Genomic DNA, 230686 nt, shown 5'->3' with positions numbered 1-230686 from the left:
TGTTCGCCGGCCCCACGCAGTATCTGCTCAACGCGCTGATCCAGAACCTGGGCGACTACCTGGGCAGTGTGGTCAACAAGAGTTTCGATGTGTACGCCTACGGCGGCCGCAGTGACTGGCTCGGCAACTGGACGGTGTTCTACTGGGCGTGGTGGATCGGCTGGGCGCCGTTCGTGGGCCTGTTCATCGCACGCATTTCGCGCGGCCGCACCATTCGCGAATTCGTACTCGGCGTGTTGTTGATACCGCTCGGTTTCACCCTGGCGTGGCTGTCGATCTTCGGCAACAGCGCGCTGGACCAGCTGCTGCATCACGGCCAGGGCGCGCTGGCGCAGCAGGCCATCGATGCGCCGCAGACGGTGCTGTATTCGCTGTTGCAGGGCTACCCGTGGAGCCGCACGGTGATCACGGTGACGGTGGCGATCAGCTTCGTGTTCTTCGTCACCTCCGCCGATTCCGGCACGGTGGTGTTGTCCACGCTGTCCTCGCACGGCGGCGAGCCGCACGACGATGGCCCGCGCTGGCTGCGCGTATTCTGGGGTGTGCTCACCGCGGTGGTGACCGGCGGCCTGCTGCTGGCCGGCAGCATGGACGCATTGAAATCGGCCGTGGTGCTGGCCTCGCTGCCGTTCTCTGCGGTGTTGCTGCTGATGGCCTGGGGCTTGTCGCGCGCGCTCAGCGAAGAATCGCAACGCAAGCGCGCACAGCTCTACAGCCCCAGCCCGCTGATCGGGCAATCGCGGCATCACCGCGGCTGGCGTCAGCGCCTGGGCCAGGCGATGCATTTCCCGGCGCGCGATGAGGTCTATCGCTTCATGCACGACCAGGTACGCCCGGCGATCGAAGCGGTCACCACGCAGCTGCAGGAAGAAGGCTGGCAGGTCAGCAGCCGGCTGGACGACGACGACATGGAAATCAGCGTCGACCACGGCGAGCAGCAGGGCTTCCGCTACCAAGTGGTGATGCGCGGCTACCTGACGCCGTCTTTCGCCGCGCAACGCCTGCGCAACCAACGCTATTACCGCGCCGAAGTGTATCTGTACGAAGGCAGCCAGGACTACGACCTGGTCGGTTACAGCCGCGAGCAGATCATCAACGACATCATCGATCAATACGAGCGTCACCTGCAGTTCCTGCATCTCACTCGCTGAGGTGCCGCCGCTGCCGCGTGCGCCCCACAGGAGGTTTGTCATGCCACGTTTTCCCGACCAGTTGCTGTATATCGGCGGCCGTTACGTTCCCGCCCGCGGCGGCCACACCTTCGAGGTGGTCAACCCCGCCACCGGCGAGGTGCTGGCCAATGTGCACAACGCCGGTGCCGACGACCTGGATGCCGCGGTCGACAGCGCCACGGCCGGCCAGCAGCAATGGGCGGCACTGACCGCGGTGGAACGCGCGCGCATCCTGCTGCGTGCGGTGGCGCTGCTGCGCGAGCGCAACGATGCGCTGGCCGAGCTGGAAACGCTCAACACCGGCAAGCCGCTGAGCGAAACCCGCAGCGTGGACATCGTCACCGGCGCAGACGTGCTGGAGTACTACGCCGGGGTGGCGCAGGCGCTGCAGGGCGCACAGGTGCCGCTGCGCGAAGGCAGCTTCTTCTACACGCGGCACGAGCCGCTCGGCGTGGTCGGCGCGATCGGCGCGTGGAATTACCCGATCCAGATCGCGCTGTGGAAGGCCGCGCCCGCGTTGGCAGCCGGCAACGCAATGATCTTCAAGCCCAGCGAAGTGACACCACTGACCGCACTCAAGCTGGCCGAACTCTTCACCGAGGCCGGCCTGCCCGATGGCGTGTTCAACGTGCTGCCCGGCGACGGCGCCAGCGTGGGCACCGCGCTCACCGAACACCCGCAGATCGAAAAGATCAGCTTCACTGGCGGCACCGCGACCGGGCGCAAGGTGATGGCCAGTGCCTCGAGTTCGTCGCTGAAGGACGTGACCATGGAACTGGGCGGCAAGTCGCCCCTGATCGTCTGCGCCGACGCCGATCTGGATCTGGCCGCCGACATCGCGATGATGGCCAACTTCTACAGCTCCGGGCAGGTCTGCACCAACGGTACGCGTGTGTTCGTGCCGCGCGCGCTGCGCAACGCCTTCGAGGCGCGGCTGCTGGCACGCGTGCAACGCATCCACATCGGCGACCCGCTGGACGCGCGCACCACCTTCGGCCCGCTGGTCAGCGCCGCGCACATGCAGCGCGTGCTGGACTACATCGAACAGGGCAAGGCCGAGGGTGCGCGCCTGCTGTGCGGTGGCGAACGTCTGCGCGATGGCGCGCTGGCACAGGGCTGCTATGTCGCACCGACCATCTTCAGCGACTGCACCGACGTGATGACCATCGTGCGCGAGGAGATCTTCGGCCCGGTGCTGAGCCTGATCACCTACGACGACGAAGACGAAGCGATCGCGCGCGCCAATGCCACCACCTACGGCCTGGCCGCAGGTGTGGTGACACCCGACCTGGCGCGCGCGCATCGCCTGATCCATCGCCTGCAGGCGGGCATCTGCTGGATCAACACCTGGGGCGAGTCGCCGGCAGCGATGCCGGTGGGCGGCTACAAGCAATCCGGCGTGGGTCGCGAGAACGGCCTGGCCACGCTGCAGGCCTATACCCGCACCAAATCCATCCAGGTCGAACTGGAACGCTACGCGTCGGTGTTTTGACCGGCCGCCGCTACCTGGCAGCCGTCGCCGGCGATACCGGCGAGCTGCGCGAGCTGAAGCCTGTAGACCGCGCTGCCATTTCGAACAAGAACAGCCGCCCACCGCGCAATCGTCTTGAAAGCCGCTTCACACCGGCACCGCAACAAGGAGAACCCCATGCAACGCGAATACGACTACATCATCATCGGCGCCGGCTCGGCAGGTAACGTGCTGGCCGCGCGCCTGACCGAAGATCCGGGCGTCAGCGTGTTGCTACTGGAAGCCGGCGGGCCGGATTACCGGCTGGATTTCCGCACCCAGATGCCGGCGGCACTGGCGTTCCCGTTACAGGGCCGTCGCTACAACTGGGCCTACGAGACCGAGCCGGAGCCGCATATGGACAACCGACGCATGGAATGCGGGCGCGGCAAGGGATTGGGCGGCTCGTCGTTGATCAACGGCATGTGCTACATCCGCGGCAATGCACTGGATTTCGACCATTGGGCCAAGCGGCCGGGCCTGGAAGACTGGAGCTACCGCGACGTGTTGCCGTACTTCCGCAAGGCCGAGACACGCGACATCGGCGCCAACGATTATCACGGCGGCGAAGGCCCGGTCAGCGTGGCCACGCCGAAGAACGACAACAACGTGCTGTTCCATGCCATGGTCGACGCCGGCGTGCAGGCCGGTTACCCCCGCACCGACGATCTCAATGGCTATCAGCAGGAAGGCTTCGGGCCGATGGACCGCACGGTGACGCCGCGGGGGCGTCGCGCAAGCACCGCGCGCGGCTATCTGGACATGGCACGTCCGCGCGATGGCCTGCACATCGTTACCCACGCCACCACCGACCGCATCCTGTTTGCCGGCAAGCGCGCGATCGGCGTGCATTACCTGGTCGGCAACAGCAGCGAGGGCATCGACGCGCATGCACGCCGCGAAGTGCTGGTGTGTGCTGGCGCGATTGCCTCGCCGCAGCTGCTGCAACGCTCCGGTGTCGGCGCGCCCGATCTATTACGCGCACTCGACGTGCAGCTGGTGCACGACCTGCCCGGCGTCGGCCAGAACCTGCAGGACCACCTGGAGGTCTACATCCAGTACGCCTGCACCAAGCCGGTGTCGCTGTATCCGGCACTGCAATGGTGGAATCAACCCGCCATCGGTGCGCAGTGGTTGTTCGCCGGCACCGGCACCGGGGCCAGCAACCAGTTCGAGGCCGGCGGCTTCATCCGCACGCGCGAAGAGTTCGACTGGCCCAATATCCAGTATCACTTCCTGCCGGTGGCGATCAATTACAACGGCAGCAATGCGGTGAAGGAACACGGCTTCCAGGCGCATGTGGGCTCGATGCGCACCCCCAGCCGCGGGCGCGTGCATGCCAAGTCGCGCGACCCGCGCCAGCATCCGTCGATCCTGTTCAACTACCAGTCCACCGATCAGGACTGGCAGGAATTTCGCGATGCGATCCGCATCACCCGCGAGATCATCGCCCAGCCCGCACTGGATGCCTATCGTGGCCGCGAAATCAGCCCGAGCGCGGACTGCAAGACAGATGCCGAGCTGGACGCCTTCGTACGCGCACGCGCAGAGACGGCGTATCACCCGTCCTGCTCCTGCGCGATGGGCACAGATGACATGGCGGTGGTCGACGGACAGGGCCGCGTACACGGCATGGACGGCCTGCGGGTGATCGATGCCTCGATCATGCCGCGCATCATCACCGGCAACCTCAACGCCACCACCATCATGATCGCCGAGAAGATCGCCGACCGCATGCGTGGCCGCACGCCACTGCCGCGCAGCACCGCCGACTACTACGTGGCCGGCGATGCGCCTGTGCGCGGGTGATGCTAGAAAACGCAGTGCGCTACCCTGGGTCGAGTGCGCGGTGCCCTCACCGCTAGCAGGATACGCCGCAAGTACGTCCTTGTAGGCTCGGCGGCGGCATCCGTGCCGCCACACGGTCCCGCAATCGGTGAGCACACCGCACCAGAACATTTGCATGTTGCTTGCTAAAAGACCGTGTTCTGATCTCGTTGCGTTGCGAAGCTGATCAGATGCGTCATTACCGAAAAACGCACGCCATGCATTGCTTGCAACCATGCACACCGACCAACGCGACTGGCCCTTGCCCGCCCACCGTCGCGGGACCTTACGCGGCACGGATGCCGCGTAAGAGCCTACACGGACGTACTTGCGGCGTGTCCCGCGATGGTGGGCGGGCGAGGGCCCTGCAGCCAAGCCGCAGATCAGCCGCCCTCCGCTTTACGACCGACCCGACCTGATGGACTAAAACTTCAAGTCGACCCGCGCATACCAGAAGCGCCCGCCGGGAATGTCGTAGGTGGAGGCGTCGTAGCCATTGAGTGAGCACGACAGGCAGAGCGGCGGGTCCTTGTCGAAGACGTTGTTCAAGCCGGCCGTGAGCTGCAGCCCCTTGAGCCAATCGACGCGATAACCCAGCTGTGCATCGTGGTAGGTGATCGCATCCAGGCGATTGGTACCTGTGGCAGGATCGGAACACACCGCAAATTCCACTGCATCGCCGCATTGCTCGGTGAGTTTGGAGATGTGGCGCGCCGTCCACGATGCGGTCCAGTTGCCCAGCGACCAGTCCAATACCGCGTTGCTGGTCCACTCGGGGATCGCGCTGTCCACCACTTCGATGCCCGGCCCCTGCGGCTGGCGCTGCCCTGCCGCACCGAGTGCCTCGTAGCGGCCCACAAAGGTGTTCTGCCAGGACAATTTGAAACGGCCAAGCGCCGTCTCCGGCAAGGTCCAGAACAGATCCACATCCCAACCGTCGGTCTTGATCGAACCCAGATTGGTCAACCGATTGTTGAATGCATTAATGCCGCCGGTGGAGGCGCGCCCGATGCCATTGCAATACAGCGCGTCCAGGGTATCCACGCACAAATCCAGCTGGGTTTGCGCATTGATCGCCTGGATCGCGCCATCGACATGATGGCGATAGAACGTCATCTCCAGGTCGAGACGGTCGGACCAGCTGGCATTGCTGGCAAAGCCAGGACTGAACACAAAGCCGGCACTGAAGCTGCGCGAACGTTCCGGATCCAGTTGCTCGTTGCCGCCGGTGGTGACCGAGATCTGCTGGTTGGCCTGTTGATAGCCGGCCGGCACACCGAGCGATGCGCAGTTCGCGGCGCTGCCGCGCGGCGCGGTGCCGCCCAGCCCGATCGAACACGGATCGGACAACTGCAGATCGGCGCGCGCGGCCGAACCGAACAGCTCGCCGATGGTCGGCGCACGGAAGCCCTCTGCATAACTGGTGCGCAGCACCAGCTCATCGGTGACCTGCCAACGCAAGCCGTACTTTGGCGTGAACTCACCACCGAAAGTGGAGTAATCCGAATAACGACCGGCGATATTCAGGTCGAGTTTGTCGCCCAACGACGAATTGGCGAAGATCGGGATATTGAGTTCGAGATAGGCCTCGTTGACGTCGTAGCTGCCTGACGTCGGCAACGACGGCACACCGTTGTAACGCCCCGCCACGGTGAGCGGATCGGGTTGGTAGGACCCTTCGTATTTGCGGTATTCGTAGCCGGTGGCGAACGACACCGCACCACCGGGCAGCTGGAACAGCTCGCTGCTCAGATTGGCGGTGAACAGGCTCAACTCGTTCTGGCTGCGGTCGCGCACCACCGGCTGGATCCAGCGCAACATCTCCGGCGTGATGCTGCCGGCGCCGCTGAAGATATCCAGTGGCACGCAGCCGGCCACCGCCGCGCACGCGGCCGGATCGCCCAGGCCAAGGTTGATGTTGTAGAGGTTGTAGCTGCCGTAGTTGGTCTGTTCGGCCTTGTTCTTGCTGTACATGCCGTTGATGTCCCAGAACCAGGTGCGCGCCGCACCTTCGAAGGTGCCCACCAGACCGGTGCCGAAGTATTGCGTGTCGACCTGCTGCTCGAAACGGCGCGCCCCACCTTCCACCGGGCGGCGGCCGATCTGGATCAAGTTGGTAGCCGAGTTCAGCTCGAAGCCGAACGGATTGAACGGATTGAGCGCCGAAATCACGATGTTGTCGGCCAGCGGATTGCCGGTGCCGGCATCGGGGCCGAGAAAGATCGGCTCGGGCGCGGCCTGGTTGGTCGACTCGCGCCGGTTGCCCAGCGCCTTCACGTACCACTGCACGTCGTCGTTGAAGTAATAGCGGAATTGCGCGAACACGCCCTTGCGCTCGGACGGTGTCAGCAACAGGTTCTGTTCGGCAAAGTTGTAGCGGTCTGCGGTGCCGAAACAGTGGTAGTCGTCGCTGCGCGTACAGCCGGCGCTGCCGTCGTATTGCGGCGTGCCGACGCCGGCGTTGGGCGTGAGGTTCTGGCGCACGCCGGTGTTGGGGTCGACGAACTGGAAGCGACCATCGGGCGTTGCCGAGCTGGCAAAGGTCAGCCCGGTGCCTGGGATCGGGAAGCGGGCCTGCGCGCGGTCGCGTGCGTAGATCGGATCCTGCTTGACGTAGCTGGCGCCCAGAAACAGGCTGAAATCCTCGCCGCTGGTGCCCCAGGCCAGGTCCATGCCCTGGTTGGCACCGTCGCCCTTGCCGTATTGCCCGTAGTTGAGCGTGACCTGCGCACCGTCGAAGCTGCGCCGGGTGATGATGTTGACCACGCCGGCGATCGCATCCGAGCCGTACAGCGACGAGGCGCCGTCTTCGAGCACCTCGATGCGCTCCACGATCGCCAACGGAATGGTGTTGAGATCGGTCGACGAGCCCACGCCGGAGGCAGAAGACTCGTTGACCCAGCGGATGCCATCGACCAGCACCAGCACGCGCTTGGAGCCGAGATGGCGCAGATCCACCTGCGCCGAGCCGGCGCCCACACCGCCGCCATCGGGCGGGAAGCCAAAGTTGCCGGACGAATTGAATTTGGCGTTGAGCGCCGAACCCGACGCGGTGAGCTCCTGCAGCACCTCGCCGATCGAGGTCAGGCCGGTGCGTTCGATGTCGGCGCGGTTGAGCGTCTGGATCGGCACCTGGCCCTGCAATTCTGCGGTCTTGATGCGGGTGCCGGTGACCTGCACGCTGTCGAGCGTGCGCGTACTCGGGGCGGCCTCGGGCTGTTGCGCCCAGGCGAGTGTGGGAACCAGACACAACGACAACTGCACGGCCAGGCATGACCGCGGGGAGCCAATCAGACGCTTCATCCTTTCTCTCTCCAGAAGGACTGCTAAGTGTCCGCACGCCCCCGTGCCCTGCGGTCCGCCCCAACTTTTAAACGAAACCTTAACGCCCCGCAAGCCAACCATGCAGGCAGTGAGAGACGCTTCCCACTGCGCGCCGGGCCGCAGACCAAGACCGCGCGCCAACGGGACGCATCTGCGCCTCGCGGCGCAGGTCGCTGCCGACAGCGCTGACGGGCGTCGATCCTGCACGTATTCACTCAGGCGCGCGGGCGCGCTTCGGTATCATCGCGCAATGACTTATGCCCCCCGTCTTGCCACTGTTTTCGTCGGCCTGCTGTGCCTTGGCAGCACCACGCTGCATGCCCAAAGCCTCGACCCGCAATTGACCGCCATGCGCGATGCCATCGCCGCCGCAGAGCGCGGCCAGTCCGATGCCGGTCAGCTCGGTGCCCTGAGCCGTCACCCGCTCTATGGCTGGCTGGAATTTGCCACGCTCAAGCGCAACATCGACAACGTCTCCAACACGCAGGCACAGGGATTTTTGCAGCGTTATGCAGGCCAGCCGGTGGCCGAAAGCTTCCGCAGCACCTGGTTGCCGGCGGTGGCGCGTCGTCAGGACTGGACCACGTTGCTGGCCAACTGGAAACCCACCGACAACGTCGGCCTGCGCTGTGCGCAGCTGACCGCGCGACAGGCAACCGGCAAGCTGGATGCGCAGTGGAGCCGCGATGCGTTGACGTTATGGCGCACCGGCAAGGGTCTGCCCGATGCCTGCGATCCGGTGGTCGCCGGGCTGGAGTCGCGCGGTGAGCTCACTCCGGCGCTGCGCTGGGAGCGCGTGGAGGCAGCCGCCGATGCACAACTGCCTGCGGTGATGCGCACGGCCGCACGCGGTCTGCCGGCAGCCGATCTGGCCCTGGCCAACGATTACGCCGCGTTTCTGGACAAGGTGCATCCGCGTGCATCGAGCTGGCCCAGGACCGAGCGCAGCCGACGCATCGCAGTCGATGGCCTGGCCAAGCTGGCCAAGAGCGACCCGGATGCGGCCGAGCAGCAGTTGCCGCAGCTGGCCAGCGCGCTCGGTTTCAGCGAGGCGCAGCGCGGCCAGGTGCTGTACCAGATCGCGCTGTGGACGGTGGCGTCGTACCTGCCGGATTCGGCGCGTCGCCTCAATGCAGTGCCCGATGCCTCGTACGACGAGCGCCTGCACGAATGGCGTGCGCGCGAGGCGATGGCGCGCGGCGACTGGCCGGCCGCCTTGGCGGCGATCCGCAAGATGCCCGCCACCCAGCGCAGCGATTCGCGCTGGCAGTATTTCGAGGCGCGCCTGGCCGAGAAGACCGGCGCGGCCGCGGCTGCGCAGCCGCTGTATCGCGCAGCCGCGCAATCGCCGACCTTCCACGGCTTCCTGGCCGCCGATCGTCTGCAGCAGCCATATCGCCTGTGTCCGTGGGAGCCCAAGGACACCCCGCAGGCCAAGGCCGCCGTCGCGCGCGATCCGGCGTTGCTCCGCGCCATCGCCTTGTTCCAGATCGACCGCCCCGGTTGGGCCGTGGCCGAGTGGAACGATGCCGCGAGCCGCTTCGACGACACCCAGCGCCGGCTGGCGGTGCAGGTGGCCAGCGAGAATGGCTGGTTCGATCGCGCAGTGTTCGCGCTCGGCAAGCAGCCGGACGAACAACGCCTGTATGCATTGCGCTTTCCGCTGCATCACGACGACAGCATTCGCCGCGAAGCGGCCAAGAACGCGATCGACCCGGCCTGGGTGGCAGCGGAGATCCGTGCCGAAAGCATCTTCAATCCGCGCGCCCGCTCGCCTGCCAACGCGATGGGCCTGATGCAGGTATTGCCGGGCACCGGCGCGGCCGTGGCCAAGGGCATCGCCCTGCCCGGTTATGCGGGCGCCACCAGCCTGTACGAGCCGGACACCAACATCGCCATCGGCACCGCCTACCTGCGCCAGTTGCTCAATACCTACGGCCTGCCCTACCTCACCATCGCCGCCTACAACGCCGGCCCGGGGCCGACCGGGCGCTGGCAATCGCAACGGCCCAACTTCGAGCCGGACTTCTGGATCGAGACCATCAGCTACAAGGAAACCCGTGAGTACGTCGCGCGTGTGCTGGCTTTCAGCGTGATCTACGACTGGCGGCTCAACGGCGACATGCTGCCGCTGAGCGATCGCCTGATGGGCAAGCTGGTGGACAAGCGCCTGAAACCGGTGTGCACACCAGGCCAGGCGACCAATAACGCGGCGCAGGACTGAGCTCCAAGTCAGCCGCCGAACATGGCGGCCGGATGAGGTGGTCGTGCTTGTGCGGTTGCAGGGGTTGTCTTGGCCTGGGGCGCAAGCTAGGCGATGCCGCTCTGGTACTCGCCTTTCGTTCGCTCCTAGGCTTCGGGCTCTGGAGGCTTCAGGCTCTCAAGCTCTGGGGCTCTGGGGCTCTGGGGCTCTGGGGCCAACCAAGCGTTCCCGTCGTTGCGTTGTTTAGGTGCAATCGAAAGCTCGGGTCGGCGAGTGCGCGGTGCCCTCACCGCTTGCGGGACACGCCGTGAATCCGTCCGTGGAGGCTCGGTGGCGGCATCCGTGCCGCCACACGGTCCCGCAACCGGCAAGGGCACCGCACCAGGATGTTGGTCGGTGGCCGCGTGAAAAGCTGTCTGTCGGCGACGTGCATTGGACGTTGAACCGGCGCATCAGTAGCGAACAATACGAAACACGCAGAGCTCTTGACCATGCGCACCGACCATCTCGACGGGTCCTTGCCCGCTCACCGTCGCGGGACCTTACGCGGCATGGATGCCGCGTAAGAGCCTACAGGGACGTACTTGCGGCGTGTCCTGCGATGGTGGGCGGGCAAGGGCCCTGCAGCAAAGCCACACCGCACCCTCTCTACAGCTGATCTATCCGCAAAGCCGTACTGCCTTGCGGCATGTCCCGCGATGGTGGGCGGGCAAGGACCCTGCAGCAAAGCCACACCGCACCCGCTCTACGGCTGATCTATCCGCAAAGCCGTAGATCGTCCACTGTGCCTTACGGCATGTCCGCGATGGTGGGCGGGCAAAGGCCCTGCAGCCAAGCCGTGGATCAGTCGCCCTACGACGCACGCACCGCATGGGGCATCATGTCGCGATGAAGATCTATCTCGTTGGCGGCGCAGTCCGCGATGCCCTGCTTGGCCAGCCCGCTGGCGACCGCGACTGGGTGGTGGTCGGTGCCGATCAGGCGCAGATGGAACGCCTGGGCTTCAAACCGGTGGGGAAGGATTTCCCGGTGTTTCTGCATCCGCGCAGCGGTGAGGAGTATGCGTTGGCGCGTACCGAGCGCAAGTCCGGGCGCGGCTATCGCGGCTTCGTGGTGGATGCCGATCCTTCGGTGACGCTGGAAGAGGATCTGCTGCGCCGAGACTTCACCATCAATGCGATCGCACGCGACGAGGACACTGGCGAGCTGTTCGATCCGTATGGCGGCGCGCGCGATCTGCAGGCGCGCGTGCTGCGGCACGTAGGGCCGGCCTTTGTCGAAGATCCCGTGCGCGTATTGCGCGCTGCCCGCTTCATGGCACGGCTGGCACCGCTTGGTTTCACTGTCGCGCCAGAGACCGCAGCACTGATGCGCGAGATGGCCGCCAGCGGCGAGCTGGACAGCCTGGTGCCCGAACGTGTGTGGCAGGAATTGCGCCGCGTGCTGGAGAGTGCGCAGCCGTCGGCATTCCTGCGCACGCTGCACGACACCAATGCGCTGCGCGTCATCCTGCCCGAGATCGATGCGCTGTATGGCGTGCCGCAACGTGCCGAGTTTCATCCGGAGGTGGATACCGGCATTCACCAGGAAATGGTCAGCGACATGGCCGCGCGACTGGCGCCCGGCGACGCGCTGGTGGGCTTTGCCGCATTGACCCACGACCTGGGCAAGGCGCTCACGCCGGCGGAAGAATGGCCGCGCCACATCATGCACGAACAGCGCGGCGTTGCCCCGCTGCAGACATTGTGCGAGCGGCTCAAGGTGCCGCAGGATTATCGCCAGCTCGCCATCACCGCCTGCCGCGAACACTTGAACGTGCATCGCCTGGCCGAACTGCGCGATCGCACCGTGCACGAGCTGCTGGTGCGCTGCGACGCGTTTCGCCGCCCCGAGCGCATCGCGCAACTCGCATTGGTCTGCGAAGCCGACAAGCGTGGCCGGCTGGGCAGCGAAGACGCCGCATATCCGCAGGGCGAACAGCTCAAGCATCTGCACGCCGCTGCGCTGGCCATCAATGCGCGCGACCTGGCCGCACAAGGCCTGCAAGGCCCGCAGATCGGCGAGGCATTGGCGAAGGCGCGGATTGCGGCGATTGCGGCCGCAAGAAAGGCCGGCATATAGCCGATACATGGCGCATACCGTTGTCGCAACGCGACAGGGATGTAGCCGTGCCAAGCAAAGCGTTGCCGCTCAGATCCGGACTAGCGAAAGATCCCCGGGTCGAAATTGCAACCGCGAGCCGCCGTCATTGCAACAAGGCGGCTGCCCGAGAGCAGCCGCCCGGCCGACGTCACAGCTTGAAATTCAGGCTCAGCATGAAGGAGCGGCCGTTCTTGTAGATGTAGTACGGCTGGTTCTTGTTGCCGATATAGCTGAAGTAGGTTTCGTCTAGCAGATTGGTGGCTTCCAGCGCCACGCGCAGGCGCTCGGTGGCCTGGTAGCCGAACGAGGCATCGACCTGGGTGAATGCATCGGTCATTTGCTGCCCGTTGAGGCGGCCGATCTGGGTGAAGTATTCCGAGCGCCAGCCCAGATTCACCCGCGCGCTCCATTTGCCCTGCTCGTAGTACGGGCTGATGTTGTAGGCGTTGCGCGAGTTGTACGGCAGGCTGTAATCGCCGTCGGTCTTGGAATCGGAATAGGTGTAGTTGGCCACCACGCCGAACCCGTTGCCGAAGTTGTGCTGCAGGTTGAGCGCAACGCCGCGCACCTTGGCATCGCCGGCGTTGGTCGGCACGGAGGTCTGATAGGTGCTCGAGCCGCCGGTGGCGTTGTTGAAGAACACCCGGTCTTCCACCGTGGTCAGGATGTAGTTGGAGATATCGCGCGAGAAGAACTCGCCGCTGAGCAGGCTGCTGTCGGAGAAGTACCACTCCAGCGATGCGCCCAGGTTGGTGGACTCGTACGGACTCAATCCAGGATTGCCCGTGGACGCGGTGAGCGTGGTGTCGTCGGTGGCCACGTACGGGGTCATGTTGGTGTAGCGCGGCCGTGCGATCACCTTGGACGCAGCAAAGCGCAGCATCAAATCGTCGCGCAGGTCGTAGGCGATGTTGAAGGACGGCAACCACTTGCCGTAGCTGTTGAGGAAGTTGACCGGCGTATAGCCGCCACCGGGCGCGTAGCTGAAACCATCGGTGGAATCGCGGGTGTGCACGTAACGCACGCCGACGTTGCCGCGATAGCGCTCGCCGGAAAAATTTCCCTGCAGGAACCAGGCGCGGTTCTGCTCTTCGATGCTGTAGTTGCCGGCGTAGCTGATCGGCAAGCCGTCATCGCCCTCCAGGCCACCGATGTACTGGCTGATGGCGCCGCTGTTGATGGTCGACCAGCGCTGCATGTCGGCGCTGGTCGACAAGCCGTCCAGATAGCCCGACGGCGTGGTGCCCGGCGAGAATGCGGCCAGCGTGCTGCCGTCGTTCGGGGTCCAGGTGCGGCTGTAGGAGGACTGCCCGGTGGCATGATTGGTCAACTTGATGCCGGTCAGGATCTGGGTGAACGGCCCCCACTCCACCGCATGGTCGAAGTCCAGCTGCAGGTAGCGTTCCTTGTCGTACTGCGGGCTGTGGCTGGCCGAGGCATTGTTGAGCTGCATCGCCGCCGCGTTGGTGGGGTCGGTGCTGTAGTCCATCGCGGTACGACGCCCGTCGATGTTGTAGCTGTAACCGGCGAGGTTGCGGAACTGGATGCCGTAGATGCGCTCGGCGCCGCCCTGCGAACTGGTGTAGCCCACCTGGCTGGACGCATTCCAGCCATCGCCATGCCAGTCGGCGCGTAGATGGATGCTGCCGGTGCTGACCTCGCTGTTGCGCAGGTAGCCGTCCAGGTAGGTGTTGGACTGATCGCCGAACGTACCCGAGGTCGCCACGCCGTTCTCGAAGCCCAGCGCCTGCGCATCGCCGGGGGTGGAACCCCAGTAGCCGTAGCGGCTCTGGTTGTAGTTGTCGAAACTTTCCTTGACGTACAAACCGGTCAGATTGAGCTCGAAATCGGCATCCGGCTTCCACTGCAGCGCCGCGCTGACGCCGTCGCGCTTGCGTGTCTGCTGGAACAACGCGGTGTTGATCGAGGTCGGAAAGACGCCGGTGTTGTTGCCGACCACGGACGCCGGAAACCCTGCGCCTTGCACATTGTCGTAGCCGAAGATCTCCACGCCATCGCGGCGCAACACACGCTGCGAATGCATCACCGAGGTGAGCACACCGAGCGTTTCATCCTGGTTCTTCCAGCTGTACAGCGCCGAGGCATTCGGCTTGCCCTGCTCGGAACGATCGTTATAGCCGTAGCTCAGCGTGCCGGTCAGCGTGTTGCGCTCAAGGTCCAGCGGCTTGCGCGTGTGCACGATCACGGTGCCGCCGATGGAGCCCTCGTCGATGCGTGCCTCCGGTGTCTTGTAGACCTCCATCAGGCCGACCACTTCCGGCGCCAGCGTGCTGTAGTTGAACGAGCGGCTGTCCGGGTCGTTGGGATCGCCGCCCCAACTGGTGGAGGCAATGGTCTGGCCGTTGAGCAGCACGCGATTGAGTGCCGGATCGGTGCCGAGGATGCTGACCTTCTCGCCTTCGCCGAACTGGCGATCCACGGTGATGCCGGACAGGCGCGACAGCGACTCGGCGACGTTGGTGTCTGGGAATTTGCCGATGTCTTCGGCGCTGATCGCATCGACGATCGCATCGGCGTTGCGCTTGACGTTGAGTGCCTTGCCGAGGCTGGCCTGATAGCCGACGACCTTGACCTCGTCCAGCGTGGACACCGAGGGATTGGTTTGCGCGGGCGCCTGTTCCTGCGGGGCTGCAGCCTGCTCCTGCGCACCTGCAGGCAACGCGGCAAGACCTGCCAGGGCAGCGCCACCGATCAACAGGCCGCGGACTGCAGTACTCAATGGGGTGCGACGCAGCGGATGCGCATGACAGAACAGGTGACGGGACAACTCGAATACACGGGAAGACGGCATTGCGTAGACCTCTTGACGGATGTCAGGTGGCAACCATGTGGTTGCACGACAACGCGCGGTGCGCGTGACATGCCCGCACTCCGTCCCCTGTGCCGGATGCGAGCAGCGTCCCGCACTGCCGTAGCGGCATGCGGGTCAGCGCCAGTCCGACCAGCGGCCGGACGACAACGCTTTCAAGATTTCAGAAGTGGCTCCTGCTCGCTGACAACGTTATCAGCGAAGGTGCCTTTCGCGGCCGGGGCTGTCAACTCGCTGCCACAAAAGCCCAGTTTCATGCCTGAAACCGCACCGACGACGCAGATATTGGAATGACAGCGTGATCGTGTTCGCACTCATGTGCATCGACGATGTAGACCACTGCGCGTAGCGACCTGATGCCATAAGGCTGCGCAGCCGGATGTTGCGATGCAGAGTGTGTTGCAGGCTTTGATGTGGTGGATGGTGTACGCAGTGCATTGCCAAACTACCGCGATTGCATTGCTGACGTGCTGCAAGTGCATGCGGCTGCAGTCATCGTCGAGCCTTTACTGCAACGGGCTGCGCGTCGGTTGCAGCCTGACGCAGGAAGCGACCGAGCTCTGTTGGCCGCTCCATCGTTCGACACGATTCTTTTCCAGAACTTGGCGAAAGCACGCCCTGCACTCGCGCACGCACGCACGCACGCACGCACGATCATGCTGCAGCGTACCGACGATGGCGGTTCACCGCAGACACGACCGCAAACCAGGTTTCAAACGCATCGCGCCGCACGAACGGGTTCGTGCGGCGGCGAGCGGACTTACTCGCGCTGCCCGGCGACCCAGGTGGCGAGTACCTGCACGTCGGCATCCACCAGCACCAGATCGGCCTGATAGCCGGGTGCAATGCGGCCCAGGCGCTGGCCCAGACCGATGCATTGCGCCGGATAGGTGGACGCCATGCGCGCGGCTTCGGCCAGATCCACGCCCAGCCACTGCACGCTGTTGCGCACGGCCGTGGCCATGTCCAGCGCCGAGCCGGCCAGTGCGCCGTCGGCATTGCGCACCACGCCGTCCACGGCGGTGATGGTTTCGCCGTACAGGTCGAAACTGGGGCTGCCGGCACCGACCATCGGCATGGCGTCGGTGACCAGCAACAGCTTGCCGCGCGGTTTGGCGGCCAGCGCCACGCGCAGGCTGGCCGGGTGCACGTGCACGCCATCGACGATGATGCCGCACCACACATCGGGGTCTTCCAACGCGGCGCCGACCGCGCTGGGCTCGCGCCCGGCCAGCTGCGACATCGCGTTGTACAGATGGGTGAAACCGCTGACGCCGGCGGCAATGCCGTCGCGCGCCTGCTCGTAGCTGGCCGCGGTGTGGCCGGCAAACACGATCGCGCCGCCGGCGACGAAGGCGCGGATGTCGTCCAGCGGCACGCGCTCGGGTGCGAGCGTGATCAGGGTGACGCCGTTGTCCAACGAGGTATCGACGGCAATCTCGTGCGCGTCGGGCAGGCGGAACTTGTGCGCGTCGTGCGTGCCCTTGCGGGCCGGGCTCAGGTACGGGCCTTCCAGATGAATGCCGAGCACGCCGGGCACGCTTTGCGCGATGGCCTGGCGCGTGGCGGCGATCGCCTCGGCCATCACCTCGGCGGTGTCGCTGATCAGCGTCGGCAGCATGCCGGTGGTGCCGTAGCGGCGATGCGCCGCCGCGATCGTGGCCAGCGCCTGCGGGTCGCGCGCATTGTTGAACAACACGCCACCACCGCCGTTGACCTGGATGTCGATGAAGCCGGGCAGCAAGGTGGCGCCGCCCAGATCCACGCGCGTATGCGCCTGCGCAACGCGCGCATCGTCGGCCGCCACCACCGCCTGGATCTGCGTGCCGGCCAGCAGCAGCACCAGCCCATCCTGCAAGCCATCGTCGGTGAGCACGCGTGCGTTGCACAACGCTTGAATCGGGGAAGCATCCATGTTCAAACGGTTTCCGTGACCTTGTTCAAGTGCGGCGGCAGATCGGGATTGTTGCCACGTTGCAGGGCCAGCGCGTTGATCGCGCGGTAGAAGCTCTGCACGGTCAGCAGCGGCGCGCTGGCCGGGTGCGCCGCATCCACGAGCGGCAGGTCGCCGTCGGGGGCGGCCAGCCACACCTGCGCGCCACGCGCGCGGAATTCGGCGGCGAGCGCACGCGTGCCGGCGCCGGTTTCGTCGGGCTGGGCGAACACCAGCACCGGGAAGCCCGGCCCCACCAGCGCCATCGGGCCGTGTTTGACCTCGGCCGAGCTGTACGCCTCGGCATGCAGGCCGCAGGTTTCCTTGAACTTCAGCGCCGCTTCCTGCGCCGCGCCCAGGCCCAGGCCGCGACCGAGCACGAACAGGTTGTGTGCCGGCACCAGGCCGGCAGTGAGCGCGGACCAGTCGGCCTGCCAGGCGGCGCGCAACTGCTGCGGCAGTGCCTCTACCGCCGCGAGCAGGGCCGGGTCGTTCTTCCACACCGCGCCCAGGTGCAGCAGCGCAGCCAGCGAGGCGAGATAACTCTTGGTGGCAGCGACGCTTTTTTCCGGGCCTGCGCCCAGCGGAATCACCACCTCGGCCAGCTGCGCCAGCGGTGAATCCTCGACGTTGACCAGCGCGACCACGCGCGCGCCGGCCGCCTTGGCGGCCTCGGCATTGCGCAGCAGGTCCGGGCTCTTGCCAGATTGCGAAATCACGATGTACAGCGCGCCGCGCAACTGCAGCGGCGATGCGTAGACCGAGCCCACCGACGGCGATGCAGAGGCGGTCACGATGCCCAGTTGTGTTTCGAACAGATACTTGGCGTAGGTCGCTGCGTGATCGGAACTGCCGCGTGCACAGGTCACCACGAACGGCGGCGGCGTATCGCGCAGCGACTGCGCGAGGGCGGCGACGGTGTCGGCATTGCGGGCGAACTGTGCGGCGACCACGTCGGCGGTCTGCGCCGCCTCGCGGAACATCAAGGTCTCGGTTTCGGTGGGAAGGCTCATCGTGCTCAGGCGGATTCGGGAGGAAGGGATTTGGCGGACGGCGTCTGCGCCGGTGCAGTGGAACCGCGCACCACCAGCTGCGGCACGAAGCCGCGGTTCTGCAATTGCGCGGGCTGGTCGTCGTAGGCATCGCTGCGCAGCTGGCTGATCAACAGGCGTGCGGCATGCCGCGCGATGTCGTCGGTGGCCTGCTTGGCGGTGGTCAGCGCCGGCCATGACTGGCGCGAGAACGGGCTGTCCTCGAAGCCGGCGATCGACAATTGATACGGCACGTTCATGCCGGTGGACTTGGCCGCGGCCAGCACGCCCGCGGCGATTTCATCGTTGCTGCCGAAGATGGCGGTGGGCGGCTCGCGCAACGACAGCAGCCGGCGCGCGCCACGGAAGCCGTCGTCGAAGGTGTAATCGCCGGGAATCACCAGGTGCTTGTCCAGGGTGATGCCGTAGTCCTTCAACGCCGCCTCGTAACCGGCGTAACGCTCGCCGCTGGAGCGGTGCTGCGGGCCACCCCACAGGAACCCGATGCGCTGATGGCCCAGCTGGACCAGATGCTCGGTGATCTCGTAGGCGGCAGCGCGGTCGTCGATATAGACGCAGGGGCCGTCGCCCGGATCGTCGGTGGCGGCGATGATGCGCACGCTCTTGATGCCGCGCGCAGCCAGGCCGGCCATCAACTCGGGGCGCTCGGACATCGGCGCGGTCAGCACCACGCCGGCCAGCCGCGAGCGCTGCACCCATTCGGCCAGTTCTTCGGCCAGCAATGGCGAGGTGGAATCGCAGGGATGGATCTGCAGGCCGAAGCCGGTTTCGCGGCAGGCGGCCAGCACGCCGTTCTGGATGCCGATGATGTGATACGGGTTGGGATTGTCGTAGACCAGGCCGATCACGAACGGCGTGCCGCTGCGCAGGTTGCGCGCGGACGGATCGGGTTCGTAGTCGAGATCGGCGATGGCGCGCAGCACGCGCGCGCGCGTGGCCTGCATCACCGACGGTTCGTTGTTGATCACGCGCGACACGGTCTTCAACGAGACCTTGGCGCGCTCGGCGACATCTTTGATGGTGGGCCTGCGCATGGGTGTGCCTTGTTCGTCGGAACGCATCATGCTGCCTGGTTACTTGGCCTGGGCCGGCAGGCCCACACGGTAACCGCGCAGCGAATAGAACAGGATGTAGAGATAGCACGGCACCATCAGCGCAGCGAACACGACCTGGAAGTCGTAGTGCTGTTTGAGAATGGCGAACAGCTGCGGAATGATCGCGCCGCCGGCAATGCCCATGACCAGCAAGGCCGACCCGATCTCGGTGAAGCGGCCGAGCCCGCGAATGGCCAGCGGAAAGATCGCCGGCCACATCATCGCGTTGGCAAAACCGAGCGCGGCCACGAAGCCCACCGACACATAGCCGTGGGTCAGCAGCGCGCCCAGCGAAAACAGCACGCCCAGCACCGCCGACACGCTCAGGTAGCGCGCCTGCGAGATCACGCCCGGAATCAACGCCAGGCCGACGATGTAGCCAACCAGCATCGCGCCCAGCGTGTAGGAGGTGAAGATCTTGGTGCTGTCCAGCGGCAGATTGAAGCCGTGGCCGTAGGTGCCGATCGCATCGCCGGCCATTACTTCCACGCCCACGTAGACGAACAGGCACAACACGCCCAGCCACAGGTGCGGAAACTGGAAGATGCTGGACTTCTGCACGCCAACCGCGCTGCCGGGCGTGGCATTGGCCTCGGAGGCCCGCAGCTCCGGCAGCGGCGAGAACAGCACGCCGATCGCCAGCAACAGCAGCACGCCGGACATCACCAGATACGGCGCGTGGATCTTGGCAGCGAAGGCCGTGAGCAACTGCTGCTTGGTCGCCGCATCGGCGCTGGCCACCTGCGCGGACAGATCGCCGATGCCGTGCAACACCAGCGAGCCGATCAGGATCGGCGCCAGGATGCCGGCGATCTTGTTGCAGATGCCCATCAGCGCGATCCGCCGCGCCGCGCTCTCGATCGGCCCGAGGATGCTGATGTACGGGTTGATCGCGGTCTGCAGCAGCGCCAGGCCGCTGCCGATCACGAACAGGCCGCCCAAGGCGCCCGGATACCAGCGCTGGGTGGCGAACTGACCGAAGCCGGCCGCGCCCACCGCCATCACCACCAGGCTCAGCGCCAGTCCCTTCTTCATGCCGGTGCGCTTGAGGATCCACGACGCCGGCAGCGCCAGGAAGAAGTACGACAGGTAGAACACCATCAGCACCAGGAAGGCATTGACCTCGTTGAGGTCGAACGCCAGCCGCACGAAGGTGATCAGCGGCCCGTTGATCCAGGTGAAGAAGCCGATGATGAAGAACAGCACGCCGACGATGGCGATCGAGACAACGGGATTTGCGGGCCTGGCGGTAGTCATGGATCGGCTGGCTCTTGAGTTGTCGGTTGGGGGGCGCCGCGCTGGATCAGCGACGCAGTTCGGCGACGAAATCGTAGAAATCGTTGTGGCAATAGGTGTCGGTCAATTCGATCGCGCTGCCGTCGCGCGCATAGCCCACGCGCACCACATGCAGGATCGCCTCGCCGGTCTTCATGCGCAGGTGTTCGGCCAGCCGCGCGGGCAGATTGATCGCGCGGAAGTACTGCAGCGCGCGCACCACCGGGGTGCCCTGCGCGTCCAGGTAGCTGTAGAGCGAATCGCCGATCTGCTGCGGGTCGGCGACGATGCGCTGCGGCAACACCGCATGCTCGTAGGCCATGACCCGGTCGTCGGCGCTGCGCAGGCGGGTCAGCGAGGCCACCGCCGCATCCGGCGACAGGCCCAGCCGCAGGATCTCTTCGCCATGCGCCGGGCGCAGCCGCCGCTCCAGCCAGCGCGTGCCGGGCTCGTAGCCCTTGATGCGCAGCGTCTCGCTGAAACTGGTCAGGCCGCTGAGCTGGTGCTGGATCTGCGTGGTGACGAAGGTGCCGGCGCCCTGCCGGCGCGAGACCAAACCCTGTTCGACCAGCACGTCCACGGCCTGGCGCAGGGTCACCCGCGAGATCTGCAGCCGCTCGCACAGCTGGCGCTCGGCCGGCAGCGCTTCGCCGGCCTTCCACTGCGCGCCGCGGATCTGCTCGTCAAGCTTGCTCGCCAGTTGCAGATACAGCGGCGTCGGCGCGGAGGCGTCCAGCGTCAGCGCGTCCATCCGGGGGTCGGTGTCCGTCCTGGCTTCGGTTTTCGGTTTGGCCATTGCCTGTCCTCCGGACCGACTTGGATTCGTTAGGTCCAATATAGTACCAATTTGTCTGCAGCGCATTAGCGGCTGTGGATCGTCGGGAGCGATGACAAGCCTGGCTGACGCAGGTGTCCACCGCGCTGCTCAAGGGCGGGATGCATGCCGATGACCAGGCCGGTGCGGCACCGTCCGCGCGCCGGGGCTGCGTTACCGATTGCCGGGTCGGGCAATCACAGCCGCAGATACCAGCGCCGCCGATCCATCCACCAGCCCACGCACCAACACAGCAGCGTGTAGCTCATCGCGCACAGCAGCGACCCGAGCGGGCCCGGCGCGATGGTCTGGAACACGCGGATGCCGGCCCAGGCGTACAGGTCCAGCCCGGAGCTGCCGGCCGGAATCAGCCGCAGCACCACCACGAACAGTTCGGAGAACAGGTAGATCGCCAGCGGGTTGCGCCCCAGCACGGTGAAGAAGCCGCTGCCGCCGCTCCAGCCGCGCAACTCCAGCAGGTAGACCAGGACGCCCAGCGCCAGCAGATCCAGGCCTACCGTGCAGGCGACGAACGACCCGCTCCAGAGCTTCTTCGACAGCGGCCAGGCCGGGTGCCAGAGCAGTGCCAGCAGCACCAGCCCCGCGCCCGCCAGCAACAGGCTGCGCGTGGCGGCACCGGTCTTGCCGTGCCGCTGCAGGAAGCGCCCGCCCAGATAGCCGGCCAGCACGTTGACCGTGGCCGATAGCGTGCCAAGCAGGCCCTCGGGGTCGAAGCCGCCATCCTTGCGATACAGATGCGCATGCCCGTACAGCCACAGGTCCAGCCGGGTGCCGGCGTTGCCGGTCTTGCTCAGCTCCGCACCGGGCTGGCCGAAGACGTACAGCAATGCCCAGTAGCCCAGCAGCAGCGCGACGCAAACCGGCGCGATAGCGCGTGGCGGCAGATAGCGCACCAGCAGCGCCGCAAGCAGATAGCACAGGCCGATCCGCTGCAGCACGCCGGTCAGGCGGAGTTGATCGACCGCAGTGAACGCCCATCCACCATCGGGCTGCGGGTGGAAGAACGGAAACCAGTACATCAGCACGCCGCACATCACGATCAGCGCGGCGCGCTTGCTCACGCGGGCGAGGAACTGCCGGTGCGGCGTGCCGGTGGCCAGCGCAAAACTCATCGCGCTGCCGACGGCGAACAGGAACGAGGGAAACACCAGATCGGCAAGCGTGAAGCCGAACCAGGCCGCGTGGGTCAGCTGCGCATATGGCTGCGCGCCGGGCCCGGCGGTGTTGACCAGGATCATCAGGAAGATGGTCAGGCCGCGGAACACGTCCAGCGACAGGAAGCGTTCGCGCCTGGGTGCTGCGGTTGCGGCACCAGCTGCAGCAGGGAGTGTTTGTGCGCTCATTGCAGTTCCTTGCCCAGCGACTGCAGGGGAAGGCGGCCTGCAGACGTGCTGCCCGTGGCGAGTGTCGCTGCTTCGGTACGGAAGCGCTCATGTCGGGCCACGATGTGCGATATGCATCTGCTCATTGGGCAGTACCTTGCGTGGCCGCGAATGGCACCGTGCGCCATGCCGTGCACGTCGCCTTGGGCAACGCCTTGCATCGCATCGCGCCTACTGCCTTGCACATTGCGTTGCATGGCGCTTTGCAAGCCATCAGGCGCGTCCACCTGCGCCAGCAAGCTGCGCAGCAAGGTCAGTGGGTCGCGGGGTGGCTGTCGCTTCGGCACTTCGTCCTGCGCGGCCCATTGGCGCTCCCACGCGGCAAGCTGCGCGTTGACTGCCGCTGCGTCGAACGGCGTGCCCGCCTTGCGTGCGGCGCGGTATGCGCCAAGAAAGCGCGTCCAGCGCTGCAGATAGAAATCCGCGTACATGCCCTGCCATGCCTTGGACGCGTAATCGGCCAGATTGCCGTCGCCGCCCCAGATGCTGACCTGCGCACGTGCATTGCCGACATAGGTACGCCGCAGTGCGGCATCGTTGCCGGCGGCTGCGGCGGCCTGGCCAGTCCAGTCGGCCAGGGTTTCGTGCTGGCCGCCGACCAGTGCATCCAGCCCCTGCACCAGTTGCGTGGTGCGCGCCAGCAGCGCATCGCCGCGCGCAAAGTCGCCGGCGTCGTAGGCCTGTACCACCGCCTGCAATTGACGGTCGGCGTGCAGGCTCAGGTAATGCCGTGCGTCTTCGATCAGGTCGTAGCGGTACAGCGGTGCGTCGGCATAGTGGTCGGCCTGCTGCAGCAACGCGTCGATGGCGCGGCGCAGGCGTTGCGGATCGCCGGGGCGGTCGTCGAAGCCGACGATGTCGGCGGTTGGCCGCTTGAACAGCAGATACGCACCGGCGCGCTTGTTCCACCAGCGCGGCGACCAGTAGCGGGTCTGGTAGATGCCCGCTTCCAGATCCGACCAGGCCTGCAGCAAGGCCGCATCGCTGCGGCCGTAGCGCGCGCGGGTGTATTGCGTGAGCCATTGCGACCAGGATTGCTGCGGGCCCTCCCAGGCCAGCGCGTAGAGATAGTCGTAGACCACCGAGTTGCTGTGCAGCCCTTCCGGAAACACACCAAAGCCGCGCAGATTGCGTTTGTCCGGATCAGCCAGCAGGGCCTGCAGATCGTGTCGATAAAACGCGAAGTCGCCGTACAACGGGTTGCTGGCGCCGTAGTTGTGCACGTAGCCATAGATCCACTGCTTGTTGTCGAAGGCCTGCGCTGCCTTCCAGGTGCCGGGATAGCGGTCGTTGCCGATGTCCAGCACCATCAAGCGCGCGTCGGGTACCTTGCCGAGAAACGCAGCGATCGCCTGCGGTTGCCAGAACTCGCGGTCGGCACCGAACAGCCAGCCCTGCATCACCCAGGTGGCCTGCGGATTGACCTGCGCGATGGAGCGATACAAGGCCTGCCCGTACTCGGCCAGGCGTGCGTCGCGTTGCGCCGCCGGCACGGCCTTGGCACGTGCGGCATCGGAGTTGGCGATGCTGTCGCCGTACTTGGCGGCGGCCACGTCGCTGCCGTCGTCGGCCACCGGCGGCAGCATCTCGTTGAAGGCGTCGGCCAGATAGAACTCGCCTGCACCGTAGGCCTGCGTGTACAGCTCCAGGAACCGGCGCGCGACCTGGGCGAACAATGGATCGCGCGGATCCAGCCAGTAGGTTTCGTGGAAACCTTCCCAGGCGCGCATGCGGTAGATGCGCGCGTTGGGATGCGCCTGCGCGAATGCCTTGGGCACGTAGCCGGCAAACGCCGGCAGCACCGGCTGCATGCCCAGCTCGCGCATGCGGCTGAGGATCTGCGTCTGCAGCACGCGCTTGCTGTCGATCCATTGCTGCGGCAACGGTGCGCGATAGCCTTCGATATTGCCCATGCGCTGCCACGGGGTGAAGGCGGGGCCGGAGAAATACTCCGCCAGCGCGTCATCGCCCACGCCGAACTCACGCCACAGCGCCTGCCAGATCGCCTCCTGTCCTTCCATCGCCAGCGGCATGTCGATGCCGTGCAGCGCCATCCAGTCGATCTCGCGCTGCCAGCGCGGCCAGTCCCAGAACGGCGTGGTGTAGCCGTAGGTGCAGGTGTTGAGATAGGCGCGATGGGCAAACGGCGTGCGCACCTGGCCGCTGCTGTAGGCCGGCCATTGCGCCGGCAGCGCCACGCGGTCGCCTTCCCAGCTCATCGAGGCCGCACCGACCTGGCCCAGATAGGCGTAGGCGCCACGCGCCAAGGCCACCTGCGAGGAGCCGGCAATGTGCACCGTGTCGCCGCCGGCATCGATGCGATACCAGTCCGCGCCGTCGCCGCGCGGCGCCACGCGCATCTCGAACTGGGCGGCGCGTGCGCCGATCAGGCGTTGCAGTACCGCCTGTGCGGGTGGTGTGGCCAGCACGGTGAGGGGAATGGCGAGCAAGGCGCCCAGCACTGTACCGGCGAACAGCCGCGCGGGCGCGGCCGGGAAAAACGATGAGGTAATCATGGCGAGTTCCGATACTGCACGGTGACGACGTCGTGGAATCCAAACGGTTGATCCGCAGCGACCTGCAGGATCACCGCCAGCGTGCGCGCGCCGGTCGCGGGTGCAAGCGCCAACTTGATCGGTGTGCCGGCCGCCGCCTGCGTCACTGCACGGCCATCCAGAAACACCTGCGCCGGCCCGCTGAGGCGGCCCAGGTCGAGCATGCCGCCGTGGGCCTGCACGCCCTGCCATGGCGTGAACCGGGTACGGTACAACACGTAGCCGGCGCGTTCGGGCGCGGTTTCCAGGGTGCCGGGCAACGTGTTGCTCCAGCTGTTGTTGTCGTTGGGGCGGCGCGAGAGATCCGGCGCCGGCGGCTGCGCGAAGGCGGCGGTGTGGCGCCAGCTTTCGACCACCATCACCGGTGCCACGATCGGCACCGTGGCTGGCAGCGGCACCGTCACGCACGCGATCTCGACCACCGCATCGCGCACGCCTGCGCTGCGCGCCTGCAGCCGTAATACGCCTGCGCCACGCCCGGCCTGCACGATCGCCTGCGCCAGCCCGTTGAACAGGGCCACTTGCATGCCCTGATCGGCGGCGTGTGCATTCGGGTCGCCATTGCCAACCCCCAGCAAGCGGCCACCGCTGATCTGCAGCGTCAGCATTGCATTGCAATCGGGCACGTGGCGACCTTGCGCATCCACCGCTTCCAGGGTCACCGGCTGCGCATCGCGGCCATCGCCGCGCAGCTGGGGGCGGTCGGGCGTGAGCCGCAGCGCAACCGCTGCGCCGGTGGTTTCCACCCGCGTACGCGCCACCTCGCGGCCGTCGCGCCAGGCCACCGCTTCGAGCACACCCGGCGCATAGTCCACCTGCCACTGATTCATCTGCGCGCGATCCACCGCCTGTTTGCCCAGCGAGCGGCCATTGAGCCACAGCTCCACCTGCATGGCATTGCAGAACGCCATCACCTTGATCGGCCGGCCCTCGCGGCCGGGCCAGTTCCAGTGCGGCAACAGGTGCAGCACCGGCGCGTCGTCGATCCACAATGCGCGGCGCAACCAGTACGCCCCCTTGGCAAATCCGCATTGATCCATGATGCCGAAGAACGCGCCCACCGACGGCCATTCGAACGGCGTGGGTTCGCCGCGATAATCGAAGCCGGTCCACACGAAGCTGCCGGCGACGAACGGGCGTTCGGCAATCAGCTGCCAGGCACGGCGGTGGGTATTGCCCCAGTCCGCGGCCAGGCTGTCGTCTTCGGCCACCACGTGCGCGTCCAGGTCGGTGAACCACGCGCCGCGGGTCTGGAACGCGCTGGTGTCCTCGCTGGACAGCATCGGCGTGCGCGGCCGCGCCGCATGCACGCGGTCGTAGTTGAACTGGCGGTAGTTGAAGCCGAGCACGTCCACCACATCGGCCGCGCCACGGGTGGCGAACATGCCGTCGTTCATGCCGGCGGTGATCGGGCGGCTGTCGTCGAGCGCGCGCACGGCGCTGGCGGCGCGCGCCATGATCGCGTAACCGGTGGCGGTGCCCTGCAGCGGCTCCTCGTTGAGCAACGACCACAGGAACACGCTGGGATGGTTGCGCTGGCGCCGCACCATGTTCTGCAGCAGCGCCACATACTCGGGTGCGGGATTGAATAGCCTGTTCTCGGCCATCACCAGCATGCCGAGCCGGTCGCAGGCCTGCAGCAGTTCCGGTGCCACCGCGTGATGCAGGCGGATGGCATTGCAGCCCATCGACTTCAAGCGCTGCAGGCGGAACGCGTGCAAGGCATCGGGAAGCGCTACACCGACGCCGGCATGGTCCTGATGCAGGCATACGCCCTTGATCTTAAGCGGGCGGCCATTGAGGAAGAAGCCGTGGTCGGCATCGAAGCGCAGGCTGCGAAAGCCGATCTCGCACTCGGCACGGTCGCTGCGGCCGTCCGCGCCACGCACGCTGGCGTGCACGCGGTACAGCGCCGGCGTGTCTACGCTCCAGCGCTGCGGTTGCGGCACCGACATGCTGATGGCCGCCTGCACGGTACCGAATGCAGCCACGCGCAGTTGCGTCTCGCCACTCGCCACGACAGCACCGTCTGGGTCGCGCAGCGCCACATCCACCCACGCCTCGGCAGGCTGTTCGCCGCTGTTGACCAGGTCCAGTTGCACCGGCAGCTGCCAGAGATCGCCCGGGCCTTCGCGCGGCACCGCCGCCAGGCCATCGCCGGCGATATGCAAGGGCGCACGCAGCACCAGCCAAGTGTGCCGGTAGATGCCGCCGCCTTCGTACCACCAGCCGTCCATCGCCTCGGCATCGACGCGGATGGCGATGCTGTTCACGGCATTGCCGTAGCGCGCGACCGGCGTGAGATCGATGACCAGCCCGTTGTAGCCGCTCCAGCTGCGCGCCATCAGCATGCCGTTGACCCACACGGTGGCATGGCTGGCGATGCCGTCCAGGCGCAGTTCCACCGCCTGGCCGCGCACGGACTCGTCCAGCCGCAGCGTGCGCCGGTACCAGGCAATGCCGCGCGGGCGATAGCCCTGCGCGATGTTGGCGTCGGCGCGCACCGCCTGCTCCACCACGAAGTCGTGCGGCAGTTGCAGCTGTCGCCAGCCGGTGTCGTCGTAGTCCGGCGCCGCCGCACCCCAGGCGCGGCCGGCCTTGGCGTTGTCGTAGGTTTCGTCCTGCGCAAGCAGGCGCGGGAACGGTAGATCGCCCGCGTGGAAGCGCCAGCCCTCGTCCAGGTCCAGCCACTGGCCTGCGCCATCGGTGCCCGCTGGCGGTGGCGCGGGACGCGGCGTGCCGCCACTGCCCGCGCGCGTCGCTACAGCGTTCGCCGCGCCCGGCAGCAGCGCCGGCACGCCAAGCAGCGACGAGGCGCAGACGCTGCCGGCAAGGAACTCACGCCTGCGCATGATGGCGCCCGCCAGCCTGCACCGCAGGCGCGCTCCGTGACGCATGCCGCGCATCCACGCGCGCAGCCACTGCAGGGCATGCATCCATCATGCCTGCGGCGCTGCCTGCGCTGCTGGCTGCCACCCGCAGCGGTGCCTGCCGGCGCAGTGCTCGCTGGCCCGGCATCACAGCATGTCCCACTGCATCGACAGGTAGTAGCTGCGGCCGGTGACGCCGGTCATCTGCCAGCGGCTGGCGATGTCCTTGTAGGCCTCCTCGGTGCGGTTGGTGAGATTCAAGCCACCGAGCTGGAAGCTCAGCCTGTCGTTGACCTGGTAGCCGAGCACCGCATCCAGTTGGGTGCGCGCCTTCATGGTGTGGCCTTCGCGCGCGAAGAAGCTGTCGCTGCTGTCCTGTTCGTACTCGCTGCGATGGTTGAGCGAAACGCGCGCCGAATAATGCGCGCTCTCCCAGTACGCGGTGGCGTTCCAGGTCTGCTCGGACAGGTTGCGGATCTGGAAATCGGTATCGCGCTGCGGAATCACCCGGGTGAAGTTGGTGGTCACCCCGAAGCCGTCGATCGGCAGCCAGGCATCCAGCGATTGCGTCCAGCCCAGTTCGTAACCGCGGATCTTGACCTTGCTCGGGTCGTTGGTGGTGGCGGTGATCTCGTAGATATCGCCGCCGCTGTCCACGCAGTCGCCGGCCGCATTGCTGGACAGCGCGGTGCCGTTGAAGGCGGCCGGGCAGACGATGCTGTTGAAGGTGCCGTTCTTGATGTTCTTCCAGAAGCCGGCCACGGTCAGCGCGCCACCGTTGCCGTAGTACCACTCCAGGCTCAGGTCGGCCTGGTCGGCGGTCAGTGCCTTCAGATCGGTCTGGCCCTGGGTGACGACATAGGTGGTGGTGCCGCCGGTATTGGTGCCGGTGGAGATGGTCGAGGCGATGGCGGTGTTGCTGTCCAGGATCGGCCGCACCAGCACCTTGGCGGCGGCAAAGCGCAGCAGCAGGTCGTCGCGCATGTCCAGCACCAGATTCAGGCTGGGCAACCAGTTGGAATACTCGTACGGCGCACGCGCGGTGCCGATCACCACATTGGCATCGTCGCTGGCGGCCTGCGCCTGGGTCAGGTAGGTGTCGGTGGTGCGCTTGGTGTTTTCGTAGCGCAGGCCGAGGTTGCCGCGCAGGCGCATGCTGCCGATGTCGGTATCGATGCGCGCCATCGCATAGGCCGAGGAAATGTCGTTCTCGATGCTGTAGCTGCTCTGCGGTGCGAACAGCACCGGCACGCTGATGCCGGCGGCCGCCAGCGAGCGTGCGTAGGCGGCGATGTCCGGGGTGACCCAGCTGTCCTGCGAGGCCAGCTGCCCGTCGAGGAAGTTGCTCACCGTGCTGTTGGCGGCCGACAGCTCCGGGAACATGTCGAAGCCCGACACCGCACCGGTCCTGAGCAGATACAGAAAGTCGCGCCGGCGCACGTCGCGCTCGAAGGTTTCGCGGCGGTATTTGGCACCGAAGCGCACCGCATTCAATGCACCCAGTTCCAGATACCGTTCGGCATCCAGCTGCAGCGACCATTCCTTGTTGCTGAGCGACTGGATGGAACCGTTGGGGTACTCGCTACGCACCAGATTGCGCTTGTCCCAGGCGCTGGCATCGGTGGCGTCGGCATCGGTGGTCAGCGAGATCGCGTCGGGATTGGAGGTATCCAGCAGCGTCGCCGAGGGGATCCGGCCCAGGATCGCGGCGCGTTCGTTCTCGTCGGTCTTGCCCTGCGTGTAATTGGCCGCGCCACTGAGCGTCCAGGCATCGCCCTTCCATTTGAAGTCGTAGGTGAGCAACTGTGTGGACAGATCGTGTTGTTCGATCTGGCGGTTGTTCTCCAGCCAGTAGTCCGATGCCGACACCTGCGTGGCGGTCAACCCGTTGGTCTGCAGCACCGTCAGCGGAGTGCGCTCGAACGAGTACACCAGCTGGTTCATGTCGTTGGCGGTCTTGTCCTGCGAATACAGCGCAGTGAGGTTCATCTCCAGCTGGTCGTTGGGCTTCCACTGCAGGCCGCCATTGAACATCTTGCGCGTGGTCTCGCGCTCGATCGAGCGATAGCGCGGGCGACGCGGGATGTACAAGGTGCCGGCGTCGGTGTCCTGCGTGTACCAGCGGTCGATCCACAGATAATCGGCGCGGTCCTTGAGCTTCTGGTAGCCGGCACTGAGGAACACGCCCAGATCGCCGCCACCGAACTTGAACTGGTCGATATAGGTCAGCACGCCCTTGGGCGTGGGCGAGCCACCGGCGAACTCCGCATATTGGGTCTTGGCCGAGAACAGCAGCTTGGTCTGCTGGTAGTCCAGCGGTTTGGTGGTATTGATGTTGACCGTGCCGGACAGGCCACCGGCATCCATGTCCGCCGACGGCGACTTGATCACCTCGATCCCGGCGGCCACTTCCGGCTGGATGATGTCGTAGCGGAACCCATCGGTGAAGTCGGCGCTCTTGATCACCTGGCCGTTGATGGTGGTGGCCGAGTACTGCGGACCCAGACCACGCACGCTGATGGTGGAGCCGCGCCCGTTGATGGTGGAGATCTGCACGCCGGGGATGCGCTGGATCGCTTCGGCGATGTTCTCGGCAGGAAACTTGCCGATGTCCTGTGCGGAGATGCCATCGGTCATGCGCACGTCGTCGCGCTTGTTGTCCATCGCGGTGATCAGGCTCTTCTGGTAGGAGCTGGTGACATTGACGGTGTCGAGCTGGGAGATCTGCGCCGATGCCGGCGGCGGCGATTGCTGCGTCTGCGCACTGGCACCGCAGGCAAGCAGCGACAGCGCGATGGCGACGGACAGCGAGGAGGGCGAACAACAACGCAACGAGGCACGCGGGACAGGTGACATGGGAGATCCTGAGGTGGAATGGCTGGACGACGACGCGGCTGGCATTCCGATCGATCAGCAAAGACAGATCACGACGCTGGGCAACCCACCCACACGCGCATAGGCCACCAGTTCCGGACGTGCGGAACCGCCTGCGATCTGTTGTCTGCGAGCACCCCGTACAGCCCCCCGTGGGTGCCGATGCCGCCTCCCTCCCAGGACGGACATCGCATGCCATTGCTGATCAACGGCCCTGACTGGCAAATACCAATTCAGTGGATTTGATTCTTATGGTCTTTAAAAGATCCTGTCAACAGTCACTGCCGAAAGTGTTTGACCGGCGGCTGCGAACGCGCCCAAGCCCTGTTTTTCAAGACCTTCGACGGTGCACAAAGGATCATTCGGGTGCGTAGCGGGCATCGTTGTCACAGGACCAGTCACTGACCAATCCCCGGCGACCAGACCAATTCCAGCGGGTCTGGAATGTGCATACCGCAGCGCACGCATTGCGGGCTGCATCACAGTCCATTACCGCACGCTCCCGTGTATCGGAAGCAGCACTTCTGCCTTATCGGAGCAACCCAGCAACTGGCGCAATGACTACGCAGGGTCCTACGCCGACAACGTTGTCAACGGATCAATCAACTGTGCCTTCGCAGCGGCCGCGATGAAGACCTCAGCCACCGGGCGTGCACGCTAATGGTGCAGGCGACAGATTTTCTCGCCGCGTGGCGCGCAACAGCGTTCTAGCGCAATTGCCCCTGGTCGATGCGCAACAAGCTGCGCTCCGGGGTGGCGGCAAAGCCCAGCAACTGCAGGCCCACGCCCAACACTGCGTCCTGCCCCGGATCGATGCGTGACTGCAATTGCCAACGCCCATCGCGCCACACTTGCAGCTGTGCATCGGCCTGCACGCCGGCAGGCAACGGTGCATCGGGTAGCAGACTCAGCACGGCGCTGTCATCCACGCACCGCGGCTGCCCGGACAAGCGCAACGGCGGTAGACCGGGCAGCTCGCCCGCCCCGCTCGCCAGCAGTTGCAGGCCGACCCGGCCACCTGCCTGCACGCAACCGGTGGCATCGAACAGCAGATCCACCTGCTGCAGCTCCACCGCCAGATCGATCAAGGCCATGCCCGCCGGCTGGCGCAACAGCAGCTGGCCCTGCGCATCGCCGATACCGTGTTGCGCGCCATCCACCAGCAGCAGTTGCAGCTGCGGGGCCTGCAGGTGCACCTGGCGCTGTCCACGCAACAGCGGCCAGATGCGCGGCCGCACCATGACATCGCCGAAGGCGATGCCTTGCCATTGCACCTGCCGCAAGGTGCCGGCCCATACCGGCCCCTCCACGTCCAGCGCCGAGAACGGCAGCCCCTCGCGTGGCAACACCAGGCGCAAGGGCAGCCATGCCAGCAGCGCAACGCCCACCATCAACAGGAAGACCAGGGTCCAACGCAGGCGCGTCACGGTGCAGGCTCCGCAAACCCGCAGCGTACCCGCAGTTGGCCCTGGTCGCGCACGATGCTCAGCTGCGTCGGCGCCAGGCCATGCGCCTGGCGCAGCCGCTCCAGCCAGCCGAACAAGCTGGCGGCGCTGACCGCATCGATCTGCACGTCCACCCCGCCCGCTGCGTTGCGCTGCTGGGCGGTGATGCCGATGCCGGCATCGCGTGCGCTGCTTGCGATGAGCTCGTTCAGTGCCGCCGTACCAGGTGCAGCGGTACGCCTGCTCGCCGATGCCTGCGCAGATGCATCCAGCACCAGCTGCGCCGCAGCGGCATAGCGCGCCTGCGCCTGGGCACGCCAGTGCCGCAACGGGGTGTAGAGCGCATACCAGGCGACGAACGCGGCCACGGCGGCGCACATCACGCCCAGCATCAGCCGCTCGCGCGGCGCACGCGTCTGCCACCACTGCATGCCGCGTTGTACAGGTGCAGTCATCGCAATGGCTCCAGCACGAACGGCGTCCGCAGGCGATCGTCCTCGCCCTGGCTGCTGCCGGGCTGCAGTTGCCACCCCTGCCCGGCCAGCCGCGTGGACAGCTGTTGCAGGCTGGCGCCATCGGCGTGCAGCAGGGTGCCGCGCAGCGGCTGTGTGGCGTGATAGTCGATCTGATCCAGTTCCGCCGCCGGCATGGCATCGACCGCTGCGAACAAGTCGCCGAGCTGCATGGCCAGGCGATCGGCCGCTGCACCGGTATGCCGGCGTGCCTGCAGCGCGGCCGGCACCGCCGCTGCATCGCGCACGCCCAACTGCGCGGCGGCTCGCGATTGCAGCAGGCGCGCGCCGATTTCGTAGCGCAGTGTCTGCGCCAGCACCAGCACCAGCGGCGACAGCAGCACCAGCGCGGCCAGCGCCGCAAGACGGCGCGTAGTGACCGTGCGCTGCGCGGCCGGCCGCGCAGCGAACACGTGTTGCAGCAGGTTGATCGGTGCGCGCGTGGCGCCTTGCGCAAGGCAGGCAATGGCGTGCGCGGTGTCCTGCGCTGGCGGCTGTGCCGGCGCGCGCGCGCCCAGCAGCATGCGCGCGGCCTCCGGCTCCAGGCTGCAGGCCAGGCTTGCGCCACGGATCAGCCAGCGACCGTCCCAGTCCACCACTGCCGCCGCAGCGTCCGCGCCGGGCTCCAGCAACAGGCAATCGGGCACCACCGCATCGGGGACGACGCCCAGCTGCGTTGCGCGCGCCAACCACTGCTGCATCGTTGCGCCATCCACCGCAGCCACCAGGCGCGTGCCATCGGCCTCGCTGCGATCGGCGATCACCACATGCAGCGCCGGCGTCTCCACAGCCAGATGTTCGGCCAGTTGCAGGCGCGCGGCCGCGACCGACTGCGCGATGCTGCGGCCGGGCAGGCTCAGCCAGCGCAGATGCACATCCACGCCCGGCACCACCAGCACGCTGCGTGCGGACGGTTCATACGGCGCGCTGGCCACGCGCTGCGACAGCACCTGGCCATGCGCGTCCACACGCACGACGATCGCGTGCGCGGTGGCATCGGCGGGCAGCAACAGCAAGGTGGTACTCATTCGTCGGAACTCCATTGGCGCGCCACCAGCCGCACGCGCCCGGCAGGATCCTGCTGCAGCAAGGCGTCCAGCACGACCTGCGCGCCGGCATGGTCGACCTGGCTGTAGAGGGAAAAATAACGGGTGCGTAATTCGATCTGTTCCAGCGCTGCATTGGAAAGCTCGGCCTGGATCAGCGCAGGCAGGCTCAGGAAAGTTTTGACGTCGCGCCATCCTCCGGCCGGCCGCGCGGCGATGACGCGGCGCGCAGCCGGCAATTCCAAAGCGCCTTCGGTCAGCGCCACCAGCACCGGCGCATCCTGCAGACGCAACGTATTGATGTTGACCGGCGACAGCCGCGCCTCCGGCAGTGCGCACACGTGCGGCCGCAGCTGCGCGATCACCTGCGACGTGTAGCCGGCGATGGCACGCAGCTCGCTGACGCCCGCCAGCAGGGTCGCCCCGCTGCGCAACGGCACTGCCGATTGCAGGTAGCGATCGTCTTCGGCGCCCTGCGCACCGGGCTGGCTATCGCTGTCGATCCAGTCCACCAGCGCATCGGTCAGCGCCTGCGCCTGTTGCGGTGCAATGCCCAGCACCTCCAGCAAGGCGCGGTACTGCGCTGCGCCGTCGTCGCTGCGCTGCCATTGCTCGGGCGCACCGGCGACCACGCTGTTGAGATTGAAGCAGCCGCCGCGGTCGCGCAGCCGCACGCTCACTGCGCCGTCGTCCAGCGGGAAGGTCACCGGTTGATCGTTCCAGCCACCCTCCAGCGTGGTGCGCATCGGGTCGCGCCTGGCCAGTGCCTGCAGGCGTTGCCGGGCGATGGTTTCGGTGCCCAACGCATACCACTGCGCCTGCGTCATCGCCTCGCCGTTGCCGCTGCGGCGCAGGCCAAAGCGCAGATCGTCCAGCACTGCGACCATCAGCAATGTCATCACCGCCACCAGCAACAGCACCGTCAGCAGTGCGACGCCGCGTTGCTGCCTGCGTGCGTTCAAGGCCTTCATCCGCGCCCCTCCGGCAGCAGGAACAACTGGCGCACGCGGCCCCATTGCTCCAGGTCCAGCTCCAGCGAGATCGCATCCGGCAACGCGTCGAGCCCGCCGCTCCAACCATCGCTCCACTGCGCGCGATAATGGAACCCGACCACCGCCGAGCGCACCCCACGCAACACCACCTGCGGCGGACCGGCGACTGCACCGTCGAGTGCGGGGCGTGCACTGCGCTCCAGGCGTCCATCGACCACGCGGTATTCCACGTATTGCAGCGACGCACGCGGCGCCTGATCCGGATTGCTCCAGCCGCGTCGCACAAAACCGAACAGCGGCCCCGGCACACCGGGTGGGCTGGCGACGAACGCGGTGCGTGCAGCGCCGCCCTCGCTGTTGCGCGTGCGCCGCACTGCGGCCTGCTGCAGGTCGCTGCGCAACAGGCCATGTGCAAGCTGGAACTCGCGGACCTGCTGCAAACGTGCACGCACCGCATCGCGCTGGTCGATGCTCTGGCGCATCACCACCACCGCGGCGACCGCCACCAGCGCGAACACCGCCAGCGCGACCAGCAGTTCGATCAAGGTAAAGCCTGCGCTGCCACAACTGCCCGCTGCGCTGCGAGGTGCACGCATCATTCGGCGCTCCGCAAGACGCTGAGGCTGGCGATTTCCTGCGCCTGCGCTGCGGCGCGCACCTGCACCTGGATGCGCACGATGCCGGTACTGCCGGCTGGCATCGACGTACGCCGCCAGTCCCAGCTGCGTCCGCCCAGCATTTCCTGCCCGTTCGCCGGCGCCACTGCTGCGGCGGTGGGCGCCAGCATCGCGTCGATCGCCTGATTCTCCGCAACCACCGCAGCCAGGGCGCGCTCTTCCAGCACCACCGCGGTACGCGTACTTTCGCCGGACAGGTTCAGCAGGCCAACCACGGCCATGCCGAAGATCGCCAGCGCGACCATCAGTTCGAGCAGCGAAAACCCGGCGCAGGCATGGGGATTACTGCAGGGGCGCATCGACCCGTACCACGCCGGCGGCGTCCACCACCACCTGCAGCTGCCGCTGGCCGTCGGCCAGCGCGATGCGTTGCGGCGTGGCCGCACCGGTGGGATCGAAGCGCACGCTCAACTGCGTCCCGCCCACCGGAAACTGCGTCTGCACGCCGGCAGGCCAGCGCATCGCGGCGAACGGTTTTTCATCCAGCGGCACCCAGCGTTGCTGCGCCTGGCGGCGGAACCTGTAGCCACCTGCATCCACGGTCACCTCGACCATGCGCAGGCTCAGGATGGCTTCGTCGCGTGCATGCAGCAAGGCACTGGCCAATGCATCGGCCTGGTCGTGCAGGTCGCGCCGCGTATCCGGCAAGGTCAGCACCACCAGCGTACTGGCCAGTGCGGTGATCACCAGGACGGCGAGCAGTTCGAGCAGGGTGAAGCCGCGCGCCTGCGCTCGCGACGCACATGCCCGTGCTTGCCTTGCCATGGCCGTTTGCGCGAGCACTGTTGCGACTCAGCGCCAGTTGCCGATATCGGCATTGTCGGCGTCGCCGCCTTCGGCACCATCGGCACCGAACGAGTAGACGTCGAAGCCACCACTGCGGCCCGGGCGGCGGTATTGATACGCATGGCCCCACGGATCTTCCGGCAGGCGGCGGATGTAGCCGCCCTGGCGATAGCGCTCGGGCCGGGTCAATCCGCTCGGCGCATTGAGCAAGGCCTGCAGGCCCTGTTCGGTGCTCGGGTAGCTGAGGTTGTCCAGGCGATAGGTCTCCAGCGCCTGCTCCAGCACCGCCACGTCGGCACGCGCCTTCTCGACCATGGCGCGGTCCTGGCTGGGCATCACGTTGATCATCACCACCGTGGCCAGCAGGCCGATGATGACGATGACCACCATCAACTCGACCAGGGTGAAGCCGCGCATTCGCGCTTGCGAGGACAGCGAGCAAGAACGTTGGCGGTGACGGATGGACTGCATGAGGATCTCCAGGGATAGGCGGCCGCGCTCAACCAAGCGCGAGGGTGTTGAATTGCAGGATGGGCAGCAGGATCGACAGCACGATCACCGCCACCACCCCGCCGAGCAGCACGATGATGGCCGGCTCCAGCAGGCTCATCGCCGCGGTGGTGAACGACTCGAACTCGCGCTCCAGATAATCGGCGGCGCGCTCCAGCATCGGCGCCAGGCGCCCGCTGTTTTCGCCGCTGGAGGCCATGTACAGCAGCGTCGGTGGAAACACGCCGGCGCGCTTCATCGCCGCGGCCAGGCTGCCGCCCTCGCGGATTGCCGTGACCATGTTGTCGGTGGCCAGCCGCAAGGCGCGGTTGTCGACGGTGCGCGCGGCGATCATCAACCCTTCCATCAGCGGCAGCCCGCTGTTGACCATGATCGCCAGCGTGCGCGCCATGCGTGCGGCGTGCAGGTCGCGGATCAACCGGCCGAGCAAGGGCGCGCGCAGCACCGCACGGTCGGCCGCCAGGCGTACCTCCGGGCGCTTGAGCAGGCGCAGCGCTGCGATCACCGCAATGACCAGTGCCACCAGCAACGGAATGCCTGCATGCAGCAGGAAATTCGACACGCCGATCACCGCGCGCGTCAGCCATGGCAACGCGCGGCCCATCGAATCGAACTGGTCCACCACCTTGGGCACCACGAAGGTCATCAGCACGATGACCACCGCACCGGCAGTCAGGGCCAAGGCCGCCGGATACACCAACGCAGACTGCAGCTTGCTGCGCACCTGCGCCTGCCGCTCCAGCAGGTCGGCCAGGCGCTCCAGCACCTGCGGCAGCGCCCCGGCACTCTCGCCTGCGGCCACCATCGCGCGGTACAGCGGCGGAAACGCAGTGCCCTGGCGCGCCATCGCATCGGACAGGCGGAAGCCCTCGACCACCAGCCCGTGCGTCTGGCCGGTGACCCGGCGCACGCCGCGCCGTTCGGATTGCGTGCCGATGGTGCGCAGCGCTTCTTCCAGCGGCGCGGTTTCCACCAGCGTGGCGAGTTGCCGGGTGAACAGCACCAGATCCTTGCCACTGAAACGCGCCGGACGCACGCTGCTGGCCGCCACCGCCGCCTCCACGCGTACCGGCACCCACTGCCGCTGCTCCAGTTGCGCACGCGCAGCCTGTACCGTGTCCGCGCTGATCACGCCCTGACGGCTGTGCCCATGCAGGTCGAGCACGGTGTAGTCAAACCGCGGCATGCGCATCGTCCTGCTGGCGGGTCACCCGCAGCGCTTCTTCCAGCGTGGTGAGGCCTTGCAGCACAGCGGCGCGCGCGGCATCGCTCAGGCGCGCTGCGCGTGCGAAGGCCGCTGCAGCCAGGGCATCCTCGTCGGCGTTGTCGCCGATCAGGCGGCGCATCGCATCGTCCACCGCGATGGCTTCGTAGATGCCCACGCGCCCGGCATAACCGCTGTGGCGGCAGGCCGCGCAGCCCACGGCGGCGTAGATGGTTGCATCGTCGGGCGCCTGCAACATCTGCCGCGTGCTGGCATCCAGCGGGCGCGGTGCGCGGCACTGCGTGCACAGGCGACGGACCAGGCGCTGCGCCAGAATCAGCCGCAGGCTCGACGCGAGCAGGAACGGTTCGATGCCCATGTCGCGCAGCCGCGTGACTGCGCCCACCGCATCGTTGGTGTGCACGGTGGACAGCACCAGGTGGCCGGTGAGGCTGGCCTGCACGGCGATCTGCGCGGTCTCGGCGTCGCGGATTTCGCCGATCATCACCACGTCCGGATCCTGGCGCAGGATGGCGCGCAAGCCGGCCGCGAAGGTCATGCCGACACGTGCATTGACCTGGGTCTGGCCGACGCCGTCGATGGCGTATTCCACCGGGTCCTCCACCGTGAGGATGTTGCGCGAGCCATCGTTGAGCAGGCTCAGCGCCGCATACAGCGTGGTGGTCTTGCCCGAGCCGGTCGGCCCGGTCACCAGCACGATGCCGTTGGGCACCTGCAGGGCGCGCTGCACGGTGTGCATCACCGCTGGTGGCATGCCCAACTGGGCCAGCGACAAGGTGCCCTGCTCCTTGTCCAGGATGCGCAGCACCACCCGCTCGCTGCTGCGCGTCGGCAGCGTGGACACGCGCACGTCCAGCGCCTTGGCGCCCATCACCAGCGACACGCGGCCATCCTGCGGGATGCGTTTTTCGGCGATATCCAGCCGCGCCATCACCTTGACCCGCGACACCAGCAACGGCGCGATGCGTCCGGGCAAGGTGGCCGCCTCGCGCATCACCCCATCCACGCGCAGGCGTACGCGCAGCCGCGATTCGTAGGATTCCAGATGTACGTCCGAGGCCCCCAGGCGCGCGGCCTCGGCGATGATGCCGTTGATCAGGCGGATGATCGGCGCATCGTCCTGGCTGTCGAGCAGATCGGCGGTAGGGATGTCGTCGATCAACGAATCCAGGCTGCCGTGCAGGTCCAACGCCTCGACCTGCACGCCCTGCTCCATGCCGGCATCGGCGTAGATCTCCGACACATGCCGGTCGAACACCGACGGCGCCAGCTTGCGCACCTGCAACGGCATGCCCAGCGCACGCCGCAGCTCGATCAGCGCCTGCACGTCGCCGCCTTCGCGCAGGCCGATCTGCGCGACGCTGTCGCTGCCCAGCAGCACCACGCCGTGGCGCTTGGCAAACGCGTAGGAAATGCTGACGCGCGCGGTGTTCATGGCATCAGCGCTGCGCGGGACGCGCGCCAGGCGCCGGCGTTGTTGCCGGTGCCGGCACGGCCGACGATGGGGCGGCCGGCAGCTGCGGCGGCTGCGCGCGCAGGTAGTCGCGCACCAACGCATCGAGCGCGGCTTCCGGGTCGCCATCGGCCAACTGGCGATCGCGCAAATAGGTGTAGCGCGGCGCGGTCATGCGCTGCGCATCGGCCGCGTCGCGGATGATGGTCGGGCGGATGAACACCATCAGATTGGTCTTGTCGCGATTGCGCGACTTGTGCCGGAACAGCGCGCCCAGCCCGGGTACATCGCCCAGCAGCGGCACCTTCTCCACGGTCTGCCGGTCGTTCTGGTCGAGCAGGCCGCCGAGCGCGACGATGGCGCCGTTTTCCACCACCACGCGGGTTTCGATCTGGCGCTTGTTGAACACCAGCTCCGACGACTGCGCGCTGACCGGCCCGGCAATCGCCGAGACTTCCTGCTTGATCGCCAGGGTGATGCCGCCGGCGGTATTGATCTGCGGGCGCACTTCCAGCTCCACGCCCACGTCCTGGCGCTGGATGGTGCGGAACGGGTTGTCGTTGGCCGCGCCCAGCACTTCACCGGTGGTGATCGGCACTTCCTGCCCGACCAGGATGCGCGCCTGCTCGTTGTCCAGGGTCATGATCGACGGGGTCGACAACAGGTTGGAGCCGGTGTCGCTCTTGACCGCATCGATGATCATGCCGAACACCGCATCGTTGCTCTGGCCGGCCAGCCCGATCAGGCCGCCGCTCAGGCCCAGCAGCGATTGCGCGGCCACATTGCGCGCCTGTTCCAGCACCGAATCGTCGTCGCCGTTGTTGCTGCGCGTGCCGGCCGCCGCTGCGGCCAATGGCACGATGCCCGGCGAGGCGCCGCTGTACTGCGTGACGATCAACGGCACCGTGCCATTGCGCCCGGCCAACAACAGCTGCACGCCCAGACGCTTGGCGGCGGTGTCGGAGATTTCCACCACGATCGCTTCGACCAGCACCTGCTCGCGATGCACGTCCAGCTGACGGATCACATCCATCAAGGCACGCTGGGTTTCCGGGTCGGCATTGATGATCAAGGCGTTGGAGCCGGGGTAGCGCACGATCACCGGGCGCTTGCCGGCGGCCGGTGTGATCACCTGCGTCTGTGCAGCGCCCGTAGCGCCGGCGGCCACATCCACCGCGCTGGAGCGCGTGTCCTGCCCGGGCTGTGCCTCGTTGCCCGGCGTCTGCCCGACCAGCTGCTGCAACACCGGCAGCAATTGCTCGGCGCTGGCGTGCTGCAGCCGCACCACGCTGACATCGCCGCGACGTTCGGCACGCCCGTCCAGATCCACCGCGGTGCGCACCACCCGCTGCACCAGCGCCGGGTCGCCGCGCACGATCAGCGAATTGCTGCTTTCCACCGGCAGCACCGACAGCACGTTGCTGCGCTCGCCCCCCTGCCCGAACAGCGAGGTCAGCGTGCGCGCCAGTTCCTGCGCGGAGCTATTGCGCAAGCTCACCGTGTCGATCGCCGCGCGATCGGTGTCGATCTGCGCGACCAGGCCGCGCACCCGGCGCAGGTTGTCGGCATAGTCGGCAATCAACAGGCTGTTGCCCTGCGGCATCGCCATGATCACGCCGCCGCGCCCGATCAAGGGCTTGAGGATCTCCGCGGCGCTGCGCGCGTCCACACGTTGCAGGGTGAACACCTGCGTGGCAAATCCCAGGTTGCCGTTGGCGGCGCTGGCCGGCTGCTGTGCAGCGGTATCGTCGGGAATGATGCGGTAGGTCGACGGCCCGCTGGACACCGCGATCAAGCCATTGGCACGCAAGACCGCCAGCAGCATGCCGAGCAGATCCTGTTCCGACATCGCCTGCGCACGCGCCACGTTGACCGTGCCCTGCACGCGCGTGTCCACGATGAAGGTGATGCCGGTAGCACGCGACACATCCTGGATGAAGGCGCGCAGGTCCACATCCTGCAGGCGCACGGCCGGCGCATCGGCGGCATGCAGCGACAGCATCGGCACCGCCGGCAGGGCGAGCAACAACGTGGCCGAAAACAGCCATCTGGGGCGGGCAGCAGTCATTGCGGGTGCTTCAAGGTCATGGTGTGGGTCTGGCCGTCGCGGCGGTAGGTCAGCGTGGCCGCCTGGCCATCGCGCAGTTCGTCCTGCAGCTCGCGCAGGTGTTCGGCATCGAGCGTGCGGCCATTGAGTTGGGTGAGCACATCGCCCGGCGCCAGGCCGGCCTGGCGCAGCAGCGCACCATCGCCGCGCGGCATCACGGTGAAGCCGCTGCCGTCTTCGCTTGCACGCAGCCCGGCGGTGGTGAGCAGTTGTTGCGGATCGACGGCCGCCGCCGTGGCCGTGCCAGCCGCAGTGCCGACATTCGACGTCACCGCAGGTGCGCCGCCCGCTGCTGCGGGCGCGGCCGTTGCCGGCGATGTAGCTGCCGCAGACGCGGTGGATTCCACCAAGGCCAGACGTCGCACGCCGCTACCGGTACGCAGCAGCACGTGATCGCTCGCGATCGCCTGCACCGTCACGCCAGGCACCACGCCATCGCCGATGCGATACGCCCCCTGCCTGCCGTCGCCGCTGCTCAGGAACGCAGCCGCTTGCGCGCCACCCGCGCGTACGCCATGCAACACGATGCCGTCGCTATTCGCCTCCGCAACGCTGCGATAGAACACATCGCGGCGCAGTGCCGGCAATTCAGCCTGTGCAGGCGTGGCGACCTGAGTGGTGCCCAACGGCCCGATCGGGGCGATCACCAACCACATCACGCGCGCGCACTGCAACGCGAGCAAGGCCAGCAGCACGCAGGCCAGTGCGCTGCGGCCGCGCGCCGACATCAGGGGTTTCAAGGAGGGCAAAGCGCGCTGCAAAGCGGACATCCGTCTCAGGATTGCGGTCGGATGACAGAATGCGGCAGCAATGTGTCAGTTCGAAGAAAGTGATGACACAGGCCGACACACGGCGACACGGACCCAGATGCAAACGCCCGCCATGCGAGGCACAGCGGGCGTCGGATCAGAAGCGCGCTGTCACACTCAGGTCATACGTCACGCCGGGCTGGTACTCGTACAGGTCCACCCGATTGCTGCCCAGGCTCTGATATTCCTGGTACTTGGTCTTGAGCAGGTTGCGTGCGGCGAAGTTCAACGACAGCGTATTGCCCGACCATACCAGGCCCTTCTTGATCACCAGATCCAGCGAGGTGCCGGGTTTGTCGATGTAATCCGGTTGCCCCGGCCGGCCACGCGCGGACACCCGCTCACCGACATAATTGGCGATCAAGGTGGCCTGGCTGTGGGTGCTCTCGCTTTCCACACCGATCTGCAGGTTGGCGATGTCATCGGATTGCCCCTGCAAGGCCGAGCCATCGCGGATGAACAAGGTCGCCTGCACGGGTGCAGTGAAGCCGAACGGCTGCACGGTGTCGCCATCGCTGGCACTCACCTCCGACTTGGTGCGCGTGTAGTTGCCGGACACGAACACCCGCTTGTCGCCCCACCAGTCGGCCGCGATCGGCAGGTCCAGATATTTCTTGGCCTCCAGTTCGATGCCGTACAAGGCGGCCTCGGGCGCATTGATGAAGCTCTGCACGATGCCGCCGCCGGGCGCATCGTTGACGATGGCTTCGATCGGCTTGTCGATGCTCTTGTAGAACGCGCCGACGGTGAAATACTCGCCCGGCTCGAAGAACCACTCGTACCGCGCATCCAGGTTGACCAGCTCGCTATCGACCAGGAACGGGTTGCCGAAGAACTGGCGGTCGATGTCCGGGTCCAGATACTGCTGCGGCGCCATCTCGCGGAACTGCGGGCGCGCGATGGTCTTGGACGCACCAAAGCGCAGCTGCTGGTTCTCGGCAAAATTCCAGGTCACCGTGGCCGATGGCAGCGCGTAGCTGTTCTCCAGCGGTGCCACGCTGTCCTGGCGCACGCCAGTGAAGATGTCGTACGGATGCACCGCCTGGGTGGCGTCTTCGTAGCGCACACCGACGGTGGCGCGCAGGGTCGGCACGATCTCGCCCTCGGCCTGCAGATACGCCGCCTTGACCTTCAGGGTCGCATCGTACGCGGCCGCACCGAAGCTGCCGGTGGTCTCGCGCAGGCGCAGCAGATCGTTGCTGAGGTTGTAATCGGAGATCAGGTAATCCACACGCTGGAACTGATTGTAGAACGGCAGCGGGCCGTCCAGCGCCAGGAAGCGGAACTCGCGGCTCCACGCGCTGCGATCGTTGTCCAGATAGGCCAGACCGCCCTTGACGGTGAAGTCGTGCTCGATCGGCAAACGCCAGGTCACATCCACCCCGCCGCTGGCCACCTTGTCGTCGACCTTGCTGAAGCGGGTGTAGTTCTGCACGCGCGAGGCATCATGCGCCCAGTAGCCATCGAGCAACTCGTAGCGAATGCCGGTTTCGTACGGCACATCGCGGCTGGCATTGGCCACCGCTGCGCGCCATTCGATCTTGAGATCGTCGTACTCGCCGAACGCGTGCGTGCCGCGCAGCTGGTTGTTGATCAGCTGGCGCTCGTACCACTCGGTGTTGTCGTCACGCACATCGAAACCGGCCAGCTCATCGCGGCCGGCACGGCTGCGCGCCACTTTCAAAGCATCGTGCACATACAAGGTGGTCCAGCCGATGGTGTGGCGGCCGTACTCCCAGCCCAGCCCCAGCATGCCGTTGGTGCGCACGTTGTTGCGGGTGGTGGCGAAGTCGTAGTTGGAATTGAACTCGACCGTATCGCCGACAAAGATGCCGTCCTGCTGCTTGCCGGTGCGCGTGCGCCACTCGTTGTCGTAACTGGCCACCGCGATGATGCCCAGCTTGGCCTCGCCCACGTCCATGCTGTAACCGGCACTGCCGCCGACATTGACGTCCGGGGCGATGCTGTCCTTTTCCTGCAGCACATACAGGTTGGCGTCGTTCAAGCTGCGGCCGATACGGCGGATGTCCTCGCGCGAGAAACTGCCCAGATCCACGCGCCGGCCGCTCTGGATCGCATCGCGCAACGCGGCAGGCTGCTTGCGGGTGCCGTCGTCGTAGCCCCATTCGTCATCGCCGGAGCCGTAATAGGTCAGGCCTTTTTCGCCGGTGCTGACGCTGTTGACGCCGCCACCCACGGTCAGCGACAGGAACGGTTTGTCCGGCACCGCCATCGACTGCAGATCGATCACGCCACCGCCGAATTCGCCCGGATAATCGGCCGAATAGGTTTTCTGCACGGTCACGCTGGCCAGCACGTCGCTGGGGAACAGATCCAGCGGCACCACGCGCTGCATCGGCTCGGGGCTGGGCAACGGCGAGCCGTTGAACAATGCCGACGAATAACGCTCGCCCAGGCCGCGCACATACACATACTTGCCGCGCGACAGGCTCAGCCCGGTGACACGCGTCAGCGCTACCGCCGCGCTGCTGTCGCCGGTGCGCTCCATGTCCTCACGGGTGACGAACGATGCCACCTCCGAGGTCTGCAGCATCGGTTCGGGAATGTACTCGCCGCGCACCACGACCTGGTCGAGTTGCTTGGGCGCACTGGTGGCGGTGCTGCTGCCGCTGGCAGAGCCGGCATCGGTGGTGGTCGACTGCGCCAGCGCAGCGCCGGAAAACAGCAAGGTGGAAATGGAAAGAGACAGGCCCGTCCGCGAGAGACGGGCGACAGCGGAGGTTCGCATCGTGGGAGCCCTGGCAACTGAAAGATGAAGCTGGACGCATCGCAAGGCAGCCGCGTGGGCTGCCTTGCGATGCTGTGCCTCAGCAGGGACGATCGGCGGTCAGGCCGCAGGTCCAGCCCTGCCACCAGGTGTCGTTGGCATCGCGCACGCCACCGATGTAGTTCACCTGCTGGAAGAAGCTGCTCACCCCGTTCAAGCCCTGGAAGGCCGGCACGGCGCTTTCGTTGGCGCCATTGACGAAGGTGTTCTGCAACGTGGACACGCCGTTGGCGACGTTGTTGGTGCCGGCCGCGAACTGGGTGGCCGCACGCGCGTCGCTGCCGAAGGCCGTCGGGCAGGCGAAGAACACCGAGTTGAAGGTCCCGAGCGTGTCGGCATCGGCCAGGTTGAAGCACACCAGGCCATCACCGCTGCCACCGGCCGGACGCGTGACGACCGAGTTGTAGAACGCGGCCTGCGTGCCCTGGTTGAGCATGATCGCCGCACCGGCGCGCGCATTGCCCACGTAGGTGAAGTTGGCCACCTTCGGGCGCGAATACGGCTGACGGCGCAGGCTGCTCCACTCGTTCATGCGGTCGCCGCCACCGGCGCGCTGCACCACGATGCCGAACTGCAGGGCGCCGTTCCAGCCGGCATCGGTATCCAGCGAATCGTCGTCGGCGCCGGTGATCACGATGTGGCTGCCGTTGACGGTGCCACCGAACCATTCGATACCGTCGTCGGAGCTATTGTGGATCTGCACATGATCCAGGCGCGTGCCGCTGCCCACGCCGGCCAGGGTGATGCCCTGCAGCTCGTTGTTGGGCGAAATTTCGAAGCCCGAATACATCACCCGCAGGTAGCGCATGGAGCCGCTGTTGTCGGTGGCGCTGTTGCCGCCGTAGAACGCATTGGTACCTTCCACCTGCGCCTGGCATTCCGGCGTACCGGAGACCGTGGTGCCCGGGCAGTTGTTGATGGCCGCACGGCCCAGCACCACGATGCCGCCCCACAAGCCGATGGTGTTGGCGCTGACCTGGCCCTCCAGCGCCTGGCGCGCGGTGAACACGATCGGGGCGGTGGCGCTGCCTTCGGCAAAGATCTGCGAACCGCGATTGACCACGATGTAGTCGCTACCCGCCGAACCGAACAGGGTCACGCCCGGCTCGATGGTCAGGATGCCCTGCGTGCTGCCGGCGGCCGGTGCGATGGCGTTGCCGCCGCGGTCGGTGCCCACGTTGACGCGTCCGCTGATCGAATACGCCGTGCCCGCACGTGCCGGCACCACCAGGTTGCCGTTGATGGTGTCCGGCAGCTGGCAGGCGCGCAGCGTGTTGTTGGCGATGGTGCCGACGTTGGAGAAACCGGTCGGGCAATCGGCGGCCGGGCCGGTCGGTGCCGGAGCGGGCGTGGGTGCAGGCGTGGGCGCCGGGGTCGGTGCGGGAGCCGGCGTCGGTGCCGGCGGAAATGCGCCCTCGCCGGGCGAGGCGACACGATCGGCACCACCACCGCAGGCCGACAAGGCCAGCGCGGTACCAAAGGTCATGAGAAGTGTCTTGCTGCTATTGCGAACGGACATGCGGCTGATCTCCAGGTCAAGGAAGGTCCGGTATGAAGAGGAGTCGTCAAGAATTGGTTGCGTTCCGCTCACTGCAGTGGCGAGCACGTTCAAGATCCCCGTCACTTTTATAGGGGCTGTCTGTTTCATTTGTCTTACGACGACACAATTGACACATGCCTGCCACACATTGACATGCACTGTAGGAGGATGACTCCGCCTCCCATCCCCGCTGCCCTGGGCGACTGGATCATTGCGCAGGCAATGGCCGGCCAGCCGCCCGAACAAGCGCTACAGCCGCTCCTGGATCAGGGCTGGAACGAACAGGACGCCATCGACGCAGTCGAGGCCCTGCTGCGCGACCACATCCACCAGCACGCGCAGACCCATGGCCTGCCGGTGCCGGTGCGCGTGCCGGCAGTGCTGCAGGACAACGATGCCTCGTTGCTGGACCTGGGCGATCGCCAAGTACGCGTGCTGGTCAGCCTGTTGCTGCCGCGCGTGGTGGTGCTGGGCGATTTCCTGTCCGATGCCGAATGCGAGGCATTGATCGCACTGGCGCAGCCACGCCTGGCGCGTTCGCGCACGGTGGACAACGACAACGGCGCGCAGATCGTGCATGCCGCACGCACCAGCCACAGCATGTGCCTGCGGCTGGGGCAGGATGCGCTGTGCCAACGCATCGAAGCACGCATCGCCCGCCTGCTCGACTGGCCCGTGGACCACGGCGAGGGACTGCAGGTGTTGCGCTATGCCACCGGCGCCGAGTATCAACCGCACTACGATTACTTCGACCCCGCGGCCGCCGGCACGCCGGTGTTGCTGCAGGCCGGCGGCCAACGCGTCGCATCGCTGGTGATGTATCTCAACACGCCGGAACGCGGCGGCGCCACGCGCTTTCCCGATGCGCACCTGGACGTTGCCGCCGTCAAAGGCAATGCGGTGTTCTTCAGCTACGACCGCCCGCATCCAATGACACGCAGCCTGCATGCCGGCGCACCGGTCCTGGCCGGCGAAAAATGGGTGGCGACCAAGTGGTTACGCGAACGCGCGGTACGCATGCCCGGCTAACGCTCCGCAGAACACCGGCACCAGCGGCCGGCACGTACCGCCGCGACCAGCCCCCCTGCCGCCTGCCACCCAAGCCTGTTGCGCCGGGCCAGCTACGCCTGGTCACCGGAGCTGCTGCCGGCCTCCAATCCTGCTGACCGCAGCCACCGCTGAGCGCGGTGCGAAGCGCGCTGGCTGCCGCGATCCCGCCCCCGGCAGCGCACGCGCACCGCGAGCACCCTGCAGCTCGGATCGAAGATTTGTCATTTATGTTATAATATTGCAAAAGATGCCACATTCGGTTTCCCACTTCGCATTGGTGCTGTCCGATCCATGAAGATCCACATTCTCGCGGCGGCCGTCGGCGCCGTTCTGCTGCTCCCTGAGGCACGCGCACAGTCGTCCGATTCGGCGCTGACGCTCGGCAAGGTCGATGTCCACCAGCATGGCGAAGGCCAACTCACCGCGCATCAGGTACTGACCTCGGTGGACGTGCTGGGGGCCGATCAGATCGAGGACAAGAACGTGTCCTATAGCTGGGAGCTGCTCGGGCAGATGCCCGGCATCCAGCTCACCGAAACCCGGCAAGGCGCCGAATCGGGCAAGGTCAGCTTTCGCGCCTTCAACGGCGAGGGTTACCTCAATGCGATCAAGACGCTGATCGACGGCATCCCCAGCAACGTCAACAGTGGCAACCAGCGCTTCATCGACATGCTGTTCCCGCTGGAAATCAATTACATCGAAGTGGTGCGCGGCACCAATGATCCGCGCTACGGCCTGCACAATATCGGCGGCAACATCAATTTCGGCACGCGCCAGGGCGGCAGTTACACCGACGCGCGCCTGACCTACGGCAGCTTCAACACCCGCGATGCGCAGCTGGCCGTGGGACGCGAACGCGACGGGGTTGCGCAGAACTATTTCGTCGGCGTGCAGGCCTCCGATGGCTACCGCGACCACGACACCTCCAGCAAGTATTCGTTGGGCGGCAAGTGGTTCTACGGCAACCTCGACGACGGCATGCGCATTGGCCTGACCGCACGCGTCTATCACAACCAGGCCGACGAACCCGGCTTCATGACCGCAGCGGAAATGCAGGCAGACCGTCGCAGTTCGGACCTGCGCAACCGCAACGACGGCGACGACCGCGACATGCGCCAGTTCGGCGTCCATCTGGATCTAAAGCTGGCAGACGGGCTGTTTTTCGGCACCAAGCTTTACTCCAACCGCTATCACGACGACCGCCGGGTGACCTTCAGCGACCTGCCCACCGGCAATGCGCCACGCCAGCGCCGCATCTGGGACGAGACCCAGGTCGGCATGCTCAACACGCTGACCTGGCGCAGCAGCGACACGCTCACCCTGGAAGGCGGCATCAACTACGAGCATCAGGACAACGCCTACCGACGCGAGCGTTTCAGCTATGCCGAGCCCACCGATTTCGATGCCACGCCGGCACGCATCCAGAACGACGACCGCCATACCTTCGACAACTGGGGTGCCTACGTGCAGGCGATCTATCAGCCGACCGAGGCGCTGAAGATCGTGCCGGCCTACCGTGTGGACCGCTTCGACGGCGACACCCGACTGCCCGGCGGCGTTCGCGCGCCGCTGCAGCGCTATGGCACCATCGAGCAGCCCAAACTGAGCCTGGTCTACGCCTTTACCCCGACCACCAACGTCTATGCCAACTGGGGCCGCAGCTTCCAGGTGCTGACCGGGTCCACGGCGCCGGCTTACCTCACCGCCGGGCAGGCGGACGTCCGCCCGTCCACCAATACCGGCGTGGAGCTGGGCATGAAATTCAGCCCGTTCCAGGGCGGCCAGGCGCGCATTGCGGTGTGGCAACAGGATGCGGCCAACGAAGTCTCCAACATGCCCGCCACCGGCACCACTGTCACCCTGGGCAAGACACGCAGGCGTGGGGTGGATGCGCAGATCAATGCGCAGCTGGGCGACAGGTGGACGCTATGGGCATCGCACGCGTACCAGGAGGCAAAGATCGAACGCGACGACCGCGATGCCAGCGTGTCGCTGGTCGGCCGCGAAGTGGCCGCAACGCCGCGTTACATCAGCAACGTCGGCGTCGAGTACCGCCCGACCGCTGCGCTGCGCTTGGGAATGCAGGGCCGCGCGCAAGGCGACTACTATCTGGAGGAGCGCAACCTGGCCGGCAAATACGGCGGCTTCGCCACCCTGGATCTCACCGCCAGATACACCATCACTCCCGCCTGGAGCGTGGATCTGCAGGTCCGCAATGCCACCGGCCGCGAGTATGCCTACGTGTGGTACGACAGCTTCTTCTGGACGCAGGCGCAGCCGATGTTTTCGCCAGCGGCAGGGCGCCAGCTCTATCTTGGCCTGAACATGAAGCTGTAACCCGCGCATCCACAGGCTGCGATCGACGTCTCATCCGATGATGTACGCGTGGCTGCTACCCGATGCAGCCATGCGCCGGATCCGGGACTCCACACACTGCAGGCAGCTGCCACGACATCCCGCTACCCGCTGCCGATGCGTCAATGCGTCAATGCGTCATCGCAAGTACACCGCCCGATAACGGCAGTGCCTGGCGCACACGCGCATTCGTACACGCATGCGCGCACGCAACTCAACCCCGCGCGAACAGGCGCTGGTCGATCCGCAACATCACAAGACACAACGGCGTCCACGCCAGGCACAGGCCTGCAGCAATGCCCAGCGTGTCGGCCAGCGCATCGTATGGGTCGGCGCTTCGGTTGGTGGTCAGTGCGCCTTGCGCGATCTCGATGCCAACGCCTAAAGCCACCAGACCGATGGCCGCACCAAGCTGCGCGCGGCGCGTGGCAAACAACTGCACCGCGCCCCAGCACAACAGCGCGAAGGTCAAAAAGTGCTCGGCCTTGTCGCTGTTATCCGGCAGCTCCGGAATCTCCGGCGGCGGCCCCAGGCAGACCGCGATCACCACCACGATCGCAGCGATCCACAACCCCACCCACAACCGCGGCCGATGAAACGGGCGCAGCGTCTGCGTCACAGCCGCCACGTGAGATCGCCCGCCAGGAATGCCGGCGCAAAATCGACGTCGCGCGCAAAACCCATCACCTGGAAGCGCTCACCCATTTCGCTGGGCAAGGTCAGCCGCTTGATTTGCTCGCGCAGCCGCATGCGCCCTACTTCGTCGGTGCGCGTGTCGGCCTGCGCCAACAACGCATCCAGGCCATTGCCGAGCAGAAAACTCGCCTGCGTGCAGTAGCCGGCCAATTCGAAACCGGCTCCGGTGCCGGCCTCCGCCAACGCGGTGAAGTCCACCGACGCAGTCAGATCCTGCAGGCCCGGCCAGCGATACAAATCCTCATGCATACGATGGCGATAGAACGCGCGCAGGGTGCCGTCTTCGCGCTGCGCACGATAGAACTCGCCACGCGGGTAACCGTAATCGACGAACAACATCGCGCCGCGCTTCAGACCGCCAGCCACCGCCTGGATCCAGTAAGGCAACTGCGGCAGCAGCTCGGAGCGATAACCATCGGCGAAGGGCTGCTCCAGATAACGTTCCAGATGCCGCACTGCCGCGCCCAGCAAGGCATCGGCCGGCTGCTCGCCGCGCGCGAATTGCTGCTGCGCATCCAGCACCACGGTTTCTTCATACACCTCGCCGTCGCGCAGCGTGAAGCGCGGCGTGGGCAATGCGTCGATCACTTCGTTGGCGAACAGCACCCCGTCCCAATCGTCCGGGAACGGCCCGTCCAGCCACTCCACCAGATCGAACACCGGCGGGATCAGGCTGCGTCCCAACCGCTCGCGCTGACGCTCGCGCAGGTCGGCACTGGGCTCCAGGATCGCGTAACGCTCCGGCAGCGCATCCAGCTCGAGCAGGCGCTTGAGCGTGACTTCGGCAAATGCACCGCTGCCGCCGCCCACTTCCAGCACGCGCGCCTGCGGCCCGAGCTGCTGCAGCACCGGTGCCAGCGCACCGGACACGGTGGCCGCGAACAACGGCCCCAGCTCCGGTGCGGTGACGAAATCGCCAGCCTCGCCGAACTTGCTGGAGCCGGCGCTGTAATAGCCCAGACCCGGCGCGTACAACGCCAGCTCCATGAAACGCGAGAACGGAATCGCACCACCGGCGGCGGCGATCTCGGCGCGCAGATGCGCGGCCAGCCGGTCGCTATGCGCCAGGGCGTCCGGATCGGGAGTAGGAAGGTCGGCGTGCATGCGGGCACCGGTTGCGGGGACAATGCACAGGATAGCCGAGCCCTTTGCAACGCCGAGCGAGTGCGCCATGACAGACAGTTCCAAGGTGGTGTTGATCACCGGTGCAGGTCGCCGGATTGGCGCGCAGATCGCCACCACGCTGCATGCGGCCGGCTACCGCGTTGCCCTGCATGCGCACCGCTCCGGCGCGGCGCTCGGCGCGCGCGTAGCGGAGCTCTGCGCCCTGCGCGCCGGCAGCGCGCAGGCCTTGCACGCCGACCTGCGCCTGCCGGAGGCACCGGCGCGGCTGGTCGCCGACTGCATCGCCGCGTTCGGCCGCCTGGATGGCGTGGTCAACAATGCCTCCGCGTTCTACCCCACCGCGCTCGGCGCAGCGACAGCCGCGCAATGGGACGAGCTGTTCGCAGTCAATGCACGCGCACCGTTCTTCATCGCCCAGGCTGCCGCCGCGCAGCTGCGCCAGCACCGCGGCGCCATCGTCAACATCACCGACCTGCACGCGCAGCAGCCGATGCGCAATCACCCGCTGTACGGCGCGTCCAAGAGTGCGCTGGAAATGCTGACCCGCTCGCTCGCGCTGGAGCTGGCACCGGAGGTGCGCGTCAACGCGGTCGCGCCCGGCGCGATCCTGTGGCCGGAGGAGGGCAAATCCGCAGCGGCCAGGCAGGCGCTGCTCGCACGCACGCCGCTGGCCCGCATCGGCACGCCCGAGGAAATCGCCGAGGCGGTGCGCTGGCTGCTGGACGACGCCGGCTTCGTCACCGGCCACACCCTGCATGTGGACGGTGGCCGCCAGCTCAGTTGAGCTGCAATGGCGCTAGCGCGCCACATCCAGCGCCGGGGCCGCGTCCAGCGCCACCGTCATGAACGCAATGCCGTGCTGCGGGTGCGCCTGCCACAGCGCGGCCAAGGTCTGCCCGCTGAGCGGATCGACAAAGTCGGGTGCGATATCGGCCAGCGGCTTCAATACGAAGGCATGCTTGAGCTCGGGCCGCGGGATGCGCAGATGACCGGGGCCTTCGATGATGCAATCGCCGAAGAACACCACATCCACGTCCAGCGTGCGGTCGCTGAAACGCGGGCCGCTGCGATCGCGGCCGTGCGCATCTTCCAGCGCATGCAGCCAATGATCCAGCGCAGCCAGGTCCATGTCCGTGTCCAGCGCCACGGCGTTGTTGACGAAGTCCGGCCCGTCGAAGCCCACCGCCGGCGTGCGGTACGCAGGCGAGACGGCAAGCTGGCCGAAGCGTGCGCGCAAGGCGTCGACGGCCAGGCGCAGGTAGTGGGTCGGCTGGACGTTGCTGCCGAGGCTGAGAAGCACGGTGGTCATGCGTTATTCGCGCATGCGGCCAGCGTGGGCGTCAACTGTTGCAATCGTCCCGCATCTGAGCCTGCCCGCCCGCAGCGCGCCAAACCCTGGCCTCAGGCCGCTTCCAGCGCATGCGCCACCGCGCGGAACACCCGGCGCATTTCCAGCGGTTTGCGCAGCACATGCACCGGGATGTCCGGCGGAAAATGCGAACGTTGCAGCGGCGCGCCGACATCCTCGAGCACGATCGCCGGGCCGTGGTAGCCCAGCTCCTGCATGCTCAACAACACGCTCACCGCCGAGAGCTGGATGATGTCGCTGTCGATGATCACCAGGTCCGGCATCGCGTGCTGCTGCACCAGTTGCAGCGCCGCCGCGCCATCGGTGGCCAGCTGCGGTTGATAGCCCTGGCTGGACAAGGCATTGCCCAGCAGCGACAGGCGCGTGGCCTCGCCATCCACCAGCAGGATGCGCTGCCCATGCCCCAACGCCAGCGGCGGCTCGGTGTCGGCAATCGTCACTGCGGCCGCACGCATCGGCACGATCATGTCGAACCGCGTGCCCTCGCCCAGGCGGCTGTCGACCACGATGCTGCCGCCGTAGCTTTCGACGATGCGCTTGCAGGAAATCAGCCCCAGGCCGGTGCCATCGGCCTTGGTGGTGAAGAACGGACTGAACAGGCGTGCGCGGGTATCCTCGTTCATGCCCACGCCGGTGTCGGCCACGCTCATGCGCACGCGCGTGCCGTCGTGGCGATCGGCCGACAGGGTCAGCATCCCGCCGCCCGGCATCGCCTGGATCGCATTCAGGCCCAGGTTGAGCAGGCATTGCTGCAACTCGGTGTAGTTGGCCTCGATGGTCAGATCCAGCGGAATCGTGTCCATCTGCAGGCGCACGCCGTCGGGCAGGCTGCTCTTGAGCAACATCTGCACCGCCTGGAACAGGCTGGCGATCGACACCTGCTCGCGCGGCTTGTTGGAGCCACGCACGAACGAGAGCATCGACTCGGCCATCTCGTGCCCGCGCCGGCCGCACTCGGCCACCACGTTGGCCAGCTGGCGCAGCTGCGGATCGTCGGTGCGTCCGGCCAGCAGGTCGGGCACGATCAGCAACGGCTGCAGGATGTTGCGCAGGTCGTGGCTCAACCCGGCCGCCAGCATTGCCAGGCTTTCCAGCCGTTGCGCGCGCATCAGCTCGCTCTCTACGCGCTGGCGTTCCAGGTCGGCGCGCGCCTCGCGGATCGCGCGGATCACCGCGCTCGGCAGGCGGGTCGGATTGTGCTTGATGATGTAGTCGTTGGCGCCGTCCTGCAGCGCCTTGACCGCGGTCTCCTCGCCCATGGTGCCGGAGACGAAAATGAAGGGCGTGGCGCCGCTCTGGCGCACCAGGCGCAGCGCCTGATGGCCGGAAAAACCGGGCATGCTCAGGTCCGACAGCACGATGTCCGGCTGGAATTCATCCAGTGCGGCACGCAGCGACGGCTCGCTGTCCACCCGCTCGAACGCCGCATCCAGCCCGGCATCGAGCAGCTGATCGGACAACAGCTCGGCGTCTTCCGGTGAATCTTCCACCAGAAGGATCTTCAGCTGCTCCAGTTTGCCCCCCTCTTGCAGCATGGGTCAGTCCAGCTCCGGTGCCTGATTGATGACCGCCCAGAAGGTGCCGAGCGTCTTGACTGCGTTGAAGAACTGATCCACGTCCACCGGCTTGACCACGTAGGCGTTCACGCCCAGGTCCCAGCTGCGGGCAAGATCGCTCTCCTCGCGCGAGGACGACAGGATCACCACCGGCAGGCGCTTGAGCGACTCCTCGCTGCGGATCTGCTTGAGCACTTCCAGCCCGTCCAGGCGCGGCATCTTGATGTCCAGCAGCAACACCGCCGGCAAGCCTTCCTCGCGATCGGCGAAGATGCCCCGACGCAACAGATAGTCCATGGTCTCCACGCCGTCCTCGACGTGCACGATGGGATTGGCCAGGCGGGCTTCGCGCAGCGCGTCGACGGCCATTTCCGCATCGGCCGGGCTGTCTTCTGCCAGAAGAATGGTACGGATGGCGGTCATACATTGAACTCTTGGTTGGGCGCTTCAAGCGCAGGAGGAAGCACAAAATAGAACGTGGCGCCTTCGTCGACCGCGCCTTCGGCCCAGACCCGGCCGCCGTGACGCGTCAGCACACGCCGCACGCTGGCCAGGCCGATACCGGTCCCGGGATATTCGCTGGCCTTGTGCAGGCGCTGGAACACGCCGAACAACTTGGCGCTGTATTCCATGTCGAAGCCGGCGCCATTGTCGCGCACGCTGAACTGGTGGCCGCCGTCGGCCATCGGCGTGTAGGTGACCTCGATCCTGGCCACCTCGCGCTTGGTGCTGTATTTCACCGCGTTGCCGAGCAGGTTCATCCACAGCTGGCGCATCATGTTCTCGTCGGCCACCAGCACCGGCAACGGCGCGATATGCCAGTCCACACGGTGGCCGGTGTTCTCGCTCTGCACGTTGGAATCCAGGATCGCGCGGGTTTCCGACACCAGCGACTGCATGTCCACCGCCTGCAACCGCAGCGCGCTGCGGCCCAGGCGCGAGTACACCAGCAGATCGTCGATCAGCGACGCCATGCGCCGCGCCGAGCTGCTGATCACTTCCATGTAGTGACGCGATTTCTCGTCCGCCGCATCGCCCAGGTGGCGCGCCAGCTTGTCGGAGAATCCGGCCACATGGCGCAGCGGCGCGCGCAGATCGTGCGAGACCGAATAGCTGAAGGCTTCCAGCTCGCGATTGACCTCCGACACCTGCTCCACCTTGCCTTCCATCTGCCGGTTGAGCTCCTGGATGCGCAGCTGCGAGGCCTTCTGCAGGCTGATGTCGCTGACCGTCATCAGCACCACGTCTTCGTCGCTGGTGTCCGGCAGCGGCATGCGCCGCGCGTTGATCAGCATGGTGCGCTGCACGCCATCGGCGGCGCGCTGCTCGTGTTCGTAGTCCCACAACTCGCGGCCGCGCAGCAACACGTCGGCCAGCCGCTGATGGATCTGCGCATCGCGCCAGACGCCATCGCCCACGTCCTCCAGCGGCATCGATTCGTTGCCGCGCTCGTCCAACCCGTACAACTCGGCAAACGCCGGGTTGTGCAGCAGGATGCGCTGGCCGGAATCCAGCAGCACGATCGGCTCGCGCACGGTCTGCAGCACCGACGACGCGCGGCCGTTGGCGCGCAGGTATTCCTGTTCGGCCGCCAGGCGGCGACGGATCTGCCGCTGCAGCAACCAGGTCACCGTGCCCAGCAGCAGCAACTGCACCACCAGCGTGCCCCAGCTCAACACCGCGTAATGCGTGCGTTCGGTGTCGGCGCGCGCACTGCGCAACTCCAGCAGCTTGCCCTCGGCGTCCTGCAACTCGTCGATCAGCACGCGGATCGGGTTGTTCAGGGTCATGTCGTTGATCAGCAGACGGATCTGCTCCGGCGCGGTGGTCACCGCAATCCGCTCGGCCAGCAACAGGCGCCGCTCGATGGTGCTCTGGATACGCCCCATCCGCACCTGCTGTGCGGGGTTGTCCTTGGTCAGCACGATCAGCCGCTGCACCGCCGCCAGCGACTCGCGCCGGCCGCGCCGCATGCGCTCCAGCAGGGCCGGGCGCTGCACGCCGTGCGAGCGCATCAAGGCCGCAGATTCGGTATCGCGCATCGCCGCTTCCAGGCGCTGGGCGGTCTCCTGCACCTCCTGGCTATGCGACACCCACACCGCGGCCTGGTTGGCGTTGTGCGCCATCTGCTGCAGCAGCAGCGACGGCACCACCACAATCAGAAACACGGCAACCGCCAGTAATGGCAGGCGCCAGCGATCCCATCTGTCTTCTTGGACCGTTGTCTGCATTGCTAGGTCTGTATCCGCTCGCTGCCAAGGCCCCGAAGGCAAGTCGGCATTGTCTCCGATCAGGCTCAGGATGAGATTAACGATTCAGCCTGATCACTCCCACGGCGACATAGCTGAATGGGCATATCATAAGTGCAGTAAACGTGAAAATGGCGCGAGCGCCCGGCCGCCCGTCGGCGTGCCCGTCTTGCGCGCAGGCAACAAAAAAGGCGCACCCCATGGAGTGCGCCTTGTGCTCGGTTCAGCCGCCTCGCCTCGGCTGGCCCGGCATTCGCTACCGCTGCAGTTACATCTTTGCAGCGACGACCTTCAGGCCGGTGGACTTGACGCTCTTGACGCCCTCGATGCCCTTGGCAACTGCCACGGCCTTGTCGTGCTCGGCCTTGGTGGCAACCGTGCCGGTCAGGGTGACGATGCCGTTCTTGGTCTCGACCTTGACGTCGGTGCCCGACACATTGTCGGTGGCCAGCAGATCGGCCTTCACCTTGGTGGTGATCCAGGTGTCGGTCACCGGCTTCTTGGATTCGTTCATGTTGTCGGCAGCGTGATCCTTGTGCGCGGCGTGCTCCTGCGGCGCAGCGAATGCCTGGGAGGCACCCAGCGTCAGACCGAGCGACAGCGCCAGAGCCAGCAACTTGCGTGCATGTGTGATGTTCTTCATCGGATGTACCCTCCTGTGAATGTGGCCGCAGTCTGCAGTGGCGCTCGTCGTGCACACGTGACTGCCGGATGCAGGGGTTGTGAACCCGGCGCACACGGGTGGGTGCAATACCATGGAGGCCTCCTCCGTCGTTGCGATGAACCGTTTTCAATGCCTAAACCGTTCAATCTGGCCGTCGTCGGCTATGGCTATGTCGGCCGCACTTTCCATGCCCCGCTGATCGCCGGCACCCCCGGTCTGGCCCTGCCCAGCGTGGTGTCGTCCAAGCCGCAGCAGGTGCAGGCCGACTTCCCCGATGTCGCCGTGCTGGCCGATCTGGAAACGGCATTGGCCGATCCGGCGCTGGACGCGGTGGTGCTGGCCACCCCCAACCAGACCCACGCACCGTTCGCGTTGCAGGCCCTGGCCGCCGGCAAGCATGTGCTGGTGGACAAGCCCTTTGCGTTGGACGCCGCACAGGCGCGCGAAGTGGTCGCTGCGGCGGCGGCGGCCGGGCGCGTCGTCAGCGTGTTCCAGAACCGGCGCTGGGATGCGGACTTCCTCACCGTGCGCCGGCTGATCGACGAAGGCCAGTTGGGCGAGGTGGTGGAATTCCATTCGCACTTCGACCGCTTCCGGCCGCAGGTGCGCGACCGCTGGCGCGAAAGCGACATCCCCGGCGCCGGTCTCTGGTACGACCTGGGACCGCATCTGCTCGATCAGGCGCTGCAGCTGTTCGGCACGCCACAGGCGATCGGCGCGGACCTGCAGCGCCAGCGCAACCAGGCGCGCAGCGACGACTATTTCCACGTCACCCTGCGTTACCCGCGGCTGCGCGTGATCCTGCACGCCGGCTCGCTGGTGGCCGACAGCGGCCTGCGCTTTGCCGTGCACGGCACCCGTGGCAGTTACCTCAAGCATGGGCTGGATACCCAGGAAGACCAGCTACGCGCCGGGCGCCGCCCCGGTACCGCCGGTTGGGGCGTGGACCCGCTTCCGGGCACGCTGACCCGCGTCGACGACGAAGGCCGCGTGCATACCCATCAACCCGACACCACGCCGGGCGACTACCGCCAGTGCTACGCCGCGTTTCGCGATGCCCTGGCCGGCGCCGGACCGGCACCGGTCAGCGCTGCCGACGCGGTGCAGGTGATGGAGCTGCTGGAGCTGGCACAACGCAGCGCCGCTTCGGGCCAGGTGCAATGGCTGGAAGGCGCGAACGCAGCTTCACGCGACTGATGCACGGCCGGGCACCGGTGCAGGCGCCCAGCCGATATTGGGCATCGGCAATGTCGCGCTCGCGTCTTGCGGTGCCACGCCCAGGCACTGCATCGATGCCGCACTGCCATCAGTCAGCGGACACGCCGGCAGTCGCCAGACACAGACGCGATGGAACAGACCTGCACTGCACTGCGCGCCATGCAGGCGCGCAGGAATCGGCGCGATCGCTCAGACGTCCTTGCTGCCGATCGTCGGCGCGGCTTCCGTGGTGGTCTTGACCGCATGACCACCGAACTGGTTGCGCATTGCGGCCAGCAGCTTGTCGGTGAACGAATCCTTGTCGCGCGAGCGCAGCCGCTCCATCAGCGACAAGGTGATGATCGGCGCCGACACTTCCAGGTCGATCGCCTCGGCCACCGTCCAGCGCCCTTCGCCCGAATCGGCCACGAACGGTGCGATACCGGCCATGGTCGGATTGTGCGCCAGCGCATCGGCGGTGAGATCCAGCAGCCACGAACGCACCACGCTGCCATCGCGCCAGATCTCGGCGACCTGGTGCAGGTCCAGCGCAAAGTCGCTCTTGTGCTGCATCAGCGCGAAGCCCTCGGCATAGGCCTGCATCATTCCGTACTCGATGCCGTTGTGGACCATCTTGGTGAAGTGGCCGGCGCCGCTCGGGCCGACGCGGCCCCAGCCCTTGTCCGCTGCCGGCGCCAGCGTGGCCAGGACCGGATGCAGCGTGGTCACCGCCGCTTCGTCGCCGCCGACCATCAGGCTGTAGCCTTCCTGCAGGCCCCAGACGCCGCCGCTGGTGCCGCAATCGACAAAGGCGATCCCACTGGCATGCAGCAGCGCGGCGCGGCGTTGCGAATCCTTGTAGTACGAATTGCCGCCATCGATGACGATGTCGCCGGCCTGCAACAGCGGCAGCAGCTGCGCCAGGGTGTCGTCGACGATCTTGCCCGCCGGCACCATCAACCACACCACGCGCGGGCTCGGCAGCGCGGACACCAGTGCGTCCAGCGCATCGGCGGTGACAATGCCCTTGGCCTGCGCACTGCTACGCGCACCTTCGCCAGGATCGTAGCCATGCACGCGGTGTCCGCCGTGCACCAGGCGCTCGGCCATGTTGGCGCCCATGCGGCCCAAACCCACCATACCCAGTTCCATAATCGCTCCTCATGATCTGATCAGTGCAGGGTGCCACGCCCGGCGTACGCTGGCGTGGCGGAATTCTCAATGGATTGTTCCGCCGCGGTGCCGGCGCCGCACTGTTGCAGCTGCCAGTCGATCCAACGCCAGTACAAGGTGCTGCGCAGATTGTGCAGGGTCAGGTCGATGGCATACGGCGTGCGCGGATTGCGATCGAGCAGGCGCGCCACGTGGTACCCGATCGGCTTGATGCCCTTGGGATGCACGTACACCAGAAAGCCCTGGTAGAACGGGTCATCCAGCAGGCCTTGCAGCGTTTGCAGGCGTGCCTGTTGCTGCGGGTCGAGCGTGGCACGCAGCGCGGCATCGCGCTCGTACAGCAACCGCTCGAAGCGACGCTTGCCCGGCCCGCGCAGCTCCCTGGCCAGCTCCCAGATCTGCCGGTTGCGCGCGTCGTAATGCGCAAAGCCGCCGTGCTGCGCCAGCGCCTGCGCCGCCGCATCGCTGACGTCCACCACCACGAAGTTTTCGGCCTGGTTGTGGATGTCGTCCAGAAACGACTTGTCAAACACATGCGCGATAAACCCCGGCGCGCCGACAAATGCCTGCCGCCCCAGCTGCGCGGTCCTGACCGCCTTGCCGTCGGCGAAGAACTCGCCGGCATGCGCACCCAGCAGGATGCTGTCGGTGTCGTGCAGGGTCAGAAATGTGCCGATCGACAACTCGCCCGAGGTGAACACCTGATCGAATCCGGCATCGCCATACAACTCGCGCTGGGTGGCCAGCTGGGCCACCTGCCGCCCCACTCCGCATTCGGAGCGCACCTGGCCGCGATAGAACGCATCCAGCGCCTGCGCATTGCTGCCGCGCGGTTGATAGCCGCGCCCGAAACTGCGAAAGCCGCTCCAGCCCTGCGAGGCCGCGCCACGCCAGCCGAATCCGATCCAGCCCAGCTGCAGCGCCGAAAACCGGTAGCCCGGGTTGTCCTGTAGCTGCGTGGTGGCACGCCGTGTGGCCGCACCGAGTTCGAACGCGTATGCGCATTGGGTGGCGCTGTCGTCCAGCAAGACCTTGAGCACGGCGCCGCGTTGCTGCGCGTTCCAGCTGGCCGGCAACGTCAGCTGCAGATCGCCAGCCGCACGCGCCTGCGCAAGCGAACCGCGCGTACATGGCTCGCCGCGCTGGATCACCGGCGCACCCACTGCGGCGCTGCGAATGCTCCAGCCCAGCTTCTGCAGCAAGGCATCCACACAGTCAACGGACGCCTTGCGTGCGGTCTCGCTCGGCGCGGCCGCGGCAGCCTGCAACAGCTGCACACCGAGCAGCGCCATCGCGCATAGACGCACGGAGAGGCGGCGGCGCGGTCGGTGCGGCGCGAATACTGATACTGACGCAGGCCGCATTACTCCCGTCCACCGCCGCGGGCGGGGCTTCTGGAATGCACTCATCGATACAAGGTGGTGTAGATCGGCAGCAAGCTGCTGCATCCTCAGACGTAGAAAGCCCCGGCAGGACCGGGGCTCGTAGGATTCACTGCATCAGGTTCAGCGGCGTTCGCAGACGCGCTCGACCTGACGGTTACCGTTGGCTTGCTGGCGGTTGCCCTGGATGGTGCGGCCCGCTGCGCCGCCGGCAACTGCACCGGCCACGGTTGCCAGCTTCTTGCCGTTGCCGCCACCAACCTGGTTGCCGAGCAGGCCACCAATGGCCGCGCCGGCAACTGTCCCGCCGATGCGATTGGGATCGGTCGAGTTCTTCTGCACTTCGACATTGCGGCAGCGCACGCGCGTGCCATCGCCGAACTTGCGGCCTTCATCTGCTTCGGTGTAACGCTGCTGGTACGAACGCGTTTGCGCCTGCGCCAGTGTGCTGGTTGCCATCAACGCGATCAGGGACATACCCACGAGGGAATTGCGCATCTTCATCGTCTGTCTCCATCTCGCCCCTTGGCGAGTCATGGCTGCACTTTCGCCACTTGGTCGAGAACGCGACGTGAAGCGTGCAACCGGCTATTCAGGCTCTGGAGCAGAGCCTGAATCGCTTCGTCACGGTTGGCTTGCTGGCTCGGTTTGCGGCAGCTTGGCTGGTGTCGGCGGTGGGTCCTGCGCCTCCACCGGCAATGGCGCCACCGGCGGCTGTGCGACAGGCGTTGCAGCAGGCTGCGGCGCAGCTGTAGTGGGCGTGGCCGGTGGAGTGGCTGCCTCGCTGGCCTGAGTGGCCGCAGGCACCGGAGCCGATGACATCGCATGCGGTGGCGGTAACAGAGCAACAGGTGCAGGTGCAGGCACCGCTTCGGTGACCTTGGGCAGGTACGAATTCAGACGGTCGAAGAAGCGTTTGTAGAAGGCCGCGTCCTGCACCGTGGTGCTGGACACGCGCACCAGCGAATCGCCGCTGCTGCCGACCGGCAACGACAACGAACCGAGCACGCCCACGCCGACGCTGGCCGAGGTCGAACTCTTCTTCAGCGCGTAACGGTCCTGCAATGCGCTGACGAACACCTGCGCCTTGCCGCCGTCCTGCGTGGCGCAGGAAATGCGCAGATTGAGTTGTTCGCTCTGGTCGGCTTCCTTGAGCTGGAAGTTCTTGCTGCCTTCCACCGCAGCGGCATCGGCACGCGTCACCGCATAGCCCTGGCTCAACAACACCCGGCGCGCGGCCTCGCAGGCCTGCGGCGAGGTGGAGGCCACACTGCGCGAGTAGGTGTCGTCGGAATTGAACGACTCACGCATCAGCATGGTGTCGCCCTTGCTGCCACCGCAACCAGCCAGGGTTGCCAGCGCGCCAAGCAGGGCACCGCGCGCAATCAGGGAAGAACAAGACATGGAGACATTCCGGCATCCAAAACCGGCACAGAGCATAGCCGCAACCGGTGTGCGCGCGGCGTCGCGTGGCCGATCAGGGCAACGGCGGTTCATCCGCTGGCAGTTGCAGGTCCAGCTGCAGGCGGCTGCCGTCTGCGCCGATGCGCTCGGCGCGCAAATAGTGGTGCGCACGCACCGCCGCCAGCGCGACCGGCGCCCGGCATGGCTCGCCCCACAGGCTCAAGGCGAATCCCTGCGCCTGCAGCCAGGCGGTGAGGCGGTCCCAGAGCGGCTGCTCGGCCTGCAGGATCAGGTCCAGATCCGCCGGCCCCTCCGGCACCGACTCGGGCGCCTGCAGCCAGCGTGCGTAGCTGCCGTGCACCTCCACCGGCAGGCCGTCTGCGCGTAGCGCCTGCAGCAGCAGCGCTGCCTGCTGCAGGTCCAGCCGCGCACGGCAGTGCTGGAAGATCAGCGCGTACTCGTGGCTGCGATTGCTGTGCGTGCCTGCAGGCGCCAGCGCTGCGCCCGGCCGCCGGTAGCAAAGCACCCGCTCCTCGCGCAGGGTAAACAGGCTGGCAAGGATCCGCCCCAGATCCCACGCCTGCGGAATCACCCGCCCGCCGACGACGACGTTTTCCACCATCGCCACACCGAAGCCATCCGCTCGCATCCGCTTGCGCAAGGCATGCAATACCGCCCGCATGCCGGACAGGTAGCCTGTGTAATCGGCACTGGCATACAACTGCCCCGGCAATGCCGCACCGCGCCAGTGACAACCGAAATACGGCACGTTGGTCAGGCACAGATCGACCGCCGCAGCGGGCGCGGTGTCGACCAGCGTGCCGACCACGACCGGCGCCTGCACGCCGTGCCGCTGCAGGCGCGTGCGTGCCAGTTGCGCACGTGCGGCATCGATCTCCATGCCATGCGCGCCACGCCCTTCCAGCGTCGCCGCCAGCAGCGTGCTGCCGAATCCACAGAACGGGTCGAACACCTGCGCGCCCGGCACGCTGAAGTGCCGCACGAACGGACGCATTTGATTCACCCAGCCGCAGTCGCGCCCGCCAAGCGGATCGGCTGCGCGCAGATCCTCGGGCAATGCCCAGGACGGCTCATCCGGCGCCGGCGTCCACCAGCTGCGCTGGTCGAGCTCATCCATCGCCCGGCTCCCACAGCACATCGGCATCCGGGTCCCAGCCCGCGCACAGGCGGCCATTGGCAAAGAACACCAGCTTGTAGAGGTCGCCGGTGGCGTGGCGTGCGTGCATGGCCGCGTAGTCGGCGCTTTCGAACACCACTTCCAGGCCGTCTTCGCTGCGCATGCGCAGATTCCAGAAGTAATAACCCTCGGTCATGCCGTCGGCCTGCCAATGCGACCACCACGGCTGCTGCATGCAGTCCGCCAACAGGCTTTCCATGCCGATGCGATGCTGCGCGATATAGCGCCAGGTGCCATTGTTGCGGTACGCATCGTCCAGACGCGACAACTCGCGAAAGATCACCTGCGTGGCGCCACAACGGCGCGCCCACGCGATGTACTGCGCCACGCCATCGGCACAGTCCACGCCGCCCCGCTGCACGATGCAGACCAGCCGCACCGGCAGGCGCGCTGCGATGCGTTGCGCCGTCCGCGCGAAAATGGCCGCATCGGCAATGGGCTCGTCTGGACGAAAGCGCATGATCGCGTCGTTGCCGGCCTGCAGCGGGTGGTGACGCGACAGCTCGATCCACGACAGGCCGAAGTCGACCAGGGCATCGAGCAACTGTGCCCCCTGCGCGCGCGCCAGGCCGGCACCATTGCTGTACAGCACACGCTGCTCCACGCACGGGCCGTCGGGCGTCGTCGCCAGGGTCTGCAGCAAGGCCTGCAACCAGTCCGGGTCGTCGGTCATCTCCAGGCCGGACAAGGAATACGACAACGGCACCCCGTGCAGCAGCTGCAACGCAGCGCGCAACTGCGCAAAGTAGTCCGGCCCTGGCCGCAACATCGCTGCCGCCGGGCCACCACGGTGTTGACGCAGGTTTTCCGAACAGAAGCCGCAGCGCGCCGAACATGGCCGTACCGAGGCATACGGGGTCAAGGTGATCGGCAACGCTGCCCGATACGCGCGCTCGCCGATGCGCAATGCATGCCATCGGCTGCTCTCGTCCTGCTGCGGCACACGCCGCCGCAGGCTGGGCGCGGCGGCGCGCAACCCGGCCAACAGCGGCGATGCAGACAGCAACGAGTCGTCGTCGAGGGAGGCGTGCATGCCGCTATCCGCGCGGCGAACGTCAGCGGCGCGCGGCGTCGGCACGTGCGCGCACCTGCTCCAGGGTCCACTCCTGCTGCATGACGCCGTTCTCCCACACCGTCACCAGCGCATCTTCGCTGTCGGCATGCGCGTCGACTTCATCCAGCAACGCGCTGCGATAGCTGCCATCGGCACGGTCGCGCAGCAGGGTCAGCCGACCGCGCTTGCTCTGCTTGCCCTTGTCGGTAATCGGGTCCTTGTAGACATCGATCCATTGCCCGTCCACGCGCACGGCCGAGCACTTCAACGCGAACTTCTGGGTGTCGCGATCTACCTTCTGCAACAGCGCACCGCCCATGCCGAAGGCGACGTTGTCGGCGGCATAGCCGGCAGCAGTGATGCGTTCGAGAATCGCGCGCAGCGACTGCGGGTTGATGCCATCGCCCTGGATCACCCGCACATGGTTGAGCACCTTGTAGCCCTTGCCGTTGCGCTGATGGCCGAACGCCTCGTCCAGCAGCAGCAGGCATTGCTCGACCACATCCACCGGGTCGCCCGAATCCGGACGGATCACCACCGTCGCACCTGAGGCAATCACCTCCTCACGCAAGGTGGTGCCCCAATGCTCGCGGATCGCGCGGTAGATGTCGTAGCTGTCCGAGACCACCGCCACCAGCGAACCGGGGCGCGCGAACTGCGCCAGCATGTTGCGGTACGCATCGGCCTCGCGCTCGCGGCCCCAGCTGGTGATGGTGCTGTGCTCGGCAGCGGGAATCGAATAGCCGGCTACCGGCGTGTGGTAGTGCGCACGCGCCAGCAGCAACGCCGACAAGGTATCGGTGCCGAGGAAGTTCACCAGATGCGCGGCACCGCCCAGCGCGGCCGAACCAAGGCTGGACACCCCACGCGCGCCGAAGTCATGCAGCTTGAACGGCAACTGCCCTTCCGGATCGTCACTGGTGCGCTGCAGGTAATCGCGTACCACCTGCTTCACCTGCCAGCTCACCGTTGCCACCGTCACCGGGTACCACACGCGCAACAGCAGCGTTTCCAGGTACGACGGCACCCAGAACGCCTTGGGATCGGTGGATTCGATCGTCATCAGCACATTGTGCGTGGGCACGACCGTGCCTTCGGGCACGGCACGGATGCGGATCGGCAGTTGCCCGCCGAGACGATCGACGATGTCACGCCAGCCGGCCTCGTTGAACGGCTCGCCATGCGCGGCCAGCAAGGCCTTCGCATCGTCGATGTCGGCATGCGTCACCGGCCGGTTGATGGCCTCTTTCAGGATCGACTGCAGGCCGAAGAACACGGTCTGGTCATAGACGCCACCGCGCGATTCGACATAGAAAAACGCCGCATCGGTGCCGGGTGGATACTGCAGCCAGTGGCTGGCCTTGTAGCTGTCAGTGTTGAGCAGCAGGTTATCGAGGTAATGCATGACGGAAGCTCCTTCGCGTCGAATGAACCAGCGGTCTGTCCGCCGGCGGGGAGGCTACGGTTCAAGCCGATCTTGGATTGCGCGCGGACGCATTTGGTGGATGACGGCACGCAATCGTTGTCGGCCTCAGCCGCGACCCAGGAAGAATTCAAGGATATGCAGATGATCTTCGTACAGGCGCGGACCCATCGCCATGACTTCGGCAAGCGGAATCCAGCGCGCCTTGTCGGCATCGTCGCCGCCGCGCACCGCGGGCAACTCACCGGCCGGAAATTCGAAATGGAATGCATGGGTGATGGTGCGCCCGCGCAGGCTGCGCTCGGGGTGGTCGAACACCTGGCGCCCGCGCAACGAGCCCTTGAGCACCGGCACCGGCACCTTCAGCCGTGTTTCCTCGCGCAGCTCGCGCAGGCAGCCGTCCAGCAGCCCTTCGTCCTGGCCGACGAAACCGCCCGGCAATGCCCACAAGCCCTTGCCCGGCTCGGCGCGACGACGCACCAACAGCACGTGGCCCGAATGCACCACCACCGCATCGGTGGTGACGAAGGTCGGCGGATACGGCGCATCCTTCCAGGCGGCGCGATACTGCTCGATGAAACGGTATTCGGCCACCAGCTGCGCATAGCTCGGCGAGTTGCGCCGGAACGCTTCCAGCATGTCGTACACCGGCGCCGGCACATTGCCGCGCAGCATCAGCAACCCACCGTGGAAACCGATCTCGCCGGCCTCGAACAGATAGCGGCGCAACTCGGTGGCCGACAGCGTGGCGGTATGTTGCACATCTTCCAGCGGCCACTGCGGAAACTCGCGCAAGTAGTAGCTACTGGCGTCCTTGTCCATGCCGATCAGGCCGATACGCGCATCGAGCGTGCCGCCATCGGCCTGTACGGCCTCGGCGACCTGGCGCTGCACCTCGGCAATCCACAGGCTTTCGTTGTACAGATGGTCGCGCAACGGGCGCAGGATCAGCCGCTGGCTCTCGCCCGGCAACGCGGACTCGATCATCACCGCACGTTCGGCGACGGTCCACGGATTACGAATGGTGCGAGGCGTGTCGGCAGAGCCGATCAACACGATGAGCTTGTTCGCCTTGCCCAGCGCGTGGCGGGCGACGGCGGCGTGGCCGTTGTGAAAGGGCTCGAAACGCCCGATAAACACGAGATAGTCGTACTGCGGTGCCATGAGAATCCCTCACGGTTGAGTAGGCAGCCAGCGGTCTATCCGATGGCTTGGTGCAAATGCTACGCCGATGTGCGACGACGTCAAGCGGGCGCGGTATGTCGATGACATTTCGGTCATGCATGCCGATTAGACTCGCCGATCGGTCCTTGAGGAATCCGCCTGCATGTCACGCCTGTCCGTTCGCGCCATCTCACGTTCCCTGTTCGCCGCACTCGCGCTGCTGTGCATCGCCTTGCCTGCGTTGTCTGCACCTGCGCCTGCGCCCTTGCGGGTGATGTCGTTCAATGTGCGCGTGCCGGTGGATACCGATGGCGACAAGCGTTGGAGCGTGCGCCGCACGGCGATGGCGGCATTGGTCGAACAAGCGCACCCGGACGTCTTCGGCACGCAGGAATTGGTGCAGGAGCAGGCGCAATATCTGGCTGCGCAATTGCCTGATTACCGCTGGTTTGGCAAGGGCCGCCGCGGCGACGACAGCGACGAGCACATGGGCGTGTTCTACGACAGCCGCGCGTTGTCGGTGGTGGAATCGGGCGACTTCTGGCTGTCGGAAACGCCACAGGTCCCCGGCAGCAGCAGTTGGAACACCGACCTGCCGCGCATGGTGACCTGGGCCCTGTTCGAGCGTCGCAGCGACAAGCGCCGCTTCTATCTGCTCAACACGCACTTCGCCCACCGCGACCAGGACGAGGCCGCCCGCGAGCACAGCGCGCGCCTGATCCTGTCGCGCATCGCGGCGCTGCCGACCAACATTCCGGTGGTGCTGACCGGCGACTTCAACAGCGATCCTGACCAGGGCACCTACCGCGTCCTCACCGCCTCGCTTGGCGATGCACGCGCCCGTGCCCCCGAACCGCAAGGCCCGGAAAAAACCTTCCAGGACTTCACCACGCAGCCGACCCGTCGTATCGACTGGATCCTGTTCCGCGGCCTGACACCGACACGCTTTTCCACGCTGGATCAGCGTCCCGGCGGTGTATTGCCGTCCGACCACTATCCGGTGCTGGCCGAATTCGCCTGGCTGCGTTGATCGCGCCAGCGACGTGACGCTGTCACGATGCCGGCCGCTCTGACGCTACGCAGCTCAGTCGTGTTGCAGCCAATCCACTAGCGCTTGCAGCATGGTCGACGGCGCAGGCTCGCAACGCAGCACGATCGAAAGTTGCCGCGGTGCCCAGGCTGCATCCGGGGGCACCGTGGCCAGTTGATCGCGCACGCATGAGCGTTGCACTGCGGCGTGCGGGAGAATCGCCATGCCCATGCCTTGTGCGAGCATGCGGCACAACACGTCGATGCCTTGTACCTTTGCACGCATGCGCACCTGCACGCCGGCGCGGTTCATGTGCACGCGCAGATGCCGTTGCAAGGCGCTGTCGCCGGCCAGCCCCAGCGTGTCCATTCCGGCGAGCTCGCTCAATTGCAGTGTCGCGGCGCCGGCCAGTGGATGCGCTGCAGCCATCACCAGCACCAGCCGATCCTCACGGAACGGCAGCACCTGCAGCCCACTGAGATCGGCATGGCCTGCGACCACGGCGATGTCGGCGCGTTCCTCGCGCACCGCATCGGCAGCTTCGTCGCTGCCCTGCTCGGTCAATGCCAGATCCAGCTGCGGATGTGCGATGAGAAAATCCGCCAACCGTTCGGGCAACCATGCCGATAGCGCCGCGGTATTGGCCGCCAGCCGCAGCGTCACCTGGCCACCGCCACCGTAGCCGCCCAGCTCCAGCTGCAGCGCCTCGGCCTGCCGCTGCAATTGCCGTGCGTGCCGCAGCAGTACACCACCGGCTGAAGTCAGGCTGACGCCGCGGCGCCCGCGCTCCAGCAGTACGGCGCCCACCTGCAGCTCCAGCGCACGAATCCGCGCACTGGCAGCGGCCAGCGACAACGCCGCGCGTTGTGCACCGGCAGTAATGCTGCCGGTCTCGACCACTGCGATGAACAACCGTAAATCGACAAATTCCAGATGCATGCGCACTCCACAAGCACGTGCATGTCATCGACATGCGCTCGCCACCGACAGGACAGGCCAGCCAAGCCAGCGGCCTCTGCACGCGCGGCATCCCGCCTTAGCCTTCGGCGCTGCCGAAGCCTGCATCAAACAATCACGCATTGTCTGCCGCGGAACAAGCCCGGATCCTTGGCTGCATGGAGACATTGCACACCCACTGGTATCTGATCGCAGGCGTGTTTTTGCTGGCAGGCTGGGTCAAGGGCGTGGCCGGGATGGGCTTGCCGACCGTTGCGATGGGGCTGCTGGGTCTGTGGCTGACGCCTGCCGAGGCAGCGACCTTACTGGCTCTGCCTTCGCTTGTGACGAATCTGCAGCAAGCCTGGGGACCGGACACCGCGACCCTGTTGCGACGTCTGTGGCCATTGCTGGCCGCCGTGACGCTGGGCACCTGGCTGAGTGCTGGGGTGCTGACAGGCGCCGACCCTAGCCTGGTCCGCGCCAGGTTGGGCGCGCTGCTGGCGCTGTACGCCTTGCTTGGGCTGGCCCGTCGACACTGGACGATGCAGGCACGTCACGAACCGTGGGCAGGGCCACTGGCCGGGCTGGCCACCGGTCTGTTGAGTGGCGCCACCGGCGTGTTCGTGCTGCCATCACTGCCCTACCTCACCGCCCTGCAACTACCACGCGAGCTGTTGATCCGCTCCCTGGGCTGGTGTTTCGGCGTGGCGACGCTGGCGCTGGCCAGTGCCCTGGCCTGGCACGGCGCACTACCCCGCGCGGCGATCGCTCCGTCGTTGTGGGCACTGCTACCTACCGCCATCGGCATGTGGCTAGGCGCCTGGGTGCGCAACCGCATTTCTGCCGAGACGTTTCGACGTTTCTTTTTCACCACCTTGCTGGTGCTCGGTCTGCAAGGTGTCTGGCAGGCACTGGCGTAAGCACAACGGGCGTCGCACGACACGCAGGCACGGCAGCCGGCAATCGATCGTCAGTCGAATCCGCTCGCGACGTCGTGCCGGACATGAAAGGGTCGGCCAATAAAAACGCCACCGCGATGCGGTGGCGTTTCTTGTATTTAACGCTGATGTCGTCGCCAGCTGTTCGACGAACGATCAGTCGGCCCAACGTCCCGGCGCGGTCGACTGCGGCAGCACCTGCGCCGACAGCGGCTGGTCCTGCGACAGCAGGCCCAGCGCATCGGCGAGGATGGCGGCCGATTCGTGCAGCAGCGGATCCGGGCGCTTTTCTGCGGCCTTCTCACGCGCGGTGTCCTTGACGATATCGCGCTCGTTGCCGGTCAGGCCGTCGTCGCTGTCTTCGGCAAGCGGGTCCAGCGGCAGGCCCAGCTGCTTGCGCACCTGCTGGCGATCCTTGCGCTGCTGATCCTGCTTCTGACGCTCGGCAACGCGCTCGGCTTCGTTCAACGAGATGTACTTCTTGGCCTTCTCATCGCGGAACTGCTTGACGTCCTCTTCCCACCACTGGAATTCCTTGTCGGTGGCGATACGCGCGGTGTGCAGGCCCTGCAATTTGGGCAGCAGTGGCGCGAAGTTGCCGTACTGGGTATGCGGTGCGGCGGCGATGCGCGTCCACGGCAGCGCGTTGTCGTAGGTGCTCTCGCCGAACTCGGTGGCATCCACGCTGGCCGGGAATGCGATGTCCGGCACCACGCCCTTGTGCTGGGTGCTGGAGCCGCTGACGCGGAAGAACTGCGCGATGGTCAGCTTGACCTGCCCATAGCGCTGGCCTTCCGCCGCCGGCCAGCGGTCCAGGTCGACGATGTTCTGCACCGTGCCCTTGCCGAAGCTGGTTTCACCGATCACCAGGCCGCGGCCGTAGTCCTGGATGGCACCGGCAAAGATCTCCGAGGCGGATGCCGAGCCGCGGTTGATCAGCACGCCCAGCGGACCATCCCAGGCCACCTTGGGATTGCTGTCGCCATTGACGGTGACCCGGCCGCCGGATTCGCGCACCTGCACCACCGGGCCCTGCTCGATGAACAGGCCGGTGAGCTCGATCGCCTCGTCCAGCGAACCGCCGCCGTTGTTGCGCAGGTCCAGCACCACGCCGTCGACCTTGTCGGTCTTGAAGCCGGCCAGCAGCTTGGCGACGTCGCGCGTTGCCGAGGCATAGTCGGTCGCGTTACGACGACGGCCTTCGAAATCCTGATAGAAGCCCGGCAGCTTGATGATGCCGATGCGGCGCTCCGGCTCGCTGCCCTTGGCCGGCAGGGTGATGGTCTCGCCTTTGGCGGCCTGCTCGGCCAGGCGCACCTTCTGCCGGGTCAGCGTCACGGTGCGGTGCTTGCCGTCGATGCCCGATTCGGCCGGGATGTATTCCAGGCGCACCTGGGTGTCCTTGCTGCCGCGGATCTTGGCGACCACGTCGTCGATGCGCCAGCCGATCACATCCTCGATCGCGCCGTTCTTGGCCTGGCCCACGCCGACGATGCGATCGCCCGGCTTGAGCGTGCCATCCACCGCTGCCGGACCGCCCGGGATGACCTCACGGATCACCACCATGTCGTCCTGCTTCTGCAGCTGCGCACCGATACCTTCCAACGACAGCGACATCTGCTGATTGAAGTTTTCGGCCGTGCGCGGCGTGAAGTAGTCGGTATGCGGATCGACTGCGTTGGTGTAGGCGTTGACGAAGAACTGGAACACGTCCTCGGCCTTCAACTCGTTGACCGAATCGGCCAGCGCCGCATAGCGCTTGTCCAGCGTCTTGCGGATGTCTTCGGGCTTCTTGCCGGCCAGCTTCAGGCGCAGCCAGTCGTTCATCACCGACTGGCGCCACAGCACGTCCAGCTGCTTGTCGTCGGCAGCCCACGGCACGTCCTTGCGGTCGTACTCAAACTTGTCGCTGCCGGTGAAATCGAAGTCCTGCTTGAGCAGGTCGCGCGCATACTTGACGCGCTGGTCGACGCGCTTCTTGTAGACCGAGAACACCTGGAACGCCGGATCCAGCTTGCCGCCGCGCAGCGCGTCGCCCACGCCTGCTTCCAGCGGTGCGAAGCCGGTGATGTCGGTCTGGGTAAAGAACTGTTTGCTGCCGTCCAGGGTTTCCAGATAGCGCTTGAACACGTCCTTGGTCATGGCCTCGTCCAGCGTGCGCGGACGGTAGGCGTAGCGGCTGTCGGAGAGCAGGCCATAGACCAGCTTGGTCGCTGTGGCCTGGTCGGGCGTGGCTGCCGCCGGCAACGCCGTATCGGCGCGTGCGAGCAATGCCATCGGAGTGGTCAACACCAGCGCCAGCAGGCCGGCCTTCATGGACGCAGAAACGTTGTAGGTCATCGAATGGCTCTCGGCACAGGGCCGACGAAAGAAAGGCGGTGATCGGATCAGACAGCATGACAGTGCCGAAAGTTGCTGGCGTTGTCATCCGCTGGCTGAATCAGCCTAGCGCCGGGCCTGTAGCGGATTGTGAACGCGACCGTACCCTGCAAGCCGAGAGCAGCGGCCGGAGACGACACGACCCCGCGGTGTGCGGGGTCGTGTGGGTCGTTCTAGCTCGAAATCATCGGAGCTACTCGAGGGCGGTCGCGGGCAGTTCGCGACGACATGCACTCGGCATGCAGCCGGATGCGGCATCAGATGACGCCGGCACTGGCGGCCGCGCCCGCCTGAGCGTGGGCGCAGGCGTGATCGGCTGGCTTAAGCAGCGACGCCCGCGCCGGCGGCCTGACGATCGGCGTGATACGAGGAGCGCACCATCGGCCCGGAAGCGACGTGGCTGAAGCCCAGCGCATTGCCGTAGTCCTCCAGCGCCTTGTATTCCTCCGGCGTCCAGTAGCGCATCACCGGATGATGGTGCGGCGTCGGCTGCAGGTACTGGCCGATGGTGATCATGTCCACATCGTGCGCGCGCAGGTCGCGCAAGGTGGCCTGCACCTGCTCCATCGTCTCGCCCAGGCCGAGCATGATGCCGGACTTGGTGGCGATGGACGGATGCTGCGCCTTGAAGCGCTGCAGCAGGGTCAGCGACCACTGGTAGTCGGCACCCGGACGCACGTTCGGGTACAGGTCCGGCACGGTTTCGATGTTGTGGTTGAACACGTCCGGCGGGCTGAGCGCCAGGATCTCCAGTGCGCGGTCCATGCGGCCCTTGCCGCGGAAATCCGGGGTCAGGATCTCGATGCGGGTCTTGGGTGAGCTGACCCGGATGGCCGAAATGCAGTCGACGAAATGCTGGGCACCGCCGTCGCGTAGGTCGTCGCGGTCCACGCTGGTCACCACCACATACTTCAGGCCCATGTCGGCCACGGTGGTGGCCAGGCTGGCCGGCTCATTTGCATCCGGCGGCTTGGGCCGGCCATGCGCCACATCGCAGAACGAGCAGCGCCGCGTGCACACCTCGCCCAGGATCATGAAGGTGGCGGTGCCGTGGCTGAAGCACTCGTGGATGTTCGGGCAGCTGGCTTCCTCGCAGACCGTGACCAGGCGGTTTTCGCGCAGCTTGGCCTTGAGGTTCTGCACTGCATTGCCGGACGGAATCCGCACCCGGATCCACGACGGCTTGCGCAACACCGGCGCATCGACGAACTGCACCGGCGAGCGGTTGATCTTGTCGCCACCGATCTGCTTGACGCCGGTCTGCAGCGGCGCAGGTGCGGCGGTGTCGCCGGAGACGACCTGCAAGGGGATGGAACGGGCGATAGGCTGGGTCATGGCAATAACGGGCGCTCAGGCCGGAAGCGAAAGGTCGGGCAACGCGGAAACAGGCTGCAAGACGAGACCGAACTGGCGCGCCAGCTGATCGAGCAGCACCGCCTTGACGGCGTCCATCCCGGAGGGGCCGCCCAAGTCTAGCACCGAGGTCACCTGCAGGCCCTCATAGCCACAGGGGTTGATGCGGTGGAACGGCTCCAGGTCCATCGCCACATTGAACGACAGGCCGTGGAAGGTGCAGCCGCGCCGCACCCGGATCCCGAGCGCGGCGATCTTGGCCCCGCCCACGTACACGCCCGGCGCGCCCTCGCGGCGCTCGGCGACGATATTCCACTCGTCCAGCGTGTCAATCAGCGCCTGCTCGATCTTGCACACGTAATCGCGCACGCCGATCTTGAGCCGGCGCAGGTCCAGCAGCGGATACACCACCAGCTGGCCGGGGCCGTGATAGGTCACCTGGCCACCGCGATCGACCTGCAGCACCGGAATCTCGCCCGGCGCCAGCACATGCTCGGGCTTGCCAGCCTGGCCCAGCGTAAACACCGGCGCATGCTCGACCACCCACACTTCGTCTGCGGTGGCCTCATCACGCGCATCGGTGAAACGCTGCATCGCACGCCACACTGGCGCGTAGGCCTGTCGGCCGAGATCGCGCAACTGCGCCGGCAGGACGGGAACAGCGCTTTCCGCAGCCTGGACCGCTACAGCGTCCACTTCACTTCCGGGTGGTCGCGCAGCGCCTGGTGCGCAGCGTCGAACTGCTCGCGGCTCTCGGCGCGGAAGCCGATCTTGACCGAGACATATTTGCCGCTGGACGAATGCTTCCAGCTGATGCTTTCCTCCAGCAGCTCCACACCGGTGGCGGCGAGCAGGCGCGGAAGTTCGCTTTCCAGCCCGCGCTCGGCCGCGCCCATGGCGCTGAGCTCGAAGGTACCGGGAAACTGGAAGCCGTGATCGGGGTTGTCGGTGCTGATTTCCATCCGCCCATTATCGGGACGATGGTGGACAAACCCAAGCCCGCCGCGCGCGGGACAACACAACGGGGCCGCAGGGGCCCCGTTGTTTCACGCCGTACGCGTCATGCCCAGCGTGGGTCTGGCCAACTGCTTACTTGGACAGTTCCAGCATGGCCGACGACACCCAGCCGCGGTTGCCCATTTCGTCTTCGACTTCCCACATGACGCCTTCCTTGGTGCCAGTCGGGTACAGCATCATGCCCGGCTCCAGCGTACGCACGGCCGCGCCAGTGCCCTTGGCATTGCCCAACAGACGCCCCGCGCGGGTCACGGTCACAGCCTGCTGCACATTGGATGCAGCCGCGTTGCCGGACAGACCGCCGAGCTGGGTGACGACGTCGGTGTAAGCCTGCAGATAGGCCAGGGTAATCACCTGTCCGATCTCGGTATTGGCATAACCGCCGGCACCGGCGGCGCCGTAGTCGCCGCCGCTGAAGACGTTGCCACGCGCGCCCCAGCCCAGGTCGGTCTTCTTGGCGTTGCCTTCGGCCATGGCGACCTGTTCGGAGGAACGCACATCGGTGATGGTCAGCACCACGTCGGCGGTCTTCTTGTTGAGGTTCAGGCCACCGACCAGGTTGCCGGCATTGCCGCCCATCAGGCCGCCCAGCATGCCGGCAATGGCGCTGCCGCCGGCATTGTGGTTCTGCGAAATGAGGTCCGGCGTCATCACATAGTCGGCTGCGCGGATCTGGCCCTTGCCGACGTTGGAGCGGGCGCGCAGGTCGCCGTTTGCCGCCATGTCGCGCTCGCGCTGCGATGCCGCCATGCCCGCGCCACGGTCTACCAGGGTGAAGCAGCGCGAACGGTTGACGAATACCTTGATCAGCTTAGAAGGCGCCGGCAACTGCTGACCCGACCACCAGTTGACTGCATCCTCCGGCTCGAGCACCGACAGGCTGCCCAGCGGTTTGGCGCACACCGGGATCTGCGCGACGGCCTCCTTGCGCTGATCCTGTGCAGACCCCTTGAAGGCATCCTTCAGTCCGGCCGAGGCCGGCGCGCTGACACTGACCAGTGCAACACCCAACACGCTGGACAACAGCGCTGCGCTCACAGAAATCGTCTTGCTCATATTTGTTCCCCTGACACCTGCGCTGCCGTCGGCAAACGCGATCCGTTGGTGATGAAACGGCCTGAGAAAGGCCGCCGTTCCTTGGGGCTAGTTCCCCCGGAGGCGGATCATATGCGATTCGCGCGGGCTTTTCATGGCCGCCGTACCGCAAATGGAACGGACTGGTGTTCCAGGCTCTGCCGCTGCATCCGGGCGGCTCGGGCATGATCCCGGAGCACATTCACGCGGCGCAGCAGCGGCCGCAGGCACCTTTGCTGAACATCGCCCCTCCTTACCTTTCCAGGCCCTCCATGCTTCGACCGCGCGCCTTGTCCGCTGCCCTGCTGCTCTCTCTTTCCGCACTGTCGATGCCGGCCGTGGCTGCCGACCAGTGCGATTCCAGCAGAATGAGCCGGACGCCGCCGGCGGTGAACTTCCGGGTCGACAACGACCTGTTCGGCGGAGAGGATCAGGACCAGGGCTATTCCAACGGCGCGGTGCTGACGCTGGTGTCGCCCAACCTGGTCGACTACACCGACGACCCCTGCCTGCCGCGCACCGCGCGCTGGGTCAACGGCTATCTGGAGCGTCTGCATCCGGGCGAGTTCGACCAGCAGAACATGGTGTTCTCGATCGGCCAGGCGATTTTCACTCCCACCGATCCCACCCGCCGCGATGTGATCCCGGACGATCGCCCGTATGCGGGCATCCTGCTGGCGAGCTTCGGCTACAACGCGCGCAACGATGCGCATCTGCGCACCACCCAGCTGCAGGTCGGCGTAGTCGGCCCGTGGGCATTTGCGCAGGAAGCGCAGGATGCGATCCACGATGTGCTGGGCGACGAAAAATTCCAGGGCTGGGACAACCAGCTGCACAACGAGCCGCTGATCAACCTGGTGCACGAGCGCATGCGCCGCTGGCCGGGCGATGCAGCAGTCAATGCGGACGGCTTCGGCTGGGATTTCATCTCGCATTGGGGCGGCGCGGTCGGCAACATGGCCACGCATCTGAATGCCGGCGGCGAGGTACGCTTCGGCTGGAAGCTGCCGGACGACTTCGGCAGCACACCCACCCGCCCGGCCGGCGAGAACACCGCCCCCAGCCGGCTCGGACGCGCCAGCGGCTGGTCGGGCCATCTGTTCCTGACCACCGATGCGCGCTGGGTGCTGCGCGACATCACCCTGGACGGCAACACCTTCCGCAACAGCCACAGCGTGGACAAGCGCCCGTTCGTAGGCGACGTCGGCTACGGCCTGGCGGTGATGTACGGCCGCTGGAAGTTCGCCATCGCCCGCTACCACCGCACCCGCGAATTCGACACTCAGCGCGAAACGCCGGTGTATGGCAGTTTCACGATCAGCCGGATGCTTTGAGGGCTGGGATTGGGGAGTCGGGATTGGGGATTCGCAACAGCGGGCTGCTGATGCTTCGCTCCTGCTCTCGCCTTTGCCAATCCCGAATCTCCAATTCCCAATCCCCGCAAAGAAAAAGCCGGCTTTCGCCGGCTTTTTCTTTGGATCACTCTGATTCCCACCACATCCAGAACGCATCCCAGAGGCGCTTGAAGAAGCCGCCCTCCTCGACTGCGTTGATGGCGACCAGCGGAGCCTGGGCGATGATCTTGCCGTCCAGGCTGACCTTGACGGTGCCGATCTGCTGGCCCTGCTTGATCGGGGCCTGCAGGTTCTTGGCCACTTCCATGCTGGGCTTGAGGTCGTTGTAGCGGCCGCGCTGCAGGCTGACCAGCAGTGGCTGGGCCACGCCGAGCTGCACTTCGTCCTGCTGGCCCTTCCAGACCTTCTGCTTGGTCACGACCTTGCCGGGCGCGTACAGGCTGTGGGTTTCGAAGAAGCGGAAGCCCCAGTTGAGCAGGGCCAGGCTGTCGTCGGCGCGCTGGCGCTCGGACGAATCGCCCATCACCACCGCCACCAGGCGCTGGTCGCCGCGCTTGGCCGAGCTCAGCAGGCAGTAGCCGGCTTCGGAGGTGTGGCCGGTCTTGATGCCGTCCACCGCCGGGTCGCGCCACAACAGCAGGTTGCGGTTGTTCTGCTTGATGCTGCCGACCTGGAATTCCTTGATCTTGTTGTAGGCATAGGTCTCCGGGTAATCGCGCACCATCGCGCGGCCCAGCATCGCCAGGTCGTAGGCGGTGGAATGGTGACCTTCGGCGCTGAGGCCGTGCGCGTTGACGAAGTAGGAGTCCTTCATGCCGATCTTGGCGGCGTAGCTGTTCATCAGCGAGGCGAAGGCTTCTTCGCTGCCGGCCACATGCTCGGCCAGTGCGATCGCGGCATCGTTGCCGGACTGGATCGCCATGCCCTTTTCCATGTCTTCCAGACGCGCGGTCTGGTTGACCGGGAAGCCGCTGTAGCTGCCGTCGGTGCCGGCACCGCCCTCGCGCCAGGCGCGCTCGCTCATCATGACCTGGTCGTCGCGCTTGACCTTGCCATTCTTGATTTCGGCAGCGACCACGTAGGACGTCATCACCTTGGTGATGCTGGCCGGGGCCAGCTGCTGATGGATGTTTTCACCGGCCAGCACCTGCCCGGTGGCGTAATCCATCAGGATCCAGGACTTGGACACCGCCGGCGCGGGTGCGGGCGGAACCGGGACGGCGGCCGGCGCAGCGGCAACGGCAGGCGTCGGCTGCGGCGCAGGGGTCTGCGCGCAGACCAGGCCAAAGGCGAACGTGGCCACCGCAGCGGCGGCGAAGCGGAATTTCATTGAAGAACGACTCCTGACGGGCCCGAAGGCTGGGTAATGCGAAATTGTAAGGCGCCACGGCGATCAGGGCGACGCACGCGATGCTGCGCGCGCCTGCGCAGTTCAGCGATGGGGGCAGACGACGCGCCGAACGTGGCTGACGCACTGGGCGATCGAGCAAGCTGCATGGGGCGCGTGGTGATTTCGGCTGCCCGACGCTAGCTGTCGATAGCGGGCGCCGGCCTACCCACCGACGCCTTGGCTGCCGGATCGATCGTGGCTAGTTGGCGACGATCTGCGGGCGCCCGAAGCCCAGGCCGGCGATGCGCTGCGCGATTTCCGAGGCATTGGCGTGATCGCGCGCATTGACGCGCAGCCGCCACAAGGTGCGACCGCCGCTGACGATGTCGCTGACGCTGGCACCGGCGATCCCGGCCGAGGCAAGCTGCGACAGCGCGCGGTTGGCGTTCTCGCGGCTGGCGAAACTGGCCACCTGCAACAGGATGTCGCCCAATGCCGCCTCGGCCACGCTCGGCGCCTTGACCGGTACCGGTTCGCTCCTGAGCGGACGTGCCGGCGCGCTGTCGGCGGGCTTGATCGCCGCCACCGCGACCGGGGCGGCTGGCGCGACCGCGACCGGGGCAGCCGAGGCAGGCCGCGGCGCGGCGGCAGCCGGCTTGCCGGTGGCCACGCGCACGCCCTGCGACTTCATCCAGGCATCGAAGTTGTCGGCGTTGCCGGGCTGGCGCGAATCGGCCACGCGGTAGCGCCAACGCTCGCCCGCGGGAATCGCAGCGGCCCCTACACTGCCTGCCGCTGCGGCGGCTACTGGAGCGGCGGCACTGGCGGCCACTGCGCGCGGGGCGGCGGCCGGCACGGTGCGGGTGGGCAGGCGCTGCACCAACCCATCGATCTGGCTGGCGCTGGCGGCCGGAAGTGCGGCGGCCACCGCAGTGCTGACCGGCGCGCGGCCGCTGCGGCGCTTGGCCAGCAGATTGCCGTTGTCGGCTTCGGTCAGGCCGCGCACCTCGACGTTGCCGGTACCCTTGCCGGTGATGCCCAGCTTGACCGCTGCGGCGTAGCTCAGATCGATCACGCGGCCATCGTGGAACGGGCCGCGGTCGTTGACGCGCACCACCACCGAATCGCCGGTGTCGGTGTTGGTCACCAGGGCGAAGCTGGGCAACGGCAAGGTCTTGTGGGCGGCAGTGAAGGCATACATGTCGTAGACCTCCTTGTTGGAGGTCAGCCGGCCGTGGAATTTGCTGCCGTAATACGAGGCGGTCCCGCGTTCGACATAGTCGCCGGGGTTGTCCATCACCACGTAGCGCTTGCCCAGCACCTCATACGGCGAGCGGTTGCCCACCGCCGAGCGCGGCTCGTTGGTGACCAGCGGTTCGGGGATGCAGGCCACGTTGGGCACGTGGTCCGGCGTGGTGTCCTTGACGCCGGGCTTGTACAGGCCGCCGGCGGTGTAGTCGCCGCGCGTGGACGGGTCTTCCTTGGCGGGTGCGTAGGGCGAGGTCGAGGGGCAACCGGTGGCCACATACGCCGGCCCCTTGCCGTCGACCTTGACGCCCTTGATCGCGCCGCTGCCGCCGGTGCCGGCGCTTTTCTTCGGTGCACTGCTACAGGCCGCCAGGCCGAGCATCAGCGCCATCGGGATCAGCCACTTGGGGCCTGTCGTGCTGTTCATGCCGGGGGTAACTCCTTGCCGGCGATGGCCTCGGACAGCTGGAACACGGCCATCGCGTACATCTTGGAAATGTTGTAACGGGTGATCGCGTAGAAATTCTGGAAGCCCAGCCAGTACTGCTTGCCGTTGGCATCGTCCAGGGTGATCGGGGTGGCGGTGCTGCCGGCCACCACCGGCGCATTCGGGTGATAGCCGCGCGCAGACAGGTCGGCCAGCGTGTACACCGGCGACCAGTCGGTGGGATTGAATTCCTCGTGGCCGGCGGCCAGTGTGGCCGGCACCGCGACCTGGCCACCGCGCACCCAACCGCCCTTCTTGACGAAGTAGTTGGCGACCGAGGCGAACACGTCATTGTGGTCGGTGAACAGGTTGCGCTTGCCGTCGGCATCGCCGTCGACGGCGAACTGGCGGTAGCTGGACGGCATGAACTGGCCCATGCCCATCGCGCCGGCATAGCTGCCGATCAGCGTGGTGACATCGAGCTGCTCTTCCTTGCCGAGCGCGAACAGCTGGCCGAGTTCATCGCGGAAGAACAGCTCGCGACGCACTTCGCGTTCGAGCTTGGACGGGTCGCCGCTGCGCGGGTAGCGGAACGCCAGCGTGTACAGCGCGTCCAGCACGCGGTACTTGCCGGCATTGCTGCCGTAACTGGTCTCCACCCCGATGATGGCCACGATCACCTGCGCCGGCACGCCGGTGGCCGCTTCGACCTTGCTCAGCTCGGCACGATGCTCGGCCAGGAACTTGCGGCCGCCATCGATCCGCGCCTGGGTGATGAACATCGGGCGGTATTCGTTCCACGGTTTGACCCGCTCGGCCGGGCGCGACATCGCGGTGACGATGGCGTCCTTGAATTGCGCCTGCGCCAGCACTGCTTCGATCTGTGCGGCGTCGATGCCGTACTTGGCGGCGGTGTCGCGTACGAAGTTGGCGCGGGCGATCTCGAACGGCACCGGGGTCAGGTCCACCGGCGGCAGCGCGGGCGCTTCGGCGGCGGCACTGACGGGCGCGACCGGGGCGCTCGGCGGCTTGGCCGGGGGCGCGCTGGCGGCCGGCGGCGGGGTCGGAGGGCTGGGCTGAGTCGCGCAGGCGACAAGGCCGAGGGTGAGCAGGCAGGTCAGAGTGCGTCGAATCATCGGCCGAGGGTAACAGAGAACAGATGAACTTCTGGCAATAAGACCATGAAAGGAAAGAGCTTTAACTTGCCGCTCTGGGCGGCGGGGATTTGGGAGGGGGGATTGGGGATTGGTTTGGGCGCTGCGCGGGAATGGGGATTCGGAAATGGGGATTCGGAAATGGGGATTCGGGAATGGGGATTCGGGATTCGGGATTCGGGATTCGGGAATTGTGGGGTGCGGGGTGCTCGTGTGCCGACCGGGGTTGTCTGGTGGACCGGGCCAGGGGCTGGCGAGGCTTTGTGTCTGGCGGCATGCCGTGGGCCTGCTTCTGATCTCTTCCTTTGATGGCATTAGCGGCCGGCTTGGGTCCCTTGAGGTCGATCCGGCCGTCAGGCGCGGCCGGAGTGGCCGGCGCCTGGCCGATCACAGGGCCGGGAAGCGTGGCGCAGTCGAGCAGGTGGGCACGCTGCCGCCAAGTTGCACGCTGGAGGTGGTGACGTTGCTGCCGGTCGGGGTGAGCGCGCTGTTGCTCAGCCCGATCTGCGCATCGCTGGCGGAGACCGCGGTATTGCCGGTGGCCACATTGGCCAGCGTCAGGTCCAGCGGCGTCTGCGCGTCGAAGCCTTTCAGAATCCAGCCCTTGCCCTTGAGGCCGACATCGCCGGTGGTACGCAGGCCGTTGACGACGATCCCGGCGAAACTGGGCTTGGTGCCGCTGCCGCCCACCGAATAGAACGGGTTGATCACCAGCGGGCTGGTCACCCCGTACAGGCAGGTATTGCGATAGGTGACCAGGCTGACCGGGCCGCCCTTGGCGAGGCTGGTCTTGATGCGCAGCCCGGTGTTGTCGGTACTGCGGTTGCCGGCATCGTCGGTGGCGGTGATGGCGTTGTTGTCGACCAGCACGTTGTTGACCCCGGACATCACCTCGCTGCCGATCGAGATGCCGTGGGTGCCGTAGCAGCGGTTGTCGCGCACGCTGATGTTGCCGGACTTGGACGCAATGGTCTTGATCGCCACGCAGTCGTCGCCGCCCATTACATCGTTGTCGACCAGGCTGGCGTTGACCACGCTGTCCAGGTCCAGGCCGTCGGTGTTGGGGCTGGTCGCCGGCGACTTCACCCGTACGCCCCAGATGGTCAGGCCATCGACGACATGCGCGAAGAAATGGAAGTACGCCGCATTGATCAGATTGACGTTGTAGAGGGTGAACGTGTTGGAGTTCTGCACCTTGATCAGGTCCGGGCTGTTCTGCACCTGGCCGGCAGCCTTGGCGTTTTCGCCGAACTCCCACCAGGTGGTGCTCTTGCCGAGCATGGGCAGGTCGCCGCGCCCGTCGATCGTGCCCTGACGCCCGCCGGTGCGTACGCCCATTACGCCCGACCTGGTGCCCTTGACGCTGATCAGCGGCAGGCAACCGCCGCTCTTGGCGCCTGCGGCACCGCAACCGCTGCCGTAGTCGGCCGGATTGCGCGAGCCGTACAGGGTCACGCCCTGATCGACGACCAGGGTGACGCCGGTGGGAATGGTCAGCGGGCCGCTGAGAAACGCGTTGCCGGTGCCGGCCTTGAGCAGCACGCTGCCGTTTTTGCCGGTGCAGGCAGTCAGTGCGGCCTGGATGGCTTTGGTGTCGGGCGGTGCGCTTTCCAGCGCGGCGTCGAACAGCCGCCCGCTTGGCGCACGGCTGGCGCTCACCGGCTGGCAGGTGGCGGGAATCGCCGGCTCGGAGACCGCGCGCGTATCGCCGGTGGCAAGGTTGATGGCGCCGGCGTGAGCGGCGAACGTAAGACAGACACCGCCGATCGCGGCGGTTGGCAGTTTCATGGAAGAGGTCACCTGGAAGAGGAATGGCGCGTGCCTGCAGCTGCAACGCGACCCGGCCGCGCGCAGGACGGCGGCGCATCGGACTCTACGGAGCGACGCGCCTATTCACAGAAGGCGAGCGAACCCGATACCGCATGCGCGAAGCGGCCCCGCGCCGGGATGTCGTCATTGCAACGCAGCGCGCAGAACCGCGCGCGCCTTGCGCAGCGTCAGCTGCGTGTCATGCCCCTGTCGCCAGCGGCGTAGTGCGCCTGGCCAGGTGTGATCGGCTCTTTCGACACGGGTGAGTGCCTGTCAGCGTCGGCTGCAGAACACGCCGGCTCAGTAGCCGTGCACCGGGCGGTGCGCCTTGACCGCCATCACCAGACCCAGCCCGGCCAGCAGCGACACCGCCGAGGTACCGCCGTAACTCATCAGCGGCATCGGCACGCCCACCACCGGCAGCAGGCCGGAAATCATGCCGCCGTTGACCAGCACGTAGACGAAGAAGGCCAGGCCGGTGGCACCGGCGACCAGGCGCGAATAGGTGTCGCGCGCCTGCGCGGCGATCCACAGGCAGCGCGCGATCACGATCAGGTACAGGCTGAGCACGGTCGCCACGCCGATCCAGCCGAACTCCTCGCTGAGCACCGAGAACGCAAAGTCGGTGGTCTGTTCGGGAATGAAGTTCAGATGCGACTGCGAGCCCAGCCCCCAGCCCTTGCCGTCGAAACCGCCCGAGCCAATCGCGATCTTGGACTGGATGATGTTCCAGCCGGCGCCCAGCGCATCGTTTTCCGGGTTGAGGAACATCATGATGCGGTCCTTCTGATACGGCCGCAGCAGCCAGAACCAGGCTACCGGCGCGGCCGCCGAGACGCCGCCCACGCCCACCGCCACCCACCACCACGGCAGGCCGGCCAGCAGCAGCACGAACACGCCGCTGGCGGCGATCAGCACGCCGGTGCCGAAGTCCGGCTGCAGCATGATCAGTGCGGTCGGCACGCCGATGATCACGCCGGTCACCAGCACGGTGGAGATGCGCGGCGGCAACGGCATGCGGTGCAGATACCAGGCCGCCATCATCGGCAGGCTGATCTTGAGCAGTTCGGCCGGCTGCAGGTAGAACAGTTTCAGGTCCAGCCACTGGCGTCCGTACTTGCCGGTGCCCAGCGCGAACACCGCCAGCAGCGGCAGCATCGACAGGCCGTATACCCAAGGCGTCCAGGCGCGCAGGCGCAGCACCGACATGCGCGAAATCCCCCACATCGCGGCCAGGCCGATGACGAAGCGCACGGCTTGCGCCATCACCAGATGATCGCCGTTGGCGGCGCCGCCCGCGCTCTTGAGCACCGACAGGCCGATCACCATCAGCGCACCCAGCGCCAGGCACAGCACCCAGTCCAGGCTGCGCGTGAAACGCGCAACCATGTCCACCAGCCAGCGCAGGATGTCACTCAATGGTCGGTCTCCTGGACCGCATCGGGCACATCCGGCACCACGGGCTGCGCCGGCGTGTTGGGGTCCAACGCCACCGCAGTCTGGCCGATCACCACCGGCAGCTCGTCCAGCGTGGCCGCGGCCGCATCGCCGGCTTGGCGCGCATCGGTGGCGCCGGCTTCGAACTGGTTGACGCCCACCGCAGTCATGCCGAGCTCGCTGTCCAGCGGCTCCAGGCCGGCGGGCAGCTTGCCGAGCAGCCAGGCGTCGAAGATCTTGCGTGCGATCGGCGCTGCCGAGCTGGTACCGAAACCACCGCCCTCCACCGCCACCGCCACTGCGATGACCGGGTTGTCGGCCGGCGCGAAGCCGACGAACAGGCCACGGTGGCGCAGGTGCAGCGGCAGGCTGCGCGGGTCCACCGCGGCCACGCCCTTGCGGCTGACCACCTGCGCGGTGCCGGTCTTGCCGGCCATCTGATACGGCGCGCCCGGCGTGATCGCATAGCCGGTGCCGCCCGGGCGCATGGTGTCCATCATGCCCTCGCGCACCACCTGCAGGTGCGCCGCGCTCGGGCTGATCGGCTTGCCCGGCGGCTGGATCATCGGCTGCCAGGGGTGATCGAAGCCGGTGCGCTGCTCCAGCACCAGGTGCGGGCGCAGCAGCAGCCCGCTGGCGATCGCCGACACCCCGCGCACCAGTTGCAGCGGGGTCACCTTCCAGTCGCCCTGGCCGATGGCGATGTTGACGGTGTCGCCGGGATACCAGCGCTCCTTGCGGGTTTTGTACTTGTAGGCCGGCGACGGCAGGATGCCGCCGATCTCGCCGAGCAGGTCCACCCCGGTCGGCTGGCCGAAGCCGTACTCGCCCAGGTAGTGGTCGAAGCGCTCGATGCCCATGTCCACCGCCAGCCGGTAGTAATAGGTATTGACCGACTGGGCGATGGACTTGCGCAGATCGGTCCAGCCATGGCCGCCGCGATGCGAATCGCCCCAGCCGCGGCTGACCCCGGGCAGATAGAACATGCCGGTGGACAGCACCCGGTCTTCCGGCCGGCGCAGGCCGCTGTCCAGGCCGGCCAGCGCGATCAGCGGCTTGAGCGTGGAGCCCGGCGCCACGCCACCCAGCACCAGCCGGTTGAACTGCGGCCGCGACGGGTTGTCGTTGAGCATGCGGAAATCGGTATGCGAGATGCCGTTGACGAACAGGTTGGGGTCGTAGCTGGGCAGGCTGACCATGCCCAGGATCTCGCCGGTGCGCGGGTCCATCGCGATCGCCGCGCCCTCGTGCTCGCCGAACGCGGCCACCATCGCGCGCTGCAGGTCGGCATCCACCGACAGCCGCAGGTCCGCGCCCGACTGCGGCGCGACCCGGCCGACGGTGCGGATCGCCCGCCCCTGCACGTTGGTTTCGACCTGCTCGTAACCGACCTGGCCGCGCAGGTCCTGCTCGTAGTAGCGCTCCAGCCCGGACTTGCCCATGTGGGTGAGCGCGGCATTGCCCTCGCCCAGCACCGCCAGGTCCTTCTCGTCGATGCGGCCGACGTAGCCGATGATGTGCGCGAACAGCGGCCCGTACGGGTAGCGGCGGGTCAGATACGGCTCCAGCTCCACGCCGGGAAAGCGCCAGCGCTCCACCGCAAAGCGCGCCATTTCCTCATCGCTCATGCGCAGCTTGAGGGTGACCGGCAGGAAGCTGCGGCGCGCGCGCCGCTCGCGGTTGAAGCGCTCCAGATCCTCCGGCGCGATCGGGATCACCTTGCCCAGCGCGGCCAGCATGGCGTCCATGTCGGTGACCTTGTCCGGGGTCACGTCCAGGCGGAAGGCCGGCACGTTCTCGGCCAGCAGCCGGCCGGTGCGGTCGTAGATCATGCCGCGCCCGGGCACCACCGGCTTGGGCTTGATGCGGTTGGCTTCCGAGCGCGTGGCATAGACCTCGTGGTCAAGCACCTGCAGCTTGAAATACCAGCCGCCCAGCCCGACCAGGCAGATCACCACCATCACAAAGCCCAGCACCGCACGCCGGCGGAACTGTTCGGCCTCCGCATGCGGGTTCTTGGGATGACGACGCCCGTGCATGGCTTACTTCTTGCTCCGCTTGCCCAGCCGCACCGCATCCAGCAACACGAACAGCGGCGGCCATAGCGCCATGCCCAGCAGCGGCGCCCACCAGTAGCTCCACGGCAGGGTCGGCTCGCCCACCGCCAGATGCACGGCCGAGGAGACGATGCGGTCGTTGAGCAGCAGCCCGCCGATCGCCAGCGCCTGCTGCGAGACCGGGAAGAAGCGCATCCGCGCGCGGAAGCGCTGCAGGATGAAGGTCATGATCACCAGCCGCAGCGCCTGCTCGCCGAGCAGCCCGCCATACAGCAGGTCGGCCAGCACGCCGGCCACGAAGGCAATGCCCAGCCCGACCCGGTCCGGCTCCTCGATCACCCAGTACGCCAGCACCAGCGCCAGCCAGTACGGACGCAGCGGCTGCACCACCACCGGCAGCGGCAGCAGGCCCAGCACCAGCGCGATGACGATGCTCGCCGGCAGGATCCAGGTGTTGCGCATGCGGGTCATTGGTCCGTCTCCTGCGGAGCCGGACGGGATTGGGGAGTGGGGATTGGGGATTGGCTGGAAGCAGCGCCCTGTGGCGGGGACGAACGGGAATCGGGATTCGGGCCGTTGGATGCGGTCGATGCGGGACGGCGGGCGGGCATGCTGGCCGGGCGGCCGGACGCTGGCGCACTGGACGGCTGCGCGCCGGGCGCGGCAGGTGTCGCTGCGGACTGGGTAGGCGCCGAGGTACCGGTGCCCGATGCCGCGGCGGCCGTCGGGCGCGCGGTATCAGTCGCTGCGTTGGAAACACCGCCCGCAGACGTGCGCGGTGTCGCAGTCACCGGCGCGCCGGCCGCCGCCGCGACGCCGTTGCTGTTGCCGTTGCTGTTGCTGTTGCCAATCCCAACTCCCGACTCCCCAATCCCGGCCCCAGGCACCACCCGCAGCGGCTTGCCCGCGCGCAGCAGCAGCACATCGCGGCCGCGATCGAGCTTCGCGGCCGGGGTCAGTTCGCCGACCAGGAAGGCGTGGGTGTCGTCCGGGTGCAGTTCGGAGACCTTGCCGACCGGGAAGCCAGCCGGGAAGCGGCCACCGAGGCCGGAGGTGACGATTTCGTCGCCCACCTGCACGCCGGCGCTGAGCGGGATGTCGCGCAGTTCCAGCCGGTCGCCGCGGCCGTAGACGATCAGGCGCACGCCGTTGCGCGCCACGCTGACCGGCACCGCGTGGTCGGGGTCGGTCAGCAGCAGCACGGTCGAATGCAGCGGGGTCACTTCGATCACCTGGCCCATCAGCCCGCCGGCATCGATCACCGCCTGGCCCAGCAGCACGCCATCGCGGCTGCCGGCGTCCAGCAGCAGGCGCTGCCGGGTCGGGTCCAGGTCGATATCCAGGATCGGCGCCAGCTGCACGTCCAGCCCGCGGCGCTCGGCGACGTTGAGCAGTTCGCGCAGCTGCGCATTGTCCAGCGCAGCGGTCTGCAGCCGGGTCAGCCGCGCATTGGCCACCAGCAACTGATTGCGCAGGGTGCGGGTTTCTTCCACCAGCTGCGCATGGGTGGCGGCGTTGTCGCGCACCTGCGAGCCGATCCGCCCCGGCAACCCGGCCACCGCCCAGATCGGCTGGATCAGCAGGTTGGCCTGCAGACGCACCTGGCTCAGCCAGCCCCCCCGGCTATCGAGCGCGATCAGCACGATCGCCAGCACCAGATAGACCAGCAGCCGCAGCGTGGAGGTGACTTCGCCCGGACGGGAGGCGACGGGAGGACCGGCGTAGGAGGGCACTGTCAGGGCCGGGATTGGAGATTCGGAATTGGGGATTCGGGGAGCGGTTGGCTGCCCCCGATACGAATGCGGCTAAAACGTGAACTCGCGGAACTGCGGAGCAGTCCTACCGGGCCGTGGGCCGGAACCGCTTCTGCGAATCCCGAATGCCGACTCCCCAATCCCGAACGCTTCACTCCGGCGCGAAGAACTCGTTGCCGTGCATGTCCACCAGCTCCAGCGCGCGACCGCCACCGCGGGCCACGCAGGTGAGCGGGTCGTCGGCGACCTGTACGTGCAGGCCGGTTTCTTCGGAGATCAGGCGGTCCAGGTCGCGCAGCAGTGCGCCGCCGCCGGTGAGCACGATGCCGCGCTCGGCCACGTCGGCACACAGTTCCGGCGGGGTCTGTTCCAGCGCCAGCTTGACCGCCGAGACGATGCCCGACAGCGGCTCGTGCAATGCCTCGAGCACTTCGTTGGAGTTGATCTTGATCATCTTCGGCACGCCTTCGGCAAGATTGCGGCCGGAGATTTCCATCTCCTGCACCTCGTCCTGCGGGTAGGCGCAGCCGATCTGCAGCTTGATGCGCTCGGCGGTGGCTTCGCCGATCAGCATGCCGTGGTTGCGGCGCACGTAGTTGGTGATCGACTCGTCGAAGCGGTCGCCGCCCACGCGCACCGACTGCGAGTAGACGATGCCGTTGAGCGAGATGACCGCCACTTCGGTGGTGCCGCCGCCGATGTCGATGACCATCGAACCGCGCGCCTCGGTCACCGGCATGCCGGCACCGATCGCCGCGGCCATGGGTTCCTCGATCAGATACACATCGCGCGCACCGGCTTCTTCCGCCGATTCCTTGATGGCGCGGCGCTCGACCTGGGTGGAACCGGCCGGCACGCACACCAGCACGCGCGGGCTCGGGCGCAGGAAGCGCGACTTGTGTACCTTCTTGATGAAGTGCTTCAGCATTGCCTCGGTGTAGGTGAAGTCGGCGATGACGCCGTCCTTCATCGGGCGGATCGTGGTGATGTGACCCGGGGTGCGGCCAAGCATCTGCTTGGCCTCGGCGCCGACGGCGGCCACCGAGCGCGTGCCGCCGATTGCGCGGTCCTGACGCACCGCCACCACCGAAGGTTCGTTCAGTACGATGCCCTGCCCGCGTACGTAGATCAGCGTATTGGCCGTGCCCAGGTCGATGGACAGGTCGTTGGAGAACATGCCGCGGAGTTTCTTGAACATCGAGGGAGTTGTTCCTGGGTAAGTCGCGTGCCCGCCGCCAGACTGGCGAAATTTTGGGCAGAAAACGAAGTCCACTAGCCTAGCAATCCCCCCCGGTGCGGGCAAGGAAAAATCGGCCGTTGCGGCGTCGTTTTCATGTGCCGGTCACGCCGGGCATGGCATGCGGTTGTGGCCCTGATCGGTCGCAGCCGTTACCCTTTGCGCCGCGGCGCGCGCGCCGTCCCGCTGCCATGCCCGGCAACTGGCGGGTATTTCCCAACGCAAAGGCCTGACTCGATGTCCGCACTGATCTGTGGTTCCCTCGCCTACGACACCATCATGGTGTTTCCGGACCAGTTCAAGAACCACATCCTGCCGGACAAGGTGCACATCCTGAATGTGTCGTTCCTGGTCCCGCGCATGCGCCGCGAGTTCGGCGGTTGCGCCGGCAATATCGCCTACAACCTGCATCTGCTCGGCGGCGCGCCGATCCCGATGGGCACCGTGGGCCAGGACTTCGGCCCGTATCGCGAGCATTTCGAAACGCTGGGGATCGACCTGTCGCGGGTGAAGATCATCGACGACCTGTTCACCCCGCAGGCCTTCATCACCACCGACCACGACAACAACCAGATCACCGCCTTCCATCCGGGCGCGATGATGCGCAGCTACGAGAACCACGTGAAGGATGTGCCGGGCGTGACCCTGGGCCTGGTCGGCCCGGATGGGCGCGAGGGCATGATCCAGAATGCGGAAGAGTTCGCTGCCGCCGGCATCCCCTTCATCTTCGACCCCGGCCAGGCGATGCCCTTGTTCAATGGCCCGGAACTGCGCCAGTTCATCGAGCAGGCCCAGTACGTGGTGGTCAACGACTACGAATCCAACCTGCTGCAGGAACGCACCGGCTGGGACGAGAAGGACATCGTCTCGCGCGTGCAGGCCTACATCACCACGCAGGGCCCCAAGGGCGCGCTGGTGCATACGCCGGAAAAGACCTACGACATCCCGCCGGCGCACGAGCGCCGCGTGGTCGACCCGACCGGCTGCGGTGACGCCTTCCGCGCCGGTCTGATCTACGGCATCCAGGGCGGTTACGACTGGCTGACGATCGGGCGGATGGGCAACCTGATGGGCGCACTGAAGGTGGAGCACCCGGGCACGCAGAACCAGCGGTTCGACTTTGCCGAGTTCAACGACCAGTTCAAGCAGCAGTTCGGCTACGCGCTCTGACGCGCACCGCCGCTGATCAGCGCTTGCCCTTCTCCTCTCGGGAGCAGGTGCCCCGCAGGGGCGGATGAGGGGACGGGCGAAGCCCCGTGCAAGTTGAACAGCTTCGGGCTTCGCACCGCCCCCTCACGGCACTCTCTCTCCCGCAGGAAAGGGGCGCGTCGGCACCGCAATTGCTGCAATGCAGTTTGAGCATCGGCCCGATCTGTGCCTCTACTGACGCTTCGCGCTCACTGAGGAACGCTGGCCCATGTCCGAGCCAAGCGTTGTCGCCGCCACGTCCATCGCCCTGCCGGAGATCGAACCGGATGCGCTCCGGCAGATCCGCCGGTTGCGCGACATCGCGCCGCTTGCCGCACCACTGTCGCGCTCGTGGCGGCGCTGCCTGGACGATTACGCGTTGTTGCCCGAGGCAGCCCCCGAGCCGCTGGTGCACGATGCGCTGCACGTGCGCGAGCGCCAGCAACGTCTGGGCGATGTGCTGCGCATTGCCAAGGTGGAGATGGAAAACCTCTACGAGCAGATCGCCGGCAGCGGCTACGCCGTGATCTTTGCCGATGCCGAGGCGACCGTGCTGCACAGCGTGCACGACCCGACCCTGCTGCGCGAATTCCGCCAGGCCGGTCTGTTCTGCGGCGCCAGCTGGGCCGAGTGTCACCAGGGCACCAACGGCCTGGGCACCTGCGCCGCCGAGCGCACCGCAGTCAGCGTGCACCGCGGCGAACATTACCTGACCCGCCATCTGCCGCTGTCGTGCAGCGGCGCGCCGATCCTGGACCCGCATGGCGGGCTGCTGGCGGTGCTGGATGCGTCCACCCCCAACGCGCAGGACGGCAAGCAGATCCAGCGCCACACCGTGGCCCTGGTGAGCATGTCGGCGGCGCAGATCTCGCGCTCGCATTTCCTCAACCAGTTCGGCCATGCCTTCATCCTGCGCTTCCATAGCCGGCCCGAGTTCGCCGGCCTGCTGCACGAGGCACTGATCGCGATCGATACCGATGGCCGCGTGCTGGCAGTCAACGAGGCGGTGCTGGAGCAACTGGGCAAGATCGATCGCAGCCAGCTGGTGGGCCGCAACATCGCACAGGTGATGCAGCTGGATTTCGACACCCTCGAGCACCGCGCCGGCAGCGATGCCGGCACCTTGTGGTCGATCCGCTGCGCCTGCCATGGGCGACGGTTCTACGCACTGGTGCGCCCGCCGCGCGCGCGCGCTGCGCTGCCGGCGGTGGGTGGGCCGGCGCAGCTGGCACCGGATACCGAGCTGCAACCCGGTGAGCATGTCGGCTCGGATTCGCGCATGCGCCACAACCTGGCCAATGCCTTGAAGCTGGCTGCGCATCGGGTGTCGATTCTGCTGTGCGGCGACACCGGCACCGGCAAGGAGGAATTCGCCAAGGCGGTGCACCGCGGCTCGCCGTGGGCTGGCGGCGCGTTCGTGGCGATCAACTGCGCGGCGATTCCCGAGGCATTGATCGAGAGCGAATTGTTCGGGTATGCGCGCGGCGCGTTCACCGATGCCGCGCGCGAAGGCCGCCATGGCAAATTGCTGCAGGCCAGCGGAGGCACCCTGTTTCTGGATGAAATCGGCGACATGCCGCTGCCCTTGCAGAGCCGCCTGCTACGCGTGCTGGAAGAACAATGCGTCACCCCGCTGGGCAGCGAACGCGCGGTACCGCTGGAGCTGCACGTGATCAGCGCCAGCCATCGCGATCTGGCGCAGCGGGTGGCGGCCGGCGAGTTTCGCGAGGATTTGTATTACCGGCTCAATGGCGTGGTGCTGCACCTGCCACCGCTGCGCGAGCGCAGCGACAAGGCCGAGCTGATCCGCACCCTGCTGCGCGAGGAAACCAGCGAGCACAGCGTGCGCATCAGCGAGGAAGCGATGCACAAGCTGCTGAGCTACGCATGGCCGGGCAACCTGCGCCAGTTGCGTAATGTGCTGCGCACGGCGGCGGTATTGTGCAGCGACGGAGTGATCCGCCTGCCAAATCTGCCGCAGGAAATCGTCGATGCCGGCAGCGCACCGTGCCTGGTCGATGGCGGCGCGGTGGCCGCCGACGACATGCCCGGCCGCGTCGCACTCGACCAGGCCGAACGCCTGGTGTTGCAGCAACAACTCGAACGCCACCGCTGGAATGTCAGCCGCACTGCCGATGCCCTGGGCATCAGTCGCAATACGCTGTATCGCAAGCTGCGCAAGCATGGCCTGGATACCGGGTGATTGGGGGGCGGGGATTTGGGATTCGGAATTGGGGAATTGAGGGGCAGGGATTCGGGATTCGGAATTGGGGATTCGTTAGAGCCCATGCTGGTTCTTGGCGCTGGTATTTGGAGCGATTTATCAAGAGCACTTCTTGACCATCAGGTGGGTGCCGCTGTTGTTTGGTGCGGCATGCACCACGTGTCGATGCCGCGATTGTGGAGCGGATGATTTGGAACTTGGTTGCAGGGCCCTTGCCCGCCCACCCTCGCAGGACACGCCGCAAGTACGTCCTTGTAGGCTCTTACGCGGCATCCATGCCGCGTAAGGTCCCGCGACGGTGGGCGGGCAAGGGCCAGTCGAGATGGTCGGTATGCACGGTAGGAGCAGTGATTGATGCGCGTTGTTCGATCATGACGTGCCGGCTCAACACCTGATGCGCAACGCGCTACTAGCAGCTTTCACGCGACCACCGATTCACTTTCTGGTGCGGTGGCCTCGCCGATTGCGGGACCGTGTGGCGGCATGGATGCCGCCACCGAGCCCCCAGGGATGGGTTCACGGCGTGTCCCGCGAGCGGTGAGGACACCGCGCCCTCCACCAGCGCAGCTCCGCACCATCCAGATGACGCTGACGGCAACTGGAGCCTGCACCGTACGAATCCCCAATCCCGAATCCCCGCCCCGACTCACAACGCCCAGCGTATGCCGATCAGATACTGCCGCGGTCCACCTGGTGCAAGAAACCGCGCCGGGCCGGTTTCCACGGGCGCGTCCTGCGGGCGCGCGAGTGCTCCGTCCGGAAACACGTCTTCGGCCACGGCCGCGTAGGTCGCGTAGCGGCGGTTGAAGACGTTGTCGATGCGGGCGAACAGCGACAGCCGCGCGCCCAGTTGCCAACGCGCCTGCAGATCCACCAGCGCGTAGCCGGCGGTGCCGATGTCGATGCGCTCGGGTGCGGGCTCGTCGTCGTCGGCATTGTCGACCTGGCCATCCTCGTTGCCGCTGGCCACGCGCCCGGACACCGCACGCACCCCAGCGCCCAGGGTCAGCGCATCGTGCTGCCATTCCACGCCGAGCTTGAGGTTGTGGCGCGGCAATGCGGCGATGCGCAGGCCTGGACGCAAGGCGATCACGCGCTCGCCGGACAGCAGCTCGCCATCGCTGCGGTAGGTCGCATCCAGGAAGCTGTAGCCGGCCGACCATTGCCAGTCGCCGCTGCGCAGACGCAGCGCCAGATCCGCGCCCTGGTAGCGGGTGCGGCCGACGTTGTCGAAGTAACCCAGCTGGGTGTCCGGTGCACGCAGGAACAAAATGTCGTCGCGATTGTCGGCGCGGTACACCGACAGGCTGGCGTTGCTGTTGGCCGACGGCGCCCAGCGCGCGCCGAGCTCGTATGTGCGGGAGACGATCTGCTCCAGACGCGGGTCGGCCTGCAGGCCGGTCGGCAACCGACACGGCTGGGTGGGATCGGCGCAACCCAGTTCGATCGCGGTCGGTGCGCGGCTGTTTTGCGCGACCGAACCGTACAACGTCAGCCCCGAATCGAGCCGATGGGTCAGACCCAGGGACGGATTGGCCTTGGCATAGACGAAGCGCTCGCGTGGGCGGTCGCCGTCGTCGGCGGTGGAAAGGATGTTGTCCACCACCACGCGATTCCAGCGCACTGCAGCGCTGAGATGGGTGGCAGCGTCCAGCGCCCAGGTGTCGGCGACGAATACGCCCAGCGTCTTGGTGCTGCCGCGCACGCCGGAAAAGAACGCACGCTCGCCATCCGGATCGGCAGCGACCGAGCGGTCCGGTTGCACCCAGCCGTCGCGGGCGAATTGCTGATAGCGCACATGACCACGATCGAAGGTGACGCCGGTGCTGAGCGCATGCGCACCCCACTGACTGCTCAGGTTGACTGCCAGGCCTTGCGCCTCCTGGCGCATCTGGGTGGTGTTGAGCGCGCCGGTGGGCAATGCATCGGCAGCGGCGCGCGCGACATCGCAATCGGCATCCAGCGCGCTGCCGTCGGCGGCGTAGCCGGAGGCGCATTCTTCGACGAATTCTTCGTAGTCCTCGCCGATATCGCCATTGACGGTGTCGCGGCGGCCCACGCGCGCGTAGGCCAGTGCATGCAATGCGGTGTCCGCATCAAAGCGATGGTCCAGTTGCGCGGTGAACAGCGTATTGCGATTGCGGGTGAGATCGGGCGAGGTGTACACCGCGCGGCGGTCGGCGCGATACAGGCCGGGCTCGGGGCCATCGTCGGTGAAGCGCGTATCCGGCAGCAGGCCATTGCCGATCAGGCGGCTGCGCCCGTGCAGCAGCGACAGGCTCCAGTCGGTCTGCTCGCCCTGCTTGCCGACCTTGCCGAACACGGTTCCCAGGCGGCCCTCGGAGGCATCGCGCCAGCCGTTCTCGTCGAAACCGGTCACCGCGACGAAGCCATGCCAACCGTCCTGACTGGCGAGCCCATAACTGGCGTCCAGGCGCTTGCGCGCGCCGCTGCCGATGCTCAGCTCGCCCTGCACTCCCGGCGAGGTGAGGCCTGATGCGGTAGACAACACCACCGCGCCACCGAGCGTGTTCGGCCCGAACAAGGGATTGGAGCCGGGCATCAGAGTGACTGCGTTGATTGCCGACTCGGGCAGCATGTCCCAGCTGACGATGTCGGCGAACGGTTCGTTGAAACGCACGCCATCCAGATACACCGACACGCCTTGCGAGGCGCCGGGCAAGGCGGAGGCACGAAACCCGTGGAAGGTGAGATCGTTCTGGAACGCGCTGCCCTGCACATCGTTGCCATCCACGCCGACGAAGCGCCGCTGCAACAGATCGCCGAGGTTGTTGCTGCGCGCGCGCGACAGCTCGCTGTTGGTGGCCGATTGCACCATGTACGGCAGTTGCGCCGCATCGATGGTGGTGCCGGGGATCGGCGTGGCGGTGACCTCGATGCGGTCCAGCCAGGTCACCTGCGGCGCATCGGCCGCCACTGCCAGCGCGCTGCTTGCGAGCAAGGCGCTGGCGCAGGCGCCTGCCAGTGCGTGATGGTGCAACCTTGCCGTGCTGCGTGTGCCTGCTGCCATCTGCGTCTCCTCAATAAAGCACGATCGATTTGATGCCGCGCGCCGCACGCAAGTCCGCCAGCGCCTGATTGATGTCGTCCAGCGCCAGCGTGCGGGTGATCAACGGCGCCAGCCGGATGTCGCCGTGCAGATAGCGCGCGACATAGCCGGGCAATTCGCTGCGTCCTTTCACTCCGCCGAAGGCGCTGCCGCGCCATACCCGTCCGGTCACCAGTTGAAACGGGCGCGTGCTGATTTCCTGCGCGTCGTCGGCCACGCCGAGGATGACGCTCTCGCCCCAGCCCTTGTGGCAGCACTCCAGCGCCGCGCGCATCGCGCCGACATCGCCCACGCATTCGAAGCTGTGGTCGGCGCCGCCATCGGTGAGGTCCACGATCACCTGCTGGATCGGTGCGCCGTAGTCGCGCGGATCCAGGCAATCGGTGGCGCCCAACGCGCGCGCCAGCGCGAACTTGGCCGGGTCGATGTCCACCGCGATGATGCGCCCGGCCTGCGCCAGTACCGCGCCCTGCACCACCGACAAGCCGATGCCGCCCAGGCCGAACACCGCCACGCAGTCGCCGGGCCGCACATGCGTGCTGTTGAGCACCGCACCGACGCCGGTGGTGACCGTGCAGCCGAGCAGGCAGACCTGATCCAGCGCTGCCTCCGGCTGGATCCGCGCGACCGCGATCTCCGGCACCACGGTGTATTCGGAAAACGTGCTGATGCCCATGTGGTGCAGGATCGGCCGGCCGTGCAACGAGAACCGGCTGCTGCCATCGGGCATCAGCCCGCGCTCCTGGCTGCTGCGGATCGCCTGGCACAGGTTGGTGCGGCCGGAGCGGCAGAACTTGCACACGCCGCATTCGGGCATGTACAGCGGGATGACGTGATCGCCGGGCTGCACGCTGGTGACGCCGATACCGACCGCTTCGACGATGCCGGCCCCTTCCTGCCCCAGGATCACCGGGAAGCTGCTTGCTTGCCCGTGCGCCAATGCATGCGCATCGCCATGGCAGATCCCGGTGGCGACCAGGCGCACCAGCACCTCGCCGGGCCGCGGCGGCTGCAGGTCCACCTCTTCGATGGTCAGCGGCTGGTGCGGACCCCATGCCACCGCAGCGCGTGTCTTCATCCGGCCTCCCTGGCGCGCTGCGGCATGCCCGCCGCTCAGCGCGCGATGACCACGCCCCACGGCAGTTCGCCGACGGGGATCTGTTTGATCTCGCGCAACGCGACGGTGTCGATCACGCTGACCGTGTTCGAGCGCCCGTTGGCGACATACAGCTTGTCGCCGGCCGGGGTCAGTGCCGGATTCCACGGCCGCAGCCCCACCGCAATCTCGGCGAGACTGCGCGCAGTGTTGGTATCGATCACGCTGAGCGTGCCGGCACCGCCGTTGGACGCATACAGCCGCGTGCCGTCGGCCGACAACGCCACGCCGGCCGTGCGCACGCCGGCCGGCAGGCTGGCGCGGCGTTGGCGCGTCTGCAGGTCGATCACGTCGACCACGTTGGCGGTTTCCTGCGCGATGTAGACGCTGTGCCCGTCGGGCGCGAACGCCATGCCGCGCGGATGGCCGCTGGTGGCGACCACGCCACGCGAGCGACCGGTGGCCAGCTCGATCCTGTCCATGTCGTTGGAGCCCTCGTTGCTGGTGAGCAGCCACTGCCCGTCCGGCGTGTAGGCGCAGTGCTCGGGTGCCTGCCCGCGCGTAGCGATCACCTGCTGCACGCTGAACTGCGCAGCATCGATCAACATCACCTGGTTCTGGCCTTCCACGCACACCGCAAACTGCTTGCCGTCCGGCGACAACGCAATGCCTTCGGCGTTCTCGCCGATCTCCACGCTGCGCAGCACCGCGTCCTTGTCGGTATCGAGTTCGATCAGGCGGTGATGCTCGGCATCGATCAGGTACAGATGCCCCTGCGGGCCCGGCAATACCTGCTGCAGGCGCTTGCCCAGTTGTCCCTGCGCACTGAGCGTACGCACCACCGTGTCGGTGTGCGTATCGATCACCGACACCGTGCCGCTGCGCTGGTTGGGCACATAGGCAAATACCGGCGGCGTTGCGGGCACCGGGGCCGCGGCCTTCGTTGCAGGCATCGCTGCCGCCGGCGCCGCGCTGGACGCCGGCGGCTCCGCATCGCGCCGGCAACCGGCCAAGGCCAGCAGCGCGCCCAGCGCAGTTGCCGCAAGCAGACACCGCCACCCGGTTGCCACTGGCCTCATTGCGCCTTGCCCGCGGTCTTGTTGATCGAATGGATGAAGGCGAGCAGTTTTTCGGTGTCGCCCGGCTTGAGCACCGGCGCGAACGGCGGCATCTGCCCGACCACCTTTTCATGCCCGACCCGCGTCTTGCCGTGGGTGATCATCGCGGCGGTGCCTTCGCTGATCAGCGTGCGCAAAGTGTCGTCGTCGCTGCCATACACCCAGATGTCGTTGGTCAACGGCGGGCACATGCCGCCGCCACCGGTGCCGCCATGGCAGGCATTGCAGCCGGCGGAGAAATAGATCTTCTTGCCCTCGGCGATCAGTTCGGGCGTGACCTTGACCTCCGGCCCCTTCGGGATCGGCACCACGGTGGCCGGCGCTGCAGGCGGCGTGGCCGGATCAGGCGCAGGCCCGGCGGCCGGGTTGGGCACCGCGGCGCTCGCCGCTGCGGGCGCAGGCGCGGCAGTGCCGGTGGCCGGCGCCGGCGGGCTGGCAGCAGGTGCGGTAGCCGCCTCAGGCGCGGGCGCCGGTGGTGGTGCGTCCTTGCCGCAGGCGGCCAGCACGAGGCTGAGCATCACCGCGCACAGCGGTGCGCGCATGGAACGATCGAAACAACCCACGGTGGACTTGCGCATGAACGAACCTTTCTGATCGGAGGGAGCACCGCGCACCCCGTGCGCGCGGCGGGTGACACAGTCATTGCCGGGAGGGGCGCCTGGCCTCGGTAAGCAGCGTGGCCAGCGCGTTATCGCCGCGTGCCTGCGCTAATGCAGCGGCGGTCTTGCCGTCGCGATTGCGTGCGGCAGGGTCGGCGCCGGCCGCCAGCAGGCGCTTGGCCGCCGCGTCGCGCCCGGCCGCGGCGGCCAGCATCAATGCGGTGACGCCGGCCTGGTTGGCGTGGCCAACGTCGGCACCGCCGGCCAGCACCGCATCGAGCATCGCCGGGTCGTCGCGCGCCACCGCGAACATCACCGGCGTGAAACCGGTGGCATTGGCACGCCGTACATCCGCGCCCGCCTTGAGCAAGGCCTGCACCACGCCGACATCGGCGTAGGACACCGCCAGGTCCAGCGCGCTCCAGCCATCGCTGGAGACGGTGTCCACCGGCGCGCGCTTGCCGAGCAACCTGGTCACGCTGCCGGCATCGTTGGCCCAGGCCGCCTTCATCAAGGCGGTCCAGCCGCTGCCATCGCGCGCATCCAGGCGTGCGCCGGCATCGAGCAGCAGTCCGACCAGATCCGGTTCCTGGTTGCGGATGGCCTGATGCAACGGCGGCTCGCCGAGCAGGTTGGGACGGTTGGCATCGGCGCCATGCCGCAACAGCCACGCCACACGCACCGCGTCGCCGGCATCCAGTGCATGCGCCAGTTCCTGGTTCGGGTCGGCACCGTCGGCGATGCGCAGTTGCAGCTGCGCCAGCTCCTGCGAGGACGCGGCCGGGCTTGGCGCCTTGGACACCGGCGTCGGCGTGGCATACGGCCCGTGCGCGGCCAGATCGCCGGCCACCACGCAGTCGCCACAGCGCACCAGCGGCACGTGATAGCTGCGCAGGATCTCGGCGATCTTTGCTGAACTCTGTTGCATGGCCGTGTTCAAGGCATCGCGCAGGTCCGCGTTCTTGCGCGACACCGCCCACGCCATCGAATACTCCAGCACCGCATCGTCGATGGTATTGAGCGGCACCATGCCCAGGCCGCTGCGTTGCGCGTAGTAACCGGCCACCGGGCCCCAGGATTCGGCCGCATCCAGTTCATTGGCGGCGACGCGTTCGACCAGCTTGCCGGGATGTTCCTCCGGCGCCGTGGCCGAGTCGTAGAACAGGTATTGCACCTGGCCGCTGATGCCGTGCTCGTACAGGGCCTGGCGTGCGGGCGAGCTCTGGAACACGCCCAGCCGCAGTGTTTTCAGCGCCGGATCGTCCAGCGATGTCGGCACCAGATCCAGGCCCTTGCGCGTCACCAGCACATAGGCCGAGCGATACAGCGGGCGCGTGGTCAGGCCCTGCTCGAAATCGCTGTTGAGGTCCATCAACACATCGCAGCGGCCGGCAGTGATCGTGCTGCGTGCCAGCCCGCGTTGGTAATAGGTGCGCCACTCGTATTCCAGGCGCCGGCCCATGGCATCGGCCACGACCTGCGCAATCTTGTTCTGAAAGCCCTCGCCGGCCTTGTTGGACAGCGGCATGTTGCCCGGGTCGGCGCAGACCCGCAGCACGTGCGGATCGGGCGTTGGCGGTGGAGCATTGGCCGTGGCCGGTGCTGCAGTGGAGGCCGCCGCCGTGGCGGGCGCCGCAGCGGAATCAGAAGCGCGAGCCGTCGGTGAGGACGGCTCGCGGGTGCAGCCTGCGGCGACGAGTCCGAGGCTGCAAAGCACCAGCAGCCGACACAGCTGCCGGTGCATGCCACGCGCACCGGCAGCGAACTGCCGGTGCGCGCGTCCAACGCCTTGCATGGAACTCATCGTGCGGTCTTCGCTGCGGTGTTGGCGGTGCCGCCGCCTGCAGCCGCCGTGGCGGTTGCACTGGCGGTCACGGTCTTGCCGGCACCATCGATCCGGAAGCTGTGCACCATGCCGCCCAGCGGGATCTTGTCGAAGCCGGCACCAAATGCCAGACCGGCTGCGCCCAGCGCGCCATACGGATCGGACGGATCCAGACCTGCGGCCACCGGCAGGCCGATCCAGCCACCGATGCCGGAGAACACCGCCACGTACTGGTGCCCATTGGCCTTGTAGGCGATCGGGTTGCCGATGATGCCGGAGGGCAGTTTCATCTCCCACAGCTTCTTGCCGGTGTCCTTGTCCACCGCACGGAACCAGCCATCCAGCGTGCCGTAGAACACCAGCCCGCCGTCGGTGACCAGGGTGCCGCTCCATACCGGGAACTTCTCCTTGATCTCCCACTTGGACTTGCCTTCCACCACATCGAAGGCCTTGACGATGCCCAGCGCACCCGGCTCGTTGGGCTTCATCATCACGTTGGCGAACACGTACGGCAGGCCCATCATGGTGTTGCCGCGTTCCTGCGGTTCCAGCTCCATATGCCAGTTGTTGGTGCCGCAGAAGAACACCGCCGCGTTGGCCGGATCCACCGAACACGGCTGCTGGTCCTTGCCACCCATCGCCGAGGGGAAGGCCTGCACCTTCTTGCCGCGCTCCAGCGGCGAATGCGCGGCCACCTTGACCGGGCGGCCGGTCTTCATGTCGATGCGTTCGGCCCAGTTGGCCGGCACGAACTTGTGCGCGCGTAGCAAGGTGCCGTCGCGGCGATCGAGCACGTAGGCAAAGCCGTTGCGATCGAATTGCACCACCGATGGCACCTGCTTGCCGTCGATGCTCAGATCGACCAGGATCGGCTCGTTGATGCCGTCGTAATCCCACTGGTCGAACGGCGTCTTCTGGTAGCCCCACACCGCTTCGCCGGTATCGATCTTGCGCGCGAACAGGGTCATCGACCACTTGTTGTCATGCTCGCCGTTGTTGCATTCCTCCTGCGAGGTTTTGCCGCAGCGATACGACGGGCTCCACAGGCCGGGATTGCCGGTGCCGTAGTAGAGCAGCTTCAACTTCGGGTCGTAGCTGTACCAGCCCCAGGCCGCACCGCCACCACGCTTCCATTCGTCATTGGGAAAGGTCTTGACGCCCAGATCGCCGAGCTGGCCATGCTGCGGGTTGGCCTTGTTGAAATCCGCACCCAGGCAGATCGATTTGTCAGTACCGGCCGCATCGCAGGACCAGGCCTGCTTGCCATCGGCCAGGTTGTAGGCAGCGACACGCCCAAGCACGCCGAACTCGTTGCCGCTGATGCCGGCCACCACCTTGCCGTCGGCGATGATCGGCGCCATGGTGATGGTTTCGCCCTTGTCCGGGTGCGCGAGTTTCTGCTTCCACACTTCCTTGCCGGTCTTGGCATCGAGTGCGATCACATCGCCGCTCAGGCTGCCGAACACCAGCTTGCCATCGGCATAGGAGGCGCCGCGGTTGACCGTATCGCAGCACGCCACCGCCACCGAGCGTTCGTCCTGCTGCGGGGTGTACTTCCACAACACCTTGCCGCCGTCTTCCTGCGCTGCCAGGTCGATGGCGAACACGTTGTTCGGATACGCGCTGACCATGTACATGACGCTGCCGATCACCAGCGGCTGGCCTTCGTGGCCGCGCGTGGCATCGGTCTTCATTTCCCACGACATCTTCAGGTTCTTGACGTTGTCGCGATTGATCTCGGCCAGCGGACTGTGCCGGGTGAGCGCGAAGTCGCGCCCGATGCCGCCCCAGTTGTCCGGGTTGCTGGCATTGGTGGTGAACTCGCTGTCGGTATCGACCACGGCGGCGGCCGCCGGCGCGGCTGCGGGAGTGGCGGCCGGTGCAGGCGTTGTCGTTTCCGTGGCGGCGTCTTTCTTGCAGCCGGCCAACGCGGCGCTCAGCGCAAGCATGAGCAGCACACTGCTGCGCAGGCTGCGACAGGAAGATTGGTGCATATGCGTCTACCCCTCTCGATTGAACAACCAGTCGGTTGAAACATCCCGCAGCGCAGGCGTTGCACCCGCCAGTTGCACCGCGGACGTCGGAAACGTCGAAAGGGAAAGAGCAAACGCCATGCCAGCGCACTGGTGCGACGCACCATGTTGGAGCAGCAGGGTTTGTTGCGATGGCAGTGGCTTGCGCCAGGTGCACTGTCACGGTTCTGGCACAGTTTGCGCCGGGCGTGCTGTGACATGGATGGTGCAGCGGGGGTGGGACTGCCTGTCGGTCAGTGCTGCGCACCTTGCACGCTGGAGGCGACATAGCTTGCTGTGGCTTGCGCAAGGCAACACCTCACCGAAGGCCAGCTACGTCGTCGAACGGGGTGCTGCCGCGTTTCCCTTCTCCCATCGGGAGAAGGTGCCCGAAGGGCGGGCGAGGGTACGGCGCAGACAGCCGTGTGCTGTCCGGCTTGCTGATGACGCGTTGCAAGATTCAGCAGCGTCCACGCCCCTTCGAGCGCATGTCACTTCCAATGCGATGACGGTGTCCTGATCGTCATCGTCATCCAGCGACACGCGGCCAGCCACGCATCGCACTCCATGCTTCGCGCGCCTGGCCTACTCGCCAAAGCTCACGCTAGCGGTTCCACTGCGCCAGCAACTGCGTGCAATCCTGCAACCGCCAGTCGGCAAGGCCGGGCCATGGATCGCCGGGTGTGTTGACCAGCACGGTGCAGGCCCCGACTGCACGGCCGCAGGCCAGGTCGTTGTGGTGATCGCCGACCATGACCAGTGCTGTGCCCTCCACCGCCCAGCGTTGCGCAAAATACTGCAGGCCATCGGGTGCGGGTTTGGGGGCGGCCTCATCGCGGCCGACGATGTCGTCCCAGGCGAATGCATCGTGCAGGCCGATCGCCTGCAATGTCACCTGCGCCAATGCGCGCGCATTGCGGGTGAGCATGCCGAGCCGGCATCCGGCTGCCTGCAACGCACGCACCAGCGCCACTGCACCGGGCGCAGGCTGTGCGGCCTGTGCGAGTTCACGCTCGTGCTCAAGCAACCAGGCGTGTTTGGCTGCGGCCTGCTCGGCCGGCAGCGATGCCAGGTGGTGCAGGATGTCCGCCTCGGGCGGGATCTCCAACGCGCGTCGGATCAACGCGAAATCATGCACCGCTTCGGTCAGCGTGCCGTCCATGTCGAATACCCAGTGGCGGTAGCCGGACAACGCGGGCGAGATCTGTTTGATGGCCATGGCGTCCATACGTGAGGAGACTCCAGAGATGGTTGAGGCAACGCCGCAAGCCGTCAGGGAACGCACATCGCGCACTCACCCGAATGGACCGGCACCTCATGCCGATGCAGTACGCCGACTACGCAGCTGTTGCCGTGCAAGGGCGGTGCGCCTACTTCCAGCCCGGCATCTGGGTGGTATCCAGGCCACCCACGTCGAACTCTGCCGTGCGTGTGCCGCCAGCTTTCACCGGGAACGCGATGCTGATGCGCTTGGCATTGCGCACCAGCTTCCACAGCGCCTTGTCGTCGTCGATGAACATCGCGATCGCTTCATCGGTGTCGGGGCGGTGCGCGGCCATCGGGCGTGCTGCGCCACCATCGGCCGAGACCTGCACCTTGCAACCGCCATAGCAATTGAAGTCGCCGGCCTTGAGCACGAGATAGCTGTGGCGCTTCCACTGCGGGTGATCACGGAACACCAGGCTCACCGGCTTGGGGCCGCTGCCGTCGACATCCACGCGGCTCTTGGCATCGATCATCGCCGAGCGCTGCGTGCCGCCCTTGGCGGGCACCTGCGAGTACTGCCACAACGCCTGCATGCGGCGCAGTTCGCGCGCCTGGTCGCCCTTGGCCTTGATGTCGGCATAGCCGGGTTCGATGCGTGTGGCTGCCGCAGTGCCGGCGTAGCCTTCCAGCAGTGCGGCGCCATGCGCACGCGCCATGTCCCAGTTACCGGCCGTCACCGCCTCGTCGTATTGCTTGGCGAGTGCGTCGGCCTGTTGTTGCTTGGCTTGCGCCTGCGCGCTTGCCTGCGCCTGACGCTGCGCCTCGCGGTCGGTACAGCCACTCACTGCAGCGACGCACAAGGCCGCGCTCAGCAGATACTTCATCGTCGACTCCGGAAGGCATGAAAGGCAGCGGCAACGATACCAGCCTGCCCGCGACAGCCGCGATCAAACGGCCACACAGCGTAGGAGCGCACCCGGGCGCGATGGAGCATTCCCGGTAAAGCCACGTCGCGCCCGGGTGCGCTCCTACGACGGCGATTGCAGGGCGCGATGCTGCCTGCACGATGCAGCAAGGAAAGCGGCGGGAGGGCGTCTACAACGCCCTCCCCTGCCATTACGGCTGCGGCTGCGCCGACGGTGCCGCCTTGGCCTTGGCGATCATCTCGGCCACCGATGCGGTGGTGATCGGGTGGTAGCTGGGCTTGGCCTTTTCGAAGGCCTGCTCGGCGAAGGCGATGCCGTCCGGGGTCTTCAACAATTCGGCGTAGATCGGCAGCACCAGCTTGCGGCGGCCGACGCGTTCGATGAACTCGCCTGCAGCGGGGCGCGCATCGGTGTAGCCGCTGCGGATCGCCAGCGGATACCAGCGCATGGCGATTTCGCCGTTCGGGGTGCCGGTGAAGTGGTAGGCCTCATCCAGCTGCTTGAGCTGCTCGGGCTTGAGCGTGGCGCCCATGCCGCTGAGGAAGTGCACCCATTCCTGCGTGCCCCATTCGCCGGTCACCTGCTTGCTCGGCAGCGTGCCGCTGCCGCTCCAGGCGATGCGCGCGGTGTCCACGATCGAGAAGCTGCGCGAGCGTGCCTTGGCGGCGAAGGCCGGGATGCCCGGCTGCTTCAACCACGCATCCACCTCGGCCGCGCTGACCGTGTTGGGATGCTTGTCCAGCAGGTTCTTGTTTAGGTAATCGACGAACTGGTCGGTGGTGGCGCTCTGGAACGCATGATCGTCGAACCAGCCGCGCAGGAACGGGTCGAACACCTCGCGGCCGAAACGCTGCTCCAGGAACTGCAGGAACCATGCGCCCTTGACGTAGGCCACCTGGCTCAGGGCTTCGTCGGGGTCGCGCTCGGCCAGCGGCGGCAGCGCCAGCGCCTGGTCGGCCGGCGCCATGTCCTTCACTTCGGCCAGCAGGTCGCCCTGGTCGATCTCGCGCTCCATCTCGGCCATCTCCACGCCATACAGCGCCTCGGTGATGCGGGCCTGCACGTAGGTGGTGAAGCCTTCGTTGAGCCAGATGTCCTTCCAGCTGGCATTGGTCACCAGGTTGCCGGACCAGCTATGCGCCAGTTCGTGCGCGACCAGCGAGACCAGCGACTTGTCGCCGACGATCACGGTGGGCGTGGCGAAGGTCAGGCGCGGATTCTCCATGCCGCCGAACGGGAACGACGGCGGCAGCACCAGCATGTCGTAACGGCCCCAGCGATACGGGCCATAGAGTTTTTCGGCGGCACCGATCATCTTTTCGGTGTCTTCGAATTCCTTGGCGGCCTTGTCGGCCATGGCCGGCTCGGCCCACACGCCCGAGCGCGCGGAAATCGGCTTGAACACCACGTCGCCGGCGGCGATCGCCAGCAGATAGGACGGAATCGGCTCGGGCATCTTGAAGCTGTAGTCGCCGTCGCGCGCGGCCTTGGGGTCGTTGTCGGCGCTCATCAGCACCATCACGTCCGGGCGCGAGGTCACATGCGCGCTGTAGGTGAAGCGCACGCTCGGGGTGTCCTGCAACGGCACCCAGCTACGCGCGTGGATCGCCTGCGACTGGCTGAACATGAAAGGCAACTGCTTGCCTTCGGTCATCGACGGCTCCAGCCACTGCAGGCCGGAGGCGGTCGGCGCGGTGTGATAGGTGATCACGACCTTGGCCGGCTGATTCGGCGCCTCGATGGTGAGCTTGCTGCCGAAGGTCTTGTCGGCCGGCGCCAGCGCGAACTGCAGCGGCGCCAGCGTGCCCTTGCCGTCGTCGGCCTGCACCTGCGCAATGCTCAGCTCGCGCGTGTCCAGCACCAGCTGCTTGGCGGCCTTGTCCTTCCATTCCAGCGTGTAGGTGGCGGTGCCGCCGATCTGCTTGGCGTCGAAATCCAGCTTCAGGTCCAGCGCCAGATCCTTGATCACCACCAGCTGCGGCTGGGCGTAGGAGCTTTCGTCGTGGTTGCGGGCGTCTGCTTTCACGGGGGCCTTGGCAGTGGTGGCCGGCGCAGCGGTGCTGGCGGCCGGCGGCGTGGACTCGTTGGAACAGCCGGCCAGCGCGATGGACACGGCCAGGGACAGCGACAGGAACGGGAAGCGCATCGACGGCACCGCAGCAAGGGAATTGGGCATTTTAACGCCCCGGGCGGTTGCCTGCCCGTGCGGCCGATGGCGAGCGCTTGCCGGCTGCTCAACCCGCGCCGGCTGGGGACACCGTGCATGTCGCTGGCCGGATCGGCGCGAACCTTACGCAGTAACCGCGTTAATGGCGTAACTCAGGCTACCCGTGCCTAGCGTGCACCCGCCTGCGGCCCGGCCGCCAGGCGATTACCGGATCGCCTAGACCACCGGATGGCTGCGCGGGCTGTCATGCCCGTCGCGCACCAGACGCCGGCCGCCGGAGAACTTGGCGCGATACATCGCCGCATCGGCGCGGCGATACAGCTCGGTGGCATCCAGGCCACGCTCGCACACCGCGCTGCCGGCGCTCACATGCAGCGGCGCCTCGTCGGCATCCTCGCGTTCGAGCATCGACAGCCATTGATTGAGCTTGAGCGTGGCGTCGTCCTCGCTGGCATGCACGCCGATCAGGAACTCGTCGCCGCCCCAGCGCCCGATCCAGTCCTGCGCGCCCAGCCAGCCGTAGGCCGATTCCACCAGCCGCACGAGCACGCGATCGCCGGCCAGATGGCCGAAGCGGTCGTTGATCGGCTTGAGGTTGTCCATGTCCAGCACGAACAGCACGAACGGCCAGCCTTCGCGCTGCGCGGCGGTGACCGAATCGCGCATCGCCTGCTCGCAGCCGCGCCGGTTCAAGGCCTCGGTCAGCGGGTCGAACAAGGCGTGCTTCTTCAGATCGCGCATGCCGGCATCGATGCCGCGCAGGCTGCGATTGATGCCACGCAGCAACCGCCCCAGTTCGTCGTCGCCATGTTCGGGCAGGCTGGGCAGACGTTGATCGGCGTAATACGCATCCAGTGCGTCGGCGGCGATGCGCAGCGGTGCGAGCAGGCGATACAGGGCCGACAGGGTCGCCGCGGTGCCAGCCAGCGTGGCCAGCAGCGCCACGATCACCACCGACCACAGCGGGCGCCCGCTCAACTCGCTTTGCGCGGCCAGCCAGGCGATCAACAACAGCAACGGCAGGTGGATGCCGACAAAGGTCACCGCCAGCAGCTTGGCGCTGAAGGAGCGGGGAAACACGCGCGACAACCCTGCGTACAAGCGCATCCACGTCTCCGGCAAAAGAGCGCCTAGTGTCGCCGACCGTTGGTGGAGCCGACGCGACGGGAGTCTCAAAAGTTTGTCGGCAAACGCACCTGCGCACAGTGCAATCGTGCGGCAAGCGGACACGAGCATGGCGTGCTCGTGCGATGTCCGACGCGCGATGTCCGGCGCATGCTGCGCGCCGGACCGGACGCTCAGATCACGCTGCGTCGGATCCGGGTCAGATCTTGTAGCCGGAGTGGATCGCCACGATGCCGCCGGTCAGGTTCTTGTAGTGGCAACGCGCAAATCCGGCCTCGCCCATCATGCCCTTGAGCGATTCCTGCGGCGGGTGCTTGCGGATGCTTTCTGCCAGGTACTGGTAGCTGTCGGCGTCGCGCGCGAACAGCTGGCCCAGCCTGGGCAGGATCTTGAACGAGTGGAAGTCGTAGATCGGCTTGAACCAGTCGGCAGTGACTTCGGAAAATTCCAGCACGCGCGCCTGCCCGCCCACCTTCAACACGCGATACATCTCGCGCAGCGCGGCGTCCTTGTCGGTGACATTGCGCAGGCCGAAGGAAATGGTGACCAGATCGAAGCTCTGATCCGGGAACGGCAGCGCCTCGGCATTGCATTGCACGTAATCGAAGCCGGCCACCAGGCCGCGGTTGGTCAGCCGGTCGCGGCCTACCGACAGCATGCCGGCATTGATGTCGCCCAGCACCACCGCGCCTTCGCTGCCGACGCGCTCCTTGAGCAGCACGGCGATGTCGCCGGTACCGCCGGCCAGGTCCAGCACACGGTCGCCCGGCTTCACCTGCGCGGTCGCCACGAAGTAGCGTTTCCATGCGCGGTGCACGCCCAGACTCATCAGATCGTTCATCAGGTCGTAGTTGCGCGCGACCGAGGTGAACACTTCGCCGACCAGCTTCTGCTTGTCCTTGGCAGCGACGTCGCGGAAGCCGAAATGGGTGGTACCGGAGGTATAGGGGGATTCGCTCATGGGCGGATTATCGCACTGCTGACGCCGCCATGACCGCAACCGGACCACAATCGCTGCCTTCCCTGCGACCGGCCCTGCGAGCCCTGCGTGCACGACAAGTACGTCCAGCGCGACTGGCAGCCCCACGAGAAGCCCACCCTGCCCGGGTCGGCCTCCACCCCCCTGCACTCCACCCGGCGCCGCATCCAGTACGGGCTGGTGGGCGTGGTGGTGGCGCTGACCGGCGGGCTGAGCAATGCGCTGGTCACCGCCAACCTGACCTATCTGCAGGGCACGCTGGGCGCCTACGCCACCGAAATGGCCTGGCTGCCGGCCGCCTACGTGATGACCAACATGTCGGCCAACCTGCTGCTGGTGAAGTTCCGCCAGCAGTTCGGGCTGCGGCGCTTCACCGAGATCTTCCTGGCGCTGTATGCGGTCATCGCCTTCGCGCATCTGTTCGTGCACAGCCTGAGCTCGGCGATCACCGTGCGTGCTGCGCACGGATTGGTGGGCGCCGCGCTCAGCTCGCTGGGGCTGTATTACGTGATCCAGGCGTTCCCTGCCAGGTACCGGCTCAAGGCGGTGGTGACCGGGCTGGGGGTGACCCAGCTGGCGCTGCCATTGGCGCGGGTGTTCTCCACCGATCTGCTGGAATTTGCGCAGTGGCAGGGTCTGTACCTGTTCGAACTGGGCCTGGCGGTGTTCGCGCTGGCCTGCGTGCTGGCGCTCAAGCTGCCGCCCAGCGACCGCTATCGGGTGTTCGAGCCGCTGGATTTCCTCACCTTCAGCCTGTTCGCGGCCGGTTCGGCCGGGCTGGCGGCGGTGCTGTCGCTGGGGCGGCTGCTGTGGTGGACCAGCACGCCGTGGCTGGGCGTGGTACTGGCGGCCTCCATCGTGCTGCTGTGCACGGCGGCGTGGATCGAGCACAACCGCCGCAACCCGATGATCAACACGCGCTGGCTGGCCAGTGGCGACATGCTGCGGCTGGGCCTGGCGATCCTGCTGATCCGGCTGGTACTGTCCGAGCAGAGCACCGGCGCGATCGGCTTCTTCCAGACCCTGGGGCTGGCCAACACGCAGCTGCAGACCCTGTTCGCGCTGATGTTGCTGGGTGCAGTGGTCGGCGTGGCCGCCAGCGCGTGGCTGATCAATCCGGCGCGGGTGGCCGAGCATCTGATCATTGCGGTGGCGGCGATCTGCATCGGCTGTTTCATGGATGCCGATGCCACCAGCCTCACCCGCCCGGAGCAGATGTACGTCAGCCAGTTCCTGCTCGCCTTTGGCAGCACCTTTTTCATCGGCCCGGCGATGGTGGCCGGGCTGGGCCGGGTCATCGCGCAGCCCGGCAATCTGATCAGCTTCATCGTGCTGTTCGGCATGGCACAGAACATGGGCGGCCTGCTCGGCAGCGCGCTGCTCGGCACCGTGCAGGTCGTGCGCGAGAAATACCATTCCAGCCAACTGGTCGAACATCTGGCATTGACCGACCCGCAAGTGGCCGCGCGCGTGCAGGCCTATGCCGCGCTGTACGGCCGCAGCATCGGCGACCCGGCCCTGCGCCAGGCCCAGGGCGTGCGCGCCCTGGGCAGCGTGGCCACGCGCGAAGCCAATGTGCTCGCCTACAACGACGTGTTCCTGTTGATCGGCTGCATCGCCATCGCCACCGGGCTGTGGATCCTGTCCGTGCTGGTGTGGCGGCGTTACCTGCGCCCACCCGCTGCGTCCCCCTCTCCTGCTTCCACCGCGCGCCCATGAATACACCTGCAGCTTCAACCTCTCCTGCCGATCTGCAACGTCGCAGGCGCCGCCGCATCGGTGGCGTGATCGGCTTCGGCGGGCTGGCCCTGCTCGGCGTGGCACTGGTGCTGTATGCATGGCGCCTGCCGCCGTTCGTCAGCGCCGTCGAGCGCACCGAGAACGCAATGGTGCATGGCCAGATCACGGTGATTGCGCCGCAGGTCAGCGGGTATGTCACCGAGGTGCCGGTGCAGGACTTCGCCCACGTCAAACACGGCCAGTTGCTGGCCAGGATCGACGACCGCATCTATGCCCAGCAGCTCGAACAGGCCAGGGCGCAGCTGCAGACCGCCCAGGCCAACCTGTCCAACTGGGACCAGCAGCGGCATAGCGCCGATGCCACCATCGCCGAACAACGCGCCGCACTGAGCAGCAATCAGGCCCAGCGCGACCGCACCCGCTCGGCGTATGCGCGCGCACAGCAGCTGGCCGAGCAGAAACTGGTATCCGAACAGGATCGCGACACCGCCTTCGCCGCACGTGCGCAGGCCGATGCCGGCGTGGCACAGGCGCGTGCCGCCGTGCAGGCCGCCGAGGAGAACGCACGCAGCGTCACCGTCAATCGCGCCGCCCTGGAAGCGGCGGTGGCCAACGCGCAGGCAGCCGTGCAACTGGCGCAGATCAATCTGGACAACACGCGCATCCTGGCCCCGCGCGATGGCCAGCTTGGTCAGCTCGGCGTGCGTCAGGGTGCCTACGTCACCAATGGCACGCAGCTGATGTCGCTGGTGCCGGACACGCTATGGATCGTGGCCAATTTCAAGGAAACCCAGATGGCCAAGATCCGCATCGGGCAACGCGCCAGCTTCACCGTGGATGCGTTGGACAATGCGCGTCTGCACGGCCGTGTGCAGGAAATCTCCCCGGCCGCCGGCTCGGAATTCAGCGTGCTGCCGGCCGACAACGCCACCGGCAACTTCGTCAAGATCGCCCAGCGCATTCCGCTGCGCATCAGCGTCGATCCGGACCAGGCGCTGGCACCGCGGCTACGCCCGGGCATGTCGGTGGTGGTGGCGATCGACACCGACAGCGCGGTCGACTGACGCGACACAGCCGCTATCATGCGGTGATGTCGTCCCTGTCCCCATCCTCGCTGCACTGGCAATGCCTGCGCTTCGACCAACTGAGCACCACGCAGTTGTACACGCTGCTGCGGCTGCGCTCGGATGTGTTCGTGGTGGAGCAGCAGTGCGCGTATCCGGAGCTGGATGGCAAGGACAGCCTGCCGGGCGTGCTGCATCTGCTCGGTAGCACCGACGACGGTGCGTTGGCCGCCTATCTGCGCGTGCTACCGCCCGGTGTGAGTTACCCCGAGCCAAGCATCGGCCGGGTAGTGATTGCCGCCACGCAGCGCGGCCACGGCTTCGCACACGCATTACTGCGGGAAGGCTTGCAGCTGGTGCACCGGCAGTGGCCTGCCAGCGCCGTGCAACTCGGCGCGCAGGCACACCTGCAGGCGTTCTACGCCGCACACGGTTTCACGCCCTCGTCCGCACCGTATCTGGAAGACGGCATTCCCCACATCGACATGCTGCGTCGCGCCGACGCCGCCACCCAGGAGCCTGCATGATCACCACCCCCGACTACCGCGCACTGCTCGACACCGCCATTGCCGAAGCCCGCCAGGGCCTGGCCGAAGGCGGCATTCCGATCGGCGCGGCGCTGTACCACAACGACGGACGTCTGCTCGGCTGCGGCCACAACCGCCGCGTGCAGGAAAACGATCCCTCCGTGCATGGCGAAACCGATGCCTTCCGCAAGGCCGGCCGGCAGCGTCGCTACAAGGACACCATCATGGTCACCACGCTGGCACCGTGCTGGTACTGCAGCGGGCTGGTGCGCCAGTTCAATATCGGCACCGTGGTGGTCGGTGAGTCGGTCACCTTCCAGGGCGGCGTGTCCTGGCTGCGCGAGCAAGGCGTCACTGTCATCGACCTGCAGAGCCAGGAATGCATCGACCTGCTGGGCGGCTATATCTCGGCCAACCCGGACGTGTGGAACGAGGATATCGGCGAGGACTGAGCGGTTTGGGTGCAGCGGTTTGGCTGCAGAGCGCTTGATCTGCGGCTTGGCTGCGAGGCCCTTGCCCGCCCACCATCGCAGGACACGCCGCAAGTACGTCCCTGTAGGCTCTTACGCGGCATCCATGCCGCGTAAGGTCCCGCGACGGTGGGCGGGCAAGGACCATCGGAGATGGTCGGTGTGCTTGCTTAAGAGTAGCAAGGGCAGTGCGTGATGCGCGCCGTGACCCTGATGCGCCGGCTCGAAGTCCGACGCACGTTCGGCAAACAGCTTTTCACGCGGCCACCGACCAACTCTCTAGTGCGGTGCCCTCGCCGTCAGAGGATATAGCGGCTCAGGTCCGGGTCCTGCACCAGTTCGCCGAGCTGCGCATCGACGTAGGCCGCATCGACCGTGACGCTCTGGCCATCGCGATCCGGCGCCTCATAACTCAGCACATCGAGCAGACGCTCCAGCACCGTATGCAGGCGGCGCGCGCCGATGTTTTCCTGCCGCTCGTTGACCTGCGCGGCGATCTCGGCCAGGCGCTCCACTGCATCCGCGCCGAAGGTCAGGCGCACACCCTCGGTCTGCAGCAGGGCTTCGTACTGCTTGATCAACGCCGCCTTGGGCTCGGTGAGGATGCGCACGAAATCGGCCTTGGTCAGCGCGGTCAATTCGACACGGATCGGGAAACGGCCCTGCAATTCGGGAATCAGATCGCTGGGCTTGGCCAGATGGAACGCGCCGGAGGCGATGAACAGGATATGGTCGGTCTTGACCGTGCCGTACTTGGTAGACACGTTTGAGCCTTCCACCAGCGGCAGCAGATCGCGCTGCACGCCCTCGCGACTGACATCGCCGCCGTTGGAGCCGGCTTCGCCACGCTTGGCGACCTTGTCGATCTCATCGATGAACACGATGCCGTGTTGCTCGCAGGCTTCGATCGCCGCCGCACGTACGTCGTCTTCGTTGACCAGCTTGCCGGCTTCTTCTTCGATCAGCAGCGGGCGCGCGGCCTTGATGGTGAGCTTGCGCTTCTGCGACTTGCCGCTGCCCAGGTTGGAAAACATCTGCCGCAGCTGCTGGCCCATTTCTTCCATGCCCGGTGGGGTCATGATGTCCATGCTGGCGTTGACCGCCACTTCCAGCTCGATCTCGCGCTCGTCCAGCTCGCCGCTGCGCAGCATGCGGCGGAACTTGATGCGGGTGTCGTTGTCCTGCGCCGAGGGCTCGTTGCGCGCCGCTTCCGGATCGAACCCGATCCCGGCCGCACGGCGCGGCAGCAGCGCATCCAGGAGGCGGTCTTCGGCGCGTTCTTCGGCCTGGTTGCGCACGCGCACCTTGGCCTGTTCGCGATACAGCTTGACCGAGGTGTCGGCCAGGTCGCGAATGATCTGTTCCACATCCTTGCCGACATAGCCGACCTCGGTAAAGCGCGTGGCTTCCACCTTGACGAACGGCGCATTGGCCAAGGTGGCCAGACGCCGCGCGATCTCGGTCTTGCCGACGCCGGTCGGGCCAATCATCAGGATGTTCTTGGGCATCACCTCGTTGCGCAGCTCTTCGGGCAGCTGCATGCGGCGCCAGCGATTACGCAGCGCGATGGCAACCGCACGCTTGGCATCGTGCTGGCCAACGATATGACGATCGAGCTCCTGCACGATTTCGCGCGGAGTCATGGTTGAGGTATCGGAATTTGGCATTGGGGATTGGGGATTCGTAAAAGCGGAGTAGGAACGATCGATGCGTGTCCGGGCGCAGGGAAAGGAGTGCTTTTGCGAATCCCCAATCCCAAATCCCGATTCACAGCTCTTCGACCACCACATTGCGATTGGTATAAATGCAGATATCGCCGGCGATGTTGATCGCTTCGGTGGCGATGGTCTTGGCATCGAGTTCGGTGTGCGCCAGCAGCGCGCGGGCGGCCGAGAGGGCGTACGAACCGCCCGAACCGATGGCGATGATGCCGTCTTCCGGTTCGATCACGTCGCCGGTCCCGCTGATGATCAGCGAGGTTTCCTTGTCGGCGACCGCAAGCAGCGCCTCGAGCTTGCCCAGGCGGCGCTCGGTGCGCCAATCCTTGGCCAGCTCCACGGCGGCACGGGTCAGTTGCCCATGCTTGTCGAGCTTGGCTTCGAACAGCTCGAACAGGGTGAACGCATCGGCGGCGGCACCGGCAAAACCGGCCAGCACCTGCCCCTCGCGGCCGAGCCGGCGCACCTTGCGCGCATTGCCCTTCATGACGGTGTGGCCGAGGGTGACCTGGCCATCGCCGGCAACGGCGACATGCCCACCACGCCGAACCGAGATGATGGTGGTGGCGTGAACGATGTTGGGGTTCTGGCTGGGGTCCATGGGTCCTCCGGGGGTTTCCAATGAGGTGGGGACGCCCCTGCCGGGTTCAAGCATGCTGCGCGCATGCGGCGCGGGCGACTGATGCAGCGCGCTCAGACGGCAGACAGCATGCGTCTGCGCTCCCGGCACGCAGCGATTGAGCAGCCGCACACGAGAACGATTGGGAGCGTGGTGTGCGCTTCGGGATGAACCGGGTGATCGTCGCCGGCGCGGAGACGCTGCTGCGCAAACCTGTCACCGCAGTATGCGGCCGTCATATGCGCATCACTGCAAGAAACGCTCCGGCCCGAATAACCACGCAGGCCCGCGCATGGATCCGCGTACAGGCACCGATGCCTGCGCTCTTGCCCCTCTCCCAATGCGATAGGGGCTCAAGACCGGCGATTCGCACGCGGCGGTACTTCAGAGAAGTGGTTAACCGCTACGCGCAACACACGCCGCGCCACTCACTCAGCAGCTTTCTTGCGCCTGGCGCGCGGATGCGCGGCGTCGTAGACCTTGGCCAGATGCTGGAAATCCAGATGCGTATAGATCTGCGTGGTGGCGATATCCGAATGGCCGAGCAATTCCTGCACGCCGCGCAGGTCGCCGGAGGATTCGAGGATATGGCTGGCAAAGCTGTGCCGCAGCATATGCGGATGCACGTCCTTGAACATGCCCTGCCGCACTGCCAGTTGCTTGATGCGGATCTGCACTGCGCGCTGCGAAATCGCACCGCCGGCGCGGCCGGGGAATACATGCGTATCGGCACGCCCGCAGCTGTCGCGCAGCCAGTCGCGCAGCGCGCCGACCGCATGCGAGCCCACGGGCACCAGGCGCTGCTTGCCGCCCTTGCCGAGCACCATCACCAAGCCGCTGTCCAGATCCAGGTCGCGCCAGCGCAGCGCGCAGAGCTCGCTCAGGCGCAGCCCGGACGAATAGAACAGCTCCAGCAAGGCGCGATCGCGCAGGCCCAGCGGCGCGTCGGTGGGCACCTCGACCAGACGCACCGCTTCATCGGCATCCAGTACCTGCGGCAATTTACGCGGCGCCTTGGGCGCACGCAGCGCCGCCGCCGGGCTTGCGGCGATGCGGCCATGCTTGAGCAACCAGGCGTAGTAACTGCGGCATGCCGACAGGCGACGCTGCAGGCTCTTGGGCGACAACCCGCGCCGGTGCTCGGCCGCAACGAACTGCCGCAACTGTGCGCTATCGAGCTGCGCCACATCGTCGATGGCCTGTTCGCCGGCCCAGCTCACCAACGCAGCAAGATCGCGCTGGTAGGCATCCAGCGTATGCGCAGACACCTGCCGCTCGACCTGCAGATATCCCAGGAAATCGTCGACCGACGCCACCTCAGACTCCCCGCTGCCGCACCATCGGCGCGGCCATCCAGCGCAGGCTGCACGCATCGGCGCACCCTGCACGGCGCATCATGTGTCGAAGCGCTGCAAGGCCACGCCCAGGGACTCGCCCATCATGCGCAGGAACAAGGTGCCCATGCCGGGATAGAAACGATTGGCGTCGCTGCTGCCGACTGCAATCAGCCCGATGCCGGGCAACGGCAGCAGCGCGGTGGATTGCACGTTGGCAGCCTGGTCGGCGTACAGCAGCGCGTGTTTTTCCGCCTGCAGGCGGCCGCAGATCGGCTCGCCGTCGCTCAGGCAATCGCGGAACGGGGCAAGCCGCGCATCGTCGGCGGCGATGACCTGCAGCCAGTCGGCCTCCAGGCCGGTGACCGGCTTGAGCAACACCAGCCGCACCAGTTCGCCATTGAAATCTTCCGCCAGCGAGGCGGCCATCGCCTTGAGCGTGTCGGCCGCGCTGGTCTGGCGCATCAGCGCCAGGGTCAGTTGATGCGTGCGTACCGCCAGGCGCTCGTTGTCCTGCGCATTGTGGCCAAGCTCGTGCAGGCGCCGCGACAGCTCGCGGTTCTTGTCGCGCAGCACTTCCAGCTGATAGGTGGCCAGCGAGGCGGTGGGGCCGTCGTCGCGCGGCACCAGCAGACTCACCGCCAGATCCGGGAACTGCTTGAGGAAGGTCGGGTGGCGCCGCAACCAGGTTGCCACTTCGTGCGCGCTGAATTTATCCGTGTTCTCGCTCATCAGTTCCACTCTCCATCGAAGACGAACACGGCCGGACCGGACATCACGACGTCCTGTTGTTCGCCGGCCCAACGGATGCGCAGCTCGCCGCCGGGCAAGGACACCTGCACGTCGCGCTCGACACGGCCACGCTGCATCAGCACCACCGCCGCCGCGCAGGCACCGCTGCCGCAGGCCAGGGTTTCGCCGACGCCGCGTTCGAACACACGCAGGCGCACATGCGTCGGGTCGACCACCTGCACGAAGCCGACGTTGACCGAATCGGGGAACGCGGCGTTCTGCTGCAACAGGCCGCCGACGCGTTCCACCGGCGCCGCCTCCACCCGCCCCACTTCCACCACGGCATGCGGGTTGCCCATCGACACCGCGCCAAAGCGCACGGTTTCGCCATGCACCGGCAGCGCGTATTCCTCGCGCGCATGCGCAAAGCCGGCCAGCGGGATCTGCGTGGGCTCGAACTGCGGCACGCCCATCGCCACCGCATAGGTGCCGGCGTCCAGACGCTGCACGCGGTGGGAGGTGAACGGGCTATCGATGACGAAGTCATCGCCCTGCGCGGTGCCGTCGCGCACCAGCCAGGCCGCCACACAGCGCGCGCCGTTGCCGCATTGGCGCGCGGCCGAGCCGTCGGAATTCCAGATGCCGTACGCGGCCACCGCCTCGCTGCTGCGCGGGGGTTCGATGGTTAGGATCTGGTCGCAGCCCACCCCGAAATGGCGATCGGCCAGGCGTGCGGCCAGCGCAGCATCCGGCGGCGGCGTGCCGTCGCGCAGGTCCAGCAGCACGAAATCGTTGCCGGCGCCATGCATTTTGGTGAAACGCAGACGCCCGCTGCGGCCGTCAGCGCTCATTGCCGCTGCTAGCGGGCTGGTCGGTGGTGGATGCGGGCTGCGTATCGGTGTTCACCGGCGCAGGCGCGGGCGAAGACTCATCCAGCGGTTGCGGCGCATCCGGCGGCTGCAGCACCGGCTGGGCTTCCACCGGCACAGGCTTCTGCGGCATCACCAGCGGGCCCTTGTTGCCGCAGGCGGCAAGCAGGACAAAGGTCGCACCAACCAGTGCGAGACGAACAGACGGTCGGGACATGATGCTCATGGCCGAAGTATAGCCAGAACACCCTGACTGCCGTGCGCTCAATGCGCAGCGGGCAGCGCGCGCGGTGGCGGCTCGGGACGCAGCCACAGCCAGATCGCCACCACCGCCATGCTGCCGATCGACAGGCATTTGACCCAGAACACCGGCACGCACCACAGCATGATGCCGGCGCAGACGGTCATGGTGAGCGTGGCCATCCACTTGGCCTTGCGGCTGACCGCGCGATAGGTCTGCCACTCGACGATCGCCGGGCCGAAGCGCGGGTGCGAGAGCAGCCAGTTGTGCAGACGCTCGGAGCCGTGCGAGGCGGCCCAGGCGGAAATCAGGATGAACACGGTCGTCGGCAGGCCGGGCACGAAGATACCGACGATGCCGGTCGCCAGGCTGGCGTAGGCCAGCAACCACCAGGCCCAGCGGAATCGAGTCGGTCGCGTCATGGGTAAATGATACGGCCAGCGGGCGCCGAGATGGTCCGGGCATCCCCTTCTCGCACCGGGAGAAGGGGCCCGAAGGGCGGATGAGGGGACGTCTGCACGCGGGGATGGTGGGGGCCTGCTTACGAATCCCGAATCCCGACTCCCCAATCCCCGCCCCTCAACTACTTGACCCCGAGCTGATCCAGCACAAACGCATAGGACTCGGCGAGTTCGCGGTAACGGCGGAAGCGGCCGGACTTGCCGCCGTGGCCGGCTTCCATGTTGGTGCGGAACACGATCGGCTGGGTACCGGTGTTGTCGTCGCGCAGCTTGGCCACCCACTTGGCCGGCTCCCAGTACTGCACCTGCGAATCCCACAGACCGGTGCCGACGAACAGGGCCGGGTAGGCCTGCCTGGTCACGTTGTCGTACGGGGAGTAGGACAGCATGTAATCGTAATAGGCCTTCTTTTCCGGGTTGCCCCACTCGTCGTATTCGTTGGTGGTGAGCGGGATGCTGGCATCGAGCATGGTGGTGACCACGTCGACGAAAGGCACCTGCGCGACCATCACGCGATAGTCCTGCGGGGCCATGTTGGCCACCGCGCCCATCAGCAACCCACCGGCGCTGCCGCCGGAGGCGGCGACGCGATCCTTGGCGGCATAGCCCTGTTCCACCAGGCCGCGGGTGACGTCGATGAAGTCGGTGAAGGTGTTCTTCTTGTGCAGCAGCTTGCCGTCGTCGTACCACTGGCGGCCCATTTCCTGGCCGCCGCGGATGTGCGCGATGGCATACACCACGCCACGGTCCAGCAGGCTGATCGCCGGCAGGTTGAACGCCGGGTCCATCGACATGCCGTAGCTGCCGTAGGCGTACTGGAACAACGCCGCAGTGCCGTCCTTCTTGAAGCCGCGCTTGTAGACCAGCGACACCGGCACCTTGACGCCGTCACGCGCGCTCACCCAGGCGCGCTCGGTGACGTACTTGCCGGCGTCGTAACCGATCACCGGCTGCTGCTTGAGCAACTTGCGCTCGCCAGTCTGCGTATTGAGTTCGTACGTCGTTGCCGGCGTGGTCAGCGAGGTATAGCTGTAACGCAACCACGCGGTGTCCGGCTCGGAATTGACCGCCAGGCCCATCGAATACGCAGGCTCATCCGCCTTGACGTACTCATGACTGCCATCACCCTTGAGCAGGCGTACGCGTTCCAGCCCGCCGGAGCGCTCTTCGATCGCGGTAAACCCGTCGAACAGCTCGAAGTTTTCGATATAGACCTTGTCATCGTGCGCCACCCAGTCGGTCCACTGCTTGCGCGTGGTCGCATCGGTGGGTGCGGTCACCAGCTTGAAATTCTTGGCGCCATCGGCATTGGTGCGGATCACCCAACGGCCATCGAAATGCTCGGGGTGATATTCGACATCGCGCTCGCGCTTGGCCAGCAGAGTGAACCGCTCGGGATTGTCGGCCGGCGCATAACGCGTCTCCGACGACACCGTGCTTTCCACGCCGATGGTGATGTACTTGTCGTCGCGGGTACGGCCGATGCCCATGTAGAAGCTGTCGTCCTTCTCCTCGTAGACCAGTACGTCGTCCTTGGAGGGCGTGCCCAGCACGTGTTTCTTCACCCGCACGGTGAGCAGCGTTTCCGGATCGTTCTCGACATAGAACAGGGTCTTGTTGTCGTCGGCCCAGACCACGTTGGCCGACACGCCTTCCACCGTATCGGGGTAGATCTCGCCGGTATCCAAGTTCTTGAAGCGGATCGTGTACTGGCGACGTCCCACCGCATCGTCGGCCCAGGCCAGGATGCGATTGTCCTGGCTCACTTCCGCATCGCCGACGCTGAAGTAGCCCTTGCCCTGCGCCATCTGGTTGACGTCGAGCAGGATCTGTTCCGGCGCATCCATGTTGCCCTTGCGGCGCGCCTGGATCGGGTAGTCCTTGCCGGCCTCGAAGCGCGTGTAATACCAGTAGCCACGCTCGCGATACGGCACGCTGGCGTCATCCTGCTTGATGCGCCCGACGATCTCGGTATACAGCGCGTCTTCCAGCGGCTTGAGCGGCGCCATCACCGTGTCGGTGTAGGCGTTCTCGGCGTTGAGGTAGGCCAGCATCGCCTTGTCCTCGCGCTTGTCGTCGCGCAGCCAGTAGTAGTCGTCGCTGCGGGTGGCGCCGAACGGGGCCTTGACCACATGCGGACGCTTGGCCACGTCCGGCGGCGACGGGAGAGCTGCGAAGGCGGAGGGAACAGATGTGGTCATCAGGCTGGCGATCAGAAAGGTGAGGACAGGCTTCATCAGATTGGGGTCCGTTGGATGAACGCAATGCCATCCCAGCGCCCGAGTGTGGAAGAGGCCGGCCGGGAGCGTCATGTGCCCGAGGTCATGCTGCTCTATCCTCTTCGGTATGGACTCCCTACATTCGCATGCCCCCCGCTACAGCCGCCGCAGCCAGGACATCGCGCCGTTTCATGTGATGGCACTATTGGCGCGCGCCAATGCGCTGGAACAGGCCGGCCACGATGTGATCCACCTGGAGATCGGCGAACCGGATTTCACCACCGCCGCACCGATCGTCGCGGCCGGACAGGCCGCACTGGCGGCCGGACACACCCGCTACACGGCCGCCCGCGGCCTGCCCGCGCTGCGCGCCGCCATCGCCGGGTTTTACGCGCAGCGGTACGGCTGCGCTATCGATCCGGAACGCATCCTGGTCACTCCTGGCGGCTCCGGCGCATTGCTGCTGGCCAGCAGCCTGTTGGTCGACCCGGACAAACACTGGCTGCTCGCCGACCCCGGCTATCCGTGCAACCGGCATTTCCTGCGCCTGGTCGAAGGCGCCGCGCAACTGGTGCCGGTCGGCGCAGACACCGATTACCAACTGACGCCAGGCCTGATCGACGCCTGCTGGAACGCCGACAGCGTCGGCGCGCTGGTCGCCTCGCCGGCAAATCCCACCGGCAGCGTGCTGCCGCGCTCGCAACTGGCCGGCTTGTCACAGGCGCTGCATGCGCGCGGCGGCCACCTGGTGGTGGACGAGATCTACCACGGCCTGACCTACGGCATGGATGCGCACAGCGTGCTGGAAGTGGACGACAGCGCCTTCGTGCTGAACAGTTTTTCCAAGTACTTCGGCATGACCGGCTGGCGCCTGGGTTGGCTGGTCGCCCCGCCCGCAGCGGTGCCGGAGCTGGAGAAACTCGCGCAGAATCTTTACATCAGCGCCTCGACGATCGCCCAGCACGCCGCACTGGCCTGCTTCACGCCCGACAGCATCGCCATCTTCGAAGCCCGCCGCGCCGAGTTCCAGCAACGCCGCGACTATCTGCTGCCCGCGCTGCGTGCACTGGGCTTGAACATCGCCGTCGAACCGCAGGGTGCGTTCTACCTGTATGCCGATATCAGCGCATTCTCGGACGATGCCCAGGCCTTCTGCGCGCATTTCCTGGAAACCGAGCATGTCGCCTTCACCCCCGGCATCGACTTCGGCCACCACCGCGCCAACCAGCATGTCCGCATCGCCTATACGCAAAGCCTGCCGCGCCTCGAGCAGGCGGTAGAACGGATTGCACGGGGTTTGCAACGTCTTTGATCGAACCAGCGCCAGTGCGCACGGCGCATCTCGTCGAGCAGCGCCTGGACGTGGCCGCAGGTTCACTGCCTTGATGTAACAGCCACGACTGCGATTTGCCGCTGCTTTTGCACTGCCGTTTGTGGTTTGGCTCGACCTGAAGCGAGACCAGCGCCGCAGCCGCGCGTGGCCGCAAGGGCGCCCTGCTGGGCGTAGCCCGTGGCGTGCGCGCGTACCCTCATCCGCCCTTCGGGCACCTTCTCCCGATGGGAGACGGAACCAATAAAAAAGCCCTGGACCATTCGGCCCAGAGCTTTCTTCAACGCAGCACCTGATCAAGACAACTCGAATTACCGAGCTGCCTTGGGTCGGCAACTCAATCCGCCAGCCGCTCCCACAGGAAGCTGTAGGCCAGCGCCGCCATGTGTGCGGCCTGTGCGTTGTTGGCCGCGCCGCCGTGGCCGCCTTCGATGTTCTCGTAATAGGTCACGTCCTTGCCGGCCTCGATCATCTTGGCGGCCATCTTGCGCGCGTGGCCCGGATGCACGCGGTCGTCGCGCGTGGAGGTCAGGAAGATCACCGGCGGATAGGTCTTGCCCGGGTCGAACAGGTGGTACGGCGAGAAGGTCTGGATGAACTTCCAGTCGTCGGTGTCCGGGTTGCCGTATTCGGCCATCCACGAGGCACCGGCCAGCAGATGGCTGTAGCGCTTCATGTCCAGCAGCGGCACCTGCACCACCACCGCGCCGAACAGCTCCGGATACTGGGTCAGCATGTTGCCGGTCATCAGGCCGCCATTGCTGCCGCCCTGCACGCCCAGATGCCTGGTCGAGGTGATCTTGCGCGCGACCAGGTCCTTGGCCACCGCAGCCATGTCTTCGTAGGCCTTGTGGCGGTTCTGCTTGAGCGCGGCCTGGTGCCAGCGCGGGCCGTATTCGCCACCGCCGCGAATGTTGGCCACCACGTAGACGCCGCCCTTTTCCAACCAGGCGCGGCCCAGTCCGCCGGAATAATTGGGCGTCATCGAAATCTCGAAACCACCATAGCCGTACAGCAGGGTCGGCGCGCTGCCATCGAGCTTCAACGCCTTGGGGCGCACCAGGAAATACGGCACGCGGGTACCGTCCTTGCTGGTGGCAAAGTGCTGCTCGATGCTGTCCTTGCCGGCATCAAAGAACGCCGGCATGGCCTTGAGCGGCTGCGGCGCGGTGCCCACCTCCACCCACGACAAGGTGGTCGGGGTCAGGTAGTCGGTAACGGTCAACCACAGCGCGTCGCTGTCGTCGCTGTCCACCGCGCTGACGTCGACGGTGCCGAACGCCGGCGCACCGACGAAGGCGCTCTTCTTCCAGCCATCCTGCCCAGGCGTGATCACGCTCAGGCGGTTCTTGACGTCTTCCAGCACGTTCAACACCAGGTGCGAACGCGTCCAGGCGATACCTGCCAGCGAGGTGCTGTCGGTGGGCTCGAACAGCACATCGAAGCTGCGCTTGCCGGCCATGAAGTCGTCAAAGCGCGTCGCCAGCAGCGAGCCGGCCTTGTAGGTCTTGCCGGCCACGGTCCAGGGTTCGCGCAGTTCCAGGGTCAGCCATTGCCGCTTGACCGACTTGCTGGCCGAGTTGGGCGCATCCACCTTGACCAGCTTGCCGTCGGCACCCTTGAGATACAGCTCCTCGTTGTAGAAGGCCAGCGTGCGGCTGACGAAATCGCGCTCGAATCCGGGCGTGTCGTCGTGCATCGCGGCGATGTACATGTCGGTCGGCTTGCCCTCGTACACCACCGTGGCGGCGCTGAGCGGAGTGCCGCGCTTCCACTGCTTGGCGATGCGCGGATAGCCGGAGCTGGTCATTGTGCCGGCACCGAAATCGGTGAACACGTAGACGGTGTCCTGGTCGATCCAGCCCAGCCCGCCCTTGGATTCGGGGCGGAAGAAGCCGTCCTTGACCCACTGCTTGCCGGCCAGGTCGAACTCGCGGGTGACATCGGCATCGGCGCCGCCGCGCGACAGCGCGATCAGGCAGCGCTGGTAATTCGGGCGCAGGCAGTCGGCGCCGTGCCAGACCCAGTTCTCGCCTTCGGCCTTGTTGAGCGCATCCAGGTCCAGCACCGTTTCCCACTTGGGCGCCGGCTTGCGGTATTCGTCCAGCGTGGTGCGCCGCCACAGGCCGCGCTCGTGCTGCTTGTCCTTCCAGAAGTTGTAGTAGTACTCGCCGATCTTCTGCACGCCGGGAATCTTCGCGTCCGAATCCAGCACTTCGCGGATGCTGGTCTCCATCTGCTTGAAGGCCGGCGTGGCGGCCAGGCGCGCCTCGGTCTTGGCGTTCTGGGCCTTGACCCAGTCCAGCGACTTGGCGCCGGAAACATCTTCCAGCCAGGCGTAGGGATCGTTGGACACGGCGGTTTCCTCTGCAGAGACGGCGCCAGCGGTGATCAGACCGGCAACCAGGCAGATCGAGGCGAGTTTGGACATGAATGTTTCCGGGAGAACGAACGCCGGGAACGTAGCATAGCCCTCCGCCGCCCGACCCTGCCGAAGGTCAGGCCGCGCGCGCCTGTGTCGCCGCACGCGACGTGCTGCGTCGGCGTTGCGCCTGCGGCCCGCGCCGACGTGGCGCGCCGCGCCGCGCACCGGGCCGCACCAGTGCCGGCAACGCGAACCGGTGCAGGCTCCACCAGGCCAGCATTGGCATGCCGACCAGCCACAGCGGCAGCCAGCCGATCCACTCGCTGTGGCCGCGCGCGGCTGGCCACACCAGCACCAGGGCCAGGCCGGCCAGGGCGATCTGCCGGACCGGGCGCAGCACGCGCGGGTCGGGACGTTCGGAACGACGGGAAGGACGAATCGACATGGCGGCACTCCGTGGCAGGAAGGATCAGAACAGGCCGGCAGGATTGCCTTCGCCCATCTCACCGGCTGCGACCTAGCGGCGAAAACCGGAGAGACCGCCTTGCCGGGTGCCGGCACCGCAGCGCGATAACCACCGCCAGGCCACCAACGGCCCCCTCTTCCGCACCCGGTCCCGGGCGCCCGGTTGCCACGTTTGAGGCAGCCGCGTGCGCCAGACCCGACCGTTGACGCGAACTTGCCCCCTGCATGCGGTAGTGTGCTGCTCCAACTGCCCCTTTGTGATGTTGCGATGCGCCTGACCGTTACGATCGCCCTCGCTTTTCTGTTCGTCCTCGGCCTGCCCGTGGCATCTGCCAAGGACACGCCTGCCAGCGAGCCGGCGGTCGATCTGTCCAAGATCATGGGCACCTGGTACGTGATCGCGCGCATGCCCAACCCGGTCGAGCGCGGCCATGTCACCAGCCGCGACGAATACACCCTGGTCGAAGACGGCAAGGTGGCGGTGCGCTATGTGTACCGCGAGGGCTTCGGCGAGCCGGAGAAAGAGGTCAACGCGCGTGCCTCGGTGGATGCCGAGAGCGGCAACCGCGACTGGCGGGTATGGTTCTACAAGGTCATCCCGGCCAAGCAGCGTATCCTGGAAATCGCACCGGACGGTTCGTGGATGCTGATCTCCTACCCCGGCCGCGACCTGGCCTGGATCTTCGCGCGCAAGCCGGACATGAGCCGCGACCAGTACCGCAAGCTGGTCGACAAGATGCGCGACGACTATTCCATCTACACCGACAAGCTCAAGCGCGTGCCGCAGCTGCGCGAGCAGGTGGACCGCCTGGGCTTTGAAGTGCCCAACAAGCGCTGACATTGGCAGGCCGGTCGGTTACCCGGCCGGCGTCGATTGTTCCAGGCGTCAGCCGACTGGATGCGCCGGTCGGGCAAACCAGGCGCGCGGCGTCGCGGCCGACACCGATCTCCACTTCATGTGCCAGCCTCCTGGCGCGGTTTCCGGACGCAGCGCACAACACCGACGCGCGCAACCGACGATGGTCATATCAGTCAGCACGCCGCGGGGGGCGCCGAATCAGCACCCTCACCGCGCGGGCACCTGTCGCATGACGACTCGCGCCCCGCGCTACGGCCCGGCCACGCTCAGTCGTAATTGCTCAAGGCCAACGACAGCAGTGCCTTGGCCTGCTCGCGCAGCGAGACCGGCTCGACGATTTCCGCATCCGAGCCGTAATGCAGCACGTCCATCAGCAGTTCGCGCGAGTTGCTGTACGGCACTTTGAGCTCGTAACGGCCATCGGCCAGAAAGCGGCCCTGCTGCTTGGAGTGCCAGTGCTCGTCGGCGACCCAGCGCGCGGCCTTGGCACTGAACACGATGGTCGCCCAGCCCTTGGGCGCGCCGGAAAAAATGCCGTAGCTGGCTGCCAGCTGCTCGTCCAGCTCGCTGTCGGGCACATCGCGCGGCACGCTCTCGAGCAGGCGTGCGTGATTGATGCGGTCCACCGCAAAGCTGCGCACGCCATCGCGGCCGTGGTCCCAGGCGTCCAGGTACCAGTTGTCGCGGTAGTGGGTGATACGCTGCGGGGACACCGTGCGCTTGGTCGATTCGTCGGTGGAACGGGCGCGGTAGTCGAAGCTCAGCTGCTTGCGCTCCAGCACGCCGGAGGCCACGGTGCGGAAGCTGGCTTCGTCCAGCTTGCGGCCGCGGTGCGGAATCACCCGCACCCGGTCCACCGGCCATTGCGACACGCCGGCCTGAGCGGCCAGCAGCCCTTCGATGCGTTGCTGCAGCGGCGCCAGCATCGAGGACAACACTCCGCCACCGGTGCGCGCCAGCAGTTGCTGGGAGGCCAGCAGCGCATGCAGCTCTTCCGAACTCAGCCACAGGCCGGGCAATTCGAAGCGGTCGCTTTCGCCGGAGAGATAGCGGAACCCCGATTCGCCGTCGCCTTCCACCGGCGCCATCAGCGCATCGCGCAGAAACGCCAGGTCGCGGTACACGGTTGCGCGGGAACAGCTCAGCTCATCCTGCAGCCGCGCCACCGTGACCGGGTAGCGCGCCGATTTGAGCAAGCGATGCAGGGAGTTGATGCGTTCGTAGCGGTCCATGCGTCGATTATGTCCGAGTCTTTGCGTGGCAGGGTGAGCGTCGCTGTACACCGGCAATCATGCCTGGATCGGCGCCACCACTGCGCGCGGGCGGGCGGGCCGCGGGCCGGCAGCGCGCGCAGGCCGGGCCGGGTTGCGGTGCGCGTAGCCGCGCCATCCGCTGCCGTTGCGCGAGCCGACGCCCGAACCCCTTCTGAAGCGCGGCGTTCACTTACTCATGACGCAGCCGCTCAGTCCGTTATCATGAAATCGCTTCCACCCTCTTTCGCCCCTGTCCTCCAAAGCGAGCCGCCCATGTCCCGCCGTGCCCCGTTGTCTGCCCTGCTGCCGCTATTGTTGATCACGCCCACCGTCTGGGCCCAGGCAGTCGCACCGGCCCCGGCGGACCCTGCCGCAGCCGTGATGCCGTCGCCGTGGGGCGGGAGCAGTGGCGAGCTCGGCTATGCCGCCGCCCACGGCAACAGCACCACCGACAGCCTCAATGGCCGGATCCGCCTGCGCTATACCGACGGCGACTGGATCCACAGCCTGGATGCCACCGCGCTGCGCTCCAGTTCCGAATACACCAACACCAACGACGACGGCAGCACCTCGCGCGAGCGCCAGACCACTGCCGAGCGTTACACCGGCAGCGCCGGCAGCGCGCTGCAGTTGGGCGAGCACCGCCAGCTCACCGCCACCGGCCGTTACGAACACGACGACTTTGCCACCTACGACCGCCTGGCCACCTTCGGTATCGGTTACGGCACGCGCCTGATCGATGCCGAGCGCTTTTACCTGGATGCGCAGATCGGCCCGGGTATCCGGCGCGCGCACAACAGCGACGAAGACCGCAACGAGACCGGGCTGATCGGGCGCGGGCTGTTCGACCTCAAGTACACCGTCACCGACAACACCGACCTGATCAACACGCTGCTGGTGGAATCGGGCGAATACAACACCTACGCGCAGAACGATTTCGGCGTGCAGGTCAGCATGAACTCGCACTTCGCGCTCAAGGCCGCCTGGCAGATGCGCCACAACAGCGAGGTCAGCGACGGCGACAAGAAGACCGACACCCTGACCACGGTCAACCTGGTCTATACGTTCAAGTAAACACCCGCAAGCGGTAGGAGCGGACCTGGCCGCGAAGGGCGTTCCCGGTAGAGCCTCTCGCGGCCGGGGCCGCTCCTACGAAGAGCGCAGCTTGCCGGACAGACCCTGCGCGACGCGGCGGTCAATGGGCCCAGACATTCGACTACGCAACCGCAATCTGTAGGAGCGGACCTGGCCGCGAGGGCTTTCCCGGTAAAGCCTCTCGCGGCCGGGGCCGCTCCTACGAAGAGCGCAGCTTGCCGGACAGACCCCGCGCGACGCGGCGGTCAATGGGCCCATACGTTCGAATACGCAACCGCGAGCGGTAGGAGCGGACCTGGCCGCGAGGGCATTCCCGGGAAAGCCTCTCGCGGCCAGGGCCGCTCCTACGAAGAGCGCAGCTTGCCGGACAGGCCCCGCGCGACGCGGCGGTCAATGGGCCCAGACATTCGACTACGCAACCGCGAGCGGTAGGAGCGGACCTGGCCGCGAGGGCGTTCCCGGTAAAGCCTCTCGCGGCCGGGGCCGCTCCTACGAAGAGCGCGCCTTTGCCGAAGAGGCCCCTGCGCGACGCGGCGGTCAATGGGCCCAGACATTCGACTACGCAACCGCAATCTGTAGGAGCGGCCCTGGCCGCGAAGGGCTTTCCCGGTAAAGCCTCTCGCGGCCGGGGCCGCTCCTACGAAGAGCGGGGGTTGCGTGGGGGCGGGCATTGCGTGCGTCGCGGCCAGGTCTGGAGGTTGCGCCTGGGCGCTGGCGTCGATACCGGTCGTGTTACCGGCTGACGCGACGGCGCGTTACAGCTCGGCCAGCAGTTGCGCGGCGCCCTTGTCGAACAGGCCTTGCGCGACCAGGCGGCCGAGGGCCTCGGTGTCGTCAGCGCTGCCGTGCGCCTCGGCGTGGATCAGGCGTCCATCGCTGGCGCTGCCCACCATGCCCTGCAGGAACAGGCCCTGCCCTTCCCAACGCGCGAATGCCGCCACCGGCACATGGCAGCTGCCGTGCAGCGCGCGATTCATCGCCCGCTCCGCTTCCACGCAGGCGCGCGTGCGGCCGGCGTCCAGCACCGCCAACAGGCCGTGGATGCGCGCATCGTCGCCACGGCACTCCACCGCCACCGCGCCCTGGGCCGGTGCCGGCAGCCAGTCCGGGACGTCCAGACGCGCGGTGATGCGCGCATCCAGTCCCAGCCGCTGCAGGCCGGCGCAGGCCAGCACGATGGCGTCGTAACCGCCGTTATCGAGCCTGGCCAGGCGGGTGTTGACGTTGCCGCGCAGGTCGATCAATTCCAGATCCGGGCGGGCCGCGCGCAGTTGCGCCTGACGCCGCAAGGAGGAGGTGCCCACGCGGGCGCCCAGCGGCAGCGCCTGCAGGCTGGCGTAGAGATTGGACACCAATGCATCGGCGGCATCGCCGCGCTCCATGATCGCCGGCAGCACGAAGGGTGCGTCCAGCTCCATCGGCACATCCTTGAGCGAATGCACCGCGCAATCGGCCTCGCCGCGCAACATCGCCAGCTCCAGCTCCTTCAGGAACAAGCCCTTGCCGCCGATCGCGGCCAGCGAACGGTCCAGCACCTCGTCGCCGCGGGTGCTCATCGGCACCAGCGCGACCTCCAGGCCGGGGTGGTGCTGGCGCAGCGCGGCGGCGACGTGTTCGCTCTGCCAGAGGGCGAGCGGGCTCTTACGGGTAGCGATGCGGAGCGTGGTCATCGGGCCATTATCACGGACCGGGCGCGTAACTCCTACCTGGAGCGCACGCCGGCGCCCGCAGCACATTGCCGCGACCGAGCAACGCACCTCACCACACGTGACAGGTCACGCCCTAACGCAATTGCTCGCGCAGGCTGGCCACGCAGCGGCGGCTCACTTCCAGCGGGTGCGGCACGTTGCGCAGCACCGCGTGCACCTGGCCATCGCCGCTGCGGCGCAGTTCCACCAGCTCGGCGCGCGCGACCAGGCAATTGCGGTGGATGCGCACCAGGCGGTCGGCGAATTCGTCTTCCAGCGATTTGAGCGACTCTTCGATCAGGTCCTCGCCGCGGGCGTGGTGGACGATGACGTACTTTTCCTCGGCCTGCAGGTAGCGGATGTCGCCGATGGCGATCAGCCGCAGGCTGCCGCGCAGGCGTGCGCACAGATGCGTGCGCAACGGCGGCGGCGTGGCGCTGGGGGTGCGCCCGGCCAGGAAGGTGGCCACCTTTTCCAGTGCGGCGGCCAGGCGTTCGGGGCGCACCGGTTTCATCAGGTAGTCCAGCGCGGCGGCATCGAAGGCCGACAATGCATGCTGGTCGTAGGCGGTGCAGAACACCACCGCCGGTTGCGGCTGGCTCTGGCGCAGCAGGCGCGCGGTTTCCAGGCCGTCGACGCCGGGCATGGCGATGTCCAGCAACACCAGGTCCGGATGCAGGTGATGGCACTGCTGCAGCACCTGCTGGCCGTTTTCGGCCTCGCCGATCACTTCGACATGCGGATGTTCGCCCAGCAGCAGGCGCAGGCGCTCGCGCGCCAGCGGCTCGTCATCGGCGATCAGCACCCGCACTTGCGTGGCCGTCATGGACATCCCCCTTCGCTGCAGCGACTCCCCCGTCACGACAGCGGCAATGTGATCTCACAGGCATAGTAGCCCTCGGCCCAGCTGGCCGCCATCCGTGCCCCGGCCCCGAACTGGAACGCCAGCCGGTGCGAGATGCTGGCCTGGGCATGCCCGGCCCCGGCCACCAGCGGCAACTGGGTGCCCGGCTGCGGGGCCGGATTGACGATACGGATCTGCAACTGGTTGCCGCGCTGGCGCAGCGACAGGTACAGCGTGCCGCCCTCGGGCATGCGCGAGACGCCGTGCAGCACGGCGTTTTCCACCAGCGGCTGCAGCACCAGGCGCGGCATCGGCAGCTCCCACGGCAACGGCTCCTGCCGGTGCCAGCGCACCTGCAGGCGCTCGCCCAGGCGCAGCGATTCGATCGCCAGGTAGCGTTCGGCCAGTTCGCATTCGGCACGCAGGCTGGACATGCCTTCGCCGGCACCGAGCGCGGCGCGGAACAGATCCGACAGGTCCAGCACCGCCTGCTCGGCTACCACCGGGTCGCGGCGCAGCAGGCTGGCGATGAGATTCATGCTGTTGAACAGGAAATGCGGACGGATGCGTGCCTGCAAGGCATCGGCCTGGGCACGCGCATTGGCCTGCACCTGCGCTTCCCAGCGGTCGCTGACGTAGAAGTAGCGCAATGCCAGCGCGGTGATCAGCACCACCGTCGCCGCGCTGCCCAGGGTGAAGCGCCAGAAGCCGACCAGGGGACCGAGCGGAGCCTGGTCGAGCGCCGCGTACAGGGCGTGCACGATTCCGGCGCCGAGCATCGCCACCACCGCGGCGATCGACAGCGCGGCCAGCCCGCCCACCCGTGGCGGCAGCCGCGACAACGCCGGCCGCAGGACGCATAACAGCACGCTGACCGCCAGCGCCAGCCATAGCGCCAGGCCGCTGGCAGAGACAAAGCGCGACAGGGTGATACTGCGCGCCGCACCGGCGTCGGGCACCAGGGTCACCACCAGCACCACCAGTTCGGCCAGGCCCAGCATGGCGCCCAACCGCGGCAGCCGGCACAGGTCCGGCATCCAGGCGGTCTGGGGCGCGTGCTGGGCCATGGCCTCAGGCGGCGGTGAAGCGCGCCTGCATCCAGGTGCGCAAGGCCTCGATTTCTTCCAGGCAGACCTGGTGGCCCATCGGGTAGGTGTGCCAGTCCAGTTCGAAACCGAGCGTGCGCAGGGTCTGCATGCTGGCCTGGCCGGCACCGAACGGCACCACCGGATCGGCGGTGCCGTGGGCCATGAACACAGGTTGGCGGGCAGCGACCGGCTGCAGCTGGCTGGCGGCCGCCGCCGGCTCGGGCAGATAGGTGGACAGGGCGATCAACCCGGCCAGCGGTACGCTGCGCTGCAGCCCGACCGCCAGGGTCACCGCGCCGCCTTGCGAGAACCCGGCCAGCAGCATGCGCTCGGGGGCGATGCCGCGGGATTGCTCATGGGCGATCAGTGCCTCGACCTGGGCCACCGATTCGGCGATGCCGGCCTTGTCGGCGCGCGTGGCGAAATCCATGCCGACGATGTCGTACCAGCCGCGCATGCGCACGCCGTTGTTGATGGTGATCGGGCGGATCGGCGCATGCGGAAACACGAAGCGCAGCGCCGGCCAGTCCGGGCGCACCAGTTCCGGCACCATCGGGGCGAAGTCGCTGCCATCGGCGCCCAGGCCGTGCAGCCACAGCACGGTCCATTGCGGGTTCGGTCCGGTCTCGCGTTCGATCACTTCCAGCATTGTGCAGCTCCGCTTGCGGGCCGAGCATTATGCCTTGCGCCATCGGCCAGACCGATCACGGGCCGGCCGAGCCGGACAGCCCGACCGTTCTCGCCGCTTGGTGCGCGCCGCTGCCCCGGCGCGACAGACGCGCAGATCGCAACGCGCACCGATCCAGCCATGCGCCGCCTGCGCGCTCAGATCAGCGACGGCTCCAGTGCGGCGGCACGGCGCAGCTCGGCAGCACGCACCAGCACCTTGGGCGGATCGAGCTCTTCGGGAATGCAGAAGATGCCGGCGCGGCGCAGGGCCAGGCCGGTGCGGCGCAACGAGGTCACAGCCACGACCGGGATCGACACCGCCATGCCCACGATCACTGGCGCCATCCAGGCCGCCAGCGATGGCGACACCGTATAGGCCACCGCGCCCATAAACAGGCCGAACACGGTCAGCCCGCCGTAGCTGCGCAACAGCGCCGGCCACGACAGCTTGCCGTCGTCGCGCACCTGCGCATCCCAACCCGAATCCTTGCCGGCCAGCACCTCGAACACGCCGCGCGACTGCAGGTACATCACCACCGGCGCCATCAGCGCCGCCAGCACCGTTTCCAGCAGGATGCTCAGCAGCGCGCGGATGGCGCCGCCGCAGGCACGCAGCTCGCGCGGGTTGAGCAGCAGCGCGATGTAGCCCAGCAGCTTGGGCGCCAGCAGCACGAACATGGTGCAGACGAAGATCCAGATCGCGTTGCCCTGGCTGCTGCCATGCCAGTAACGGGCGGGCGAGAACGGCAGGTCGCCGGCCAGATCGATCCCGCCACCGGCCAGCGGAATGCCGATGCCAATCAGCATCAGCAGGCCCCACATCGGCGCAGTGAAGTAATGCCCGATGCCGATCAGCATGTGCATGCGGCTGATCCAGTGCAGGCCCTTGGCGCCGACCACCTTGGCGTGCTGCAGGTTGCCCTGGCACCAGCGGCGGTCGCGGATCAGCAGGTCGGTCAGCGTGGGCGGGCCTTCCTCATAGCTGCCCTGCAGGTAGGGCACCATGTGCATGGCCCAGCCGCCACGCCGCATCAGCGCCGCCTCGACGAAGTCGTGGCTGAGCACATGCCCGCCGAACGGCTTGCGCCCGCGCAGCGACGGCAGGCCGGCGTGATCGGCGAAGGCCTGGGTGCGAATGATGGCGTTGTGGCCCCAGTAGTTGCTCTCGGCGCCATGCCACCAGGCCACGCCGAAGGCGATGATCGGCCCGTACACGCGCCCGCCGAACTGTTGCATGCGGGCAAACAGCGTCTGCCCGTTGACCACCGCCGGCAGGGTCTGGATCAGGCCCACGTCCGGATTGTTCTCCATGCCGGCGACCAGCCGCACGATGGTGTCGCCGGTCATCACGCTGTCGGCGTCCAGGATCAGCATCTGCGGGTAGTTGCCGCCGAAACGGCGCACCCAGTCGGCGACATTGCCGGCCTTGCGCGCGGCATTGTCGGCGCGGCGGCGGTAGAAGATGCGCCCGTGTCCGTCGACGCGGTCGCACAGCTCGTTGTACACCAGTTCTTCGGCACGGCCGATGTGTTCGCGGGTGGTATCGCTGAGCACGAAGAAATCGAAATGCTCCAGCTGGCCGGTTTCGGCCACCGATTCGTAGATTGCCTGCAGGCCGGCCAGCAGCCGGCGCGGGTCTTCGTTATAGGTGGGCATCAGCAACGCGGTGCGCGTGTGCAGGGTCGGCAGCGGCGCTTCCGGGTCGATGCCGAGCTTGCGTCCGGCGCGCGCCACCACGGTGACGAAACCGGCCACCGCGCTGGCGAAGGACATCGCGATCCAGGCAAACAGCAGCACGAACAGGCCGAGCAGGCAGCCTTCCAGCACGCTGAGGCCATCGGGCCACAGCACGCTGAGCATCACCCACACCGCCACGGCGGTGGTGGCGAAGGTACCGCCGATCAGATAGAAGCGCCGCACGCCGATGCCGACCGGCGCGGTGCGCTGATGCGGCACCTGCAGACGGCCTTCGCGCAGGGATTGCTCGGGCATGGCCAGCGGCGCTTCCGGTGGCAGCGTGGGCTGACCGGCGTCGAGGGCGGAAACGGGGGGAAGATCGGTTGGTGCGGGGGAAAGAGTCACAGTGCCGTCCATCAAGGCTGCCCGCCGCACGATCGCGGCAGTGTGGGCTGACGCGGGAGATCCCTACCCGCTACGCGTGGCGACGTCGCCGCATGCACCGCAGTCCGGGCGAGCCCGGCAGTGCGGGACCACGTCGCAGAATTGGCAGCTCTAAGACCACTCCGATGCACAAGCTCTCCTGGCTGCGACGATGACGTCGCGGCTCATCTTAAAGAATCGACCGTTAAAGGAAACGAAGGCCGCGCTGCAGTCTTCGCCCCACCCGACGAGGACCGCGCGGCAGACTACGCCGCAGCGACCGAACGCTACCCCAACAGATTGCAGCCTGGCACGCGTGCTGTCACGGGCGGCAAACCGCACTGTCATATCAGACAACTGCAAGTGATGTGCCAGGACCTGCAATCGGTTGCAGCGCCAGCCTGCCGGCGCGCGCGATCAAGGCGATGGGCTGAGCGCATCTAAGGCATTCTGTCGCGCGTCATGGTGGATCGGAATAAGCGATGTCGGGCTTGGCCCACGTGGGCGCAGTGCACGAAGGCTGCGTTGCGCCTGTAATCGCCGGCAAGGACACCGCACCGGGGAGTTGGTCGGTGGCCAGGTGAAAAGCTGTTGGTCGAGCGATGGATATCGGACGTTAGGCCGCGTCGTTAAATGCATCGTGCCTTGCTTGCACCATGCCCACCGGCCATCTCCGATGGTCCTTGTCCACCCACCCTCGCGGGACCTTACGCGGCATGGATGCCGCGTAAGAGCCTACACGGACGTACTTGCGGCGTGTCCCGCGAGGGTGGGCGGGCAAGGGTCTGCAGCCAGGCCGCAGATCAACTGCTCTGCGCCTTTGTCACTCGCCCGTGAGCGAGCACTGGCCCAAGGGACCAACCCTCCTATCAGCCGCTCTGCGAGCGACGCATGCGTGGCACCCGAGCGCGCGCAGACGCCCGCGGCCTCGGCCTTGAGGTAGCCGACCAGACCTGCAAGCACCGGGCACATGGCTGCAGGCAGGAGGCGGCATGCGCACATGCCGCATCGAACAACAGCAGCGCCGCCTGATGGAAGCGCTGCCGCCGTATCGGCCGGTGTTACTTGCGCGCAGCCTCGCTGGCGTCGCGGGTGGCGCGGAACTCCGAATCGTTGCTCCAGTTCGGCCACTGGCGCGAATCGGCCAGTTGCTGGCCCAGCGCGTACAGCACGCCCAGATCGCGCGCCGCACCGGCGAAGGTCCAGTCCGGCTTCCACTCGTCGCCCTGCTGGTGATAGCGCTTGGCGGTGTAGTCGTCGGAGGCGGCCTTGCCCGCGGCCACGCCGCCCACTTCCCAATCCTGCCCGGCCGCGTAGGACAGCGCCGGCACGCCACGCTTGGCGAAGGAGAAATGGTCCGAGCGGAAGAAGTACCCCGCCTGCGGCTTGGGATCGGGCGTGTAGCGCAGCTTCCACTGGCCGGCGACGGTCTTGAGCTGATCGAGCAATTCGAGTTTTGCGGTGCCGTAGATGCCGAAATCGCGCGATGGCACGAACGGGCTCATGCCGTCCATGTTGATCACCGCCACGGTGGTGTCCAGCGGATACAGCGGCTTGGAGGCGTAGAACTCCGAGCCCAGCAGGCCCTTTTCTTCGGCGGTGACCGCCAGGAACACCACCGAGCGCTGCGGCTTGGGGCCGGCGGCAAAGCCGCGCGCCAGCTCCAGCAGTGCGGCGGTGCCGCTGGCATTGTCCAGCGCGCCGTTGAAGATGGTGTCACCGCGTGCGTCCGGCTTGCCGACGCCGATGTGGTCCCAATGCGCGCTGTAGATCAGCGTTTCATCCGGATGCGTGCTGCCTGGCAGCCGTGCAACCACGTTGTGCGAGGTGATCACGTCGGATTTGACCTGGTAGCTGGCGCTCAGTCCCTGGCCCTTGAGTTCCACCGGCTTGAAGCCGCGCGTCTGCGCCTGCTTCTTCAAGGTGTCGAAATCCAGCCCGGCCTGCTTGAACAGGTCGGCGGCCAGATCGCGCTGGATCCAGCCTTCCAGGGTGGGATGCGCGGCGCGCGGGTTGTCGCGCACCACGTCGAACATGGTGTTGGTGTTGGAGCTGGCCACGGTGTCCCAGCCATAGGAGGCGGGCGCGGTTTCGTGCACCACCAGCACGCCGAGCGCGCCCTGGCGGGCGCCTTCTTCGTACTTGTAGGTCCAGCGGCCGTAGTAGGTCATGCCGGCACCGTCGAAGGCGCCCTTGCCGGTTTCGAAATCCGGATCGTTGATCAGCACCACCGCGATCTTGCCCTTCAGGTCCACGCCCTTGAAGTCGTCCCAGTCACGCTCCGGCGCCTTGACGCCGTAGCCGACGAACACCAGCGGTGCGTTGGCGATGTCGACCTTGGACGAGCCATCCAGTGCGGCGCGGATGGCGATCTGCTTGCCCTGGGTCAGCGCCTGCGGCTTGCCGGCGTGCTGCAGGGCGATGGTCGGCGTGCCGACGATATCGGCGCGGCGCAGCGGCACCGCCTGGGTCCAGCCGCGCTTGCCGTCGGTCAGGTCGCCGCCCGGCTGCAGGCCGGCGTCGGCGAACTGCTTGCTCAGGTAGGCAATGGTCTTTTCTTCGCCGGCGGTGGCCGGGCCGCGGCCTTCATAAGCATCGGAGGCCAGCTCCTTGACGTCGCGCGAGATGCGCGCGCCATCGAAGCTCGGCGTCGCCGCCATCAGTGCGGTCGAGACCGCCATCGCCAGCATTCCCATTGCAACGCGTTTGGTAACAACTCGCTTCACTGCAGCACCCAGGTAGTGTCCGAACAGCCCTGGAGTGTAGCCACTGCGGCGTTCGATCGGCTATGCACGACGACAGGCGATGCCCGCCGTCGCGCCAGCGCCACTGCCGCTCAGAACAGGTCGACGCTGCCGACCTGCTGGGCGACCTGCTGCATCTTTCCGCTCGCCACCAGTTCGGCGTAGACCTCGGTGCGATTGCGGCCGTGCTGCTTTGCCCAGTACAGCGCCTTGTCGGCCTCGTCGAGCAGCTGGCTGATCAACTGTCCGTCGGTGAGCTCGACGATGCCGGTACTGAGCGTGACCTTGCCGACCTGCGGAAACACCTGCTCGGCCACCGCTACACGGAAGCGCTCGAACAGGCTCACCGCGATGTCGCGGTCCACGCCGCGCAACACGATCACGAACTCCTCGCCACCGAAGCGGAACAGCAGATCGTCCTGACGGAAGCAGCGCTGCATCAATTGCGCAACCAGCAACAGCACCTCGTCGCCATACAGGTGGCCGAAGCTGTCGTTGACGCGCTTGAAGTGATCGATGTCGACGATCCCCAGCCACACGCCTTCGCTGGCCGCCGCATCCGCACCACCGGCGAACAGGCGCAGGATCACATCGTCGAAGGTCTTGCGGTTACGCAGGCCGGTCAACGCATCGCGCTGGGCATCGTCGAGCAGGCTGCGGTAATTCTGGAAGAAGCGCGCAAAGCCCTGCAGCATCACCTGCTCGGCAGCGCCGGGCGCGCGCGCGCCGCCCACGCGCAGGCAGGTGCGAATGCCGCGTGCTTCCATCATCGGGTACACCAGCAGCGCGCGGCCGTCCTGCTGCAACTGCACCACATCGCCCGGCCCGTGCAGGTCGGCCAGTTGCGCGCGCATCTGCGCGTCGTGGATGTCGGCTACCGTCAGCGACAGCCGGCCATCCTCGCGCAGCCGCGTTTCGGCCATGGTGCGGCCATCCGGCGCGATGCGCAGCAACGACAGTTCCTCGGACGCGCAAACCTCGCGCATGGTGCGCAGCAGACTCAGGTCGAGCAGATCGGCATCGCGGATGGCGGTCAGGTCCACCATGCGTTCCAGCAACGGTGCCGTGGTCATTGCCGCACCATCCCGCGTGCAGACGCAGGCCCGCAGCGCCGGTCACGGCACGCGGGCACACCTCTCGGGCTGGAACGCACTGGCATCACGACGGGTTACCGGCAGTCTCGATGCCGGTTCATCGGCGCTGAACGCGCGAACTTGAGTCCGCCCGCCGGCCGGCGCAGCGCACGGCCAGCCGGCGTACACGGATGTGCAGGCGCACGACCGGCCGGCGCACCAGCGCGCTTACGGCAGTGCGGACTCCAGCGCATCGTCGCCCAGCGCGTGCGCCTGCATCAGGCGCCGGCTGCCGGCATTCAGCCCTTTGACCTGGACGTCCAGCCCATGATGACGCAGCCGCTGCACCACCTTGTCCAGCGCCGCCACCGCGGTGATGTCCCAGAAATGCGCGCGGCCGACGTCGATCACCACTGCGCGGCCGGGCACCTGGCGCGCGTCGAAGGCGTCGATGAACACGTCGGCCGAGGCGAAGAACACCTGCCCGCGCACGTGGTAGGTACGCACGCCGTCGTCGCCGTCGCTGTGCGTGATCTGCAGCAGCCCGGCCACCTTGAAGGTGAAGAACACCCCGCTCAATACCACGCCCACCGCCACCCCGGCGGCCAGATTGCGGGTGACCAGGGTCACCGCCACGGTGGCCAGCATCACCACGCTGGAGGTGCGCGGATGGGTGACCACGGTGCGCAGCGAACGCCAGTCGAAAGTCTCGGCCGAGACCATCACCATGATCGCCACCAGCGCGATCACCGGTACCTGCGAGACCCACGGCTTGAGCAGCACCATCAGGATCAGCAGGAACACCCCGGCGAACAGGGTGGAGAGACGGCCGCGCCCGCCGTATTTCACGTTGCCCACGGTCTGCCCGATCATGCCGCAGCCGGCGATGCCGCCGAACAGGCTGGCAGCGGTGTTGGCCAGACCCAGCCCGGTGCACTCGCGGTTCTTGTTGCTCGGGGTGTCGGTGAGTTCGTCGACCACGCGTGCGGTCATCAGCGATTCGAGCAGCCCCACCATCGCGATGGCCAGCGCCGGCAGGGCGATGATGCGCAAGGTCTCCAGCGTCAGCGGCACCGCCGGCCATTGCAGGACCGGCAGCGCGTTGGGCAGCTTGCCCAGATCGGCCACCGTCTCCAGTGGCAGGTGCAACGCTGATCCCAGCACCGTCAGCACCAGGATGCACAGCAGCGGCGAAGGAATCGCCGACACGCCCGGCAGCGGCAGCCGCGGCAGGCCGTAGATGATGAGCAGGCCCAACGCCAACATGCCCCAGGTGGCCAGGTTGGCGTGCTGCAGATGCGGCAGCTGCGCGGCGAAGATCAGCACCGCCAGCGCATTGACGAAGCCGGTACGCACCGAACTGCTGACAAAGCGCATCAGCACGCCCAGCCGCAGCAGACCGAACAGGATCTGCACCGCACCGGCCAGCAGCCCGGCCGCCAGCAAATAGGGCAGGCCGTGTGCGGCCACCAGCGGTGCGGCCACCAGGGCCACCGACCCGGCCGCAGCGGAAATCATCGCTGGGCGGCCGCCGAAGAACGCGATGACAATCCCGATCACGAACGACGCGAACAGCCCCACTTGCGGGTCGACGCCGGCCACGAACGCAAAGGCGATCACTTCGGGAATCAGCGCAAAGGTAGCGACCGCACCGGCCATCAGTTCGCGCGCAGGCGAGGCGCGCCATTGCGCCAGTTCGGCACGCAGAAAGGACATTGGAAGACACTCCGGGGACAGAAAGGACAGCCTGCGGACAGGCGACAGCGGCGATAGTGTGCGCGAAAGCGACCCGGCCCGCAGCCTGCGTGTGACCGGTGCGGCAATGCGCCTTTCTGTGGTCCGGATCACGCCAAACGATGCGGCCGCGGACCAAGATGCCCCCCTCACCGGGTTCGGGTGTCGAGCCGGGTTCGCTAGGGAGATCACCATGTCCATTTTCAGGACTGCCAGTACGCTCGCACTGGCCACCGCGCTGGCGCTCGCCGCCGCACCGGCCTTCAGCTACTCCATCAGCAACAACAAGATTGTCGACGACAGCGGCAAGGTGGTCCAGCTCAAGGGCGTCAACGTGTTCGGCTTCGAGACCGGCAACCATGTCATGCACGGTCTGTGGGCACGCAACTGGAAGGACATGATCAACCAGATGCAGGGCCTGGGCTTCAACGCCGTGCGTCTGCCGTTCTGCCCGGCCACCCTGCGCAGCAGCACGATGCCGACCAGCATCGATTACAGCCTCAATGCCGATCTGCAGGGCCTGAGCTCGCTGCAGATCCTGGACAAGGTGATCAACGAATTCAACGCGCGCGGCATGTATGTGCTGCTGGATCACCACAGCCCCGATTGCGCCGCCATCTCCGAGCTCTGGTACACCGGCTCGTATTCCGAAGCGCAGTGGCTGGACGATCTGCGCTTTGTCGCCAACCGCTACAAGAACGTGCCCAGCGTGATCGGCCTGGACCTGAAGAACGAGCCGCACGGTGCCGCCACCTGGGGCACCGGCAACGCGGCCACCGACTGGAACAAGGCCGCCGAGCGCGGCTCGGCCGCGGTGCTGGCGGTGGCGCCGAAGTGGATCATCGCGGTGGAAGGCATCACCGACAATCCGGTCTGCTCGACCAATGGCGGCATCTTCTGGGGCGGCAACCTGCAGCCGCTGGCCTGCACCCCGCTGAACATTCCGGCCAACCGGCTGCTGCTGGCACCGCATGTGTACGGGCCGGACGTGTACGCGCAGGCGTACTTCAACGACAGCAACTTCCCCAACAACATGCCGGCGATCTGGGACCGTCACTTCGGCCAGTTCGCCGGCACGTATGCGCTGCTGCTGGGCGAATTCGGCGGCAAGTACGGTGAAGGCGACGCACGCGACAAGGTCTGGCAGGACGCGCTGGTGAAGTACCTGCGCAGCAAGGGCATCAACGAGGGCTTCTACTGGTCGTGGAATCCCAACAGCGGCGACACCGGCGGCATCCTGCGCGACGACTGGACCAGCGTGCGCGAAGACAAGATGGCGCTGCTACGGACGCTGTGGGGCACGGTGAGCAGCACCACGCCGACGCCGACTCCCACTCCGACTCCCACGCCAACTCCAACACCGACGCCGACACCCAGCGGCAGCTTCAGCACCAAGGTGAGCGTGGACAGCCAGTGGAACGGTGGCTACTGCAATCGCGTGCAGGTCACCAACACCGGCACCGCCAGCGGCACCTGGGCGATCTCGCTACCGGTCACCGGCACCGTCAACAACGCCTGGAACGTCACCTGGTCGCAGAGCGGCAGCACGCTCAAGGCCAGCGGGGTGGACTTCAACCGCACCCTGGCCGCCGGTGCGACGGCCGAATTCGGCTTCTGCGCGGCAGGCTGATGCAATAAGGCGGGCACGCAGTGCGTGTCCGCCATTACCTTGCAAGCTGCCGACAGTCTGCGAATCACCAATGTCGCGTCACCCATCGATCGCTGGATCGATGCCCATGACCTTGTAGGAGCGCCCCCGGGCGCGATGAAGCATTATCGGTAACGCCCCATCGCGCCCGAGGGCGCTCCTACATTGCATCCGTCACAAGCGGACGCTGCCGCAATTAGCATTCAACCCGCATGTGAATCAGCCGCTATTCATGACATAGCGCCCTGCGCGCGTTCTGGATGCCGTCCCATGCCTGTTGTCTCCCTGTTGCGTCGTCACGTTGCCAATCTCCCGCTCACCCGCAAGTTCGTCCTGTTGTGCAGCTTGCTGACGGTGGGCGTGATCCTGCTGGCAGTGGCCGCGGCCCGCCTGCAATATCTGGACCTGATCGAGGCGCGCAAGCTCAGCGTCAAGACCGAGGTGGAGATGGGCCTGACCGTGATGCAGCACTACGCAGACAAGGCCAAGGCCGGCGAGCTGACGGTCGAACAGGCCAAGGAAGCTGCGCGCACCACGCTGGCCGACATGCGCACCAACGACGGGGTGGATTACTTCTTCATCGTCGACCCGCAGATGCGCATCCTGATGCATCCCAAGCGCGCCGTCGGCACCGACATGAGCGACTACAAGAGCGATGCCGGGCAGTACGTCTATCGCGACATCAAGACGGCAATCGAGCGCGGCAACGGCTTCAGTTATTACAACGCGCCCAAGCCGGGCAAGCAGGAGCAGCTGCCCAAGATCAGCTACGCCAAGACCTTTCCGGCCTGGAACTGGGTATTGGTGATGGGCGTGTACGCCGAGGACATCCAGGTGCAGGCCTGGGGCTTCACCCGCACCCTGACCCTGATCGGCGGCGCCTTGGTGGCGATGGTGATCGGCCTGTGCTGGTTGATCGCCTCGGCGATGGCCGCACCGCTGCGGGCAGCATCGCGCACCGCGGAGGCGATCGCCTCGGGCCGCTTCGACAACGATATCCGGGTTGAATCGCGCGACGAAACCGGCCAGCTGATGCACAGCATGCAGCAGATGCAGACCCAGTTGCAGCGCTTCAACGGCGAGATGCAGACCATGATCCGCCTGCAGCAGGGCGAGAACATCGCGCACCGCATTCCGGAGGATTTCCCCGGCGATTACGGCACCCTGGCGCATGGCGTGAACACGGTGGTGTTCGAGCATCTGGATGCCATCAACGAGGCGATGGACCTGATGGGCGAGTACGGCCGCGGCGATCTGCGCCGCGACATGCGTCGCCTGCCCGGCCAGCGCGCGGCGCTGCACGAAGCGTTGGACACGGTGAAGAGCAACCTGTCGGCGATCAACAGCGACATCGCACGCCTGGCCGACGCGGCCGCACGCGGCGATTTCTCCGCACGCGGCGAGCAGGCGCGCTACCAATTCGCATTCGCCGAAATGGTGCAGGCACTGAACCGCCTGATGCAGCAGGCCGATGCAGGCCTGGACGATGTCGGCCGCATCATGGCCGCGATTGCCGATGGCGATCTGTCGCAGCGGGTGGAATCGCATTACGAGGGCGCATTCGGCCGCCTGGCCAATGCGGCCAACCGCACGGCGATCCAGCTGACCACCATCGTGCAGGGCATCCAGCACTCGGCCGAGATGATCAACACCGCCGCCGGCGAGATCGCCAGCGGCAATGCCGACCTGTCCACACGCACCGAGCACCAGGCGGCGAACCTGGAAGAAACCGCCGCGTCGATGGAAGAACTCACCTCCACCGTGCGCCAGAACGCCGACAACGCGCGCCAGGCCAATCAGCTGGTCAAGGGCACCGGCGAAGTGGCCGAAAGCGGCGGCCGCGTGGTGCAGGAAGTGGTCAGCACCATGCAGGCGATCACGCAATCGTCGGCACGGATCTCCGACATCATCGGAGTGATCGACGGCATCGCGTTCCAGACCAACATCCTGGCCTTGAACGCGGCGGTGGAAGCGGCACGCGCCGGCGAGCAGGGTCGCGGATTTGCGGTGGTGGCCACCGAAGTGCGCGCGCTGGCGCAGCGTTCGGCCGGTGCGGCCAAGGAGATCAAGCAGCTGATCTCCGATTCGGTGGAAAAAGTGGCGCAGGGCTCGGACCTGGTGCAACAGGCCGGCAGCACGATGACCGAGGTGGTCAGCTCGGTGCAGCGGGTGACCGACATCATGGCCGAGATCACCGCCGCCAGCACCGAGCAAAGCGCAGGCATCGAGCAGGTCAGCACCACGGTGATGCAGCTGGATGAAATGACCCAGCAGAACGCGGCGCTGGTGGAAGAAGCCACCGCTGCGGCACGCAGCATGGAAGACCAGGCGGCGGATTTGACCCGCGCAGTGGCAGTGTTCCGGTTGGTGCCGGAGCAGGCTGCGCTGACGCAACGGCGCTCGGTGGTACAGGCGGCTTGATGGATGGATGTAGAGCGCCTCTCCCTGCGAGCGCGAAGGCACGGCATGCGCGCCACTGGCGCGCGTGACGCAAACGCGGGCTGGGGCGCGGAGCGGGGATTCGGGCAAGCGTGCCCGAAAGCCGCATCTGCATCAGAACAAGCGCGTCATCGAATCCAAAAAAGCTGACCAGACCGCAGATCAGCAGACAGCCGCACAACGTGCACGGCTCACAACCATGCATACCGACTATCCCGATGGGTCCTTGCGCGCCTACCGTCGCGGGACCTTACGCGGCATGGATGCCGCGTAAGCGCCTACAAGGACGTACTTGCGGCGTGTCCTGCGATGGTAGGCGGGCAAGGGCCTTGCAGCCAAGCCGCAGATCATCGCTCTGCAACTGAACTATCCGTATTGTCCACGCCAGTCGAAGCGCAATGCGTAGAGCAACCAAGGCTTCGACTCGCGGCGGCGTTGAGGCGTGATTAGATACTTAAGTCAAACGCTCGGTGAGTCGAGCGCGCGGCGCCCTCACCGCTCGCGGGACACGCCGTGAATCCGTCCATGGAGGCTCCTTGGCGGCATCCATGCCGCCAAGGGTCCCGCAATCGGTCAGGGCACCGCACCAAATAGTTGGTCGGTGGTCACGCAAAAAGCTGCTTATCGCTCAACTTACGCCGGATGTTGCGCCGGCGCATCAGGATCAAACAACGCGCATCACGCACTGCCCTTGCTGCTCTTAAGTAAGCACACCGACCATCTCCGATGGTCCTTGCCCGCCCATCGTCGCGGGACCTTACGCGGCATGGATGCCGCGTAAGAGCCTACATGGACGTACTTGCGGCGTGTCCTGCGATGGTGGGCGGGCAAGGGCCTTGCAGCCAAGCCGCAGATCATCGCTCTGCAATCCATGCATCCATCGCCTGCATCACCTCTCCAGACGACCGCGATAATGGGTCTCAACGTCGCGGGTGGTGAACATCATCGATGCGATTGACGCGGCTTTATGGGTAGGCCGTACCCTCACCCGCCCTGCGGGCACCTTCTGCTGTTGGAGAAGTGTGTGTTGCTGCATGCGCTGCGTCAGCGCGCGGCGTCGCGTCCGGTGGTGGCACTGCCGTGGCGGGCGCGTTTGACGGCGTACATCGCTTCGTCTGCCGCGTGCATCAGGCTGGCAGCGTCGGCCTGCTGGCCGTGTTGCCAGGCGACGCCGATGCTGGACCGGATCGGCAGATGTTGCTCACCGAACATGGCGCCCGCCGCCGATGCGGCGCGGATCCGGTCTGCCACGGCGGCGCATTCGGTCTGCGGATCCTGCAGGTTGTCCAGCAGCACCACGAATTCGTCGCCGGCCAGGCGTGCCACCAGATAGCGGCCTTCGGCCGCCTGCTGCAGGCAGCGGCCGAAGGCGACCAGCACTGCGTCGCCGGCGCGGTGGCCGTGGACATCGTTGATGCGTTTGAAGCCGTCCAGATCCAGGAACATCACCGCGACCGCGCACTGCCGCTGTTGCGCCTGGGTCACCGCAACCTGCAGCGCCTCGGACCAGGCGTGGCGATTGGGCAGGCCGGTCAGGGCGTCGCGGGTCGCACGCTCGTGCATCAGCCGATGCAGGGTCTTGTGCGCCGTGACATCCTGCGCCATCAGGAAGAATCCCTGCGCCTGCGCCGCTGTGCCCTGCATTTCCGGGACCAGGGTGATTTCCACATCGCGCGGTGTCGCGCCACCACGCAGAACGTGTTCGAAGTGGGCCCGCTGCCCGGCGCTCACCTGCGCCAGCGCAGCGCGCGCCTCCGCACCGAGCTCCTCGCCCAGTACCTGGGTGATCGCGCAGCCGACCAGACTGGCCGGCTCCACGCCGAGCCAGTCGCGATGCGCCTGGTTGGCGAACAGGCAGCGCTGCGCGGCATCGTAATGTCCCACCAGGGTGGGGGTGGCATCGCTGATCGCACGCAGCCGCGCTTCGCTTTCGGCCAGGCGCTCGGCGGCGACATGGCGTTCGGTGACGTCCTGGATCTGCGAGACGAAATGCACCGGCGCGCCGCTGCCGTCGCGCACCAGCGACACCGACAGCTGCGCCCAGATCACCGCGCCCTGCTGACTGATGTAGCGCTTGGCCAGGCTGTAATTGTCGCGCTTGCCGTCGATCAGTTCCTGCACCAGGCGCAGGTCCATGTCCAGATCGTCGGGGTGAGTGATGGTCTGGAAGGTGGTGCGCAACAGCTGCTCGCGCGGATATCCCAGGATGCTGCACAGCGACGGGTTGACGTCGCGCCAGTCGCCATCCAGCGAGACGATCGCCATGCCCTGCGGGGCGGTTTCGAACGCACCGCGGAAGTGCTCGGCCGCCAGCTGCGCGGCGGCCTGCGCCTGCAGCTCGGCGGTGACGTCGATGGCCATTGCCAGGTAGCCGGACAGTCCCTGCTGCGCGTCGTGGATGATGTTGAAGCACAGCCGGACGCGCCGCAGTCCGCCGTCCTTGCGCACCAGGGTCCAGATTTCTTCTTCGAGCAAGTCGCCTGCAGCGGCGGCGGCCAGCTTGATGTACGACGGCGGCGACAACGCCAGCGTGGCCATGTGCCGCTCCAGCTCGGCCGGCAGGTGGAACTGCGCCGGGCAGCGGCCCAACACCTCGTCGGCCGCGTAGCCCAGCAGGCGCTCGGCGCCGGGGTTGAACAATTCGATGCGCCCGTTCGGATCGAACGCGATGATCGCCACATCCTGCGAGGCGTCCACCAGCGACTGCAGGCGTGCGCGCTCGCCCGCCAGCGCAGCCGAGGCATCGCGCAACTGGGTGATGTCGTGCATCACGCATACCGCACCCAATGCCGCGCCCTGGTCGCTGACCACCGGGTCGGCATTGCACAGCACGCTGCGTGCCGGCTGGCCGGTGGCGCGGATCACCATCTCGGCATTGCGCACGTGCTCGCCGGCCCAGGCGCGCACCAGCGGGATGGCGTCGGTGGGCAGCAGCGCACTGCCGTCGGCGTTATAGAGATCGAAGTGCTGGGCCCATTGCGTCGGCGGCAACAGGCGCGGATCGGTGCCGTGCCATTGCCGTGCGGCGTGGTTGAACTCATGCAGCAGCCCGTCGCTGTCGCAGGACACCACGCCGTCGGGCATGGCTTCCAGCAGACGGCTCAGGGTCTGCCGCTGCGCCTGCGCAGCCAACCGGTCACGACGCGCCTCCAGTTGACCGACGGCTTGCCGCGCCAGGCGGATCAGGCCTTGCTTCTGGTTTTCGTCGAGCAGCCGCGATTGGGTGCTGAGCGTGCACAAGGTGCCGTAGGCATAGCCCTCACGGCCGACCAGCGGCACGCCCGCATACGAGCGTACCCCTGGCGCAGCAGTGACCAGCGGGTTGCGCGCGAAGCGCGGATCGGCCGCCGCATCGGGCACTTCCAGCAGCTCGGTCCCCATCACCGTGTAGGAACAGAACGACATCGCGCGCGGGGTACCTTCCAGATCGGTGCCACAACGCGCCTTGAACCACTGGCGGTCGGCGTCCAGCAGCGACACCAGCGCCATCGGGGCGCCGGTGATGTGGGCCGCCAGCCAGGCGATATCGTCGAATTCGGCCTCCGGCTCGGTATCCAGCACCCCCAACCGACGCACCGCCTCCACGCGCAGGGCGTCGTCGGCAGGAATGGGTACGGGCGGCAACAGGACGGTCATGGCGTGATCGGCGGGCAACGTCTGGGCAAGGTAGGTCGCCCCAGGTAACGGCGAGGCGATGATCAACTTGAGCGCGTGCGCCGGGCCTGCTGGCGGGCCGGTGGTTGCCGCACCCCCACCCGCGCCGGCCCGGGCGTCCCTTCGCACGCCGCCCCGCCGGTGGCCGCACCTGCCCCCTGCCGGACAGCATTTGCGACGCCGCCGGGCAGCCACTACCCTCGGCCGATTGTCCTGCTCTGGAGTGTCACATGCTGCGTCCGCTGTCCCTGTTGATCGCCGGTGTGCTCGGCGTCGCTGCCGGTACCGTTGCTCCCGCCGTCGCTGCCGCCCCGGCCAGCCTGTCCAAGCCCGCGGCCAGCAGTGCCATTCCCGAGATCGGCTACACCCGCTTCACCCTGCCCAACGGCCTGACCGTGGTGGTGCACGAAGACCACAAGGCGCCGGTGGTGGCGGTGAGCATCTGGTACCACATCGGTTCCGGCGACGAACCGGCCGGCAAGACCGGCTTTGCACACCTGTTCGAGCACCTGATGTTCTCCGGCTCGGAGAACAACAAGGGCAGCTTCTTCGCGCCGCTGGAAAAGGTCGGCACCACCGACATGAACGGCACCACCTGGTTCGACCGCACCAACTATTTCGAGACCGTGCCGACCACCGCGCTGGACACCGCGCTGTGGCTGGAATCCGACCGCATGGGCCACCTGCTCGGCGCGATCGGCCAGGAAGAACTCGACACCCAGCGCGGCGTGGTACAGAACGAGAAGCGCCAGGGCGAGAACCGCCCCTACGGCCGCGTGGACCAGAACATCCTGTCCAACCTGTTCCCGGCCAACCACCCGTACCAGCACGACACCATCGGCTCGATGGAAGATCTGGACGCGGCTTCGCTGGCCGACGTCAAACAGTGGTTCAACGACAACTACGGCGCGGCCAATACCACCCTGGTGCTGGCCGGCGACATCACCGTGGCGCAGGCGCGTGCCAAGGCGCTGCAGTATTTCGGCGACATCCCGTCCGGCAAGCCGGTGGCGCGCCAGCAGCCGTGGGTGACCCCGCTGGCCGCGCAGAAGCGTGGCGTGCAGCACGACCACGTCTCGCAGCCGCGCATCTACCGCACCTGGGCCGCACCGCAGCTGGGCAGCGATGCGGCGATCCAGCTGGACCTGGCCACCACCGTGCTCGGCGGCGGCAAGACCTCGCGGCTGTATCAGCGCCTGGTCTACCAGGACAATCTGGTCGATGACGTGTCGGCGGCGATCCAGCCGTTCGCGCTGTCCAGCCAGGTGCAGATCCAGGCCGACGTGAAGGACGGCGTGGACCCGGCCAAGGTCGAGGCGATCATCGACGAGGAGCTCAAGAAGTTCATCGCCCAGGGCCCGACCGCCGACGAGCTGCAGCGCGCGCAGGTGGCCTACCGCGCCGGCTTCGTGCGCGGGCTGGAAAAGGTCGGCGGCTTCGGTGGCAAGGCGGTGATCCTGGCCGAGGGCCAGGTCTACCGCGGCGACCCGGGCGCCTACAAACAGGATCTGCAGCGCGGCCAGGCCGCCACCGTGGACAGCGTCAAGCAGACCGCCGCCACCTGGTTCGGCAAGGGCGACTATCTGCTCACCGTGCTGCCGGCCGGCAAGGATTTCGACCCCGCCGCCGAAGACAAGGCAGTGGTCGCACGTGGCGAAGAACCCGGCAAGCCGGCGCCCAAGCTGCCGGCCGCCGGCAAGTACAAAACCACCGCCTCCACGCTGGACCGCAGCAAGGGCGTGCCGCAGACCAGCCAGTTCCCCGACCTGAGCTTCCCGCAGCTGCAGCGCGGCAAGTTGAAGAACGGCGTCGAGGTGATCCTGGCCGAGCGCCACACCATCCCGGTCACCCAGGTGGAACTGCTGTTCGATGCCGGGTATGCGGCCGACCAGGGCAACAAGCTCGGTACCGCCAGCTTCAGCGCCGCGCTGATGAACGAGAGCACCGCCGCGCTGGATTCGGTGGAAGTGGCGCAGCGTCGCCAGCGCCTGGGCGCCATCACGGCGGTCGGCTGCGATCTGGACAGCTGCAGCGCCTCGCTGGATGCGCTCAACGACCAGTTGCAGCCGTCGCTGCAGCTGTTCTCCGACATCGTGCGCAACCCGGCCTTCAAGGCTGCCGACATCGAGCGCATCCGTGGCCAGTGGCTGGCCGGCATTGCGCAGGAGAAGACCCAGCCCAACAGCCTGGCGCTGCGTGCGCTGCCGCCGTTGCTGTTCGGCCAGAACCACCCCTACGGCATCCCGCTCACCGGCAGCGGCACCGAGGCGGCGATCAAGAGCCTCAACGCCCAGGACCTGCAGGCCTTCCACCGCCAGTGGCTGCGTCCGGACAACCTGCGCATCCTGGTGGCCGGTGACACCACGCTGGCGCAGATCATCCCGCAGCTGGATGCCGCCTTCGGCGACTGGAAGGCACCTGCCACGCCGTTGCCGAAGAAGAACCTGGTCCAGGTCGCCGCGCAGCCCAAGCCGCGCGTGTACCTGATCAACCGCCCGGATGCGCCGCAGTCGGTGATTCTGGCCGGCCTGCTCGCACCGTCCACCAAGGCGCCGGACAATCTGGCGATCGGCGTGGCCAACGGCGCCTTCGGTGGCACCTTCACCTCGCGCCTGAACATGAACCTGCGCGAGAACAAGCGCTGGGCCTACGGTGCCGGTACCCGCATGCTGGATGCGCAGGGCCAGCGGCCGTACATGTTCTCCGCGCCAGTGCAGACCGACAAGACCGCCGAGTCGGCCAACGAGATCCTCAAGGAAGCCACCGCGATCATCGGCGACAAGCCGCTGACCACCGACGAGATCGAGAAGATCAAGAACCAGCGCATCCGCGCCCTGCCCGGCAGCTTCGAAACCACTGGCGCGGTGCTGGGTGCGATCGAAGGCATCGTGCAGTTCGACCGCCCCGACGATTATGTGCAGACGCTCAAGCCGCGGCTGGAAGCGATCGACCAGCCGGCCGCGCAGAAGGCCATCAAGGAAATCATCGCGCCCAATGCGATGACCTGGGTGATCGTGGGCGACCTGAAGAAGATCGAAGCCCCGGTGCGTGCGCTCAAGCTGGGTGAGGTGCAGGTGCTGGACGTGGACGGCAAGCCGGTCAAGCGCTGAGGCTGGTCAGTCGCACACCGACGGCGCGGCTTTCGAGCCGCGCCGTTTCCAGATCCGCGTACGCAACGGTGCGTGCGCGGATGAGTCGCCGGTGCCTGCGTGCAATGCGCAGGCATCACACTCGGGTTTGAAATCTCGCGCCGGCGCTTCAGTCCGCCGGTTGCATGTCCCCTAGCCTGCGCAGCGCGGCGGGGATGCGAATTTGGAGACGCTGTGCAGGCCACGCCGGGAACGCGGCCGATATCCACGCGGCGTTATCGATGGTGCCGGTATCGTGGCCTCTTTCTCGCTCGCGCTTGTCCGACTTACCCAATGAAGCAAATGCCCCCGGCTGACGAAGCCTCCCGTCAACAGGTCCTGGACGGCTATCGCATCGTCGACAGCCTGCCCGAGGACACTTACCAGGACGTCGTGCAGGTGGCGGCCTCGCTGTGCGACACGCCGATCGCACTGATGTCGCTGGTCGATCGCGACCGCCAATGGTTCAAGGCCCAGCTCGGTCTGGGCATGCAGCAGACCGATCGTAGCCAGGCAGTGTGCGATCACGCCATCCGCAGCCCCGAGCAATTGATGGAAGTGCGCGACCTCACCCAGGACAGCCGTTTTGCCGATGTCTCTGTGGTCACCGGCGAGACCGGCGCGCGCTTCTATGCCGGCATGCCGCTGGTCACCTCCGACGGCGTGGCATTGGGCACCGTCTGTGTGCTCGACACCGAGCCGCGCACGCTCACCGACACTCAACGCACCGGGCTGCAGGCACTGGCGCGCGTCACCATGCGCCTGCTGGACGAGCGCAAGCGCGAGCTGCAGCTCGAGCGCGAGGCGATCCTGCAGCCGGTGGCACCGGCGGCCGCCGATGCCGGTTATTACCTGGTGATTCTGGAAGTGCAGGAACTGGCCGCGCTGGCTGAAAAACAGAGCGAGCGGCTCCTGGGTCGCGCCTTGCAACAGCTCGACCAGGCTCTGGCCGCGCAGGCGCAAGTCAACGGCGACAGCGTGGACCGCGTGACCGACAGCGCCGAATTCATCGCCGTACTGCGCGATCCCAATGCCGAACAGAAGCTGCAGCGCCTGCGCGACATCGCCCAGCAGCAGCATGCGCACGGGCTGACGGTGCTGATCGGCCAGGCGCAGGCAACCCGTGGCGACGAGCCGATCGGGCAAGTGTTCCTGCGCGCGGAAGTCGCGCTGAGTGTCGAGAAAGACCGTTACCGCCAGAGTCTGGCGCAGGACGGCCTCAGCGCCTGATGTAACGCGGGGCGACAGTCCGGCTGCCGGCTGATCCGCCGCTTCATAGAAGTGCCCTCACAACTCCCGCTGCGCGCCTCCAACCGCGCTTGCGTCGCGGGCGCTCCAAGGCATGCGCGCGCTTGCCGCGAAAGCCGTACCTTCTCGCCCAGGCGGGAGGGGGTTTTAGTCCCGATATCTGACGAAGCTGCCTTACTTCTTCAATCCCTGTCGGGACGCTTCCCTTCTCCCACCGGGAGAAGGTGGCGCGCAGCGCCGCTCGTCCACTTCCACTTCGCGCGGCGACCAGGTGATTGAGCGGTGTGGGTGAGTCGGGTGCAGAGCTGCGGATCTGCGGTTTGGCTGCAGGGCCCTTGCCCGCCCACCATCGCAGGACACGCCGCAAGTACGTCCGTGTAGGCTCTTACGCGGCATCCATGCCGCGTAAGGTCCCGCGACGGTGGGCAGGCAAGGACCAGCCAAGATGGTCGGTGTGCATGGTTTTAAACGAGGCAACCAATCAACTGTCTGGTGCGGGACCCTTGGCGGCATGGATGCAGCCAAGGAGCCTCCATGGACGGACTCACGGCGTGTCCGCGAGCGGTGAGGGCACTGCGCAATCGACTCACTCGCCGTCACGCGTCAACGCTGCGAGTGTGACCGATACGTTGCCGCCATCGAGACAGCCTTACAAAGGGGTTGCCCGCAACTGCTGGTCAGCTGCACCCAACCGCATTCACTGCACCACTCACCCGATCGCACACTGCTTCAATTGGCGGTCCGCGTACCACAGCGCGCGGCGGGCCAGATCGTAGGCGCTGTCGGCCTGGCGCGGCAGCAGTTGCGCGGCCATCACCGGGTCGGCGCCGTTGTTCAAGGCGTGCTCGGCACGCTCCAGATCGCCCAGGTGCGTGCGCACCGGCGACAACAGGGATTTGCGTTTGGACGCATCGCAACGCGCGCTGCGCTGCTCCAGCGCGGCCAGCGCCTCGCGGATGCGGCGGCTCGCTTCGCCCTTGAGATCGGGCGGTGTCTCGTGCGCGATCGGCGCGGCCTTGTAGGCATCGCCGGTCGCCTCGCTGCCCATCTCGGCCTGATTGCCCGCCAGCGCGGGGTTGAAGCGCACATCCGGCGGTGGTCGCGCCTTGGCCACCTGCGTCTGCGGCCCGTTGAGCATGTCGTTGAACTTCTTCATGCCGCGATTCATTTCCTGCATCGCCACATCGCCCAGCGTGCCGTCGCTCTTCCAGTCCTTGGCAAAGCGCGTGTCCTGGTACTGCACCGGATTGACCCGTTCCATCACGTTGCGCGCCTTGGCCTGCGCGCGTTCGTCGGCCATGCCCGGTGGCACCGCGGCGCCGGCTTGCGCCATCGGGTCGACCTGCGCATCGCGCGGCATGCGCAAGCGGCCTTCGCGGGTGTAGAGCTGGGCCGCCATCGATTCGCCAGCGGGCGCGTTGGCGGCGGCCACCTGCCGCTGCGGCGGTGGGGTACGTGTCGGCGGTGGCGCACTGCGCGCGGATGAGGCCGCGGCAGGAGCCGCGCGCGGTGTGGAGTCGCGTTGCTGCGGCGGTGTCGCCGGCGCCGGCAGCGTCAACTGCGGACGCGGCACGAAATACACCTGCAAACTGTCGTCGTGTCGCGCGGTGTCGCGTGGCGGCGGCATATACAGCAACAGACAGGCAAGAAAGAACAGGATGGCGCCCGTGCATGCGACAGCGGCGACATGCGGGACAAGCGTTTCCTTCCTGCGGGTAATCACAATGCGGGAGACCGATGAGATGAGAGATGCGCACGCCGCACCGTGAACCCGGTGCAGGACGCGCAAATCTAGCGGGCGTGGCGTTTGCGCGCGTTTGAAATTCGTTGTTTGGGCCGCAGGCGCCAGCCGCCATTCACATTAGCGAGCGTGGCGGCCGACGCCCGCTGCTTGCCGACAGGCATTGCCCGGCCCCGGCGGCATGGATCCTGCATGCTGTGGCGGCGGTCGTTCGCCCTACATCCGGTCGATGCCGACTGGCCAGGGTGCGGGCCGCACATGCTCAGTCATCCTCCGGACGGTACAGCCGCTGGCAGACCTCGCAGAAAAACGCCCGCCGCCCGGCCTTGCCCAGGTGCTTTCGATACTGCAGCGGCGCGCCGTCGCGCGGGCAGCTGGTTTTGGTATGCACCTGATAATGCTTCTTCAGCACGAAGGCCTTTTTCCAGGTGTAGAAGTCGAAGCTATAGTCGCGCGCCTGGGTGACCAGCTCGCCGAGCTTGCGTGCCGGCAATGCGCCCACCGTGCTTTCCGGATGCACGCGGATGCGATGCAGCACTTCGTTCTTGATGATGTTGCCGACGCCGGCAAAGATGGTCTGGTCCAGCAATGCATCGGCGGCCAACATGCCGGGTGCGGCGCGTAACTTGCGCCGTGCCTGCGCGCCATCCCAGAGCGGGTTCATGACATCCGCCGTCCAGTCGTAGACCTCGTCCAGCGGGCGCTCGATGAACTGCACCGAACAGGCGTAGAAGTTCAATCGCTGGCCCTTGGAAAACTCCAGGCGCAGACGCGGCACCGCATTCGGCTTGTCCTCGTCGATGCGATAACTGCCGAACAACAGAAAGTGGATGCGCACGCTGAACTGCGCGCACTCGATCAGGAAGTGCTTGCCCCAGCTGCGTAACGCCAGCACCTTTTGCTGCTCCAGCCGCGCGATGTCCTGCTTGCTGTTGCCGGACACGCGCAGGATCTTGCGGCCGACAAATGCTTCGGTCTGCTCGCGCAGGATGACAAGGGAAGGACCTTCTGGCATGCGCCCAGTATCGAAGTCGTCGGTGACTCGGCCGTGAGCACAGTGCACACGCAACGCTGACACGCGCGCATGCATAGAGTGCTGCCCACCCGTCTTGCGTACACCTCATGCAGGCTCGTTCATCCATCGCCCTGCCGCGCGTGCGCTGTGGCTGCGCAGGCTGGTCGATTCCGGCCGCCGACCGCGCCGCATTCGGCGATGGTGCCAGCGTCTTGCAGCGCTATGCCACGCGTTTTGATGCGGTGGAAATCAACTCCTCGTTCCATCGTCCGCACCGTGCCAGTACCTATGCACGCTGGGCCGACAGCGTGCCGGAGGATTTCCGCTTTTCGGTCAAGCTGCCGCGCAGCATCAGCCACGATGCACGCCTGCAGGGTACCGGTGCATTGCTCGATGCATTCCTCGCTCAGGCCGGTGCGCTGGGCACGCGGCTGGGCTGCCTGCTGCTGCAACTGCCGCCCAGCGCTGTGTTCGATGCGCCGGTGGCGGCCAGGTTTTTCGCCATGCTGCGGCGGCGCTGGGACGGCGGCGTGGTGTGCGAACCGCGCCATGCCAGCTGGTTTCTCCCGCAGGCACAGACGCTGCTGGCACGCCACCGCATCGCACGCTGCGCCGCCGATCCGGCGCCGGTGCCGGACGCCGCCACACCGGGTGCGACAGCCGGCCCGCAGTACTGGCGCTGGCATGGCGCACCGCGCATCTACTACAGCAGCTACGACGACAGTGCGCTGCAGACGTTGGCCGACGCGGTGCGCAACGCAGCGCAGGACGCGACGCATCCGCAGGCAGAATGCTGGGTGATCTTCGACAACACCGCCGCCGGGCTGGCGGTGCCCAACGCGCTGCAGCTGCAGCGTTTGTTGCAGACCGGTCGGGTGCGCCAAGGCTGACGCGCGAGGACGGCACGCCACTTGGCCTTATCCGGCGTGCCGCCGGGCGCGTCCACGCGGCGCTGCAATTGGTCAGGCGAGCAAGGCCGCACTGCCGCAGGCCATTCCCACGTACGCCAGCTGCCGTGCACAGGCATTGCCGCGCGCCGCGCGCTGTGGCGCGCATCTTGCAGCGATGTCGGCAATCCGACGCGGTCCGCACGCGGCTCAAGCTGCCTCGATCCGGGCCGATAGGCCTGAATCGGCAACCCAACCCGCGCAACCACCTGCAGCACCGCGCCGGATCACCTTGCTGAATCCAGTCGTCTCCGTGCGAAGCCTGTCGGCCTGCCGACACCGTCGTCCGGCCCCGCCCGCCACTTCGGTCGTTTACCATGCCGCACGTCACTGCCCGTTCTGGAGATGCCATGAGTTCTGCCGCGCCCCCGTGCTGCACGTCGCTGCTTGGCCTGTCGCTGAGCATGTTCGTGGCGCCCTGCACGCTGACCGCCGCGCCCATGGACACTCCGGTCGTCAACGCACCGGCGGCCACACCGCCCACGCCCGACCTGGCCTACCCGGAGCTGTTCCAGGCGGTGCAGAGCGGCGAGCTGTTCGACGACCAGAAGCACTTCGTCGACTTCCTGCCGCTGCGCGACCCGGCGCTGATCAACGCCGACTATCTGGCGCAGCACGATCACCCCGGCTTTGACCTGCGCAAATTCGTGGACGCCAATTTCGAAGAGTCGCCGCCGGTGCAGACCGACGCGATCCGCCAGGACACCGCGCTGCGCGAACACATCGACGAGCTGTGGCCCAAGCTGGTGCGCAGCCAGACCCACGTGCCGCCATACAGCAGCCTGCTGGCGCTGCCGCATCCGTACGTGGTGCCGGGCGGGCGCTTCCGCGAGGTGTATTACTGGGATTCCTACTTCACCATGCTGGGCCTGGTGAAGAGCGGCGAGACCACGCTCAGCCGCCAGATGCTGGACAACTTTGCCTACCTGATCGACACCTACGGGCATATCCCCAACGGTAATCGCAGCTACTACCTCAGCCGCTCGCAGCCGCCGTTCTTCTCCTACATGGTGGAACTGCAGGCTGGCGTGGAAGGCGAAGCGGTCTACCAGCGCTACCTTCCGCAGCTGCAGAAGGAATACGCCTACTGGATGCAGGGCAGCGAAGACCTGCAGCCCGGCCAGGCCGCGCGCCATGTGGTGCGTCTGGCCGACGGCAGCCTGCTCAACCGCTACTGGGACGAGCGCGACACCCCGCGCCCGGAAGCCTGGCTGCACGACACCCGCACCGCCGCCGAGGCCGGCGACCGCCCGGCCGCCGAGGTCTACCGCGACCTGCGCGCCGGTGCCGAGAGCGGCTGGGACTACACTAGCCGCTGGCTGGCCGATGGGCAGAACCTGCGCACCATCCGCACCACCGCCATCGTGCCGATCGACCTGAACAGCCTGCTGTATCACCTGGAGCGCACCCTGGCCCAGGCCTGTGCGCAGCCGGGTGCCGAATGCACGCAGGACTATGCGGCGCTGGCACTGCAGCGCAAGCAGGCCATCGATGCGCACCTGTGGAATGCGGCCGGTTACTACGCCGACTACGACTGGCAGACCCGCAAGCTCAGCGATCAGGTCACGGCCGCGGCGCTGTATCCGCTGTTCACCGGCCTGGCAACCGACGCGCACGCCAAACGCACCGCCAGCACGGTGCGTGCGCGCCTGCTACGCCCCGGTGGCCTGGCCACCACCGCAGTGAAGACCGGCCAGCAGTGGGACGAGCCCAATGGCTGGGCACCGCTGCAATGGGTGGCGGTGGACGGCCTGCGCCGTTACGGCGAAGACGCGCTGGCGCGCACCATCGGCGAGCGCTTCCTCACCCAGGTGCAGGCGCTGTTCGCGCGCGAGCACAAGCTGGTCGAAAAATACGGCCTGGAAGCCGACGCGGCCGGCGGTGGCGGTGGCGAATACGCGCTGCAGGACGGCTTCGGCTGGACCAACGGCGTCACCTTGATGCTGTTGAACCTGTATCCGGACACCGCGACCAAGCCGGCGCCGGTCAAACGCGTGCGCAAGCCCGAAGCGGCCACGCGCTGAGTGTGCGCCAGCGCTGCCAGGCACTGCCCGGCAGCGCTGGCGGCCTTGCGGTTCTGGCAGTCGGCAACACCGGCGGATCGCTGCACCACACATCACCTGATCGCTGCGCCAGTGCAGCGCGCAGCAGCGTGTTCGATTGGTTGCTGCTACTGCACCACCGGCCATGCACTGCCGTCATAATCCAGCCGGTTGATGCCCAGGCGCGCGTCGCCACGGTCGTCGTAGTAGTGGTAGACCAGGATGTCGCCGTCGCCATCGCGGAACACCGATTGCCCGCCCGGCCCATGCATGCTGCCCAACCCGGACTGGATCACCGTGCCGCCGCCGTTGCGCATGTCCACACCGGCGCGATCCAGGTACGGCCCGGTCACCGAGCGCGCACGCCCCACCGCAATCTTGTAGGTGCTGCTGGCGCCCTTGCAGCACGCATCGAACGACACGAACAGGTAGTACCAGCCATTGGCCTGCTGGATGAAAGGCGCCTCCACCGCGCCCGGGGACGGCCGGCTCGCCAGGCTGTAGCGCGTCGTGTTGCCGGACAGCTGCTTGCCGGTGCCGGGATCGAGCTGGATCAGCTTGATCCCCGACCAGAACGAGCCAAACGCCAACCACCACTTGCCATTGCCGTCCACCACCAGATTGCCGTCGATGGCGTTGTAGTCGTCGCTGCTCTTGGAGGTGTAGACGATGCCTTGATCCTTCCACGAGCCAGGCTTGCCGGTGCTGCTGCTGGCAAGCGCAATCGCCGAGGTATTGGTGGCGAACTTGGAGGCGGTGTAATACATCAGATACTTGCCGCCATGGAAGGACACATCTGGCGCCCATAGCTGATTGTCCGGGTTGTAGCTGCGCACCCAGCTCGGCATGCTGCTGAAGATCGCGCCCGCATTGCTGAACTTGGTGCGGTCGGTACTGGTGACCACACCCGTGGTGGCATAGATGTAGTAACGCCCATCGCTCAGCTTGAGCATCGAAGGGTCGTGCACGATGGTGTCGCCGCTCACCACACCCGGCCCCACTGCCGCTTGCGCGGCTGCGCTATGCAAGCCAGTGGCAGCAGCGGCCAGGGCCAACAGCGACGCAATCGCGCCACCACGCAGCGACATTCCAGACCTGCCACCTTCCACTCGACTGCCACCCACAACGCGCATCGCCCCACTCCTTGAATAACGTGTCGACGTTTTCTGTAGGAGCAATCTAGCCCGGCAGCAATGCCACGAATCCGACGCCGATCTCAGAAGCGTTGTGCAAACCGAGCGGTTGTTTTATTTGCGACGTGCCTTCGTGCCGAACTGTGTAATGCAGCTGGGATTGCATACGTCGTAGCGTGGCGCGCACAGAGTCACTGCACCAGTGGCGTATCGGCGTCATCTCTTCATCGCCGTGCAGTGCGTCGATGCCAACCCGCATCCATGACGCTGCAAAAAGCTGCAGTACCACTTCGCCACCACGCATAGATCCTGATGGAGGGTCGCCTGGTTGTAGCAGTCATCGCGCGCGACGCGCTGACTGAGCACCATGTGCGCCGCAACATCGGCGCGCCATCTGTGCAGACGCACAGCGACGCGCACACCAGTATGCTTCGAAGATACAGGCCTGCCGCGTATCATGCGCACTCTTTCACCCTCCAGGACGGACCCATGGCCGTACGCACGCTCAACGAATTTCTCGCCCATTCCAAGGAAAAGGACGTCAGCCCCGATCCGTTCGAACTGGAAAATCCGCACCTGCTGGAAGTGCGCCTCGACGGCATGGTGTGGTCCAAGGCCGGCGCCATGGTCGCGCGCACCGGCAACGTCAAGTTCACCCGCGAGGGGCTGCTGGAGCAGGGGCTGGGCAACCTGCTAAAGAAGGCGGTCAGCGGCGAAGGCATGCAGCTGATGAAGGCCGAAGGCCAGGGCCGGGTGTATCTGGCCGACCTCGGCAAGCTGGTGACCTTGTTGCGTTTGAATGGCGAAGCGATCTTCGTCAACGGCAACGACGTGCTGGCCTTCGAGTCCGGCGTCGAGCACAAGATCACGATGATGCGCAAGGTGGCCGGCATGCTGTCCGGCGGCCTGTTCAACGTGCGCCTGAGCGGCCACGGCATCGTGGCGATCACTTCACACTACGAGCCGCTGACCCTGCCGGTCACCGCCGCCAGCGGCCCGGTGTTCACCGACCCCAATGCCACCGTGGCCTGGTCGGGCACGCTGTCCCCGGAGTTGGTCACTGACGTGTCGATCGGCACGCTGTTCGGCCGTGGCTCGGGCGAAAGCCTGCAGATGCGTTTTGCCGGCGAAGGCTGGGTGGTGGTGCAGCCGTACGAGGAAGCCAGCTTCCAGGCCAAGGGCTGATCCAGGCCGCCCGGCAGCAATCAACAATGCGCATCGCCTGGTTGCACGCTACGCAGCGGGGCAGTTTTCCAGTCACGGCGCAGTGCGCAGTGACAGCTGCGCATCCCAGCCACCCTGTAGGAGCGCCCCCGGGCGCGAGGGCCTTCCCGGTAACGCCGCGTCGTCCCGGTAACGCCGCATCGCGCCCAGGTGCGCTCCTACGGGTTTCCTGCAGTCTGCCGCGCGCTGCGCAGCTACTGTGCTGCCCTAGCCTGGCATTGCGTGGTCATGCCACCGTAGGCAACGGATGATTGCGCTGACGGCACCCTGTAGGAGCGCCCCTGGGCGCGAGGGCCTTCCCGGTAACGCCGCGTCGTCCCGGTAACGCCGCATCGCGCCCAGGTGCGCTCCTACGGGGTTTCCTGCAGTCTGCCGCGCGCTGCACAGCTACCGGGCTGCCCTAGCCTGGCATTGCGTAGTCACGCCACCGTAGGCAACAGATGATTGCGTTGACGGCACTCTGTAGGAGCGCCCCTGGGCGCGAGGGCCTTCCCGGTAACGCCATATCGCGCCCAGGTGCGCTCCTACGGGTTCCGGCTCTGATGCATTACACCCATCCGCGCTTGCGGAACCATGCCAGCGGCACCAGCATGCTCAGCACGATCACGCCCAACGCCCAGTAATACGCGTCGTGCCACTTGAGCTCAGGCATGTAGGCAAAGTTCATGCCCCAGATGCCGACCAGCACCGTGGGCGGAATGCCGACCACCGACGCCACCGCCATCACCTTCATCACGTTGTTCTGGTCCATGTTGATCATGCCCAGCACGCTGTCGAGCAGGAACTCGATGCGATCGTCCATGTGCTGCTGGAACTCGCTCAAGGTGGTCAGGTCCTTGTGCAGCAAGCCGATGCGTTTGGCCGCATCGGCACCAAACCAGTCCGGCGCGGCGTCATCCAGATAGGTGACCAGGCGCAGCAGGCCTTGCCCCGCATTGTGCAGCCCGCCCAGACGCCGGCCCATGCCTCCGACCTGATGCAGCATGCGCTCCAGGTCCTTGGTTTTGTGCGGGTTGTCGAACACCTGCCGGGTGGTGTCGGTGACCTCGGCTTCCAGCGATTCCAGCCGGTCTGCCAGGCGCCCCACCAACTGGTCGAAGATGCGCAACAGCAGGTCGTCGGCGCTATGGCAGGGCTCATGCGCAAGACGCGCGGCCACCGCATCCAGCGAGCCCATGTGCTGCTCGCGCAGGGTCACCAGCATGGTCGGCGACAACGCAAAGCCCAGCGGCGCAGTCGGACCATCGTCGTCCTGAAAGCGCGGCACGTTGAGAAACAGCACCTCGCCCTGGCGCCGCACCCGGCTGGAGAATTCGATCTCGCCGATGGCCGCGCGATCCGGCAGCGCAAAGCCCACCTTGTCTGCGGCCTGCGCCAGTTCCTGCGCGCTGGCCTGGCACAGGTCGACCCAGCAACCTTGCGTGTGCTGCGTTCCGGCAATCGGGTGCGTCGTGATCATGCGATGGGCCGTGGCGATGGATGGCGGCGAGCATCCCGTTCCACCCGATCCGCGTCAACGTCGCGCGCAAAACGCGCTTAGCTGCCAGTGGCCTTTATCGCAGCGCCGTGCAGCCACAGACGTCAAGGCCCCGCAGTGCGGGGCCTTGATGAGGTCTACGCTGGATGTCTTGGCTGGTACGCGCGCTCAGCCGCTGCGCGTCTGCTGCCGCTTCACCGCATAGCCGATCGCCAGGATCAGGAACCACACCGGGCTGGCCAGCAAGGCCTGGCGTGTGTCGGCCTGCAAGGTCAGCAGCACGATGACGAAGGCGAAGAACGCCAGGCACACGTAGCACATCAACACGCCACCGGGCATCTTGAACGCCGAGGCCGCGTGCTGCTCGGGCCGCTTGCGCCGGTACGCGATGTAGGCGCACAGGATCAGCGACCACACGAACATGAAGAGCACCGCCGACAAGGTGGTGACCAGCGTGAACGCAGTGACCAGGTTGGGGATCAGGTACACCAGCATCGCGCCCAGCAATAGGCATAGGCAGGAGAACAGCAGGCCACGTGCCGGCACCGCTGCACGCGAGAGCTTGGCAAAACCCTTGGGCGCTTGCTGCTCCTCGGCCAGGCCGTAGAGCATGCGGCTGGTGGAGAAGATGCCGCTGTTGGCCGACGAGGTGGCCGAGGTCAGCACCACGAAGTTGATCAGGCTCGCCGCCGCCGGCACGCCGGCCAGCACGAACAGCTCCACGAACGGGCTCTTGTCGGCCACCACCTGCCGCCACGGCGTCACCGCCATGATCGCGATCAGCGCCAGCACATAGAAAATCAAAATGCGCACCGGGATCGAGTTGATCGCCTTGGGCAGGTTGCGGCGCGGGTCTGCGGTTTCCGCAGCGGTGGTGCCGACCAGCTCGATGCCGACGAAGGCGAACACCGCGATCTGGAATCCGGCAAAGAAGCCGCCAATACCCATCGGGAACATGCCACCGTCGTTCCACAGGTTCGACAGCGAGGCCACATTGCCCGACGGCGAGCGGAAGCCCCAGGCCACCAGCCCGGCGCCGGTGAGGATCAAGGCGCAGATGGCGATGATCTTGATCAGCGCGAACCAGAACTCCATCTCGCCGAACAACCTGACCGTCACCAGGTTCAGGCTCAGCAGCAACAGCACGCACAGGATGGCCGGAATCCACGGCGCCAATCCGGGAAACCAGAACTGCGCATAGGCGGCGATCGCGATGACGTCGGCGATGGCGGTGATGATCCAGCAGAACCAGTACGTCCACCCGCAGAAAAACCCGGCCCACGGCCCGAGCAGATCGGTGGAGAAGTCGATGAACGACTTGTACTCTAGGTTGGACAGCAGCAGCTCGCCCATCGCGCGCATCACGAAGAACAGCATCGCGCCGATGATCAGATAGACGAACAGGATCGACGGGCCAGCCAGGCTGATCGTCTTGCCCGAGCCCATGAACAGCCCGGTGCCGATCGCGCCACCGATGGCGATCAGCTGCAGGTGGCGATTGGAGAGACTGCGTTGCAGATGATCGGGCGCGGACGGATCGGACATGGGGCACGGCACCGGCAAGTGAACAAGCCGTCAAAAATACGAGATCGCGGCAGCGCGCACCAGCGGTTTACACAGCGGCGCCGGGTAGGCCGCAGCGTGCGCCGGCGAATGGTGGTTGGCTTGCCCCATCGTGGTGCGCCGCTTATCCACGCGTTCGTGGCTGCCCTGATCGAGGAAGCGCAGCCATCGGTAACGCGCGCAACGCGGCGCTGGAGCAGTCCCCCTCTGCCGCATGCACGTTGCAGCGCTGTCTGCTCTCGCGACACACAGGCACATGCACTGCCAGGGCACGAGCACAGCCGGTCGACCACGTCCGCAGCATGCCTGCCGTTACGTCCGTCACCCGCGCAGCGCAACATGGCCACCGCTGGTCGGCGATGCATCAAGTACATACCGCCGACAGCGGCGGCGCATCAAGCATCCCGCACAAACCGCGACCCCCGTTGCATTGCGGCCGCTTGCCTGCCGCGGCTCCCACACTCCTGCCCGCTTCCTTGACCCGGCGCACGGACCGCAGATGACCATCGCTGGTCTCCTGCGCGGGCCATCCCTCAGGACACTCCCATGCGCTCTCATGCTCATCTGCTGCTTGGCCTGGCCTTGCTGACTCCCGTGACCGCACTGGCCGTGCAGGTCGATGCACGCGGACACCTCACCGATGCGCGCGGCCAGGCGCTGCAGGTACGCGGCGTGACCTGGCCCGGCTTTGATCGCGCAGCGCTTGCGGCCACCGGACTGCGCAGCAATACGCTGCAGCAACTGCTGGATCAGATGCAGGGGTCGGACATCAATACCGTGCGCGTGCCGATTTGCGCGGCGACCCTGCAAGTCAGGCCGGTGGCCGCCGCCGAGGTAGCCGGCGACCCCGCGCTGGCTGGCCTCACTTCCCTGCAGTTGCTCGACGCCGTGGTGCGCGCCAGCACCCAGCGTGGCATGCAGGTGCTGCTCGCCTTTGCCGATGGCGCTTGCGACGACGCATCGCCGCAGCTGGGCACGCAGCACGACGCCTGGATGGAGGGCCTGGGCCTGCTCGCGCGCCGCTACGGCAGCACCGCGGGCGTGCTCGGGATCGACCTGGGCAGCAGCGGCTACCGCAATGCCAACTGGGCGGGCAATGCGGCAGACGCCGACTGGAACCGCATCGCCGCGCGAGCAGCGGCCGCGGTGCTGAAGCAGGCGCCGGCCTGGATGATCGGTGTGGAAGGCGTGGGCAACGACGCGCTCTGCAGCGACTCCGCACGCAAGGCCGCCGGCAGCAATCTGCAGCCGCTCGCCTGCGTGCCGCTGCGCATTCCGCCCGCACATCTGCTGCTGATGCCGAAGCTGGCCGGGCCGGATCGCGACGCGGCGGACGCGTTTGCAGCGGCCGACTTTCCGCGCAGCCTGCCGGCGAGCTGGCAGCGCGACTTCGGACAGTTCTCGGCCGATCACGCGGTGCTGCCGGTCAGCCTGGGCGGCGGCCTGGGCGATGGCGATCCACGCGACCGGGCATGGCAACACGCATTGAGCGGGTATCTGCGCAACACCGGCATGCGCAGCGCCGTGCTCGGCAGTTGGGAGGTGGGCAATGCCAACAACGGTGGCTTGCTCGCCAGTGATGGCAACCCGCGTGCCGACAAGCTGCAGGTCCTGCATCAGGCCTGGGGGCTGACGAGCGCCAGCGCCACCATGCCATCGGCAAAGACCGCCGCTGCCGCGGATGCCAGCAAGGCCACCGGCTGGAACAGCAGCTTCACCGGCACCGCGACCTACACCGGCTCCGGCTATTCCGGCGGGGCGGTGCTGCTGGATCCGATTCCGAGCAATGCCTTCATCACCGCGCTCAACCCAACCCAGATGAACTTCGGCGGGGTCAGGGCCGCACTGGCCGGCGCCTATCTGGAAGTGACCGGGCCCAAGGGCAAGACCGTCGTCTACGTCACCGACCTGTACCCGGAGGGCGCATCGGGCGGCCTGGATCTATCGCCCAACGCGTTCGCGGCGATCGGCGACACCGTGCAGGGGCGCATCCCGATCAGCTGGAAGATCGTGCGCGCACCCACCACCGGCAACGTGCAATACCGCATCAAGGAAGGCAGCTCGCGCTGGTGGGCCGCGATCCAGGTGCGCAATCACGCCTACCCGGTGGTCAAATTCGAAGTGAAACAGGGCAGCAGCTGGAAGAGCCTGCAAAAGATGGACTACAACCACTTCCTCGGCGAGCAGCTCGGCAACCAGCCCTTGTCCATTCGCATCACCGATATCCGCGGCAAGGCCATCCTGGATACGATCCCCGCGCTACCCGAAGACGGCAACAAGCCGGTGTACTTCGAACCCGGGCATGTGCAGTTTCCTTGACGAGGGCATCGCGCCCTCGACCATCCGGCTTTGGAGCATCCAACGGTGCTGAAAGAATCTCAGTGCCGGCCGCGCATACCCGGTGGCTACTCAATTGCTTGGTTAACCGCTCTTACCCACCCGCATCAACCACCCGCAAGCCCGCCACCGACGCGACCAGGCAACGCCTGATCGTCGTCTTCTTCCAGATCGCCCACCTCCTCGCGCAAACCGCCTTGCTGCGGGGTCTGCTCTTCCAGCGGGATCTGGTCTTCATTGGTATCCGGATCGGGCGTGCCGTGTGCCGACAGCCCGGCAATGGCGGTGGTCATCGGACGCGCAGTGCGTGGATTGAGCTGCATGAGGTGACTCCGATCGGTTCGAATGAAGCACCGACATTGCGTATCGCAGCGCTACCGCACCGTGATCCCGGGCAGGATCGTGCTGACATGCCGTTGACGTCGGCCACATCGCATTGGCCACGACTATCATGGCCGCATCTTTCCGAGGCCGCGCCATGCGCCATCGCATCTGCCTTGCGTTCCTGCTCAGCTGCGGCCTTGCGCACGCAGCCGCGCCCGAGCCTGCCTCACGCCTGGATGCGGTGCTGCAGTCCGGCGTGCTGCGGGTCTGCACCACCGGCGACTATCGCCCTTACTCGCTGTTGCGTGCCGACGGGCAGTTCGAGGGCAGCGATATCGCCCTGGCGCAGTCGCTGGCCGGCAGCCTGGACGCGCGCGTGGCGTTCGTCCGCACCAGTTGGCCGCAACTGATGCCCGACCTGCTCGCCGACCGCTGCGACATCGCGGTCGGCGGCATTTCGGTCACCTTGCAACGGCAACGCCAGGCCAATTTCAGTGCGGTGCTGGATGTGGACGGCAAGATTCCGCTGGTGCGCTGCGCCGACCAGGCGCGTTACCGCAGCCTCGCGCAACTCAATCGCCCCGAGGTGCGCGTGATCGAACCGCCCGGCGGCACCAACGAGGCCTTCGCGCGCCGCCAATTGCCGCGCGCGCACCTGCGCCTGTTCGCCGACAACACCACCATCTTCCAGGAGCTGCTGCAGCAGCGCGCGGACGTGATGATCACCGACGCCTCCGAAGCGCTCCACCAGCAGGCACGCCTGCCCGGCCTGTGCGCAATCGCACCGGAGCAGCCGCTGCAATACGGCGAAAAAGCCTTCCTGCTACCGCGCAACGACCAGCCCTGGAAAGCGTACGTCGACCAGTGGCTGCACCTGAGCAAGGCCAGCGGCGAGTACGCGCGCATCGTTGAAGCCTGGCGCGCACCGCGCAAGGGATCCACTGCGCCCCCGTAAAAACCGGGATTGGGGAGTCGGGATTCGGGATTGGCAGCGGCAAGTGACACCAGCGACAACACGCTTTGACGCCGTTACCAATCCCCAATCCCGACTCCCCAATCCCCGCCCTCACACAATCTTCGTCCGCCGCCACCACCGCGACACCTGCTCCTCGCGGATCAGCGTGAACAGGCCTGCGCCCAGAATCAGTGCGATGCCGACCGCCATCGGCCAGTCCAGGTGGTCGTGGAACAGCAGGTAGCCGAAGGCGATCGCCCACAGCATCTGGCTGTATTGGGTGGGCGCAACCACGCTCACCGGCGCCATGCGCGTGGCATACATCAGGCAGATCGCTGCCAGGCCGGCAAGCAGGCCGTAGCCGGCCAACAGCCCCCACTGATACAGCGTGGGCCAGACGAAGGTCGGCAACATCATGATCCCGCCCATCACCAACGGGCCGATCACCCCGGCACCGTACAAGGTCAGGCGTTTTTCGCTATGCCCGGCCATGCGCAGCGTGATGACCGAGATCGCACCGACCAGGCCGCATACGATCGCGGCCACATGCCCATGGGTGAGATGGCGAAAGCCCGGGCGCAGCACGATCAACACGCCGATGAAGCCGACGATCACCGCCGACCAGCGCCGCCAGTGCACTTCTTCCTTGAGAAACACCACCGACAGCACGGTGACGAAGATCGGCATCAGGAAGATCAGCGCAAACGCCTCGGCCATCGGCAAGGTGGTGAACGCAATCACCGAGGTCAGGTTGCCGATGGCACCGGTGAGCGCACGCAACAGCCACAGGCTGGGTTGCTTGGCCATTACCAGTTCGCGCAGCCGGTCGTCGGGCTTCTTCAAAAATGGCACGGCCACCAGCATCAGCAGTGCACCGAGAAACAGCACTTCGTAGACCGGCAGCGTGCCTTCCAGCAGCTTCACGAACGCATCGCTGATCGAATAGGCCGCATAACAGGCAAACCCCAACAACACACCCTTCAGCATTGCCGATCCTCCACGGTTGGCGCCAATCGGACAACATGTCGACGGGGGCAGTGCGCAGTATGCGGTGCGGCGTGCGTCAGAGGAATCGGCGCATGCATCTGGGCACGACGCTGCTGCAACGCCACCGGCACACCATTGCAGATACCGCCGCTGCACCGCCGCGCTATCGTGCCGACGCTGCACTGGATGCGCATGCGTGATGGGGTCGGTTACGATGCCAGTCCATCCCTCGCACCCGCCCGCAACGCGCGTGACGCGTGCCCACCCAGACCAGCGACTCGTGCCCCACTACTCCGGCCCACTACTCATTTCCTCCGATGCCCAGGCGCTGCTTGCCGCGCGCGGCAGTGGTCTGACCCAATGGACCGGCTCGCTGGACCTGGGCCGCAGTACCGGCACCGCCCAGCTGGATGCGCAGACCTGGCAGTGGCGCGGCAGGGGCTACCCGTATCCGGGCAAGTTCAAGGAGCGCACGCTGTACTTCTGGGACGGTGATGATTTCGCCCCGATCTCGCGTTTCAGCGGTGCGCTGATCAAGCTCGTTCCCACCGAATGGGGTGCGCCCACCTTCGAGATCGATGGCATCAAGATGCTGCCGTCGGCGCAGCTGTCGCCGTTCGACGATGCGCGCCGCAAGGTGGCGCTGGTCGACCCGCGCGGCAAGATCGTGCTGGATACCTGCGGGGGGCTGGGCTACTTTGCTGCCTGCTGCCTGGAGGCCGGGGTGGCGCAGCTGCGCTCGTTCGAAAAGAATGCCGACGTGCTGTGGTTGCGCACGCTCAATCCCTGGTCGCCGGACCCGGACGATGCCGCCTACGGCGGACGCCTGCAGCTGACCCACGCCGATATCTCGCAGCACATCGCCACGCTGGCAGACGATTCGGTCGATGCCATCCTGCACGACCCGCCGCGCTTCGGCATTGCCGGCGAACTGTATTCGCAGCTGTTCTACAACCAGCTGGCGCGGGTGTTGCGGCGTGGCGGGCGCCTGTTCCATTACACCGGCGCGCCCAACCGGCTCACCAGCGGGCGCGATGTGCCCAACGAAGTGAGCAAACGCCTGAGCAAGGCCGGCTTCAGCACGCAACTGGCGCTGGATGGTGTGCTGGCGACGCTGCCGGCACGTCGCTGATTGCAGGATGTTTGCCGCAACCGAAAACGCGCCGCCAGTCGCGGCCAACTGGATGTCGGCGCTGCACGCCAAGCCGCAATGCAGCAGACAGATGCCGTCCCGGGCATTGACCGCCTCCGTCTGACTGGAGTGCGGCCGGTGTGCCAGCCACGCCTGACCAGCAAACGGATCTGCGATACTGCAGCGCCCACGACAAGGACGTTGCATGCGCATCCGCTTTCCGACCTGGTTGCTCGCCGCGCTGTTGGTGATGACCGGCGCACACGCGCAGACCGCGCCACAGACGTCGCCGCCGCCGCAGCCCATGTCCGAAGTCACCACCCGCCATCCGGTGACCACTGCGGTCCTTGCCGGGCGTACGATTCGTTTGGGCGAACACGCCGGCAAGTGCGCAATCCTGCGCGATGACGAAGTGCTCCCGCTAGGCATCGGCGCACCGTGCTACTTCAGCACCAATCGCCAACACGGCGCCCAGGTGCACCACTTCCACGGCAGCGACATCGTGCTGGTGCAACACGCCCACCCCACCTCTGCGCCGGACTGGGATATCAAGCTGTACGGGGCGATCTGCGCGTTCGAAGCGCAGGCCGTGCGCGAAGTCGATGGCGTGCTGGAACCCGGCAGCGTCGCCACTTCCTGGCACTGCGACCCGACCATGGGAGCCGATCAGAAGCAGTTCGTCTACAGCTACGACACCTGGCCCAAGCGCGAGACCCAGCCGCCATCACGCAAGCAAAAGCAGACACAGCCCTGATGGCCGCATGATGCGCAGGCATCGATCGGCGCAGACGGTTGCCACGACCGTGTGACCCGACGGCTGATCAACACCGTGTACTCAACAGCGGCTTGCCGCACGCCTGCGCAGCCGCGTCGTCGTCGACAGCGCGGCACCGCAGTTGCGCATGCTGTGCAACCACCGCGCAGGTCATCGCCTGCCGCGTCGGTACGTCGTCCAGGCAACGTAGGTGAACCAGGCGATGATCGCCAACGGCACACTGGTCAGCAACGCATCCCAGCCGACGGCGATCCAGAACCGCTGCGGGTCTGCATCCGCGTAGAAGATTCTGGTCGGCCGGCCGCGGATAACGCTGATATAGCGCCCCGTGACGATCGCCTCCAGCACCAGCCACAGCCGCATGCAACAGGCGATCGCCACGACAGCGGCTCCCCCGCCGATGATCCATTCGTGGATCCGGGATGCTGCGGGAGCTGGCGCAGGTGGCGGTGATTTGGGCCGCTTTTTTTTCACGCAGGCATCGGTTCGATGGTGGCGGCGCAGTGTACGCGCAGCGCAACCGGCCAACGCAATCCCTCGCACGCATGCAGCACCTGGTGGTCGCGCAACGAGCGCATGCCACGCACCTGCCGGCTGCACGCGGCCGCTATACTGATGGCGCAGCGCACTCGCTCAGAGTGAATGGAATGCTCCACGCTGCATTCGTCTCAGGGAAGATGGCCAGCAACAATGCAACATGGATTGTCCGGGCGCTTCCTTGGGCTTTTTGCCGTCTTCGCCATGCAGTGGCGACAACGGCCTCGTACCAAGGATCTTTCGCTTTGAAGACGTTCACCACTTTCCTGCTTGTCTCTCTCAGTCTGCTGCTGTCCGCCTGCGGTGGAGGTACCACCACCGGCGCCTCCAAGCTCTCCTCCAGCGACTACCTGCTGCACAACATCTCGGTCTGGAATGGCGCGGTCACCATCATCGACCCATGGGTGTCGGGCGATCGCGGGCAGAGCCTGGTGGCCGATGCCATCGCGCACAAGCCACTGGACAGCTACAAGACCGCACTGGGCAGCCAGCGCAAGGCACTGGCCGCCAACGCGCAGGCCAATACCGCCATGGCCGCGGGCGTGCCCGACAACGCCAAGGACCTGGACGGCAAGCTGTCGGCCTACCTCAAGCGTGCCGACGCGATGATGGCCGCGCTCGAACGCGTGGCGGCCCTGCCCAACGGCTACGGCAACGCCGAGCTGGCGCCGTTGGCCAAGGATCTGGAGACCGTGTCCACCCAGCTCAACACCGATATGGAAGCGCTGAATACCGCGCAGCACGCGTACGCCAAGCAGCACAAGATTGCGATGCAGGAAGTCAGCCAGTAAGCAGCGCAGCCACGATCTCCCCTGCAGGCCGGCATGGTCTGCAGGGTTGATCGCAACACGCCGCTCAGTTGCTCAGACCGAACATCAGCGAGCGATGCGTTGCCACGCCGGCCATTGCGCCGCTGGCAACCGCAAACGCGATCGATGCCGCCGGATTGGCCACATCACCGCAGGCAGCGATGCCCGGCACCGAAGTGGCCTGCATGGCATCCACCGCGACATGACGGCCCAGCGGCCCATCGCTGGTGCTGCAGCCCAGCGATGCGACCAAGGCACTGAGTTCGGTCTGGGTGGTGATGAACAGGCCATCCAGCGCGCAGACCTGCCCATCGCGTAACACCAGCTCCAGCACGTCGCCATCGCCTTGCAGCGCCGCCACTGCGCCGCCCACCACGTGCACGCCACGTGCCTGCAAGTGCGCGTGCTGCGCCTCGTCCAGCACCACCGCGTCGTTCAAGAACAGCTGTGTTGCACCCCAGTCCGGCAGCATGGCCGCCTGATGCACCGCAAAGGCGGAGGTGGCAAGCACGCCGATGCGGCCCTGGCCCAGCTCATAGCCGTGACAGTACGGGCAGGCGAACACCTGCGTGCCCCAGCGCTCTGCCAGGCCGGCCAGCGGCGGCAGACGATCGACCACCCCCATCGCCAAAACAACGCGACGCGCGGTATGCGTGGAGCCATCGGCCAGCGTCACCTCGAAGGCTTCCGCCTCGCCGCATAGCCGTGTCACCCGGCCGTCGGCCCACTGCACGCTCGGATAGGCCAGCAGCTGTGCGCGTCCGGTCTCGGCAATCTGCGCAGGCGATGCACCGTCGCGGCTGAGAAACCCGTGCGAGGTGGTGGCAAAGCGATTGCGGCGCTGGCCGCTATCGATCACCAGGACCGTACGCCGGGCACGCGCCAGCTGCAGCCCGGCCGACAGCCCGGCATAGCTGCCGCCAATGATGATCACGTCGTGCTGCATGTCCGCTCCCGGTTGAAATCCGCTTTATGTACTTTTCGATGTTACATGAAAAGACCGGCGATTCAACCGCGCTGTGCTGACGTGGCTACCCGCTCGATGGTTGAAGGATTGCGTGTGCGACCGAGGGGTGATGCGCTGCCCGCTGTCGCGATTGTCGTGATCGGCTGCGATTCGCGTCATCGCCTGAGAGCAGTGGGCAGTGCGGCGTGGCGATGCTGCGCGGGTGCGCACATACACGCCACGCCAGGAGCCGACAGCGTCCTGGCGACTGCGCCTGGCTAAGCGCGCCTTGTCTGCGATCGATGCCGACCAGCTTCCGCAAAGCGCATGCGTATGCCGCACGGGACTGCAAGCACAGGCACACCGCGCGCCTGCCATCCCGGCTGCACGCCATGTACAACGGCGTATGCAACAGCTGGCGTGCGTCAGCGCCTGCGTTTGCCTGTCGACGGACCGGCAGGCAGCGAGGCTGCCGTGCATAGCGCATCGAACTCGTCCGCCAGCGTTGCCAGCGTCACCGTGCCCAGGCGCTGCAGCAACACGGTTTGCGCCTCGGCCAGCGCGTCGGCGATGGCTGCGTTGACCACACGCTCCACGCCACATTGCGGGTTGGGGTGATCGGCGCCGATCGCAAACAGATGCGGGCCGCCCACTGCACGGTGCACGTCCAGCAATGTCACCTGGGTCAGGTCGCACGCGATATGCCAGCCACCGTTGTGGCCCTTGCTCGACTGCACGTAGCCGGCAGCACGCAATCCGGCCATGGTCCGACGCACCACCACCGCATTGGTCGACAGCATGCCGGCGATCTGCTCGGAGGTCATCGGCTGCTGGCTTCTGGCCATGTGCAACAGCACATGCAGCATGCGGGAAAGGCGGCTATCGGTTCGCACGCGGTCTCGGTTCGCTCAATCGACGGAAGGCAACGTGGCAGCGCCACCGCACGATTGTGCCGCAGCCCCGCGCAGATGTCGCAGCCGGCGCCGCGCAGCCGCGCAGCCGCGCAGCCGCGCATGCGGCAGTCAAACCACCGCCCATTGATCGCGCCCGGCGGTCTTGGCGGCGTACAGCGCAAGATCGGCCTGCCCCAGCAGCACATCCAGGCCGCTCCCCGCAGTGACGCTCACCGCGCCCATGCAGAAGCGCACCGGCTGGTTGGCGGGCAGGCCGGCGATCTCGATCGCGGCCACCGCGTTGCGCAGCCGTGCGAACACCGCCGGAATCTCCTCTGCGCTGCAGCCCGGCAGCACCAGCAGGAATTCTTCGCCGCCCAGCCGGCCCAGCCGATCCTGCGTGCGCAGCGCCAGCCTGGAGGCGCTGGCAAGCGCCTTGAGCACGGCATCGCCGGCGGCGTGGCCATGCATGTCGTTGATCAGCTTGAAGTGGTCCAGATCGATCAATGCCAGCATGCACGGGACCTGCGAGCGCACCGCCTGCTCGACCTGCTGCTGCGCCTCGGCGCGAATGGCGCGGCGATTGGGCAGGCCGGTGAGTTCGTCGCGCATCGCCAGCCGCGAGAGTTGCCGCCGATGGCGCGCACCGAAGGCCAGCACCACCAGCGCGCCCAGCAACAGCAGGCAGGCCGCGCAGAGCGCAATCCACAAGGCGCGTTGCCCGGCTTCGCGGGCCTGCAACGCCAGTTGCGCGGTCTCGCTGCGGCGGCGCAGCTCGGCGGTTTCCGCGCCACGGCGTGCATCTTCGTAACGCGCCTGCAGGCGCAGCATCACGGTGTCGCGCTGGCGATCCAGGCTCTGCGCGCGCAGCGTGTTGGCGCGCTGCAGTTCCTGGTAGGCCTCGGCATGCCGCCCCTCCGCTGCCAGTGCCTGGGCGATGGCATCGAGCAGTCGCGCGCGCCGCACCAACGGCAGATTGGGGTCGTCCGCTGCCCGGGCCGCGATGATCTCCATGCCGAGGCTGCCGGACTTGAGCGCGGTCAATGCCTGCAACAACACCGCATGGCAGGCGGCCACGCGGCCGACATTGCCCTGGCGTTGCATCAACGGCAGCGCCTCGCGCGCCATTGCCAGTGCTGCAGCGGCATCGCCGGCGTCGATCAGCACCTCGCTGGCGCTGGTCAATGCCGCGGCCACGCCGGCCTGATCGCCCAGCTCGCGGCTGAGCGCCAGCGCGCGCCTGAAATGCAGCAGCGACGCGTCCGGCTGCTGCGCTGCCAGCGAGGTGCCGTATTCGTATTCGATCAGGCTGCGCTGGAAGCGTGCCGGCTGGCCGCGCAGGCGCGCCAGGGCGCGCAGCAGATAGTCTTCGGCGTCGTTGTCTTCTGCCGAACGACCACCTACCCGGCTGGCCAGCGAGCCGAGCTGGGTCAGGGCATCCAGCTCCAGGCTCAAGCTGTGTTCGCGCACTGCGCACTGGTAGCTGGCCTGCGCCGCGTTCCAGGCCTCGTCGCTGCTGCCGGAGGCGAGCATGCTCCACATGTCGACCGCTTCGATCTCGCACAGCAGATCGTTGCGCCCCAGCGCGCGCGCCTGCTGACGCAGCGCTTCCAGCCGCGCCAGCATGCCGCGGTTGGGGCTCTCGCGCACATCGCTGAGCGCCTGCACGATCGCCAGCCACAGCTGCGCCTGCGCCGCGTTGCCACGCACCCGTTCCAGCAGCGCATGCGCCTGGGCCAGGGCTGCCTGGCGGCGCTCGGTCTCTTCCAGCGAAATCAGCACGCGCGCCTGCGCCAGCGAGGCCCAGAACTGCGCATCGGCGTCGCCATCGCTGCGGGCACGCTCGAACGCGGCCTGGGCGGCCTGCAGGGCGGCCCTGGGGTCGTCGATCGCGGCGGTCTCGATGCTCTTCCACGGCTGCGGCTGCGCCCACAGCATCGCGCTGAACAGCATTGCAGCCATCCCCACGGCCATGCGCCGCCAGCGTGGCGTCGCACTGCTCATCGACACCTCACGGCGACGATGAGCCACACCGCATGGCTGCCGTGCACAGCAAGCGCCGCCCGGCCCGCATCGGGTTTGCTGGTTGCTGCGGCACTCGAGCTCTCCCATGGTTGGCTGGCAGTGGAATCGGGGCGATGTCGGCGTCTGACTGACGCCACTTCGATGCAAAAACACGCGGTCATGATGGCCGGCGAACACGGCAGGTCATGTGATCGCCACGCTATGCGTCAAGATCGATAGCGGCCTGCATGCAGCGGGCTTGAATCGGCCTGCAGATCGCATGACCGCGGCCTGCGGCCGTGCTCCTTGGCGAGCGCTGCGCCCCGGCGGGCGACCCGCGCCGTCGCGGCTGCTGCACATCGCCGCATGCAACCACCCCGCGACAGCCACGTAAACTGCGACACGGCAGCTGCCGCCGCCCCCTGGATCCTGGAGACGCCGTGACATCCCGCCTGCCCCGCCTGCCCCGCCTGCTCACGCTGCTCGCCGTCGCCTTGCTGTCGGCCTGCGCCACCCAGGCGCCGCGTGCGCCACAGCGCTCCCCGGACGCGGTCAAGGCCGACATCGCGCGGCGCCTGCCGGCCACGCTGGGCGATCGCAACGGCTGGGCCGACGATGTCTACGTGGCGCTGTCCTCGCAGGGGCTGGACACCAGCGCTGAGCACATCTGCGCGGTGCTGGCGGTGACCGAGCAGGAGTCGACCTACCAGGCCAACCCGGTGGTACCCAATCTCGGCAAGATTTCGCGCGCCGAGATCGACCGCCGCGCCAGCGCGCATCACATCCCCGGCTTCATGGTCGATGCCGCCCTGCGCATCGACTCGCCCGACGGCCGCAGCTATGCCACGCGCATCGCGAGCGCGCGCACCGAGCAGGAGCTGAGCCGCATCTTCGAAGACTTCACCGGCAGCGTGCCGCTGGGCGCGCGTTTGTTCGACGGGCTCAACCCGGTGCATACCGCCGGGCCGATGCAGGTCAGCATCGCCTTTGCCGAGCAGCATGCCGAGCGCTACCCGTATCCGCCCGGCGACTCGATCCGCCACGAGGTGTTCAGCCGTCGCGGCGGGCTGTGGTTCGGCACCAGGCACCTGCTCGGGTATCCGGCCAGTTACGACGCCCTGCTGTACCGCTTTGCCGACTTCAATGCCGGCTGGTACGCCAGCCGCAATGCCGCCTTCCAGGCGGCGCTGAGCAGGGCCAGCGGCATCGCGCTGACCCTGGATGGCGACCTGCTGACACCCGGCGCCAGCCTGGATGCACCCGGCGGCACCGAACGCGCCGCACGCGCCCTGGGCAGCCAGCTGGCGATGAGCGACCGGCAGCTACGCCGCGCCCTGGAATCCGGCAACGCGGCCGATTTCGAAGACACCGCGCTGTATCGCCAGGTCTTCGCGCTGGCCGAGCGCAGTGCCGGCAAGCCGCTGCCGCGCGCGGTGCTGCCCGGCATCACGCTGGAAAGCCCCAAGATCACCCGCACCCTCACCACCGCCTGGTTCGCGCAGCGGGTGAACGAGCGCTGGAAGCGCTGCATGGGCAAGTAAGCGACTGGCTTGCCGCGCTGCGAGCACTGCCTGCGCTGCGCACCGCCATCTCATTCCCCGCTCAGGCGACTGGTCAACACATCGCCGACAACAGGGCCATGTTCCACCTTGCCATCGCTACCGCGTTGATAGTTGATGCCGACCCGACACGCGGCAGGGTGCATCTCCCAGACCCAGCCATACAGGGCGCGCCCGGTGTCTGGCGGCGAGCGCAGCGGCATGTTCATGCGCAGCCCATCGTCCTGGCCTCGGTCCAGTGTGCACATGACGGTGCCGGCGCCGTCGTCTTCAGCATCCGGGTCGACGTCGTCCACATGGGTGATGGTGGCGATGATCGCTTCGGCAGTCACCCGTTGCTGTAACGCGCGTGGAAGATCGGCAAGCGGGGGCGCAGCGCGTCCACCGGAGGGCTCCTCGACAAATGCATCGCCCAACCCCACCTTGCGAAAGTAGTATTCGCTGCGACCCAGCGTTTTCGAGCCATCCATGGCCGTTGCCATGTCTGCCAGCTCGTCGGCGCGCAGCAGAAACATGTCGGTCCCCGAGCGCATGACCACCAGCTGCGCATCGTTGGCATCGCTACCACTGGAGTCGCTGCGCAACCGAATATCGAGCGTCACCTGTTCGTCGCCAATCTCGGTCTGCGTTACCTCGTAGCGGCCCGCATACGCACGCACATCGGTGCGTGCAAGACTGCGATGATCGATTTTTTCCAGAACAGCAGGCGATACTGCCCGTTGGGCTCGAGCGCCAGCATGCGATGCCAATCGATGTAAGACGAAAGGTACACGCCGTGCAGGTCGTTGCCGGACTGTGGCGCGTTGAAGAGGCCCTCGAACATGGAGCGCTGCGCTGCGGGCAATGCCTCGCCATTGGTCGTAGGTGCATCGGCGACGATTGCAGGGCCGTCGACAGCATCGCGAAGCCGGGTGTGCAGCGCCAACGCATCGACCTTGTTGACCCGCAACATCTGCATCGAAAACAACATCTGATCGATCTCGTAGACCTCGCCCGCAGCCAGTGCGCCGCACTCTTTCCGCGCGGCGGCGAGCAGGGCCGATGGGATCAGGGAGTCGCAGAATTCCGCCTCGCACAGGGACTGGTTGAAGAAGTCGTCCAGGCTCCAGCTCAGGTCAGCGGCGGCTTTGGAGACCGGGTCCAGGTAGACCACGTCTTCGTCGGTGGCGGTCAGCTTGCGGTAGTACAGCAGCGCGCCGAAGGGGGTGAGCGCGATCGGAATACGCCGCACCGCATCGGGTGGCGAGACGATCCAGCGATCCAGCACCGGTTGCCATTGCCGAGGGTCGATCAGCGCGAGTTGCATGTCGCCATAGTGCCCCAGTCCTTTTTGGCGCCAGAGTTCAAGTAGGCTGGCAGACAGCACCGGCGCATAGGCGGCAATCAGGTCCGCCGGGGCAGGCTGCGTCTTGCGCGGCGGGTGTGCCTTGATAAAGGGGGACAGTGCCAAGCGGCGGAACCATGACATCAGACGGCCTCCAGTCAACGTTGCGTGCGTGCAGTAAACCCAAATCGTGCCGCATGGCCCTGTGTGGACGCCGAGAAGCGGAGTTCATGCTGGGACATTCCCGCAGTCAGTGGCTGGCCGGTCACCGGCGTGCGTGCGGTCCACGGGTGTGATCTCCCTCGATGGGCATCGCGCTCGACGAACCTCATCGGTCACGCTGTGGCGGTGCCGGACCGGGCGATGCGCTCGGCAACCGCTCCACCACAGGCCCGCCCCGCGTCGGCCGCCGAAACGCGTGCGGTCCGCCCTGGTCGACAATGGCGCGAGCACGACTTCTGGCAGAGGCACCCGGCCCTCATGGCCGGTAGCATCGGACGGTCGCGCCGACCGCGTTGCGCGCTCCTTTCGTCCCGGAGAGTCTTTCATGCCCACCCCGTTGCCGTTGCGGCAGCTGTTCGCCGCCATCGCCCTGGTCACCCTGCCGGCACTCGCCAGCGCACAGACGCCTGCCGTGACCGAGGCCGACTACGCCCGCGCCGAGCGCCTCACCAGCTATCTGGCGCAACCGCTGGTCGATCACCAGGCCACCCGCATCGACTGGCTGGACGCCACCCACGTGGTCTATGTCGACCACGATGCCAAGGGCAACCAGCTGTTGCAGCTGGACACCGCCACCGGCAAGAGCGCGCCGATCTTCAAGCAGTCCGCATTGGTCGCCTCGCTCAATACGCTGCTCAAGACCGGCGACAAGCCGCTCAAGGCCGACACCTTCGCCCCAGCGGTCAAGCGTACCGCCGATGGCCGCTACCGCCTCAACGTGCGCGACACTGCCGTGGTCTGCGATGCGCGTGCGCGCTGCAGCAAGCTGTATGCAAAGGACAAGGCCGAACCGGGCGTGCTGTCGCCGGACAAGCGCAGCGAAGCCTTCATCCGCAACTGGAACCTGTGGGTGCGCGATCTCGCCAGCGGCCAGGAGACCCAGCTCACCCGCGACGGGGTGGAAAACTTCGGCTACGCCACCGACAACGCCGGCTGGCAGCACAGCGACAACGCCATCGTTGCGTGGTCGCCGGACTCGCGCAAGATCGCCACCTTCCAGCAGGACCAGCGCAAGACCGGCAACATGTACCTGGTCAGCACCAAGCTCGGGCATCCGGAACTGCAGTCGTGGAAATATCCGCTGGCCGGCGACAAGGACGTGACCATGATCGAGCGCGTGGTCATCGACGTGCCCACGCGCAGCGTGCTGCGGCTGAAACTGCCGCCCGACCAGCACCGCTCCACCCTGTGCGATGACGTCAGCTGCTCGCCGGGCCTGTGGGACGATGTGAAGTGGGCGCCGGACGGCAAGACGCTGGCCTTCGTCTCCACCTCGCGCTTCCACAAGCAGGCCTGGTTGCGCATTGCCGATGTCGCCACCGGCGACGTGCGCACCGCCTTCGACGAAACCGCCAAGACCTATTACGAAAGCGGCCAGGTCGCCGCTAACTGGGCGTACCTGCCCGGCAGCAACGAGGCGGTGTGGTTTTCCGAGCGCAGCGATTGGGGCCAGCTGTATCTCTACGACCTGGCCACCGGCAAGCCCAAGCGCGCGATCACCAGCGGCGAGGGCAACGTCACCGAACTGCTGCGCGTGGACCCGCTGACACGCACCGCGTGGTTCGTCGGCGTCGGCCGCAGCCCGGGCGTGGACCCGTATTACCAGCAGCTGTGGAAGGTGAGCCTGGACGGTGGTGAGCCGGTGCTGCTCACGCCAGAAGTCGCCGATCACAGCATTGCGCTGGCGCCCGATGGCGCCCGCTTTGTCGATACCTACTCCACCTCGGTCACGCCACCGGTCACGCTGCTGCGCGATGCCGGCGATGGACGCACGGTCAGCACGATCGCCACTGCCGACATCAGCCGCCTCAAGGCGGCCGGCTGGGTGCCGCCGGAGCCGATCACGGTCAAGGCGCGCGATGGCAAGACCACGCTGTACGGCCTGATGTTCAAGCCCAGCAACTTCGACCCGGCGCGCAAGTACCCGATCATCGATTACGTCTATCCCGGCCCGCAGACCGGTTCGGTCCGCGGCCGCAGTTTCCTTGCCGGCCATGGCGACAATCAATCGCTGGCGGAGCTGGGTTTCATCGTGGTCGCCATCGACGGCATGGGCACACCGTGGCGCTCCAAGACCTTCCACGACACCTGGTACGCCAACATGGGTGACAACACCCTGCCCGACCAAGTGGCCGGCCTGAAGGAACTGGGCCAGCGCTATCCGTGGATCGACCTGGGCCGCGTCGGTATCTGGGGCCACTCCGGCGGCGGCAATGCATCCACCGCCGCGATGCTGCGCTACCCGGACTTCTTCAAGGTGGCCTGGTCGGAAAGCGGCAACCACGACAACCGCGGCTACGAGGACGACTGGGCCGAGAAGTATCACGGCGAGCACATCGTCAACAAGGACGGCAGCTCCAACTACGACGACCAGGCCAACGCCACCCACGCCAGCAAACTCAAGGGCAAGCTGATGCTGGTGCACGGCACCCTGGACGACAACGTGCCGCCGTATCTCACCCTGCTGGTGGCCGATGCCCTGATCAAGGCCAACAAGACCTTCGACATGCTGATGCTGCCCAATGCCAAGCACGGCTATGGCGAGCTCACCCCGTATGTCAGCCGCCGCCGCTGGGACTACTTCGTGCAACACCTGCTCGGCGCCACGCCACCGGCCGACTACCAGATGAAGCCGATGCCCAAGAACTGAGCGCACGCACGCATGGCAGCCGGCGACCCGAAGGCCCCTGCCACGTAGGAGCGGCCCCAGCCGCGACACTCACCGATCGCTGCGCAGCTTGACCGCACGTTCCATCCGGACAACACCGGATGGAACCACCACCCGCCTACTTCGCCGTACTGCCACCCAACTGCGTGCTCAGGAACGCCAGCAAGCGGGTGTAGTATTCGCGACGATGCGGCTCGGTGTAGAAGCCGTGGCCCTCATTGGGGAAATACAGCGCCTCCACCGGCACGCCGGCGCCTTTCAGTGCGCGCTCCATGCGCTTGGTGTGTTCGATCGGCGCACGCTCGTCCTTGCCGCCTGCCGCCAGAAACACCGGCACCTTGATCTGCCTGGCCAGCATCACCGGCGAGCGTGCCGCCAGGGTGTCGCGGGCGCCCAGCCAGTCGCCGGTCCAGTTCTTGGCCCAGCGCGCGTAGCGCGCGGTGTCGCGCGCCATCATGTCCAGATCGTAGACGCCGACATAGCCGGCGGCGCAGCGATACAGGGCCGGCTCCTTCGCAACACCCATCAGCGCAGCGTAACCCCCGTAGCTGGCGCCGTAGAGACAGATGCGCGAGGCATCGGCCACGCCTTGCGCGATCGCCCAGCGGGTGGCGTCGGTGAGATCGTCCTGCATGCGCCCGCCCCACTCCCTGGCGCCGGCCTGGGTGAAGGCACGCCCGTAATTGGCCGAACCGCGGTAATTGACGCGCAGCACCGCGTAGCCCGCGGCGGCCAGCAGCTGCGCCTCGTCATCGAACTCCCATTTGTCGAAGACATCGAACGGCCCGCCGTGCGGCATCACGATCAACGGCAGCGGCGTGCCTGCCTCGGCATGCAGCGGCTGGGTCAGATAGCCGTGCAACTGCAGGCCATCGCGCGCCTGGAAACTTACCTGCCTGCTCGCCGGGACGGCATCGGGCGGGAACCACTCGCGGCGGCTGAACACGCGGTCGGCATGCTTGCTGACCGTATCGAACAGGTAATAGTCGCCGTTATTGCGATCGCTCCACACGTACACCAGCACCAGGCGACGGTCGCGGGTGGCCGAGGTGATGTAGACCGCGTTGCCGTCGAAGGCTTTTTCCAGGCTGCGGTAGAGCCTGGCCGTCGGTGACTTCTCGTCGAAGAAGCGGTTGCGCACCCGGTCGCTCATGTAGGACGCGCCAATCGGCGTGGTGCCGTCCAGATCGCGCAGGATCCGGTAGGGGTCGACGGTGTCGTCGTACAACAACGGCGTGGATTTGCCGCTGGCCGGGTCCCATCCCACCAGCACATCGGTGCCGCTCGCCTGTTCCACCTGCAGATAGGCCTTGTTGCCATCGGCCGCAAAACCGAGCGGAAATTCGCGATGCCCGCTGCTGGCGGCATCATTGACCAACCGCCACGGTGCGGCATCGTCGTCGCGGTAATACAGCTTGCTGACGTTGCTCACGTCGGCGCCGTTGGCAAAGCGGATGCGTCCCTGCTGATCGGTCACGAAGTTTGCGCGCCGCACCGGCGAGGTCGCCACGGTACTGCGCCGGCCGGTCTGGATGTCCAGCTTGTCGATGCGGATGTTCGGGTCGCCGACGAACGGGATCGTCGACACCAGGATGTTGCGCGGATCGCCCGGCAAGGTATCGAGCATGAACGTGCCTGGCTCCAGGTCCATCTTCAACTGCACGCCGTTGATATCCGGATTGGTGCCATAGGGGCTGGCCAGCAGGCGGCCATTCTTGCCATCGGCGTCGATGGCATGCAGCTGGCCGATCGCCATCGGCTCGTCGCGCGACCCCAGCCGCTGCGCCATCGACACCACGATGCGGTCGTCGCTGGCCCACCAGAAATCGTCCACCACGCTATTGGCGCCACCGGTGACTTTCGCGGTGGCCATCTTGTCCTGCCGCCGTACGATGCCCAGTACGGTGCGATCTTCCAACGGCATGGTGAGCGCGAAATACTCACCCGTCGGCGAGATCTTGATCCGCTCGAACTGGTCGCTTTTGAGATAGGGCGTCAGATCCAGCGGTTGCGACGGCGTCTGCGCGCGAGCCGGCACTGTGATGGTCATTGCCACTGCCAGCGCGGCAGTCGCCACCCTCATCCAATAATGCATTGCGACACTCCGCCTCTTCCTTGGTCCGCCTATGGTGGCAAAGGCGGTTTGTGGAGTCCATCGCCTGGCGCGGTGCCACGCAAAGCACGCGGCATCAATGCTGCCTGGCCTGCATCGACGTGCTCAGGCACCGGAGCGTGCGCGCGGACCCAACAGACCGATACGCCGGAACCACATTTCCAGCGGCACCGTCACCAGCGGCGGCAACGCGGCCAGCAGGCTCAGCGCCCACGCCCACCACGGCCAGCGCAGGCGCAGCGCGGCAAGCACGCTGACCGCCACATAGAACAGGAAGGCCGCGCCATGCAGGCGCCCGAACAGCCACACCACAAGCTCGGTGGTGTGCGTGCCGTACTTGAGCAACATGCCGAGCAACAACCCGGCCCAGGTCAGCCCCTCGATAAAGGCGGCCACCGCAAACAGCCGGCCGATCGGCGACAACGCAGAAGAAGCTCGCATGCAACACTCCAGACGGACAGGGATTGCCGCGACGCGATGGCGGCGGCGACGCCCGCTGGCAGTTGCATTCTACAGAGCGCATCGCGCATCGGCAGCCGGCCCGCGTTCCTGGCGATAATGGTGGCCCTTGCACCACCTGCCGGCCTCCCATGCGCACCCTCTTCTTGCTCGCCGTGCTTGCACTGGCAATGCTGCCCACCACCTCCATCGCCGTACAGCTGCAGGACGGCGACTTGCTGTTCGTCACCGCCGCCCGCACCGGCCTGAGCGGTGCCATCGACGATGCCACCGCCAGGCAGGATGCCCCCAGCTTCGATCATGTGGCACTGCTCGCCCATGACGCTACCGGACAGGTGCTGCTGCACGCAGACGAACAAGGCTCGCGGCAGCAGCCGCTGCAGGCATTCGTCGAAGAAGCCAACGCCAAGCATCGGCAGATCCATGTGTACCGGCTGACGGAAGAACAGCGCAATGCGATCCCCGGCGCCATCGCGCAGGCACGGCGCATGCTCGGCAAGCCTTACAACCAGACCTACGTGCAGGACGACAACAGCTACTACTGCTCGGACTTCATCGAACGCGCGTTCCGCGCACGGCACGTCTTCGCCCTGCAACCGATGAACTTCAAGAACCTGCAGACCGGCAAGATCTCGCAGTACTGGACCGACTTTTACCGCAGCAAGGGCATGGACGTGCCGCAAGGCCTGCCCGGCACCAACCCGAACGATATGGCGGCCGCTCCCGTGCTGGCGTATGTCGGCCGTTTGAATTGATGCGCGGGAATGCCGGCGACAACAGGCGCCTGCTTCGCCAATAAGCTAGTGCAGACGCTGCGCGCGAGACAGTATCCGTCGCTGCAGCTGGAGCTGGAGGTGCTCAACGACGAAGGTCACCTGAGTGTCGCGCCGCGCGGCATCACCCATGGGCTGAAGTTCCTGTTGGGCACCAAGGCTCCCTGAGTGCAATTCCGCGCGCCTAGTTGCGCGGCGCAAGCCGATACATTCCCGGCGGCGCATCGCAAGCACATCCAGTGCCGTGCGGGCGCCGCCAATGCACGGCATGCACAAGCTCTTGCCAACGCCCATACATGCGCCGGCCTAGTGTGTGCACATCCATACAGCGTGCCGCACGCAGTGCATTCCGCCTGCGATTGTTGAGCACACGCAGAGGTGTACATGGCTTTGATTCATTCCATCCTGATGGGCGCCGTCGCCGGCATGCGCTCGATGACGCCGCTGGCAGCGGTGACCAATGCTGCGCGTACCGGCAAGCTTCCTGCCGACAACGGCGCACCGCCGCTGCTGGCCAATCCGCTGGCGTCGGCCGGCATGCTCGCGCTTGCCGGCGGCGAACTGGCGGGCGACAAGATGAAAACCGCGCCCGACCGCATCGTGCTGCCCGGCATGATCGCACGCATCGCCACCGGCGTGATCGTCGGCGCGGCCCTGGCTCCGCGCCACCAGCGCGGCGTCGCCGCACTGCTGGGCGCGTCCACCGCAGTGGCGGCCGCCTATCTCACCTTCAACCTACGCATGCGTGCGATCGACCGCTACGGCCAGACCAGCACCGGCGTGGTCGAAGACGCGATCACGGTGGGCGCAGCGACGTTGATCATGCGCGACGCGGCCAAGCACTAGCGCGACGTCACTCACCTAAGCCTGTCGCGCTGCAACCACAGGGCGCGCCATGGCGACGGCTGTTCCACCGTCGCCATAGCGAAGCGATGACTCGGTGCGCGCTCGCGCCGCGGCAGTTGCAGCAGCGCAAGTCTCACAGCCTACGCAGGCCGGTAGACCGCGCACAGCTTGTTGCCGTCCGGGTCGCGCACGTAGGCCAGCCAGACCGGCCCCATGCGGCTCTCACGCACGCCCGGTGGATCTTCGATGGACACACCACCTGCCGCCACCGCAGCGTCATGGAATGCCTGCACCTGCTCGGGCGAGCCGCAGCTGAAGCCCACGGTGGCGCCGTTGCCGCTGGTCGCGGGCGCATCGTTGATCGGCTCGCTGACAACGAACGTGCTGCCGGCATGGCGATAGAACAGGCGCACATGACCAGACCCGGCTGGGTTAACCAGTGGCTCCGCCGCACCGAGGACGCCGCCGAGCACCGCATCGTAAAACTGCCTGGATCGCGCGATATCGTTCGATCCCACCATCACATGATTCAGCACACATCACTCCTGTTCGTATCGAAGGCGCACAGCTTAGGCCAGCACGTGGATATCCGGCAGCATTCGGCGAATTGCTGCATCAGCCGCCACGCCCGTGCGGCGCCTGCAGATCCAACACTGGCCCCAGCGGCACGATGCCGGTGGGATTGATCATGTCGTGACTCTGGTAGTAATGGTGCTTGATGTGCTGGAAATTCACCGTGTCTGCGATACCCGGCATCTGATACAGCTCACGCAGGTAGCCGGACAGCTGCGGATAATCGGCAATGCGCCGCAGGTTGCACTTGAAATGGCCGACATACACCGCGTCGAAACGCACCAGCGTGGTGAACAGGCGCCAGTCCGCTTCGGTGAGCCGGTCGCCGCACAGGTAGCGCTGCTGGCCCAGGCGCGCATCGAGCCAATCCAGGCTCTCGAATAGCGGCACCACCGCCTCTTCGTACGCAGCCTGCGTGGTGGCAAAGCCTGCCTTGTACACGCCATTGTTGACGGTGTCGTACACGCGCGCATTGATCGCATCGATCTGCTCGCGCAGCGGCGCCGGATAGAAATCGCCGGGCGCAGCGCCGACCGCGTCGAAGGCGCTATTGAACATGCGGATGATGTCGGCCGACTCGTTGCTGACCACCGTGTTGCGCTCGCGATCCCAAAGCACCGGCACGGTCACGCGCCCGGAATACTGCGGATCCGCCTTCAGATAGACCTCGTACAGATGCTGCGCCTGGTGGAGCGCATCGCCCACCACGCCCGGCCCTGGCGCAAACGTCCAGCCCTGCTTGCCCATCAGCCAGTGCACCACCGACACGTCGATCATCGACTCCAGACCTTTCAGGCGCCGGAAGATCAATGTGCGATGCGCCCACGGGCAGGCCAGCGACACATACAGGTGATAGCGCCCGGGAGCGGCCTGAAAGCCACCGTCCCCATGCGGACCGGGGCTGCCATCGCGCGTCACCCAATTGCGGAACTGCGATTGCGAGCGCTCGAAACGCCCACCGCTCTTGTCGGTGTCGTACCAACTGTCCTGCCACTTGCCATCGACCAACAGGCCCATGCTGCCTTCTCCGCTACCACAATAGGCCGCAACCCTAGCCCAGCCGGTCTGGAGAGTGCGTGAGCGGCCGTGGTGGCGTGAGCGGACGCGAGCAGCCAGCAGCGTTTGCAGACCGAAGACCCACCGCTGCAAGGCAACAGGAGCCCCGCGTTTCCGTCGGCCGGCAGCGCACGCTACCTGGCAATCACCGACGTGCCGGAAGGCACCATGTAGCAGGCCTGCGCCTTCTTGCAGGCATCGGCATTGAGCTCGGCGATCTGGCTGGCCAGGTACTGCTCGGGCGTCAGGCCCATGCGGTTGCGGTATGCATTGTCGGCATCGGCCTTGGCGACCTGTTCCTGCTCGCGTTGCCGCTCTGCGGTCGTCGCCTCGACCAGCGTCTTGACACGCTGTTGCTGCGCAGCGGTGAGGTTCATCTGCTGCAACACGTCCGGATTAGGGCGCGCGCGTCCGAGCGTGATGTTCTGGATCTGGATCGGCAAGCCTTGTTGCTTGACCAGCGCGCTGACGTTCTGGGTGACCGAATCGTCGATTTTCCTGGCGGTATCCGGGTCGCTCATCATCTTGGTCATGTCGTAGCGCTTGACCTGATCGCGCACGATGGACGCGTACTGGCTGGCGACATTGTTCTTGAACCAGTCCTGCCCAAACCCGGACAGCAGCAAGGCCGGGGCGGTGATCCGGTACTGGATCTGGGTCGAGAAGTCCAACAGGATATTGTCGCTGGAGGAGAAATCGTCGAAGGCCACCTGCACGGTTTGCGGGGTGACATCCACATACGACGCAGAGGTGGTCAACCAGGTGTACGTGCGCCCGGGATCACGCACATCGTCCAGGCGGATGCCCCCCTTGCCAAAGAACAGCGGTTTATCCACCAGCACGGCCTGTTGCCCCGGATCGGGCGAGACCACCGTACACGCACAGAGCAAGCCGGCCAGCCCGAAAGCCAGCATGGAATTCTTCATCAATGTCCCCTTGAATGGACGGGCGTGGGGCCCCTCCGGTATGGGGAAAGATTATCCAATCCGGGATGCGATCGCACCCTGGCCTCCCGCATGACGGGCGGCAACACGCCGCTGCATGCAAACACGTGCACACAGGCCTTCCAGCCGCGTGCTGAGAGCTGAACCTGGCGCGCGCCCTACGCGGCGATTGGATGCATCCCCGGCAGCGACGCCCGCACCGCCGCAACCCATCCAGCCCTGTCATTGGCGCGCGCACCCAAGGATCGGCGAAAATAGCCGCGGTCCGGACGCTCCGGCCTGCGGCGGCAGCGGTCCAGGCCAGCGTGGCCGCTGACCCCCATCCATCGCGTCCACCGCGCCGCCCGCTGCATGCGCTCCGCCTTCTGTCGCTCTTTTCCGGATCCATCTTGAACACCAACGCCCCACCCCCGCCCGCCGACGACCTGCCCCTGACCGACCGCCTGCGCGCGGCGCTGGACCTGCTGGAGGCCATCGAGGCCGACCGCAGCGTGCTCGACACGCTGCCCGAGGCCGACCGCGTGCGGCTGCACCAGGTGGTGGCCAGGGTCTATCACCCCGAGCCCAAGGCGCGGCGGCAGCTGCTCAAGCAGCGCGAGCGCGAGCGGCACCAGGAGAAGGTGCGCAAGGCCGAAGCGCTGCTCGAGCAGCGCGGCATCCGCGCACTGCGGCGCAAACCGGTGTTCAGCACGCCCAATTTCTTCCCGCCGCATGCCGCCGGCCTGCACGACGCGCACAACGGCCAGAATGCCGCTGCCGCACCGGAGCCCACGCATTCGCCGGAGTTGCGCCACTGCTACGTCTGCAAGCAGAAGTTCACCCAGCTGCATCATTTCTATGACCAGATGTGCCCGGCCTGCGCCGAGCTGAACTACTTCAAGCGCACCGAAACCGCCGACCTGCGCGGACGCGTGGCGCTGCTGACCGGCGGACGGGTCAAGATCGGCTATCAGGCCGGCTTGAAGCTGCTGCGCGCCGGCGCGGAACTGATCGTCACCACGCGGTTTCCGCGCGATTCGGCCGCGCGCTATGCGCAGGAGCCGGACTTCAGCGAATGGGGCCATCGCCTGCAGGTGTTCGGCCTGGATCTGCGCCACACCCCCAGCGTAGAAGCGTTCTGCAGCCAGCTGCTGGCCACCCGCGACCGGCTGGACTTCATCATCAACAACGCCTGCCAGACGGTGCGCCGCCCGCCGCAGTTCTACGCGCACATGATGGCCGGCGAGACCGCCGCGCTGCATGAGTTGCCGGAAACCGTACGCAACTTGGTCGGCCATTACGAAGGCCTGCGCACGCCCGAACTGCTGCGCGATGCCTCGGCAATGGCGCTGCCGGCGGTGCATGGCCGCGGCCTGGACGGCGCCGATGGGCTCACCCGCGCCGCCGAGCTGTCGCAGGTGGCGTTGCTGGACGACGAACTGGTCGGCCAGCAGCACCTGTTCCCGGATGGACGCCTGGATCAGGACCTGCAGCAGGTGGATCTGCGCGGGCGCAACTCCTGGCGCCTGCTGATGGACGAAGTGCCCTCGGTGGAACTGCTGGAAACCCAGCTGGTCAACGCCATCGCCCCCTTCATCATCAACGCGCGGCTGAAGCCGCTGATGCTGCGCACGCCCGAGCGCGACAAGCACATCGTCAACGTCTCGGCGATGGAAGGGCAGTTCTACCGCAACTTCAAGACCACCCGGCATCCGCATACCAACATGGCCAAGGCCGCGTTGAACATGATGACGCGCACCTCGGCGGCCGATTACCAGAACGACGGCATCCACATGAACAGCGTCGACACCGGCTGGGTCACCGACGAGGATCCGGCGGACATCGCCGCGCTCAAGGTTCAGCAGGAACGCTTCCACCCGCCGCTGGACATCGTCGACGGCGCCGCGCGCATCGTCGACCCCATCATCCACGGCGCCAACACCGGCGAGCATGTGTGGGGGCAGTTCCTCAAGGACTATGCGCCGACGGATTGGTAAGAGCTTTCAATCTGCAGGCGCCTGCACCGGCGCCTGCTGCAAATGTTGCCGCCACGTGCATAACGGCCGAGCTCCCTTGTCGCCCCGTTGACTGCACCGCCGCTAGCGTCACGGTCAATCAACCGAGACGCCCACATGACAGAGCACGGCAAGCCCAACCCGATCATCGACACCCTCTCCAACGTCATCGGCGCCATCCGTGCCGACGACGACATGCACGACCTGGCCCAGGCCCACGATGCGCTAGAGCCCAAGGCCATCGAGAAGCTGACGCCGGCCGAAGCCCGGCAGCAGCCGACTATTGCTGATGCGGTCAACAAGCTCCTGCACGACCAGGGCAAATCCGCCGACCCGGAGGCGCTGGTGCCTGGCGTCAAGCGCACCTCCCACACCCTGGAAACGCCTGCCGGCAATCTCCCGGCCTTTGTCTATACCCCGCAAGGTGGCACCGCACTGCCGGTCATCGTCTATTTCCACGGCGGTGGCTGGGTGATCGCCAATGCCGAGGTCTATGATGGCGGCGCGCGCGGGCTCGCCAAGGAAACCGGCGCCATCGTGGTCTCGGTAGACTATCGCCAGGCGCCCGAACACAAGTTCCCCGCCGCCTGGGACGACGCGCTCGCCGCCTACGAATGGGTGCTGGCAAACGCGGCAAGCATCGGCGGCAACCCGCAGCGTGTCGCCCTCGCAGGCGAGAGCGCCGGCGGCAACCTCGCGATCGCCACGGCGGTAGCCGCGCGCGACAAGGGGCTGCCGGCACCGACGCATATTCTGGCGGTCTACCCCGTCGGGCAGACCGGCAGCCTGCACACCGAGTCCTACATCGAAAACGCCATCGCCAAGCCCCTCAACAAGGCCATGATCGAATGGTTCGTGGGGCACCTGATCCGCAGCGACGCCGACAAGGCAGATACGCGTCTGGACCTGGTCAACGCCAACCTCCGCGGCCTGGCACCGGTGACGATCATCAACGCCACCATCGACCCGCTGCGCAGCGACGGCGCCAAGCTGGAAGACGCACTCAAGGACGCCAACGTACCGGTCGAGCGTGAGGTCTACACCGGCGTGACGCACGAGTTCTTTGGCTGCGCCGCCGTCGTTGCCAAGGCCAAGGCCGCACAGGAGTACGCAGGCAAGCGGCTGCGCGAGTCGTTCCGCTAAACAAGGCACAGCGTCTGGCACGACAGGCGTGCCACGCGATAGCAGGAACAGATAATGTCCATACGAGGGCCGCCCTGGCATACCAGGCGGCCCTCTTTTTTGATCCCAGTTTGTGCGTTATTAAAACTATTACTGTCGGGACAGGGTATTGGCTCCGAGCCTGCCTCGTAGGCAGCACGATGCGACAGGCCTGGGACTAAAAAGGACTACCGCAGCAACTCCTGCCGCAGCCATTGCATGTACGATCCGGCCAGGGGAGGAGTCGCGGTCAGACAAGGAGTTCGCCATGCAAGGGATCCACTCCAAACGTGCCATCGCCTATACGCAGGTGAGGCGCGCACTGCAATCCGGCCGCTATCGACCCGGTCAGCGCATCGATCCGACAACGCTGGCTGCCGAGTTCAAGGTCAGCCCCACGCCGGTACACCTTGCGTTGCATCGCCTGGTCGGCGAAGGCCTGGTCATCGATCACGCACGCTATGGCTTGCAGGTGCCGCTGCTCACCGAGGTCGCGCTGCGGGATCTTTACGACTGGATGGACCGCCTGCTGCGGATGGCCTGCGATATCGGCGTTGCACCGACACCGCACGCCGCTGGCGATTTGGAGCCCACCACTGCGCCTGCGGACGTGGTCAAGCAGACCTGGAAGCTCTTCGACGCCATCGCCCATGCCACGGCGCATTGGTCGCTGCATCATGCCGTCAGGCAGACCAACGACCGGTTGGCACCGGTGCGACATGCCAAACATGGCCTGCTCGACTCTCTCGAAGAAGAACTGGCAGAGCTCACGCTGCACTGGCAGCAGCGCAACCTTGCCGCGTTGCAGACAGCGTTGCATGCCTATCACGTACGCCGCATCCAGGCCGTGCCGCGCATCGTGGCGGTCATGAATGAGCGCATCAACCAGGCTTCCAGCTTCGGCGACTGAGTGTCGTCAGCGCAGCACATCGCGGGATCTGCATGCTGTGCTTGCGAGCTGCCTGTGACGTGCGCCTGATGTGGCGTGAAAGGTGCGATGCGACACCACCAGCCAGATTTGCGCGGCCATCTTCGATGACGGTCACACAGTGCATTTAATTATGACGGTGTTACGACTTAATCATTTGAAAATCAATACACCTGTTTCCTAACGTATCTGCGTCATGGATTCCCATGACACAACCAGGAGACAGCGATGAACATCAATGACACCACCTACAGCGATGCATCCAGCGAGATCACGGTGCTTGGCGTTGCCAGCACCGACACCAAAGGCGGCCCGCTCGCTGGCGAAGAAATCGGCGGCTTCAACGTGCCTGGCATTTCCGAAGAGTGAACCCGAGGCGTGCCTGAGTGCACGCCTCTCCCACCAGGAGTAGAGACCATGGACACCAGCAACAACGACGCGCACACCACGACGTTTGGTCAGGATCTCATCGTGCTTGGGATCGCAAGCCTGGACACGCAGGGCGGGCCACTGGCAGGCGAAGAAATGGGTGGCAGCACCACGCTGGGCATCAGCCAGGACTAGGCGCTGCCAACGCGCGGCGGTCGCCACTCGGCTGTACATGCCGGTGAGCAACTTCCCAGGTCACGGGGCGCACTGCAACGGTGCGCCCCTTCTCTCTCAAGGACAGCGCCATGCACCGCTACACATTGCGCAACGACCTAGCGTTCTGCCGCATCGGCGAGCGCCTGGTGTTCCTGGATGTCGGCAACGACCGCTACTTCCGCCTGCCCCATGCACTGGAGCACTCCCTGCTCGCCTACCTGGCGCATGACCCGGTGTCGGACCTGGAGATCAACGACCTTGTCGAACGGGGCTTGCTGGTGGAGCGGTCGCAAGCGACCGCCGGCCCGCAGCTTCCCGTCATGCCTGTTTTGCGTAGCGCGATGGAAATGCCTGTACCGGCGCGACGACCACAGCTGCTTGAAAAGCTCGAGGTGCTGGCACTTGTGCTGTCCACACGCCTGGCATTGAAGCGCACCCCGCTTGGCAGGGTACTTGGCAGCCTCTCCGCTGGAGCACAGCGTCGGGGGATGCAGCAACGCTCGCTCGCCGGACTCGAGCAACGGCTCACCGATGCAGCGTCCACCTTCCAGCGAGCACGCGTGTGGGTGCCGGTCGAGATGCGCTGCCTGCTCGATTCAGTCGCATTGGCAAGATTCCTGCGTAGGCGCCAGCTCGACGCCCAGCTTGTCTTCGGAGTCGCACTCGATCCGTTTTCGGCCCATTGCTGGGTACAGACAGGCGATCTGGTCCTGAACGACACGGTCGGCAACGTCCACGCGCATACCCCCATCCGGGTGGTGTGATGTACCGCTACATCGCCTTGTTCAACCATGCGCAGGTGCACCGCGATGGCGAAGGCGCCGGCGTCGATGCGTCGTTGCGCCAGATCGGGTTACAGCTACGGCAACGCGCTGGGCACATCGACCTGTATGCCTCAGACGACACGCCCGTGCTCGACCTGCCTGGTGGTGGCGCACTGATCGGCCATGTCTTTTCGCAGCGCGACAACGCCCCATTGCTGGACGGCGCATCGCTGCATGCGTTGTCCGCAGCACAGCGGACGCGGCACCTGATCGAGACGCACTGGGGCGAGTACCTGCTGTTGCATGCACCGCGCGCGGACCCGAGCGCCATCACCGTCATGCGCGAGCCTTCCGGCGGCGTGGCATGCGTTTACGCGCTACAGCATGGCTTCATCACTTCAGACATTTCGATCGCCACGCATGCCGGTGTGTACACGCGTGAGATCGACTGGGACTCCATCGCCCATCATCTGCACTACCCGCACCTCAAGACCGAGCGCACCGGGCTTGTCGGCATACGCGAATTGCTGCCGGGCAGCCAGCTGTGTCTGCAGTCCAACCGCAGCCGTGTCGAGCAAGTCTGGAACCCCTGGGATTTCGTCGCAGCCTCTCGGCGCCGGCACGACCCACTCGACGCACGGGCACAGCTGCGTCAGGCGGTCGCCTCCAGCGTCACGTGTTGGGCGCGGACCGATGTGTCCGTGCTGCTGGAACTCTCTGGCGGCCTGGACTCCTCCATCCTGGCTGCATGCCTGAAAGACACCACCGCGCGCGTGGCGTGCTGCAATCTGGTCACGCCGGTGCCTGGCGCCGACGAGCGGCACTATGCCCGGCAGATGAGCGATCTGTTGGGCACCGAGCTGATCGTGCGCACCCTGGGGTTCGACGCTGCACCGGTCGATTTCGCACCGCCGGCACATGCGGTCGCGCCCAGCACCTGGTTTCTGCAGCATGCCTCCAATGCGCTGAAAGAAGCGATCGGCACGCAGCTGGCCATCACCAGTTTCTTTTCCGGCGGCGGTGGCGACACCGTGTTCTGCAACACCAGAACCGCCGCGCCCGCCGCAGACGCCTTCCGTGCAGGCGGCCTGCGCGCCGGCTTCAGCGCAGTCCATGCACTTGCCGAACTGCACCAGTGCACGCTGTGGAAAGCAGGCAGGTTGACGATCAAGAAACTCCTCGCCAAGGCCGGACCGCCACGCAAGCCGGAGCGATCGTTCCTGCCAGGCACGCAGGCTGAGATTCCATTGCAATCGCATCCCTGGTTCGATGCCCCACCCGACAGCCTGCCCGGCGACCGCGAACGTATCGTCGATCTGGCCGGCACCCAGGTGTTCCGTGATGGACTGGCGCGCAGTGCATCGTGGCACCTGCGCATGCCGCTGCTCTCGCAACCGGTGGTGGAGGCCTGCCTGACAGTGCCGAGCTGGATGTGGATCGCTGGCGGCCGCAATCGCGCCGTCGCACGCGATGCGTTTGCGGATGTGCTGCCTGCGCAGATCCTGCATCGCCGCAGCAAAGGCACCTTCATGAACTACTCCGGCGCGGTCTATCGTCGGGGCAGGCAGCAGATCCGCGATTATCTGCTGCAGGGTCGGCTTGCAGGCCAGGGGCTGCTGGACGCCGATGCCCTGCGCCACCATTTCGACCACACAGTGGCCGACGGCGACCACAGCGTCATGCGCATCTTCGACCTGTGTGCGGTCGAGAACTGGGTCCGTCATCAGCGCTGAGGTTGCCTGCACTGCGTAGGTGCGTGGCGCAGCTGCCAACGTGCCAAGCGTCAGCTGCGCCACACACGCTAGTCGCCACGCGACGGCAGTGCCGCCTTGATTGCGCGCCAGCGCGCATACTGCGCGGCCTTTTCCGGCGCAGCGTCCTGGTAGTCCTGCAACCAGAAGCGGAACCAATCAACGTTGCGCGCATATACGGCCAACTTGTGCTGCGGCTGGAACTTCTGGTGCGGCTCGTTCGCAAACACGTACAACTCGGCGCGTTGCGCACGCAGCAGGGGAATCAGATAATCCAGCGCGTACAGATACTCCTGCTCGGAATGCTGGAACAGGATCGGCGCGCGAATCCGCTCCAGCTTGAACGCCGGCGACAACACTTTCCATCGCTCGGGTGTCTGCTCCGGTGCACCCAGGCCCCACATGTCGCGCAGCCCCTTGAGGAAGGGCTCGCCCTTCATGCTGCCGAACAGGTAGTACGACGGCGACACCACCGGGTTGGCTACCGAAGCGGCGGCCAGCAGGTTCGACTCAGTGGCCGTCCACATGGTCACCGCACCGCCGAAGCTCAGCCCGCCCATGCCCACCCGCGTGCGATCGATGCCGGCCTGTGACGACAACAGCGCCACCGCGCTTTCCACCGCCGCCAGCCCTTCGCCGTGCCGTTCCACCGCATCCATGGTGTAGCCGGGCAGCTGATTGATGCACAGCGCTGCGATGCCGACCTGCGCCAACGCGGCGAGCGGCCACTCATCGCCCACGCCACCGCGTACGAAGCCAGGGCAGCTGTAGTAGGTGACGAACAACGGCGGCTTGCCCGCGCCGGTACCGTGTGCCGCGAAGAACTGCCCGCTGTAGCGCCGCCCACGTGCATCGCTCCACTGCAACAGCCGTGCAGGCGTTGCACGCGCCATGTCCGCTGCAAGCTCCGCATTTGGATCGAACAGCACCTGCCGCGTGCCATCGTCCAGGCCGATACGTTCCAGACGCGGCGGGCGATCGGCTTCGGCTGTCACGCACACCAGCGCAACGGCCGAGGCACCGCAGCGTGCCGCCGGGTCACGCCCGCCATTGATCAAACCGCGCCCCTGCACCACCAACCGCACCTGCCCGGTGGCCGGATTCCAGCGCTGGATGGATTGCGCCAGGCCCAATGCAGGATCGGTGATGGTGAAGAGCACCTCCGCATTCCCCGGGCGCCACTGCACTGCACTGATTGCCTTGTCCACGCAGGCCGCCGCGGTGCAGCGCACGGCCTTGCGGGCGTGTGCACCGGGCAGGACTGACAGCGCCACCTGCGGACGGAATAGCTGGCCCTTGCCATCACCCACACGCGACAACACCGCCACCGCACCACCGGGCGCAGGCACGGACTGCCACACGTCACCGTCGACACCGTGCGTACTGACGGGCGATTCCTCCGCGGGCGCCTGCGCAGCGGCGAGTGGCCGCGTGGTTGCCGTCGCCAGGTCCAGCGCCACCCAATGCTCCTGCACATCCGCCGACAAGCCGGTGCGATCAAACCACACCGTGCCGAAACGCTGCGTCGCCAGGCGTCCTTGCACATTGCCCGAGCGGAACAGGCCCTGCCCGAGCGGCACCGTCTCGTCGATCCGGATGCCCTGCGCATACTCGTCCTGTTCGGCCGCCATGACCTGCGCGCGCGTGGCACCGACGCGGTAACGCAGCACCCGCCCATCCGCGTCCAGCGAAAACTCCTGCACGTCGGCCGCATCGTGGGTCACCGCTTGCGCGCCGGAACCGTCCGCCGCCGCACGCCACACCGCAATCACGTCATCGATCAACGCGCGGTAGTACAGCCAGCGCCCATCCGGCGACCACAGCACCTTTGCAGGCAAGGACCCGCCTGCCGAATCGCGCAAGGGCACGCCGCCATCGGCAATGCGTCTGGGCGCAGCGTCCTGCAGGCCCTGCACGTACCAGACGCTGTCGTAGGTATTGCGCTGCACCGCTGCCTGCTCGGTGCGAAAGGCCACGCTGCGGCCATCCGGCGACAGCGTGGGGCTGCCGATATCCACCACCTCCAGCAATCGCTGGGACGATACCGTTTGCGCGTGTCCCACGCATGCACCTGCCGCCATCAGCACGCCTGCAAGCAGCAGGCGCCATGGTTTGTGATTCCTCACACACACACTCCTCTCAGCAACGCTCAAGGACCATCGCCAATACATCGGCTGCAGCAGGCAGCCCACGCATCACCAGTGCTTGGACACCGACACGCTCACGAAGCGACCAATCGCCGAATAGTTGGTGGAGTCGTACGGCGCCACGTACAGCGGCGAGGTCACCCGATACAACGGCGGATCGCGATCGAAGGCGTTGTCCACCGACGCACCGAACTCCAGCCCCGCCCACGCATCGCCGCGTGCGCCGGTGGCGTAGCGCAACGCCATATCGAATGTGGTGAACGATGCCGACTCCACCCCGTCGGCGCGGTTGCGCACCCCGCCGCGGTAGTTGCCGAACAGCGAGGCGGTAAGCCCGCCCTGCTTCCACACCGCGCCCACGCGGCTGCTCAGCTTGGGCGGGTTGAACAGCGTGCCGGACAGATCGAACGTCGGTTGCGCGGGCAACGTCTGCTGCGTGCTGTCCAGCCAGCTCGCCGAGCCGCGCAAGGTCAGCGTGCCGCGCGCCAACGCCACCTGGTAGCTACCGCTCAGGTCCAGACCCTCGATGTCCTGCTGCGCCACGTTGGCGTACTGCGTGTAGATGATTGCCGCCACCCGGCTTGGGTCGTAGGCGACGCCGGCAAAGTTGGAGAACCGGCTGGCGAGCGCGATCACATCGGCCTGCGCCTGCGGCGTCGGCGTGCGGTCCACGAAGGGTGCGTAGATCGGATTGCGCAACGCCTGGCTGGCATTGGCGATCGGCTGCAACACGCGGTTGCTGTAGTCCACCCCGAACCAGGTCAGCTCCGCCTCCAGGCCATCCAACGCCTCGGGGTGCCAGGCCAGCGAGACCAAGCGGGTGATGGCGCGCTCCGGCTGCAGATCCTGATTGCCGCCATCGGCCACCAGCACCGTCGTGCCAGCGGGAAAGCCTACCCCGCCGAACGCGCCCGGCTGGAACAGCCACGCCTCCTGCGCGTAGTTGCGCTCGAACAGCGTGGGCGCCTTGAACGACTTGCCCCACGAGGCCTTGAGCGTCACATCGCTGCCAGGCGCATACAGCACACCGAACTTGGGCGTCGTCACCCCGCCGAAGCTGCTGTAGTCCTCCCCGCGCACCGCCGCTGTCAGCGTCAGTCGCTGCACACCGGGCACGCCCTGCGCCGGGCCCACCACCGGCAGGTTCAGCTCCGCATAGGCAAAGCGCGCGCTTTCGCTGCCGTCGATCGTCTCCACGCCACTGACGTGGTTGACGTTGCGGAACGTGTTGCTGCGATACCCCACCCCGGTGGCCAGGCGCGCATCGCCTGCCGGCAGCGCGACCAGCGGCCCTTCGGCGCCCAGCTCGTAACTGCGACTGTCGTTGCAATAGCACAGGTCGGTCACGCTCACCGCACCGCTGGCCAGCGCCGTTTCCTGACGGTATTGATCGTGCTTGCTGTTGCCGTCGGTGGCGCCCAATGTCAGCGTCCAGTCGTTGGGCAACCACGCCACAAGGCTCGGTGACAGCAGCAGGCTGGTGGTGGTCGGAGTGACCCGGCTGTTGCGGCCACTGACAGCGTAAAAATGCAGTTGGTCGCGTTCAGTGCGTAACGCATCCAGGCGCAATTCGGCGTTGTCGCCCAGCGCCTGGTAGGCACTCAGCAGCCCGCTGCGCAGGTCGCTGCCCGGATACAGCGTGGACGGGTCGGTGAGTTGAGTGGTGTAACTACGCTGACGGCTGTAGATGGGGTCTGCGGACGCGTCCTGATAGGTCGCGATCACTCCACCACTGCGCCAGGTGGTGCCGGCCGTAACGCTGTATTGCCGCGAGGTGAGCCCGCCTTGCGTGGCCCGCCCGAAGCGCGTGCCAACGCTCACCCCGTCGTAGTCGCGCTTGAGGATCACATTACCGACGCCACCCACCGCGTCCGACCCATAGATTGCCGACGCACCGTCGGCCACGATCTCCAGCCGCTCCACTGCCTCCACCGGGATCGCGCTGAGGTCCACCGCCTGGGTGAATCCACCATAGGCCAGCCGGCGCCCATTGAGCAGGGTGAGCGTGGCATCGGCGCCCAGCCCGCGCAGGTTGAGGCTCGCGCCGCCGGTCATGTTCTGGTTCGCATTGCCGGCCCCGGCCAGATTGCCGCTCAGCACGCCCGGGTTCTGTCCACCGGAGAAGTTCTGCGGCACGCTGCGGATCACCTCGCCCAGATCGCTGAAATCCTCTTCATGGATGTGCGCCGCGCTGATCGAAATCACCGGCGACGGAACTGCACCGCCCTTGATGCGCGTGCCGGTGACTTCGATGGACTCCAACTCGGTCGCGGCGGTTTGTGCCGGCGCGGCCGCCGCACTCGCAGTCTCCGGCGAGCCGGGCCTGGGCGGCTCGCCTGCGTTCGGTGCCACGGCTGCCGGCGTTTTCTGCGCCGCTGCCGGAGCTTGCGTCGCCCCCTGCGCTGTCGCTGCCCGTGCCCCCACCGCACCTGCCGCCCCGCTCGCCACGGCTAGCAGGGCGATGGAAATGGCGTTGCGTAACGTGCGTGTCTTCATGCTGCGTCCTTTGGCTTGCCTGGGTTAGCCCGCCGACGGCGCACTCCGGGTCGACCCGGCGCGCATCGCCAGCTGAGCAAGATCGGTCCTGCACCCGACTGCTGAAACGCGGGCACCGCAGCGCGGCGAGCAGCGACCAGTATCACTAACTGTTTGATTTTCGAGCAATCATTGCGCACGCAAAATGGCTCGGCACCCATCCGGGCCCGACACGTCATCGCTGTGTATGCAATTGCCCTTTCCCCACTACCTGCTACGCGTCCACTACGCCTGCATCGCCATCACCAGAGCATGCCGGCCGTGGCTGCGTGCACAGGCGCATCACCGCGCTGCGCATCCGCTTCCACCGCTGGGGTTTGCACGCGTTTCACCGCCGTGCGTTGCTGCGCCGCAAGGTTGTGCAGCGACAGCAGCGAGACCACCGCCACTGCCAGTCTGCTGCGTGCATGATCAAAACCGACACCGCTCCCCGATACTGCCCGTCGTGCTTGCATGTGCATCCTTCGCGTCCTGGGCGCGGCACCATCGCCATTGCGTCCCCCGACAACAAGTGATGTTGCGCAAGCGCAATGCCCTACCAGTAACGTGTGCAATATGCAGGCAGCGCTGCAACAGAGCGCACATTCAACGGCTTCTGCAACACGCAGTGCGGTTTGCTGAGTGCCGAGCGCTGAGTGCGCGCTACTGCACCAGCAGGTGATGCACCGCGTAGCCGATCGCGGCAACCAGCATCGCTGCCAGCAACAGCCAGGGCCAGCGACGCCGCCGGGCAGAGGCCGGCGTCAGCAGTTCCAGATCGCGTGCAGTGGCGGCCTGCAACTCGGGATCATCCAGCACTGCCGACGCGTGTTCGTCCACGTCGAGCAACTGCTGGTAGGCCGCACGATGGCGCGGATCGGCAGCCAGCCACGCCTCGCGCGCAGCGCGCTCGGCAGCAGTCTCGCTGCCGCGTCGAACGAGATAGGCGGCCGCCTGCGCGTGGATGCGCCCGGAGCACGCATGGCTGGTGACTCCCGACGGGCCGTCTGCTGCGCCCCCGCGCACGATGCTACCAGCATCTTCCGGCGGCGCCAGCCAGCCGCTTTGCAGCCCGGTTACTGCGGCAACTCCCCTACCGCCGCGCGGCACGCCAGCAGCGCACGGCTGATGTGCTTCTCCACCATCTTGGTGGAGATCCCCATCTTCGCGGCGATCTGCGGATAGGTGAGCCCGTCGAACCGGCTGAGCTTGAACGCAAGCCGGCACTTCGGCGGCAGCTCGAGCAAGGTGCGCTTGAGCAGCACATCGAGTGTCTGGCGCGCATCGGCAATCTCGTCCACGCCGGCCTCGTCGGCGCTGATCGGTGCAACCTGGTCCAGCGACACGTGCTGCGCCGCCAGCCGCCGCTGACGCGAGCGCCGCTGCTCGATCACCAGGTTGTGCGCGATGCGGTACATCAGCAGCCGGCGGTCGCCGATGTTGGGCGCATCGCGGTACACCATCATCCGCGAGAAGGTCTCCTGCGCCAGGTCTGCAGCGGTCTCGGCATCGCGCGTACGGCGGCGCAGGTACACCAACAGCTCGGCATGCAATGCGGCCAATGCCTGGTCGAACTCGGCGCGGAGACGGTCCCTCTCGGCGAGCGACGGCTGCCCGCGCGCCATGGGCGGCCCGTCACGCGAGCTCATCGTGATCGCCGCGCCTTCGGCCAAGTGCCGCTGCCCACCAACTTCCCCACGCATCCTGCGACACGACGCACCAGCGCAACGCGCGCGCGAGGGTCATGCAAGTGGATCTGAACATGAGCAGTGCAGCCGAAAGATGGAGAGTGGGTGGTGGGCGCCGCACCCCGAACCGCAGCCCCACCTCTTCCTCTATGACGGCAAGCGATGCTAACCCCCTACGTCTTGCGCGTCAGTCAGCCTCCGTCCACATCAACACACACGTGCTGCACACCTCAACCCTGTCACTTGCACCGGCGATACTGCATGACCGATTCGCCGTCAGAAATCACCAGATGCTTGCCCTTTCCAGATACGGGTCATCCGTTCTTCCAGCTGGTGCGAGATCCGACGTGGCGGACACGATCCAGACGTGAGGTTTGTAAGCAACAAGGCCGATTGCTACCGACGTCGTTCGGCACTCGTACGACGCATCGTCCGCCAAGTCTGGTTTCATCAACACCAAAGCCGTCACTCCATCCTTTGGCAAACGGGCCAGAAGCGCGGAATCGGTGTTCATTGCCCTTCATGAACTGAACTACCTGCCCGGTGCCACCCCCGCTACCCCGTGTTGTAGGGGCGCCGATCGGTGCTCGCGATAAGACTCATCGCGCTCCCCCTCCTCGCTAGCAAGTGCGCTGCACCAGAGACGCATCTTCAGCCGTCGGTTGAAATGGTCACCTTTTCCCAATCGGCGATGGACGCTGCGAACGCAGCCAGCTTGGCTCGCACCAGCGTCAACGCATCGCTCCCCAGAAGCAAATGCGCCGGCGGATTTTCCGCGGCAATCACCTTCAGCATCGCGCGTGCTGCCTTCACCGGGTCGCCTGGCTGCTTGCCACTCTTTTCCGCGCGGGCCTGGCGGATGGGATCAAAGATGGCGTCGTAATCCGCGATGGATCGCGGCGCCCGCTGCATCGAACGCCCCGCCCAATCGGTGCGAAACGAACCCGGCGCCACCGCTGTCACCGCGATGCCTAGCGGACCAACTTCCTTGCCCAGCGTCTCGGAGATGCCTTCCAGCGCGAATTTGCTGCCGCAGTAGTATCCGATGCCGGGCATGGTGATGTGGCCGCCCATCGAGGTGATGTTGAGGATGTGGCCGCGGCGGCGCTGGCGCATGTACGGCAACACGGCCTTCATCATGGCGACGGCGCCGAATACGTTGACATCGAACTGGCGGCGCATCTCCTCGAGAGGCGACTCCTCCATGATGCCTTCGTGGCCGTAGCCAGCGTTGTTTACGAGGACGTCGACCGGGCCGACATTCTCCTCCACTTCGGCGATGACGCCGTCGATGGCGGCGAAGTCGGTGACGTCGAGGAGGCGGCCATGAACCTTCCCGGGAGCGAGGTCTTCAAAGACGCGTTTCGCCGCCGCGTTGCGAACGGTACCGATGACCACGTGGCCCTGGGCGACGGCTTGCCGGGCCAGGGCACGGCCCAAACCGCTACTGACACCGGTGATGAGGAGGGTCTTCGGGTTGCCCATGGGTGCTCCGTTGGTTGGTCTTGGAATGCATAATCCGCCACCATTGCCAGGTCGATAAGTCACAATTGGCTTTTCTTCTTGCCTATTCCTATGGATGCTCCGAAGGCTCGCACGCTCAAACTTCTGCGCGAACTGGCACCCAACGAGGGCTATAACCTCACGGCGGTGCCGAGCGTCCGCATCCTCCGCTCCGACCGGGCGCTTGCCCGCACGCCCGTGCTTTACGACCCTGGCATCGTCATCGTGTGCCAGGGCCGCAAACGTGGCTACTTCGGCGACCAGCTCTACCTTTACGACGCGGACCAGTACCTCGCCGTCTCGGTGCCCGTGCCTTTCACGATGGAAACGGACGCCACGCCGGCCCACCCCCTGCTGGCCCTCTACCTCCATCTCGACTTCCCGCTCGCCGCGGAAGTGGCGGAACAGATCGACCGCAAAGGCCAGGCCGACACTCTGCAGCCACCGCAGAGCATGATGTCCACGCCCGTGGACGACGCCATGCGCGATTCGGTCCTGCGCTTCCTCGAGGCCATGCAGAAGCCACTGGATGCCGCCGTCCTCGGCCCGGGACTGCTACGCGAGCTCTATTTCCGCGTATTGACGGGCGCGCAGGGCAGCGCCATGCGTAGTGCACTGGCCATGCGCGGCCAGTTCGGTCGCATCAGCCAGGCGCTACGTTTGATTCACGCCTCATATCCGCAGCCCCTGGACGTGGCGCGACTGGCGAGCGAAGCAGGCATGAGCGCGCCCAGCTTCCAGAGCCACTTCAAGGCGATCACGCAGGTCTCGCCCATGCAGTACGTGAAGTCGACGCGGCTGCACCAGGCGCGGTTGTTGATGGTGCGGCAATCGCTGACGGCGGAAGCGGCGAGCCATGCGGTGGGGTACACCAGCCCATCGCAGTTCAGTCGTGAGTTCCGGCGGTTGTTTGGTGCCACGCCGGCGGCCGAGGCGCGGAGGATGCGGGAGACGTTTGCAATTCCCGAGGCATTTGCGGATGCGGTGTACGTCTCTTCGCACTAGCTAAGGGAACCGAGGCAATTAAACCGCATGGCTCTTTCCGCTTGGAGGAGCGCGGAGACCACATGTTGCCGGCCTGCGCACGCGCGGTATTTCAGCAGCGCTACGACCGCAAGGACTATCAAGCAGCGTTCTCTACACTGTCTCCCGTCCTGACGCAGTGCGGGCAGGCGCCGGGATGGGACGAGGAGGGAAATATGCGCAACGACGTGGCAATCGTCCAAGACAAGACTGCCCAGTACGCGCCATGCCTGGAAACGCTGCGCTAACGGGGTCAGGTTCACTTCCTAGCCAAATTTCAGGCTACGGCCTCAGCTTTCGGGAGGGTTTCCTCGCTATCAGCACCAACGCCGGGCTGCGAGTCTTGTGCCATGGCCAGACTTCCATGCATCGACTTTTCCGGCATCCCGCCGCACATCGTGCAGCGCGGGAACAACCGTTGCCCTGCTTTCTGGATGATGGCGATCGATTGCGCTATCTGCACCTGATGCATGAGGCCCTGCGCGCCACAGGCTGCCAGTTGCACGCTTACGTCTTGATGGACAACCATGTGCACTTGCTAGTCACGCCACCTGATGCGGGACGGATCGGGCAACTGATCCAGCGGCTTGGACGAAACTACGTCGCAGCATTCGTCTTCATCTGCAGCAGCAGCGAGCCCTGGGCCACGACGCCTTCCGCGCAATGGTCGAAGCCAAGACCCACCGCTTTGCCGGCGTCAGGCCCGCTCATCGCCCACGCAGACCGAACACCGCCGACTGATAAGTTAACCTGACCCCGTTATTGGCTGAGATGAAAAGTGCGCAGCAGCGCACGAACAGGCAGCGGATCCGCGCCGGGCGGCACGGCTCCCGCCCGCGACCTTTCCCGCTCACGCGGTCGCCCGGACCACTGGCATGATGATGCCCGCACGTTGAGCACTGACGTACAGGAGGCACGGATGTCACAACACGCTATCGAGGAGTTCATCGAACGCTGCGTCCAGCTGGTCGATCGCGGCAGCTTGAGTCGCACGCACAAGGCAGCGCTCATGCGTAGCCTGCTTGGGCTGCAGGCGCGTTACGACACCGGCCTGACCTGGTTCCGCGTGCACACCGAGCTCCTGCGCAATGGCGTGCTGGTGCGTACGGCGGTCGAGGAGATCGACGATGCGACCCTGCGCGCGCAGGCCCTGGCCGCCGAAGCGCCCGGTTGGCTGGAGGATGCACAGGGCGAGGTCTATCTGCAATGGCAAGACCAGGCACGCGTGGTCTACCGCCGACCAGACACCGGCCACACGCTACCGCTGGCAGAAGTGTTCGGGGACGTTCTCGATCTCGCCCACCAGGCCGATGACAGCGCGTTATTCACCGATTGCTACGGCCTGTTGGTCAACGGCTGGCTGGACGAGACCTTCGACGCTGCCGACGGTATCGCCCCCACCCTGGACGGCCTGATCGCTTCCGACACCTTGCGCGCCATCCGTGCGCTGGCCGCACTCCGCGCGCTCAAGCCTCGCCGTGGCGCGCCCGAGGACCTGGCCGTGCCGCGGCTGGCCGACAGCGGCACCTCCGGTGAGATCGAGCGCGAGATGGGTCTGCGGTTTTTCCTGCAGCCCAAGCGCACGCCTGCGGCGTTACGCACTGCGCGTGACAAGGCCACACGTCAGCAGGTGCGTCTGCGCGAGCTGCTCCCGCAACTGGTGGAGCAACACCTGGGCACATCGCTGCGCGCTGCTGGCTGGTCTGCTGTCACGGTTGAAGCGAGCCATCGTTGGCAATGGATCCGCGACCACGACGGCAGCCGTCAGTGTCTGTGGGCCAGCTATGACCCGACCCTGGGCGAGCTGATGGTCCAGGCGGGGCTGCAGCATGCCCGCCTGCTGGCCTGGCAGCAGCGCGCGGCGACCACGCAGCTGCATGACCTGCATTGCGTGGCTGATGCGGCCACCTTCTTGGGCAAGCAGGTCATGGACAGCGCGGACGTGGGCGACTACGGCGGCTGGGCACTGAATCCAGCCCACAGCGACGCCGTGCTGAGCGCTGCCCTGGCCCGTCTGGCGACGGCACTGCCCGCACTGGATGTGCACTTTTTCAGGCGCATCACCGATCAGCTGGCCGGCCCCTGGTTCCAACGCTCCGCCGACACCTGGCTGCAGCTGCTGGAACACGGCGACGACAACGGCGTGGTGCCGCCCGAGGTGATATTCGCCAGCCCGGACAGCGTGCTGCTGGTATTCGTGTTCTTCCACCTGGAGTGCGGCGAACAGACACGTGCCAACGCACATGTCGAACAGTTGCGCCAGCGGCTGGCCGCACGCGCCCGTCCAACTGTCTGGCATCGCCAATGGCTGGCGCCATTTCTGCAGCAGTGGGAGCACGGGGCAGGCACTGCGCCCATGCCACCGCTGCTGCACCCGCTGCTGCTCGATCACCTGCGCGCAAACGATGGCGCCTGATTGCCCCACCACGCCGCCGATACGCGGCTGGCGCGACTCAGGCGTGTGTACGGAGGCCTTGCTTGCGACATCTTGCTGCCGCAAGCCGCGGCGCCGCGCAGGCAACGCGGTGCCGCATTCCAAGGCCTTGTCCGCCTGCAATGCCGGCAGCGCACAGGCATCGCGCACAGCCCCTCAATAGCGTAGCGCCTCCGCTGTGGGTGCCACCGGCGCAAACCGCGCCTTGCTGAAGTCATGCAGCAGCCGAGCCGCCTGCTCACCCTGCTCGGAATAGCGCCGGAAATTGCTTTTGCACAATCGATACAGGCAGCCGCCCCGCGCGAACACCAGGTCGCCGCCATCCCAGTCGGCCCAGTCGGTGCCGGGCAGGTCCACCAGCACGGCGCCGTCGCGATCCAGCACGCGATGATCCAGCGCATACCACGCATCGTTCTGGCGCCCCACGGCATGCAACAGCGATTGCAGCCGACGCCCGCCACTGCCGTCCTTCTCCCACACGCGTGGGCGCGTGAAGCCGTAGAGCACGCCGCTTCGCAAACCGCCACGTTCGCCCTCACCGCCGTCGAGCGTTCGCCAGCCAGCGCGCTGCCGCAGCATGCTGTCGATCGGCTCGTCTTCGCCACCGCCGGACCATTGCCCGAACGGCCGCACCGTCATCCCGTGCTTCAGACCGAAGCCGGTCGGCAGCGGAAATGGCTCGCGGCCTGCCTGCGGGCGATGATTCAACAGCAAGGTCTGCTCGTCCTCAAACGCACCACCGCCACCCCACGCATCCCCCTTGGGCCAGAGCGCCAGCGCGGTGAAGAACGGTGGGCGCGACAGCGCTGTCCAGGTTCCGAAATCGCCCTTGTGCTTGGCCGCGAAATACACCAACAGGCGGCCCGACGGCGACAGGTCGCAACGCCGCTCGTAGATGCGGCCCTTGAACCACTGCCCGTGCTCGAACGTGTCCGTGCGCAAGTCCCAGCGGATCAGCTGTACCTGCTTGCTGGGCCCACGCCGGAAGATCACCCCGGTGCGTGCGTCCCGCGCCAGCAGGACATACAGCCGTGTGGCTGGGGTGAACCTGTCTTCCATCTGCGATGTCGATTGCATCTGCATCCTCCGTGGATTGACGCTGCTCCCGCACCGATGCAGTCCAGCCACATCTGGCTGCAGGCAGCACGTATCGCAGCCGCCGCACGGTGTCGTGCCGATTATCGAGCCCAGGCAACAGAGCGCAAGGTCTGCGCTGCAGGCATTCCAGCGTCGCGCCCTGGTGTGTCGCGTACACGTTGCCTGCCGCCGGGCACCGATTGCCTCGCGGGTTATCCTTTGCCCCGCACGCAGCTGTCTCTTACGCCTTCTGCGAGGAACCGCACCTGAGCAAGGTCACCCGTCGTCAGTTTCTCGAAGCCGGCCTCGTCGCCCTGGCGACAGCGGGCGTGCTCGGCGCCTGCACCACGCAGGACAGCGCCCTGCAGACGCGCTGGACGCACTGGCAGGCGAAATGGCGCTGGATGGAAGCCATCGCCCGCAAGCGCCGTTGGCAGGTGACGCCGCTACGGATCGCCCCGCCTGCGACAGAACGCCAGCTGCTATCGCTCGAACGCCGTCACCGCCTGCCGATCCCCGCCCAACTGCGTCGCGTCCTGCGCGAGCTGTCGGCGGAGGTGAGCTTCGGCTGGTACGTGCCCTCGCATCTGCGCGCGATGGAACAGCAAGACCTGCCGTCGATGAGCTGCAATCGCGACACGGTGTGGAGCCTGACGCACATCGATACGATGGCCCTGCCCGTCTTCCTGGACTGGAAGCAGGAGCTGGCCACGCGCGATCTGTCCGAGGCACCCAACAGTCCTGCACTGTGGGAACACCAGTTCGCTTTCTACAACCTCATCAACGGCGACTGGCTGACCATCGACACCACGCATGCGGATCCGGCCAGGCAACCGGTACGCTATTTCTCGCACGAACTGGAGATGCTGCACGGCCTGGCGCTGGCGCCGGACTTCTTCAGCTTCATCAGCCAGATGTCGGCGCTAGGCATGGCCGGCACCGAATGGGCCTCGTGGATGCGCTTCGGCAACGGCCAGAAAGACGACACCTTCTACCTGGATGCCGGCAACCAGGGCTCAAAGGCGTGGCTGGCCTGGCTGCAACGCGACCCGGCGCAACCCGACCCCGATACGCCGCCGCTGCCGATCGTGGAGCGCAGCGCTGCCGATCGCGCATTGCTGGACGCCGCACGCGCCAATTCACTCGTCGGCGTCGAGGCCGCATTGCTGGCAGGCGCCGTCCCCGACTGCACGCCGGACAACGACTGGCTGATGGAACACACCGCATCCGACCAGGAGTTTTCCACCGCCATCCATTACGCCACCCGGCACGACAACACGGCGATGATCGAGCGCCTGCTCAAGGCCGGCGCAACGCTCAATACACGGCTGCTGCCGCTCAATACCGCGGTCAAACACGGCACGCTAGCCACCGTGCGCTGGCTCATCGCGCACGGCGCACGCGTCAACGGCTGGGCCAATCAGCGCTACTGGCCGCTGCACGACCTGGTGGTCACCCGCGGGCCGATCGCCGCAATGACGCGCGCGCACTACCGCCAGCACCTGATCGACAGCATCAGCATCGGCAGCCTCGACTCACTGGATGGCATGATCGCCCAAGCCAAGGACGCACAGACCCGCGCGCGCTATCGCGCCGCCAAGCGCGCCCTGCAGCAGGCCAGCGAGGAGGCGGTGAAAGACGTCGACAGCAAGCTGCGCAACCACCTCAGCCTGCAGGACTATCTGGACATGCTGGAAGCGCTGCTGGACGCCGGCGCCGACCCGGACGCACGCTGGGACAACGGCACCACCATGCTCGGCTGGGGCGGCGTGGCCACCGCAAGCGTGCTGCTGGCACACGGCGCCGATCCCAACGCACGCGACATCCACGGCACCACGCCGCTGCACACCGCCAGCACCGGCGAAAAGGTGCGCGTGCTGGTCGCCGGCGGCGCCGACATCAACGCGCAGGCCATCGCACAGAACACCGACGACTCGCAGCACTACACACCGCTGCAGTCGGCGCTGCTCTCCCACACGCTCGATGGCGACAGCCCCATCACCGCGCTGCTGGAACTGGGCGCAGACGCCACCCGCACCGACGCCGATGGCCGTTCGTCGCTGGCCTATTGCTTCCAGCCGGACCTGGTGCGCCTGATCATGAGCAAGGGGCTGGACCCGCTGGCCCTGCAACCGGGCCAGCAAACCCTGCTGCATACCTCACCGCCCGTCACTGGCTCCCGCGCCACACGTTCCCGAAGGAAGTGGCCTTTCTCGATTTTCTGCTGAGCCTGGGGATCGACATCAACGCGCGCGACGCCAGGGGCCGCACCCTGCTGCACTACGCCGCCGAACAGGAAAGCAACGATGAGAGCGCGCCCAACTACGCCCTCGTCCTGGCCCGGGGTGCCGACAAAACCATCAAGGACAACGATGGCAAGCGCGCCGTCGACCTGTTTGCCGCCTCGTTGCAGACGGTGCGGGCGGCATTGCGGTGAGCGTCATGCGCTGACCATTACCGGAGCCAGACATCACGCATCAGCATGCGCGCGCCGGCCTTCCCTTGATGACTCAGCCGTCGAAGGCAGCACGTCGGCAGTACCTACCACCAACCTCCCACTGGGCCGCCTAGCGTCCAGGCGCAGATGCTTGTTGTGTCGCCTGCGATTGCGCTTGGTCGTAGGCCTGGACGGCATTGTGCTGATCGGCGGTGTAAACACTCTGCCGCATATCAGGTGCCGGAGTGTTCGCGTCTACCTGCGCACGAAATCCTGGCGTCTTGCCAGACACGAAGATGTGGTCGTCACGTAGGACGGCGCCTGCGAGCTGGTCGACCCGTTCCACACCCGCCTGCTTTGCGGCAATCATGACCTCGGCCACCTTGGTGTCGGACACCGATGCAGGCAGCTGCCCACGCAGCGTATTGAAATACGCACGATCCGGATGCGTGTCTGGGAACCTGTCATGCGCCTGGTCCTGCAGGCGCGATACATCCTTGTTGATCCGGTCAACATCGCCGCTGGTCACAAGATCACGCTGAGGATCTCCCTGGGGCCGCGCCAGGCGTGGATCGTCGGGAAATAGCTGCCTGAGCCGCGGGTCGTTCAAACCGGTCGCCAGATCGCCCTGGCGCAGCGCAGCGTAGGCCTGTCGCGCCAGCTCATCCTGCCCGGAGGTCTGATCGCCAAGCCGGCGACCGGCTTCGTTGTTCCATAGATCCATGCGATGTTCGTAGGGATCATTTGGATGGGCTGGCCCAATCTCGGCATCATCCCCGAACCTGCGTGCGATCCATTGCTGACCTAACGCAAGCTGGGTGACACGGCCGCTGGTATACGCATGCCGAAAGGCATCGAGCTCGTCGTTGTGCCCCTGCGATTGGAAGGTGCCATCGGGACGCTTTGCCAAGGTGATGCCGCTCAGATGTTCGTAGTGCCGATAGGCTTCCTGCTCAATCTCACGCTTGGCACCCTTTGGATCAGTGACATCAACCATGGCCTAGCCTCCCTGCGCTGCCTTCTGAAACTCGATAGGCCCTTGATAGCCCGGATACTTCTTCTTGATCAGGATGCGATCGGATGGCGTGACACAGCTGTCCTCCAGTGAATTGGCAACATGTGCCTCATCCACGAAGAACTCTTCATAGGGCAACGGCAGCACAGATGTCTCTCCGTCGCGATCGAACTTCAGCAACAGGCTGTCATCGCGCTCGAAGCACAGCGTCTTCCAAGGGAAATCGGTCAGCTTGCCGGCTTCAACCACCGCCGAGTCCTTGCCGGCCAGCAGCGTCACAACATGCTCGGAAAACTGTTCCTTTGAAATCGGTGGCTCATTCATGGCGCATCCTGCAAAGGTGGCAACAACCACTGCGGCCGATGCCGAAAAGTAATGAGGGAAGATAGCGAATGGCATACAGCGCGGCCCCTTCCAGCGGTAAAGCGATGTTTTACCAGAAGCACAAAGCACACGCATCCTTGCAGGAATAGCGACGCCCCCTTCTAGCGAATTCCGGCCCACGCCTGCCAAGAAATTCCTGGAGATTTCGATCAGACAATTACATTGGATTTGAGTAGTCGCCCATCTGATTACAGCTCTGTAAAGGTGGATCAACGACACAATAGACAAGTCAGTTGCACTCAGTGACAGCAATACCGACGACATGGAATATCTCAGCGCGCTATTGATGGTCCTGTCTGAGTAACAGCTTGCTGCGACTGCTCCAGCGCCTGCTGCTGTTCACGCGCCTGGGCCTGAGTCTGGTTGATTGCCTGCAGGCGATCGAACGACTGGTTCTCTGGTGCCTGCACGGCGTCCACCGTCGGCATGTGTGCGCGCTGGTGTGCCGGGTCGTTGAGGGCGCCCTGGACGACAAAGACCTTCTCGCCACCGGCCAGCTGACCTGTTGGGTTGTTGAGCACTACATGATCCACCCGCGACAACCCTTCCTCTTTTGCCAGCGCAAGCAGGCTGGCAGTCATGCGCTGGCTTGCCCCGTCCCACTCTTTGCCGTGCTGGGCATCGAGCTGCATCACACCACTTTTGATCTGCTGGTACAGCGTGTGGTCCGCATGGCCTGGCTGTGAGGGCAACAACGGGGTCTTCGGTGGTGTCAAGGGTGATTCAGTGCCAAGTCCACCCTGCTTCACATCAGAAGAAGCGATATCACTAACGGCTCCGGGCTCCGGCCGCCCTTGTTTAAGCTTCCAGGGGACAATGTGTTTGTCGTAGTAATCGCCATAATATTGCTCGTATGTCTTACTTGGCCCAACCGAAGGTTGTTCCGTCTTGAATATCTGGGCGATCTGATTCAACGCCGCATTGCGAGTGATGTGGCCTGCCATTTGTTGATCGGCAATTGCTTCGTACTGCTGCGGCCTATTTCCGCTACCAGCGATACCAATATCTGGCCCTTGATTATTCAAAATCTCACGCCGAACCAGTGCGTTACTGAGCGTTGCTGCAGCTTCGCCGCGGAGCATGTTACTCACATAAGCTTGTTTGGACGAATAATCAGGAGGCTCGGCGAACCGATGATGACCAATCTCATGCGAGAGCGATGCGGCGAGTCGCCCGCCCTTGCCGATCGCATTCTGGTCAATCACGATCTCCTTGTCAGGCACTATGTAAGTGCCGCCGCCTGCATTACCCCACACAACGCCTATGCCATCACGCTTGAGCTGAGATAAGCCTGCTTGTAGCGTAGGTGACTGAGCAAGAAACGGAGTAAGTGCGGGGTCTTTCAGCGGTGAGGTGGGCGGTGCGCCGGCAGATGATGCACCCACCTGCTTAGGTTGCGGAATTTTTGATTCTTCATTGCCTTCCATCGCATTTCCTTTGCTTGAGCAACTAAGCCTTTAGTCACATTTTATTGATCGAGATATAACTTAGGTGCGCCTGGTCTTCAGTCAGACCAAAAGTGACTTTTGTACGGTCAACCGTCATCACCCAATATGCTCTCGAATCGGGTGCATCCGGACGTGGTGGATAGGGCATAGCATCTGCCCAGGGGGCATGCACAAAGGTTGGACCAGGTGGAGAAAAATCGATCAACAACTTTCCACGCGATGGATCATCTGTTGCATTACTGAATTCAACGCGCTGCAATTTCTCACCTGCCAGTACACCACTCTCGCTGACACGCAACTCTCTTTCCTCGTCTAACTGGGGTGGTCCGAGTTGAGTGTGAAGTTGAGCACTGATGGCAGCGCTATCTTGGAAGTCAGTTGCGATCAAACGATCTACATCTTGCTTGAGGCGTTCCGTCACGTCTTTGCTCCTGGTTTCAACGGAGGGCTTTGCAGCCGCTACGGCCGATTGATCGCGTGGAGTGCCGGGGGCACATCCCGCATGAAAGGTGCATAGTGCCAGCAGTACAATTGGTAACAACGTTACCTGAGGGAAGGCATTACGTCCTTGGTTAACTTGCCGGCCATGGGATTTCCCAAGGTGAAGGGCCATCTCTCTGATCCTGCGCTAAGAGTGTCGCTGAAATTTAACACGTCAATGACCTCAAATCAGGCGGCGGCAGCAAGTACTTCACGTGGTTCTGCGTTCGCAAGATCGGCTAGCGGCCGACGGATTCAGCTCAATGCGGCGGGCGGCGCTCACCGACGCGCCCTAAGTTGCTTTGCAGGCACCTCCACCGGCGGCAACACCTCCATCAGCAGCTGCCCTTCGCTGGCGGTGATGCGCAGCTTGGTGCCGATGGCAAAGCCCAGTTGTTCCAGCCATAGGCCGCTGAGGCGGACGTGGGGTACGTGCTGGTCGCCGGCATGGTCGTGGGCGCCGGGGTAATGGGTGTAGCTAACGGTGCATTGGCGTGGGCGGCGGGCGCGGCGGGGTGCGCGTAGCGTGCCGGGACCTTGCGGGGAGGCGTCCGGGTCGGGCGGCAGCATCGGCGGCAGCTTGGTGCGGTCGGGTTCCACCACAACCCACTGCACCCGTTTGGGCGGTGCGGGGCGCGTACGCGTGCGGGTGGGCCGTGCGCTGGCAGATGCCGTGGGTGGGCGGCGGCGTGTCATGGCGCCTCCGGGTGATGGTTGGTAGATGCGGCGACGCGCTGCTGCAGCGCCACGGCACCGCATGCGAGCCGGCGGCGTGAGATACGCGACAACACACCGAGCTGGCGACTCAGATGCGCGGAATGGTTGCTCACCTGCTCAACAGCTGCGCGTGCGACGAGCCGGCGCAGCACATCGCCCACATCCCACCGCAGGCGGTGAGCGGAGGTTGGCAACAGATCAACCGGCACAGATGCCGGCATGGATGGTGCGGTAGACATGGCAACGCCCTCCTGGAACAACCCAAGAACCGCCGCCAACGGCGACGGGATGTCGGGAGGTTCGAAACCGCACACAGCCGGCGGGCGTATTCCCCTTGCGGGTGTTGTATTAGCCGCCCTCCCGACGCAGGCATCGCGTCGGCTTGTACCTGCAGGATGCAGGCACAAAAAACCCACCGGTTTGACGGAGGTGGGTACCGCTGTGTGAGGAGTTTCGACGCTCCTTGCTGGAGAGCTTGCATCTGGCAAAGAAAGCTTGTCAACCACTAAAACAAGCGGCCAAGAAAGAAGCTTTGAACCGGCTCCACATCTTCGAGCATCAACTTGCTAACCTGGTGCGCAGCGAGGATGACCATGACCCATGCCGTTTTCACTGCGTCCGAGAGTTCTGCATATGACGACAGGATTGAGGAGCGCTATCACTTCCCTTCAATCTACCTTCGCGCGGTCAGTGCAGCGCTTGGCGATCTGATCATTTACTACGAACCGAGGCGGACCTCTGGCCCTCACAGCGCGACTGGACGCAGCGCGTATTTTGCTTGCGCACGGCTGCTCTCAGTCGATCCAGACCCGATGCACCAAGATTGCTTCTATGCGCGACTGGGGGAGTTCATAGAATTTGATCGTGCAGTTCCATTCTCTCAGAACGGCCACTACTACGAGTCGATGCTGAAGAAGGAAGATGGGTCAACAAACAAGGGGGCATTCGGCAGGTCAGTACGCGGCATCAGCCCCGAAGAGTTCGATGCAATCATCAGGCAAGGCATGTCCGCCCCGATCGAATCGTGGGAGCGTCAAGACTCTGCTATCGACTCCGTAGGGCTCCGGATCAGTGAGCACGGAGCCCCTATCTATGCAGAGAGAAGCGTTGTTCAACGCCTGACAAACAGAACATTCCGAGATGTGGCCTTTCGCAGACATGTCAGAACTGCCTACGAGAACACTTGCTCGGTCACTGGCCTGAGGCTAATCAACGGGGGCGGCAGGCCAGAAGTACAGGCTGCACACATTCGCCCCGTGGAAGCGAATGGCCCAGACACGGTGCGTAACGGCATCGCGCTCACAGGAACTGCCCACTGGCTCTTCGACCGTGGTTTGATTTCCATCTCTCCAACTTACGACATTCTCGTATCGCCACAAGGAGTGCCTGATGAACTCGACAGGCTGATCGTTAGGGATCGTCGCCTCATCCTCCCTAAGGATTTAGCACTGCGGCCACACCAAGCTTACCTGGAGTGGCACAGGAAAAATCGCTTCGAAATCTAGGGGTCTACGATAGACCGTATTCCCTGCAGTCGACGGAAATCGATAGATATTGGCCGAAATTTCTAACCCCCAATTTCCAGCCACTCTGCAGCTCGACCGGCATCTTTCAGTTGATCTCCGTTGATCAAACAGGTAATTGCGCCGATGGCAGCCAATGCAACGTAGACCCAAGCTACGACTGCAAACTGCTGAGCCAATTTTCCAGTAACAATCCAATAGGCCAGAAAAAGCCCTGGGCAGCCCAGCAAGAAATACCCCACATTTAGCATCAGCACCTTGCGCTTTCGAGTGATCGCACTGATGTTCTTTGGATTACGCCAATGTACTTGCGATGTCGCCACGTCGAACGTAAAAAGGCTCCATCCGTCCGAGACGTCAAGTAGTGCTCTACCAGGATTCTGACTAATCATCAGCTTACGAATCAAAATTGTAGGCAGATATTCCCCGAACAGATGACGAACACTTACACATAGCCATAGGTCGCTGCGTCCCTCTATATCTCTGAACGCATCGAGAAAATCTTTTCGGTCTGCGCTCCGCGATCGGTGCAGACTGAACCCACCCTTCACAAGAACGCTTCCTAGCACAATGATTATCATCGGAACGGCTAACGATAGACCACCGGCCTGTATTAGTTGCTTGATTACTGCATCCATTTCCTCAAAACCCCTATCAAGGATCCAGCTGTATCACCCCATCACGAAGAAGCCCGTCAGCACTTTACGCTACACAGTCATCTAAGCGCTCGCAACAAGAAGTCCCGTCACACATCCTAAAACCCTACTTGGCAGGCGGGCGCTTAATTCTCTCGTATATATCCATTGATTCAACATCAATAAGATCCAAATTTTTCACCTTAAAATCTACGTAGAGACCACTCTCATCCCTCCCCTTTGTTACCAATGGAACACCGTACACAAAGACTACACAGGGTTCACCGCTTGACGAGAATCGCATCAGACGCTTCGCGTGCAACTTTTTCATCTCTGAAGCCTGCAAATCACTCCTCCAAATCATTAGCGAAGGACGAACCTTTCGTGGCAATTTAGTCCCAGGCAGAACGGACTCAATTGCATCACGAAATCTAATTCTAAACCCCTTCTCTTCTTCCGCTATAGAAGCGGTCCCCCAATAAACGCGGTCCTTTCCACTAAGCTGGGGACGCTTAGAAAAAATACACTCGAACATCTCCTTGTAGGTGATAGCTTGATTAGCACCGACCCGGATCGTCTGGTCTGCGTCTACTCCGGCGGTCCTTGCTTTAATCCATCGTGAGACAAGCGCTGCCACTGAGTAGAAATCTGTACGTCTGCTGCGAAGTCCACCACTTCCGCCCCCAACACCATGACCTCGTAGTCCCCCGGTTCCACCAGGAATTGCAGCTTGGGCTTTAAAGTGATCTGCAGGACGACTCACGAGAAATCGGTCCGGTGCCGGCGAACCCGCGTCCGCTTTTCGTCCCTTCCCAACTCCCGACCCCAAAATTTTTTCGACATCGTCCTCAAATGGGCAGCCAGCTGTGTGAGTATCGTGGCCACGCTGGACACGATAGTGCGGCTGTTGTTTGAGTTCCAGCTCAGGCGTGTCTAAATTCGCGCAGGTGTAGCGTGCTGGACAGGCCTCGCCTGGGCAGCAGAATGCTCGCTTATCAGTGATGATATCCGCCCAATAGAGCTCGTAAGCCCGTTCCGCGTTGATGATGTCGTTAAATTCTTCGCTGTAAGCTAATTCCGTTCTCATCTGATTCTCTTCGCGCGTATCGCATGCCATAGCGGCATATGCCCCTCCAACTTAAGAATAAAAATAGCATTTAATTTAAATACATGATCAAAATCTCACTTTAGCGAGCCAAAGAGTAATTAACGTGCCATACACGGCTGGGCGTTAGCGGAGTTAGATTCACCTCTCAAGCAAATTTCAGGCGACTGACTCAAATATTTGGATGGCCTCCCACTATCATCACCACCAGCTGGCTGCACGCGTTGTGATATGGCCAGACTCACACGCATCGACCTTCCCGGCATCCCGCAGCACATCGTGCAGCGCGGGAACAACCGCTTGCCCTGCTTTCTGGATGATGGCGATCGATTGCGCTATCTACACCTGATACATGAGGCCCTGCACGCCACAGGCCGTCAGCTGCATGCTTTCGTATTGATGGACAACCATGTGCACTTGCTAGTCGCGCAACCTGATGCGGGACGGATCGGGCAACTGATACAGAGGCTTGGGCGAAACTACGTAGCATTGTTCAATGGCTGCCACGGCCGCACTGGTACGCTATGGGAAGGGCGGCACAAAGCGTGTCTTGTGGACAGTGCGGACTACGTCCTTCGCTGCTATCGCTACATTGAGCTTAATCCGGTGCGTGCTCGCCTGACCGACAACCCAGCGGCGTACCGCTGGTCCAGTTGCCCAGCCAACCTGGGCCAGCGCAGCCACTCCGCGCTGACACCACATCCCTGTCGGCTTGCGCTTGGCAATGACCCGCTCAAGCGATCCAACGCCCACCGCGTCCTGCTCGATGAAACCCTGCCCGACGAACTGCTCGCCAGCATCCGCCTTCATCTACGGCAGCAGCGAGGCCTGGGCCACGACGCCTTCCGCGCAATGGTCGAAGTCGAGACCCACCGCTTTGCCGGCGTCAGGCCCGCTCATCGGCAGCGCAAATCAAGCCCCATCTACTGATAGGTTAACCTGACCCCGTTAATATTAAAGTTTTTGCACTTACTCGACCTGACCCCGTTTTTAGGCCACGCAGACCGAACACCGGCGACTGGTAAGTTAACCTGACCTCATTATTTGGAATGATGGATCGAACTCTAATTCGTTCAGTGGACGCCACTACCAAATGCCTGTAACGCATCGTTTGTACGTGAAGTGCGCGCGAGTCGCATCAACGCGAACAATCCAAAAACACTGCCCACCGTACTCATCTGAATCAACCAGGAAATGATCCACTCCAACCCCGACCTTTTCATCTCGGCTGATATGCCGGGACAGAAGCGGGTTCAATTCGATCGCATCGGCATCTGACACACGCTCGCCCCGACGATAAGAATTAAGCATTACACGGTAGAACTCCAGAGCGTCCTTTTGGCGAGAAAATTCGCGCTCACCGATTTTAACAGATTTAGCTGGCATATAGCCCCCGGTTATTCAGAGATACCAATCGACCACAGGTCTTAGCTTTTGGCTTATTTCCGAAACACTCTTCTTGAATACAATCTCCTCCTCGCTTATTCGAAGAAGATGCGGAATCAACTCTTCTATTTGGTCAGGCAGAAATCCATATCGCATCAAAAGAACATTGATTTGATCATTAGTCCCAAATCTAAGGAGCTCAATAAATTTGTTGGCACGCTCATCTTTAGTTTGCTTGTAGTGGATTCGCGCCGCAGCAGCAAACACGTCAAACAAGCTAAAGGATATGACCTTATCGAGATAATCATACGTATCGAACATTACAACGTCATAGCTGACGCGCACCTTGGGCGTATTCTCACGGTAAAGCGAGAACCTCTTCTTTAATGTCGAATCGGGCAGAGTGGTCGCGGGCTGTGAAAAATCTGCGTAAACCTTATCTCTTTCATCGCGGCGAGATATCGAGCTGTAGCGCATGCCGACTATCTCTCTAAAAGTTCTACCGGAGAAAGACTGGATTAATATGAATATTGCCTCTTTGAAAACAGCGCCCTCCCCGTCGAATAGCGCTCTTCCCATGTAGGCTTCATAAATTAGCCTCAGACTAGCCTCTAACTGTACCCGCTCCATTCGTCTCTCACTCCCCCTCAGTGCCTGCTTGACGGGTGTCCCTTCCGGATATAGGAGATCGAGAACGGCATTCATCGCTTCAATGGATGGACTTGCTTGGAGACGCAACGCCCGACTATTTGGAATATGCAGGTCGTCATCGAACTCAGAATCTCTTATGGCCTCAACAACCTCCATATCTTGGCCCGCCCCTTCTCCATCCATAGAGTCAATGACAGACTCGTCGGACAGTCTATACTCGTCCCGTAGTCGCTCTATAAGAAGCTTGGGACTTTTGGTATAAACATAGCCAAAATCGAATTTCTCAGACGCGGATAGCCGACCTGCGCGTCCGATGAGGTTCTTAAAAGCCAGTGACCGCTTGGCGTCATCTTCGGCGCGGATCGACATGCTACTTAACCATACGACGTCGAACGGCATATTAACGCCTTGAGCAAGCGTGCTCGTCGCAAAGCAAATTCTACAATGCCCTAGCCTGATGTAATCCTCAAGCATGAATCTAACTTCAAGAGGAACGGAGCCGTGATGAATCACCACTCCTTTACGCAAAAGCTCGATCATCTTTGATCTATGATTAACTTGATCAGCCCCAACAAGCTTGCTTATCTCATCAATTATCGACAGCGCCTTTGCATCGGAAATCAACGACAGAGAGCTGACGTAGCCCTCAAATTCACCCATAAACTTGCCGTCATAAATCGACTGTTTACTTACATAGGCTAGTATTGATTTACCTGAGCGAAGAACAAATTCTGAAAACTTCCCCTGGAACTCAACACACGAAGACAGCAACTCACCACGACTGGCGAATGGGCTGAAATAGTAATCCTTTCCGTTGAAGTGTCTCTGTATGAATATTTTTCCAACGGCACCCTGCTCATACGATCTAGAGAAAGCGCTCTTTCCGTCAAAACCATGCTTCTTGAATTGCGCATCAGGATTCGCCACGAAAGGATGAGCGAATATGAGCTTTGCGCGAGGAAAGCCCTTTGACACTCGCCTGACAAGGTGATCAAAAACGACACCCCTCATCCCCTCTTCAGATACTTGAGCTTCGTCAAAGAAGAAGACTCTAATATCCAGATCCAGTGATCTGTCGAATATCTCTCGCGCTCGCTCCGGAGTTAGCACGAGTATTTTTCTTGGCCCCCTCGACTTAAATACAGCATCAACGAAGGGCATTACCATCACTCCCTTTTCCCCGAAGAAATACTGTCGAAGCGCCCCCACGTACTCTGCAATTAGCGCCCGAGAAGGGACGACTATCACCGCGTCACCCTCCCCTTTAGAGATAAAGTCCCTAATTGAGTAAGATTTACCAGCACTCGTCGGTGCCGAGATAGAGACCAGTTCATGATCTTCAATAGCAGATACCAGGCTCGCCTGGACTGGCGTCAGGATATGGTCATTATCCACTCTATTCGCCTCACCCATTCTCGAAATTAGAAATGAATAAAGGCTTTCAGGCTCATCTAGTTTATAGAATAGCCCCATAGACGCGATTATATCCTGCTCAAAGACCTCAAAATCTCTCGCGTGAAATTCTCTATAGAGGCTAATTGCCTCCAATTTCTCCTGGGAGTCAGGCCCGTTCCTATGAAAATCCTCCAAAATTCTAGAGAGCGTCTGCAGCGGATTGGGGTCATTCATGACAACGTCAGGCGTCATTAGAAACTCCAACCAGAAAAATTTGCTTGAGGCCAAATTTCTTGGAGAGATCTATGGCTGAAGAAAGAGCATTATTCATAATAGCCGCATGATTCTTCCCGTTAATCGAGAAGGCTGCAACCACTCCAAATTCGTCATTTGCCAACAGCTCCGAGGGCCCTGGGCAGATGCTAGATAGATGCACGTAATCTCTGTGATGCTTGTCAGCCTCAATGAAGTTTGACACCTGGGAAATAGCCAGACCATGAGGGGATCCATTTCCAGAGTACTTTGCTTCCCCGAAGTTCAGCATTCCATTTCCACATATGGTGTGGAAGTCGAAGCCCTCGTTCTGCTTCCGCTGGGGCTTCCAGAGCTCCGCCAACGGGACCTCTGCGTGCCCGAGAAGCGACTTAAGTGCTCGAGCAGAGCCCATCGACACCATAAGCTCGCCAAATTCTTCCGCTACCGGAGATCCCGGCACCGACCTGAAGATCTCGCAAAGAATCCCTGAAGTTTCTTCAACTGTTTTTTTGTAGGCACGCTGAGTGCCCTTATCGAGAGCGGCCATCCAAGATGTGTCGACCACCGTTTCTGCCAATTTCGCGGAAAGCTTGGAAAGGTCCTTTACAGAAACCTTGCAGGATACGATGGAAAGCGCAGTATCCCCGAGCATAGGAGAGTGCTCGCACCCCCAATCAACATCTGTGCAGCCAGTTCCAGTGGACATCCATTCCCCCGTAAGCAATGCATTTGTACAACTTACCAAATATCGGACAGGCAGTGACCTTCTTTAGTTGTATACGCAAGCCAACGGGTCCAGTCAAAAAAAAGCGGCCATAAAGGCCGCTTCTTTCTCACCGGATAGCTGTGACTCAAACCCCAACAGGATTCGCCTTCTCAGGATCAATCTTGTACTGCTTGATCGCCCTGGCCACATCCTTGCCCGTCATCTTCCCGTCCTTCGCCAGCGCGGCAATCGCCGCGTGTGCGATGTAGTAACGGTCCACTTCGAAGAACCGGCGCAGGTTGGCACGCGTATCCGAACGACCGAACCCATCCGTGCCGAGGACGGTGTAGGTCATCGGGACGAAGGCACGGATCTGGTCGGCGAAGGCGCGCACGTAGTCGGTTGCGGCGATGGCCGGGCCCTGGCGGCCTTCCAGCAGCTGGGTGACGTAGGGCTTGCGCTGTTCGGCCTCCGGGTGCAGGCGGTTCCAGCGTTCCACGGCGTAGCCGTCGCGGCGCACTTCGTTGAGGCTGGGGCAGGACCAGATGTCGGCGGTGACGCCGAAGTCCTTGTCCAGCAGCTCGGCCGCAGCAATGGCCTCGCGCAGGATGGTGCCGCTACCCAGCAGCTGCACGCGCAGCTCGCCCTTCTTGGGCTTGCCGGCGTCCTTGAGCAGGTACATGCCCTTGATGATGCCCTCGGCTGCGCCGTCCGGCATGCCGGGGTGGGCGTAGTTCTCGTTCATCAGGGTGATGTAGTAGTACTCGTCGATCTGGTCTTCCATCATCGCCTTCATGCCGTGCTGCATGATGACGGTGACTTCGAAGCCGAAGGTCGGGTCGTAGCTACGCACGTTCGGGATGGAGCCGGCAATGACCTGGCTGAAGCCGTCTTCGTGCTGCAGGCCTTCGCCATTGAGCGTGGTGCGGCCGGCGGTGCCGCCGAGCAGGAAGCCCCGCGTGCGCATGTCCGCTGCCTGCCAGGCGATGTCGCCCACGCGCTGGAAGCCGAACATGGAGTAGTAGATGTAGAACGGCAGCATCGGCACGTCGGACACCGAGTAGCTGGTGCCGGCGGCCATCCACGAGGCGATGGCGCCCGGCTCGCTGATGCCCTGCTGCAGCACCTGGCCGGTCTGGTCTTCTCGGTAGTACATCAGCTGGTCGGCATCGACCGGCTTGTACTTCTGGCCGAACGGGGCATAGATGCCGATCTGGCGGAACATGCCTTCCATACCGAAGGTGCGCGCCTCATCGGCCACGATCGGCACGATGCGCGGGCCCAGCTCCTTGTCGCGCAGCGCAATGTTGAGGCTCTGCACGAAGGACATGGTGGTGGAATAGCTGCGCTCGCCGCTGTCCTTGAGCAGGCGCTCGAACTTGTCGAGCGTGGGCGCCACGAACGACTTGCTGGCCTTGGGACGGCGCGACGGCAGGAAGCCGCCCAGCACGTTGCGGCGCTCCTTCAGGTACTGCACTTCCGGGGAATCTACGCCAGGGTGGTAGAACGGCACCTGGCCGTCTTCCAGCTGGGCGTCGGTCACCGGAATGTTGAAGCGGTCGCGGAAGTGCTTGACCGCCGCGTCGTCCAGCTTCTTGGTCTGGTGGGTGGGGTTGAGCGCCTCACCGGCCGAGCCCATGCCGTAGCCCTTGACCGTCTTGGCCAGGATCACGGTGGGCATGCCCTTGGTGTTCACGGCCTGGTGGTAGGCAGCGTACACCTTGTGCGGATCGTGGCCGCCACGGTTCAGGCGCCAGATGTCGTCGTCGGACAGGCCGGCGACCATGGCCGCGGTCTCCGGGTACTTGCCGAAGAAGTTGGCGCGCGTGTAGGCGCCGCCGAAGGCCTTGCAGTTCTGGTATTCGCCGTCGACGGTTTCCATCATCAGCTTGCGCAGCACACCGTCGGTGTCCTTGGCCAGCAGCGCGTCCCAGTAGCCGCCCCAGAGCAGCTTGATGACGTTCCAGCCGCCGCCACGGAACACGCCTTCCAGCTCCTGGATAATCTTGCCGTTGCCGCGCACCGGGCCGTCCAGGCGCTGCAGGTTGCAGTTGACCACGAAGATCAGGTTGTCCAGGCCTTCGCGACCGGCCAGCGCGATGGCGCCGAGGGTTTCCGGCTCGTCGCTCTCGCCGTCGCCGATGAAGCACCACACCTTGCGGTCGGACTTCTCGATCAGGCCGCGGTTTTCCAGGTAGCGCATGAACTGCGCCTGGTAGATGGCGGCCAGCGGGCCCAGGCCCATCGACACGGTGGGGGTCTGCCAGAACTCGGGCATCAGCCACGGGTGCGGGTAGGAGGAGATGCCCTGGCCGTCCACTTCCATGCGGAAGTTGTCCAGCTGGGCTTCGCTGATACGGCCTTCCAGGAAGGCGCGGGCGTAGACGCCCGGGGCGCTATGGCCCTGGATGAACAGCAGATCGCCCGGGTGCTGGTCGCTGGGCGCGCGCCAGAAGTGGTTGAAGCCCACGTCGTACAGCGTGGCGCTGGAGGCGAACGAGGCGATGTGGCCGCCCAGGTCGCCCGGCTTGCGGTTGGCCCGCACGACGGTGGCCATGGCGTTCCAGCGGATGATCGAGCGGATCTTCCACTCCAGCGCGGAGTCGCCGGGATTCTTGGCCTCGTTGGCCGGTGCGATGGTGTTGACGTACTCGGTGGTGGGCGAGAACGGCAGGTAAGCGCCGGCGCGGCGGGTCTGTTCGACCATGCCTTCCAGCAGCTGATGGGCGCGCTCCGGGCCTTCGACGTCGATGACGGCCTTGATCGATTCGAGCCACTCCTGCGTCTCAAGCGGGTTCGGATCGTTGTGCAGCACTTCGTTCAACCAGTTCATTAGCGCTCCCGGGGGGACACACCCCGCGGGTGTGTCGACATCGTGAATTCGTGAACCCCCAAGTGTACCGCACGCACCTGTTGCCATTCCTCGCTACGGGTGCGTATGGAATGGGACGGTGTCGTGCGTGGGTGGGGTAACGATGCCGGCTGGGACGACGATCCGGTGCAGCGGGCGCTGCCGGTATACGACCAAAGGATAAGGGCCACCGGCCGGAAAGGACCGACACGCCCGCCCCGTAGGAGCGCACCCGGGCGCGAGAGGCGTTACCGGTGAAGCCCGGTCGCGCCCGGGTGCGCTCCTACGCCTGGGGGATGCGCCTGGCGCCCTGTAGGAGCGCACCTGGGCGCGAGGGGCGTTACCGGTGAAGCCCGTCGCGCCCGGGTGCGCTCCTACGGTGGGGGGGTGGTGGTCAGAACGCTTGTAGCGCTTCGGTCAGTTGGCCGTTGTTGTTGACTGCGCCCATGGTGTAGCCCTGCCAGCCGGGGTAGGCGTTGGGCTCCCAGTAGAAGATGCCGAGCACGCGCGATCCGATGGCGCTGCTGCGGCTGAGCAGGTTGGTGAGCATGGCGCGGGTGGTGGCGGCCTGCTGCCAGTCCATGCCGACCTCGGCCACGATCACGTCGCTGCCGTAGCGGGAGATCATGTCGCGCATGTTGGTGTCCAGGCGGTTGTTGTAGTCCTGCCAGCTGCCGACCGGCGGGTAATGCGACATGCCGATGACGTCCCACTTGCCGCCGGCCGAGCGCAGGTTGTCGAAGAACCAGCGAAAATTGGCGTTGTCGTAGCCGTTGGCCAGGTGCACGATGACCTTGGCGTTGGGATACACCGCCTTGGTGGCGTTGTAGCCGCTGTTGATGAACTGGCCCAGCGTGGCGAAGTTGGGCGTCTTGCCCTCGTTCCACAACATGCCGCTGTTGATCTCGTTGCCCACCTGCACCCAGCTGACGGTGATGCCGTTGTCCTTGAGGTATTTGAGGATGCCCTGGGTGTGGCTGTAGACATCGGTATTGAGCTGGGCGACGGAGTGGCCCGCCCAGGCGGCCGGCTTGGTTTGCTTGCCGGGGTCGGCCCAGCTGTCGCTGTAGTGGAAGTCGATCATGATCCGCATGCCCTGCGCGGCGGCGCGCTTGGCCTTGTCCAGGGTGTCGCGGCCATCGTTCCAGCCGCCGGACGGGTTGACCCACACGCGCAGGCGGATGGCGTTGCCGCCCACATCCTTGAACAGCTTGATGAAGTCGGTGGTGTTGCCGGCCGCATCGCGAAACACCTGCGGCGGGCTGGCCGCGGCCTGCTGGTTGAGCCAACTGACATCGGCGCCCTTGGCGATGCCCTGCGCGCCGGCGCCGGCGCTGAGGCCACCCAGCACCAGCACCAGCAGCAAACGGTGGTACCCCTTGCGAAAAACGTGCATGAACCCTCTCCCTTGATCGATGGATGTCGCGCCACATGGCGCCCTGCCTGATTCCCCCTGAATTCGCCGCGTGCCTGTGGTGATACGGCGCTGCCCGCAGCGGCCAGACACGCCGCGAAACGGTGGCGATTGCAGCACGGCGGCGCAATGCGGTCGCGCTCGCTATAGCTGCTGCATGGTTGCGGCATATCTCGCGGCGGCAAACGCCTTGCGCCAGCGAACTGGCGATATTTTCGCCAGCGCATTGTTGTGCGGGTGCAACAGAAAACCGGCGCGATAGTGCGCAGCGGGTCTGTTACTGGCGATCCGTCGCTGAGGTGACAGGCGTGGTCGACTGTAGGGCAGCACAAGCAGACCTGGGCTCGATGCGATGCGATGCGGCGACGTGCTGCCGACTTCCCGGTACCGGGGCGCGTTGCTGGAAGCACATACCATCGTCGTACGCACGCCGCTCACTGCTCACCGCTCACCGCGCGCAGCGGCAGCGGCTGCGGCTGCGCTGTGACTGCGGCTGCGTGGCTGTGGCTGTGGCTGTGGCTGTGGCTGTGGCTGACAGCTGATTCTGTAAGGACACCCCTGGCTCGATTACCGTCACCGGCGCTGCGCGGCAAGCTGCGATTCCAGTTCGACAGCAGCCCGACGGGTGAAGACCGCCCGCCTTCCAGCTGCCCTGCCCGCTCGGCGCACTCGACACGCTCGCGTCTATGGATCGGCAGCGACCGAAACGAAAAACGCCGGGCAAGCCGGCGTTTTTTCTGTGCACCACGCGATGGCAGCAGTTAGCGGATTGAAGCGCCGCCGCGTCAGCGCTGCGGGTCAGGCGCATCACCGTATCAAGCGCGACTCCCAACGCGTAGTGAGCGGCCGTCAAATGGTGCGGATGGCGCGCTCAGCACCGCAGTGCACGCGTGGTCCACGCCGATTCCGGACAACGGCTGCGCCCACCTGACGGCTGCGCAGCCGTTTTGTCGACAGCTCCGCGCCCATGCATGCATGAGCGCACTCAGCCCAGCGCGCGTGCGCCCTGCTGTTGTTGCTGGGTCTGGGTTTGCTGCTGCTCCAGCGCCACCGCTTGGCGTGCCGCATTGTCGGCCACGCGCTGGCTGCTCTGCTCCAGCGGGGTGTTCATGGCGGTCATGGTTTCCACGCTGACGCGCAGCTGCGCGGGGTCGTCTACGCGGCCCTGCACGGCGAAGGTGCGTGCGGCATCGGGGGTCATCATCACTGCGTCGATGCGCTGGCCACCGGCGGCATGCATTTCCGAGGCGAGCGAGCCGGACAACTGGGCGCTTTGCTGGTCGGGCGCGCACCCGGCACGTGCGTCCTGTGCGTGCACGCCACGCTGCGCGTCCTGGAACAGGGCGTTGCCCACATGCCCCGGTTGGTCGATACGCAGCGAGGTGTGCTCGTTGCCGTGCTCGTGTGCGTCGCGCTTGGCAGGCTCGCCTGGCGCGAGCGGGCCGCGGATGGCGTCGATGGCGTCCTGGCCGAGGCCGCGCGCGCTGCGCGTCAGGATGGTGGTGCCGGTGCGCAGCCCGTCCACATCGCTGCGGTATTCGTCGATCATGCGCGCGTTCTTTTCGGCAAGCGGACGCGCGTTGGGGTCGGTGAGCGCCGAATGTTCGCCCAGGAAGTTGCCCAGCTTGTGCGCGCCCAGCGAACCGCCGGCCGCCACCAGCGGGTAGTCGGGAATCAGGAAATTGGCCTTGCTGTTGCTGTAGCCGGCGCCGCTCAACGTGGCGATTTCATCTGGCTTGGCGTAGATGCGCACCTGCCCGAAATGCGGCGAGGCCGCGCTGACCGGGTCCGACGCCATCACGTGGTTGATCACGCTGTTGCCGCCTTCGGGAATGCGGTAACTCAGGCTGGCTGCACCGTAGGCGTTGAAGGTTTCGCCCTTGAGGTCGTAATGGTGCGCGGAAACCTGCGCAAGCGCACCGCCCAGGGAGTGGCCGGTGACGGTGACTTCGGGTTGGTGCCCGGTTCGCTTGCCGACGTCCTTGGCAATGTCCATCGCGTTTTTGGTCAGCGCGAGCGCGTCGGCTGCCTGCGGATTGGTCCGCGAGGTGACCATGGTCGCATCGGTGAGAATGTCCTTGACCGCGCCCTCGGTGCCGCGATGGGCGACCACGATGTCGCCGCTGCCTTCGCGCCGGTAGATGGTGCCTTGATAGCCGGTGGCCTTGTTGTTGACGTGGTCGAGAACCGCATAACGCTGCCCCTCGACCACGACGATTTCTTCCTGACCTGGCGCGCGCCGGCCGACGGCGCGATCCTTGTAGACATCTTCCGACAAGCCCGCATAGTGCGGCGATGGGATGCTCATGGCGCAACTTCCTTGGCAGCCAATGTGATGGTGAAGAGATTGTCGCGGATTTCCGGCTTGAATTTGTCCGGGCTCAGCTCACCGGTGTCCGGAAAGCTCTTGGACTCCGAGCGCGGATACCCTTCCTTCCAGTAGTACTTCGTCTGTGGCTGCTGCGCAGTCACCGTCTTGCCTTCGATAAACGACAGGAAGCGGGTCTCTTCCTCTGCACCGGTGGCCTTCAGCAGCACGCTGGCACCGCTGAATTCCCAGTGGCAGACGCCGCGGCCGTAATAGTCCTCGTCCTGCATCAGGTCCAGATAGACGGTGCCGCGGTACTCGGTATCGGAGATCTTCTTGAGTGCGAAGTCTTCCTGGCTGGTGATGCGCCCAGCGGTGCCGGTTTCGGGCTGGATCTTGCCGCATTCGGCTTCGTTGCTGACGTCGTACTGCGCCGCGCCCTGCACCAGGCCGAAGGCGCCGGGCGCCTTGTCCAGGGTCAGCGTGACCTCGTAGGCCTTGCGCGGATTGGGATTCAACTTGGCAAGGCCGCGGCCACCGGCCTCGACGTCGGCTACTGCGGCGGCCTCGGTTGCGGGGGATTGGGTCTGGGTCATGCTGGTCTCCGGGGCGTTACAGGCCGTAAGCAAAAGGGCCAGCAGGCTCGGGGTCAGAATCTGGCGCAAGGCCGGCCTCCATGGCGATAGGGGGAGTCAATCTAGTTTGCTTGACCCGCTGGGGTCAATTTACGGCAGCTGAGGATGAGGCGGCCGTGAGCCGGTTGCCGGCGGCCGCAAAACTGCCATGATCGGGGCCATCCGCCACCACGGAAGCGCGCCATCGCCACGGGTCCCACATCGCCAGCCGACCGCGTGGCCGTCACCCCGCGGGTGCACTGGCGGCACAGCCTGCGCATGCGCGTGTTGCTGGCCGCCACCGCGGTGCTGGTGGTGTTGCTGGCGTTGCTGGGCACGGTGTTCTACCTGGGCGCACGCGCCGAGCTGGTGGAGGCGGCGCGCACCGAGGTGGATGGCCTGACCGAGCAGACCGCACGCAGCCTGGCGGCGATGCTCGACTCGGTGCAGGTGAGCGGCCGCACGCTGGCGGCCAGCAGCAGCGCGGTGGGGCTGCAGCCGTTCAACCTGCGCGCGCTGCTGCTGGCCACGCTCAGCGGCGACCCGGATATCGGTGCGGCGCGATTGATCATCGAGCCGCGCACGCAGAAGGCGCGCGACACCGGGTTTGTCTGGTACGTGCATCGCGACGGCACGCGCGTGCTGGAGAAATCGGTGCAGGACCTGGGCTACGACTACCGCGCGATGCCGTGGTATCTGCGCACCCAGCGCGAAGGACGCGCGTGGTGGTCAGAGCCGTATCTCAACGCCAATGGCGGCAACGCGCTGTACACCAGCTACAACCTGCCGTTGCGCCGGCCGGGCGATGCGGTGGATGCCGCGCCGGTGGGCATGGTCAGCGTGGACCTGCCGCTGCAGCACCTGCGCGAGATCATCGACCAGCTGCCGCGCGACATCGGCATCCAGCCGATGCTGCTGTCGCCCGAAGGCATGCTGGTGTTCAGCCCCGACCCGGCGCTCAACCTGCGTTACACGCTGGAGCGTTACGTGGCGCATTCTCGACCGGATCTGGCACCGTTGCAGCGCGCGGTGGCGGCGGGCCAGCCGATCTCGTTTGCGCACACCGCGCCGGATGGCGAGCGCTTTTTGACCCATAG

At 65.9% G+C, this 230686-nt stretch carries 177 protein-coding genes, 1 other RNA gene and 2 pseudogenes (2 of these 180 cut by a window edge); 54 read left to right on the top strand and 126 right to left on the bottom strand.

Annotated features, from left to right (window positions below):
• From betT to betA, 3 genes are all read left to right on the top strand, one after another.
• A protein-coding gene (gene betT, locus AC1PLS_RS03900) for a choline BCCT transporter BetT (protein WP_481104233.1) crosses the window boundary here: on the top strand, positions 1-1151 show its 3' portion. 829 nt of this gene lie to the left of the window's left edge; 1151 of the gene's 1980 nt are visible here — the last part of the coding sequence; its start codon lies off the left edge, out of view; it ends in the stop codon at positions 1149-1151.
• A gap of 40 nt (positions 1152-1191) precedes the next feature.
• Positions 1192-2664: a betaine-aldehyde dehydrogenase gene (betB, locus tag AC1PLS_RS03895; RefSeq protein WP_481104232.1), complete on the top strand. Its 1473-nt coding sequence runs from the start codon at positions 1192-1194 to the stop codon at positions 2662-2664.
• Between the two features lie 156 nt (positions 2665-2820).
• Entirely contained in the window at positions 2821-4491 is a 1671-nt protein-coding gene (gene betA, locus AC1PLS_RS03890) for a choline dehydrogenase (RefSeq protein ID WP_228960013.1), read from the top strand.
• Between the two features lie 441 nt (positions 4492-4932).
• Here the strand turns inward: betA and AC1PLS_RS03885 are convergent, their stop codons facing one another.
• Positions 4933-7812 (bottom strand): TonB-dependent receptor, encoded by a 2880-nt coding sequence (locus tag AC1PLS_RS03885; RefSeq protein WP_184610247.1) that lies wholly within the window; start codon positions 7810-7812, stop codon positions 4933-4935.
• Positions 7813-8083: 271 nt separating this feature from the next.
• Between AC1PLS_RS03885 and AC1PLS_RS03880 the strand changes: the two genes are divergently transcribed.
• On the top strand, positions 8084-10057 hold the full coding sequence (locus tag AC1PLS_RS03880) for a transglycosylase SLT domain-containing protein (RefSeq protein WP_104577096.1): 1974 nt from the start codon (positions 8084-8086) through the stop codon (positions 10055-10057).
• Between the two features lie 867 nt (positions 10058-10924).
• Positions 10925-12157, top strand: coding sequence for a multifunctional CCA addition/repair protein (locus tag AC1PLS_RS03875; RefSeq protein WP_184432121.1), 1233 nt, complete (start codon positions 10925-10927; stop codon positions 12155-12157).
• Positions 12158-12326: 169 nt separating this feature from the next.
• Here the strand turns inward: AC1PLS_RS03875 and AC1PLS_RS03870 are convergent, their stop codons facing one another.
• The 24 genes from AC1PLS_RS03870 to AC1PLS_RS03755 form a co-directional block, all read right to left on the bottom strand.
• The gene (locus tag AC1PLS_RS03870; protein ID WP_481104231.1) at positions 12327-14990 is read right to left on the bottom strand and encodes a TonB-dependent receptor; all 2664 of its coding nucleotides are present in this window, start codon (positions 14988-14990) and stop codon (positions 12327-12329) included.
• A 778-nt stretch (positions 14991-15768) separates the two neighbouring features.
• The gene (gene nagA, locus AC1PLS_RS03865) at positions 15769-16923 is read right to left on the bottom strand and encodes an N-acetylglucosamine-6-phosphate deacetylase (RefSeq protein ID WP_481104230.1); all 1155 of its coding nucleotides are present in this window, start codon (positions 16921-16923) and stop codon (positions 15769-15771) included.
• 2 nt (positions 16924-16925) lie between these two features.
• On the bottom strand, positions 16926-17954 hold the full coding sequence (locus tag AC1PLS_RS03860) for an SIS domain-containing protein (RefSeq protein ID WP_016900885.1): 1029 nt from the start codon (positions 17952-17954) through the stop codon (positions 16926-16928).
• Positions 17955-17959: 5 nt separating this feature from the next.
• On the bottom strand, positions 17960-19027 hold the full coding sequence (locus tag AC1PLS_RS03855) for a LacI family DNA-binding transcriptional regulator (RefSeq protein WP_024940298.1): 1068 nt from the start codon (positions 19025-19027) through the stop codon (positions 17960-17962).
• Positions 19028-19066: 39 nt separating this feature from the next.
• Positions 19067-20344, bottom strand: coding sequence for a sugar MFS transporter (locus AC1PLS_RS03850; RefSeq protein WP_024940299.1), 1278 nt, complete (start codon positions 20342-20344; stop codon positions 19067-19069).
• 46 nt (positions 20345-20390) lie between these two features.
• On the bottom strand, positions 20391-21113 hold the full coding sequence (locus AC1PLS_RS03845) for a GntR family transcriptional regulator (RefSeq protein WP_016900882.1): 723 nt from the start codon (positions 21111-21113) through the stop codon (positions 20391-20393).
• 260 nt (positions 21114-21373) lie between these two features.
• The gene (locus AC1PLS_RS03840) at positions 21374-22540 is read right to left on the bottom strand and encodes an acyltransferase family protein (RefSeq protein ID WP_184432129.1); all 1167 of its coding nucleotides are present in this window, start codon (positions 22538-22540) and stop codon (positions 21374-21376) included.
• Entirely contained in the window at positions 22537-25095 is a 2559-nt protein-coding gene (locus tag AC1PLS_RS03835; RefSeq protein WP_481104229.1) for an alpha-N-acetylglucosaminidase, read from the bottom strand. The genes AC1PLS_RS03840 and AC1PLS_RS03835 overlap by 4 nt, the downstream gene beginning before the upstream one ends.
• The gene (gene galA, locus AC1PLS_RS03830) at positions 25092-27986 is read right to left on the bottom strand and encodes a beta-galactosidase GalA (protein WP_184432131.1); all 2895 of its coding nucleotides are present in this window, start codon (positions 27984-27986) and stop codon (positions 25092-25094) included. The genes AC1PLS_RS03835 and galA overlap by 4 nt, the downstream gene beginning before the upstream one ends.
• Before the next feature lie 165 nt (positions 27987-28151).
• Positions 28152-30860: a TonB-dependent receptor gene (locus tag AC1PLS_RS03825; protein WP_184432133.1), complete on the bottom strand. Its 2709-nt coding sequence runs from the start codon at positions 30858-30860 to the stop codon at positions 28152-28154.
• 725 nt (positions 30861-31585) lie between these two features.
• Complete coding sequence (gspN, locus tag AC1PLS_RS03820; protein ID WP_102255680.1) at positions 31586-32269, bottom strand: type II secretion system protein N; 684 nt, start codon at positions 32267-32269, stop codon at positions 31586-31588.
• 32 nt (positions 32270-32301) lie between these two features.
• Positions 32302-32778, bottom strand: a complete 477-nt coding sequence (gene gspM, locus AC1PLS_RS03815; RefSeq protein ID WP_184432135.1) for a type II secretion system protein GspM — start codon at positions 32776-32778, stop codon at positions 32302-32304.
• Positions 32775-33863 (bottom strand): type II secretion system protein GspL, encoded by a 1089-nt coding sequence (gspL, locus tag AC1PLS_RS03810; protein ID WP_184432137.1) that lies wholly within the window; start codon positions 33861-33863, stop codon positions 32775-32777. The genes gspM and gspL overlap by 4 nt, the downstream gene beginning before the upstream one ends.
• Positions 33860-34852: a type II secretion system minor pseudopilin GspK gene (gene gspK, locus AC1PLS_RS03805; protein ID WP_481104228.1), complete on the bottom strand. Its 993-nt coding sequence runs from the start codon at positions 34850-34852 to the stop codon at positions 33860-33862. The genes gspL and gspK overlap by 4 nt, the downstream gene beginning before the upstream one ends.
• Positions 34849-35472 carry a type II secretion system minor pseudopilin GspJ gene (gene gspJ, locus AC1PLS_RS03800; RefSeq protein WP_104609280.1) on the bottom strand — a complete coding sequence of 208 codons (624 nt, stop codon included), beginning with the start codon at positions 35470-35472 and terminating at the stop codon, positions 34849-34851. The genes gspK and gspJ overlap by 4 nt, the downstream gene beginning before the upstream one ends.
• On the bottom strand, positions 35469-35849 hold the full coding sequence (gene gspI, locus AC1PLS_RS03795) for a type II secretion system minor pseudopilin GspI (RefSeq protein WP_065032091.1): 381 nt from the start codon (positions 35847-35849) through the stop codon (positions 35469-35471). Before gspI ends, gspJ begins: the two co-directional genes overlap by 4 nt.
• Entirely contained in the window at positions 35833-36315 is a 483-nt protein-coding gene (locus AC1PLS_RS03790) for a GspH/FimT family pseudopilin (protein ID WP_481104227.1), read from the bottom strand. The genes gspI and AC1PLS_RS03790 overlap by 17 nt, the downstream gene beginning before the upstream one ends.
• A 27-nt stretch (positions 36316-36342) precedes the next feature.
• The gene (gene gspG / locus AC1PLS_RS03785; RefSeq protein ID WP_104609279.1) at positions 36343-36807 is read right to left on the bottom strand and encodes a type II secretion system major pseudopilin GspG; all 465 of its coding nucleotides are present in this window, start codon (positions 36805-36807) and stop codon (positions 36343-36345) included.
• 28 nt (positions 36808-36835) lie between these two features.
• Positions 36836-38032: a type II secretion system inner membrane protein GspF gene (gene gspF, locus AC1PLS_RS03780; protein WP_104609293.1), complete on the bottom strand. Its 1197-nt coding sequence runs from the start codon at positions 38030-38032 to the stop codon at positions 36836-36838.
• Positions 38019-39506, bottom strand: a complete 1488-nt coding sequence (gspE, locus tag AC1PLS_RS03775) for a type II secretion system ATPase GspE (RefSeq protein ID WP_481104226.1) — start codon at positions 39504-39506, stop codon at positions 38019-38021. The genes gspF and gspE overlap by 14 nt, the downstream gene beginning before the upstream one ends.
• A 4-nt stretch (positions 39507-39510) precedes the next feature.
• Positions 39511-41592, bottom strand: coding sequence for a type II secretion system secretin GspD (gene gspD, locus AC1PLS_RS03770; RefSeq protein ID WP_481104225.1), 2082 nt, complete (start codon positions 41590-41592; stop codon positions 39511-39513).
• Positions 41589-42401, bottom strand: coding sequence for a type II secretion system protein N (locus AC1PLS_RS03765; protein WP_481104224.1), 813 nt, complete (start codon positions 42399-42401; stop codon positions 41589-41591). The genes gspD and AC1PLS_RS03765 overlap by 4 nt, the downstream gene beginning before the upstream one ends.
• Before the next feature lie 136 nt (positions 42402-42537).
• A complete protein-coding gene (locus tag AC1PLS_RS03760; protein ID WP_481104223.1) occupies positions 42538-45189 on the bottom strand; it encodes a TonB-dependent receptor domain-containing protein in 2652 nt (883 codons plus the stop codon).
• A 79-nt stretch (positions 45190-45268) separates the two neighbouring features.
• Positions 45269-46747 (bottom strand): hypothetical protein, encoded by a 1479-nt coding sequence (locus tag AC1PLS_RS03755; RefSeq protein ID WP_024939662.1) that lies wholly within the window; start codon positions 46745-46747, stop codon positions 45269-45271.
• A 189-nt stretch (positions 46748-46936) separates the two neighbouring features.
• Here AC1PLS_RS03755 and AC1PLS_RS03750 point away from each other — a divergent pair, with 189 nt between their 5' ends.
• Both AC1PLS_RS03750 and AC1PLS_RS03745 read left to right on the top strand, forming a co-directional pair.
• The gene (locus AC1PLS_RS03750; RefSeq protein ID WP_481104222.1) at positions 46937-47797 is read left to right on the top strand and encodes a 2OG-Fe(II) oxygenase; all 861 of its coding nucleotides are present in this window, start codon (positions 46937-46939) and stop codon (positions 47795-47797) included.
• Positions 47798-48109: 312 nt separating this feature from the next.
• On the top strand, positions 48110-50155 hold the full coding sequence (locus tag AC1PLS_RS03745; RefSeq protein WP_481104221.1) for a TonB-dependent receptor: 2046 nt from the start codon (positions 48110-48112) through the stop codon (positions 50153-50155).
• A 232-nt stretch (positions 50156-50387) separates the two neighbouring features.
• On the opposite strand, the gene AC1PLS_RS03740 is transcribed toward AC1PLS_RS03745, so the two are convergent.
• Positions 50388-50756 carry a VanZ family protein gene (locus tag AC1PLS_RS03740; protein WP_202397592.1) on the bottom strand — a complete coding sequence of 123 codons (369 nt, stop codon included), beginning with the start codon at positions 50754-50756 and terminating at the stop codon, positions 50388-50390.
• 32 nt (positions 50757-50788) lie between these two features.
• Positions 50789-52042: a class I SAM-dependent methyltransferase gene (locus AC1PLS_RS03735; RefSeq protein ID WP_180968853.1), complete on the bottom strand. Its 1254-nt coding sequence runs from the start codon at positions 52040-52042 to the stop codon at positions 50789-50791.
• On the opposite strand from AC1PLS_RS03735, the gene AC1PLS_RS03730 reads away from it, so the two are divergent.
• Positions 52041-52778: a pteridine reductase gene (locus AC1PLS_RS03730; RefSeq protein WP_481104220.1), complete on the top strand. Its 738-nt coding sequence runs from the start codon at positions 52041-52043 to the stop codon at positions 52776-52778. The two genes, AC1PLS_RS03735 and AC1PLS_RS03730, sit on opposite strands and share 2 nt — an antisense overlap.
• A 12-nt stretch (positions 52779-52790) precedes the next feature.
• Here AC1PLS_RS03730 and folK read toward each other — a convergent pair whose 3' ends face one another.
• From folK to AC1PLS_RS03705, 5 genes are all read right to left on the bottom strand, one after another.
• Positions 52791-53303: a 2-amino-4-hydroxy-6-hydroxymethyldihydropteridine diphosphokinase gene (gene folK / locus AC1PLS_RS03725; protein WP_046345647.1), complete on the bottom strand. Its 513-nt coding sequence runs from the start codon at positions 53301-53303 to the stop codon at positions 52791-52793.
• 92 nt (positions 53304-53395) lie between these two features.
• Positions 53396-54898 carry a hybrid sensor histidine kinase/response regulator gene (locus AC1PLS_RS03720; protein WP_024939668.1) on the bottom strand — a complete coding sequence of 501 codons (1503 nt, stop codon included), beginning with the start codon at positions 54896-54898 and terminating at the stop codon, positions 53396-53398.
• A gap of 3 nt (positions 54899-54901) precedes the next feature.
• Positions 54902-55342 carry a response regulator gene (locus tag AC1PLS_RS03715; protein ID WP_016900854.1) on the bottom strand — a complete coding sequence of 147 codons (441 nt, stop codon included), beginning with the start codon at positions 55340-55342 and terminating at the stop codon, positions 54902-54904.
• Positions 55339-57150, bottom strand: coding sequence for a sensor histidine kinase (locus AC1PLS_RS03710; RefSeq protein WP_024939669.1), 1812 nt, complete (start codon positions 57148-57150; stop codon positions 55339-55341). The genes AC1PLS_RS03715 and AC1PLS_RS03710 overlap by 4 nt, the downstream gene beginning before the upstream one ends.
• 286 nt (positions 57151-57436) lie before the next feature.
• Positions 57437-57811, bottom strand: a complete 375-nt coding sequence (locus tag AC1PLS_RS03705; protein ID WP_024939670.1) for a BON domain-containing protein — start codon at positions 57809-57811, stop codon at positions 57437-57439.
• Between the two features lie 150 nt (positions 57812-57961).
• On the opposite strand from AC1PLS_RS03705, the gene AC1PLS_RS03700 reads away from it, so the two are divergent.
• Complete coding sequence (locus tag AC1PLS_RS03700; RefSeq protein ID WP_184432159.1) at positions 57962-59029, top strand: oxidoreductase; 1068 nt, start codon at positions 57962-57964, stop codon at positions 59027-59029.
• A 210-nt stretch (positions 59030-59239) separates the two neighbouring features.
• Here AC1PLS_RS03700 and gnd read toward each other — a convergent pair whose 3' ends face one another.
• From gnd to AC1PLS_RS03660, 8 genes are all read right to left on the bottom strand, one after another.
• The gene (gene gnd / locus AC1PLS_RS03695; protein ID WP_102252802.1) at positions 59240-60181 is read right to left on the bottom strand and encodes a phosphogluconate dehydrogenase (NAD(+)-dependent, decarboxylating); all 942 of its coding nucleotides are present in this window, start codon (positions 60179-60181) and stop codon (positions 59240-59242) included.
• Between the two features lie 20 nt (positions 60182-60201).
• On the bottom strand, positions 60202-61494 hold the full coding sequence (locus AC1PLS_RS03690) for a hypothetical protein (protein ID WP_481104219.1): 1293 nt from the start codon (positions 61492-61494) through the stop codon (positions 60202-60204).
• Between the two features lie 213 nt (positions 61495-61707).
• Positions 61708-62088: a glycine zipper 2TM domain-containing protein gene (locus tag AC1PLS_RS03685; RefSeq protein ID WP_024939674.1), complete on the bottom strand. Its 381-nt coding sequence runs from the start codon at positions 62086-62088 to the stop codon at positions 61708-61710.
• Between the two features lie 120 nt (positions 62089-62208).
• The gene (locus tag AC1PLS_RS03680) at positions 62209-62988 is read right to left on the bottom strand and encodes a DUF2242 domain-containing protein (RefSeq protein WP_184432163.1); all 780 of its coding nucleotides are present in this window, start codon (positions 62986-62988) and stop codon (positions 62209-62211) included.
• A gap of 73 nt (positions 62989-63061) precedes the next feature.
• The gene (locus AC1PLS_RS03675; protein ID WP_184432165.1) at positions 63062-64126 is read right to left on the bottom strand and encodes a DNA methyltransferase; all 1065 of its coding nucleotides are present in this window, start codon (positions 64124-64126) and stop codon (positions 63062-63064) included.
• A complete protein-coding gene (locus AC1PLS_RS03670; RefSeq protein ID WP_184432167.1) occupies positions 64119-65219 on the bottom strand; it encodes a radical SAM family protein in 1101 nt (366 codons plus the stop codon). Before AC1PLS_RS03670 ends, AC1PLS_RS03675 begins: the two co-directional genes overlap by 8 nt.
• A gap of 22 nt (positions 65220-65241) precedes the next feature.
• Complete coding sequence (locus AC1PLS_RS03665; protein WP_024939678.1) at positions 65242-66645, bottom strand: nicotinate phosphoribosyltransferase; 1404 nt, start codon at positions 66643-66645, stop codon at positions 65242-65244.
• Between the two features lie 126 nt (positions 66646-66771).
• Positions 66772-67827 (bottom strand): bifunctional nicotinamide-nucleotide adenylyltransferase/Nudix hydroxylase, encoded by a 1056-nt coding sequence (locus tag AC1PLS_RS03660; protein ID WP_016900843.1) that lies wholly within the window; start codon positions 67825-67827, stop codon positions 66772-66774.
• Positions 67828-67990: 163 nt separating this feature from the next.
• Here AC1PLS_RS03660 and AC1PLS_RS03655 point away from each other — a divergent pair, with 163 nt between their 5' ends.
• The gene (locus AC1PLS_RS03655) at positions 67991-68857 is read left to right on the top strand and encodes an endonuclease/exonuclease/phosphatase family protein (protein WP_481104218.1); all 867 of its coding nucleotides are present in this window, start codon (positions 67991-67993) and stop codon (positions 68855-68857) included.
• 54 nt (positions 68858-68911) lie between these two features.
• Here the strand turns inward: AC1PLS_RS03655 and AC1PLS_RS03650 are convergent, their stop codons facing one another.
• A complete protein-coding gene (locus AC1PLS_RS03650; RefSeq protein WP_481104217.1) occupies positions 68912-69796 on the bottom strand; it encodes a LysR substrate-binding domain-containing protein in 885 nt (294 codons plus the stop codon).
• A gap of 176 nt (positions 69797-69972) precedes the next feature.
• Here AC1PLS_RS03650 and AC1PLS_RS03645 point away from each other — a divergent pair, with 176 nt between their 5' ends.
• Positions 69973-70716: a sulfite exporter TauE/SafE family protein gene (locus tag AC1PLS_RS03645; protein ID WP_481104216.1), complete on the top strand. Its 744-nt coding sequence runs from the start codon at positions 69973-69975 to the stop codon at positions 70714-70716.
• A 174-nt stretch (positions 70717-70890) separates the two neighbouring features.
• On the opposite strand, the gene AC1PLS_RS03640 is transcribed toward AC1PLS_RS03645, so the two are convergent.
• The 5 genes from AC1PLS_RS03640 to AC1PLS_RS03620 all read right to left on the bottom strand — a co-directional run bounded on the left by AC1PLS_RS03640 (position 70891) and on the right by AC1PLS_RS03620 (position 76539).
• Complete coding sequence (locus AC1PLS_RS03640; protein ID WP_024939682.1) at positions 70891-73050, bottom strand: carboxy terminal-processing peptidase; 2160 nt, start codon at positions 73048-73050, stop codon at positions 70891-70893.
• Between the two features lie 384 nt (positions 73051-73434).
• A complete protein-coding gene (lipA, locus tag AC1PLS_RS03635; RefSeq protein ID WP_024939683.1) occupies positions 73435-74448 on the bottom strand; it encodes a lipoyl synthase in 1014 nt (337 codons plus the stop codon).
• A 15-nt stretch (positions 74449-74463) separates the two neighbouring features.
• Entirely contained in the window at positions 74464-75060 is a 597-nt protein-coding gene (gene lipB / locus AC1PLS_RS03630; protein WP_481104475.1) for a lipoyl(octanoyl) transferase LipB, read from the bottom strand.
• An 89-nt stretch (positions 75061-75149) separates the two neighbouring features.
• Positions 75150-75428: a YbeD family protein gene (locus tag AC1PLS_RS03625; RefSeq protein ID WP_016900827.1), complete on the bottom strand. Its 279-nt coding sequence runs from the start codon at positions 75426-75428 to the stop codon at positions 75150-75152.
• Positions 75429-75555: 127 nt separating this feature from the next.
• A complete protein-coding gene (locus AC1PLS_RS03620; RefSeq protein ID WP_024939685.1) occupies positions 75556-76539 on the bottom strand; it encodes a CsgG/HfaB family protein in 984 nt (327 codons plus the stop codon).
• Between the two features lie 290 nt (positions 76540-76829).
• On the opposite strand from AC1PLS_RS03620, the gene AC1PLS_RS03615 reads away from it, so the two are divergent.
• Complete coding sequence (locus tag AC1PLS_RS03615; protein WP_024939686.1) at positions 76830-77891, top strand: lipid A deacylase LpxR family protein; 1062 nt, start codon at positions 76830-76832, stop codon at positions 77889-77891.
• Positions 77892-78036: 145 nt separating this feature from the next.
• On the opposite strand, the gene AC1PLS_RS03610 is transcribed toward AC1PLS_RS03615, so the two are convergent.
• From AC1PLS_RS03610 to AC1PLS_RS03570, 9 genes are all read right to left on the bottom strand, one after another.
• The gene (locus AC1PLS_RS03610; protein WP_016900824.1) at positions 78037-79242 is read right to left on the bottom strand and encodes a D-alanyl-D-alanine carboxypeptidase family protein; all 1206 of its coding nucleotides are present in this window, start codon (positions 79240-79242) and stop codon (positions 78037-78039) included.
• Positions 79243-79501: 259 nt separating this feature from the next.
• Positions 79502-80917: a septal ring lytic transglycosylase RlpA family protein gene (locus AC1PLS_RS03605; RefSeq protein ID WP_481104215.1), complete on the bottom strand. Its 1416-nt coding sequence runs from the start codon at positions 80915-80917 to the stop codon at positions 79502-79504.
• On the bottom strand, positions 80914-82053 hold the full coding sequence (gene mltB / locus AC1PLS_RS03600; RefSeq protein WP_481104214.1) for a lytic murein transglycosylase B: 1140 nt from the start codon (positions 82051-82053) through the stop codon (positions 80914-80916). Before mltB ends, AC1PLS_RS03605 begins: the two co-directional genes overlap by 4 nt.
• Positions 82054-82458: 405 nt before the next feature.
• A complete protein-coding gene (locus AC1PLS_RS03595; RefSeq protein ID WP_481104213.1) occupies positions 82459-83859 on the bottom strand; it encodes a glycoside hydrolase family 28 protein in 1401 nt (466 codons plus the stop codon).
• Between the two features lie 321 nt (positions 83860-84180).
• Positions 84181-85299, bottom strand: coding sequence for a rod shape-determining protein RodA (gene rodA / locus AC1PLS_RS03590; RefSeq protein ID WP_054591925.1), 1119 nt, complete (start codon positions 85297-85299; stop codon positions 84181-84183).
• Positions 85296-87356 carry a penicillin-binding protein 2 gene (mrdA, locus tag AC1PLS_RS03585; protein ID WP_024940728.1) on the bottom strand — a complete coding sequence of 687 codons (2061 nt, stop codon included), beginning with the start codon at positions 87354-87356 and terminating at the stop codon, positions 85296-85298. Before mrdA ends, rodA begins: the two co-directional genes overlap by 4 nt.
• A 3-nt stretch (positions 87357-87359) precedes the next feature.
• Complete coding sequence (mreD, locus tag AC1PLS_RS03580) at positions 87360-87845, bottom strand: rod shape-determining protein MreD (protein ID WP_016900812.1); 486 nt, start codon at positions 87843-87845, stop codon at positions 87360-87362.
• Positions 87842-89107: a rod shape-determining protein MreC gene (gene mreC / locus AC1PLS_RS03575; RefSeq protein WP_481104212.1), complete on the bottom strand. Its 1266-nt coding sequence runs from the start codon at positions 89105-89107 to the stop codon at positions 87842-87844. The genes mreD and mreC overlap by 4 nt, the downstream gene beginning before the upstream one ends.
• Positions 89108-89279: 172 nt before the next feature.
• Complete coding sequence (locus AC1PLS_RS03570) at positions 89280-90326, bottom strand: rod shape-determining protein (protein ID WP_003482734.1); 1047 nt, start codon at positions 90324-90326, stop codon at positions 89280-89282.
• 276 nt (positions 90327-90602) lie between these two features.
• On the opposite strand from AC1PLS_RS03570, the gene AC1PLS_RS03565 reads away from it, so the two are divergent.
• Positions 90603-91535 carry a carbohydrate kinase family protein gene (locus tag AC1PLS_RS03565; RefSeq protein ID WP_003482735.1) on the top strand — a complete coding sequence of 311 codons (933 nt, stop codon included), beginning with the start codon at positions 90603-90605 and terminating at the stop codon, positions 91533-91535.
• Between the two features lie 247 nt (positions 91536-91782).
• A complete protein-coding gene (locus AC1PLS_RS03560) occupies positions 91783-93756 on the top strand; it encodes a sigma-54-dependent Fis family transcriptional regulator (RefSeq protein WP_065032118.1) in 1974 nt (657 codons plus the stop codon).
• A 667-nt stretch (positions 93757-94423) separates the two neighbouring features.
• Here AC1PLS_RS03560 and AC1PLS_RS03555 read toward each other — a convergent pair.
• From AC1PLS_RS03555 to ubiE, 11 genes are all read right to left on the bottom strand, one after another.
• Positions 94424-96808 carry a TonB-dependent receptor gene (locus tag AC1PLS_RS03555; RefSeq protein ID WP_481104211.1) on the bottom strand — a complete coding sequence of 795 codons (2385 nt, stop codon included), beginning with the start codon at positions 96806-96808 and terminating at the stop codon, positions 94424-94426.
• Positions 96809-96818: 10 nt separating this feature from the next.
• Complete coding sequence (locus AC1PLS_RS03550; protein WP_104591080.1) at positions 96819-97925, bottom strand: S-(hydroxymethyl)glutathione dehydrogenase/class III alcohol dehydrogenase; 1107 nt, start codon at positions 97923-97925, stop codon at positions 96819-96821.
• A gap of 35 nt (positions 97926-97960) precedes the next feature.
• Positions 97961-99022, bottom strand: a complete 1062-nt coding sequence (locus tag AC1PLS_RS03545; protein WP_481104210.1) for a beta-propeller fold lactonase family protein — start codon at positions 99020-99022, stop codon at positions 97961-97963.
• Positions 99019-99675: a c-type cytochrome gene (locus AC1PLS_RS03540; protein WP_167763132.1), complete on the bottom strand. Its 657-nt coding sequence runs from the start codon at positions 99673-99675 to the stop codon at positions 99019-99021. The genes AC1PLS_RS03545 and AC1PLS_RS03540 overlap by 4 nt, the downstream gene beginning before the upstream one ends.
• A gap of 25 nt (positions 99676-99700) precedes the next feature.
• Complete coding sequence (locus AC1PLS_RS03535; RefSeq protein ID WP_481104209.1) at positions 99701-101464, bottom strand: quinoprotein dehydrogenase-associated putative ABC transporter substrate-binding protein; 1764 nt, start codon at positions 101462-101464, stop codon at positions 99701-99703.
• On the bottom strand, positions 101461-103479 hold the full coding sequence (locus AC1PLS_RS03530; protein ID WP_481104208.1) for a methanol/ethanol family PQQ-dependent dehydrogenase: 2019 nt from the start codon (positions 103477-103479) through the stop codon (positions 101461-101463). Before AC1PLS_RS03530 ends, AC1PLS_RS03535 begins: the two co-directional genes overlap by 4 nt.
• A 622-nt stretch (positions 103480-104101) precedes the next feature.
• The gene (locus tag AC1PLS_RS03525; protein WP_481104207.1) at positions 104102-104725 is read right to left on the bottom strand and encodes an HAD family hydrolase; all 624 of its coding nucleotides are present in this window, start codon (positions 104723-104725) and stop codon (positions 104102-104104) included.
• A 142-nt stretch (positions 104726-104867) separates the two neighbouring features.
• Positions 104868-105587 (bottom strand): hypothetical protein, encoded by a 720-nt coding sequence (locus AC1PLS_RS03520; protein WP_065032122.1) that lies wholly within the window; start codon positions 105585-105587, stop codon positions 104868-104870.
• A gap of 232 nt (positions 105588-105819) precedes the next feature.
• The gene (locus AC1PLS_RS03515; protein WP_481104474.1) at positions 105820-107775 is read right to left on the bottom strand and encodes a M1 family metallopeptidase; all 1956 of its coding nucleotides are present in this window, start codon (positions 107773-107775) and stop codon (positions 105820-105822) included.
• Positions 107776-108012: 237 nt separating this feature from the next.
• Positions 108013-108903: a GGDEF domain-containing protein gene (locus tag AC1PLS_RS03510; RefSeq protein ID WP_024940237.1), complete on the bottom strand. Its 891-nt coding sequence runs from the start codon at positions 108901-108903 to the stop codon at positions 108013-108015.
• Positions 108904-109120: 217 nt separating this feature from the next.
• Positions 109121-109882: a bifunctional demethylmenaquinone methyltransferase/2-methoxy-6-polyprenyl-1,4-benzoquinol methylase UbiE gene (gene ubiE, locus AC1PLS_RS03505; RefSeq protein ID WP_104594044.1), complete on the bottom strand. Its 762-nt coding sequence runs from the start codon at positions 109880-109882 to the stop codon at positions 109121-109123.
• A gap of 87 nt (positions 109883-109969) precedes the next feature.
• On the opposite strand from ubiE, the gene AC1PLS_RS03500 reads away from it, so the two are divergent.
• From AC1PLS_RS03500 to AC1PLS_RS03485, 4 genes are read left to right on the top strand one after another with little or no spacing between them, the layout of a single operon-like run.
• On the top strand, positions 109970-111619 hold the full coding sequence (locus AC1PLS_RS03500) for an MFS transporter (RefSeq protein ID WP_481104206.1): 1650 nt from the start codon (positions 109970-109972) through the stop codon (positions 111617-111619).
• A complete protein-coding gene (locus AC1PLS_RS03495; protein ID WP_039523380.1) occupies positions 111616-112704 on the top strand; it encodes an HlyD family secretion protein in 1089 nt (362 codons plus the stop codon). Before AC1PLS_RS03500 ends, AC1PLS_RS03495 begins: the two co-directional genes overlap by 4 nt.
• Before the next feature lie 26 nt (positions 112705-112730).
• Positions 112731-113231 carry a GNAT family N-acetyltransferase gene (locus AC1PLS_RS03490; RefSeq protein WP_024940234.1) on the top strand — a complete coding sequence of 167 codons (501 nt, stop codon included), beginning with the start codon at positions 112731-112733 and terminating at the stop codon, positions 113229-113231.
• On the top strand, positions 113228-113683 hold the full coding sequence (locus AC1PLS_RS03485) for a nucleoside deaminase (protein ID WP_184432194.1): 456 nt from the start codon (positions 113228-113230) through the stop codon (positions 113681-113683). The genes AC1PLS_RS03490 and AC1PLS_RS03485 overlap by 4 nt, the downstream gene beginning before the upstream one ends.
• A 317-nt stretch (positions 113684-114000) precedes the next feature.
• On the opposite strand, the gene hslU is transcribed toward AC1PLS_RS03485, so the two are convergent.
• The 8 genes from hslU to AC1PLS_RS03445 all read right to left on the bottom strand — a co-directional run bounded on the left by hslU (position 114001) and on the right by AC1PLS_RS03445 (position 121912).
• Positions 114001-115368, bottom strand: a complete 1368-nt coding sequence (gene hslU, locus AC1PLS_RS03480) for an ATP-dependent protease ATPase subunit HslU (RefSeq protein WP_024940232.1) — start codon at positions 115366-115368, stop codon at positions 114001-114003.
• 100 nt (positions 115369-115468) lie between these two features.
• Positions 115469-116020: an ATP-dependent protease subunit HslV gene (hslV, locus tag AC1PLS_RS03475; protein ID WP_005997221.1), complete on the bottom strand. Its 552-nt coding sequence runs from the start codon at positions 116018-116020 to the stop codon at positions 115469-115471.
• A gap of 446 nt (positions 116021-116466) precedes the next feature.
• A complete protein-coding gene (gene xerC, locus AC1PLS_RS03470) occupies positions 116467-117354 on the bottom strand; it encodes a tyrosine recombinase XerC (RefSeq protein ID WP_184432196.1) in 888 nt (295 codons plus the stop codon).
• 78 nt (positions 117355-117432) lie between these two features.
• The gene (locus AC1PLS_RS03465; RefSeq protein ID WP_160955229.1) at positions 117433-118104 is read right to left on the bottom strand and encodes a DUF484 family protein; all 672 of its coding nucleotides are present in this window, start codon (positions 118102-118104) and stop codon (positions 117433-117435) included.
• On the bottom strand, positions 118104-118955 hold the full coding sequence (gene dapF / locus AC1PLS_RS03460) for a diaminopimelate epimerase (protein ID WP_065032127.1): 852 nt from the start codon (positions 118953-118955) through the stop codon (positions 118104-118106). Before dapF ends, AC1PLS_RS03465 begins: the two co-directional genes overlap by 1 nt.
• Positions 118945-119199: an LPS translocon maturation chaperone LptM gene (lptM, locus tag AC1PLS_RS03455; protein WP_184432198.1), complete on the bottom strand. Its 255-nt coding sequence runs from the start codon at positions 119197-119199 to the stop codon at positions 118945-118947. The genes dapF and lptM overlap by 11 nt, the downstream gene beginning before the upstream one ends.
• Positions 119200-119237: 38 nt before the next feature.
• A complete protein-coding gene (locus AC1PLS_RS03450; protein ID WP_046345683.1) occupies positions 119238-119636 on the bottom strand; it encodes a YbaN family protein in 399 nt (132 codons plus the stop codon).
• Between the two features lie 161 nt (positions 119637-119797).
• Entirely contained in the window at positions 119798-121912 is a 2115-nt protein-coding gene (locus AC1PLS_RS03445) for a S9 family peptidase (protein ID WP_481104205.1), read from the bottom strand.
• Positions 121913-122021: 109 nt separating this feature from the next.
• On the opposite strand from AC1PLS_RS03445, the gene AC1PLS_RS03440 reads away from it, so the two are divergent.
• Positions 122022-123206, top strand: a complete 1185-nt coding sequence (locus AC1PLS_RS03440; protein ID WP_184432201.1) for a pyridoxal phosphate-dependent aminotransferase — start codon at positions 122022-122024, stop codon at positions 123204-123206.
• 355 nt (positions 123207-123561) lie between these two features.
• Here the strand turns inward: AC1PLS_RS03440 and AC1PLS_RS03435 are convergent, their stop codons facing one another.
• Both AC1PLS_RS03435 and AC1PLS_RS03430 read right to left on the bottom strand, forming a co-directional pair.
• Complete coding sequence (locus AC1PLS_RS03435) at positions 123562-125655, bottom strand: prolyl oligopeptidase family serine peptidase (protein WP_104608321.1); 2094 nt, start codon at positions 125653-125655, stop codon at positions 123562-123564.
• 67 nt (positions 125656-125722) lie between these two features.
• Positions 125723-126034, bottom strand: a complete 312-nt coding sequence (locus tag AC1PLS_RS03430; RefSeq protein ID WP_024940223.1) for a hypothetical protein — start codon at positions 126032-126034, stop codon at positions 125723-125725.
• A gap of 288 nt (positions 126035-126322) precedes the next feature.
• On the opposite strand from AC1PLS_RS03430, the gene AC1PLS_RS03425 reads away from it, so the two are divergent.
• Entirely contained in the window at positions 126323-126892 is a 570-nt protein-coding gene (locus AC1PLS_RS03425) for a lipocalin family protein (protein WP_039523352.1), read from the top strand.
• A gap of 287 nt (positions 126893-127179) precedes the next feature.
• On the opposite strand, the gene AC1PLS_RS03420 is transcribed toward AC1PLS_RS03425, so the two are convergent.
• Positions 127180-128145 (bottom strand): helix-turn-helix transcriptional regulator, encoded by a 966-nt coding sequence (locus AC1PLS_RS03420; protein WP_024940221.1) that lies wholly within the window; start codon positions 128143-128145, stop codon positions 127180-127182.
• 294 nt (positions 128146-128439) lie between these two features.
• Between AC1PLS_RS03420 and AC1PLS_RS03415 the strand changes: the two genes are divergently transcribed.
• The gene (locus AC1PLS_RS03415) at positions 128440-129240 is read left to right on the top strand and encodes a DUF481 domain-containing protein (protein WP_024940220.1); all 801 of its coding nucleotides are present in this window, start codon (positions 128440-128442) and stop codon (positions 129238-129240) included.
• Between the two features lie 776 nt (positions 129241-130016).
• On the opposite strand, the gene hemC is transcribed toward AC1PLS_RS03415, so the two are convergent.
• From hemC to AC1PLS_RS03375, 8 genes are all read right to left on the bottom strand, one after another.
• Positions 130017-130931, bottom strand: coding sequence for a hydroxymethylbilane synthase (hemC, locus tag AC1PLS_RS03410; RefSeq protein WP_046345689.1), 915 nt, complete (start codon positions 130929-130931; stop codon positions 130017-130019).
• 112 nt (positions 130932-131043) lie between these two features.
• Entirely contained in the window at positions 131044-131775 is a 732-nt protein-coding gene (locus AC1PLS_RS03405) for a LytR/AlgR family response regulator transcription factor (RefSeq protein ID WP_481104204.1), read from the bottom strand.
• Positions 131776-131807: 32 nt separating this feature from the next.
• Positions 131808-132860: a sensor histidine kinase gene (locus tag AC1PLS_RS03400; protein WP_024937790.1), complete on the bottom strand. Its 1053-nt coding sequence runs from the start codon at positions 132858-132860 to the stop codon at positions 131808-131810.
• Between the two features lie 4 nt (positions 132861-132864).
• Positions 132865-133530 carry an alpha/beta hydrolase gene (locus tag AC1PLS_RS03395; protein WP_024937791.1) on the bottom strand — a complete coding sequence of 222 codons (666 nt, stop codon included), beginning with the start codon at positions 133528-133530 and terminating at the stop codon, positions 132865-132867.
• A 176-nt stretch (positions 133531-133706) separates the two neighbouring features.
• A complete protein-coding gene (mdoH, locus tag AC1PLS_RS03390) occupies positions 133707-135644 on the bottom strand; it encodes a glucans biosynthesis glucosyltransferase MdoH (protein WP_039811277.1) in 1938 nt (645 codons plus the stop codon).
• A gap of 1067 nt (positions 135645-136711) precedes the next feature.
• Positions 136712-138340, bottom strand: a complete 1629-nt coding sequence (locus tag AC1PLS_RS03385) for a M28 family metallopeptidase (protein ID WP_184615746.1) — start codon at positions 138338-138340, stop codon at positions 136712-136714.
• Between the two features lie 146 nt (positions 138341-138486).
• A complete protein-coding gene (locus AC1PLS_RS03380; RefSeq protein WP_481104203.1) occupies positions 138487-139467 on the bottom strand; it encodes a GGDEF domain-containing protein in 981 nt (326 codons plus the stop codon).
• Between the two features lie 228 nt (positions 139468-139695).
• Positions 139696-141183, bottom strand: coding sequence for a SulP family inorganic anion transporter (locus AC1PLS_RS03375; RefSeq protein WP_065032137.1), 1488 nt, complete (start codon positions 141181-141183; stop codon positions 139696-139698).
• Positions 141184-141394: 211 nt separating this feature from the next.
• Here AC1PLS_RS03375 and AC1PLS_RS03370 point away from each other — a divergent pair, with 211 nt between their 5' ends.
• Positions 141395-142831 (top strand): cellulase family glycosylhydrolase, encoded by a 1437-nt coding sequence (locus tag AC1PLS_RS03370; protein WP_481104202.1) that lies wholly within the window; start codon positions 141395-141397, stop codon positions 142829-142831.
• A gap of 306 nt (positions 142832-143137) precedes the next feature.
• A complete protein-coding gene (locus AC1PLS_RS03365) occupies positions 143138-145270 on the top strand; it encodes a methyl-accepting chemotaxis protein (RefSeq protein ID WP_181109383.1) in 2133 nt (710 codons plus the stop codon).
• 1062 nt (positions 145271-146332) lie between these two features.
• Here the strand turns inward: AC1PLS_RS03365 and AC1PLS_RS03360 are convergent.
• Entirely contained in the window at positions 146333-149071 is a 2739-nt protein-coding gene (locus AC1PLS_RS03360; RefSeq protein ID WP_481104201.1) for a PAS domain S-box protein, read from the bottom strand.
• A 101-nt stretch (positions 149072-149172) separates the two neighbouring features.
• Between AC1PLS_RS03360 and AC1PLS_RS03355 the strand changes: the two genes are divergently transcribed.
• Positions 149173-152052 (top strand): M16 family metallopeptidase, encoded by a 2880-nt coding sequence (locus AC1PLS_RS03355; protein WP_126965509.1) that lies wholly within the window; start codon positions 149173-149175, stop codon positions 152050-152052.
• Between the two features lie 312 nt (positions 152053-152364).
• Entirely contained in the window at positions 152365-153300 is a 936-nt protein-coding gene (locus AC1PLS_RS03350; protein ID WP_166771673.1) for a GAF domain-containing protein, read from the top strand.
• 727 nt (positions 153301-154027) lie between these two features.
• Here the strand turns inward: AC1PLS_RS03350 and AC1PLS_RS03345 are convergent.
• Both AC1PLS_RS03345 and AC1PLS_RS03340 read right to left on the bottom strand, forming a co-directional pair.
• On the bottom strand, positions 154028-155041 hold the full coding sequence (locus AC1PLS_RS03345; protein WP_184432205.1) for a hypothetical protein: 1014 nt from the start codon (positions 155039-155041) through the stop codon (positions 154028-154030).
• A gap of 280 nt (positions 155042-155321) precedes the next feature.
• Positions 155322-156074: a DNA-formamidopyrimidine glycosylase family protein gene (locus AC1PLS_RS03340; protein WP_126967301.1), complete on the bottom strand. Its 753-nt coding sequence runs from the start codon at positions 156072-156074 to the stop codon at positions 155322-155324.
• A gap of 107 nt (positions 156075-156181) precedes the next feature.
• Between AC1PLS_RS03340 and AC1PLS_RS03335 the strand changes: the two genes are divergently transcribed.
• Positions 156182-156964 carry a DUF72 domain-containing protein gene (locus AC1PLS_RS03335; RefSeq protein WP_184432207.1) on the top strand — a complete coding sequence of 261 codons (783 nt, stop codon included), beginning with the start codon at positions 156182-156184 and terminating at the stop codon, positions 156962-156964.
• A gap of 407 nt (positions 156965-157371) precedes the next feature.
• Positions 157372-159045: an alpha,alpha-trehalase TreA gene (treA, locus tag AC1PLS_RS03330; RefSeq protein ID WP_166771670.1), complete on the top strand. Its 1674-nt coding sequence runs from the start codon at positions 157372-157374 to the stop codon at positions 159043-159045.
• Between the two features lie 146 nt (positions 159046-159191).
• Here treA and AC1PLS_RS03325 read toward each other — a convergent pair whose 3' ends face one another.
• Positions 159192-160151, bottom strand: coding sequence for an arabinan endo-1,5-alpha-L-arabinosidase (locus tag AC1PLS_RS03325; protein ID WP_184432209.1), 960 nt, complete (start codon positions 160149-160151; stop codon positions 159192-159194).
• A 534-nt stretch (positions 160152-160685) separates the two neighbouring features.
• On the opposite strand from AC1PLS_RS03325, the gene AC1PLS_RS03320 reads away from it, so the two are divergent.
• Complete coding sequence (locus AC1PLS_RS03320) at positions 160686-161381, top strand: AIM24 family protein (RefSeq protein WP_039523320.1); 696 nt, start codon at positions 160686-160688, stop codon at positions 161379-161381.
• A gap of 586 nt (positions 161382-161967) precedes the next feature.
• On the opposite strand, the gene AC1PLS_RS03315 is transcribed toward AC1PLS_RS03320, so the two are convergent.
• Positions 161968-162879 carry a CorA family divalent cation transporter gene (locus AC1PLS_RS03315; RefSeq protein ID WP_046345619.1) on the bottom strand — a complete coding sequence of 304 codons (912 nt, stop codon included), beginning with the start codon at positions 162877-162879 and terminating at the stop codon, positions 161968-161970.
• 186 nt (positions 162880-163065) lie between these two features.
• Positions 163066-164442, bottom strand: a complete 1377-nt coding sequence (cycA, locus tag AC1PLS_RS03310) for a D-serine/D-alanine/glycine transporter (RefSeq protein ID WP_166771669.1) — start codon at positions 164440-164442, stop codon at positions 163066-163068.
• 564 nt (positions 164443-165006) lie between these two features.
• Here cycA and AC1PLS_RS03305 point away from each other — a divergent pair.
• Entirely contained in the window at positions 165007-166779 is a 1773-nt protein-coding gene (locus AC1PLS_RS03305) for an expansin EXLX1 family cellulose-binding protein (protein ID WP_184432211.1), read from the top strand.
• Positions 166780-166904: 125 nt separating this feature from the next.
• On the opposite strand, the gene AC1PLS_RS03300 is transcribed toward AC1PLS_RS03305, so the two are convergent.
• Entirely contained in the window at positions 166905-167120 is a 216-nt protein-coding gene (locus AC1PLS_RS03300; RefSeq protein WP_102255604.1) for a hypothetical protein, read from the bottom strand.
• 155 nt (positions 167121-167275) lie between these two features.
• Between AC1PLS_RS03300 and AC1PLS_RS03295 the strand changes: the two genes are divergently transcribed.
• Positions 167276-168076, top strand: coding sequence for a transporter substrate-binding domain-containing protein (locus AC1PLS_RS03295; protein WP_184432213.1), 801 nt, complete (start codon positions 167276-167278; stop codon positions 168074-168076).
• Positions 168077-168187: 111 nt separating this feature from the next.
• On the opposite strand, the gene AC1PLS_RS03290 is transcribed toward AC1PLS_RS03295, so the two are convergent.
• Positions 168188-169063, bottom strand: coding sequence for a DMT family transporter (locus AC1PLS_RS03290; RefSeq protein WP_016902964.1), 876 nt, complete (start codon positions 169061-169063; stop codon positions 168188-168190).
• A 214-nt stretch (positions 169064-169277) separates the two neighbouring features.
• On the opposite strand from AC1PLS_RS03290, the gene AC1PLS_RS03285 reads away from it, so the two are divergent.
• The gene (locus AC1PLS_RS03285; RefSeq protein ID WP_439654991.1) at positions 169278-170195 is read left to right on the top strand and encodes a class I SAM-dependent methyltransferase; all 918 of its coding nucleotides are present in this window, start codon (positions 169278-169280) and stop codon (positions 170193-170195) included.
• A gap of 205 nt (positions 170196-170400) precedes the next feature.
• Positions 170401-170949, top strand: a complete 549-nt coding sequence (locus tag AC1PLS_RS03280; protein WP_260300055.1) for a hypothetical protein — start codon at positions 170401-170403, stop codon at positions 170947-170949.
• Between the two features lie 171 nt (positions 170950-171120).
• Here the strand turns inward: AC1PLS_RS03280 and AC1PLS_RS03275 are convergent, their stop codons facing one another.
• On the bottom strand, positions 171121-171333 hold the full coding sequence (locus AC1PLS_RS03275) for a hypothetical protein (protein WP_102255606.1): 213 nt from the start codon (positions 171331-171333) through the stop codon (positions 171121-171123).
• Positions 171334-171752: 419 nt separating this feature from the next.
• On the opposite strand from AC1PLS_RS03275, the gene AC1PLS_RS03270 reads away from it, so the two are divergent.
• Positions 171753-172298, top strand: a complete 546-nt coding sequence (locus AC1PLS_RS03270; RefSeq protein WP_184432217.1) for a hypothetical protein — start codon at positions 171753-171755, stop codon at positions 172296-172298.
• Positions 172299-172362: 64 nt separating this feature from the next.
• On the opposite strand, the gene AC1PLS_RS03265 is transcribed toward AC1PLS_RS03270, so the two are convergent.
• The 3 genes from AC1PLS_RS03265 to AC1PLS_RS03255 all read right to left on the bottom strand — a co-directional run bounded on the left by AC1PLS_RS03265 (position 172363) and on the right by AC1PLS_RS03255 (position 176159).
• Positions 172363-173262: an NAD(P)/FAD-dependent oxidoreductase gene (locus AC1PLS_RS03265; protein WP_184432219.1), complete on the bottom strand. Its 900-nt coding sequence runs from the start codon at positions 173260-173262 to the stop codon at positions 172363-172365.
• 425 nt (positions 173263-173687) lie between these two features.
• Positions 173688-174128, bottom strand: coding sequence for an Rrf2 family transcriptional regulator (locus tag AC1PLS_RS03260; RefSeq protein WP_221190818.1), 441 nt, complete (start codon positions 174126-174128; stop codon positions 173688-173690).
• A gap of 156 nt (positions 174129-174284) precedes the next feature.
• Entirely contained in the window at positions 174285-176159 is a 1875-nt protein-coding gene (locus tag AC1PLS_RS03255; RefSeq protein WP_184432221.1) for a GGDEF domain-containing protein, read from the bottom strand.
• Between the two features lie 452 nt (positions 176160-176611).
• Here AC1PLS_RS03255 and AC1PLS_RS03250 point away from each other — a divergent pair, with 452 nt between their 5' ends.
• The gene (locus AC1PLS_RS03250; RefSeq protein WP_184432952.1) at positions 176612-177700 is read left to right on the top strand and encodes a DUF1615 domain-containing protein; all 1089 of its coding nucleotides are present in this window, start codon (positions 176612-176614) and stop codon (positions 177698-177700) included.
• A gap of 50 nt (positions 177701-177750) precedes the next feature.
• Here AC1PLS_RS03250 and AC1PLS_RS03245 read toward each other — a convergent pair.
• Positions 177751-179186 (bottom strand): annotated as a pseudogene (locus tag AC1PLS_RS03245) (GAD-like domain-containing protein).
• A gap of 403 nt (positions 179187-179589) precedes the next feature.
• Between AC1PLS_RS03245 and AC1PLS_RS03240 the strand changes: the two are divergent.
• Positions 179590-181914 (top strand): S9 family peptidase, encoded by a 2325-nt coding sequence (locus AC1PLS_RS03240; RefSeq protein WP_184432225.1) that lies wholly within the window; start codon positions 179590-179592, stop codon positions 181912-181914.
• A 136-nt stretch (positions 181915-182050) separates the two neighbouring features.
• Here AC1PLS_RS03240 and AC1PLS_RS03235 read toward each other — a convergent pair whose 3' ends face one another.
• The gene (locus AC1PLS_RS03235) at positions 182051-183982 is read right to left on the bottom strand and encodes an alpha/beta hydrolase family protein (protein ID WP_260300056.1); all 1932 of its coding nucleotides are present in this window, start codon (positions 183980-183982) and stop codon (positions 182051-182053) included.
• A gap of 168 nt (positions 183983-184150) precedes the next feature.
• A complete protein-coding gene (locus AC1PLS_RS03230; RefSeq protein ID WP_065032155.1) occupies positions 184151-184486 on the bottom strand; it encodes a DUF3817 domain-containing protein in 336 nt (111 codons plus the stop codon).
• 149 nt (positions 184487-184635) lie between these two features.
• Here AC1PLS_RS03230 and AC1PLS_RS03225 point away from each other — a divergent pair, with 149 nt between their 5' ends.
• The 3 genes and pseudogenes from AC1PLS_RS03225 (at position 184636) to AC1PLS_RS03215 (ending at position 186123) form a co-directional block, all read left to right on the top strand.
• Positions 184636-185259: a YiiX/YebB-like N1pC/P60 family cysteine hydrolase gene (locus AC1PLS_RS03225; RefSeq protein ID WP_146091125.1), complete on the top strand. Its 624-nt coding sequence runs from the start codon at positions 184636-184638 to the stop codon at positions 185257-185259.
• A 45-nt stretch (positions 185260-185304) separates the two neighbouring features.
• A pseudogene (locus tag AC1PLS_RS03220) lies at positions 185305-185445 on the top strand (alpha/beta hydrolase); the annotation flags it as partial.
• 216 nt (positions 185446-185661) lie between these two features.
• Complete coding sequence (locus tag AC1PLS_RS03215) at positions 185662-186123, top strand: membrane protein (RefSeq protein ID WP_024937826.1); 462 nt, start codon at positions 185662-185664, stop codon at positions 186121-186123.
• A 140-nt stretch (positions 186124-186263) separates the two neighbouring features.
• Here AC1PLS_RS03215 and AC1PLS_RS03210 read toward each other — a convergent pair whose 3' ends face one another.
• The 3 genes from AC1PLS_RS03210 to AC1PLS_RS03200 form a co-directional block, all read right to left on the bottom strand.
• Positions 186264-186659 carry a VOC family protein gene (locus AC1PLS_RS03210; protein WP_104569127.1) on the bottom strand — a complete coding sequence of 132 codons (396 nt, stop codon included), beginning with the start codon at positions 186657-186659 and terminating at the stop codon, positions 186264-186266.
• Positions 186660-186738: 79 nt separating this feature from the next.
• Positions 186739-187713 (bottom strand): glutathione S-transferase family protein, encoded by a 975-nt coding sequence (locus tag AC1PLS_RS03205; protein ID WP_039513158.1) that lies wholly within the window; start codon positions 187711-187713, stop codon positions 186739-186741.
• 173 nt (positions 187714-187886) lie between these two features.
• Positions 187887-188666 carry an SPFH domain-containing protein gene (locus AC1PLS_RS03200; RefSeq protein WP_046345603.1) on the bottom strand — a complete coding sequence of 260 codons (780 nt, stop codon included), beginning with the start codon at positions 188664-188666 and terminating at the stop codon, positions 187887-187889.
• Positions 188667-189085: 419 nt separating this feature from the next.
• On the opposite strand from AC1PLS_RS03200, the gene AC1PLS_RS03195 reads away from it, so the two are divergent.
• The 7 genes from AC1PLS_RS03195 (at position 189086) to AC1PLS_RS03165 (ending at position 195861) form a co-directional block, all read left to right on the top strand.
• Entirely contained in the window at positions 189086-190672 is a 1587-nt protein-coding gene (locus AC1PLS_RS03195) for an SDR family NAD(P)-dependent oxidoreductase (protein ID WP_127159407.1), read from the top strand.
• Between the two features lie 135 nt (positions 190673-190807).
• The gene (locus tag AC1PLS_RS03190) at positions 190808-191833 is read left to right on the top strand and encodes an alpha/beta hydrolase (protein ID WP_046345601.1); all 1026 of its coding nucleotides are present in this window, start codon (positions 190808-190810) and stop codon (positions 191831-191833) included.
• Between the two features lie 286 nt (positions 191834-192119).
• On the top strand, positions 192120-192761 hold the full coding sequence (locus AC1PLS_RS03185) for a GntR family transcriptional regulator (protein WP_481104200.1): 642 nt from the start codon (positions 192120-192122) through the stop codon (positions 192759-192761).
• A gap of 246 nt (positions 192762-193007) precedes the next feature.
• A complete protein-coding gene (locus tag AC1PLS_RS03180) occupies positions 193008-193148 on the top strand; it encodes a lasso peptide xanthomonin 1 (protein ID WP_104538648.1) in 141 nt (46 codons plus the stop codon).
• Between the two features lie 48 nt (positions 193149-193196).
• Entirely contained in the window at positions 193197-193343 is a 147-nt protein-coding gene (locus AC1PLS_RS03175) for a benenodin family lasso peptide (RefSeq protein WP_016903880.1), read from the top strand.
• A gap of 110 nt (positions 193344-193453) precedes the next feature.
• Positions 193454-194128, top strand: coding sequence for a lasso peptide biosynthesis B2 protein (locus AC1PLS_RS03170; RefSeq protein WP_481104199.1), 675 nt, complete (start codon positions 193454-193456; stop codon positions 194126-194128).
• Positions 194128-195861 (top strand): lasso peptide isopeptide bond-forming cyclase, encoded by a 1734-nt coding sequence (locus AC1PLS_RS03165; protein ID WP_481104198.1) that lies wholly within the window; start codon positions 194128-194130, stop codon positions 195859-195861. Before AC1PLS_RS03170 ends, AC1PLS_RS03165 begins: the two co-directional genes overlap by 1 nt.
• A 68-nt stretch (positions 195862-195929) precedes the next feature.
• Here the strand turns inward: AC1PLS_RS03165 and AC1PLS_RS03160 are convergent, their stop codons facing one another.
• The 6 genes from AC1PLS_RS03160 to AC1PLS_RS03135 form a co-directional block, all read right to left on the bottom strand.
• Positions 195930-197942 carry an Atxe2 family lasso peptide isopeptidase gene (locus AC1PLS_RS03160; RefSeq protein ID WP_481104197.1) on the bottom strand — a complete coding sequence of 671 codons (2013 nt, stop codon included), beginning with the start codon at positions 197940-197942 and terminating at the stop codon, positions 195930-195932.
• A 132-nt stretch (positions 197943-198074) separates the two neighbouring features.
• Complete coding sequence (locus tag AC1PLS_RS03155) at positions 198075-200522, bottom strand: TonB-dependent receptor plug domain-containing protein (protein WP_481104196.1); 2448 nt, start codon at positions 200520-200522, stop codon at positions 198075-198077.
• 681 nt (positions 200523-201203) lie between these two features.
• Entirely contained in the window at positions 201204-201566 is a 363-nt protein-coding gene (locus tag AC1PLS_RS03150) for a DUF4880 domain-containing protein (protein WP_481104195.1), read from the bottom strand.
• 50 nt (positions 201567-201616) lie between these two features.
• Positions 201617-202189, bottom strand: coding sequence for an RNA polymerase sigma factor (locus tag AC1PLS_RS03145; protein WP_226426886.1), 573 nt, complete (start codon positions 202187-202189; stop codon positions 201617-201619).
• Between the two features lie 322 nt (positions 202190-202511).
• Complete coding sequence (locus tag AC1PLS_RS03140) at positions 202512-202742, bottom strand: hypothetical protein (RefSeq protein WP_126965214.1); 231 nt, start codon at positions 202740-202742, stop codon at positions 202512-202514.
• 137 nt (positions 202743-202879) lie between these two features.
• Entirely contained in the window at positions 202880-203713 is an 834-nt protein-coding gene (locus AC1PLS_RS03135; RefSeq protein WP_481104194.1) for an oxidoreductase, read from the bottom strand.
• A gap of 90 nt (positions 203714-203803) precedes the next feature.
• On the opposite strand from AC1PLS_RS03135, the gene AC1PLS_RS03130 reads away from it, so the two are divergent.
• Together AC1PLS_RS03130 and AC1PLS_RS03125 are read left to right on the top strand one after the other, a co-directional pair.
• The gene (locus tag AC1PLS_RS03130) at positions 203804-204736 is read left to right on the top strand and encodes an AraC family transcriptional regulator (protein WP_104576627.1); all 933 of its coding nucleotides are present in this window, start codon (positions 203804-203806) and stop codon (positions 204734-204736) included.
• Positions 204737-204798: 62 nt separating this feature from the next.
• Complete coding sequence (locus AC1PLS_RS03125) at positions 204799-205002, top strand: hypothetical protein (protein ID WP_167708364.1); 204 nt, start codon at positions 204799-204801, stop codon at positions 205000-205002.
• A 29-nt stretch (positions 205003-205031) separates the two neighbouring features.
• Here AC1PLS_RS03125 and AC1PLS_RS03120 read toward each other — a convergent pair whose 3' ends face one another.
• Positions 205032-205259 carry a hypothetical protein gene (locus tag AC1PLS_RS03120; RefSeq protein WP_481104532.1) on the bottom strand — a complete coding sequence of 76 codons (228 nt, stop codon included), beginning with the start codon at positions 205257-205259 and terminating at the stop codon, positions 205032-205034.
• Here AC1PLS_RS03120 and AC1PLS_RS03115 point away from each other — a divergent pair.
• Together AC1PLS_RS03115 and AC1PLS_RS03110 are read left to right on the top strand one after the other, a co-directional pair.
• Positions 205221-205508 carry a transposase gene (locus tag AC1PLS_RS03115; protein ID WP_481104473.1) on the top strand — a complete coding sequence of 96 codons (288 nt, stop codon included), beginning with the start codon at positions 205221-205223 and terminating at the stop codon, positions 205506-205508. The genes AC1PLS_RS03120 and AC1PLS_RS03115 overlap by 39 nt on opposite strands.
• A 165-nt stretch (positions 205509-205673) precedes the next feature.
• A complete protein-coding gene (locus AC1PLS_RS03110; RefSeq protein ID WP_481104193.1) occupies positions 205674-207170 on the top strand; it encodes a hypothetical protein in 1497 nt (498 codons plus the stop codon).
• Positions 207171-207344: 174 nt separating this feature from the next.
• Here the strand turns inward: AC1PLS_RS03110 and AC1PLS_RS03105 are convergent, their stop codons facing one another.
• Complete coding sequence (locus AC1PLS_RS03105) at positions 207345-208265, bottom strand: hypothetical protein (RefSeq protein WP_449368059.1); 921 nt, start codon at positions 208263-208265, stop codon at positions 207345-207347.
• A 329-nt stretch (positions 208266-208594) separates the two neighbouring features.
• Between AC1PLS_RS03105 and AC1PLS_RS03100 the strand changes: the two genes are divergently transcribed.
• Positions 208595-210493: an ankyrin repeat domain-containing protein gene (locus AC1PLS_RS03100; RefSeq protein ID WP_481104192.1), complete on the top strand. Its 1899-nt coding sequence runs from the start codon at positions 208595-208597 to the stop codon at positions 210491-210493.
• The gene (locus tag AC1PLS_RS03095; protein WP_481104191.1) at positions 210469-210702 is read left to right on the top strand and encodes an ankyrin repeat domain-containing protein; all 234 of its coding nucleotides are present in this window, start codon (positions 210469-210471) and stop codon (positions 210700-210702) included. Before AC1PLS_RS03100 ends, AC1PLS_RS03095 begins: the two co-directional genes overlap by 25 nt.
• A gap of 130 nt (positions 210703-210832) precedes the next feature.
• On the opposite strand, the gene AC1PLS_RS03090 is transcribed toward AC1PLS_RS03095, so the two are convergent.
• The 5 genes from AC1PLS_RS03090 to AC1PLS_RS03070 form a co-directional block, all read right to left on the bottom strand.
• Entirely contained in the window at positions 210833-211699 is an 867-nt protein-coding gene (locus AC1PLS_RS03090) for a DUF6973 domain-containing protein (protein ID WP_184432248.1), read from the bottom strand.
• A gap of 3 nt (positions 211700-211702) precedes the next feature.
• On the bottom strand, positions 211703-212041 hold the full coding sequence (locus AC1PLS_RS03085) for a hypothetical protein (protein ID WP_184432251.1): 339 nt from the start codon (positions 212039-212041) through the stop codon (positions 211703-211705).
• A gap of 332 nt (positions 212042-212373) precedes the next feature.
• The gene (locus tag AC1PLS_RS03080) at positions 212374-213528 is read right to left on the bottom strand and encodes an XVIPCD domain-containing protein (protein ID WP_260300060.1); all 1155 of its coding nucleotides are present in this window, start codon (positions 213526-213528) and stop codon (positions 212374-212376) included.
• 34 nt (positions 213529-213562) lie between these two features.
• On the bottom strand, positions 213563-214162 hold the full coding sequence (locus tag AC1PLS_RS03075) for a hypothetical protein (protein ID WP_221237727.1): 600 nt from the start codon (positions 214160-214162) through the stop codon (positions 213563-213565).
• Positions 214163-214308: 146 nt separating this feature from the next.
• Complete coding sequence (locus AC1PLS_RS03070; RefSeq protein WP_065032170.1) at positions 214309-214725, bottom strand: SymE family type I addiction module toxin; 417 nt, start codon at positions 214723-214725, stop codon at positions 214309-214311.
• A gap of 614 nt (positions 214726-215339) precedes the next feature.
• Between AC1PLS_RS03070 and AC1PLS_RS03065 the strand changes: the two genes are divergently transcribed.
• On the top strand, positions 215340-216251 hold the full coding sequence (locus AC1PLS_RS03065; RefSeq protein ID WP_184432253.1) for an HNH endonuclease: 912 nt from the start codon (positions 215340-215342) through the stop codon (positions 216249-216251).
• A gap of 62 nt (positions 216252-216313) precedes the next feature.
• Here the strand turns inward: AC1PLS_RS03065 and AC1PLS_RS03060 are convergent, their stop codons facing one another.
• Both AC1PLS_RS03060 and AC1PLS_RS03055 read right to left on the bottom strand, forming a co-directional pair.
• A complete protein-coding gene (locus AC1PLS_RS03060) occupies positions 216314-216907 on the bottom strand; it encodes a hypothetical protein (protein ID WP_184230241.1) in 594 nt (197 codons plus the stop codon).
• 124 nt (positions 216908-217031) lie between these two features.
• Positions 217032-218021, bottom strand: a complete 990-nt coding sequence (locus AC1PLS_RS03055) for a hypothetical protein (protein ID WP_481104190.1) — start codon at positions 218019-218021, stop codon at positions 217032-217034.
• A 219-nt stretch (positions 218022-218240) separates the two neighbouring features.
• Between AC1PLS_RS03055 and AC1PLS_RS03050 the strand changes: the two genes are divergently transcribed.
• Positions 218241-218939, top strand: coding sequence for a transposase (locus AC1PLS_RS03050; RefSeq protein WP_323540157.1), 699 nt, complete (start codon positions 218241-218243; stop codon positions 218937-218939).
• Between the two features lie 156 nt (positions 218940-219095).
• Here the strand turns inward: AC1PLS_RS03050 and AC1PLS_RS03045 are convergent, their stop codons facing one another.
• The 8 genes from AC1PLS_RS03045 to AC1PLS_RS03010 all read right to left on the bottom strand — a co-directional run bounded on the left by AC1PLS_RS03045 (position 219096) and on the right by AC1PLS_RS03010 (position 229571).
• A complete protein-coding gene (locus AC1PLS_RS03045) occupies positions 219096-219320 on the bottom strand; it encodes a DCL family protein (protein ID WP_481104472.1) in 225 nt (74 codons plus the stop codon).
• 90 nt (positions 219321-219410) lie between these two features.
• Entirely contained in the window at positions 219411-221693 is a 2283-nt protein-coding gene (locus AC1PLS_RS03040) for a DEAD/DEAH box helicase (protein ID WP_184432261.1), read from the bottom strand.
• Complete coding sequence (locus AC1PLS_RS03035) at positions 221683-222402, bottom strand: hypothetical protein (RefSeq protein ID WP_146200112.1); 720 nt, start codon at positions 222400-222402, stop codon at positions 221683-221685. Before AC1PLS_RS03035 ends, AC1PLS_RS03040 begins: the two co-directional genes overlap by 11 nt.
• Before the next feature lie 145 nt (positions 222403-222547).
• Positions 222548-225235 (bottom strand): pyruvate dehydrogenase (acetyl-transferring), homodimeric type, encoded by a 2688-nt coding sequence (gene aceE, locus AC1PLS_RS03030; RefSeq protein ID WP_481104189.1) that lies wholly within the window; start codon positions 225233-225235, stop codon positions 222548-222550.
• Between the two features lie 412 nt (positions 225236-225647).
• Positions 225648-226649: an arabinogalactan endo-1,4-beta-galactosidase gene (locus AC1PLS_RS03025; RefSeq protein ID WP_481104188.1), complete on the bottom strand. Its 1002-nt coding sequence runs from the start codon at positions 226647-226649 to the stop codon at positions 225648-225650.
• Between the two features lie 841 nt (positions 226650-227490).
• Positions 227491-227566: non-coding RNA, sX9 sRNA (locus AC1PLS_RS03020), on the bottom strand.
• Positions 227567-227652: 86 nt separating this feature from the next.
• Positions 227653-228975, bottom strand: a complete 1323-nt coding sequence (locus AC1PLS_RS03015) for an XVIPCD domain-containing protein (RefSeq protein WP_481104187.1) — start codon at positions 228973-228975, stop codon at positions 227653-227655.
• A complete protein-coding gene (locus AC1PLS_RS03010) occupies positions 228972-229571 on the bottom strand; it encodes a hypothetical protein (RefSeq protein ID WP_065048411.1) in 600 nt (199 codons plus the stop codon). Before AC1PLS_RS03010 ends, AC1PLS_RS03015 begins: the two co-directional genes overlap by 4 nt.
• Before the next feature lie 297 nt (positions 229572-229868).
• Between AC1PLS_RS03010 and AC1PLS_RS03005 the strand changes: the two genes are divergently transcribed.
• A protein-coding gene (locus AC1PLS_RS03005) for a SpoIIE family protein phosphatase (protein ID WP_209236020.1) crosses the window boundary here: on the top strand, positions 229869-230686 show its 5' portion. The gene runs 1132 nt beyond the window's last position; the window shows 818 of its 1950 coding nt (coding positions 1-818); its start codon is at positions 229869-229871; its stop codon lies off the right edge, out of view.

The sequence above is a fragment of the Xanthomonas sp. NCPPB 3218 genome (assembly GCF_056725185.1).
Note: the sequence above shows the minus strand (reverse complement) of the source record. Positions and strands in the feature narration are given on the sequence as shown.

Bases quoted from the DNA above. Each gene is read 5' to 3' on its own strand.
- AC1PLS_RS03730 (WP_481104220.1), top strand. From the start codon at position 52,041: ATGACAGACAGTTCCAAGGTGGTGTTGATCACCGGTGCAGGTCGCCGG.
- AC1PLS_RS03610 (WP_016900824.1), bottom strand. From the start codon at position 79,242: ATGAAATTCCGCTTCGCCGCCGCTGCGGTGGCCACGTTCGCCTTTGGC.
- AC1PLS_RS03085 (WP_184432251.1), bottom strand. From the start codon at position 212,041: ATGAATGAGCCACCGATTTCAAAGGAACAGTTTTCCGAGCATGTTGTG.
- AC1PLS_RS03105 (WP_449368059.1), bottom strand. From the start codon at position 208,265: ATGCAATCGACATCGCAGATGGAAGACAGGTTCACCCCAGCCACACGG.
- AC1PLS_RS03450 (WP_046345683.1), bottom strand. From the start codon at position 119,636: ATGACGCGACCGACTCGATTCCGCTGGGCCTGGTGGTTGCTGGCCTAC.
- AC1PLS_RS03615 (WP_024939686.1), top strand. From the start codon at position 76,830: ATGCTTCGACCGCGCGCCTTGTCCGCTGCCCTGCTGCTCTCTCTTTCC.
- AC1PLS_RS03545 (WP_481104210.1), bottom strand. From the start codon at position 99,022: ATGAGGCCAGTGGCAACCGGGTGGCGGTGTCTGCTTGCGGCAACTGCG.
- AC1PLS_RS03260 (WP_221190818.1), bottom strand. From the start codon at position 174,128: ATGCTGCATGTGCTGTTGCACATGGCCAGAAGCCAGCAGCCGATGACC.
- AC1PLS_RS03490 (WP_024940234.1), top strand. From the start codon at position 112,731: ATGTCGTCCCTGTCCCCATCCTCGCTGCACTGGCAATGCCTGCGCTTC.
- AC1PLS_RS03230 (WP_065032155.1), bottom strand. From the start codon at position 184,486: ATGCGAGCTTCTTCTGCGTTGTCGCCGATCGGCCGGCTGTTTGCGGTG.
- AC1PLS_RS03355 (WP_126965509.1), top strand. From the start codon at position 149,173: ATGCTGCGTCCGCTGTCCCTGTTGATCGCCGGTGTGCTCGGCGTCGCT.
- AC1PLS_RS03745 (WP_481104221.1), top strand. From the start codon at position 48,110: ATGAAGATCCACATTCTCGCGGCGGCCGTCGGCGCCGTTCTGCTGCTC.
- AC1PLS_RS03520 (WP_065032122.1), bottom strand. From the start codon at position 105,587: ATGAAGTATCTGCTGAGCGCGGCCTTGTGCGTCGCTGCAGTGAGTGGC.
- AC1PLS_RS03125 (WP_167708364.1), top strand. From the start codon at position 204,799: ATGTTGCCGGCCTGCGCACGCGCGGTATTTCAGCAGCGCTACGACCGC.
- AC1PLS_RS03880 (WP_104577096.1), top strand. From the start codon at position 8,084: ATGACTTATGCCCCCCGTCTTGCCACTGTTTTCGTCGGCCTGCTGTGC.
- AC1PLS_RS03425 (WP_039523352.1), top strand. From the start codon at position 126,323: ATGCGCCTGACCGTTACGATCGCCCTCGCTTTTCTGTTCGTCCTCGGC.
- galA (WP_184432131.1), bottom strand. From the start codon at position 27,986: ATGCGCAGGCGTGAGTTCCTTGCCGGCAGCGTCTGCGCCTCGTCGCTG.
- AC1PLS_RS03295 (WP_184432213.1), top strand. From the start codon at position 167,276: ATGCGCCATCGCATCTGCCTTGCGTTCCTGCTCAGCTGCGGCCTTGCG.
- AC1PLS_RS03675 (WP_184432165.1), bottom strand. From the start codon at position 64,126: ATGGATGAGCTCGACCAGCGCAGCTGGTGGACGCCGGCGCCGGATGAG.
- AC1PLS_RS03715 (WP_016900854.1), bottom strand. From the start codon at position 55,342: ATGACCGCCATCCGTACCATTCTTCTGGCAGAAGACAGCCCGGCCGAT.
- gspJ (WP_104609280.1), bottom strand. From the start codon at position 35,472: ATGATGCGTGCACCTCGCAGCGCAGCGGGCAGTTGTGGCAGCGCAGGC.
- AC1PLS_RS03175 (WP_016903880.1), top strand. From the start codon at position 193,197: ATGGACACCAGCAACAACGACGCGCACACCACGACGTTTGGTCAGGAT.
- gspE (WP_481104226.1), bottom strand. From the start codon at position 39,506: ATGAACACCGCGCGCGTCAGCATTTCCTACGCGTTTGCCAAGCGCCAC.
- AC1PLS_RS03790 (WP_481104227.1), bottom strand. From the start codon at position 36,315: ATGGCAAGGCAAGCACGGGCATGTGCGTCGCGAGCGCAGGCGCGCGGC.
- AC1PLS_RS03495 (WP_039523380.1), top strand. From the start codon at position 111,616: ATGAATACACCTGCAGCTTCAACCTCTCCTGCCGATCTGCAACGTCGC.
- gspI (WP_065032091.1), bottom strand. From the start codon at position 35,849: ATGCGCCCCTGCAGTAATCCCCATGCCTGCGCCGGGTTTTCGCTGCTC.
- AC1PLS_RS03735 (WP_180968853.1), bottom strand. From the start codon at position 52,042: ATGGCGCACTCGCTCGGCGTTGCAAAGGGCTCGGCTATCCTGTGCATT.
- AC1PLS_RS03055 (WP_481104190.1), bottom strand. From the start codon at position 218,021: ATGGCATGCGATACGCGCGAAGAGAATCAGATGAGAACGGAATTAGCT.
- AC1PLS_RS03155 (WP_481104196.1), bottom strand. From the start codon at position 200,522: ATGAAGACACGCACGTTACGCAACGCCATTTCCATCGCCCTGCTAGCC.
- mreD (WP_016900812.1), bottom strand. From the start codon at position 87,845: ATGACCCGCATGCGCAACACCTGGATCCTGCCGGCGAGCATCGTCATC.
- AC1PLS_RS03705 (WP_024939670.1), bottom strand. From the start codon at position 57,811: ATGAAGAACATCACACATGCACGCAAGTTGCTGGCTCTGGCGCTGTCG.
- AC1PLS_RS03305 (WP_184432211.1), top strand. From the start codon at position 165,007: ATGCGCTCTCATGCTCATCTGCTGCTTGGCCTGGCCTTGCTGACTCCC.
- AC1PLS_RS03135 (WP_481104194.1), bottom strand. From the start codon at position 203,713: ATGGGCAACCCGAAGACCCTCCTCATCACCGGTGTCAGTAGCGGTTTG.
- AC1PLS_RS03235 (WP_260300056.1), bottom strand. From the start codon at position 183,982: ATGACCATCACAGTGCCGGCTCGCGCGCAGACGCCGTCGCAACCGCTG.
- AC1PLS_RS03660 (WP_016900843.1), bottom strand. From the start codon at position 67,827: ATGGCACCGCAGTACGACTATCTCGTGTTTATCGGGCGTTTCGAGCCC.
- AC1PLS_RS03385 (WP_184615746.1), bottom strand. From the start codon at position 138,340: ATGCTGGCGATGGCGGTCTCGACCGCACTGATGGCGGCGACGCCGAGC.
- AC1PLS_RS03130 (WP_104576627.1), top strand. From the start codon at position 203,804: ATGGATGCTCCGAAGGCTCGCACGCTCAAACTTCTGCGCGAACTGGCA.
- AC1PLS_RS03370 (WP_481104202.1), top strand. From the start codon at position 141,395: ATGTCCATTTTCAGGACTGCCAGTACGCTCGCACTGGCCACCGCGCTG.
- AC1PLS_RS03265 (WP_184432219.1), bottom strand. From the start codon at position 173,262: ATGCAGCACGACGTGATCATCATTGGCGGCAGCTATGCCGGGCTGTCG.
- AC1PLS_RS03205 (WP_039513158.1), bottom strand. From the start codon at position 187,713: ATGGGCCTGTTGGTCGATGGCAAGTGGCAGGACAGTTGGTACGACACC.
- AC1PLS_RS03140 (WP_126965214.1), bottom strand. From the start codon at position 202,742: ATGAACACCGATTCCGCGCTTCTGGCCCGTTTGCCAAAGGATGGAGTG.
- AC1PLS_RS03750 (WP_481104222.1), top strand. From the start codon at position 46,937: ATGACTCCGCCTCCCATCCCCGCTGCCCTGGGCGACTGGATCATTGCG.
- AC1PLS_RS03870 (WP_481104231.1), bottom strand. From the start codon at position 14,990: ATGCCGTCTTCCCGTGTATTCGAGTTGTCCCGTCACCTGTTCTGTCAT.
- gspG (WP_104609279.1), bottom strand. From the start codon at position 36,807: ATGCAGTCCATCCGTCACCGCCAACGTTCTTGCTCGCTGTCCTCGCAA.
- AC1PLS_RS03430 (WP_024940223.1), bottom strand. From the start codon at position 126,034: ATGTCGATTCGTCCTTCCCGTCGTTCCGAACGTCCCGACCCGCGCGTG.
- dapF (WP_065032127.1), bottom strand. From the start codon at position 118,955: ATGAGCGCTGACGGCCGCAGCGGGCGTCTGCGTTTCACCAAAATGCAT.
- folK (WP_046345647.1), bottom strand. From the start codon at position 53,303: ATGACCACCGTGCTTCTCAGCCTCGGCAGCAACGTCCAGCCGACCCAC.
- mrdA (WP_024940728.1), bottom strand. From the start codon at position 87,356: ATGCACGGGCGTCGTCATCCCAAGAACCCGCATGCGGAGGCCGAACAG.
- AC1PLS_RS03035 (WP_146200112.1), bottom strand. From the start codon at position 222,402: ATGTCCACTGGAACTGGCTGCACAGATGTTGATTGGGGGTGCGAGCAC.
- AC1PLS_RS03405 (WP_481104204.1), bottom strand. From the start codon at position 131,775: ATGACGGCCACGCAAGTGCGGGTGCTGATCGCCGATGACGAGCCGCTG.
- AC1PLS_RS03045 (WP_481104472.1), bottom strand. From the start codon at position 219,320: ATGCTTAATTCTTATCGTCGGGGCGAGCGTGTGTCAGATGCCGATGCG.
- AC1PLS_RS03335 (WP_184432207.1), top strand. From the start codon at position 156,182: ATGCAGGCTCGTTCATCCATCGCCCTGCCGCGCGTGCGCTGTGGCTGC.
- AC1PLS_RS03530 (WP_481104208.1), bottom strand. From the start codon at position 103,479: ATGCACCAATCTTCCTGTCGCAGCCTGCGCAGCAGTGTGCTGCTCATG.
- AC1PLS_RS03825 (WP_184432133.1), bottom strand. From the start codon at position 30,860: ATGTCACCTGTCCCGCGTGCCTCGTTGCGTTGTTGTTCGCCCTCCTCG.
- AC1PLS_RS03010 (WP_065048411.1), bottom strand. From the start codon at position 229,571: ATGACCCAGACCCAATCCCCCGCAACCGAGGCCGCCGCAGTAGCCGAC.
- AC1PLS_RS03320 (WP_039523320.1), top strand. From the start codon at position 160,686: ATGGCCGTACGCACGCTCAACGAATTTCTCGCCCATTCCAAGGAAAAG.
- AC1PLS_RS03550 (WP_104591080.1), bottom strand. From the start codon at position 97,925: ATGAAGACACGCGCTGCGGTGGCATGGGGTCCGCACCAGCCGCTGACC.
- AC1PLS_RS03625 (WP_016900827.1), bottom strand. From the start codon at position 75,428: ATGGAAATCAGCACCGACAACCCCGATCACGGCTTCCAGTTTCCCGGT.
- betA (WP_228960013.1), top strand. From the start codon at position 2,821: ATGCAACGCGAATACGACTACATCATCATCGGCGCCGGCTCGGCAGGT.
- AC1PLS_RS03760 (WP_481104223.1), bottom strand. From the start codon at position 45,189: ATGCGAACCTCCGCTGTCGCCCGTCTCTCGCGGACGGGCCTGTCTCTT.
- AC1PLS_RS03440 (WP_184432201.1), top strand. From the start codon at position 122,022: ATGGACTCCCTACATTCGCATGCCCCCCGCTACAGCCGCCGCAGCCAG.
- AC1PLS_RS03285 (WP_439654991.1), top strand. From the start codon at position 169,278: ATGCCAGTCCATCCCTCGCACCCGCCCGCAACGCGCGTGACGCGTGCC.
- AC1PLS_RS03420 (WP_024940221.1), bottom strand. From the start codon at position 128,145: ATGGACCGCTACGAACGCATCAACTCCCTGCATCGCTTGCTCAAATCG.
- AC1PLS_RS03145 (WP_226426886.1), bottom strand. From the start codon at position 202,189: ATGAGCTCGCGTGACGGGCCGCCCATGGCGCGCGGGCAGCCGTCGCTC.
- AC1PLS_RS03340 (WP_126967301.1), bottom strand. From the start codon at position 156,074: ATGCCAGAAGGTCCTTCCCTTGTCATCCTGCGCGAGCAGACCGAAGCA.
- AC1PLS_RS03070 (WP_065032170.1), bottom strand. From the start codon at position 214,725: ATGACACGCCGCCGCCCACCCACGGCATCTGCCAGCGCACGGCCCACC.
- betB (WP_481104232.1), top strand. From the start codon at position 1,192: ATGCCACGTTTTCCCGACCAGTTGCTGTATATCGGCGGCCGTTACGTT.
- AC1PLS_RS03840 (WP_184432129.1), bottom strand. From the start codon at position 22,540: ATGAGCGCACAAACACTCCCTGCTGCAGCTGGTGCCGCAACCGCAGCA.
- AC1PLS_RS03845 (WP_016900882.1), bottom strand. From the start codon at position 21,113: ATGGACGCGCTGACGCTGGACGCCTCCGCGCCGACGCCGCTGTATCTG.
- AC1PLS_RS03110 (WP_481104193.1), top strand. From the start codon at position 205,674: ATGTCACAACACGCTATCGAGGAGTTCATCGAACGCTGCGTCCAGCTG.
- AC1PLS_RS03165 (WP_481104198.1), top strand. From the start codon at position 194,128: ATGTACCGCTACATCGCCTTGTTCAACCATGCGCAGGTGCACCGCGAT.
- AC1PLS_RS03415 (WP_024940220.1), top strand. From the start codon at position 128,440: ATGTCCCGCCGTGCCCCGTTGTCTGCCCTGCTGCCGCTATTGTTGATC.
- AC1PLS_RS03515 (WP_481104474.1), bottom strand. From the start codon at position 107,775: ATGCGCTTCCCGTTCCTGTCGCTGTCCCTGGCCGTGTCCATCGCGCTG.
- AC1PLS_RS03445 (WP_481104205.1), bottom strand. From the start codon at position 121,912: ATGAAGCCTGTCCTCACCTTTCTGATCGCCAGCCTGATGACCACATCT.
- AC1PLS_RS03670 (WP_184432167.1), bottom strand. From the start codon at position 65,219: ATGCACGCCTCCCTCGACGACGACTCGTTGCTGTCTGCATCGCCGCTG.
- treA (WP_166771670.1), top strand. From the start codon at position 157,372: ATGAGTTCTGCCGCGCCCCCGTGCTGCACGTCGCTGCTTGGCCTGTCG.
- AC1PLS_RS03435 (WP_104608321.1), bottom strand. From the start codon at position 125,655: ATGTCCAAACTCGCCTCGATCTGCCTGGTTGCCGGTCTGATCACCGCT.
- AC1PLS_RS03190 (WP_046345601.1), top strand. From the start codon at position 190,808: ATGACAGAGCACGGCAAGCCCAACCCGATCATCGACACCCTCTCCAAC.
- AC1PLS_RS03075 (WP_221237727.1), bottom strand. From the start codon at position 214,162: ATGGCCCTTCACCTTGGGAAATCCCATGGCCGGCAAGTTAACCAAGGA.
- gspF (WP_104609293.1), bottom strand. From the start codon at position 38,032: ATGCCGCGGTTTGACTACACCGTGCTCGACCTGCATGGGCACAGCCGT.
- AC1PLS_RS03560 (WP_065032118.1), top strand. From the start codon at position 91,783: ATGTCCGAGCCAAGCGTTGTCGCCGCCACGTCCATCGCCCTGCCGGAG.
- AC1PLS_RS03015 (WP_481104187.1), bottom strand. From the start codon at position 228,975: ATGAGCATCCCATCGCCGCACTATGCGGGCTTGTCGGAAGATGTCTAC.
- gspK (WP_481104228.1), bottom strand. From the start codon at position 34,852: ATGAAGGCCTTGAACGCACGCAGGCAGCAACGCGGCGTCGCACTGCTG.
- AC1PLS_RS03755 (WP_024939662.1), bottom strand. From the start codon at position 46,747: ATGTCCGTTCGCAATAGCAGCAAGACACTTCTCATGACCTTTGGTACC.
- AC1PLS_RS03350 (WP_166771673.1), top strand. From the start codon at position 152,365: ATGAAGCAAATGCCCCCGGCTGACGAAGCCTCCCGTCAACAGGTCCTG.
- AC1PLS_RS03620 (WP_024939685.1), bottom strand. From the start codon at position 76,539: ATGAGCAAGACGATTTCTGTGAGCGCAGCGCTGTTGTCCAGCGTGTTG.
- AC1PLS_RS03050 (WP_323540157.1), top strand. From the start codon at position 218,241: ATGGCCAGACTCACACGCATCGACCTTCCCGGCATCCCGCAGCACATC.
- AC1PLS_RS03255 (WP_184432221.1), bottom strand. From the start codon at position 176,159: ATGAGCAGTGCGACGCCACGCTGGCGGCGCATGGCCGTGGGGATGGCT.
- AC1PLS_RS03290 (WP_016902964.1), bottom strand. From the start codon at position 169,063: ATGCTGAAGGGTGTGTTGTTGGGGTTTGCCTGTTATGCGGCCTATTCG.
- AC1PLS_RS03605 (WP_481104215.1), bottom strand. From the start codon at position 80,917: ATGAACAGCACGACAGGCCCCAAGTGGCTGATCCCGATGGCGCTGATG.
- AC1PLS_RS03680 (WP_184432163.1), bottom strand. From the start codon at position 62,988: ATGTCTTGTTCTTCCCTGATTGCGCGCGGTGCCCTGCTTGGCGCGCTG.
- AC1PLS_RS03375 (WP_065032137.1), bottom strand. From the start codon at position 141,183: ATGTCCTTTCTGCGTGCCGAACTGGCGCAATGGCGCGCCTCGCCTGCG.
- AC1PLS_RS03665 (WP_024939678.1), bottom strand. From the start codon at position 66,645: ATGCATTACCTCGATAACCTGCTGCTCAACACTGACAGCTACAAGGCC.
- AC1PLS_RS03860 (WP_016900885.1), bottom strand. From the start codon at position 17,954: ATGAGCCTTCCCACCGAAACCGAGACCTTGATGTTCCGCGAGGCGGCG.
- AC1PLS_RS03685 (WP_024939674.1), bottom strand. From the start codon at position 62,088: ATGAAGATGCGCAATTCCCTCGTGGGTATGTCCCTGATCGCGTTGATG.
- AC1PLS_RS03040 (WP_184432261.1), bottom strand. From the start codon at position 221,693: ATGACGCCTGACGTTGTCATGAATGACCCCAATCCGCTGCAGACGCTC.
- nagA (WP_481104230.1), bottom strand. From the start codon at position 16,923: ATGGATGCTTCCCCGATTCAAGCGTTGTGCAACGCACGCGTGCTCACC.
- gspD (WP_481104225.1), bottom strand. From the start codon at position 41,592: ATGACTGCTGCCCGCCCCAGATGGCTGTTTTCGGCCACGTTGTTGCTC.
- AC1PLS_RS03535 (WP_481104209.1), bottom strand. From the start codon at position 101,464: ATGAGTTCCATGCAAGGCGTTGGACGCGCGCACCGGCAGTTCGCTGCC.
- AC1PLS_RS03565 (WP_003482735.1), top strand. From the start codon at position 90,603: ATGTCCGCACTGATCTGTGGTTCCCTCGCCTACGACACCATCATGGTG.
- AC1PLS_RS03875 (WP_184432121.1), top strand. From the start codon at position 10,925: ATGAAGATCTATCTCGTTGGCGGCGCAGTCCGCGATGCCCTGCTTGGC.
- AC1PLS_RS03655 (WP_481104218.1), top strand. From the start codon at position 67,991: ATGTCACGCCTGTCCGTTCGCGCCATCTCACGTTCCCTGTTCGCCGCA.
- gspL (WP_184432137.1), bottom strand. From the start codon at position 33,863: ATGAGTACCACCTTGCTGTTGCTGCCCGCCGATGCCACCGCGCACGCG.
- gnd (WP_102252802.1), bottom strand. From the start codon at position 60,181: ATGGAACTGGGTATGGTGGGTTTGGGCCGCATGGGCGCCAACATGGCC.
- AC1PLS_RS03690 (WP_481104219.1), bottom strand. From the start codon at position 61,494: ATGGCGCTGCTCGGTGTGCAGCTGTTGCAGGCTGCCGCGGCCGCGCCG.
- mltB (WP_481104214.1), bottom strand. From the start codon at position 82,053: ATGATTCGACGCACTCTGACCTGCCTGCTCACCCTCGGCCTTGTCGCC.
- lptM (WP_184432198.1), bottom strand. From the start codon at position 119,199: ATGAGCATCATGTCCCGACCGTCTGTTCGTCTCGCACTGGTTGGTGCG.
- AC1PLS_RS03595 (WP_481104213.1), bottom strand. From the start codon at position 83,859: ATGAAACTGCCAACCGCCGCGATCGGCGGTGTCTGTCTTACGTTCGCC.
- AC1PLS_RS03510 (WP_024940237.1), bottom strand. From the start codon at position 108,903: ATGCGCTTGTACGCAGGGTTGTCGCGCGTGTTTCCCCGCTCCTTCAGC.
- AC1PLS_RS03280 (WP_260300055.1), top strand. From the start codon at position 170,401: ATGCGCATCCGCTTTCCGACCTGGTTGCTCGCCGCGCTGTTGGTGATG.
- AC1PLS_RS03315 (WP_046345619.1), bottom strand. From the start codon at position 162,879: ATGATCACGACGCACCCGATTGCCGGAACGCAGCACACGCAAGGTTGC.
- lipA (WP_024939683.1), bottom strand. From the start codon at position 74,448: ATGACCCAGCCTATCGCCCGTTCCATCCCCTTGCAGGTCGTCTCCGGC.
- AC1PLS_RS03710 (WP_024939669.1), bottom strand. From the start codon at position 57,150: ATGCAGACAACGGTCCAAGAAGACAGATGGGATCGCTGGCGCCTGCCA.
- hemC (WP_046345689.1), bottom strand. From the start codon at position 130,931: ATGACCACGCTCCGCATCGCTACCCGTAAGAGCCCGCTCGCCCTCTGG.
- AC1PLS_RS03570 (WP_003482734.1), bottom strand. From the start codon at position 90,326: ATGTTCAAGAAACTCCGCGGCATGTTCTCCAACGACCTGTCCATCGAC.
- AC1PLS_RS03765 (WP_481104224.1), bottom strand. From the start codon at position 42,401: ATGTCCGCTTTGCAGCGCGCTTTGCCCTCCTTGAAACCCCTGATGTCG.
- AC1PLS_RS03185 (WP_481104200.1), top strand. From the start codon at position 192,120: ATGCAAGGGATCCACTCCAAACGTGCCATCGCCTATACGCAGGTGAGG.
- AC1PLS_RS03225 (WP_146091125.1), top strand. From the start codon at position 184,636: ATGCGCACCCTCTTCTTGCTCGCCGTGCTTGCACTGGCAATGCTGCCC.
- hslU (WP_024940232.1), bottom strand. From the start codon at position 115,368: ATGCCAAATTCCGATACCTCAACCATGACTCCGCGCGAAATCGTGCAG.
- AC1PLS_RS03090 (WP_184432248.1), bottom strand. From the start codon at position 211,699: ATGGTTGATGTCACTGATCCAAAGGGTGCCAAGCGTGAGATTGAGCAG.
- AC1PLS_RS03200 (WP_046345603.1), bottom strand. From the start codon at position 188,666: ATGCTGGCTTTCGGGCTGGCCGGCTTGCTCTGTGCGTGTACGGTGGTC.
- ubiE (WP_104594044.1), bottom strand. From the start codon at position 109,882: ATGAGCGAATCCCCCTATACCTCCGGTACCACCCATTTCGGCTTCCGC.
- AC1PLS_RS03850 (WP_024940299.1), bottom strand. From the start codon at position 20,344: ATGACTACCGCCAGGCCCGCAAATCCCGTTGTCTCGATCGCCATCGTC.
- AC1PLS_RS03060 (WP_184230241.1), bottom strand. From the start codon at position 216,907: ATGGATGCAGTAATCAAGCAACTAATACAGGCCGGTGGTCTATCGTTA.
- AC1PLS_RS03640 (WP_024939682.1), bottom strand. From the start codon at position 73,050: ATGAAGGCCGGCCTGCTGGCGCTGGTGTTGACCACTCCGATGGCATTG.
- AC1PLS_RS03465 (WP_160955229.1), bottom strand. From the start codon at position 118,104: ATGAGCGAGAACACGGATAAATTCAGCGCGCACGAAGTGGCAACCTGG.
- AC1PLS_RS03240 (WP_184432225.1), top strand. From the start codon at position 179,590: ATGCCCACCCCGTTGCCGTTGCGGCAGCTGTTCGCCGCCATCGCCCTG.
- AC1PLS_RS03555 (WP_481104211.1), bottom strand. From the start codon at position 96,808: ATGGCAGCAGGCACACGCAGCACGGCAAGGTTGCACCATCACGCACTG.
- AC1PLS_RS03700 (WP_184432159.1), top strand. From the start codon at position 57,962: ATGCCTAAACCGTTCAATCTGGCCGTCGTCGGCTATGGCTATGTCGGC.
- AC1PLS_RS03325 (WP_184432209.1), bottom strand. From the start codon at position 160,151: ATGTCGCTGCGTGGTGGCGCGATTGCGTCGCTGTTGGCCCTGGCCGCT.
- gspM (WP_184432135.1), bottom strand. From the start codon at position 32,778: ATGACTGCACCTGTACAACGCGGCATGCAGTGGTGGCAGACGCGTGCG.
- AC1PLS_RS03275 (WP_102255606.1), bottom strand. From the start codon at position 171,333: ATGCGGCTGTGGCTGGTGCTGGAGGCGATCGTCACGGGGCGCTATATC.
- AC1PLS_RS03170 (WP_481104199.1), top strand. From the start codon at position 193,454: ATGCACCGCTACACATTGCGCAACGACCTAGCGTTCTGCCGCATCGGC.
- lipB (WP_481104475.1), bottom strand. From the start codon at position 75,060: ATGCAGCGTTTCACCGATGCGCGTGATGAGGCCACCGCAGACGAAGTG.
- mdoH (WP_039811277.1), bottom strand. From the start codon at position 135,644: ATGGACGGCACTGTGACTCTTTCCCCCGCACCAACCGATCTTCCCCCC.
- AC1PLS_RS03080 (WP_260300060.1), bottom strand. From the start codon at position 213,528: ATGGAAGGCAATGAAGAATCAAAAATTCCGCAACCTAAGCAGGTGGGT.
- AC1PLS_RS03835 (WP_481104229.1), bottom strand. From the start codon at position 25,095: ATGATTACCTCATCGTTTTTCCCGGCCGCGCCCGCGCGGCTGTTCGCC.
- AC1PLS_RS03300 (WP_102255604.1), bottom strand. From the start codon at position 167,120: ATGCAGCTCAATCCACGCACTGCGCGTCCGATGACCACCGCCATTGCC.
- AC1PLS_RS03395 (WP_024937791.1), bottom strand. From the start codon at position 133,530: ATGCTGGAAGTGATCGAACGCGAGACCGGACCGAACCCGCAATGGACC.
- aceE (WP_481104189.1), bottom strand. From the start codon at position 225,235: ATGAACTGGTTGAACGAAGTGCTGCACAACGATCCGAACCCGCTTGAG.
- AC1PLS_RS03115 (WP_481104473.1), top strand. From the start codon at position 205,221: ATGCATGAGGCCCTGCGCGCCACAGGCTGCCAGTTGCACGCTTACGTC.
- AC1PLS_RS03645 (WP_481104216.1), top strand. From the start codon at position 69,973: ATGGAGACATTGCACACCCACTGGTATCTGATCGCAGGCGTGTTTTTG.
- AC1PLS_RS03525 (WP_481104207.1), bottom strand. From the start codon at position 104,725: ATGGACGCCATGGCCATCAAACAGATCTCGCCCGCGTTGTCCGGCTAC.
- AC1PLS_RS03720 (WP_024939668.1), bottom strand. From the start codon at position 54,898: ATGCTGCAAGAGGGGGGCAAACTGGAGCAGCTGAAGATCCTTCTGGTG.
- AC1PLS_RS03885 (WP_184610247.1), bottom strand. From the start codon at position 7,812: ATGAAGCGTCTGATTGGCTCCCCGCGGTCATGCCTGGCCGTGCAGTTG.
- AC1PLS_RS03380 (WP_481104203.1), bottom strand. From the start codon at position 139,467: ATGACCACGGCACCGTTGCTGGAACGCATGGTGGACCTGACCGCCATC.
- cycA (WP_166771669.1), bottom strand. From the start codon at position 164,442: ATGTCCGATCCGTCCGCGCCCGATCATCTGCAACGCAGTCTCTCCAAT.
- AC1PLS_RS03485 (WP_184432194.1), top strand. From the start codon at position 113,228: ATGATCACCACCCCCGACTACCGCGCACTGCTCGACACCGCCATTGCC.
- AC1PLS_RS03215 (WP_024937826.1), top strand. From the start codon at position 185,662: ATGGCTTTGATTCATTCCATCCTGATGGGCGCCGTCGCCGGCATGCGC.
- AC1PLS_RS03065 (WP_184432253.1), top strand. From the start codon at position 215,340: ATGACCCATGCCGTTTTCACTGCGTCCGAGAGTTCTGCATATGACGAC.
- AC1PLS_RS03180 (WP_104538648.1), top strand. From the start codon at position 193,008: ATGAACATCAATGACACCACCTACAGCGATGCATCCAGCGAGATCACG.
- AC1PLS_RS03650 (WP_481104217.1), bottom strand. From the start codon at position 69,796: ATGCATCTGGAATTTGTCGATTTACGGTTGTTCATCGCAGTGGTCGAG.
- AC1PLS_RS03400 (WP_024937790.1), bottom strand. From the start codon at position 132,860: ATGGCCCAGCACGCGCCCCAGACCGCCTGGATGCCGGACCTGTGCCGG.
- AC1PLS_RS03025 (WP_481104188.1), bottom strand. From the start codon at position 226,649: ATGCACGTTTTTCGCAAGGGGTACCACCGTTTGCTGCTGGTGCTGGTG.
- hslV (WP_005997221.1), bottom strand. From the start codon at position 116,020: ATGGACCCCAGCCAGAACCCCAACATCGTTCACGCCACCACCATCATC.
- AC1PLS_RS03855 (WP_024940298.1), bottom strand. From the start codon at position 19,027: ATGCGCAGGCCCACCATCAAAGATGTCGCCGAGCGCGCCAAGGTCTCG.
- gspN (WP_102255680.1), bottom strand. From the start codon at position 32,269: ATGGTGGGCGTTGCGCTGCTGGCATGGCTGCCCTTGCGCCTGGTGTTG.